Raw genomic sequence first — 224,164 nt, 5'->3', positions numbered from 1 at the left:
GTGCGCCCGCCAGTGGTATACGGGCCCGGGGTGCGGGCCAACTTTCGGCGTATGCTGCAGGCGCTCGCCCGTGGCTTGCCGCTGCCGCTGGGGGGGCTGCACAACAAGCGCAGTCTGGTGGCGCTGGAGAACCTGGCCGATTTTCTCGTCTGCTGCGTGAGCCACCCGTTGGCAGCCAATCAGCGGTTCCTGGTCAGCGATGGCCAGGATCTGTCCGTTACCGAGCTGAGTCGAAAGCTTGCTGCTGCGCTCGACTCGCGCTCCTGGCTGGTGCCGGTACCGCGCACCTGGCTGAGTGCCGCCCTGCATCTGCTGGGGCGCGGGGCTGCGGCACAACGTCTGTGCGGTGAGTTGCGGGTGAATAGCAGCAAGGCGTGCTCCCTGCTGAATTGGCAGGCGCCGCAGGGCGTAGATGACGCATTAGCCGACACCGTGAGGGATTTCGTTCGGGAGTGCAGTCGATGATGCCGTTATGGCTGCTGGGTGTGCTGCTGGTGTCCTGGGTGCTGACCGGAGAGGTGCGTCGTTATGCCCTGGCGCGCAGCCTGCTGGATCTGCCCAATGCGCGCAGCTCGCATGCGGTTCCAACTCCGCGTGGCGGCGGACTGGCCATTGTCCTGGCGTTTCTCGCGGTACTGCCCATATTGGCCGTGGAGGAGGTGCTGCCTTGGCCGGCGATGTGGGCGCTGCTGGGTGGCGGCGCCTGGGTGGCGGCGCTGGGTTTTCTCGACGACCACGGCCATGTCGCGGCGCGCTGGCGTTTGCTCGGGCATTTCATCGCGGCAGCCTGGGTGTTGGCGTGGCTGGGCGGCTTGCCGCCGTTGCGGGTGGCCGATGTGCCGCTGGAGCTGGGCTGGCTGGGTCATGGGCTGGCGCTGGTCGGCCTGGTATGGTTGCTCAATCTCTACAACTTCATGGATGGCATAGACGGTATCGCGGCGGTCGAGGCTATCTGCGTGTGCCTTGGGGGCGCCTTGCTCTATGGACTGCTCGGTCATCAGGCCCTGGCCTGGACGCCATTGGCCCTGGGGCTGGCGGCATTGGGCTTTCTGTACTGGAACTTCCCGCCAGCACGGATCTTCATGGGCGATGCCGGCAGTGGCTTTCTCGGTTTGATACTGGGCGCTCTGGCGGTGCAGGCGGCATGGGTGGCGAGCGAGCTGTTGTGGGCCTGGCTGATCCTGCTCGGCGTGTTCGTGGTGGATGCGACCTGGACTTTGCTGCACCGCCTGCTGAGGCGCGAGCGGGTCTACGAGGCGCACCGCAGCCATGCCTACCAGTTCGCCTCGCGCCGGTTTCAGCGGCATCTGCCGGTGACGCTGGCGGTGGCGCTGCTGAATCTGCTCTGGCTGCTGCCTCTGGCCGCTGGCGTGGCGCTGGGCTATTTGGATGGCGCTGTGGGATTGCTTCTGGCCTATAGTCCCTTGGCGTGGTTGGCATGGCGTTTCGAGGCAGGAGCGGCCGAGTAGCCCTGGCGCCGTTTATCGGGAGCGCATGCGGAGTTTTGGCGTTATTCGAGTTATGCGGGTCGATATAAGGTCGATGGCCCGCCACTGGACGATCAAGAGGAACGGATGACGGATAAGCTGCGCAAGAGGCTGGTCAAGTTGCCACGGCGCTATAAGCGCCTGCTGCAGGTTACGGTGGATATCGGCCTGGTCTGGCTGGCGCTGTGGCTGGCATTCGTGGTGCGCCTGGGTTTCGACAAGCGTATCGAGCCCTGGGGCGACCACCTCTGGCTGTTCGCCGCGGCGCCGTTGATCGCCATTCCCTGTTTTATCCGCCTGGGTATGTACCGCGCGGTGATGCGCTATTTCGGCAATGATGCGCTGCTGGCGATCTTCAAGGCGGTCACGCTCTCCGCCCTGACGCTGGCGCTGGCCGTCTACTGGTATCGCGAGCCGCCAGCGCTGGTGCCTCGTTCGCTGGTGTTCAACTACTGGTGGCTGAGCCTGTTCATGATCGGCGGGTTGCGCTTACTGATGCGTCAGTACTTCATGGGCGACTGGTATGTGGCGGCGCGGCAGATGCCGTTCGTGAATGCCAGTCGTGCGGGGTCTTTGCCCAAGGTGGCGGTCTACGGCGCCGGTGCGGCCGGCAATCAGCTGGTTGCCGCCCTGCGCATGGGGCGCTCCATGCAGCCGGTGGCGTTCGTCGATGACGACGACAATATTGCTACGCGAATCATCGCCGGCCTGCAGGTCTACAAACCCAAACACATCCAGCAGATGATCGAAGAGACCGGGGCGCAGGAAATCCTGCTGGCGGTGCCCTCGCTGTCGCGGGCTCGACGCCGTGAAATCCTCGAGTGCCTGGAGGGCTTTCCGCTGCATGTCCGCACGGTGCCCGGGTTCATGGACCTGGCCAGCGGACGGGTGAAGGTCGACGACTTGCAGGAGGTCGATATCGCCGACTTGCTCGGACGCGATCCGGTGCCGCCGAATCAGGCGTTGCTGGAACACTGCATCCGCGATCAGGTGGTGATGGTGACCGGGGCCGGTGGCTCGATTGGTTCCGAGCTGTGCCGGCAGATCGTCGCCAGCGGCCCCAGGGTGCTGGTGCTGTTCGAGCACTCGGAATACAACCTCTACAGCATTCACACCGAACTGGAACAGCGTATTCAGCGTGAATACCTGTCCCTGCAACTGGTGCCCATTCTGGGCTCGGTGCGCAATCCCGGGCGTTTGCTAGATGTGATGCGAACCTGGCGCGTGGCGACGGTCTACCACGCGGCGGCCTACAAGCATGTGCCGATGGTCGAGCACAACATCGCCGAGGGGGTGCTGAACAATGTGATGGGCTCCCTGTACGCCGCCCAGGCGGCGATTCAGGCCGGTGTCGAGCATTTCGTGCTGATTTCCACGGACAAGGCGGTGCGGCCGACCAACGTGATGGGCAGCAGCAAGCGTCTGGCGGAGATGATCCTGCAGGCGCTCAGCCGCGAATCGGCTCCCGTGCTGTTCGGCGAGGACGGGGTGCACCGGGTCAACAAGACGCGTTTCAACATGGTGCGTTTCGGCAATGTGCTGGGCTCGTCAGGTTCGGTGATCCCGCGCTTCCACGAGCAGATCCGCCGCGGCGGGCCGGTGACCGTGACCCATCCCAACATTACCCGCTACTTCATGACCATCCCGGAGGCGGCTCAGTTGGTGATCCAGGCGGGGGCCATGGGGCAGGGTGGCGATGTGTTCGTGCTGGATATGGGGCAGCCGGTGAAGATTCTCGATCTGGCCGAGAAGATGATTCATCTGAGCGGCCTGAGTGTGCGTTCGGAGCGCAGCCCGCATGGCGATATCGCCATCGAGTTCACCGGCCTACGGCCTGGCGAGAAGCTCTACGAAGAGCTGTTGATCGGCGACAACGTCAGCGAAACCGAGCATCCTATGATCATGCGGGCCAACGAGGAAATGTTGCCGTGGGATGTCTACAAGCGGGTGTTGCAGGAGTTGCTTGGCGCCGTGGAGCGCGATGACTACGACCGCGTGCGACAGTTGCTGCGCGAAACGGTGAGTGGTTACCGGCCCGAGGGGGAGATCGTCGATTGGATTCACCAGCAGCGGCGTTCCGACTCCTGATTTGACAGACGGGTATCAGCGTCTAGTTTTTAGTCCGTGGACTGAGGAAGTCCCATTCAGATGAACTAATGACAAGGACGATAATCATGCTGAAAGCCCGTCTTTCTTCCCTGCTGTTCGCTGTTCTCGCTTCTCTCTCCCTGGCTGCCGTGGCCGCCGAAACGCCGAAATCCGAAAGCGCCAAGCCGGCTGCCGTGCAGGTGGCGCAGGTGGTCGTGGTCAACCTGAACACCGCCGATGCGGATACCCTGCAGCGCGAGCTGGCGGGTATCGGCGAGACCAAGGCCAAGGCGATCGTGGCGTACCGTGAGGAGCACGGTGATTTCGCGTCGGTCGACGAGTTGCTGGAGGTCAAGGGGATTGGCCAGGCGACGCTGGAGAAGAATCGCGACAAGTTGAGTGTGAACTGACGCCTGGCGGCGTTGCCATTTGGGCCGGTCCTTGACCGGCCTTTTTGCTTTTAGGCGGCGTATTCTGTCGGCGCCAGGCGTTGGTTATCGAGTGCTGGTGAGAGTCCGCAGGCAATAAAAAACCCAGCGGCTAGGCTGGGTTTTTGAATTTGGCTCCGCGACCTGGACTCGACGGCGCCAGCCGAACGCGCTTTAGCGCGGCCCCGAAGGGGTGAGCGAAGCGAATAACCTGGGACGCAGTCCCTGGTGAGAGTCCGCCGGAAACGAAAAAGCCCCGGTATGAACCGAGGCTTTAAATTTGGCTCCGCGACCTGGACTCGAACCAGGGACCCAATGATTAACAGTCATTTGCTCTACCGACTGAGCTATCGCGGAACAACGGCGCGTATGTTACTGATTAAAAAAGAGAAGTCAACACTTTGCAGCGACGTCTAGGTGGCCAGGATTCGGGGCGTTCAGCGTTGGTGTCGTGGGAAGGGGCTTTAGTCGCGACAGATCGCGGCTACGACTGCATGGATGCAGGAGGTAGAGCGACGCAGGACGCCAAAGTCGAAAGCCGCTCCTACAGTTGCGTTGTTGTGCGGCGCATAAAAAACGCCGGCTTCGAGCCGGCGTTTTTGTTTATCGCAGAGGCTTACAGCACGGCATGAATCGCGCGCGTGACGCTGTCCAGGTTGCCTTTGTTCAGCGCGGCGACGCAGATGCGGCCGGTGCCGACGGCATAGATGCCGAACTCGTTCTTCAGCCGCTCGACCTGCTCCACGGTGAGGCCGGAGTAGGAGAACATGCCGCGTTGCTCGGCGACGAAGCCGAAGTCGCGCTTGGCGCCCAGGGCGGCCAGTTGCTCGACCATGGCCAGGCGCATGCCGCGGATGCGCTCGCGCATTTCGCCCAGCTCGGCTTCCCACATGGCGCGCAGCTCGGGGCTGTTGAGCACGCTGGCGACCACGGTGGCGCCGTGGGTCGGCGGGTTGGAGTAGTTGGTGCGGATCACGCGCTTGAGCTGCGACAGCACGCGCCCGGCTTCTTCCTGGCTGCTGGTGACGATGGACAGCGCGCCGACGCGCTCGCCGTACAGCGAGAAGGACTTGGAGAAGGAGCTGGAAACGAAGAACTCCATGCCGGATTCGGCGAACAGGCGTACCGCTTCGGCGTCCTGTTCGATGCCGTCGCCAAAGCCCTGGTAGGCGATGTCGAGGAAGGGCACATGCTCGCGCTCGCGCAGCACTTCCAGCACGGCCTTCCAGTCGTCCAGCTGCAGGTCGACGCCGGTCGGGTTGTGGCAGCAGGCGTGCAGCACGACGATGGAGCGTGCCGGCAGGTTGCGCAGGTCTTCGAGCAGGCCGCCGCGGTTGACGCCGTTGCTGAAGGCGTCGTAGTAGCGGTAGTTCTGCACCGGGAAACCGGCGGATTCGAACAGCGCGCGGTGGTTTTCCCAGCTCGGGTCGCTGATGGCCACGACCGAGTCGGGCAGCAGGCGCTTGAGGAAGTCGGCGCCGATCTTCAGCGCGCCGGTGCCGCCGAGGGCCTGGGTGGTGATCACGCGGCCGCCTTCGAGCAGGGCGGAATTGGCGCCGAACAGCAGTTTCTGCACCGCCTGGTCGTAGGCGGCGATGCCTTCGATCGGCAGGTAGCCGCGCGGTGCGTGGGCCTCGATGCGCGCCTTCTCGGCCTCGGCTACGGCGCGAAGCAGCGGAATTCGCCCCTCCTCGTTGTAGTAGACGCCCACGCCGAGGTTGACCTTGGTGGTGCGGGTGTCAGCGTTGAACGCTTCGTTGAGGCCCAGGATGGGATCGCGCGGAGCCATTTCGACGGCGGAGAAGAGACTCATGATGGATGCGGCAGCTCGAAGGTGAGGGTGGGAGGCCAGGCGACCCCGAAAACTCGCGCTAGGGGGTCGCGTAAACGGGGCGCTAGTATAGCGACCCTGAGTCTGGGGGGCGACAGCGCAAACGCCTGAATTATGGGCTTTCGCCAGGTAATTCGAGCGGGTTTGTCCATCGCCCGCAGTTAGCAGCTTTGACGTAGTCTGTCAGGGCGCGTCACAGCCGTTTGTCGAGGTCAGTCATGACGGAATTTCAACTGGTAACCCGTTTCAAGCCGGCCGGCGATCAGCCGGAGGCGATCCGGCAGATGGTCGAAGGCCTGGAGGCGGGCCTGTCGCACCAGACCCTGCTCGGCGTGACCGGTTCGGGCAAGACCTTTTCCATCGCCAACGTGATCGCCCAGGTGCAGCGCCCGACCCTGGTGCTGGCGCCGAACAAGACCCTGGCCGCGCAGCTGTACGGCGAGTTCAAGGCGTTCTTCCCGCACAACGCGGTGGAGTATTTCGTCTCCTACTACGACTACTACCAGCCGGAAGCCTATGTGCCGTCGTCCGACACCTTCATCGAGAAGGATGCCTCGATCAACGACCATATCGAGCAGATGCGCCTGTCGGCGACCAAGGCGCTGATCGAGCGGCCGGACGTGATAGTGGTCTGCACCGTCTCCTCGATCTACGGCCTGGGCAGCCCCGAGGAGTACCTGAAGATGGTGCTGCACCTCGACCGCGGCGACAAAATGGATCAGCGCGACCTGCTGCGCCGCCTGGCCGAGCTGCAGTACACGCGCAACGACCTGGACTTCGCCCGCGCCAGTTTCCGCGTGCGTGGCGACGTGATCGACGTGTTCCCCGCCGAATCCGAGCTGGAGGCGATCCGTGTCGAGCTGTTCGACGACGAGGTGGAAAGCATCAGCGCCTTCGACCCGCTGACCGGCGAGGTGATCAAGAAGCTGCCGCGCTTCACCTTCTACCCCAAGAGCCACTACGTCACCCCGCGCGAGACGCTGCTCGGCGCGGTGGAGAACATCAAGGTCGAGCTCAAGCAGCGCCTCGACTACCTGCGCGGTGCGGGCAAGCTGGTGGAGGCGCAGCGCCTGGAGCAGCGCACCCGCTTCGACCTGGAGATGATCCTCGAGCTGGGCTACTGCAACGGCATCGAGAACTACTCGCGCTACCTCTCCGGGCGCGGTCCCGGCGAGCCGCCGCCGACCCTGTACGACTACCTGCCGGACGAGGCGCTGCTGGTGATCGACGAGTCCCACGTCTCGGTGCCGCAGGTCGGTGCCATGTACAAGGGCGACCGTTCGCGCAAGGAAACCCTGGTGGAGTACGGCTTCCGCCTGCCGTCGGCGCTGGACAACCGGCCGATGCGCTTCGAGGAGTGGGAGGCGGCCAGCCCGCAGACCATCTTCGTCTCGGCCACGCCCGGGCCCTACGAGGCCGAGCATGCCGGGCGCGTGGTCGAGCAGGTGGTGCGCCCCACCGGTCTGGTCGACCCCGAGGTGGAGGTGCGCCCGGCGCGCACCCAGGTCGACGACCTGCTGTCGGAGATCCGCCTGCGCGTGGCGGTCGAGGAGCGGGTGCTGGTCACCACCCTGACCAAGCGCATGGCCGAGGACCTCACCGACTACCTGGGCGATCACGACGTCAAGGTGCGCTACCTGCACTCGGACATCGATACCGTGGAGCGGGTGGAGATCATCCGCGACCTGCGTCTCGGCGCCTTCGATGTGCTGGTCGGCATCAACCTGCTGCGCGAGGGCCTGGACATGCCCGAGGTGGCGCTGGTGGCGATTCTCGATGCGGACAAGGAAGGCTTCCTGCGCAGCGAGCGCTCGCTGATCCAGACCATCGGCCGCGCCGCGCGCAACCTCAACGGCAAGGCGATCCTCTATGCCGATCGCATCACCGGCTCGATGGAGCGTGCCATCGGTGAGACCGAGCGGCGCCGCGACAAGCAGATCGCCTTCAACGCCGCCCATGGCATCGTGCCCAAGGGGGTGAAGAAGGACGTCCAGGACATTCTCGAAGGCGCCACCGTGCCCGGCGCGCGCAGCAACAAGCGCAAGGGCATGGCCAAGGCGGCGGAGGAGAGCGCTCGTTACGAGAGCGAACTGCGTTCGCCGAGCGAGATCGCCAAGCGCATCCGCCAGCTGGAGGAGAAGATGTACCAGCTGGCCCGCGACCTGGAATTCGAGGCCGCGGCGCAGCTGCGCGACGAGATCCACAAGCTGCGCGAGCGTCTATTGCAGGTGTAGCCCGGATGCAATCCGGGGTGGATGTTAAGGCGGGAGATTTCCCCGGATTGCATCCGGGCTACGTGAGCCGTTAGCGCCGGCCGAAGATGATCAGCATCACCCCGCCCAGGGTGATCGCGCAGGCCAGCAGCGCCAGCAGGCTAAGCTGTTCGCCCAGCAGCAGGTAACCCAGCAGCAGCGCCACCACCGGGTTGACGAAGGCGAAGGTGGCCACCAGGCTCGGGCGCACCTCGCGCAGCAGCCAGAAGTAGGCCGGGTACACGCCCAGGCTCACCGGCAGCACCAGGTAGGCCAGCCACAGCCAGGCCTGGCTGGAGGTGGCGGCCAGCTGCAGGTCTTGCCAGTCGCCGTGCCAAAGGCCGAACAGGCCGAGCAGCAGGGCGCCGATCAGCATCTGCAGGCTCAGCCCCAGCCAGCTGGAGCGAAACGCCGGGCGGCCGCGCAGCAGCCACACGCCGCAGGCCCAGAACAGCGTCGCCGCCACCACCAGGGCACCAGCCAGCCATTGTTCGACGCTGGCCGCGCTGCCCAGGGCGTTGTTCATCAGCAGCACGATGCCGCCGCAGGCCAGCGCCAGGCCGGCCAGCACCCAGAGCGGCGGGCGTTCGCCGAGCAGCCATTCCAGCGCCACGCTCCACAGCGGCAGGGTGGTGTAGAGCATCGCCAGCATGCCGGTGGGCAGGTACTGGTTGGCGTAGATCAGCGCGCCCTGGCCGACCGCGATCAGCGACAGGCCGCCGATCAGCACGCCGCCCCAGTCGCTGCGCTGCAGGCGCAGTTGCCCGCTCAGTGCCACCCACAGTAGCGCCAGGCCGCCGGCCAGGGCGAAGCGCAGGCAGCCGATGACGAAGGGCGGCAGCTCGCGCAGGAGGAAATGGTTGGCCAGGTAGGTGGTGCCCCAGCCGATGTAGATGGTGGCGAAGGCACCGATCAGCAGCAGGGCGCGGGAGGTTTTGAGCATGCAATACCGCAACGAAAAAACGCGCCGCAGTGGGCGCGTATGGTCAGTGGGCGGCGCCACCTGTGGCGCCGGCCGGCAGGCGGCGGGTCAGCAGCATGGCGAACATGCTCAGGCCCAGGGCGATGCCGATGAAATGAAAGGCGTCATTGTAGGCCATGATCGCCGCCTGCTGGTGGGCGATTTCGCTGAGCTTGGCCAGCGCCGCCTGCTCGCTGCCGAGCGTCTGGGTCAGCAGTTGCAGGCGTTCGTCCAGCTGCGTATTGGTCGGCACCAGGGCTTCGCGCAGGTAGTCGAAATAGACCTTGGCGCGGGCATCCAGTAGGGTCGCGAGCAGGGCGATGCCGATGGCGCCGCCGAGGTTGCGCAGGATGTTGAACAGGCTCGAGGCCGAGCCGGCGTCCTGTGGCAGCACGTAGGCGGTGGCGATCAGCGACAGGGTCACCATCACCAGCGGCTGGCCGAGCGCGCGGATGAGCTGGATGTGCTGGAACTGTTCGCCGGCGAAGTTCGGCTCGAGCACGCCCGAGGCGAAACTGGCCGCACCGAACAGGGCGAAGCCCAGGGCGCACAGCCATTTCGGCGAGATGAATGTCATCAGCTTGGGCACCAGCGGAATCAGCAGCAGCTGCGGCAGGCCCATCCACATGATCACCTCGCCGATCTGCAGCGCGTTGTAGCCCTGGATCTGCGCCAGGTACAGCGGCAGCACGTAGATCGAACCGTACAGGCCCACGCCCAGGCCGAGGCTGGCGATGCTGGCCAGGGCGAAGTTGCGCTCGCGCAGCACGCCGAGGTTGATCAGCGGGTTGGGTTTCGACAACTGCAGGATGACGAACAGCGCCAGGCTGATCAGGGCGATGCTGCCCAGGCCCTGGATCAGGCTCGACTCCAGCCAGTCCTTGCGGTGGCCTTCCTCGAGAAACACCTGCAGGCAGCCCAGGCCCAGGCCGAGGGTGAGGATCCCGGCGTAGTCGGTGGTGCGCAGCAGCGGCCAGTGCGGCGCCTTCTTCTCCAGGCCGTAGAGCAGCCCGGCGATCATCAGCAGGCCCGGCGGCACGTTGATATAGAAGATGTACTGCCAGCCCCAGTTCTCGGTCAGCCAGCCGCCCAGTGTGGGGCCGATGGACGGGGCGAAGGTGGCGGTGATGGCGAACAGCGCCATGCCCTTGGCGCGGTGGTGCTCCGGCAGCTTGATCAGGGTCAGGGTGAAGGCCAGCGGGATCAGCGCGCCGCCGGTAAAGCCCTGCAGGGCGCGGAAGACGATCATGCTCTCCAGGTTCCAGGCCATCGAGCACAGCAGCGAGGAGGCGAGAAAGCCCAGCGACACCCACAGCGCCAGACGCCGCGCAGAGAGCAGCTGCACCAGCCAGGCGGTCAGCGGAATCATGATGATCTCGGCGACCAGGTAGGAGGTGGAGATCCACGAGCCTTCCTCGAGGGTGGCAGCCAGCGCGCCCTGGATGTCCTTGAGCGAGGCGTTGGTGATCTGGATATCCAGCACCGCCATGAAGGCGCCGAGCATGGCGCTCATCACCGCGATCCAGTCGCGCCGGCTGGGCTCCGCCGTCGGGCGCAACAGGGCATCAGCCGCCATGCTGGGCGTCGTCGCGGATGTCGACAAGCACCTCGACCGACATGCCGGGGCGGATCAGCCCCTGCAGCGGGTGGTCGGCGGCGAAGGTCAGCTTGACCGGGATGCGCTGCACCACCTTGGTGAAGTTGCCGGTGGCATTGTCCGGCGGCAGCAGGCTGAACTGCGCGCCGGAGGCGGCGAACAGGCTGTCGATGCGGCCCTCGATGGGGGTGTCGGGGTAGCTGTCGAACACCAGCTCGGCGCGCTGGCCGGGGCGCATGCGGCCGATCTGGGTTTCCTTGAAGTTGGCCTGCACCCAGATGTCGCGATCCGGCACCAGCGACAGCAGGTAGCTGCCGCTCTGTACCACCTGGCCTTCGCGCGCCGCACGCTGGCCGACGAAGCCGCCGATGGGCGCGTGGATCCGGGTGCGGGCGAGATCCAGCTCGGCCTGCTCCAGGTCGACGCCGGCGGCGAGGATCAGCGCGTCGAGGCGTTTCACCTCGGCCTCCAGCGCCGCGGTCTGCTGGCGCTGCGCCTGCAGGTCGGCAGCGGCCTTGGCCCGCTGCGAGCGCGCCACGCGCTGGTCGGCGGCCAGGGTGGTGACCCGCTCCTCGGAGACGTAGCCGGGCTTGCGCAGGGCCTGGGCACGGCCGAGATCGAGCTGGGCGCGTTCCAGGGTGGCCTGGCTGGCGGCCACTTCAGCCTGGCTGGCGGCGATCAGGCTGCTCTGCTGCGCCAGTTTGCTGCGCGCCTGGTCGAGTTGCGCTTGGTAGTTGGCCAGGGCGGCGCGGGCGCGCTGGCGGGCCAGGCGGAAATCGCTGTCCTCCAGCACTGCCAGCAACGCGCCGGCCTCGACGTGCTGGTTGTCGCGCACCAGCACCCGCTCGATGCGCGCGTTCAGCTGGCTCGATACCCGGGTGATCTCGCCCTGCACGTAGGCATTGTCGGTGCTCTGCAGGTGACGGCCGATCAGCAGCCAGTGGCCGAACAGGGCGGCGGCCAGCAGGCCGAGCAGGGTGGTGAAGAGCAGGAGGCGGCGTTGCAGGGGAGCGGGCATGCGAGGGCTCGGCTTGGGTGAAAAGTGTAAGCAAATTTAACGATGTTCTCTTTTCGCTAGTAGCCGGTAGACTTGGCAAACTTTGTTGCTTTTGGGGAACAATCATGGGGCTGGACGACGCGCTGATCTTCACCCGCGTGGTGGAGTGCCACAGCTTCACCCAGGCGGCCAGCAGCCTGGGCATGCAGAAATCCACGGTGAGCCGGCGCATCGCCCTGCTCGAGGAGCGCCTCGGCGTGCGCCTGCTCAACCGCACCACGCGCAAGCTGCGCCTGACCGAGGTGGGCCAGGCCTACTACGAGCGTTGCCGGCAGATCATGCTCGACTTCGCCGAGGCCGAGCAGGCGGTGATGCAGCTGCAGCGCGAGCCCTCGGGGCTGCTGCGGATCAGCGCGCCGATCGAGTTCGGCCAACTGTTTCTCGGCCGCGTGCTCGGCGAGTTCATGCGCCAGTACCCGCAGATCAGCGCCGAGGTGGAGCTCAGCTCGCGCCTGGTCGATCCGCTGGAGGAGGGCGTGGACATCGCCATCCAGGTCGGCCAGCCGCAGGACTCCACGCTGATCGCGCGCAAGCTGTTCGAGAGCGGCCGGCGCCTGTGCGCCAGCCCGGCCTACCTGGCCGCCCACGGCACGCCGCGCAGCGTCGCCGAGCTGGAGGGCCATCGCGCCATCCTCCTGCAGCACGACGCGCCGCGTTACTGGCCGCTGCTCGGCGAGAGCGTGCCCTGCCAACGGGTGCTGACCTGCAACAACATCACCTTCGCCCGCGAGGCGGCGCTGGCCGGCGCCGGCATCGCCGGCCTGCCGCTGATGATCAGCGACGAGGCCGTGCGCGCCGGTCGCCTGGTCGAGCTGCTGAGCCAGGCGCGCCTGCCGCTGGGCGAGGTCTACGCGGTCTATCCTTCGCGGCGGTTCCAGGCGATGAAGGTCAAGGCCTTCCTCGATTTCCTCATGGCCAGCCTGCCGCTCAGCGGCGGCGGCCTGCTGGAGCCCGGCGCCCCCGGCCTGTTAACATCGCCGGCTTGATTGAACCCACGCTTCGACTGTCCGAGAGCCTTCATGACCACCGTTCGTACCCGTATCGCGCCATCGCCGACCGGCGATCCCCACGTCGGCACCGCCTATATCGCGCTGTTCAACCTGTGCTTCGCCCGTCAGCACGGCGGTCAGTTCATCCTGCGCATCGAGGACACCGACCAGCTGCGCTCGACCCGCGAGTCCGAACAGCAGATCTTCGACGCCCTGCGCTGGCTGGGCATCGAGTGGGACGAGGGCCCGGACGTCGGCGGCCCGCACGGCCCGTACCGGCAGAGCGAGCGCGGCGCGATCTACAAGCAGTATTCGGACGAGTTGGTCGGCAAAGGCCATGCTTTCCCTTGCTTCTGCAGCGCCGAGCGCCTCGACGAGGTGCGCGCGCAGCAGATGGCCAACAAGGAAACCCCGCGTTACGACGGTCACTGCATGCACCTCGATCCGGCCGAGGCGCAGCGCCGCATCGCCGCAGGCGAGTCGCACGTGGTGCGGATGAAGGTGCCGAGCGAAGGCGTCTGCGTGGTGCCGGACATGCTGCGTGGCGACGTCGAGATTCCCTGGGATCGCATGGACATGCAGGTGCTGATGAAGGCCGATGGCCTGCCCACCTACTTCCTGGCCAACGTGGTCGACGACCACCTGATGGGCATCACCCACGTGTTGCGTGGTGAGGAATGGCTGCCGTCGGCGCCCAAGCTGATCAAGCTCTACGAGTACTTCGGTTGGGAACAGCCGGCGCTGTGCTATATGCCGCTGCTCAGAAATCCCGACAAGAGCAAGCTGTCCAAGCGCAAGAACCCCACCAGCATCACCTTCTACGAGCGCATGGGCTATCTGCCGCAGGCCATGCTCAACTACCTGGGGCGCATGGGCTGGTCGATGCCGGACGAGCGCGAGAAGTTCTCCCTGAACGAGATGATCGAGCACTTCGACATCAACCGCGTGTCGCTGGGCGGGCCGATCTTCGACCTGGAAAAACTCTCCTGGCTCAACGGCCAGTGGCTGCGCGAGCTGCCGGTGGAGACCTTCGCCGCCGAAGTGCAGAAGTGGGCGCTCAACCCCGAGTACCTGATGCAGATCGCGCCGCACGTGCAGGGCAGGGTGGAAACCTTCAGCCAGATCGCACCGCTGGCCGGCTTCTTCTTCTCCGGCGGCCTGAACCTGGACGCCAAGTTGTTCGAGCACAAGAAGCTCTCGCCTGACCAGGTGCGCCAGCTGATGCAGCTGATCCTGTGGAAGCTCGAAGCCCTGCGTCAGTGGGAGAAGGAGCGCATCACCGGCTGCATCCAGGCGGTGGTCGAGCACCTGGAGCTGAAGCTGCGCGACGCCATGCCACTGATGTTCGCCGCCATCACCGGCCAGGCCAGCTCGGTGTCGGTGCTCGATGCCATGGAAATCCTCGGTCCGGACCTGACCCGCTTCCGTCTACGCCAGGCGCTGGAGCTGCTTGGCGGTACTTCGAAGAAGGAAGCCAAGGAGTGGGAGAAGCTGCTGGCCAGCATCGCCTGACCAGGGATGTGCCGCGCGCACCGCGGCACTCTCGGTTGTGGCGGTGCGCACGGCGTACCCTACGGGACGTCGCGCGACCCTAAGTAGTTGTTCTAGTGGCAAAAACTTTTGGCCGGCAGGAAAAATGTTGTTGACAGCCAATCGGGGCGCTCTTAACATGCGCCCCGTCCTCGAGATGGGGCTATAGCTCAGCTGGGAGAGCGCTTGCATGGCATGCAAGAGGTCAACGGTTCGATCCCGTTTAGCTCCACCAATCTCGACTCCTTCGGGAGTGCCAGAATCGGTTTAGACCGATTCACGATCAGGGTCTTGCGTCCCCTTCGTCTAGTGGCCTAGGACACCGCCCTTTCACGGCGGTAACAGGGGTTCGAGTCCCCTAGGGGACGCCACTTATTCCAGCCGCAACGCTCAGGCGTTGCAGCCAGACCGCAAGGTTTCGGGGCTATAGCTCAGCTGGGAGAGCGCTTGCATGGCATGCAAGAGGTCAACGGTTCGATCCCGTTTAGCTCCACCAAACACCGACAAGGCCAGCCAGGTGCTGGCCTTGTCGTTCGAAGGTTACGTCCCCTTCGTCTAGTGGCCTAGGACACCGCCCTTTCACGGCGGTAACAGGGGTTCGAGTCCCCTAGGGGACGCCATTTTCCAGTCGCAGCGCGCAAGCGTTGCGAGCCGACCGCAAGGTTTCGGGGCTATAGCTCAGCTGGGAGAGCGCTTGCATGGCATGCAAGAGGTCAACGGTTCGATCCCGTTTAGCTCCACCAATCACACGCAAGGCCAGCCTAGTGCTGGCCTTGTCGTTCGAAGGTTACGTCCCCTTCGTCTAGTGGCCTAGGACACCGCCCTTTCACGGCGGTAACAGGGGTTCGAGTCCCCTAGGGGACGCCATTTTCCAGTCGCAGCGCGCAAGCGTTGCGAGCCGACCGCAAGGTTTCGGGGCTATAGCTCAGCTGGGAGAGCGCTTGCATGGCATGCAAGAGGTCAACGGTTCGATCCCGTTTAGCTCCACCAATCACACGCAAGGCCAGCCTAGTGCTGGCCTTGTCGTTCGAAGGTTCCGTCCCCTTCGTCTAGTGGCCTAGGACACCGCCCTTTCACGGCGGTAACAGGGGTTCGAGTCCCCTAGGGGACGCCATTTTCCTTTCCGCATTTGCGGGTTTCGAGGGTTGCTTCTCCGGAGGCAGCCCTTTTTTGTATTCGCCCTCCCTGGCGGCCGCCCTGCGGGCCGCCACTCCTCTGGGCAGCCCTGCGGGCCGTGCTTGCGGTGCTGGAACTCCCAGGCTTTTCCCGCTCCCGACTGTTTTTCGCGCGTTTTGCCGACCAATGGCATGTCCCCAGGCTTGCGCTTGAATATGATGGTCGTAATATTGTGTCCATCATATCAAGGAGGCCGTCATGAGCGAGCGCAAGAGCAGAGCCCGTGAACGCATTCTCGCCGCCGCCGGGCGCGTGCTGGCCGAGCGCGGCCCGGGCGATCCGGCGGTGGCCGAAGTGATGGCCGCGGCGGGGCTGACGGTGGGTGGTTTCTATGCCCATTTCGCCAGCAAGGAGGCGCTGATGCTGGAGGCTTTCCGTCAGTTGCTCGGGCGGCGCCGGGCGCGTCTCGCCGAGATCGACGCCAGCCTCGGCGGGCGCGAGCGGCGCGTGCTGTTGGCGGCCTTCTACTTGTCGCGCAAGCACCGCGATGCGCAGGACGAGCGTTGCCCCTTGCCCAGTTCGCTGGGCGAGATCGAGCGCTTGCCCGAGGGCTTTCGGCAGGCGCTGGCCGAGCATGTCGAGCTGATGACGGCCTTGATGAGCGAGACGCCGGAGGAGGCCGACGCAGCGTTGGCCGATCTGGCGCTGATGGTTGGCGGTCTGGCCGTGGCGCGGGCATTGGGCCCGGGCGAGTTGTCCGACCGGGTGTTGCGGGCCGCCAAAGCGGCGGTGAACTGAGGAGAAGCCAGATGAAACAGATGACCTGGGTACGTGGCGTCAATGCGACGCTGGGATGGGTGGCTCCGCAATTGCTGGCGAGCCGCCTGCGCGAACGCTTCATGACCCCGCGCAACCTGCCGCCGCGCGACTGGGAGTTGCCGCTGCTGGCCAGCGCCGAGCGCATCACCCTGCGTTTCGGCCTGTCGGCGTTGCGCTGGGGTAGCGGGCCGGCGGTGCTGCTGATGCACGGCTGGGAAGGGCGGCCGACCCAGTTCGCCGTGCTGATCCGCGGTCTGGTCGACGCCGGCTATGCCGTGGTGGCGCTGGATGGCCCGGCCCACGGCCATTCGCCGGGGCAGGAGGCCAACGTGGTGCTGTTCGCCCGCGCGCTGTTGGAGGCGGCCAGCGAACTGCCGCCGCTGCACGCGGTGATCGGTCATTCCATGGGCGGTGCCAGCGCCCTGCTGGCGACGCAGATGGGCCTACGCAGCGCCGCGCTGGTCAGCATCGCCGCGCCGAGCCGGATTCTCACCGTGCTGCGCGGTTTCGCCCGGCACATGGGGCTGCCGGCGGTGGCGCGCTCGCGCTTTATCCGTCTGGTGGAGGAGAAGGCCGGCATGCCGGCGGCGCATCTCGATGTGCAGCGCTATCAACTGGAGCTGCCGGGGCTGATCGTGCATGCCGAGGACGATCCGCTGGTGCCGGTGAGCGAGGCCGAGCTGATCCACCGGGCCTGGTTCGACAGTCAGCTATTGCGCCTGCCGGCGGGTGGTCATCAGCGACTGCTTGGCGATCCGCGGCTGCTGCAGGCGGTGCTCACGCTGCTGAGCGAGGTGCGTCAGGCGCCGTCTAGGGCGCTGGCCTCGTAGCCGACCACGCGGTTGCGCCCGCCGGCCTTGGCCCGGTACAGCGCACGGTCGGCCAGGTCCAGCCAGCGTTCGCCGCAGCCGGCGTCGTCGGGGATGCCGGCGTGCAGACCGATGCTCAGGCTCAGGGCGATGGACTGGTCCTGGTACGGGCAGGGCTGGCGGGCCAGGTCGTCGCGCAGTTGCTCGGCCAGGTCGAGGGCGCCGGCCAGGTCGGTGTTGTCGAGCAGGGCGACGAACTCCTCGCCGCCGAAGCGCGCCAGCAGGTCGCTGTTGCGCAGGCGCTGCTGAATGCGCTGGGCCGCATGGCGCAGGCAGGCGTCGCCGGCGAGGTGGCCATGGCGGTCGTTGACCTGCTTGAAGTGATCCAAGTCGAGCATGAGGATGGCCAGCGGCTGCCGGCTGCGTTCGGCGCGGGCGCAGGCGCGTTCCAGTTCCTCGCTCAGGGTCTGGCGGTTGAACAGCCCGGTCAGGCCGTCGCGGCGATTCAGCTCGGCCAGGCGCAGGTTGGCGTTGGACAGCTGTTGCAGGGTTTCCTGCAGCGCCGCGGTGCGCTCCTGCACGCGCTGCTCCAGGCCGTCGCTGATCTGCGTCTGCAGCTGCAGGCGAGTGGCCTGTTCGTGGCGCAGCTGGCGCTCCTGGGCGATCAGCCGGGCCTGGGCCTGGCGTTCGGCGTTCTGCGCCTGGCGGATGCGCGCGGCCAGAGCCACGGAGAACACCGTCATCTCGATCAGGCCGCCGATCTGCTGGGCGTGCAGGGTCAGCAGCGAGTAGGGCAACAGGCCGGTGCCGGTGAGGATGCTGGCCAGGCTGGCGGCGATCAGCACGCACCAGCCCAGGGCGAACAGGCGGGCGGCGGCGTAGCCGGCGCGCCAGCGCAGCAGGGTGATGACGAAGGCGATCAGGGCGCAGGCCGCCACCAGGGCGAAGCTGCCGATCAGCGCGACCTGGTAGGGGCCGACCAGAGCCAGGCCGATCACCGCCAGGCAGCAGGCCAGCAGCGCGGCGACCACCCAGCGGTACAGCGGCGAGCCGTTGTTCAGCTCGAGCACGCTGTAGGTGAAGAAGATGCCGAACAGGGTGGCCAGCGCCGAGCTGAGCGGGAAGCTCAGCTGGTGCCAGGCCAGGGCCTCGGGCCATAGCCACTGCAGGGCGAAGCCGAGCTGGATGAACTGGTAGAGGCTGAAGCTGGCGACGAACAGGCTGTACCAGAGGTAGCTGCGGTCGCGGGTGATGCAGAAGATCGACAGGTTGTAGATCAGCATCGCCGCCAGGGCGCCGAAGAACAGTCCCTGCAGCAGCAGGCTGCGTTGCTCCAGGTGGTCGAAGGCTTCGCGGGTCATCAGGCTGGCGCTGAGGTTGGCCGAGCCGTCGGTCTGCATGCGCAGCCACAGCCGGCGCGTTTCGCCGGGCGCCAGGTCCAGCGGCAGGGCCAGCTGGCGGTGTTCGATCCAGCGCCAGGCGAAGGGGCGCTGGTCGCCGGCACGGTACACCCGGTCTTCATCCAGGCCGTAGGCGTCCAGTTGGTCCAGCAGCGGGTTGCCCACCAGCAGTATCCAGCCGAGCGAGCGCGCATGCGGGTTGTGCAGATCCAGACGCAGCCAGTAGGCGCTGCCGCCGTAGCCGAAGCTGGCGTCGCGGCGGCCGACCACCTGCCACACCGAGTCGGGCAGGGCGCGCACCTGGGTGAAGTCGGCCAGGCCCTGCGGGTCTTGCCAGACCTGCATGTACGGGCCGGGCAGCACGCGGGCCTGGCCGCTCGGCAGCGGCAGGCTGTCCGCCCAGCCCAGGGCGGGTAGCAGGAGCAGCATCAGCAGGCGCAGGACGGCAGTCAATTGCTCGATTCTCGGGCTCGCGGGCGAGGTTGACGCATTATGGCGTGCTGGCATGACGCTATGAAAGCTCGGCGCTGCAGCGAGCGGGCAGGCGGCGTATCATCCGGGGCTTGGATGGCGTGACGGCGGGTGGCGATGCCGCTGCCCAGCGCGACAGGATTCGGGAGAGCAACGATGAAACTGTGGATGGACGAGATGCCGTGTCTGGCCGCTGCCGGCGGCCCCTGCGGCCCGATCGGCGGCGCGGAGGTACGAGCATGAGCTGGGACCTGCCCACCCCCTTCGTCATCGACCTGCAGGTGGCGGCCGAGGACATCGACGGCCTCGGCCATGCCAACAATGCGGTCTACGTCAGCTGGCTGGAGCGCTGCGCCTGGCGTCATTCGCAGTTTCTTGGCCTGGATCTGGCCGAGTATCGCCGGCTGGATCGCGCCATGGCGGTGCTGCGCCACGAGATCGACTACCTGGCCAGCGCCTACGAAGGCCAGCAGCTGCAGATGGCCACCTGGATCGTCGAGTCCGACCAGCGCCTGAAGATGGATCGGCGTTTCCAGCTGCTGCGCCCCGAGGACGGCGTGACCCTGCTGCGGGCCAAGACCACCTTCGTCTGCATCGAGCTGTCCAGTGGGCGGCCCAAACGCATGCCGGCGGAGTTCGTCGAGGGCTACGGCCAGGCGCTGCTGGAGCGCTATCCGCTGGAGCTGTAGCACCGCGCTAGTTGAGCAGCGGGGCGAGGAACGCCTGGCCCGGCTCGACTATCACGGCGAACTGGCGGGTCTCGCCCGAGCCGAGCAGCACCGACTGCGCCGGCCCCGGCCCGTGTCCGGCGCAGTAGCCGGCCGGGGAAATGGCCACGGCGAGGCTCAGCTCGCCGCTGGGCAGGTCGAGGCTGGTGCGCTCGCCCGGGCCCAGTTTCGCCACCACCTGCCGATTGACGTAGAGCTCCACGTCGCAGGCATTCGGCGCGTTGTTGTCGCGGCTGAAGATCAGCCGCCCCGGGCCGTCTGGCGCCGGGTTCGGCGGTACCACCTGCACGCCCCGCGGCAGGGCGTCGGCAGCCTGGGCGAGGCTGCCGACCAGGCACAAGGCCAGTAGCGAGTGACGCAGCATGCTGGATCTCCTTTGCGTTTCTTGCAGTGTGGACCATCTTGCGCCGCGCGCGCGGCGCCTTAAACTGTGCGCCCGTTTTCTCCGGACACTCCCATGCAAATCGCCCTGGCACCCATGGAGGGGCTGGTCGACGATATCCTGCGCGACGTGCTGACCCGTATCGGCGGCATCGACTGGTGCGTCACCGAGTTCATTCGCGTCAGCGAGCGCCTGCTGCCGGCTGCCACCTACCGCAAGCTCGCCCCCGAGCTGTTCGCCGGCGCCCGCACCCGCGCCGGCACGCCGATGCGCGTGCAGTTTCTCGGTTCCGACCCGCAGTGCCTGGCCGACAACGCGGCCTTCGCCTGTACCCTCGGCGCACCGGTGATCGACCTGAATTTCGGCTGCCCGGCCAAGACGGTGAACAAGTCGCGCGGCGGCGCGGTATTGCTCAAGGAGCCGGAGCTGCTCCACGCCATTGTCCGCGAGGTACGGCGCACGGTGCCGGCGGCCATCCCGGTGACGGCGAAGATGCGCCTGGGCTTCACCGACAAGGAGGGCGCCCTGGACTGCGCGCGCGCCCTGGCCGAGGGCGGCGCCAGCCAGATCGTGGTGCACGCGCGGACCAAGGTCGAAGGCTACAAGCCGCCGGCGCACTGGGAGTGGGTGGCGCGGGTGCAGGAGGCGGTGGCGGTGCCGGTATTCGCCAACGGCGAGGTGTGGACGCTGGACGACTGGCGGCGCTGCCGCGAGATCAGCGGGGTGGACGACATCATGTTGGGGCGCGGGCTGGTGTCGCGCCCCGGCCTGGCCCGGCAGATCGCCGCGGTGAGGGCGGGCGAGCAGCCGCAGGAGATGAGCTGGGACGAGCTGCAGCCGCTGCTGCTGGACTTCTGGCAGCAGGCCCGGCGCAAGCTGGCGCCGCGCTATGCGCCTGGGCGCCTGAAGCAGTGGCTGGCCATGCTCACGCGCAGCTATCCGGAGGCGGTGGCGCTGTTCGCCGAGGTACGCCGCGAGCAGGATTGCGCGCGCATCGATCGGTTGCTCGGCGCGGCGACGGAGCCGGCCTAGGGGCACCGCGCCAGGCTGGCGAGCAGTGCGCGAAGCTCGCTGCGCATGGCGCACCCCAAGAGAGCGGCGTGGCGCCCTCGATCTGTAAACGAATTTTTCAGGCGCTTGAAAATTCTCCGGGCGACCTCAGTTAAGGGCTTGCGGGATGCCGAAGTCGGGTTCCGCACTGTGATCCCTTGCTGAATCATTCAGGAGAATTGTCATGAGCAACGTACTGTCCCTGGCCCCCCTGTTCCGCCAGTCCATCGGTTTCGACCGGTTCAACGATCTGTTCGAGTCCGCCCTGCGCAGCAACGACGGCGGCAGCTCCTATCCGCCCTACAACGTCGAGAAGCATGGCGAGGACCACTACCGTATCGTGGTCGCGGCCGCCGGTTTCCAGGACGAGGATCTCGAGCTGCAGGTCGAGCGCGGCGTATTGACCGTCAGTGGCGGCAAGCGCGAGCGCGGCGCGGAGAACGTCAGTTACCTGTATCAGGGAATCGCCCAGCGCGCGTTCAAGCTGTCCTTCCGCCTGGCCGACCATATCGAGGTCAAGGGCGCCAACCTGGTCAACGGCCTGCTCAACATCGAGCTGGAGCGCATCGTGCCGGAAGAGGCCAAGGCCAAGCGCATCCCCATCGGCAATCAGCGTCCGGCGCTGGTAAGCTGAACCGCGGCCGAGCCCCGCTGAAGAAGGCGCCCACCCGGGCGCCTTCTTCGTTTCTGCGCCATGTCGGTCGCGAGCGCTGCCGGGCTAAGGCTGTCGGGCCGGCCCTCGGCCGAGCAGGGCGCGGAAGGCTTCCTGCGGCAGCGGCTTGCTGAACAGGTAGCCCTGGTACAGGTGGCAACCCTGGCGCTGCAGGAAATCCAGTTGCTCCTGCTGCTCGACACCCTCGGCGATCAGCGCCAGGCCCAGGCTGCGCGCCATGGCGACGATGGCGCGGATGATCTCGGCGTCGTTGGGGTCGTGGGTGGCGTCCCGGACGAACGACTGGTCGATCTTCAGCATGTCCACCGGCAGGCGCTTGAGGTAGGTCAGCGAGCTGTAGCCGGTGCCGAAGTCGTCCATGGCGAAGCTGACGCCGTGCTTCTTCAGGCGCAGCATCTTGCCCACGGTGTCGTCGATGTTCTGGATGACGATGCCTTCGGTGATCTCCAGCTTGAGCATGGCGTTGGGTAGCTGGCTGTCGCGCAGGCAGCCGGCCACGCGCTCGACGAAGTCGTGCTGACGGAACTGCCGCGGGCTGATGTTGACGCACAGGCTGAAGCGCTCGGCATCGATCAGGCCGTCGGCCAGCAGGCGGGCGCAGAGGTGGCAGGCCTCGGCCAGCACCCAGCCGCCGACTTCGAGGATCAGCCCGCTTTCCTCCAACACCTGGATGAACTGCGCCGGCGACTGCGCCCCGAGCTGCGGGTGCTGCCAGCGCAGCAGGGCTTCGGCGCCGACCACCTGGCCGTCGCGGGCATCGACCTGGGGTTGGAAGTGCAGCTCGAACTCGCCGCGAGCCAGGGCCAGGCGCAGATCGTTCTCCAGGCGCAGGCGGGCGCTGGCGGCCTCCTGCATGGTGCTGCGAAACAGCTGGATGGCGTTGCGACCGGAGTCCTTGGCGCGGTACAGGGCGATGTCGGCGCGCTTGAGCAGGTCGGCCGGGGTGTCGCCGTGATCGGGAATCAGGGCGACGCCGATGCTCGGCGTGACCTGCAGCTGGTGGCCGTCCAGCAGCATCGGCTCGGCCAGCAGGCGGCGCAGCTTCTCCGCCACCTGGCGCACCTGGCGGGTGACTTCCGAGCGCTTGCCCTCCAGGCCGGAGAGCAGCACCACGAACTCGTCGCCGCCCAGGCGCGCCACGGTGTCTTCCAGGCGCACGCTGGCTTCCAGGCGCGCGGTGACCAGGCGCAGCACGGCATCGCCGACCGGGTGGCCGAGCGAGTCGTTGATGTGCTTGAAGTGGTCGAGGTCGATGAACAGCAGTGCGCCGCGCAGCTCGTGGCGCTTGAGCAGGGCGATCTGCTGGGTCAGGCGATCCATCAGCAGGGCGCGATTGGGCAGGTTGGTCAGGGCGTCGTGGTAGGCCAGATGCTGCACCTGCGCCTGCGCCAGCTTCAGTTCGCTGATGTCGCGTGCGGTCAGCAGCAGGCAGGCGACGCCGTTGAGCTCAATGGGTTGCACCGAGACCTCGACCAGGCGCACGCCGCCGTCGCGGTGCTGACCGTGCATCTCCATGTGCAGCACCTGGCCATTCTGCGCCAGGTGTTCGAGCATCTGCAGGCGTTCCTCGGGGTAGGCCCAGACGCTCAGCTCGAAGGCGGTGCGGCCGACCACCTCGTCCGGGGTGTAGCCGGTGAGGCGGGTGAAGCCCTCGTTGACCTCGATGTAGCGCGCGGTGTCGCGCTCGGTGATGGTGATGGCGTCCGGGCTGGAGTGGAAGGCCTTGGCGAATTTCTCCTCGGAGGCGCGCAGGCGCTGCTCGCGCAGTACCCGCTCGCTGATGTCGACCAGGGTGCCGACCATGCGCAGCGGCTGGCCGCCCGCGTCGCGGTGCAGTTTGGCGGTGCTTTCCAGGTAGTGCAGCGCGCCGTTGGGGTGGCGCACCCGGTAGGTCACCTGATAATTGGCGCTGCGCCCCTCGCGCAGGGCGACGTAGGCCAGACGCATGGCCTGGCGGTCTTCCAGCGGCACGCAGCGGAAGAACTCGCGAAAGTCGTCGTCGAAGGGGCAGGCGTCGAGGCCGTGCAGGGCGGCGGCGCGGGCGCTGCCGAACAGGCGGTTGCTGGGGATGTGCCAGTCCCAGGTGCCCAGGTCGGCCGACTCCAGCGCCAGCTTGAGGCGCTCCTGGCTTTCCTGCAGGGCCAGCTCCTGGGCGCGCTGGGCGGTGATGTTGCGCACCGTCAGCACCAGACAGCGCTGGCCGTCGAGTTCGATCTCGCCGCCGAACAGCAGGTTGATGCTGGCGCTGCCGTCGCGGCTGAACAGACGCACTTCGAGGTTGTTCAGGCGCCCGGCCTGCAGGGCGTCGAGCATGCGCTGGCGGTCGTCGGGGTCGGCCCAGATGCCCAGCTCCAGCGAGGTGCGGCCGAGCGCCTCGGCGCTGCTCCAGCCGAACTGTTGCTCGAAGCTGGGGTTGACCTCGATAAAGCGGCCAGTCGCCCGATCGGTAATCGCCACGGCGTCGGGGGTGTGCATGAAGGCCTTGGCGAACTTTTCCTCGCTGTTGCGCAGGGCGGTTTCGGCGCGCATGCGTTCGCTGGTGTCGAGGAAGGTGCAGAGCAGCAGGCGTTCGCCCTGCAGCTCGATGTACTGGCTCGACAGCACGCCGTCGAGGATGCGCCCGGCGCGGGTGCGCAGCTGCACTTCCTGGATCAGCGGCTCGCGGCTCAGCGGCGCCTGCCGGCGCAGGTAATCGCGCTGCTCGGCATGCACCCAGAGGTCGAGGTCGAGGGTGCTGCGGCCGAGAATCTCCGCGGCGGGCCAGCCGAAGGCGTGGGTGAAGTGCTGGTTGGTCTCGAGGATCTCGCTGGTGTCGTAGCGCACCAGCAGCATGATGTCCGGGCTGAGGCGGAACAGGCTGGCGAAGCGTTCTTCCGAGGCACGCAGGGCCTCGGCGCGCGCCTGTTGCGAGCTGATGTCGCGGATCACGCCGAACATGCGCCGGCGGCCGTCGGCGTCGCGCGACAGGCTGCCGCTGATCTCCAGCCAGTGCAGGCTGCCGTCCGGCCAGCGGATGCGGTGGCGCAGGGCGCGGCCCTCGTCGTTGCCGGCGAGGATGGCGTGGAATTGCTGCAGCACCGCGCCGCGTTCTTCCTCGGGAATCAGCTCGATGTAGTCGACGCTGCGGGTCAGTGGGCGGGCGGGGTCGAGGCCGAACAGCGCCTGGGCGCCGCGCGACCAGTTGACCCGGCCGCTGTCGATATCCCAGAACCAGGCGCCCAGCTGCGCGCCGTTCAGCGCCGCCAGCAGGCGTGGGGCGTCCTGCCAGGTCTGTTCGAATTCGGCGGGGTCCATCGCCGGGATATGCGGTAGGGGCGGGGTCTGGTCAGTGGATCTGGCCATGGCCGGGCCATCCTCGAGTGGGCGCGATGCGCGTGACGGACGTTCGGGTCATGCGTGTGCCTTTCTTATCGTTATGCCGCCACGTTAGCCGCAGCTTGGCCAGCTATGCAAGGCTGTGGCTGTCGCGCTGGGCGTCGAGCAGGGCCATGAAGGCTTTCGCAGCGTTCGACAGGGTGCGCTCGGTGTGCAGGATGTAGCCGAGCTGGCGCGACAGCTGGATGCCCGGCAGGGCCAGCGGCACCACCTGGTCGTCGAGCATGGTGCGCGGCAACACGCTCCAGGCCAGGCCGATGGAGACCATCATCTTGATGGTCTCCAGGTAGTTGGTGCTCATGGCGATGTTCGGTGTCAGGCCCTGGGCCTCGAACAGGCGCTGCACGATATGGTGGGTGAAGGTGTTGCCGCCGGGGAACACCGCCGGGTGCCGCGCCACGTCGGGCAGGCCGATGGCGGCGCTGCGCGCCAGCGGGTGTTCGGGGGCGGCGACGAAATCCAGCGGATCGTTCCACACTGGCACCGCGCGCACCGGTTCGCGGGTTTCCGGGGCCAGGGTGATCACCGCCAGTTCGGCGCGGCCGTGGAGGATCTCCTCGTAGGCCACTTCGGAGTCGAGGAACTGGATATCCAGCGCCACCTGCGGATGGGCACGGGTGAAGGCGCGCAACAGGGCGGGGAGGCGGTGCAGGCCGATATGGTGGCTGGTGGCCAGGGTCAGGCGGCCGCTGACCTCGCCGGCCAGGTTGGTCAGCGCGCGGCGGGTGTCGTCCAGCACGTTGAGGATCTGGTAGGCGCGCGGCAGCAGGGCGCGTCCTGCCTCGGTCAGGCCGATCTCGCGGCCGAGGCGGTCGAACAGGCGTACGCCAAGCTGTTGCTCGAGGCCGGCAATGCGTTTGCTCACCGCCGGCTGGGTCAGGTGCAGGCGCTCGCCGGCTTCGGAAAAACTGCCGGTTTCGGCGATGGCGAGAAAGGCGTTGAGGTTGGCCAGATCCATAGAAACAGCTCCAAACGGTGGGCCGCGAACGGCAAGCCGAGCCGCTGGGTCTTGGCTGGCGGCCTGTCGCTTGAAGCTTGCGGCTTTTGGGGATTCCTTTGTGGAATCCTTGGGATAAAAAATATGAATTTGAGTTATTCGTCCCGGGATCATAGCATTCTCCCCATAAGCCGCAGGGCCATTTGCCCGGGCATAGAAAGGGCACCTCCAAAAACGTAGGCGAGGCAGTCAGCGCAAGGCGCAACGACCTCCGGGAGTAACAGCCGCAGGCTGGCCCGAAGGGTGAGCGCCAGCGAATCAAACAGGCGAAGAAGCGGAGTTTACGAGGTGTAAATGAGCATTCTGATCGGCCTCGCGCACGAGCCTGTTTTTAACGCGGCGATGACAACGCAGGTAGTTTTTGGAGGTGCCCGCAAGACGCTGATGAGGGATAGCTGATGGCCGGCAAAACGCTCTACGACAAGCTTTGGGAAATGCACGAGGTCAAGCGCCGCGACGACGGCTCTTCCTTGATCTACATCGACCGCCACATTCTCCACGAAGTGACCTCGCCACAGGCCTTCGAGGGTCTGCGCCTGGCCGGGCGCAAGCCGTGGCGCATCGACGCCAACATCGCCACCCCGGACCACAACGTGCCGACCACCCAGGCCGAGCGCCGGGGCGGCCTCGAAGCCATCGCCGACGAAGTCTCGCGTATCCAGGTGCAGACCCTGGACGAGAACTGCGACGACTTCGGCATCCTCGAGTTCAAGATGAACGACGTGCGTCAGGGCATCGTCCACGTGGTCGGCCCGGAGCAGGGCGCCACCTTGCCGGGAATGACCGTGGTCTGCGGCGACTCGCACACCTCCACCCATGGCGCCTTTGGCGCGCTGGCCCACGGCATCGGCACCTCCGAGGTCGAGCACGTGCTCGCCACCCAGTGCCTGGTGGCCAAGAAGATGAAGAACATGCAGGTGCGCGTCGAAGGCAAATTGCCGTTCGGCGTCACCGCCAAGGACATCGTCCTGGCGGTGATCGGCAAGATCGGCACCGCCGGCGGCAACGGTCATGCCCTGGAGTTCGCCGGCAGCGCGATCCGCGACCTGTCCCTGGAAGGGCGCATGACCATCTGCAACATGTCCATCGAAGCCGGTGCCCGCGTCGGCCTGGTGGCGGTGGACGAGAAGACCATCGCCTACGTCGAGGGTCGTCCGTTCGCGCCCAAGGGCGCCGACTGGGACAAGGCCGTGGCGCAGTGGCGAACCCTGGTCTCCGACGATGACGCGGTGTTCGATACCCTGGTCGAGCTGCGCGCGGAAGAGATCAAGCCGCAGGTCTCCTGGGGCACCTCGCCGGAAATGGTCCTGGCCGTCGACCAGAAGGTGCCGGATCCGGCCGTCGAGAGCGACCCGGTGAAGAAGGACTCGATCACCCGCGCCCTGAAATATATGGGCCTGACCGCCAATCAGGCGATCACCGATATCCAGCTCGATCGTGTGTTCATCGGCTCCTGCACCAACTCGCGCATCGAAGACCTGCGTGCTGCCGCCGAGGTGGCCAAGGGCCGCAAGGTCGCCGCCACCGTCAAGCAGGCGCTGGTGGTGCCGGGCTCCGGCCTGGTCAAGGCACAGGCCGAGGCCGAGGGGCTGGACAAGATCTTTATCGAGGCCGGTTTCGAATGGCGCGAGCCGGGCTGCTCCATGTGCCTGGCGATGAATCCGGACAAGCTGGGCAGCGGCGAGCATTGCGCGTCCACCTCCAACCGCAACTTCGAGGGCCGCCAGGGCGCCGGTGGGCGTACCCACCTGGTCAGCCCGGCCATGGCCGCCGCTGCGGCGGTAACCGGCCGCTTTATCGACGTGCGCGAATTGATCCAGGCCTAAGGACTCAGACCATGAAAGCTTTTACCCAACACACCGGCCTGGTCGCTCCTTTGGATCGTGCCAACGTCGATACCGACCAGATCATTCCCAAGCAGTTCTTGAAGTCGATCAAGCGCACCGGCTTCGGCCCCAACCTGTTCGACGAGTGGCGCTACCTGGATGTCGGCCAGCCGAACCAGGACAACTCCAAGCGCCCGATCAACAAGGATTTCGTGCTGAACTTTCCGCGCTACCGGGGCGCCAGCGTGCTGCTGGCCCGCGAGAACTTCGGCTGCGGCTCGAGCCGCGAGCACGCGCCTTGGGCGCTGGAGGAATATGGTTTCCGCGCGATCATTGCGCCGAGCTTCGCCGATATCTTCTTCAACAACAGCTTCAAGAACGGCCTGCTGCCGATCATCCTCAAGGAGGATGAGGTCGATGCGCTGTTCCAGCAGTGCGAAGCCAGCGAGGGCTACCAGCTGACCGTCGACCTGGCGGCGCAGACCGTGACCCGCCCCGATGGCGTGCAGTACGCCTTCGAAGTCGATGCCTTCCGCAAGCACTGCCTGCTCAACGGCCTGGACGACATCGGCCTGACCCTGCAGGATCAGGAGGCGATCAGGGCCTTCGAAGCCAAACACCAGCAGAACAGCCCCTGGCTGTTCGGCGCGATCAAGTAATGCATGAAGGTAGGGTGGATGGCGCTTTATCCATCCACCGTGCTGGGTTTCGGTGGATGAAAACAGCGTCATCCACCCTACGGATAGATTGAGGAATGCAATGAGCAAGCAGATTCTGGTTCTCCCTGGCGACGGTATCGGCCCGGAAATCATGGCCGAAGCGGTCAAGGTGCTGAACCTGGCCAACGACAAGTACGCCCTGGGTTTCGAGCTGAGCTTCGATGATCTGGGCGGCGCCGCCATCGACCGTTACGGCGTACCGCTGGCCGACGAGACCCTGGCCCGCGCTCGCGCCGCCGATGCCGTGCTGTTGGGCGCCGTTGGCGGGCCGAAGTGGGACACCATCGATCCGGCCATCCGTCCGGAGCGCGGCCTGCTGAAGATTCGTTCGCAACTGGGCCTGTTCGGCAACCTGCGTCCGGCCATCCTCTATCCGCAACTGGCCGAGGCTTCCAGCCTTAAGCCTGAGGTTGTGGCAGGGTTGGATATCCTTATCGTGCGTGAGCTGACCGGCGGCATCTACTTCGGCCAGCCGCGCGAGAGCAAGGTGCTGGAAAACGGCGAGCGCATGGCGTACGACACCCTGCCGTACAGCGAGAGCGAGATCCGCCGCATCGCCAAGGTCGGTTTCGACATGGCCATGGTGCGTAACAAGAAGCTGTGCTCGGTGGACAAGGCCAACGTGCTGGCCTCCAGCCAGCTGTGGCGTGCGGTGGTCGAGGAAGTGGCCAAGGACTATCCGGACGTCGAGCTGAGCCACATGTACGTCGACAACGCCGCCATGCAGTTGGTGCGTGCGCCCAAGCAGTTCGACGTGATGGTCACCGACAACATGTTTGGTGACATTTTGTCCGATGAGGCCTCCATGCTCACCGGCTCCATCGGCATGCTGCCGTCGGCATCCCTGGATGCCAACAACAAGGGCATGTACGAGCCGTGCCACGGCTCTGCGCCGGACATCGCCGGCAAGGGCATCGCCAACCCGCTGGCCACCATTCTCTCGGTGTCCATGATGCTGCGTTACAGCTTCGGCCAGGCCGCTGCCGCCGACGCCATCGAGAAAGCCGTGAGCCTGGTGCTGGATCAGGGCCTGCGTACCGGCGACATCTGGTCCGAAGGCAAGACCCGCGTCGGTACCTCGGCAATGGGTGATGCGGTAGTCGAAGCGCTGCGTAGTCTGTAATCTTCCAGTCCCGCCGGGGTGGTTCCGGCGGGCTGCTTATATAGGTGTAGTCGTTATGAAACGTGTAGGTCTGATCGGTTGGCGTGGCATGGTCGGTTCCGTGCTTATGCAGCGCATGCTGGAAGAGCGGGACTTCGACCTGATCGAGCCGGTGTTCTTCACCACCTCCAATGTCGGCGGCCAGGGGCCGGCCATTGGCAAGGACATTGCCCCGCTGAAGGACGCCTACAGCATCGACGACCTGAAAGGCCTGGACGTGATCCTGACCTGCCAGGGCGGCGACTACACCAACGAAGTCTTCCCCAAGCTGCGCGAAGCCGGCTGGCAGGGTTACTGGATCGACGCGGCTTCCAGCCTGCGGATGGACGACAGCGCGGTGATCGTGCTCGATCCGGTCAACCGCAAGGTGATCGACCAGGCGCTGGACGCTGGCAGCAAGAACTATATCGGCGGCAACTGCACCGTCAGCCTGATGCTGATGGCCCTGGGCGGGCTCTATGAGGCCGGCCTGGTCGAGTGGATGAGCGCCATGACCTACCAGGCTGCTTCCGGTGCCGGCGCGCAGAACATGCGCGAGCTGATCAAGCAGATGGGCGCGATCAACGGCGCCGTCGCCGATGAGCTGGCCGATCCGGCCAGCGCCATCCTCGACATCGACCGCAAGGTGGCCGAGGCCATGCGCGGCGAAGCCTTCCCGGTGGACAACTTCGGCGTGCCGCTGGCCGGCAGCCTGATCCCCTACATCGACAAGGAGCTGCCCAACGGTCAGAGCCGCGAAGAGTGGAAGGCCCAGGCCGAGACTAACAAGATCCTCGGCCGCTTCAAGAACCCGATCCCGGTCGACGGCATCTGCGTGCGCATCGGCGCCATGCGCTGCCACAGCCAGGCGCTGACCATCAAGCTGAACAAGGATGTGCCGATGGGCGATATCGAAGGCCTGATCAGCCAGCACAATCCCTGGGTCAAGCTGGTGCCGAACAGCCGCGAAGCCAGCATTCGCGACCTCGGTCCGACTGCGGTCACCGGTACCCTGAGCGTGCCGGTCGGTCGTCTGCGCAAGCTCAACATGGGCTCGCAGTACCTGGGCGCCTTCACTGTCGGCGACCAACTGCTGTGGGGCGCGGCCGAGCCGCTGCGGCGCATGCTGCGCATCCTGCTGGAGCGCTAAAGCCGCGCTGGCTGCAAGCTGCAAGTAACAGCCAGAAAAGCCCCGCTGCCTCGGCAGCGGGGCTTTTTGCTTCTGGCGCATCTTGGGGCACACGTCTGCGCGCCGGCGGATCCGGCCGATTGCCTGGGCGAGAGGGCGCGGTTACAGTGCGGCTCCTCCCCGCGTCGCAGGTCCACCCCATGAGCCAGTCCTTCAATATCGCCCTGGTCGGCGCCACCGGTAGCATCGGCGAGGCGCTGGTCGAACTGCTCGAAGAACGCGATTTTCCGGTCAAGGAACTGCATCTGCTGGCCAGTAGCGAGTCGGCCGGGCAGAGCCTGTCCTTTCGTGGGCGCCAGGTGCGGGTCAGGTCGCTCGATGCCTTCGATTTCGCCCAGGTGCAGCTGGCCTTCTTCGCCGCCGGCGCCGATGTCACGCGGGCCCAGCACGAGCGGGTGCTGGCCGCGGGCTGCTCGCTGATCGACCTGAGCGCCGCCTTGCCGCTGAGTCAGGCGCCTTGCGTGCTACCCGAAGCCGGCCTGGACGGCTTGCCAGCGCGGCATGCCCCCTGGCTGCTCAGTTCGCCGACGCCTTGCGCGGTGGCGACCGCGCTGGTGCTGACGGCGTTGCGCCCGCTGCTGCAGCCGCGCCAGGTGCAGCTGACCGCCATGCTGGCGGCGTCCACCCTCGGTCGCAGCGGAGTGCAGGAGTTGGCGCGGCAGACCGCCGAGTTGCTCAATGGCCGCCCGCTGGAGCCCAAGGGCCTGGACCGGCAGGTCGCGTTCAACCTGCTGGCACAGGTCGGGGCGCTGGACGAGCAGGGCCATGCCGAACTGGAGAATCGCCTGGCGAGCGAGCTGCAGCAGTTGCTCGGCGTGCCGGATCTGCCGGTATCGGCGACCTGCGCCCTGGCGCCGGTATTCTTTGGCGACAGCCTGGCGCTCGGCGTGCAGGTCGATGGCGAGGTGGATGTGGCTGCCGTGTCGCGCTTGCTGGAAGCCGCGCCGGGGATCGAGCTGGTGGAGGCGGGCGACTATCCGACGGCGGTGGGCGATGCGGTTGGCCAGGATCAGGTCTATGTCGGGCGCGTGCGCAGCGGCGTCAGTGATCCGCGCCAACTCAATTTGTGGATTGCGTCTGATAATGTAAGAAAAGGCGCTGCCCTGACTGCTGTGCAAATAGCCGAGTTGTTGATAAAACACTATCTGTAAAAGATACTTACCTAGAAATTTGAAGAATCTTTCTAGCTTGGCAATACTGGCTGAGTTGATTGCTGAATGGGGAGCCGCTCCTTGGGGCGGATGCAGGCAGCAGTTATCAAGACCCTCTCGCATGCCGAGAAAAAAGATAAAACAAGGGATAACGCTATGGTTCGGGTTCGCAAACTAGTGCTGGCAATTGCAGCGGCTTCGGCCCTGTCTTCCGGTATGGCGCATGCGCTGGGGTTGGGTGAAGTTACCCTGCAGTCCTCGCTGAATCAGCCGCTGGTAGCGGAAATCGAATTGCTGGAGGTGCGCGATCTGGCCTCCAACGAGGTGATTCCCAACCTGGCGTCCCCCGAAGAGTTCGTCAAGGCCGGCGTCGATCGCCAATACTTTCTCACCGACCTGAAATTCACCCCGGTACTCAAGCCCAATGGCAAGAGTGTGATTCGCGTCACTTCGAGCAAAGCGGTACGCGAACCTTATCTGAACTTCCTGGTGGAAGTGCTCTGGCCGAATGGTCGGTTGCTGCGCGAATACACCCTGCTGCTCGATCCGCCGCTGTACTCCCCGCAAACCGCGGTGGCCGCCGCGCCGCAACTGCCGATCGCCGCGCCGGCACCAGCGCCGCGTCCCGCCGTTGCGCCGGCGCCCGTCAGTGCCGCGCCGGCACCGGCTCCGCGTCCGGCTGCACCGGCACCGGCCTCGCGGGCCATCTCCGGCAACGAATACAAGACCACCGCCAACGACACCCTGTGGGAAATCGCCCAGCGCGTGGGCGGCGGCTCGGTCAACCAGACCATGCTGGCCATCCAGGATCTCAACCCGGATGCCTTTATCGGCGGCAACATCAACCGCATGAAGAGCGGCCAGGTACTGCGCCTGCCCGATGAGCAGCAGATCCGCAGCCGCAGCAATGCCGAGGCCGTGGCCCAGGTCGCCGAACAGAACGCCGCCTGGCGCGAAGGGCGCGCCGTCGCCTCGCGTCAGCTGGATGCCACCCGCCGCACTACTGCCGGCGCAGCGCCAGCGACCGCACAAAGCGGCGACAGCCTGAAACTGGTGGCGGCCGAGGCCGGCAAGGCCACCAGCGGCAGCGACAGCGGTTCGGTCGACAGCAAGGCGCTGACCGACAAGCTGGCCGTGACCCAGGAGAGCCTCGACTCGACTCGTCGCGAGAACGCCGAACTGCAAAGCCGCGTCGGCGATCTGCAGAGCCAGCTGGACAAGCTGCAGCGTCTGATCGAACTCAAGGACAGCCAGTTGGCCAAGCTGCAGGCCGATATGGCGGCGGGTGCCGCCGCACCGGCAGCGCCGGTCGCAGCGGAGGAGGCGGCCAAGCCGGCTGCCGAACCGGCGCCGCCGACCACGGAGGCGGCGACCACGCCTGTGTCGCCGCCCGAAGGGGCGGCCCCCGACTACAACTACAGCGAGGAGCCGGCTGCGCCTGTCGAAGACAGCGCCGCCGCGGCACCCGAACAGCCGGCCAGTGAGCCGGCTGCTGTCGTTGCACCGGCTGCTCCGGCCAAGGCGGTCGAACCGGCTGAGCCGGCCAAGCCGGAAGCGGCCAAACCTGCCGCTCCTGCACCGACTCCGGCACCGGCCCCGGCCCCGCAAAGCTTTATCGACGACCTGCTGGCCAACCCCATGACCCTGGGCCTGGCTGGTGGTGGCGCATTGCTGCTACTGCTGGTCGGTCTGATGGCGCTATCGCGGCGCAATGCCATGAAGGAAGCCGAGCTGCACGAAGAGCTAGCCGACGAAATGGCACAGGACGGCAGTTTCGCCGTCGACCTCGACATGCCGGAAGACAACTTCGCCGGTCTCGGCGACGAGGCCAAGCCGGCTGCGCCGGCCGCTGCTGGCGAAGAGCGGGTGACCGCGCAAACCGGCGATGCCCTGGGCGAAGCCGATATCTATATCGCCTACGGCCGTTTCAATCAGGCCGCCGAGTTGCTGCAGAACGCCATCAACGACGAGCCGCAGCGCAGCGATCTGCGTCTGAAACTGATGGAAGTCTATGCCGAGCTGGGCGACCGCGAAGGCTTCGCCCGTCAGGACAACGAACTGCGCGAGATCGGCGGCGTCAATGCCGAGGCCGAGCAGCTGAAAGCCAAGTACCCGGCCATAGCCGCCTTCGTCGGCGCCGGCGGCATTGCCGCGGCGAGCGCCGCTGACGACCTGGGCGACTTCAGCCTCGACGACCTGAGCCTGGACGAGCCGAGCAGCGAAGCGCCGGTTGCCGCCGGCGGCGACCTGGACGATGCCTTCGATCTGAGCCTGGACGAACTGGAGGCGGACTTGGATCGCGACATGCAGGCCGCGCAGGGGGACGCTGGCAGTCTGTCGCTGGATGACGACCTGGACTTCGGTCTGGTCGACGAGCCGGCGACGGCAGCGGCCAGTGACGATCTGGATTTCGACCTGGCCCTAGGCGACGACAAGGTCGAGCTGTCGCAGCCTGGCGACGACCTCGGCGAGTTCAGCCTGGATCTGGACGAGTCCGCCCCGGCGACTGCCGACGAGGCCGACGATTTCCTCCTCAGCCTCGACGAAGACAGCGTGCCGGCAGCTGCCGAGCCCGCCGACGAGCTGGCCGAGCTGAGCCTGGATCTGCCGGAAGAAAGCGCCGCCGCCGATCTCGAACTGCCGGCGGATTTCGATCTGTCCCTCGGCGAGGAGCTGCAGGCGCAGCCCGAGGTCGAGGCCGATAGCTTCGCCGCGCAACTGGATGAGGTGACCGCCGAGCTGGATCAGTTGGCCGGTAGCCTGGAGCAGCCGGAAGAGGAGCTGCTGCAGCCGGTCGACAGCCTGGCCGGCGAGCTGGATGGCGACGACGACTTCGATTTCCTCTCCGGCACCGATGAAACCGCGACCAAGCTGGATCTGGCGCGCGCCTATATCGACATGGGCGACACCGAAGGCGCTCGCGACATCCTCGACGAAGTGGTCGCCGAGGGCAGCGAGACCCAGCAACAGGAAGCCCGTGAGATGATTGCCAAGCTGGTTTGATGGATTACATGTCTGACGCAGTACCTGCCGCGGCCGCCGAAATGGCGGCCGCTGGCTTTTCCAGAATCGCCCTAGGTCTCGAGTACAAGGGCACACGCTATCGCGGTTTCCAGCGCCAGAGCGGCAAGGTGGCATCGATCCAGGGCAGCCTGGAGCAGGCGCTGTCCAAGGTTGCCGGCGGCGAACCGGTGAGCATCCTCTGCGCCGGGCGCACCGATGCCTCGGTGCACGCCAGCGGCCAGGTGGTGCATTTCGATACGGCCGTCGAGCGCCCGCTGCACGCCTGGATCATGGGCGCCAACATGAACCTGCCCAAGGACATCAGCGTGACCTGGGCGCAGGTGATGCCGGCGCATTTTCATGCGCGCTTTTCGGCCATGGCGCGGCGCTACCGCTACGTGATCTACAACGACCCGATTCGCCCGGCGCATATGGCCGAGGAAGTCACTTGGAACCATCGGCCGCTGGATGTTCGGCGCATGCAGGAGGCCGCCCGGGTGCTGGTCGGCACTCACGATTTCAGCGCTTTCCGCGCCACCCAGTGTCAGGCCAAGTCGCCGATCAAGACGGTGCATCACCTGCAGGTGATCGAGCACGGCCGCTTCATCGTTCTCGATATCCGCGCCAACGCCTTCCTTCATCACATGGTGCGCAACATCGCCGGCGTGCTGATGGCCATCGGCGCAGGCGAGCGGCCGGTGGAGTGGGCGCGCGAGGTACTGGAACGCGGCGAGCGTCGCACCGGCGGGGTGACCGCGCATCCCTACGGCCTGTATCTGGTGCAGGTGGAGTATCCGGACGAGTTCCAGTTGCCGCAGCGTTACCTCGGCCCGCATTTCCTGTCCGCCCTGGCGGACGTGCGGCAGGTCTAGGCCTTTGCTACCATCCAGCGCTTTGCAGCAGGGGAGTACGCCCGTGTCAGTCGTGCGCAGCAAGATCTGCGGCATCACCCGCATCGAGGACGCCCTGGCGGCGGTGGCGGCAGGGGCCGATGCCATCGGCCTGGTGTTCTATGCGAAAAGCCCGCGGGCGGTCAGCATCGAGCAGGCGGCTGCGATCCTGCAGGCGCTGCCGCCGTTCGTCACCAGCGTCGGTCTGTTCGTCGATATGCCGCGCGCCGAGTTGCAGGCGTTGTTGCAGCGCCTGCCGCTGGATCTGCTGCAGTTTCACGGCGACGAGTCGCCGGCCGACTGCGAGGGACATGGTCGTCCCTACATCAAGGCCCTGCGCGTGCGCCCCGGCGAAGACGTGGCAGCGGCGATGGCGCCCTATGCCGGTGCGCGCGGCATCCTGCTGGACACCTTCGTCGAGGGCGTGCCCGGCGGCACCGGTGCCACCTTCGACTGGTCGCTGATACCGCGCCAGGCCGCCAAGCCGATCATCCTCGCCGGTGGCCTGGAGGCGGGCAACGTCGCGGCGGCGATCCGTCAGGTGCGGCCCTATGCGGTGGATGTCAGCGGCGGTGTCGAGGCGAGTAAAGGCATAAAGGATGCAGGCAAGATTCGCGCGTTCGTGCAGGCAGTGCGCGACGCCGGATGTGACGACGCCTGAGGCGCGGCCGTCCATTAGCCTGTCACGCCGCCAATGGCGGTGGAAACGAATTGCTGGCGGTGGGCGCCCACAGATGAGCCGCCCCACCCGAACCAACGGTTATGGAGAAATGACAGCATGAGCAACTGGTTGGTAGACAAACTCATCCCCTCGATCATGCGTTCCGAGGTGAAAAAGAGCTCGGTGCCCGAGGGGCTGTGGCACAAATGTCCGTCCTGCGAAGCCGTGCTCTATCGTCCCGAGCTGGAAAAGACCCTCGACGTCTGCCCCAAGTGCAACCACCACATGCGCATCGGCGCGCGCGCCCGTCTCGACCTGTTCCTCGATGCCGATGGCCGCGAGGAAATCGGCGCCGAGCTGGAGCCGGTGGACCGCCTGAAGTTCCGCGACAGCAAGAAGTACAAGGATCGCCTGGCCGCCGCGCAGAAGCAGACCGGCGAGAAGGACGCGCTTATCGCCATGCGAGGTACCCTCGAAGGCATGCCGATCGCCGTATGCGCCTTCGAATTTTCCTTCATGGGCGGCTCCATGGGCGCCATCGTCGGCGAGCGTTTCGTCCAGGCTGCCAACGTTGCCCTGGAGCAGCGTTGCCCGCTGGTGTGCTTCTCCGCCTCCGGCGGTGCGCGCATGCAGGAGGCGCTGATCTCGCTGATGCAGATGGCCAAGACCTCGGCCGCCCTGGCGCGTCTGCGCGAAGAGGGCCTGCCGTTCATCTCCGTGCTGACCGACCCGGTCTACGGCGGCGTCTCCGCCAGCCTGGCCATGCTCGGCGACGTGATCGTGGCCGAGCCCAAGGCGCTGATCGGCTTCGCCGGCCCGCGGGTGATCGAGCAGACCGTGCGCGAGAAGCTGCCGGAAGGCTTCCAGCGCAGCGAATTCCTGCTGGAGCACGGCGCCATCGACATGATCATCCCGCGTGCCGAGCTGCGTCCACGTCTGGCGCGGCTGCTCGCGCAGCTGATGAATCGCCCCTCTCCGGTTTCCCTGCCGGCCACTGCATGACCGAGCGTAGCCTGGGCGACTGGCTCGCCTACCTCGAGCAGCTGCATCCCTCGGCCATCGACATGGGCCTGGAGCGCTCGCGCGAGGTGGCGCAGCGCCTCTGCCTGGGCAAGCCGGCGCCGCTGGTGATCACCGTGACCGGCACCAACGGCAAGGGCTCCACCTGCGCCTTCGTCGCCAGCCTGCTGCGTGCGCAGGGGCGCCGGGTCGGCGTCTACAGTTCGCCGCATCTGCTGCGTTACAACGAGCGGGTGGTCATCGATGGTGGCGAGGCCAGCGACGCCGAGCTTTGCCAGGCCTTCGCCGCGGTCGAGGCGGTGCGCGGCGAAACCTCCCTGACCTATTTCGAAATGGGCACCCTGGCGGCCTTCTGGCTGTTCGAGCGCGCGGCGCTGGATGCCGTGGTGCTGGAGGTCGGCCTGGGCGGCCGGCTGGATGCGGTGAATCTGGTGGATGCCGACCTGGCACTGGTCACCAGTATCGGTCTGGATCATGCCGACTGGCTGGGCGACACACGCGAGTCGGTGGCCTACGAGAAGGCTGGCATCCTGCGCGCTGGCAAGCCCGCGTTGTGCGGCGATCTCGACCCGCCGCAGCCGCTGCTCGATCAGGTGGCGCGGCTGGATGCGCCGTTCTTTTTGCGCGGCCGCGATTACGACCTGAGTATCGGTGCGCAGGCCTGGTCCTGGTACGGCCTCGATGCGCGTGGGCAGTTGCTGCGCCTGGAACAGCTGCCGCTGCTCGATCTGCCGATGGAAAATGCCGCCCTGGCGCTGCAGGCCTATGCCTTGCTGGAGCTGCCCTGGGATGCCGCGCAGATCGCCCAGGCGCTGGCGGCGACGCGGGTTACCGGGCGTCTGGACCGGCGCACGCTGGATTGGCGAGGCAAGTCACTCACACTGTTGCTCGATGTTGGGCATAATCCCCATGCCGCCGAATACTTGGCGCAGCGTCTGCAAGCCCGGCCGCCGATTGGGCGCCGTTGGGCGGTGTTCGGTCTGTTGGCCGACAAGGACCTGCCCGGGGTGGTGGCACCGCTGCTCGATCAGGTTGCCGGCTGGGCCGTGGCGCCGCTGGCTACGCCGCGTTCGCGCCCGGCCGCCGAGCTGGCCGCGCAGTTGCAGGCCCGGGGGGCGGCGGTGACGCTGCACGCGGACGTGCGCGCCGCGCTGGAAGCCCAGTGCGAGCAGGCGGCACCCGGCGACGAGATTCTGCTGTTCGGATCGTTTTTCTGCGTGGCCGAGGCCCTGGACTGGCTGGCCCGCCCAGCTTGAAAGGGGAGTAGGGGGATGGCATTGCTGGACAAGGGGCTCAAGCAGCGCATGGTCGGCGCGCTGGTGCTGGTGGCGCTGGCGGTGATTTTCCTGCCGATGCTGCTGTCGCGCGAGGACGAGATGCGTCGGGTGGTGGTGGACGCCCCGGCGATGCCGCAGGCGCCGGTGATGCCGGAAATCGTCGTACAGCCGGCCGAGGTGGTCGAACCCGAAGCCTTGCCGCAGGAGCCGATTCCGCCCGAGGAGGTGCCGCCGCAGCCGCTCGAGACGCCGCCGCAGCCCGAGGTGCAGCCGGCAGTGCCGGCACCCGCGCCGAGCCAGCCCGAAGCGGCCAAGGCCGAGACGCTCGCCAGCGCGCCGGCCAAGCCCGCCAGTCGGCTGGACGCCAACAGCCTGCCGATCAGCTGGTCGGTGCAGCTGGCCAGCCTGTCCAGCCGCAGCGGCGCGGAAAACCTGCAGAAGACTCTGCGCAGCCAGGGCTACAACGCCTATATCCGCACCTTCGACGGCATGAACCGGGTGTTCGTCGGGCCGCTGATCGAGCGCGCCGAAGCCGAGCGTCTGCGCGACCAGCTCAATCGCCAGCACAAGCTCAGCGGTTTCGTCGTGCGTTTCCAGCCCGAGGCGGGTTGAGAACAGGACTTTGCATCGCCCGGTTACCCGATGCGCCGGGCTCTGCTAAAATGCTTCGCCTTTTCCGCTGGTAGGCCGCACCGTGGTATTCACCTGGGTCGATTGGGCGATCATCGCCGTCATCGCCGTCTCGAGTTTGATCAGCCTCAAGCGTGGCTTCGTCAAGGAAGCCCTGTCGCTGCTGACCTGGATCATCGCGGGTATCGTCGCCTGGATGTTCGGCGGCGCGCTGGCCCAGCACCTCGTCGAATTCATCGAAACTCCGTCCGCACGGGTGATCGCCGCCTGTGCCATTCTGTTCGTCGCCACCTTGCTGGTCGGCGCCCTGGTCAATTTCCTCATCGGCGAGCTGATTCGCGTGACCGGCTTGTCCGGCACCGACCGTTTCCTCGGCATGGTGTTCGGCGCCGCCCGCGGCGGTCTGTTGGTGGTGCTGCTGGTCGGGCTGATCAGCCTGGCGCCGGTGGAACAGGACACGTGGTGGCAGCAGTCGCAACTGGTGCCGCATTTTCTGATGGTCGCCGACTGGTCGAAGAACCTCATTCTGGGGTGGTCCGGTCAGTGGTTTTCCGGTGGGATCGGCTCACCCAGCTGATCCGCCATAAAAGAGCGCCTGCCCTGGCCCAAACCGCCGTGGCAGTTGCTGAAGTTAGCCTGAACTATCTAGCAGGGGTCGTGGCACATGTGTGGCATCGTCGGTATCGTCGGCAAGTCGAACGTCAATCAGGCGCTGTATGACGCGCTCACCGTCCTTCAGCATCGCGGCCAGGACGCTGCCGGCATCGTCACCAGCCATGATGGCCGGCTGTTCCTGCGCAAGGACAACGGCCTGGTGCGCGACGTGTTCCAGCAGCGCCACATGCAGCGCCTGGTCGGCCACATGGGCATCGGCCACGTGCGCTACCCCACCGCCGGCAGCTCCAGCTCGGCCGAGGCGCAGCCGTTCTACGTCAACTCGCCCTACGGCATCACCCTGGCGCACAACGGCAACCTGACCAACGTCGAGCAGTTGGCCAAGGAAATCTACGAGTCCGACCTGCGCCACGTGAACACCAACTCCGACTCGGAAGTGCTGCTCAACGTGTTCGCCCACGAGCTGGCCCAGCGCGGCAAGCTGCAGCCGACCGAGGAAGACGTGTTCGCCGCGGTCAGCCACGTGCACGAGCGCTGCCTAGGCGGCTACGCGGTGGTGGCGATGATCACCGGCTACGGCATCGTCGGTTTCCGCGATCCCAACGGCATTCGCCCGATCGTCTTCGGCCAGCGCCACACCGACGAAGGCGTCGAATACATGATCGCCTCCGAGAGCGTGTCGCTGGACGTGCTCGGCTTCACCCTGATCCGCGACCTGGCGCCGGGCGAGGCGGTGTACATCACCGAGGAAGGCAAGCTGTTCACCCGTCAGTGCGCGCAGAACCCGAAATACGCGCCGTGCATCTTCGAACATGTCTACCTGGCGCGCCCGGATTCGATCATGGACGGCATCTCGGTGTACAAGGCGCGCCTGCGCATGGGCGAGAAACTGGCCGACAAGATCCTCCGCGAGCGTCCGCAGCACGACATCGACGTGGTCATCCCGATTCCCGACACCAGCCGCACCGCCGCGCTGGAACTGGCCAACCGCCTGGGCGTGAAGTTCCGCGAAGGCTTCGTCAAGAACCGCTACATCGGCCGTACCTTCATCATGCCCGGCCAGGCGGCGCGCAAGAAATCCGTGCGGCAGAAGCTCAACGCCATCGAACTGGAGTTCCGCGGCAAGAACGTGATGCTGGTGGACGACTCCATCGTCCGCGGCACCACCTGCAAGCAGATCATCCAGATGGCCCGCGAAGCCGGGGCGAAGAACGTCTACTTCTGCTCGGCGGCGCCGGCGGTGCGTTATCCGAACGTATACGGCATCGATATGCCCAGCGCCCACGAGCTGATCGCCCACGGCCGCAGCACCGAGGAAGTCTGCGAGCTGATCGGCGCCGACTGGCTGGTCTACCAGGACCTGCCGGATCTGATCGAGGCGGTCAGCGGCAGCAAGAAGATCAAGATCGACAACTTCGACTGCGCGGTGTTCGACGGCAAGTACGTCACCGGCGATGTCGACGAGGCCTACCTGAACAAGATCGAGCAGGCGCGCAACGACGCCAGCAAGGTCAAATCGCAGGCGGTCAGCGCCATCATCGATCTGTACAACAATTGACCCGGGCGGGCAGGGCCGGTCCCTGTCCGTTTCGTTGGCGCGCAGCGCACCCCGACCCGTAGCCCGGATGCAATCCGGGGGGATATCACAGAGGATTTCCCGGATTGCATCCGGGCTAGATTGCGTGAGGTAGCGATATGACACTGGAATGGGAAGCCGGCAGGCTCGATAGCGATCTCGACGGCGTGGGCTTCGACACCCTGGCGGTGCGCGCCGGCCAGCGCCGCTCGCCCGAGGGCGAGCACGGCGAGGCGCTGTTCCTCACCTCCAGTTACGTGTTCCGCACCGCCGCCGACGCCGCCGCCCGCTTTGGCGGCGAGGTGCCGGGCAACGTCTACTCGCGCTACACCAACCCCACCGTGCGCACCTTCGAGGAGCGCATCGCCGCCCTGGAAGGCGCCGAACAGGCGGTGGCCACCGCCTCGGGCATGTCGGCGATCCTTGCCATCGTCATGAGCCTGTGCAGCGGCGGCGACCATGTGCTGGTCTCGCGCAGCGTGTTCGGCTCCACCATCAGCCTGTTCGAGAAGTACCTCAAGCGCTTCGGTGTCGAGGTGGATTATGTGCCACTGGCCGATCTCGATGCCTGGCAGGCGGCCTTCAAGCCCAATACCAAGCTGCTGTTCGTCGAGTCGCCGTCCAACCCGCTGGCCGAGCTGGTGGATATCGCCGCCCTGGCCGAGATCGCCCATGCCCGCGGCGCGCTGCTGGCGGTGGACAACTGCTTCTGCACCCCGGCGCTGCAGCAGCCGCTGGCGCTGGGCGCCGATATCGTCATGCACTCGGCGACCAAGTACATCGACGGTCAGGGCCGCGGCCTCGGCGGCGTGGTGGCCGGGCGCAGCGAGCAGATGAAGGAAATCGTGGGCTTTCTGCGTACCGCGGGCCCGACCCTGAGTCCGTTCAATGCCTGGCTGTTCCTCAAGGGCCTGGAGACCCTGCGCATCCGCATGCAGGCGCAGAGCCACAGCGCCCTGCAGCTGGCGCAGTGGCTGGAGCAGCAGCCGCAGGTCGAGCGGGTCTACTACGCCGGCTTGCCCAGCCACCCGCAGCACGAGCTGGCGAAGCGGCAGCAGAGCGCCTTCGGTGCGGTGCTCAGTTTCGAGGTGGCGGGCGGTCGCGACGCCGCCTGGAAGGTGATCGACGCCACCCGGGTGATTTCCATCACCACCAACCTGGGCGACACCAAGACCACCATCGCCCACCCGGCGACCACCTCCCATGGTCGCCTGAGCCCGCAGGAGCGGGCCAATGCCGGCATTCGCGACAACCTGATTCGCGTCGCCGTGGGCCTGGAAGACCTGGCTGACCTCAAGGCCGATCTGGCGCGCGGCCTGGCCGCGCTCTGAGCATGCTGGAGTGGGGCAGCGGCGCCGCGCCGAATAACGGCCGGGTCGCGTTGGTCAGCGGTGCGGCCCGCGGCATCGGCCTGGGCATCGCGGCCTGGCTGATCACCGAGGGCTGGCAGGTGGTGCTGGCCGACATTGACCGCGAGCGTGGCTCGAAGGTGGCGCGCGCGCTGGGCGATAACGCCTGGTTCGTCGCCATGGACGTGGCCAAGGAGGATCAGGTCAGCGTCGGCGTCGCCGAGGTGCTCGGCCAGTTCGGCCGCCTCGACGCGCTGGTGTGCAACGCCGGCATTGCCGACCCGCACAACCCGCCGCTGGAGGCGCTTGATCTCAGGCGCTGGAATCGCTTGCTGGCGGTCAACCTGACCGGCGCCATGCTCCTGGCCAAGCATTGCGCGCCCTACCTGCGCAGTCATCGCGGCGCCATCGTCAATATCGCCTCGACCCGCGCCAGCCAGTCCGAGGCCAACTGCGAGGCCTATGCGGCGAGCAAGGGCGGCCTGGTCGCGCTGACTCATGCGCTGGCGGTCAGCCTCGGCCCGGAGGTGCGGGTCAATTGCGTCAGCCCCGGCTGGATCGATGCCCGCGACCCGTCGCAGCAGCGCCTGGAGCCGCTGTCGGTGTTCGATCACGCGCAGCACCCGGTCGGCCGGGTCGGCGGGGTGGAGGATGTCGCCGCGCAGGTCGCCTGGCTGCTGTCCGAAGCCGCCGGTTTCGTCACCGGCCAGGAGTTCGTCATCGACGGCGGCATGAGCCGCAAGATGATCTATCAGGATTGAGCGCCTTAGGGCGGGTGAAACCTGTCTGCGGCGTGGAAGCAGAAACGAAAAAGGCTCCCGAAGGAGCCTTTTTCATGCATGGCCGAATTACATGTTGGGGTAGTTCGGCCCGCCGGTGCCTTCCGGCGCGACCCAGGTGATGTTCTGGGCCGGGTCCTTGATGTCGCAGGTCTTGCAGTGCACGCAGTTCTGCGCGTTGATCTGGAAGCGTTTCTCGCCGTCTTCCTGAGTCACCACCTCGTACACGCCGGCCGGGCAGTAGCGCTGCGCCGGTTCGTCGTACAGCGGCAGGTTCTTCGCCAGCGGGATGCTCGGGTCGGTGAGCTTCAGGTGGCAGGGCTGCTCCTCTTCGTGGTTGGTGTTGGAGAGGAACACCGAGGAGAGCTTGTCGAAGCTCAGTTTGCCATCCGGTTTCGGGTAGGCGATCTTCGCGCATGCGGCGGCCGGCTTCAGGCAGGCGTAGTCCGGCTTGTTATCGTGCAGGGTGAAGGGCGCCTTGCCGCCGAAGATGTTCTGGTCCAGCCAATTGATACCGCCGCCGATGATGGCGCCGTACTTGTGGATGGCCGCGCCGAAGTTGCGGCTGCGGAACAGTTCGTCGTACAGCCAGCTGGCCTTGAAGCCCTCGACGTAGCCGTTCAGCTCGTCGCCGCCTTCGCCGCCGCCGAGCAGGGCCTGGGCCACGGCGTCCGCCGCGAGCATGCCGGACTTCATCGCGGTGTGGCTGCCCTTGATCTTGGCGAAGTTCAGGGTGCCGAGGTCGCAGCCGATCAGCGCGCCGCCGGGGAAGACCATCTTCGGCAGCGAATTCAGGCCGCCCTTGCAGATGGCGCGGGCGCCGTAGGCCACGCGCTTGCCGCCTTCCAGGTACTGGGCGATCACCGGGTGGTGCTTGTAGCGCTGGAACTCGTCGAACGGCGACAGGTGCGGGTTGGCGTAGGACAGATCGATGATCAGGCCGACCACCACCTGGTTGTTCTCTAGGTGATAGAGGAAGGAGCCGCCGGTGTTCTCGGTGCCCATGATGTCCATCGGCCAGCCTGCGGTGTGCACCACCAGGCCCTGCTCGTGCTTGGCCGGGTCGATGTCCCAGATTTCCTTGATGCCGATGCCGTAGTGCTGGGCGTCGGCTTCGCTATCGAGCTTGTACTTGTTGATCAGCTGCTTGCCGATATGGCCACGGCAGCCTTCGGCGAACAGGGTGTACTTGCCGCGCAGTTCCATGCCCGGGGTGTAGTAGCCTTCCTTGGGGTTGCCTTCGCGGTCGACGCCCAGATCGCCGGTGACGATGCCGCGCACCACGCCGTTGTCGTCGATCAGCGCTTCCTGAGCGGCGAAGCCGGGATAGACTTCCACGCCGAGGTTTTCCGCCTGCTGGGCCAGCCAGCGGCACAGATTGCCCAGGGAAATGATGTAGTTGCCTTCGTTGTGCATGGTTTTCGGCACAAAGAAGTCGGGAATTCGGGTAGCCTTGTCGGCGTCGCGCAGCAGGTAGATGTCGTCGCGCTTGACCGGGGTATTGAGCGGGGCGCCCAGTTCCTTCCAGTCGGGGAACAGTTCGTTCAGGGCGCGCGGCTCGAAGACCGCACCGGAGAGGATATGCGCGCCGACTTCGGAGCCTTTCTCGACCACGCAGACGCTGATCTCCTGGCCCGCTTCAGCGGCTTTCTGCTTCAGTCGGCAGGCGGCGGACAGGCCGGACGGGCCGGCGCCGACGATGACGACGTCGAACTCCATAAATTCGCGTTCCACAGGCTATCTCCTACTCAAGGCTCTTCGATGTTTTATGTTGGAGGGCGCGGCTCGGTCCCTAAGCGATGCGGGCGCATTATATCTACACCCTCCCAACGGGCCAATACAAACGTTTGTTTGAATTTTCTGTAGGCCTGTTAGAATCCTACTACATCGCGGATGACCGGCCGGTTCGCTGTATTGACCGAGCCAGGCCGCGGGGTCAAGATACGGGCGGTTTTGCGCTCGCCGTCTGGGCTGAAAGGTCGGTTCCGGCCGATTTTGCATCACCGGCCAGGCTCGCCTTGGCGACATTCTTATTCACCGGAGAGTAACGAGGAATCCATGAAGGTTCTTGTAGCTGTCAAACGAGTGGTTGACTACAACGTCAAGGTTCGCGTCAAGGCGGACAACAGCGGCGTCGACCTCGCCAACGTCAAGATGTCGATGAACCCCTTCTGCGAGATCGCCGTGGAGGAAGCCGTACGTCTGAAGGAGAAGGGCGTGGCGAGCGAGATCGTCGTCGTCTCCATCGGCCCGGCCACCGCTCAGGAGCAGCTGCGTACCGCGCTGGCCCTCGGTGCCGACCGCGCCATCCTGGTCGAGTCCAACGACGAGCTGAACTCCCTGGCCGTGGCCAAGCTGCTCAAGGCAGTGGTCGACAAGGAGCAGCCGCAGCTGGTGATCATGGGCAAGCAGGCCATCGACAGCGACAACAACCAGACCGGCCAGATGCTCGGCGCGCTGACCGGTTTCGGCCAGGGCACCTTCGCCTCCAAGGTCGAGGTGGCTGGCGACAAGGTCAACGTCACCCGTGAAATCGACGGCGGCCTGCAGACCGTCGCGCTGAACCTGCCGGCGATCGTCACCACCGACCTGCGCCTGAACGAGCCGCGCTATGCGTCGCTGCCGAACATCATGAAGGCCAAGAAGAAGCCGCTGGAAACCGTTACCCCGGACGCCCTGGGCGTTTCCACCGCCTCCACCGTCAAGACCCTGAAAGTCGAAGCGCCGGCTGCTCGCAGCGCTGGTATCAAGGTCAAGTCCGTGGCTGAACTGGTCGAGAAACTGAAGAACGAGGCGAAGGTAATCTAAATGACTATCCTGGTTATCGCTGAACACACCAATGCCGCCCTGGCTGCCGCGACCCTGAACACCGTTGCCGCTGCCGCGAAGATCGGTGGCGACATCCACGTACTGGTTGCCGGTAGTGCCTGTGGCGCTGCTGCCGAAGCTGCTGCCAAGATCGCTGGCGTAGCCAAGGTGCTGGTGGCCGACAACGCCGCCTATGCCAACCAGCTGCCGGAAAACGTCGCACCGCTGGTAGCCGAACTGGGCAAGGGCTACAGCCACATCCTGGCTGCCGCCACCAGCAACGGCAAGAACATCCTGCCGCGCGTCGCCGCCGCCCTGGACGTCGACCAGATCTCCGAGATCATCGCCGTCGAGAGCGCCGACACCTTCAAGCGTCCGATCTATGCCGGTAACGCCATCGCCACCGTGCAGTCCTCGGCTGCCATCAAGGTGATCACCGTGCGTAGCACCGGTTTCGACGCCGTCGCTGCCGAAGGCGGCAGTGCTGCCGTTGAGGCCGTTTCCGGTCCGGCCGATGCCGGCAAGTCCGCCTTCGTCGGCGAAGAACTGGCCAAGTCTGATCGTCCGGAGCTGACCGCTGCCAAGATCGTCGTGTCCGGCGGCCGTGGCATGGGCAATGGCGACAACTTCAAGCACCTGTACGCCCTGGCCGACAAGCTGGGCGCCGCCGTCGGTGCCTCGCGCGCCGCAGTCGACGCCGGTTTCGTGCCGAACGACATGCAGGTCGGTCAGACCGGCAAGATCGTCGCGCCGCAGCTGTACATCGCCGTCGGTATCTCCGGCGCGATCCAGCACCTGGCCGGCATGAAGGACTCCAAGGTGATCGTCGCGATCAACAAGGACGAAGAGGCGCCGATCTTCCAGGTGGCCGACTACGGCCTGGTCGCCGACCTGTTCGAAGCCGTACCGGAGCTGGAAAAGCTGGTCTAAGCCGCTTTCTCCGCTGCGAAAAGAACCCGCTCCTTGGAGCGGGTTTTTTATTTGCCTTTCACGCAGCCCGCTTCGTCGAAGCTCACCTGGCGCGTGTTGCCGCTGTTGTCGCGGTAGTGGTAGCGCTGCAGGCCATTCTGCCGGCTGATCTTGTGTGGCTTGCCCAGGCTGCTTTCCACGTCGCTGCGAGTCATGCCGCTGCGAATCTCCTGCTTGACGATCGCGGCCCGCCGCGCGCTGCCGGTAATCCGGTTGCCGCAGCCGTCGTCCTGTTGACCGACCACCACCAGTTCACTGGCCCCCTTTGTTCGCGTGCTGCGTTCGGGTTTGGCCAGTGGTACGGCCTTGCCGCTGCTCGGCGTCTGGTTGCGGGCGTTCTGGGTTCGCTGCTGCTGCTCTGTCGGGCAGCCGTGGCGGGTGAAGGTGATATGGCCGTTGGCGTCTTCACAACGAAACACGGTGGCGGCCAGGCTGGCCTGGGTGGGGTAGAGCAGGGCGGCGCAGAATGCGGCGCGCAGCAGTCCTTGCATGGGGCGTCCTCCTTGACGGGTGCCTGGGTCAGCTTAGCCCGTTGTTCCGAGCGTGCCAGGGTGTCCTGCCGACCGTGGCCGGCGTCGCAGCAACAGGATTTCAGCGCGGATTGAAGTTTGTGATGCAAGCAATTGTTCTTGCCTGGCTTTTCTCGCGTGCAAAGCCGTATTGCGGTGTTATCATTTGCCGCGTCAGCCCCGCCGGGGCTTGTGGAATACCACCATGGACTTACCCAGTAGTTACCAGACCCGATTTGACGATCGCGTAAAACCTGATTGATCCCCTTTGGCGTGCCCGCCAACTGGGGGTGGAGCGCGCTATGACTGAAGTAGAAGCCAAGAAGCCGCAAGAGAGCCTGCAGGATCGCCTGGCCCAGGTGGTCGAACTGCTGCATCGGCACAAGCTGGTGGAAGACCTGACCCATCGTCAGGAAGGCCAGCATCACGACCTGGTCGAGAACCTGGTGCACCGGCAGAACCTCGCCGAGCTGCAGCGCAAGCTCGACGACCTGCACCCCGCGGATATCGCCCACATCCTCGAAGCCCTGCCGCTCGACGACCGTCTGACCGTCTGGCAACTGGTCAAGGCCGAGCGCGACGGCGACATCCTGCTCGAGGTGTCCGACGCGGTGCGCGAGACCCTGATCGCCGACATGGACGATCACGAGATCCTCGCCGCGGCCAAGGACATGGACGCCGACGAACTGGCCGACCTGGCGCCGGAGTTGCCGCGCGACGTAGTCCACGAACTGATGGAGTCGCTCGATGCGCAGCAGCGCGAGCGCGTGCGTTCGGCACTGTCCTACGAGGAGGATCAGGTCGGCGCGCTGATGGACTTCGAAATGGTCACCATCCGCGAAGACGTCAGCCTGGAGGTGGTGCTGCGTTACCTGCGTCGCCTCAAGGAGCTGCCGGGCCACACCGACAAGCTGTTCGTGGTCGACTACGACGGCGTGCTCAAGGGTGTGCTGCCGATCAAGCGCCTGCTGGTCAACGACCCCGACAAGCAGGTCGGCGAGGTGATGGCCGACGACCCGGTGACTTTCCACCCGGACGAGGACGCCTACGACGCCGCTCAGGCCTTCGAGCGCTACGACCTGATTTCCGCCCCGGTGGTGGACAAGAACGGCAAGCTGATCGGTCGTCTGACCATCGACGAGATGGTCGACCTGATCCGTGAGGAGAGCGAAAGCGAAGTGCTCAACATGGCCGGTCTGCGCGAGGAGGAGGACATCTTCGCCTCGGTGTGGAAGTCGGTGCATAACCGCTGGGCCTGGCTGGCGATCAACCTGGTCACCGCCTTTCTCGCCTCGCGGGTGATCGGCCTGTTCGAGGGCTCGATCGAGAAGCTGGTGGCTCTGGCCGCGCTGATGCCCATAGTCGCTGGCATCGGTGGCAACTCCGGCAACCAGACCATCACCATGATCGTCCGCGCCATGGCGCTGGACCAGGTTGGCACCGGCAATACCTCGCGCCTGCTGCGCAAGGAGCTGGGCGTTTCCCTGATCAACGGCCTGCTCTGGGGTGGGGTGATCGGCGTGGTGGCCTATCTGCTCTACGACAGCTGGTCGCTGGGCGTGGTGATGACCGCGGCGATGACCCTCAACCTGCTGCTGGCGGCGCTGATGGGCGTGCTGATTCCCATGACCCTGGCGCGCCTGGGGCGCGACCCGGCCATGGGTGCCAGCGTAATGATCACGGCGATGACCGACAGCGGCGGGTTCTTCATTTTCCTGGGGCTGGCGTCGATCTTCCTCCTGTAGGCCGCTCCATCAGCTGCACCAGCCGCCAGGTATCGAGGAAGGCCGTGACGTGAGTGATGCGGCCGTCCTCGAGCTGCATATGCCAGGCGTAGCTGTTCTCATAGCGGCTGCCATCATGGGCGGTCGCCTGGCCATCCCAGATCGCGACCACATAGGGCCCCTGCGCTACCAGCTGGCGAACCGTGGGGGTAATCGGCGTCGCCAGTTTGGCGGTGATGGGTTTGACCGCCTCTTCGAGAAATGCCTGACGTGTGGGGTAGGTACCTGATACCGGGCTGTTTCCGGCGACTATCCACACGGCGTCTTCGGCGAGCAGGTCGAAGACGCTGCCCTGGCCGTTGCGCCAGTCGTCGAAGGCCTGCTGGATCAGGGCGCGGTTGTCCTGCGTGGCGCCGGCGGCCCAGCTCGGTAGGCTCAGCAGTACGCCGAGCAGCAGGGCGCCGAGGTGTCCTAACGGGTTCATGGATCGATTCTCCTATTGGCGGCTAGCGCCTGCGGCGTGCAGGGCGCAGGCCTCATGCTAGGCGGGGCGAGGCGGGCTGCTAAGTCCGGTTACTCTTTCGATCTTGCCTGTTTCTATTTCGCGGGCCATAGAATGTCGGCCCGCGGAAACAGCCGAGTCCCCAGAGCCATGATCGCGATATCCGACAGGCGCCAACGCATGGTGGAACTGATGCTGCGCCTGGCCCCGGAAGAGGGCTACACCGAGTCGTTACTCGACGGCGTGACCTTCATGCGCGCCAATCGCCCGCTGCCCAGCACGCCGGCGCTGTACGAACCGAGCATCGTCATCGTCATCCAGGGGCGCAAGCGCGGGCTGCACGACGGCAGGTTGTATGTCTACGACGCCCAGCACTACCTGGTGCTGGCGCTGCCTCTGCCGTTTTCCATCGAGACCGAGGCCAGCGCGGCCGAGCCGTTGCTGGGGCTGGCGCTGCGCATCGACCCGTTACTGGTCGCGGAGCTGGCCATCGGCCTGGACGGGGCGTCGCCTCCGGCGCCCGCCACCCTCTGTTCGAGCCCGCTGGATGCCAGGTTGAGCGAGGCGACGTTGCGCCTGCTGGAGGCGTTGGCCGAGCCGGACGAGGCGCGTTTGCTGGGGCCGTCGATTCTGCGCGAGATCGTCTTCCGCGTGTTGCAGGGCGAGCAGGGCGGCGGCCTGCGCGCGACCCTGGCGCAGGGCAGCCATTTCGGCCGTATCGCCAGGGTGCTGCGGCGCATCCACAGCGATTATCCCCAGGCGCTCGACGTCGCGACTCTGGCTGCGATGGCCAATATGAGCGTGCCGGCCTTCCATGTGCACTTCAAGGCCGTGACCAGTCGCTCGCCGTTGCAGTATCTCAAGGCCATCCGCCTGCATCAGGCGCGCCTGTTGATGATTCGCAGCGGCATGAGCGCGGCCGACGCGGCGCAGCGGGTCGGTTACGAAAGTCCTTCGCAGTTCAGTCGCGAGTTCAGGCGCCTGTTCGGGCGTACCCCGGGCGCTGAATGCCGCCATTTCAAGGCGCTGCTGGCGCTGGCGCCCGCCGTCGCTTCCCGGTCGGGCGTGGCCTCCTAGCGGGCCTCGCGCGAGCGCCCTCGTCTTTGGTAGTAGTGGTGGGTCGCCCACTACATAAAATGCCCGCCTAGTCCGTTTGAGGTTTGCCTCAAACGCTTGTTTCAGGCTAAGGTTCGCCAGCTCTGCCCGGGGTCGATCCCGGGCGCTCCTAATCAATAATGAATGCAGCCCGCGAGCTGCTGGCAAAAGGAGCCAAGATGACCCCCAGTGAACTCCTGCTCGAGGGTGTCGAGCTCATGCTGTTCGGCATGGGTTTCGTGTTTGTCTTTCTGGTGCTGCTGGTGCTGGCGATCCGCGTGATGTCGCGCCTGATCGAAGTCTTCGCCCCGCACACGCCTGCCCCCGTCGCCTCTTCCGCAGTACCCAGCGGCAAACCGGCCAGCAAGGAGCCGGATGCCGAATTGCTGGCAGCCATTCAATCCGCCATTCATCAGCACCGCGCCCGCCGCGGTTGATCAGGTTCTAGAGGGAGCACCTGTATGACTGCTGTTAAACAAGCACTCGGGATCACCGATGTGGTGCTGCGCGACGCCCACCAATCCATCCTGGCCACCCGCGTGCGCCTGGAGGACATGCTACCGATCGCGCCCAAGCTCGATCAGGTCGGCTTCTGGTCGGTGGAGTCCTGGGGCGGTGCGACCTTCGACGCCTGTATTCGCTACCTGGGCGAAGATCCCTGGGAGCGCATCCGCGCGCTGAAGCAGGCGATGCCCAATACCCGCCAGCAGATGCTCCTGCGCGGCCAGAACCTGCTGGGCTACCGCCACTACGCCGACGACGTGGTGGAAAAATTCGTCGAACGCGCCGCCGTCAATGGCGTCGACGTGTTCCGTGTGTTCGACGCGATGAACGACCCGCGCAACCTGCAGACCGCCCTGCAGGCGGTCAAGCGCCAGGGCAAGCATGCCCAGGGCACCATCTCCTACACCACCAGCCCGGTGCACACCCTGGACATGTGGGTCGATCTGGCCAAGCAGATCGAGGACATGGGCGCCGACTCCATCGCCATCAAGGACATGGCCGGCATCCTCACGCCCTACACCGCCTTCGAGCTGGTGTCGCGACTCAAGGCCAGCCTGGCCATCCCGATCCATATGCAGTGCCACGCCACCGCGGGACTGTCGTCGGTGGCCATCCTCAAGGCGGTGGAGGCCGGTATCGATAACGTCGACACCGCGATTTCCTCGCTGTCGATGACCTACGGCCATTCGCCGACCGAGTCGGTGGTGGCCATGTTCCGGGGCACCGAGCGCGACACCGGGCTCAACCTGGAGCTGCTGGAGGAAATCGCTGCCTACTTCCGCGAAGTGCGCAAGAAGTACGCGAAGTTCGAGGGCAACCTCAAGGGCGTCGACTCGCGCATCCTGGTCGCCCAGGTGCCGGGCGGCATGCTCACCAACATGGAAAGTCAGCTCAAGGAGCAGGGCGCCCAGGACAAGTTCGACCAGGTGTTGGCCGAGATCCCGCGCGTGCGCGAAGACCTCGGTTTCATCCCACTGGTGACCCCGACCTCGCAGATCGTCGGCACCCAGGCGGTGATCAACGTGCTTACCGGCGAGCGCTACAAGTCCATCACCAAGGAAACCGCCGGCGTGCTCAAGGGCGAGTACGGCGCCGCGCCCGCGCCGTTCAATGCCGAGCTGCAGGCGCGCGTGCTCGATGGCGCCGAGGCGATCACCTGCCGCCCGGCCGACTTGCTGGACGCCGAAATGGACAAGCTGACCGCCGAACTCAAGGGTATCGCCCGGGAGAAGGGCATCAAGCTGGCCGTCGACGAGATCGACGACGTGCTGACCTACGCGCTGTTCCCGCAGATCGGCCTGAAGTTCCTGGAGAACCGCGGCAACCCGGCGGCCTTCGAGCCGGCGCCGACCGGCAAGGAAACCCCTGCCCGCGAGGCCGGCAAGCCCGAGGTCTACACCGTCGAAGTCAATGGTAAGTCGTTCGTCGTGCAGGTGGGCGAGGGCGGCGATATCGAGGGCATCAAGCCGCTCGCTGGCAGTGCCGCGGCTGCACCCGCCGCGCCCGTTGCCGTGGGGGGCGGCGAGCCGCAGGCGGCACCGCTGGCCGGCAATATCTTCAAGGTGCTGGTGCAACCCGGCCAGGCCGTGGAGGAGGGCCAGCTGGTGATCATCCTCGAGGCGATGAAGATGGAAACCGAGATCCGCGCCTTCAAGGCCGGCAGCGTCGGGGCGGTCAACGTCAAGGTCGGCGATGCGGTGGCGGTGGGCGACAGCCTGCTGACCATCGGCTGAGGGGCGCACCATGGAAAAGCTGCTCAAGCTCTGGCAGAGCACCGGCCTGTACCACCTGGAGCCCGGTCAGGCGTTCATGATCGCGGTGTGCATGCTGCTGATCTACCTGGCGATCAAGAAGGGGTTCGAGCCCCTGCTGCTGGTGCCCATCGGTTTCGGCGGCCTGCTGTCGAACATCCCGGTGGCCAACATGGCCGAGGGCGCCGGTTTCCTCCACCTGATCTATGAGGTGGGCCTGCCCACCAGCATCTTCCCGCTGCTGATCTTCCTCGGCGTCGGCGCCATGACCGACTTCGGACCGATGCTGGCCAACCCCAAGACCCTGCTGCTCGGCGCCGCCGCGCAGTTCGGCATCTTCGGCACCCTGCTCGGCGCCCTGGCGATCACCGCCATCGGCATTCCGGGGATGGAGTTCAGCCTCAAGGAGGCGGCATCCATCGCCATCATCGGCGGGGCGGACGGGCCGACCTCGATCTTCGTCACCTCCAAGCTGGCGCCGCACCTGCTCGGCCCCATCGCCGTGGCGGCCTATGCCTACATGGCCCTGGTGCCGCTGCTGCAGCCGCCGATCATGCGCGCGCTGACCACCAAGGAGGAGCGCGCCATCGTCATGCAGCAGCTGCGTCCGGTGGGGCAGACCGAGAAGATCATCTTCCCCATCGTGCTGTGCCTGCTGATCGGCATGCTGCTGCCGGACGCCGCGCCGCTGATCGGCATGTTCGCCCTCGGCAACCTGCTGCGCGAATGTGGCGTGGTCGAGCGCCTGGCCGATACCTCGCGCAACGCGCTGATCAACATCGTCACCATCTTCCTTGGCCTGACCGTGGGCTCCAAGCTGTCGGCCGAGGCCTTTCTGCAACTGAAGACCCTGGGCATCCTGCTGCTGGGCATGGTCGCCTTCTGCGCCGGCACCGCCGCCGGGGTGCTGATGGCCAAGCTGATGAATGTGTTCAGCACCCACAAGGTCAACCCGCTGATCGGCTCGGCCGGCGTCTCGGCGGTGCCTATGGCTGCCAGGGTGTCGAACAAGGTGGGGCTGGAAGCCAATCCGCAGAACTTCCTGCTGATGCACGCCATGGGCCCGAACGTGGCCGGGGTGATCGGCTCGGCAGTGGCGGCGGGGGTGCTGCTCAGCTTCGTCGGCTGAAGAAGGCGCGGAGTTCGCTCCGCGCCTTTAATACCCCCCCACAAAAAAACCGGCTCAAGGCCGGTTTTTTTGTGGGGCTTGCCTCAAGCTTCTTCGGCGGCCATTTCCACGTCGTGGGCGATCAGGGCGACCAGGGCGTTCTGCTGGCGGCGCGACAGCTGACGGAAACGCTGCAGCAGTTCGCGCTCGTGCAGGCTCAGCTCGGGGCTGTCGAGACGCAGGTTGAGCTCGTCGCCCAGGGCGCCTTCCTGCAGCATGCTCTGCTCCAGGCGGGCGATGATTTCCGAGTTCATGCTGCGATGATGGTTGCGTGCTACGTCAGCGATACGCTCACGCATGCCATCGGGCAAGCGAACGACGAATTTGTCAGCCGTGCGGCTGGAATAGGTAGCCTGTTTCATAGGGCGCATACATTAAACCGGTTAGTTCAGGAGAGCGAGACTGGTAGTCAGTTTCAAGATTGTCACCGGTTTGACCATCTTTAGCACTAGCCGTTCAACCAGTATCGCGTTATGCGTCGTTATGACCTAAGGGTCATCTGAACAGTTCCTTGACGCCAATTACGTGTCGGATTTTGAGCCAGGTAAAGGCGATATGCCAGCACCGGCTGTCAGAAATGCGCAGTATTCGGCAGAAGTCGTGCTCGGGCTGTGCTCGGGCATAAAAAATTCAAGCCCTGGTCACTCAATCGTCATCCCCGGTTCACGGCTCTGACACAGCTTGCACCTACCTTGGTCTACACCAGATGGCGGCCAGGCGCTGCCTTCTTATCGTCAATGATAGTAGAGGGCCAGCCCATGAGCGCAGTGATTCGAGTCGATAGCCTGAACAAGACCTTCGGTCAGAAACAGGCGTTGTTCGACCTGGCGCTGTCGGTGCAGCCGGGCGAGATGGTGGCGCTGATCGGCGCCTCCGGCTCGGGCAAGTCGACGTTGCTGCGGCATCTGGCCGGCCTGGCCTGCTGCGACCGCAGCGGCGGTGGCAGCATCGAGGTGCTTGGCCGTCAGGTGCAGGCCGCAGGCCGTCTGAACGGCGAGGTGCGCCGCCTGCGCGCCGATATCGGTTACATCTTCCAGCAGTTCAACCTGGTCGGTCGCCTCAGCGTATTGCAGAACGTGCTGCTCGGCGGCCTGGGGCGCATGCCGCGCTGGCGCGGCAGCCTCAGTCTGTTCAGCGCCGAGGAGAAGCAGCGCGCCATGGATGCCCTTGAGCGCGTCGGGCTGGCCGATCTTGCCGCGCAGCGCGCCTCTACGCTATCAGGCGGCCAGCAGCAGCGGGTGGCCATCGCCCGTGCCCTGTGCCAGCAGGCCGAGGTGATCCTGGCCGACGAGCCGATCGCCTCGCTCGACCCCGAGTCGGCACGCAAGGTGATGGAGATTCTCGCCGACATCAATCGCCGCGACGGCAAGACCGTGGTGGTGACCCTGCATCAGGTCGACTACGCGGTGCGCTATTGCCGGCGTGCGGTGGCGCTGAAAGGCGGGCGCATCCATTTCGACGGCCCCACCGAAAGCTTCAACCCCGATTTTCTCAACGACCTCTACGGCGGCGACCTCGACGTCAGCCTGCTGCTGCCGCAAGGGCAGCGCCCGCGCGCCGTCGAGCGCCCGCTGGTGCTGGCCAAGGCCTGATCTCGCTTCCTTCGTTCGATCCAACAACGCCAACCCGCAACAGGAGTGTGCTCCATGTTCAATCGCATCGGCCAGGTGCTGGCTGCCTCTGCGCTCGTCACCGGTTCCCTGCTGGGCACGGCCCAGGCCGCCGAGCAGCTCAATTTCGGCATCATCTCCACCGAGTCCTCGCAGAACCTCAAGGCCATGTGGGATCCCTTTCTCGCCGACATGAGCAAGCAGACCGGCTTCAAGGTCAACGCCTTCTTCGCCCCGGACTACGCCGGGATCATCCAGGGCATGCGCTTCGACAAGGTCGACGTGGCCTGGTACGGCAACAAGGCGGCGATGGAAGCGGTGGATCGCGCCGGCGGCGAGGTGTTCGCCCAGACCGTCGCGGCCAACGGCGCGCAGGGTTACTACAGCCTGATGGTGGCGCACAAGGACAGCCCGCTCGAGTCGATCGAGGACATGCTGAAGAACGCCGCCAGCCTGACCTTCGCCAACGGCGACCCCAACTCCACCTCCGGCTACCTGGTGCCCGGCTACTACGTGTTCGCCCAGAACAAGGCCGACCCGAGCAAGATCTTCAAGCGCGCGCTCAACGGCAGCCATGAGGTCAACGCGCTGTCGGTGGCCAACAAGCAGGTCGACGTCGGCACCTTCAACAGCGAAGGCATGGAGCGCCTGGAAGTTACCGCGCCGGACAAGGCCGCGCAGCTCAAGGTGATCTGGACCTCGCCGCTGATCCCCTCCGACCCGATGGTCTGGCGCAAGAACCTGGACGACGCAAGCAAGGCCAAGCTGCGCGAGTTCTTCATGACCTACGGCGCCAAGCCGGACGAGAAGAAGGTCCTCGAAGGCCTGCAGTGGGGCCAGTTCAAGGCCTCCGACGACGACCAGCTGTTGCCGATCCGTCAGCTCGAGCTGTTCAAGAAGCGCAGCGAAGTGGCCGCCAACGCCACGCTCAAGGACGCCGACAAGCAGGCGCAGCTCAAGGACATCGACGCCGAGCTGGCCAAGCTCGAGCAGCGCATGGCCGAGCGCGACAAGCAAAACGGCGCCAGCGCCGGTTGAATCCGACAGCCCCTCGGCACCTGCCGAGGGGCTGATCGCAAGTCGTTTTTTCGAGATACCGCCTTCATGACCACTCTGACTACCGCCACACCGCCAGCCGCCGACGCCAAGCGCTCCTGGTTGCAGTTGATCGGCTGGGGCCTGTTCTTCGCCGTGCTGGCCTGGTCCTGGCAGGGCGCCGAGATGAACCCCCTGGCCCTGGTGCGTGACTCGGGCAACATGGCCACCTTCGCCGCCGACTTCTTCCCGCCGGACTTCAGCAACTGGCGGCACTACGTCAAGGAGATGGTCGTCACCGTGCAGATCGCCCTGTGGGGCACGGTGCTGGCCATCGTCTGCGCCATTCCGCTGGGCATTCTCTGCTCCGAAAACATCGTGCCCTGGTGGGTCTACCAGCCGGTGCGGCGGGTGATGGATGCCTGCCGTTCGATCAACGAAATGGTCTTCGCCATGCTCTTCGTCGTCGCGGTCGGGCTCGGCCCCTTCGCCGGCGTGCTGGCGCTGTTCATCAGCACCACCGGGGTGCTGGCCAAGCTGTTCGCCGAGGCGGTCGAAGCCATCGACCCGGGCCCGGTGGAAGGGGTGCGCGCCACCGGCGCCAGTGCCCTGCAGGAGGTGATCTTCGGCGTCATCCCGCAGGTACTGCCGCTGTGGATTTCCTACTCGCTGTACCGCTTCGAGTCCAACGTGCGCTCGGCCACGGTGGTCGGCATGGTCGGCGCCGGCGGCATCGGGGTGATCCTCTGGGAGGCCATTCGCGGCTTCCAGTTCGCCCAGACCTGCGCCCTGCTGATCGTGATCATCCTGGTGGTGAGCGCCATCGACATCCTCTCCCAGCGCCTGCGCAAACTCTTTATCTAAAGGAGATGGGCGCCTGCGAGCGCCTTTTTTAAGACATGCACTTGTCTAGACGAATCGAACCGCTGTACCGCGAGCTGGCCGCCGTGCTGCGCGAGGAGCTGCAGCGCATGAGTCCGGGCGACTACCTGCCGGGTGAGCTGCAACTGGCCGCGCGCTTTGCCGTCAACCGCCACACCCTGCGCCGCGCGGTGGACGAGCTGGTGCTCGAAGGCCGCCTGCTGCGCCGCCAGGGCAAGGGCACCCAGGTGCTGGCCAAACCGCTGATCTACCCGGTGGAGGCGGGCAGTGCCTACAGCCAGTCGCTGTCGGCGCTCGGCCACCGTGTCGAGGCCCGGCTGATCGAGCGTATCCGCCGCCCCGGCTCTGGCGAGGAGTGTCGCCACCTGCAGCTGGCCGACGGCAGCGAACTGCTCGAGCTGGCCACCCTGCGCCTGCTCGACGGCCAGCCGATGAGCCTGATCCGCCACCGTTTCTGCGCCAGCCTGGCGCCACTGTTGGCCGACTACCAGGGCGGTTCGCTGCGCCAGTACCTGGGCCAGCGCGACCTGCCACTGGCGCGCACCTTCAGCCTGATCGGCGCGCGTCTGCCCAGCCGCGAGGAGGCCGCGCACCTGCTGATGCCGCGCCATGTGCCGCTGCTCAGCGTACTCACCCTGTCCCGCGATCCGGCTGGCCGGGCGGTGGAGCTGGCGCAGTCCAGCAGCCGCGCCGACCGCTTCCAGTACCAGGTAGCGACCTGATGGAGACCCGCATGAACGAACATGATTCGAACATCGCCGTACGCCAGCGCTGGATGGGCGTGCTGGCCCGCGCCGGCGACGCCCTCGATGCCCACGAGGCGGCGCTCAAGGACAGCGCCTACCAGCTGATCCGCGCCCCCGAGGTGGGCATGACCCTGGTGCGCGGGCGCATGGGCGGCACCGGCAACGCCTTCAACCTCGGCGAGATGACCGTCACCCGCTGCGTGGTGCGCCTGGCCGACGGCCGCACCGGCTACAGCTACCTGGCCGGCCGCGACAAGCGCCGCGCCGAGCTGGCGGCGCTGGCCGACGCCCACCTGCAGGGCAGCGACCAGGCCCGCTGGCTCAGCGACCTGATCGAACCCCTGGCCCGCCAGCAGCGCGAACAGCGCCTGGCTCGGGCCGCACAGACTGCCACCACCCAGGTGGAGTTTTTCACCCTGGTCAGAGGAGAGGATTGATGAACGCGCCGCACAGCTCGCACTGGCTGCAACCGGCTTTCGACGACCCGGTGCTGGACGCCCAGCTCAGCTTCCGCGCCGCCCTCGGCGCCCTGGCCGAACCGGGTCTGCCGCGCGCCATGGACCGCGCCCACGCCCTGGGCGACCTGGCCCCGGCCACCTATGGCCTGTGCCTGGCCTTTCTCGACAGCGACACGCCGCTGTGGCTGGCGCCGCACTTCGATACGCCGCTGATCCGCGCCAACCTGGCGTTCCACTGTGGCTGCCCGATAGTCGCCGAGCGCGAGGTGGCGCTGTTCGCCCTGCTCGATGAGCGCGAGCTGGGCGACCTGGCGGACTTCGACAACGGCAGCGAGCGCTACCCGGATCAGTCCTGCACCCTGCTGATCCAGCTGGGCGATCTGCACGCCGGCCCGGCCCTGCGCTGGCTCGGCCCCGGCATCAAGGACGTGCGCAGCGTCAGCCTGCCGTTGCCGGCCTCGTTCTGGCAGCAGCGCCAGGCGCGCAGCGCCTTTCCCCGTGGCCTGGACTGCTTCTTCGCCGCAGGCGGCGAGGTGATCGGCCTGCCGCGCAGCACCCGCGTGCTGATCGAAACCGAGGAGGCTGCCTGATGTATGTCGCCGTCAAGGGTGGCGAACGCGCCATCGACAATGCCCATCAACTGCTGGCCAACCGTCGCCGTGGCGATACCGCCGTCGCCGAACTGGGTGTGCAGCAGATCCGCCAGCAACTGCCGCTGGCCGTGGCCCGGGTGATGAGCGAGGGCTCGCTGTACGACGAGGAACTGGCCGCGCTGGCGATCAAGCAGGCGGCCGGCGACCTGATGGAAGCCATCTTCCTCTTGCGCGCCTACCGCACCACGCTGCCGCGTTTCGCTGCCAGCGAACCGCTGGACAGCACGCGGATGCAGCTGGAGCGGCGCATCTCCGCTACCTTCAAGGACCTGCCCGGCGGCCAGTTGCTCGGCCCGACCTTCGACTACACCCACCGCCTGCTGGACTTCGCCCTGCTGGCCGAGGGCGAGTATCCGGCGCCGCAAACCTCGCTCGCCGACGAGCCCAAACCCTGTCCGCGGGTGCTGGATTTTCTCGCAGGCGAAGGCCTGATGGCCCGCGAGACGGATGACGGCGCGCCGGTGCCGGACATCACCCGCGAGCCGCTGGCCTTTCCCGCCAGCCGCGCCGAGCGCCTGCAGGCGCTGGCCCGTGGCGACGAGGGCTTCCTGCTGGCGCTGGGTTATTCCACGCAGCGTGGCTACGGACGCAACCACCCCTTCGCCGGGGAGATCCGCATCGGCGACGTCGAGGTGTGGATGACGCCCGCCGAACTGGGCTTCGCCGTGCCGCTGGGCGACATCGAAATCACCGAGTGCGAGATGGTCAACCAGTTCGTCGGTGAAAGCGCCGAGCAGGCGCAGTTCACCCGCGGCTACGGCCTGGCCTTCGGTTACGCCGAGCGCAAGGCCATGGGCATGGCCCTGGTCGACCGCGCGCTGCGCGCCGGCGAGTACGGCGAAGAGGTACAGGGCCCGGCGCAGGAGGAGGAGTTCGTGCTGATGCACTGCGACAACGTCGAGGCCGCCGGCTTCGTCTCACACCTCAAATTGCCGCACTACGTCGACTTCCAGGCCGAACTGGAACTGATCCGCACGCTGCGCCGCCAGGCGCCGGCAGAGGAGAACCGCTGATGAACCTGTCCAACGCAAGCGGCGCCCGCGAGGCGTCGGCCTACAACTTCGCCTACCTCGACGAGCAGACCAAGCGCATGATCCGCCGCGGTCTGCTCAAGGCGGTGGCGATCCCCGGCTACCAGGTGCCTTTCGGTGGTCGTGAGATGCCGCTGCCCTACGGCTGGGGCACCGGTGGCATGCAGCTGACCGCCGCCATTCTCGGCCGTGACGACGTGCTCAAGGTGATCGACCAGGGCGCTGATGACACCACCAACGCGGTGTCGATCCGCCGCTTCTTTGCCCGCACCGCCGGCGTCGCCACCACCGAGCGTACGGTGGAGGCCAGCGTGATCCAGACCCGCCACCGCATCCCGGAAACGCCGCTGTCGGCCGGGCAGATCATGGTCTACCAGGTGCCGATCCCCGAGCCGCTGCGCTTTATCGAGCCGAGCGAGCAGGAGACGCGGACCATGCATGCGCTGGAGGATTACGGCGTGATGCACGTGAAGCTGTACGAGGACATCGCCACCTTCGGCCATATCGCCACCGCCTACGCCTACCCGGTGACGGTAGACGAGCGCTACGTGATGGACCCGTCGCCGATCCCGAAATTCGACAACCCCAAGCTGGACATGAGCCCGGCGCTGATGCTGTTCGGCGCCGGTCGTGAAAAGCGCCTGTACGCGGTGCCGCCCTTTACCCGTGTGGTCAGCCTGGACTTCGAAGATCACCCCTTCGCCGTACAGCGCTGGGACCAGTGCTGCGCCTTCTGCGGCAGCGGCGAGTCCTTCCTCGACGAGCTGATCGTCGACGACGCCGGCAGCAAGCGCTACGTCTGCTCCGACACCGACTACTGCCGCCAGCGCACCGAGCGCCTCGAGGAGAACCTGCAATGAGCGCCGCCGAACCTCTGCAACCTGCTGTGGCAGCGGCCGAGCCGCTGTTCTCGGCGCGTGACCTGACCCGCCTGTACGGCCCGGACAAGGGCTGCCAGGGGGTGAGCTTCGACCTCTATCCCGGCGAGGTGCTGGGCATCGTCGGCGAGTCCGGCTCGGGCAAGTCCACCTTGCTCAGCTTGCTCTCCGGGCGCTGCCCGCCGGATCGCGGCGCGGTGAGTTATCGCGGCCGCGATGGCCAGTGGCTCGATCTGTACAGCGCCAGCGAGGCGCAGCGGCGCACGCTGCTGCGCACTGAGTGGGGCTTCGTCGAGCAGAACCCGCGTGATGGGCTGCGCATGGCGGTATCGGCCGGCGCCAACATCGGCGAGCGGCTGATGGCCCAGGGCGTGCGCCACTACGGCGAACTGCGCGCTGCCGGGCTCGACTGGCTGAGCCAGGTGGAGATCGACCCGGCGCGTATCGACGACCTGCCGCGCACCTTTTCCGGCGGCATGCAGCAGCGCCTGCAGATCGCCCGCAACCTGGTCTCCGCGCCGCGCCTGGTGTTTATGGACGAACCGACCGGGGGGCTGGATGTGTCGGTGCAGGCGCGCCTGCTCGACCTGTTGCGCGGCCTGGTGCGTGAGCTGGACCTGGCGGTGGTGATCGTCACCCACGACCTGGCGGTGGCAAGGCTGCTGGCCGACCGCCTGATGGTGATGCGCCGCTCGCGTGTGGTGGAGGCGGGGCTGACCGATCAGATTCTCGACGATCCGCAGCATCCCTATTCGCAGCTCTTGGTGTCGTCGGTGTTGCAGCCATAAGCGTACCGCGAGCTGGTGCTGCGTAGGGTGGATGACGCTTTTCTCATCCACCAGCGAGTCGTCATCGGTGGATGGATAAAGCGCCATCCACCCTACAACCGACCACCCGTAGCTCCGAGGAAACCAGGGCTACGACGGTAATAGAGGTAGGTATGAACAACCTGATCGAGGTCAGCGGCCTCAGCAAGACCTTCACCCTGCACCAGCAGAACGGCGTCGTCCTGCAGGTGCTGCGTGACCTGAATTTCGCCGTGCGCGGCGGCGAGTGCCTGGTGCTGCACGGCCAGTCCGGCGCCGGCAAGTCGACCCTGCTGCGCACCCTGTACGGCAACTACCTGGCGGCCGGCGGCAGCATCCGCATCCGTCACCAGGGCGCGCCGGTGGAGCTGGTCGGCGCCGAGCCGCGCCAGGTGCTGGCGGTGCGTCGGCAGAGCCTGGGTTACGTCAGCCAGTTCCTGCGGGTGATTCCGCGCGTGTCGACGCTGGACGTGGTGATGGAGCCGGCGCTGGCCCGTGGCTGGACGCGCAGCGACGCCGAGGCGCGGGCCAAGCCCCTGCTGAGCCGGCTGAATATCCCTGAGGCGCTCTGGCAACTGGCGCCGGGCACCTTTTCCGGCGGCGAGCAGCAGCGCGTCAATATCGCCCGCGGCTTTATGGTCGAGTGGCCGGTGCTGCTGCTCGACGAGCCCACCGCCTCACTGGACGAGGCCAACCGCCAGGTGGTGCTGGAGCTGATTCTCGAGGCCAAGGCGGCCGGCAGCGCGCTGATCGGCATCTTCCACGACCGCATCGCCCGCGAGGCGGTGGCCGACCGTTACCTCGACATGAGCGTCGCGGCGGCGCAACCGGAGTACGTCTATGTCGTCTGAACAGATTCTCAGCAACGCCCGTATCGTCACCGCCGAGCGCGAGTTCCTCGGCACCCTGCTGCTGCGCGACGGGCTGATCGCCGCGGTGGACGAGGGCGCCAGCCGTCTGCCGCAGGCCCAGGACCTGGGCGGCGACTACCTGCTGCCGGGGCTGGTGGAACTGCACACCGACAACCTGGAAAAGCATATGAGCCCCAGGCCGGGAGTCGATTGGCCGTCGGCCTCGGCGGTGCTGACCCACGATGCGCAGATCGTCGCCGCCGGCATCACCACGGTGTTCGATGCGCTTTCCATCGGCGATATCAACCCGCGTGGCCGGCGCATGCAGCAGCTGCCGGCGATGATCGAGGCCATCGCCGCCAGCGAGGCGGCCGGGCAGACCCGCGCCGAGCATCGCCTGCACCTGCGCTGCGAGCTGTGCCACCCCGATGCCCTGAGCCTCTACCGCGACCTGGTGGAGCACCCGCTGGTGGCCTTGGTGTCGGTGATGGACCACTCGCCCGGCCAGCGCCAGTTCGCCAAGGTGGAGAAGTACCGCGAGTACTACATGGGCAAGTACCACCTGAGCCCGGCGGAGATGGAGGAGTTCCTCCAGGAGCAGATCGCCAACTCGCGCCAGTACAGCGACCGCCAGCGCCGCGCCATAGTCGAGGACTGCCACGCCCGCGGCATCTCCGTGGCCAGCCATGACGACGCGACCCTGGCCCACGTGCAGGAGTCGGCCGGTTTCGGCATGGCCATCGCCGAGTTTCCCACCACCCTGGAAGCGGCCAGGGCCAGCCACGAGCTGGGCCTGAAGGTGCTGATGGGCGCGCCGAATCTGGTGCGTGGTGGCTCGCACTCCGGCAATATCGCCGCCGCGGAGCTGGCACGCCACGGCGTGCTGGATATCCTCTCCAGCGACTACTACCCGGCCAGCCTGCTACACGCGGCCTGGCTGCTCGCCGGGCAGGACAACGACTATGATTTGCCGGCGGCCATCGCCACCGTGAGCCGCGCGCCAGCCAGGGCGGCCGGGCTAGATGATCGAGGCGAGATCCGCGTCGGCCTGCGCGCCGACCTGGTGCAGGCCAGGGCGCATGGCCAGCAACCGGTGATCCAGCAGGTGTGGCGCCAAGCACGAAGGGTGTTCTGATGCAGGGCAGGTTGATCTATCTGATGGGGCCTTCGGGCTCGGGCAAGGACAGCCTGTTGCAAGCCGCACGTGCGCCGCTGGAGGCGCACGGCTGCCGTTTCGCCCGGCGGGTGATCACCCGCAGCGCCGAATCGGTCGGCGAGGATGCCCTAGGGGTCAGCCCGGCGGAGTTCGAGCGCCTGCAGGGCGAGGGTGCCTTCGCCCTGAGCTGGCGCGCCAACGGCCTGGCCTACGGCATCCCGCGCGAGATCGATGACTGGCTGAGCGCCGGCCAGGATGTGCTGATCAATGGTTCGCGCGGTCATCTCGCTGCCGCCCGCCAGCGCTATCCGGATCTGCTGGCGATTGTTCTGCAGGTCGACGAAGCGGTGCTGCGCCAGCGCCTGCTGGCTCGCGGCCGGGAAACGCCGGAGCAGATCGAACAGCGCCTGGCGCGCAGTCGCCAGTTGCAGCAGGAGGAGAGGGCAGGCACCGTCATCCTCGACAACTCCGGCCCCCTGCCGCACACCGTCAGCCGTCTGCTGCACCTGCTCGACGAGGCTCGCCGATGCGCCTGACCCTGCTCGGCACGGGAGACGCCCGTCAGGTGCCGGTCTACAACTGCAGCTGCCCGGCCTGCGACGCCGCCCGCGTCTATCCGGCGCGCCGCCGTGGCCCCTGCTGCGCACTGATCGAATGCGGCACGCAGCGCTGGCTGATCGACAGCGGCCTGACCGATCTCACCGAGCGCTTCGCGCCGCATAGCCTCAGCGGCATCCTGCAGACCCATTACCACGCCGACCACGCCCAGGGCCTGCTGCATCTGCGCTGGGGCCAGGGGCTGATCATCCCGGTGCACGGGCCTGGTGATCCCGCGGGCCTGGCCGACCTGTACAAGCACCCCGGCATTCTCGACTTCAGCCAGCCGTTCGCCGCCTTCGAGCGCCGCGCATTGGGTGAGTTACGGGTCACCGCCTTGCCGTTGACGCATTCCAAGCCGACCTTCGGTTACTTGTTCGAAGGGCAAGGGCTCGAAGGGCAGGGCCGGCGCATCGCCTACCTTACCGACACGGTCGGCGTACCCGAGGCCAGCTGCGCCGAGCTGGATCGTGCGCCGCTGGATCTCTTGGTGCTCGATTGCTCCACCGCGCCGCAGCCGCTGGCGCCGCGCAACCACAACGACCTGACCCGCGCCCTGCAAGTGGTCGAGCGCCTGCGCCCGCAGGAGACCGTGCTGACCCATATCGGCCATAGCTTCGACGCCTGGTTGCTGGATCATCCCGACGCGCTGCCGCCCGGGGTGACGCTGGCCAGCGACGGGCGCGTGCTGTGAACAACGCCCGTCGCCTGACGTTGCTGCTGTGCACGGCCGAGACCCTGGGCATGGCCGGCTTCGCCCTGTTCGCCGCGCTGCTGCCGGAGTTCCAGCAGCTGTGGGGGCTCTCCAACACCGAGGCGGGCTGGATCGGCGGCGGCTTCTTCCTCGGCTACATGCTCGCCGTGCCGGTTCTCACCGGCCTGACTGACCGTCACGACGCGCGACTGATCTACCTGGTGGCCATGCTGCTGACGGCGCTGGCCAGTGCCGGTTTCGTCTTCGCCGAAGGCTTCTGGTCGGCCCTGGCCTGGCGGGTGCTGGCCGGTATCGGCCTGGCCGGCACCTATATGCCGGGACTCAAGGCGCTCTCCGAGCGTATCGACGGCGCCGCGCAGTCGCGCGCCATCGCCTTCTACACCGCCAGCTTCGGCCTGGGCACGGCGCTGTCCTTCATTCTCGCCGGCGAGCTGGCCAAACTCGGCGGCTGGCAATTGCCGGCGCTGCTCAGCGGCGCCTGCGCCTTGCTGGCCTGGGCCATGGTGCAGTGGGGGCTGGCGCCCAAACCGGTGGTGGCCCATGAGCCACGTCGGCTGCTGGACCTGGCGCCGCTGAAAAGTCGCGCGGTGCTGGCCTACTGTCTGGCCTATGCGGTGCATAACCTGGAGCTGTTCGCCCTGCGTGCCTGGCTGGTGGCCTTCGTGGTGTTCGCCGGGCACTTGCAGGGCGTCGAGCCCTGGCTGTCCGCCACCTGGGTGGCGATGCTGGCGACCCTGATCGGCATGCCGGCGAGCATCCTCGGTAACGAGCTGGCGCTGCGGGTCGGCCGTGAGCGCTGGCTGATCGCGGTGATGCTGATGTCGGCGCTGCTGGCCGGGCTGATCGGCCTGGGCGCGGCGCTGCCGTTCTGGGCGTTGCTGCTGTTGATCCTGCTCTACGCGGTGACCGTCACCGCCGACTCCGCCTCGCTCACTGCCGGGCTGATCGGCGCCGCGCCGGCCAGCCACCGCGGCGCGGCCATGGCGCTGTATTCCTGCACCGGCTTTACCGGCGCCTTCCTCGGACCGCTGCTGTTCGGCATGTGCCTCGACGCTCTGGGCGACGACCGGTTGCTCGGCTGGTGGGCGGCCTTCGCCCTGATGGGGCTGCTGCTGTTGCTCGGGCCGCTGGCCTTGCGCTGGGCGGGGGCGGCCCCTGGGGATTCCGGGGCAGAGGCGACCTTGGTGCGCACGGCGCAGCCTGGGGGCCAACGGCTGCCTTAGGCCTCGGCTTGCGCTCGCCGGACTGATACAGGGTGCGCACGGCCGGCGGCGGCCCTAATCCAGCGGCAGCTCGGTGGTGCGCTTGACCTCGCTCATGGCGATATGCGAGTGCGCCTCCTGCACGTGCGGGCGCTGCAGCAGGTGGTCGCGCAGAAAGCGTTCGTAGTCGGCGATGTCGCGGGCCACCACCTTGAGCAGGTAGTCCGAGCCGCCGGCCATGGTGTAGCACTCCAGCACCTGCGGGTAGCCCACCACCGCCTGCTCGAACTCCTCCAGATTGCCGCGGCCGTGGGCCGACAGCTTGATGTCGACGAACACCGTCATGCCCAGGCCCAGCTGCTTGGGGTTGAGCAGGGCGACCTTACGTTCGATCAGGCCTTCCTCCTGCATGCGGTGGATGCGCCGCCAGCAGGGCGACTGCGACAGCTCGACCTTCTCCGCCACCTCGGCGGCGGACAGGTCGGCGTCGTGCTGCAGCAGGCGGAGAATCTTGCGGTCGATGGGGCTCAGCTTGTCCTGCATGACTGTTTCCAATTTCTTGTGATTGTTGGAAGGATCATGCGCAGTATCGGCAATTCGGCCCGCAAATAGAAAGAAAAAAGCGGAACTCCTCGGTCATGATCTTTGCCAGTCGTCCCGTACAGCGATCCTGGCGGGGCAGAACAGGGTGGCACCCACCGTTGCCATCCAAGGTCGCCATAAGAATAAAAGGAGCGCCCATGTCACTGGCCGAGATCCGCCTGGATGACAAGTACCGTCTCGCCACCGGTCACCTCTACCTGACCGGCACCCAGGCGCTGACCCGCCTGCCCATGCTGCAGAAGCAGCGTGACGCCGCCCATGGTCTGAACACCGCCTGCTTCATTTCCGGTTACCGCGGCTCGCCGCTGGGCAACCTGGACAAGAGCCTGTGGGACGCCAAGCAGTACCTCAAGGACAACCACATCCACTTCCAGCCCGGGGTCAACGAAGAGTTGGCCGCTACCGCCTGCTGGGGCAGCCAGCAGACCAGCCTGTTCCCCGGCGCGCGCTACGACGGCGTGTTCGCCATGTGGTACGGCAAGGGCCCGGGTGTGGATCGCTGCGGCGACGTGTTCAAGCACGGCAACTCGGCGGGCGTATCGCCCCATGGCGGCGTGCTGCTGCTGGCCGGCGACGACCATGGCTGCAAGTCCTCGAGCATCGCCCACCAGAGCGAGCACGCCTTTATCGCCGCTTCGATTCCGGTGCTGAATCCGGCCAACGTCCAGGAAATCCTCGACTACGGCATCATCGGCTGGGAACTGTCGCGCTACAGCGGCTGCTGGGTGGCGCTGAAAACCATCGCCGAGAACGTCGATTCCTCGGCCGTGGTGGAAGTCGATCCGCTGCGGGTCGAGGTGAAGACTCCCACCGACTTCAAGCTGCCGGAAGACGGCGTGCATATCCGCTGGCCGGACCCGCCCCTGGTCCAGGAAAAGCGCCTCAACACCTACAAGATCTACGCCGCGCGCGCCTTCGCCCTGGCCAACAACCTCAACCAGATCAAGCTGGATTCGCCCAACCCGCGTCTGGGCATCATCACCACCGGCAAGTCCTACCTGGATGTACGTCAGGCGCTCAACGACCTCGGCCTGGACGAGGCGCTCTGCGCCCAGGTCGGCCTGCGCGTGCTCAAGGTCGGCATGAGCTGGCCGCTGGAGCCGGTGTCGGTGCACGAGTTCGCCGAGGGCCTGGACGAGATCCTGGTGGTGGAGGAAAAGCGCAGCATCATCGAAGACCAGCTGACCGGCCAGCTCTACAACTGGCCGGTGGGCAAGCGCCCGCGGGTGGTCGGCGAGTTCGACGAGGACGGCAATTCTCTGCTGCCGAACCTCTCCGAGCTGACCCCGGCGATGATCGCCCGGGTGATAGCCCGGCGCCTGGCGCCGATCTATTCCAGCCCGGTGATCGAGGAGCGTCTGGCCTTCCTCGCCGCCAAGGAGGCGGCGCTGGCCGCGCCCAAGCACCACACCGCGCGCACCCCGCATTTCTGCTCCGGCTGCCCGCACAACAGCTCGACCAAGCTGCCGGAGGGCAGCCGCGCCCTGGGCGGCATCGGCTGCCACTACATGACCCAGTGGATGGACCGCAACACCGACACCTTCACCCAGATGGGCGGCGAGGGCGCTACCTGGATCGGCCAGGCGCCGTTCACCGACACCCCGCACGTGTTCCAGAACCTCGGCGATGGCACCTACTTCCATTCCGGCCAGCTGGCGCTGCGCGCTTCGGTCGCCGCCGGGGTCAATATCACCTACAAGATTCTCTACAACGATGCGGTGGCCATGACCGGCGGCCAGCCCATCGACGGCGAGCTGCGCATCGACCAGCTCAGCCAGCAGGTCTATGCCGAGGGGGTCAAGCGCATCGCCCTGGTCAGCGACGAGCCGGACAAGTACCCGACCCGCGCTACCTTCGCGCCCATCGTCACCTTCCACCATCGCCGCGAGCTGGACGCCGTGCAGCGCGAGCTGCGCGAGTTCAAGGGCGTGTCGGTGATCCTTTACGATCAGACCTGCGCCACCGAGAAGCGCCGCCGGCGCAAGCGCGGCAAGCTGGTGGATCCGCAGAAACGCGCCTTTATCAACCCGGCGGTGTGCGAGGGCTGCGGCGACTGCAGCGTCAAGTCCAACTGCCTGTCGGTGCTGCCGCTGGAGACCGAGCTGGGGCGCAAGCGCGAGATCGACCAGAACGCCTGCAACAAGGACTTCAGCTGCCTGGAAGGCTTCTGCCCGAGCTTCGTCACCGTGCATGGCGGTAGCCTGCGCAAGCCCGAGGCCGTCGGCCTGGGCGCGCTCTTCATCGCCCTGCCGGAGCCGCGCCAGCCTGCGCTGGAGCGGCCATGGAACATCCTCCTGCCCGGCGTCGGCGGCAGCGGCGTGACCACGGTCGGTGCGCTGCTGGGCATGGCCGCGCATCTCGAAGGCAAGGGCTGCACGGTGCTGGATCAGGCCGGCCTGGCGCAGAAGTTCGGCCCGGTGGTCACCCATATCCGCATCGCCGCCAAGCAGGACGATATCTACGCGGTGCGCATCGCCGCCGGCGAGACCGATCTGCTGCTCGGTTGCGACCTGGTGGTGGCGGCCAGCGAGGAAGCCCTGGCCAAGCTCAACGACAAGATCGCCCATGCGCTGGTCAACAGCCACGAGGCGGCCACCGCCGAGTTCACCCGCAACCCCGATGCCCAGGTGCCCGGCGCCGCCATGCGCGAGGCCATCGTCGAGGCGGTCGGCGCGGCCAAGACCCAGTTCGTCGACGCCACCCGCCTGGCTACCCGCCTGCTCGGCGACAGCATCGCCACCAACCTGTTTATGCTCGGCTACGCCTATCAGAAGGGTCTGGTGCCGGTATCGGCCGAAGCCATCAACAAGGCCATCGAACTCAATGGCGTGGCGGTGCAGCTCAATCAGCAGGCCTTCCTCTGGGGCCGTCGCGCCGCCCACGACCTGGCCGCGGTGGAGAAGCTGGCCGCGCCCAAGGTGGTCGAGGCGCCGCGTTGCCAGAGCCTGGAGGAGATCGTCGAGGATCGTGCGCAGCGTCTGAGCGCTTATCAGAATGCCGCCTACGCCGCGCGCTACCGCGAGCTGGTCGAGCGCGTGCGCCAGGCCGACACTGACGCCGAGCAGCGCCTGAGCAAGGCGGTGGCGCGCTACTACTTCAAGCTTTTGGCCTACAAGGACGAGTACGAGGTGGCGCGCCTGTACAGCGACGCCGCCTTCCGCAAGCAGCTCGAGGCCCAGTTCGAGGGCGACTACCAGCTGCAGTTCCACCTGGCGCCGAGCTGGCTGAGCAAGCCCGATCCGGTCACCGGTCAGCCGCGCAAGCGCGCCTTCGGCCCCTGGATGCTCAAGGCCTTCGCCGTGCTGGCGCGCTTCAAGTTCCTGCGCGGCACGCTGCTCGATCCGTTTGGCCACAGTGCCGAGCGCAAACTCGAACGCGAGCTGATCGAGGACTACGAGGCGACCGTCGCCTATCTGCTCGCCGAGCTCGATGCCGGCAACTACCGCACGGCGGTGGCGCTGGCCGAGATTCCCGAGCAGATCCGCGGCTACGGCCACGTCAAGGAAGCGGCGCTGGCCAAGGCGCGCGAGCAGGCCGTGCAGCTCAAGGCGCGCATGGCCGTCAGCGAAATCGCCGCGGTGCAGCTGTTCGAGCCGGCCGCCTGATATTCCCCCGTCACCCCTTGCCACCCCCTCCCGCCTGGGAGCGGGGCGGCCTTTTACAATCCGATACCCGAGGTAACCCGATGTCCGTCTTCACCCACGTCGACTTCGATCAGCACGAACAGGTGGTCTACGGCCACGACAAGGCCAGCGGCCTGAAAGCCATCATCGCCATCCACGACAGCACCCTCGGCCCGGCCCTGGGCGGCTGCCGCATGTGGAACTACGCCTCGGACGAGGAGGCGCTGCGCGACGTGCTGCGCCTGTCGCGCGGCATGACCTACAAGTCGGCCCTGGCGCGCCTGCCGCTGGGTGGCGGCAAGGCGGTGATCATCGGCGATCCGCACAGCGGCAAGAGCGCGGCGCTGTTCCAGGCCATGGGCGATTTCGTCGACAGCCTCGGCGGGCGCTACATCACTGCGGCGGACTCCGGCACCGGCGTGGCCGAGATGCAGATCATGGCCGAACGCACCCGCCACGTGGCCGGCGCCGGCCAGCGCGAAGCCTTCGACGGCGGCAGCCGCGATGGCGATCCGTCGCCGTCCACCGCCTACGGCGTGTTCGTCGGCATCCAGACGGCGGTGGCCCATCGCCTCGGCCGTCAGGACCTTTCCGGCATCCGCGTGGCCATCCAGGGCGTCGGCCAGGTCGGCTTCGGCCTGGCCAAGCTGCTCAAGGACGCCGGCGCCCAGCTGTGGGTGACCGATATCCAGGCCGCCAACGTGCAGCGCGCGGTCGCCCAGCTCGGCGCCACCGCGGTCGGCCAGCACGATATCTACGGCCTCGACGTCGATGTCTTCGCCCCCTGCGCCCTGGGCGCCATCGTCAACCCGCAGACCCTGGAGGCGCTGCGCGCGCCGATCATCGCCGGCGCCGCCAACAACCAGCTGGCCGACGCCAGCCTGGCCGAGACCCTGCGTCGCCGCGAATGCCTGTACGCGCCGGATTACGCGATCAACGCCGGCGGCATCATCGACGTCTGCTACGAGCGCACCGGCGGCAGCGCCGCTCAGCTCAGGGCGCATATCGAAGGCATCGGCCCGACCCTGACGGAGATCTTCCAGCGCGCCGAGCGCGAGGGCGCCACCACCACCGCGATCGCCGACCGCATGGCCCGCGAGCGCCTGCAGGGCGGCCTCTGAGCCGCGCGCACCGAACCCGGGGTGGCTCGACCACCCCAGCCTCCTGACTTTCACAACAACAAGAGGGCAAGTCCCAATGAGTCAAGACAGCATCGCCGCCGGCGCCTTCGCCGGTGCCTCCAGCAGCGCCGGCCGAGGCCTGTGGTCGTCGCGCTGGGTGTTCTTCCTTGCCGCCACCGGCTCGGCCGTGGGCCTGGGCAATATCTGGAAGTTCCCCTATATCACCGGGCAGAACGGCGGCGGCGCCTTCGTCCTGGTCTACCTGGCGTGCATCCTGGCCATCGGCATCCCGCTGCTGATGGCCGAGGTGATGATCGGCCGCCGCGGCCGCGCCAACCCCGAAGGCGCCTTCGCCGCCCTGGCCAAGGAGGCGCGGGCCAGCCGGCACTGGCGCTGGCTGGGTACCCTGGCGGTGCTGACCGGCTTTCTCATTCTCAGCTTCTACACGGTGATCGCCGGCTGGGCCGTGGCCTACACCCCGGCGGCCATGAGCGGCAGCTTCGCCGGGTTGAACGGCGAGAGCAGCGGCGCGCTGTTCGGCGCCATGCTGGCCGACCCCTGGCAGCTGGCCGGCTATGGCACCCTGGTGCTGGCGCTGACCCTCGGCATCGTCGCCTTCGGTGTGCGCGGCGGCCTGGAGCGCTCGCTGCGTTTCCTCATGCCGGGGCTGTTCATCCTGCTGCTGGTGCTGGTGGGCTATGCCGCCACCACCGGGCATTTCATGCAGGCGGTGCATTTTCTCTTCGACGCCGACTTCAGCAAGCTCAGCGCCCAGGGCGTGCTGGTGGCGCTGGGGCATGCCTTCTTCACCCTGAGCCTGGCCAGCGGCGCGATGATGGCCTACGGCTCCTACCTGCCGGCCGGCACCTCGATCGCCAAGACCGCGCTGATGGTGGCCCTGGCCGATACCGGGGTGGCGCTGCTGGCCGGCCTGGCGATCTTCCCGCTGGTGTTCGCCAACGGCCTGGAGCCGGGCGCGGGGCCGGGGCTGATCTTCGTCACCCTGCCGATCGCCTTCGGCCAGATGCCCCTGGGCCAGCTGGTCGGCGGGCTGTTCTTCATCATGCTGGCGATCGCCGCGCTGACCTCGGCAATCTCCCTGAGCGAGCCGACCATCGCCTGGCTGACCGAGAAGTTCGGCATCAGCCGTTTCAGGGCGGTAGCGCTCAGCGGCATCGCCCTGTGGCTGCTGAGCCTGGGCACGGTGCTGTCGTTCAATGCCTGGAGCGAGGTGACCCTGCTGGGCAAGACCTTCTTCGACAGCCTGGATTACCTGACCACCAACCTGCTGATGCCGCTGGGCGGCCTGGCCACCGTGCTGTTCGCCGGCTGGGCGCTGAGCCGCAAGACCGTGCAGGAGGCCATCGGCATCGAGCAGCCCGGGCTGTTCGCGCTGTGGTGGCAGGTGCTGCGGGTGGTCACCCCACTGGGCATCCTGGTGGTGTTCCTGCATAGCCTCGGGTTGTTCTGACAACCGCTGGATGGCAGATGGATAAGGCGTCATCCACCCTAGGTCGGGTAGGGTGGATAACGCGCAGCTTATCCACCAAAGGCCTCAATCCAGCGCCAATGCCAAGCTGACGCCATGGGGCCGGAAGCCCAAGCCCTCATAGAAACGGTGCGCGGCCTCGCGGCTCTGGCTGCTCGACAGCGCCAGCTTGTAGCAGCCCCAGGCGCGGGCGTGCTCCGCTGCGCGCTGCATCAGCGCCTGGCCGATACCCAGGCCGCGCGCCTCGCCGTCGACCACCACGTCTTCGAGGATCGCCGAGCGGGCGAAGTTGTGCGCCAGGTGTTCGATCAGGATCAGGGTGCAGGTGCCGAGCAGTTTGCCGCCGCGTTCGGCCACCAGCACCAGGCGATCCTTCGCCGGCTCGGCGAGGCGCAGGGCGAGCAGGGCGGCGTCGGGCGGCGGTTCGTCTTCGCCCAGTTGCTGCAGCAGGGCGGCCAGCGGCTTGGCGTCGGCGCTGCAGGCGGCGCGGATGACGTAAGCGGCGAAGGGCGAGTCGGGCAGGGTATCGGTGAGGCTCGGCATGGCGTGGCTCCCGGGCGGTGGATCGAAGGAGTATGGCGCGCTGTGCGTGGCGGTGGCATGACAAATCCGTGCGACGCCGCTAAGATGCCGCCCGGCCTTCGCGATCCCTTGCGCACGGCCTTGTCCCCTTAGTTCAACGGATAGAATAAGCCCCTCCTAAGGGCTAGATGCTGGTTCGATTCCAGCAGGGGACGCCACCTTCATCCTCTCCGATCCGCCGCGGTTCTCCGCACTTTCCTCTGATTCAAAACGACCGGCCTCCGCTATCGGACGCGTTTCAGGTGCCTGACATGGCGCTTGTGAATGCCTCGCTTGACCTCCTTTGAAAGCCCGCGGGACCTCTAAACCGCGGCTTCTGTTCCCCTGGTCTCCGTCCCGACTCGCCTTTGAAAGGCCGTGCTAAGACGCACGTCTCTATATCAGCATTTATTCTTATACGCTGTTGCAAATCATTATCATCAAGGTCTAGTATCCGCCCACTTTCATCCGGACTGATGAGGCGCGACATGACCACGGAATTGCCCTACGACTTCATTGCCATAGGCCTGGGGCCTTTCAATCTCGGGCTGGCATGCCTGGCGGAGCCTCTGGGGACCCGCAGCCTGTTTCTCGACCGAAAGGCCGAATTCAGCTGGCACCCCGGCATGCTGCTGGGCGGCGCCACGCTACAGAATCCCTTCCTCGCCGATCTGGTCTCGATGGCCGATCCCACCAGCCGTTTCAGCTACCTCAACTACTGCAAGCAGCAGGGCCGCTTGTACAACTACTACATCCGCGAGAACTGGTACCTGTCGCGCCAGGAGTTCGACCGCTATTGCAAGTGGGCGGCGGCGCAGCTGGACAACCTGCGTTTCCAGCATGAGGTGCAGGAGATCTGGTACGACGCCGCGCTGCCCGGTTATGTCCTGGCAGGGGTGCGTGGCGATACCGGCGAAGGCTTTCAGTACAGCTGCCGCAAGCTGGTGATCGGCATCGGCGGTGTGCCGCACGTTCCCGCCTGCTGCAGCCCGGGCGACGTCCGCCAGGCGCTGCATACCTCGGCTTACCTGGGGAGCAGGCAGGCGCTGCAGCGGTGCCGCAGCATCACCGTGATCGGCAGCGGGCAGAGTGGCGCCGAGGTCTTTCAGGACCTGCTGGAGCAGGCGCCGCGGCATGGCTACCAGCTGAACTGGGTGACCCGTGCGCCGCGCTTCTTCCAGATGGAGAACGCCAAGCTCACCCTCGAGTTGATCACGCCGGACTACGGTCGCTACTTCTACGGCCTTGGCGACGGGGTCAAGCAGCAGATACTCAATGACCAGCGCAGTATCTACAACGGCATCAATCAAGCGCTGATCGAGCGCATCTACCAGACCTTGGACGAGCGGCAGCAGCAGGGCCTTGCCGGTGTCCGGCTGCTGCCCAACCTGGCGCTGCAGCAGTGTCGGCGAGACGCTACCAGCGGGCAGTGGCAACTGGAGTTTCAGCACGCTCAGACGGGCGCGCGTTATGGCCATGCGACCGATGGGCTGGTGTTCGCCACCGGCTATCGCTACCAGCTGCCGAGCTTCATCGAAGGCATTCGCGAGCGGATTCGCTGGGATGCCCAGGGGCGTTACGCCCCCTCGCCGAACTGGGCGGTGGATCATCGGGACCGCGAGATCTTCGTGCAGAACGTCGGCTTGCACAGCCATGGCCTGACCAACCCCGATCTCGGCCTGGCCTGCTGGCGCAACGGGCGCCTGCTCAACCAGCTGACCGGGCGCGATGCCTACCCTTGCGAGGCGCGCACCGCCTACCAGGACTTCCAGCCGCCGGCCGACAGCGGCTTCGTCGCGCTCGGGCAGGGGGGCGTTTCTGCATGAACCTGCGCACCACCATTCTGATCATGTCGGGCTTCGGCGTGATCAGCGATTCGATTCTGATCGCCTTCTACCCGCAGTTCTTCGAAACCCGTTACGGCGTGACCAGCCCGGTGCACGTGGGGGCCTATATCGCCGCCATCTCGATTGCGGTGATGTGCATGCTGCCGGTCTGGGCACGGGTCGCCAGGCGCATCGAGACCATGCACCTGCTGCTCTACACCCAGGGGGCGGCAGCGCTGTTCTGCCTGGCCTCGATCTGGGCGCCGAGCGTCGAGAGCTACTGGGGGCTGAGCCTGATGATGTTCATGACCAAGGCCAGCTACCTGCTGATGTTCCCCTACCTGATGCGCCTGGAGGAGCCGCAGAACCACAGCCTGGTGATCGGCCTGCTGTCGGTGGTCATCCATATCGGCGCGATCTTCGGCGCTGCCGTCGGTGGCATGGCGCTGGAGCATCACGGGCCGAGTTTCTGCATTGCCCTGATGGCCGCCGGGGATCTGGCGCAGATGGCACTGTGTCTCTACCTGATCCGCACGGGACGGGTGGTCAAGGTACTCAGCCGCGAGGAGCAGAGCGGCCAGGCGCCGGTACCGCGGCGCAGCCCGCAGGCGCTGTCGGCGCTGCTCAAGCTGTGCCTGCTGATGTTTCTCTTCGACTTCAGCGCCTACCTGGTGCGGCCGTTCTTCACCCTGTACTGGGAGGCGCGCACGGGGCTGCACGAGCCGCTGCTGACCGGCCTGGTGTTCGCCATCCCCGGCATCGTCGCCTTGCTCGCACTGCTATTCAAGCACCTGGTCGCGCAGCCGCCGCGCTGGGCCGATCACACCCTGTTCAACCTGTTGCTCGGTGCGCTGGGGCTGGCGCTGCAGGCCAGCGACTCGCTGGAGCTGATCATCGTCGGCCGCTGCCTGTATGGCTGGGCGCTGTATCAGGTGATCGTCAAGCTTGAGGTCACCCTGTTCAAGGTCAGTACGCCGGATGCCTATGCCCGCGACTTCGGCGTGACCAACTTCTTCCAGAATCTCGGCGTGCTGCTGTCTTCGTTCGGCGCCGGGTTCCTGGTCAACCTGGTCGGTATTCCGCTGACCTTCGTCATCGCTGCGGCAGGCCTGCTGCTGACGGCGATCATCGACCGCGGCTGGTTCGGCGTCGACCGCCGGCATGCCGCTCCGGGAGAACTCTGCCATGCCAACTGAAGCCATTGCGCTGAGCCGTCCGCGGGCGTTGCTCGATCCGCATTTCACCTTGCGGCCGCTGCGCCTCGACGAGGATGTCGCGGTGATCCACCCCTGGTACCAGATGGATTACGCCCACTACTGGAACATGCAAGACATGACCCTGGAGGCGACCCGCGACTTCTACGCCGACGCCATGGGCAGTGGCCATATGCGTGCCTTTATGGGTTTCTACCGTGGCGCGCCGGCCTTCGTCATGGAGTGCTACGACCCCCGGCACGACCCGCTCGGCAAGCTCTATGCGGTGCAGCCTGGTGATCTCGGCATGCACTTTTTCGTCGGCCCGAGCACCCAGCCGATTCGTCACTTTACCCGTGACGTGCTGCGCGCGGTGATGGCCTTTCTCTTCGACGAACTCGGTGCCCGCCGCGTGGTGGTGGAGCCGGACATTCGCAATCACAAGGTGCATCGCCTCAATCGCCTGGTCGGCTTCGTCGAGCAATGGCCCGTGGAGCTGCCTGCCAAGACTGCACTGCTGGCGTTCTGCACGCCCGCCGATTTTTTCCAATCACTTGAAGGATCAAGCCCGCTATGACTTCTCCTCGTCTGGATCATCCTGTCGCTGCCGTCGCCCACCTCACCCCGGAGCTGTGGCGCAAGGTCAATCGCTTGCTGGTGCGCAAGGCCCTCGCCGAATACGCCCATGAGCAACTGTTCAACCCGAAGTTGTTGGGTGCGTCCGAACGCGAAGGCTGGCAGCGCTACGAATTGGCGGCCGACACCGAGGGCTGCGTGTATCGCTTCGAGGCGCGCAGCATGGCCTTGCGTCATTGGCATATCGAGCCGGCCAGCATCGAACGCCTGCTCGATGGCCAGCCGCAGGCGCTCGATGCGCTGACCTTCGTCATCGACTTCAAGCGCACGCTGGGCATTCCGGCGGACAAGCTGCCGGTGTATCTGGATGAAATCAGCAGCACGCTCTACGGCGCCGCCTTCAAGCATGGCGAACGCGCGCTGAGCAGCGCCGAGCTGGCCGATGCCGACTACCAGACCATCGAGGCGGCGATGATCGAGGGCCACCCAGGCTTCGTCGCCAACAACGGCCGCCTGGGCTTCAACGCTTTCGACTACCACGCCTACGCACCGGAAACCGGCTCGCGCTTCGCTATCATTTGGCTTGCTGTGCACCGCGACAACGCGCACTTCGCCGCCGTACCTGGGCTGGACCACGAGCAACTGCTGCGTGAGGAACTGGGCGAGGCGCAGTTGCAGGCCTACCGCCAGCAATTGCAGGAGCAGGGGCTGAATGCCGATGACTACCTGCTGATGCCGACCCATCCCTGGCAGTGGTTCAGCAAGCTGAGCCTGATGTTCGCCGCCGACATCGCCCAGCGCAAAATCGTGCCGCTGGGGCGCAGCAGCGACGAGTACGTCGCCCAGCAGTCGCTGCGTACCTACTACAACCTGTCGCAGCCGCAACGCTGCTACGTGAAGACCTCGCTGTCGATTCTCAACATGGGCTTCATGCGCGGCCTGTCGCCGTACTACATGGCCGGTACGCCGGCGATCAACGCCTACCTCGACCAGTTGATCGGCAGCGACCCGGTGCTGCGTGAATACGGTTTCAGCATCCTGCGCGAAGTCGCCTCGGTGGGCTATCGCAACCGCTACTACGAGGCGGCCCTGGACACCGACAGCCCGTACAAGAAGATGCTCTCGGCGCTGTGGCGGGAGAGCCCCGGCAGCCGCCTGAACCGCGGTGAGCGGCTGATGACCATGGCCGCGCTGTTGCACGTCGACCCGCAGGGCCAGGCGCTGCTGCCCGAGCTGATCCGCCGCTCCGGGCTGACCCCGCGGGCCTGGATGCGCCGTTACCTGGACGCCTTCCTGCGACCGCTGATGCACTGCTTCTACGCGCACCATCTGGTGTTCATGCCGCACGGCGAGAACCTGATTCTGGTGCTCGACGGCCACGTGCCGGTGCGCGCGATCATGAAGGACATCGCCGAGGAGTCGGCGATTCTCGACAAGGACGCGCAGATGCCGCCGGGGCTGGAGCGTTTGGCCGTGGACGTGCCGGAGGACTACAAGATCCTCGGCATCTTCATCGACGTGTTCGACGGCGTGTTCCGCCATATGAGCCAGATCCTCGAAGAGAACCAGTGCATGAGCGAGGCCGAGTTCTGGCGTGGTGTCGCCGAGTCGGTGATCGACTATCAGCGCGCGCACCCGGAGCTGGCCGAGCGCTTCGCGCGCTACGACTTCTTCGCGCCGAGCTTCCTGCATTCGTGCCTGAACCGCCTGCAGCTGAAGAACAACCTGCAGATGGTCGACCTGGCCAACCCGGCGGGCAGCCTGATCATGGCCGAGCCGCTGGCCAACCCGGTCGCCCCGTTCGCGCCGCGTAGCGAGCGCCAACCGGCGCCACGGCGTAGCGCCGAGCTGCAGCGCTAGCTGCCCGCCCCGTCAGGCGGCGCCTGGCGGGGCATCGACTTCCATGGCCCGGATTGGGTCATAGCCCAGAGCCTGAGGCGTTGCTGCGCCGACGCGGGCGGGATCGGTGCAGGCCGATTTCCGCTGGCCGGTGCCCGTCCGCCTCGCACTCGCTGCAAGGAGCCAAGCATGTACAACCCCAGTCGCACCGCTCAGTTTGCCGCCACGCCCTACGATTTTCGCCCCACCGAGCCGCAGTTGCCGATTCGCAGTTACTGCGACCCGGCGATCTACGAATGCGAGCAGGAGCTGATCTTCCGCCACTGCGCCAACTACATCGGCCACGAGAAGATGGTGCCCGAGCTGGGCGACTGGTACGCGCTGCCGCATGAGGAGCACAGCCGCATCCTGGTGCGCAACGAGCATGGCGTGGAGCTGCTGTCCAACGTCTGCCGTCACCGTCAGGCGCTGATGCTCGGCGATTTCAGCCCGGGCAGCGATGCCAGTGCGGTGCGCCGCGGCAATCTGCGCGCCACCGGCAACCGCATCCTGTGCCCGCTGCACGCCTGGACCTACGACAGCAGCGGGCTGATTGTCGGTGCGCCGAAGTTTGCGCAGAAACCCTGCCGCAATCTGCCGCGTTACCCCCTGCACAACGTCGCCGGCTTTCTCTTCGAGGGACCGCGCGATCCAGTCGCCGACATCGGCGCGCTGTTCCGCCGCCCGGACATGGATTTCTCCGACTACCAGCTCGACCACGTCGAGATGCACCCGTGCAAGTGCAACTGGAAAACCTTCATCGAGATCTACAACGACGACTACCACATCGCCTCCTTCCATCCCGGCCTGCGCCGCTACGTGCGCAGCGAGGGGCTGCAGTGGGACTACGGCGACTGGTACAGCCTGCAGCGCATCAACGTGAACCCCAACCTGGCGCGTGCCGGCACCGATACCTACCGCGCCTGGCATGAAGGCCTGATGGCCGTGCATGGCGATGCCGCGCCGGATTTCGGCGCCATCTGGGCCAGCTACTACCCGACCCACATGATCGAGGTGTTCCCCCACGCCCTGGTGCTTTCCACCGTGTATCCCAAGGGCGTGCACGAGTGCCTCAACGTCGTCGAGTTCTACTACCCGCAGGCGCTGTGCGAGGGCAACCGCGAGCTGGTCGAGGCGCACCGCGCCGCCTACATGGAAACCGCCATTGAGGACGACGAGATCGCTGAGCGAACCGATGCCGGCCGGCGTGCGCTGTACCAGCGCGGCATCGATGACAGCGGCCCGTACCAGATACCGCTGGAGGAGGGCATGCAGCATTTCCACGGCTGGTATCGCCAGGTGATGGGCCAGGCCCTGGCAGCCGAGCGCCGCTGAGGCGCGCGTATCGGCCCGACATGGAGGTTGCCGCGATGAACTGCAGTCTCCTTGCGCTGCGCCAACGCCTTATCCCACTCAACCAAGAAAAAGTGTCTGCCCATGAGCGCGATGTATCACTCACGGCACCCGGCGCACCTGCGCGCCAGCTGCAGCCCCCGCATACTGGCCATGGCCCTGTGTCTGGCGCCACTGGCCTGGCCAGTGGTGGCCTGACTCGTCTGTTCTCGATTCGCGATGGCGATGGCAGCCGCACGCGCACCTTCATTCCGCAGAACAGCCTGTATCTCGCCACCACCTATCGGGTGCTGCAGGTGCAGGGCCTGAAGCTGGGCGGCAGCGTCAATTGGCAGGGCGAGATCGTCCGCGAGCAGGGCACGTCCACCAGCGGCGCGACCATCGTCAGCCGTCAGGGCTCCTACGCCGTGGTCAATGCGCTGGCCCGCTACGACATCGACTCGCACTTCAATGTCTCGCTCAACGTCAACAACCTGTTCGACCGCAAGTACCTGACCGGCCTGTACTGGGCGCAGTCCTACTGCGCGCCGTCGCGCAATGCGACCCTGAGGCTGAGCTGGACGTACTGAGCAAGGCTGTACAGCGCCGCCGGCGCCTGGCCGGCGGCTGCTTCAGTCCACCTTTGCCAGTTCCTCGCGCAGACGGCGCTGGCGTTCCGCCGGCTTGAGCTTCGGGCAGGTGCTGCAGAATTCGCCGTCTTCGCGGCGAAAATGCTGGCAGCAGGCGTTGCGTCCCAGCGCCAGGCACTCGCGGCCGTCGTCCAGGCGAACCTCGAGCAGTGCGCTGCTGCGTGGCATGGCTAGCGCTCGCAGCCAGCAGGCCTCCAGTTCGCGCAACGCCGAGTTGGGCAGGCCCAGCCGGCGCTGCACCAGTAGCAGCGCGGCTCGCGTGCAATCGACGGCGAACAGTCTGGCGAGCTTGGGATGGATGCTGGCGACGCGGTCGAACTCGTCCAGTTGCCGTTCGACGAAATCGCCAATCTGCCCGGCGGCGAGGGCGATCAACTCTTGCTGCTCGCCGCGCTGCGGGCTATGCGACGGCAGGCTGAAGCCACCGACGAAGCCGTCGCAGACCGATTGCCCCAATTGTCCCAGGCAGGGTGCGCGGTGCTGCAGGTGCACGGCCAGCAGGCTGAGGTAGATCGGTTGCCAGATCAGCAGGGTCCAACTGCGGGTGGTCCAGTAGTGGCGGCCGGCGCCGGGGTGGGCGCGTTGCCAGTGCGCGTGCAACGCGGCGATCCGTTGCGGGTTGCCTGGGCTAGCGCACTGCAGCTGATCGGGGCTTGGCGTGCCGATACGGCCGTGTAGGGCAGGGACAGTGGCGCGCAGGGTGGTAAGCAGCGCGGCGAGGTCGCCAGAGGCATCGGACATGAAGGTGAAACCCTGCAGCTTCGCGAATGGTTCGGGGCGGTGGCAGGGAATCTAGCAGGACATTGCTAATGATACAAATTAGCAATTAGGAATATGTTTCATTGGTAAGCAAGAGGCCCACGCTGGGTGGGCCTCTTGCCGTGATACGCGTCGGCGATCAGCCGTCGCTGCGCTCCTGCGCCATGCATGCGGCGGCGGTGAACAGCACGTCGGTGGAGGAGTTCAGCGCGGTTTCCGCCGAGTCCTGGACGATGCCGATGATGAAGCCGATGGCCACCACCTGCATCGCCACCTCGTTGGGGATGCCGAACAGGCTGCAGGCCAGCGGGATCAGCAGCAGCGAGCCGCCGGCCACGCCCGAGGCGCCGCAGGCGCTGATCGAGGCCAGCACGCTGAGCAGCAGGGCGGTCGGCAGGTCGACGGCGATGCCCAGGGTATGCACCGCGGCCATGGTCAGGATGGTGATGGTAATCGCCGCGCCGGCCATGTTGATGGTGGCGCCCAGCGGGATCGACACCGAGTAGGTTTCCTCGTGCAGGCCCAGGCGCTGGCTCAGCTGCAGGTTGACCGGGATGTTGGCCGCCGAGCTGCGGGTGAAGAAGGCGGTCAGGCCGCTCTCGCGCAGGCAGGTGAACACCAGCGGGTAGGGGTTGCGGCGGATCTTCCAGTACACCAGCACCGGGTTGACCAGCAGCGCCACCAGCAGCATGCAGCCGACCAGCACCACCAGCAGGTGCAGGTAGCCGAGCAGGGCATCGAAGCCGGATTCGGCCAGGGTCGCGGCGACCAGGCCGAAGATGCCCAGCGGCGCCAGGCGGATCACCAGCTTGACGATGGCGGTGACGCCATCGGACAGATCGCCCAGCAGCTGCTTGCTGCCGGTGCTGGCATGGCGGAAGGCGAAGCCGAGGCCGATGGCCCAGGCCAGGATGCCGATGAAGTTACCTTTGAGCACCGCATTCACCGGATTGTCGACGATATTCAGCAGCAGGGTCTTGAGCACCTCGCCGATGCCGCCGGGGGGCGTCAGTTCGGCGGCCTGGCTGCTCAGCACCAGCGCCGAGGGGAAGGCGAAGCTGGCCACCACCGCCACCAGCGCGGCGCTGAAGGTGCCGATCAGGTACATCAGCAGGATCGGGCGGATATGGGTCTGCTGGCCGTGCTGGTGGTTGGCGATGGACGACATCACCAGAATGAACACCAGTACCGGCGCCACCGCTTTCAGCGCCGAGACGAATACGTTGCCGACGAAGCCGACGGACAGCGCCGCCTGCGGGGCGATCAGGGCGAGGACGATACCGGCCAGCAGGCCGATGAAAATCTGCATCACCAGGCTGGTGCGGTTGAGCAGCTGCAGGGCAGGGTGAATGGCTTCGGACATCGCGGGAGTCTCTGGTTGCTGGGCCGCGCCACAAGTGGCGCTGGGCCCCGGGCGACAGGGCTTCCGGCCGGGCGCGAGAGGCTCGGCGGAAAAAATAGCGCGCGACTCTAGCACAGTCGCAGCGGGCGTCGACCGCGGCGGGGCGATCAGGGCGACAGGGTGCAAGCCGGTGTCGCATCTCGGCAAGCAGCGAGTGCTTGAAATATCGAACATCCGCTGCGTATTTTGTCCATCTCGCCGTCGGCCGACGGTATTCGAGCACACAAGGACAACCACAGATGAGCACTGCCAGCTGCCCTGCACTGGAAACCCTCCTGCGCGGCATCGACGAAATCGAGTGCGTGACCCCGGACCTCAACGGCGTGCCGCGCGGCAAGGTGATGACCGCCGCCGGCTTCCTCGAAGGGCGGCGGCTGCAACTGGCCCGCGGCGTGCTGCTGCAGTGCATCATGGGCGGCTACCCGCCGGCGCGTTTCTACGGCGGCGACGACGGCGACCTGGCGCTCAACGCCGTGCCGACGCAGATCCACCGCCTGCCCTGGAGCGAGCCGCCGCGCGCGCTGGCCATCTGCGACGCCGACGAACTGGACGGACGCAGCAGTGGCCTGTCCACCCGCGGCCTGCTCAAGCGCGTGCTGGCGCGCTACGCCGAGCATGGCTGGCAGCCGGTGGTGGCCACCGAGCTGGAGTTCTTCGTGTTCGCGGCGAATGCCGATCCGCTGCAGCCGTTCCAGCCGCCGGTCGGTCTGGACGGCCGCCGCGAGGATGGCGGTGCGGCGTTCAGCGTCAGCTCCGGCAACGGCCTGCGCCCCTTCTTCGCCGAGGTCTACCGCTGCATGGCGGCGCTCGGCCTGCCGCGCGACACCTTCATGCACGAGATGGGCGTCAGCCAGTTCGAGATCAACCTGCTGCACGGCGATGCGTTGCAACTGGCCGACCAGACCCTGCTGTTCAAGCACCTGCTCAAGGAGGTCGGGCTCAAGCACGGTCTCAGCGTGGTGTGCATGGCCAAGCCGCTGGCGCATACCCCGGGCAGTTCCATGCATATCCACCAGAGCGTGGTGGAGCGGGGCAGCGGGCGCGATATCTTCAGCGCCGACGACGGCGAGGCGACGGCGGCCTTTTATCACTTCATCGGCGGTCAGCAGGCGGCGCTGGCCGATTTCACCCTGCTGTTCGCCCCCCATGTGAATTCCTACCAGCGCCTGTGCCATCCCTATGCCTCGCCGAACAATGCCTGCTGGTCGGCGGACAACCGCGCCGCCGGCCTGCGCATCCCGGCCAGTGCGCCGGTGGCGCGGCGGGTGGAGAACCGCCTGCCGGGCGCCGATGCCAACCCCTATCTGGCCCTGGCCGCCAGCCTGGCCGCCGGGTTGCACGGTCTGGAGCGCGAGCTGCAGCCGAGCGCGCCGATCCAGGGCGAGTTCGAGGTGCCCGACGAATTGGCGCTACCCTGTACCATGCACGCCGCCATCGAGCGTCTGAAACGCAGCGAGTTGGCGGTCGAACTGTTCGGTGCGGAATTCATCGAAGGTTACATCGCCAGCAAGACCCTGGAGCTGACCAGCTTCTACGATGAAATCACCCCCTGGGAGCGCCGCGTGCTGGCCGCGCAGGCCTGACCGGCCGCCGCTCCCTATGTATTCGCGCAGTACCGCGCGCCCTGCCGGGCGCGCCCCGCACAAGGAGCCGTAGCCGTTCATGCGCCCGATCTGGAAGTCCTTCCGTTCGCTGTACTTCGCCACCTTGCTGATGCTGCTCGGCTCCGGCCTGCTCAGCACCTACCTGGCCCTGCGCCTGGCCGACACGGTGGACGGCCTGTGGGTCGGCGCGCTGATGGCGGCCAACTATTTCGGCCTGGTGCTCGGCGGCAAGCAGGGCCATCGGCTGATCGCCCGGGTCGGGCATATCCGCGCCTACGTCGCCTGCGCCGGGGTGGTCACCGCCGCGGTGCTCGGCCATGGCCTGGTGGAGTGGCTGCCGTTCTGGCTGCTGCTGCGCATGCTGGTGGGCCTGGGCATGATGTGCCAGTACATGGTGATCGAGAGCTGGCTCAACGAGCAGGCCGAGGCCAGCCAGCGCGGCCTGGTGTTCAGCGGCTATATGGCGGCCTGCTATCTGGGGCTGATCCTCGGCCAGCTGGTGCTGGTGGTGCACCCGACCCTGGGCCCGGAACTGCTGATGCTGGTGGCCCTGTGCTTCGCCCTGTGCCTGGTGCCGGTGGCGCTGACCCGGCGCCTGCACCCGGCACCGCTGCACCCGGCGCCGCTGGAGCTGCGCTTCTTCCTCAGCCGGGTGCCGCTGTCGCTGACCACCGTGGCCGTGGCCGGGCTGCTGATCGGGGCCTTCTATGGCCTGGCGCCACTCTATGCCACGCGCATGGGCCTGAGTACCGAGCAGGTCGGCCTGTTCATGGGCAGCTGCATCCTCGCTGGCCTGCTGGTGCAGTGGCCGCTGGGCTGGCTGTCGGACCGACGCGACCGGGTACGGCTGATCCGCGGTTGCGCCGCACTGCTGCTGCTCGCCGCGTTGCCGCTGGCGCTGCTGCAGCAGGTGACGCTGCTGCCGCTGATCGGTATCGGCTTCGTGGTCAGCCTGATGCTGTTCAGTCTTTACCCGCTGGGGGTGGCGCTGGCCAACGACCACGTCGAGCCGGAGCGGCGGGTGTCGCTGACCGCCATGCTGCTGGTGACCTTCGGCGTCGGCGCCTGTATCGGCCCGCTGTTGGCGGGGGTGCTGATGCGCCTCTATGGCGCCCACATGCTCTACGTGTTCGTCTGCTGCTGCACGCTGATCCTGGTCTGGCGCATCCGTCCCGAGGTGGTCACTCACCTGCATCAGGTCGAGGACGCGCCGCTGCATCACCTGGGCAGCCCGGCCAATGTGGCCGGCTCGCCACTGATGGCAGCGCTCGATCCGCGGGTCGACGAGCAGACCGTGCAGGAGCAGATGCAGGACCCTGTCGCGGCGCCAGAGGAGCCGGCGGAGGCGCCACGGGCGACGCCATGAGCCGTCTCAGCGTCGTCATCCCGGCGCTGGACGAGGCCGCGGCGCTGCCGGCGTTGCTCGAGGATCTGCGCACGCTGCGCAGTGCCGGCGCCGAATTGATCCTGGTCGACGGCGGCAGCCGCGACGGCACGCCGCAATTGGCGGCCGCGCGGGTCGACCGCCTGCTGCACAGCCCGCCCGGTCGGGCGCGGCAGATGAACGCCGGCGCGGCGCAGGCCGGCGGCGACTACCTGTGGTTCCTGCATGCCGACACCCGGCTGAGCCCGGCTTGCCTGGCCGCGTTGCAGCAGGCGCTGGTCGATGAGCCGGGCTGGGGGCGTTTCGATCTACGCCTGTCGGGCGCTGGCCCATCGCTATGGTTGATCGGCCAGATGATCAACCTGCGTTCGCGCCTGACCGGCATCGCCAGCGGCGATCAGGGCATCTTCGTGCGCCGCGAGCTGTTCGAGTCGCTCGGCGGCTATGCCGACATCCCGCTGATGGAAGACCTCGAGCTGTGCCGGCGGCTCAGGCGCGTGGCCCGGCCGCGTTGCCTGCGCCCGCCGCTCTCGACGTCGAGCCGGCGTTGGGAGCAACATGGAACCTGGCGCACGGTCTGGTTGATGTGGCGTCTGCGCTTGGCCTACTACCGCGGGGTCAGCCCGGAGCTGCTGGCTGGCCGTTACCGAGGAGGAGCACGACGATGACTACGCTGTCACTCCACCTGCTGGCGCGCGCACCCGTCCCCGGACGGGTGAAGACGCGCCTGATTCCGACATTGGGCGAGGAGGGCGCCAGCCGCCTGCAGCGGGCGCTGCTGGAACAGACCCTGGCCCTGCCGCCGCTGGCCTTCGAGCAGCGTTTCCTGTGGCTGGACGGCGATGCCGACCGGCCCTTGCAGCAGTTGGCCGAGCGCCAGGACTGGGTGCTGGTGGAGCAGCCGGCCGGCGACCTCGGCGAGCGCATGCGGCGTATCGCGGCGCTCGGCCTGGCCGAGCACGACGGCGTGGTGCTGATCGGCAACGATTGTCCGGCGCTCGACGGCGCCTACCTGCAGCAGGCCTGTGCGGCACTGGACGAGCACCGTGCGGTGCTTGGCCCGGCGGAGGACGGCGGCTACGTGCTGCTGGGCCTGCGCAGCCTCGATCACAGCCTGTTCGAGAACATGCCCTGGGGCGGCGATCAGGTGCTGGCGCGCACCCGCGAGTGCCTACAGCGCCTGGCCTGGCCGCATCTGTTGTTGCCGACGCTATGGGACGTGGACCGGCCGCAGGATCTGGCGCGCCTGGCGGAGCTGGATCAGCGCTGGCGCAACCTGGTGCACTGACCTTAGAACAGGCCGTCGCTCTCGCTGCGCCGCGCTTCGCGCTGCAGCTGGTAGACGAAGCGCTCGACCTGGCGTTGCTCCAGACCGCTCATGCGGTAGAAGCGGGTGCCGACGAAGGTCATGTCGATCTTCTCCTCGTACTGCACGTGGCGCAGCTCCACCGCGCAGGTCATGGCGCCGAACGGCAGTTGGGCGGTGAGGCGCTCGTGCACCTGGCCGTTGTGCAATTGCTGGCTGAGGTCGCCGGCAAAGCGCAGCTTGCAGCCGGTGGCGGAGATGTCCAGCAACTGGCCGGGCAGCGGTTCGCGCAGCTTGTCGCCGGCCAGCACCACCTTGATCAGGTCGCTCTGCTTGAGCGGCGCGCGGTAGGCGCTGCGGCGCTGGTGATAGATCACCTCCTGCGGCAGCGGCGCCCAGTAGCAGGGCGCCCCCTCGAACTCACCCAGTTGCACGTCGTGCTCGCAGCTCCAGGCCACGCGCACGCCCTCACGGTAGGCCTCGACGCTGAAGGCTTCGCCCTGCTTGAGGAAGCGTTCGCCATCGTTGGGAATGATTTCATCCAGCGCCACGCGGTTGCGCTCGCGGTCGATTTCCACCAGGTAGCTCTGGAATCGCTGGCTGCGATCCTTGAACTGGATCACCAGCGGGTCGTGGTTCTGTTGCAGTTGGCGCAGGGTGGCAATGATTTCCACGGGTGCCTTGAGCACCTTGGGCGGCTGAGGACCATTTTCCTCGTTGAACGCGCTGGACACAGTTCGGAACTCTCCGAGTCATCGACTACAACGGCACTAGAATACTGGCAGAGTGCCTGCGTGTCCCTGTGCTTTTTCTTGTGGTGGCTCAGGCCTGGCTGAGTGGCCTTTGCTGGGCGATTCTAGCCGCACTGCCACTGCTGTCATAGAGCCCCGGCGTCTCACCGCCGCGGAGGATGCCGAGGATGCTGCCGACCGAGGCCTGGTTGGCGCGGATCAGTCGGCCGTTGCGCAGGTTGGCCTCCTGGCAGCGCTGCAGCAGGGCGGACAGCGCTTCGCTGCGTGCCAGCAACTGTTCGCCCAGCGCGGAGCCTGCCGCCAGTGCGCCGAGGCCGTCGCGGTCGGCGCTCAGGCCGGCGGCCAGGAGCAGGCGACTGCGCTCGCCGCCGTGCTGCTGGAGCAGGGCGAGCAGGGGTTGTTTGTCGCTGAGCAGGCTGTCCAGGCGCGGCAGGTCGCGCTCGGTCAGGGCCTGGAATTCGGCATCGATCAGCTCAAGCAATTGCTCGGCGGTGCCGATATCGGTGGTGAACAGGTCAAGCAGGGCAGTGTCGTGCATGGCGGGCTCTTGGGGGTCGGGCGTCCAACACCCCCAGCGCAGCCCTGGGACTAGCGCTGGGATTCGAAGTTGAGCAGTTTTTCGGCGACGCGCTGACTGTCGACCTGGTAGCTGCCGTCGGCAATCGCCTGTTTCAGCTGGGCCACGCGCTCCTTGTTGACGATCGGCTGGTCGCGCAGCTTCTCGCCGATCTTCTGCAGCTGCTGCGCCTCGCGGCTCAGCTGTACCGGCTCGCCGGTCTTGGCGGTGTTCTGCTCATCGCCGCCGGCGACCGGCGCCTGAGTCGGCGTTGCCGGCTCGTTGCGATTGCCAGCCTGAGTCGCGCCGGTACGCCCCGCGTTGGCGGGCGTATTGGCATTGTTCAGCCGGTTGAAGTCGATGACCATGATGCAGAACCTCGGACGATATGGTGGACGCTTGCCAAGCTTTCGGCCGCTGCCGGTAAAACTTTAGGGCTATTTTCGCTGCGTCGTTAAACAGTGTAGGAAATCGCCTGGCTGTTGCGCTACAAGAAACATGCCTACATGGCCACTTGCACTTGTCCGGGCCCGATCACGCGGGCGCGCACCACCCGTTGCGAACGCAGGTTGCGCACGTTGATCTGCTGGCCGGGAGCGCCGTCGCTGAGCGCTTCGCCGGGCATGCGTACGTTGATCGTGCCGCTGCTGGCGCTGATCACCACCTGGTCGCCGCGACGGATCGCCTCGGCCACCTGCAGGTGGTTCGGCGCCAGGACCTGGTTGCTGCCCAGCTGGCGCGTCAATTTCTTGCCGATCGCCTGGGCCGGATCGGTTAGGTAGCCCTGACGGAGCTGGCCGACGTCGCGCTCGACCATACTCAGGTCGGCGGCGCCGACCACGCTCATGCGTTTGAGCGGGCGGGTCAGCACCGCCACCTGGCGAAACAGGCGCACCTCGGCCGGCACGAACACGGTCCAGGGCGCGCTGCCTTCGCAGCGTACCCGCGTGGTGACGCGTCCAATGGGGTGTGCCGGGCTCTCGAGCTGCGTAGTCAAAGGCTGGTCGCACAGAGGCAGGCGCAGCCGCGGGTCGAGTCGACTGACCTGGATCTCATGGCGGCCCTGGATTTCGCTACGCTGTAAATGGTCGACCACGGCCTGCTCAAGAAAGGCCTCGGTGGCGCCGATAAGCTGGTCGGTACTGGTGAAGGCCGCCGCAGCGCTGCCGCTGTAGCCGATCACTGGCAAAGCGAGTAAAACGGGCAGGGCGCCCAGGCACTTTGCCAGCAGCTGACGGAATGATGACGTTCTTGGCTTCATGACCAATGCAAAGCAAGCCCCGTGCCGCCTGCTAGGCTGCAAGGGGTTGGCGTTACTAGACGAGAAGGAGTCCGGGCATGGCCGGGTTGATGGATTCGGTTAACCAGCGCACCCAACTGGTAGGGCAGAACCGCTTGGAGTTGCTGCTGTTCCGCCTGGAGGGCCCGCAGTTGTATGGCATCAACGTGTTCAAGGTGAAGGAGGTGCTGCAGTGCCCCAACCTCACCATCATGCCCAAGTCCAGCCCGGTGGTGCGCGGGGTGGCCAATATCCGCGGCGGCACCATTCCGATTCTCGACCTGTCCATCGCCACCGGGCGGGCGGCCCTTGAAGACCTCAAGACCAGCTTCGTGATCATCACCGAGTACAACACCAAGGTGCAGGGCTTCCTGGTGCGCTCGGTGGAACGCATCGTCAACATGAACTGGGAGGAGATCCATCCGCCACCCAAGGGCGCCGGGCGCGACCACTACCTGACCGCGGTGACCCGCCTCGACCAGCAGCTGGTGGAGATCATCGACGTGGAGAAGATTCTCGCCGAGGTGGCACCCACCTCCGAGGTGATCTCCGCCGGGGTGATCGACGAGCAGGTGCAGAGCAGTGCGGTAACCAAGCACGTGCTGATCGTCGACGACTCCTCGGTGGCGCGCAAACAGGTGTCGCGCTGCCTGCAGACCGTGGGCGTGGAGGTCACCGCGCTGAACGACGGCCGCGAGGCGCTCAATTACCTCAAGCAGATGGCCGACGAGGGTCAGCGCCCCGACGAGGAGTTGCTGATGCTGATTTCCGACATCGAGATGCCGGAGATGGACGGCTATACCCTGACCACCGAGATTCGCAGCGATCCGCGCATGCAGAAGCTGCATATCCTCCTGCATACTTCGCTGTCCGGGGTATTCAACCAGGCGATGGTGAAGAAGGTCGGCGCGGACGATTTCCTCGCCAAGTTCAAGCCGGACGACCTGGCCTCTAGGGTGGTCGAGCGGATTCGCGTGGCGGATGGGGGCTGAGGGGTGACCTTCGGCGAATGTTATGGTCGGTGAGGCGGCACTAGTGTCTTCAGGTAATTTGGATTTCGAGCAGTTCCGGACTTTCCTGGAAAAGGCCTGCGGTATTCTGCTGGGCAGCAACAAGCAGTACCTGGTCTCCAGCCGTCTGAACAAGCTGATGGAACAGAACGGCATCAAGACCCTGGGCGAGCTGGTGCAGCGCATGCAGAACCAGCCGCGCAGCGGCCTGCGCGAGCAGGTGGTCGATGCCATGACCACCAACGAAACCCTGTGGTTTCGCGACACCTACCCCTTCGAGGTGCTGAAGAATCGGGTGCTGCCGGAGTTGATCAAGGCCTATCCGGCGCAGCGCCTGCGCATCTGGTCGGCGGCCTGTTCGTCTGGGCAGGAGCCCTATTCGCTGTCGATGTCGATCGACGAGTTCGAGCGGACCAATATCGGCCAGCTCAAGGGCGGGGTGCAGATCGTCGCCACTGACCTGTCGCCGTCGATGCTGGCCAACTGCAAGTCCGGCGAGTACGACAGCCTGGCCATGGGCCGCGGCCTGGCCCAGGAGCGCCTGCAGCGTTATTTCGACCCCAAGGGGCCGGGCCGCTGGCAGGTCAAGGCGCCGATCAAGAACCGCGTCGAGTTTCGCCCGCTCAACCTGCTGGACAGCTACGCGGCGCTGGGCAAGTTCGACATCGTGTTCTGCCGCAACGTGCTGATCTACTTCTCCGCCGAGGTGAAGAAAGACATCCTCACGCGCATCCATGCCACGCTCAAGCCGGGTGGCTACCTGTTCCTCGGTGCGTCCGAGGCGCTCAACGGCCTGCCCGAGAAGTACCAGATGGTGCAGTGCAGTCCGGGCATCATCTATAAGGCCAAGTAGCGGCGCGATCACGTCAGGGGAGCAGAGCGGGAGGCCTAGGCCTCCCGTTTGCGTTTCCTGGCCTGGGGATCTCGCCTGCCCGCTGTCCGGACCCCGTTGCGCCGAGGCGGCACCCCGTGGGAGGCGCGTCAGCGGCGACTTCCACTCTCCCGAACCTTCCGTGGCCTCAAGGCAACCCGGTGGGGCTTCCCTGGCCGGCAATCGCATCCGGGCTCCTCGGTTTTCGCGGGCGCCATTCGATCTGTCCATTGGTGATCGAGGCCGCTCCCCGGCATCACCGCCGGGCGGCAAACAGTCGAACGGCCTTTGCCGCTCGCTTGCCTACGGGCGGTAAGGGCTTGCCGCTTTGCCGCTTGCGTCGTCTCGTTATTTGTTTAACTAACTGATTTATAAGTGATTTATTAGTTGGCACAAGCTTTGCTGAATGTCTGGCAGGAAAGACCAGACTGCCCCAGCGGCAAAGGTTGCAGAGCATGAGCATCAATTTCGGCAAGGCCCTCGGTATCCACGAACAGGCACTCGGCTTCCGCGCCCAGCGTGCCGAGGTGTTGGCCAACAACATCGCCAACGCCGATACCCCCAACTACAAGGCGCGCGACCTCGACTTCGCCAGCGTGCTGGCCGCGCAGAGCGCCAAGCAGCAGCGCGGCAACGTTGCCCTGGCGCGCACCGACGGCCGCCATATCGGCGCCGAGGGCATCGCCACCGGCCAGGCCGAGCTGGCCTATCGCACGCCGCTGCATGCCTCGCTGGACCAGAACACCGTCGACCTGCAGATGGAGCAGTCGAACTACGCCGAGAACTCGGTGCATTTTCAGGCCAGCTTCACCTTCCTCAACAGCAAGTTCAAAGGGCTGACCAGCGCCCTGCGCGGCGAATAAGGAGCGCGACCATGTCCCTTGCCAGTGTCTTCAATATCGCCGGAACCGGCATGAGCGCGCAGAGCACGCGCCTCAATACCATCTCCAGCAACATCGCCAACGCCGAAACGGTGTCCTCAAGCATCGACCAGACCTACCGCGCCCGCCATCCGGTGTTCGCCACCGTGTTCCAGCAGGCGCAGGGCGGCGACCGGGGTTCGCTGTTCGCCGAGCAGGACGAGGCCGGCCGTGGCGTGCAGGTGCTCGGCGTGGTCGAGGACCAGAGCAGCCTGATGCCGCGCTACGAGCCGGATCATCCGGCGGCGGACGCCGGCGGCTACGTGTACTACCCCAACGTCAACGTGGTCGAGGAGATGGCCGACATGATTTCCGCCAGTCGCGCCTTCCAGACCAACGTGGAAATGATGAATACCGCCAAACAGATGCTGCAGCGCGTGCTGACCCTGGGTCAGTAAGTCAGCGAAAGGGAGTCAGGCATGAGCACAGTCAGCGGCACCAGTTCGGTACTGGATCAGTACCAGATCAAGCAGGACACCACGCAGAACAAGGAACTCGGCAAGAACGAGTTCCTCAACCTGCTGGTGGCCCAGTTGAACAACCAGAATCCGCTGGAGCCGCAAGGCAACGGCGAGTTCATCGCCCAGCTGGCGCAGTTCAGCCAGGTCGAGGGCATCGAGAAGCTCAATACCAGCATGGAATCGCTGCTCTCCGGTTATCAGTCGTCGCAGGCGCTGCAGGCCTCGTCGCTGGTCGGGCGCAAGGTCATAGTGCCGAGCGAGAAGGCGGTGGTCGATACCAGCGAGAGCTTCAAGGCCAGCACGGTGCTGCCGGTCAGCAGCAGCAACGTCTACGTCAACGTCTACGACAGTGCCGGCTCGGTGGTCACGCGCATCAACCTGGGCGAGCAGGCTGCCGGCAACGTCAGCTTCATCTGGGACGGCAAGGATTCCAGCGGCAAGCTGATGCCGCCCGGCACCTACAAGTTCGAGGCGCAGGCCACCTACGGCGACGAGACCAAGGGCCTGTACACCCTGCTGCCGGCCAACGTCGACAGCGTCACCCTGGGCGGCAGCGAGCTGATGCTCAACCTCGCCGGCCTCGGCAGCGTTCCGATTTCCCAAGTGCAAGTCATCGGCCAATAACTATTGCCGCCGGCAGTTCCGGCAAAGGAGTCCTCCATGTCGTTCAATATTGGTCTCAGCGGCCTGCGCGCCGCGACCAAGGATCTCAACGTCACCGGCAATAACATCGCCAACGCCGGCACCGCCGGCTTCAAGCAGTCGCGCGCCGAATTCGCCGATGTCTATGCCGCCTCGGTGCTGGGGTCCGGCTCCAACCCGCAGGGCAGCGGGGTGCTGCTCGGCGACATCTCGCAGCAGTTCAACCAGGGCAACATCAATTACACGCAGAACGCCCTGGATCTGGCGATCAACGGCAACGGCTTCTTCGTCACCAGCAACAACGGCGAGATCAGCTACACCCGTGCCGGTTACTTCGGCACCGACCGCGACGGTTTCATGGTGAACAACTTCGGCTATCGCCTGCAGGGCTACTCGGTCGATGCCAACGGCAACCTGCAAAACGGTGTGGTCAACGACATTCGTATCCAGACCACCAACCAGGAGCCGCGCGCCACCGCCAACCTGGATCAGACCTTCAACCTCAACTCGAACAATACCGTGCCGACCACCGTGCCGTTCGACCCGACTGATCCGACCAGCTACAACTCGTCCACCTCGACCAACATCTACGATACTCAGGGCAACGCCCACGTCTTCACCCAGTACTTCGTCAAGACCGGGGCCAACAGCTGGACCATGAACGTGCTGATCGATGGGCGCAATCCGGACGATCCGACCCTGACCACGCCGTCCAGCGTCGATCTGCAGTTCACCACCGCCGGCCAGCTCGACGTGGCCGCGCTGATCGCCTCGACGCCGACCGGCTTCACCGTGGCCGCCGACGGCACCATCGACCTGAGCAGTTGGGTGCCGGCTGCGCCGGACAACTCGGTGCCGCCGGTGTGGGGGCCGAACGGGGCGACGGCCAACGCGACGGGGGTCAATATCGATCTGCGCCAGTCGACCCAGTTCGCCAGTTCCTTCGCGGTCAACAGCGTCAGCCAGGATGGCTACACCACCGGCCAGCTGGCCGGCCTGGAAATCGACGACACCGGGGTGATCTTCGCCCGTTACACCAACGGCCAGTCCAAGGTGCAGGGACAGGTGGTGCTGGCCAACTTCGCCAACGTGCAGGGCCTGACGCCGGTGGGCAAGACCGCCTGGGTGCAGTCCTTCGAGTCCGGCGAGCCGGTGGTCGGCACGCCGCGCGCCGGCACCCTGGGCGCGCTGCAGTCCGGCGCCCTGGAGGACTCCAACGTCGAGCTGTCCGATCAGCTGGTCAACCTGATCGTCGCCCAGCGCAACTACCAGGCCAACGCCAAGACCATCGAGACCGAAAGCGCCATCACCCAGACCATCATCAACCTGCGTTGATGAAACCCGCTCCGGCAAAGCGGCAAGCCTGGCTTGCCGCTTTGCCGTTCCGGCGCCGGCAAACTCTCGCCGCCGGCGTTCTCCGGATTGCCGTTCTGTTTTGATAAAGCCTTTTAAATCAGCTGCTTGAGTGATCTTTTCGAATCTGGCACGGCGCTTGCTGAATAGCTTGCAAAGAGCCACGGGCAACAGGCCCTCTCGGAGAATCACCATGGACAAGCTGCTGTACGTCTCCATGACCGGCGCGCACAACAACACCCTGGCGCAGCGCGCGCACGCCAACAACCTGGCCAACGTCTCCACTTCGGGTTTCCGTCGCGACTTCGAGCAGGCGCGCTCCATGCCGCTGTTCGGCGACAGCTACCCGGCGCGCGTCTACGCCATGAGCGAGCGCCCGGCCACCGACTTTCGTCCCGGCTCGCTGCAGGAAACCGGCCGCGACCTGGACGTGGCGGTCGGCGGTAAGGGCTGGATCGCCGTGCAGGCGCCCGACGGCAGCGAGGCCTACGTGCGCACCGCCAGCCTGAACATCGACGCCCTCGGCATGCTGCGCACCGGCAACGGTTTGCCGGTGATCGGCAATGCCGGGCCGATTGCCGTGCCGCCGGAGCAGAAGGTGGAGATCGGCCAGGACGGCACCATCAGCATTCGCGCCCTCGGCGAGGACCCCAATGTGCTGGCCGAGGTCGACCGTATCAAGCTGGTCAACCCCGATCCCAAGTCGCTGGAGAAGGGCAGCGACGGCCTGATCCGGGTCAAGGGCCAGGCCGCGGCGCCGGCCGATGCCCTGGTGCAGGTGACCTCCGGCTTTCTCGAGTCGAGCAACGTCAACGCCGTCGAGGAGATGACCGCGATCCTCTCGCTGTCACGCCAGTTCGAGCTGCAAGTGAAGATGATGCGCACCGCCGAGGACAACGCCTCGTCCATGGCGCGGGTTTTGCAAATTAGCTAATTATCAGCACGCGGCGCCATGAATCTGGCGTCCGAGGAGAGTCGATATGCTTCCGGCACTGTGGGTCAGCAAGACCGGTTTGTCCGCCCAGGACATGAACCTGACCACCATTTCCAACAACCTGGCCAACGTCTCCACCACCGGCTTCAAGCGCGATCGCGCCGAGTTCGAGGACTTGCTGTACCAGATCCGTCGCCAGCCGGGCGGCCAGTCCAGCCAGGACAGCGAACTGCCCTCCGGCCTGCAGCTGGGCACCGGGGTGCGCGTGGTCGGCACGCAGAAGATCTTCACCGCCGGCAGCCTGCAGACCACCGAGCAGCCGCTGGACCTGGCGATCAACGGCCGCGGCTTCTTCCAGGTCCTGCAGCCCGACGGCACCGTCTCCTACACCCGCGACGGCAGCTTCCACCTCGATTCCGACGGCCAGATCGTCACCTCCAGCGGCTTCGCCCTGGAGCCGGCCATCGTCCTGCCGGGCGAGGTGCGCACCTTCACCGTCGGCGAGGACGGCACCGTGTCGGTGACCACCGCCGGCAACGCCCAGCCGCAGATCATCGGCAACATCCAGCTGGCCGACTTCGTCAACCCGGCCGGCCTCGAAGCCATCGGCAACAACCTGTTCCTGGAGACCGGCTCCAGCGGCGCGCCGCAGGTCGGCAACCCGGGCCTCAACGGCCTGGGCACCACCCTGCAGAACACCCTGGAGAACTCCAACGTCAGCGTGGTGGAGGAGCTGGTGAACATGATCACCACCCAGCGCGCCTACGAAATGAACTCCAAGGTGATTTCCACCGCCGATCAGATGCTGTCCTTCGTGACGCAGAACCTCTGATCCTTTCTTGATTTAGTTGTGAACGCCGCGAGGTAGTGGTTATGAACCGGCAAATACTCTGTTTCCCCCTGTTGGCTGGCCTGTTGCTCGGCAGCGGCTGCGTGGCGCCGACAGCCAAGCCGGACGATCCCTATTACGCCCCGGTGTTGCCGCGCACGCCGCTGCCGGCGGCGCAGAACAACGGCTCGATCTACCAGGCCGGCTTCGAGAACGGCCTGTACGACGACCGCAAGGCGTTCCGCGTTGGCGACATCATCACCATCACCCTCAACGAGCGTACCCAGGCCAGCAAGAACGCCAACAGCGACATAGAGAAGGACAGCAGCGCCAACATGAGCATGGGCGCCCTGTTCGGCGGTGGCGTGTCGGCGACCAACCCGCTCACCGGTGGCCGCATGACCCTGGACACCGAGTTCTCCGGTTCGCGTGACGCCAGTGGGGCCAGTCAGGCGGGGCAGAGCAATAGCCTGTCCGGCTCGATCACCGTCACCGTCGCCGAGGTACTGCCCAATGGCATCCTCGCCGTGCGTGGCGAGAAGTGGATGACCCTCAATACCGGCGACGAGCTGGTGCGCATCTCCGGGCTGGTCCGCGCCGACGACATCGCCACCGACAACACCGTGGCTTCGACCCGGGTGGCCGATGCGCGTATCACCTATTCCGGCACCGGCGCCTTCGCCGACGCCAGCCAGCCGGGCTGGTTGAGCCGCTTCTTCCTCAGCCCGATGTGGCCGTTCTGAGCGAGGCTGTATCCATGAAATCCTGGCTGAACCCCCTAGCCGCGAGCTCCGCTCGTCAGGCGTTCAACGTCGCTCCGGCGCGCGAATCGGGCTCGCCGCTGCGCGCTCTGCTTCCCGCGCCCCAGGCGCGGCCGCTGCAGGCTAGTTCCTGCCGCCGGCAATTCGCCGCCGCCCATCGCGGCTATCGCCGCCGCGGCGCCAACGACTGGCTGCTGCTGGCGACCATGCTGGCGTGCCTGCTGCTGAGCCTGCCGACCCAGGCCGAACGGCTCAAGGACCTGGCCTCGATCCAGGGCGTGCGCAGCAACCAGCTGATCGGCTACGGCCTGGTGGTGGGCCTCAACGGCAGCGGCGACCAGACCACCCAGACCCCCTTCACCGTGCAGACCTTCAACAACATGCTGGCGCAGTTCGGCATCAAGGTGCCGCCGGGCGGCAATGTGCAGCTGAAGAACGTCGCCGCGGTGTCGGTGCATGCCGATTTGCCGGCGTTCGCCAAGCCGGGGCAGACCATCGACATCACCATTTCCTCCATCGGCAACGCCAAGAGCCTGCGCGGCGGCAGCCTGCTGATGACCCCGCTCAAGGGCATCGACGGCAACGTCTACGCCATCGCCCAGGGCAACCTGGTGGTCGGCGGCTTCGACGCCGAGGGCGGCGACGGTTCACGGATCACCGTCAACGTGCCTTCGGCCGGGCGCATTCCCGGCGGCGCCACGGTGGAGCGGCCGGTGCCCAGCGGTTTCGATCAGGGCAACAGCCTGACCCTCAATCTCAACCGCCCGGATTTCACCACGGCGAAGAACATCGTCGACCAGATCAACGACCTGCTCGGCCCGGGCGTGGCCCAGGCCATCGACGGCGGCTCGATCCGCGTCAGCGCGCCGCTCGACCCCAACCAGCGCGTCGACTACCTGTCGATCCTGGAGAACCTCGAAGTGCAGGCCGGCCAGGCGGTGGCCAAGGTCATCATCAACTCGCGCACCGGCACCATCGTCATCGGCCAGAACGTGCGCGTGCAGCCGGCGGCGGTGACCCACGGCAGCCTGACCGTGACCATCACCGAGGATCCCATCGTCAGCCAGCCCGAGGCCTTCTCCGGCGGCCAGACCGCCGTGGTGCCGCGTTCGCGGGTGGATGCCGAGCAGGAGGCCAAGCCGATGTTCAAGTTCGGCCCCGGCACCAGCCTCGACGAGATCGTGCGTGCGGTGAACCAGGTGGGCGCGGCGCCCTCCGACCTGATGGCCATCCTCGAGGCGCTCAAGCAAGCCGGCGCTCTCCAGGCCGACCTGATCGTGATCTGAGGACAGCGCCATGGATTCCAGACTTTCTGCAGGCCTGCTTGGCAACGGCAAGAGCCCCATCGACAGCGGCGCCTTCACCGACCTGAACCGCCTCAACCAGTTCAAGGTGGGCGGCGACAGCGAACAGAACATCCGCAAGGTCGCCCAGGAATTCGAGTCGCTGTTCATGAACGAGATGCTCAAGGCCATGCGTTCGGCCGGCGAGGCGTTCGGCGAGGGCAATTTCCTCAACAGCAACGAGAGCAAGACCTACCAGGACATGCACGACCAGCAGCTGTCGGTGACCCTGGCCAAGGAAGGGCGCGGCATCGGCCTGGCCGATGTGCTGGTGCGGCAGATGTCCAAGCTCAAGCAGCCCTCCAGCCGGCCCAATCCCTTCGCCCAGATCGAGCAACCGCTGAGCAAGGCGAGCGCAGCCGAGAGCGAAAAAGTGGCCAGCAGCGAAGGCTTCCGCGACGAGGTGGCGCTGCTCAACCGCCGCCGTCTGGCGGTGCCGGGCAAACTGGCCGATCGCCTGCTGGCCGGTATCGTGCCGTCTGCCGGGGAAGGCGAGGGCAAGGCCCTGGCCGGCGGCGACTGGATTCCCGCACAAAGCTTCGCCGCGCCCAAGGCCGATGGCCTGAGCCTGAACAACAGCGATGCCATCAGCGGCCGGCGCATCGCCCAGCCGCCGCTGGCGCCGGGCAAGGCCGCGTTCGCCTCGCCGCAGGAGTTCGTCGCCACCATGCTGCCAATGGCCGAGGCGGCGGCCGAGAAGATCGGCGTCGACCCGCGCTACCTGGTGGCCCAGGCTGCGCTGGAGACCGGCTGGGGCAAGTCGATCATCCGTACCCGCGACGGCGAGAGCAGCCACAACCTGTTCGGCATCAAGAGCCACAACAGCTGGGACGGCGAGTCGGCGCGGGTGCTGACCACCGAGTACAAGGGCGGCAAGGCGGTCAGGGAAGCGGCCAGCTTCCGCGCCTACGACTCCTACGCGCAGAGCTTCGACGACTACGTCAGCTTCCTGCAGAGCAACGGGCGCTACGAAAAAGCGCTGAGCGCCACCGAGAATCCGGAGCGTTTCGTCAAGGAACTGCAGCAGGCCGGCTACGCCACCGACCCCAACTATGCGCGCAAGATCGCCCAGATCGCCCGCAAGATGCAGACCTACCAGGCCGTGGCAGCTGCCGATAGCGCCACCACAAGGACTTGAGGCTGAACCATGGCTGACCTACTCAGTATTGGCCTGTCCGGGCTTGCCGCCAGCAAGACCCAGCTCAGCGTCACCGGTCATAACATCACCAATATCAATACACCGGGCTATACCCGCCAGGATGCAGTGCAGGCCACGCGCATTCCGCAGTTCAGCGGCGCCGGCTATATCGGCTCGGGTACCAGCCTGGTGGACATCCGCCGCAGCTACAGCGAGTTTCTTACCAGCCAGTTGCGCTCCAGCACGGCGCTGGCCAGCGACGTGGCGGCCTACAAGAGCCAAATCGATCAGCTCGACTCCTTGCTGGCCGGCTCCACCACCGGCATCACCCCCTCGCTGCAATCCTTCTTCGCCGCGTTGCAGACCGCGGCAGAGGATCCGGCCAATATCCCGGCGCGGCAACTGGTGCTGTCCGAGGCCGAGGGCCTCTCGCGGCGCTTCAATACCGTTTACGAACGGCTCAATGAGCAGAACAACTTTCTCAACAAGCAGATGGTGGCGGTCAGCGACCAGGTCAACCGCCTGGCTACCAGCGTCGCCAGCCTGAACAACGCCATCGCCGTCGCGGCGGCCAACGGCCAGCAGCCCAACGACCTGCTCGATGCCCGCGACGAGGCGGTGCGCCAGCTGTCCACCTACGTCGGCGTCACCGTGGTGCCGCAGGACGACAGCAGCTACAACCTGTTTATCGGCAGCGGCCAGCCGCTGGTGGTGGGCGCCACCGCCAGCCGCCTGGAGGTCGGGCCGGGGCAGGGCGATCCCACGCGCTTCGAGGTTCAGTTCGTCAGCGGCAACTCGCGCCAGACCATTACCACCCAGCTCAGCGGCGGCGAGCTGGGCGGCTTGATCCGCTATCGCCAGGAGGTACTGGACTCCACCTTCAACAGTCTCGGCCGTCTGGCCCTGGCCGTCAGCGATCAGGTCAACAGTCAGCTTGGCCAGGGCCTCGACCTCAAGGGGCAGGTGGGGAGTGCGCTGTTCGGCGACTTCAACGATCCGGCGTTGGCGGCACTGCGCGTACGCGTTTTCAGTAGCAACAGCAGCAATGCCCAGCCCTTGCTCAACATAGGCGACACCAGCCTGCTGACCGCCAGCGACTACCGCCTGGAGTTCGACGGCACCAACTACACGGCGCGCCGCCTTAGCGATAACGCGATGATGAGCGTGACCGAGAACCCGCCCGGCACGCTCAGCTTCAGCGACAGCAGTGGTCGCGACCAGGGCTTCACCATCGACGTCGGCACGCCGGCGCCGGCGGCGGGTGACATCTTCCTGCTGCAGCCGACCCGTCGCGGCGCTGGCGACATTGCTGTCGTGCTCGATCAGCCCGACCAGTTGGCCTTTGCCGCGCCGGTGCGGGCCGAGTCCAATCTGCAAAACCGCGGCACCGGCGCCATTAGCCAGCCCGACCTGCAGTCCGTGCTGAATCTGGGCAGCCTAACCGGCGCTCTGCCGGTAACCCTGACCTACGACGAGGCCGCCGGTGATTTCACCGTGCCGGCTGGCGCCACCCTGACCCGTATCAACGCCGATGGTACGCCGGCCGCACCGGCCACCTTTCAGCCCGGGCAGACCAATAGCTACGAACTGCAGCTGGCCGATGGCAGCACCCTGCGCCTGACCCTCAGCGGCCGGCCGCAGCAGGGCGACACCTTCGCCGTTGCCTTCAATGCCAATGGCGTATCCGACAACCGCAACGCGCTGAAACTGGCCGATCTGCAATCGAAGGCGACCATCGGCGTCGACCCCGCCGCGCCAGGAAGTACCGGTGTGAGTTTCGCCGATGGCTACGGCGATCTGGTCGAACGGGTTGGCACCCTGACCGCTCAGGCGCGGCTGGATGGCGAGGCGACCACGGCGATTCTCAAGCAGGCCACCGACAACCGCGATTCGCTGTCGGGGGTCAACCTGGACGAAGAAGCGGCCAACCTGATCAAGTTCGAGCAGTACTACAACGCCTCGGCGCAAATCATTCAAGTTGCCCGCTCTTTGTTCGATACCCTGATCAGTTCATTTAGATAGTCCGTAGGTGCGCACGGCGCACCCTACGAATCCGTCAATGCTCGACGGTCGCATCAAGAGGCTCAAGCATGCGCATCTCTACCATCCAGGCATTCAACAACGGGGTTTCCGGCCTGCAGCGCAACTACGCCAATGCCATCCGTACCCAGGAGCAGATCAGTACCGGCAACCGCATTCTCACCCCGGCGGACGACCCGGTGGCTTCGGTGCGCCTGCTGCAGCTGGAGCAGCAGCAGTCGGTGCTGAGCCAATACCAGTCCAACCTGACGGCGGCGAAGAACAGCCTGACTCAGGAGGAGGTCACTCTCAATTCGGTCAATACCGTGCTGCAGCGCGTGCGCGAGCTGACCGTGCAGGCGGGCAATGGTGGGCTCGATCAGGCCGGGCGACAGGCCATCGCCGCCGAACTGGGCCAGCGCGAAGACGAACTGCTGGCGCTGATGAACACCCGCAATGCCCGTGGCGAGTACCTGTTCGCCGGCTTCCAGGGCAAGACCCAGCCTTATCTGCGCACGGCCGATGGCAGCTATCTGTACCAGGGCGACGATGGCCAGCGGAAACTGCAGATCGCCAGCTCGCTGGAGCTGCCGATCAGCGACAGCGGTCGGGCGATCTTCGACAGCGGCCGCAATGCCGCGCGCCTGAGTATCGGCGGCAATCCGGCGGCGCCGGCCGCGCCCATCGTCAGCGGTGCGCTGGTGGACGACGAAGTGGCGTTTGCCAACTTTCCCGCCGGCGGCATTCGCCTGGACTTCAACGATCCCGCCGATCCGCTGGCCTATACCCTGACCCCGGTGGACGGTAACGGGGTGGATGGCGTGCCGGTCAGCCGACGCCTGGTGGAAGGGCAGGACAGCCTGGTGCAGTACGGCGGCGTGGCCTTCCATGTCAACGGCGTACCGCCTGCCGGTTCAAGCTTCACCGTGCAGCCGCCGGATACCGACCCGGCTACCGCGCCTGCCAACAAGGTTGGCATCCTCAACACCATTGCAACGCTGCGCCAGGCGTTGGAAGACGCGCCCACTACTGCTGAGGGCAATCGCCAGGTACGCGATGCGGTGGCCTTGGGTCTCACCAATCTGGACAACAACATGGTGGCCCTGGACCAGGTGCGCGGGCAGATCGGCGCGCGGCTCAACGTAGTGGAAAGCTCGCTGACCGACAACGAGGACGTCACTTTGGTCAACAAGGCGGTGCAGGCCGAGCTGCGCGAACTGGACTACGCCGAGGCCCTGTCGCGCCTGGCCTTCCAGTCGGTGATCCTCGAGGCAGCGCAGCAGAGCTACGTGAAGATCGCCGGACTCAACCTGTTCAACCAGCTGCGCTGACAGGCTGACGTCTCGCCTCCGGGGCTGGGTGGTAGGAGCGGCTTCAGCCGCGAAGTTCTCAGGACGTAGGGTGGAAAACCGCGAAGCGTTTTCCACCGTCAGCTGTCGCGGAATCGTCGGCGCCATATCACAAGAGCGGTGGACAAGCTGCGCGTTGTCCACCCTACGAAACTGACGGAGTTTTGGGTGCCGGGCGTAGGAGCGGCTTTAGCCGTGAAGCTTTCCCTGGCTCGGGAAAAGCCATTTACCGTCACTCCCGCGAAGGCGGGAGCCCAGTTGCTACACAGGCTCTGGATTATTGCCCTTCGGGTCAGCGCAAGCGACGTTCAGCGATAAAGCTGCTGTCCCGCCTGCTCGGGAATGCTGACTTTTTCAGGGTTTTCCCGGGCCGCTACAGTCGCCAAATCGCCATCCAACCCGACAACCCTTTGGCGAACCCTATGCTTCGATCCGGAAATCACCATAACCAGCTGTTTTAAAAAATAAAAAAAAATCCACAAAAAACTCGAAAAAAGCCTAAAGCCATCACCGATAACGCCGATACAAATCACGAATGCGAAGTAACTGGGTGCCTGAGCAAGGCGACCGCCCAAGCGCTCGCAGCACCCGGCTCATCTGAGTACCAGCCCATTGGAGGCAACACCATGGCCCTTACCGTCAATACCAACATTGCGTCCCTGAACACTCAGCGCAACCTGAACACCTCGTCCAAGGCGCTGGATACTTCCCTGCAGCGCCTGTCCACCGGTTCGCGCATCAACTCCGCCAAGGACGATGCCGCCGGCCTGCAGATCGCCAACCGTCTGACCAGCCAGGTCAATGGCCTGGGTGTTGCGGTACGTAACGCCAACGACGGCATCTCCCTGGCGCAGACCGCCGAAGGTGCCCTGCAGCAGTCGACCAACATCCTCCAGCGTATGCGTGATCTGTCCCTGCAGTCGGCCAACGGTTCCAACAGCGACTCTGAACGCACTGCGCTGAATGACGAAGTAACTCAGTTGAAGAAGGAGCTGGATCGTATCAGCAACACCACCACCTTCGGCGGTCGTCAGTTGCTGGACGGTACCTTTGGTGTGGCCAGTTTCCAGGTAGGGGCTTCCGCTAACGAAATCATTAGCGTTGGCATCGATAAAATGAGTTCTACGTCTTTGGACGGTACCTTCTACGAGGCTGACGGTGGCGGTGCTGTAACAGCGGTTACGGCTGCTGGTGATGTCGATATTGAAATTACGTTGGAAGGTGTAACTGATCCGGTCGAATTGACTGTGACCATGAAGGGCGATGAAACCGCCGAAATGGCTGCCGCGAAGATTGCGGCGGCGATTAACGATGCCAACGTTGGTGTCGGTGCATTTGTTGATGGCGATGAGATTTCGTACGTGGCCAAAGCGACCAAGGATGCTAACGGTGATCCGATCAGCGCTGTTACGTCCATCGCCATTACCGATACCGACACCACTGGTGCAGGTACGGCCGCAGGGGCAGCAGCATTTACCGTTGCTGCTGACGCCGACAGTACCGTTAAAGCAATCGACATCACCACAGCCAAAGGGGCGCAGTCTGCTGTACTGGTGATTGACGATGCCATCAAGTCCATTGATGCCCAGCGTGCCGAACTCGGTGCGGTGCAGAACCGCTTCGAGAACACCATCGCTAACCTGCAGAACATCGGCGAGAACGTCTCTGCCGCCCGCGGTCGTATCCAGGACACCGACTTCGCCGCCGAAACCGCCAACCTGAGCAAGAATCAGGTGCTGCAGCAGGCCGGTACCGCGATCCTGGCCCAGGCCAACCAGCTGCCGCAGGCCGTGCTCAGCCTGCTGCGCTAAGCTGAAAAGCCAGCTAGTTTGAGTTTCGGGGAGTAGTGCCAGGCGCTACTCCCCGTTTTGCCATGTGAGGTGAGCTCATGGATATCGATTCGATCAAAGGGGTTCCGGTGTCCGGCGGTGTTGCACGTGCCCGCGGCGAGGCGCTGCGTCAGCCGCAGATCTCGAGCGACGCGGGCGGGAACCGGCAGTTACCGGTACAGTCGCTGGCCCAGGCGCGTGCGCCTATGGAGGCGGCGGTCTCCAGCATTCAGGAGTTCGCCCAGAGCATTCAGCGCAACCTGAATTTCTCCCTGGACGATTCCACCGGCAGGGTGGTGGTCAAGGTGACCGACAGCGTTTCTGGCGAGGTCATTCGGCAGATTCCTTCGGAAGATGCCTTGCGCCTGGCCGAGAGCCTGGACGAGGTTCGCAGCCTGCTGTTCAAGGCCGAGGCGTAACTGGCCCGGTTCTTGATTGGCATGGGTTATTCGGCGGTAAGCGTCAACAGAGTGACGAGGTGTTCAACATGGTGGGTATAACAGGCGTTGGTTCCGGTATTGATATCGACAGCATCGTCAAGGCGATGGTCAATGCGGAGAAGGCCCCCAAGGAAGCGCAGCTGGCGCGTCTGGAGAAGAGCACCACCACCAAGTTCTCCGCCCTGGGCCAGCTCAAGAGCGCGCTCAGCGAGTTCCAGACGGCGCTCAAGGCCTTGAGCGACTTCTCGTTGTTCGAGAAGCGCACGGCTTCCTCGTCCGACACTAGTGCCTTGACCCTATCCGCCACCAAGAATGCACTGCCAGGAACCTACCAGATAGAGGTGGGGCGCTTGGCTACCGCCAGCAAGGTGGCCAGCGCCACGGTGGGCAGTGGCTTCAGCAGCGGTGCAGGCGAGGAAGTCTTCACAGTCAAGCTTGGTGTCGACGATGCTGGCACCGAGGTCAGAATCGCCGCCGGTTCCGATCTGGCCAGCACCCGTGACCAGCTCAATGCGGCGCTGAAGGACAAGGGCATCAGCGTCAACATCGTCGGTAACCCGGGGACCGGGGAGTCGCGTCTGGTGTACAGCTCCACCAAGACCGGTGCCGGTGAGGATGTGATCGTCACCGGCAGCGGCAGCCTCGCGGCGCTCGACGTGGACGGCACTCAGGCCCTGAACTCGACTGATCCTGCCAGTGCCGGTTACATCACCCAGGCGGCGGATGCGCAGTTCAGCATCGACGGCCTGGCGCTGACCAGTGCGAGCAATAGCGTGACTGGCGCCATACCGGAGGTGACCCTTGAGCTGCTGACCAAGACGGAAGCCAATAAGCCGCTGACGGTCAGCGTCGGCCAGAACTCCACCGGCGTCACCGATGCGGTGAACAAGTTCGTCGAGGCCTACAACAAGCTGATCAAGACCAGTAATCAGCTGACCAGCGTGGTTTCCGTCGGGGACGGCAAGCCGCCTGTGGCCGGCGGTCTGGTCGGTGACGCCACTGTGCGCAACGTGCTGAGCGCCGTGCGCAACCAGCTGGTCAACCCAGTAAATGGTCAAGGTGATCTGCGCGTGCTGGCCGACCTGGGGATAGTCACCGAGAAAGACGGAACCCTCAAAGTCGACGCCGATAAGCTCAAAGTCGCTGTCGAGGGTAACTTCGAGGCGGTGGGCGCCTTTTTTGCTGGCGAAAGCGGCCTGATGCAGCGCCTGGACAAGAGCATCGACGGCTTTATCAAGACCGGCGGCGTGCTCGAGCAGCGCATGAACGGCCTGCAGAGCACCATCAAGGATATCGACAAGCAGAAGGAAAACCTCAATCTGCGCATCGACAAGGTTCAGGCCCGGCTGTATGCGCAGTTCAACGCGATGGATATGTTGGTCGGTCAGCTGAACCAGACCAGTGATCGCCTGACGCAATCGCTGGCAAGCCTGCCCGGTTTCGTGAAAAAGGACAGCTGATAACTCATGAGCAACCCAATCGACACCTACAAAACGGTCAATACCGCGCAGGACGTAAGCCCCTACCGTATCGTTCAGTTATTGCTGCAGGGCGCCCTGGAGCGTCTGTCCCTGGCACGCCATGCCCAGCTTGAGGGCAATCCGGAGGTTCGCGGCCTGGCTGTCGGCAGTACGCTGTCCATCATTGGTGCTTTGCAGGCCGGGCTCGACAAGGACCTGGGCGGTGAAATTGCCGAGAACCTGGACGCCTTGTACGACTATATGACCCGGCGCCTGGCCGGCGTGGCGTTGGACGATACGCCGCGCAGTCTGGACGAGGTGCAGGCCTTGTTGAGCCAGATCAAGGAGGCCTGGGACGCCATCGGCCCCGAGGTTGAGCCCGCATCGGCGAGTTAAATTCGCCTAAAGCTTTACTGGCCAGAGCCGATACCCAAGGTATCAGCCAAACAGCAGAGCGAGAGCGACGATGAATGCAATGGCGGCCCTCCAGCAGTACCAGACCGTCAATACCCAAGCCCAGGCCTTCGAGGCCAGTCCCCATCGCCTGATTCAGATGTTGATGGAGGGTGGTCTGACCCGTATCGCCCAGGCGCGTGGCGCCATGGAGCGCGGTCAGACGGAGCTGAAGGGGGAGTTGATCGGCAAGAGCATCGCCATCGTCGGCGGCCTGCGCGAGGCGCTGGATCATCGCCAGGGTGGCGAGCTGGCGGCGAATCTGGATAGCCTCTACGAATATATGACCGGGCGACTGCTGCAGGCCAATCGCAACAACGAGCCGGCGTTGCTCGAAGAAGTGGCCGCGCTGCTGCGCGAGGTCAAATCCGCTTGGGATGCCATCGCCCAGTAAGGGCGTGGCATCGGAGGAGAAGATTATGAATGCTACTGTCCAGCGTTTGCAGGCGACCGGCACGGCTCTGCGCGACGCCCTGGCCAAGCAGGACTGGGCGGCCATCGGCGAGCTGGACCTGCAATGCCGCATGGCGGTCGATGCGGCCATGGTCGAGAGTCGCGATGAAGAGCAGCTGCGCGGCAGCATGGAGAACCTGCTGGTGCTCTACCGTGAGCTGGTGACCGTTTGTCAGGCCGAGCAGCAGCGCCTGGCTGGCGAACTGGTGCAGCTGAATCAGTCTCGTCAGGGCGCCAAGGTTTACCAGCTTTTCGGTTGATTTAGTCGCAATTTCCCGAGCTTAGCCGTCAGGTTGGGCTCGGTTCCCCTTTCCGCAGTTTCCTGTCAATTCTCCCTTTCCATCGCTTGCCGCTACCCGATTGGACAAACAGCTGCTTAGCTATTGCCTGGTTGAGCAAAAAAGATACGCCATAAAATTGACATCGGCCAGGATATTGACTTTACTGGTGGCCAATTGCCGTGCGCGTCGAGGATCTGGCGTGCAATTTCCTTCACTCCTCGAGTCAGACAAACACAAGATGTGGCGTGAAACCAAAATCCTGTTGATTGACGACAATGCCGCGCGCCGCCATGAGCTGGCGATCATTCTGAATTTCCTCGGGGAAGAATACCTCGCCTGTAGCAGCCAGAACTGGCAGGACGCGGTCGCCGCGCTGAGTTCCAGCCGCGACGTGCTCAGCGTGTTGCTGGGCGAGGTCGAGTCCAAGGGCGGTGCGCTCGAGCTGACCAAGCAGATAGTCGGCTGGGACGAGTTCCTGCCGCTGCTGACGATCGGCGAGACCGCGGCCGGTGACTGGCCGGAGGACCTGCGCCGTCGCGTGCTGGCCAGCCTGGAAACCCCGCTGAGCTACAACAAGCTGCTCGATTCGCTGCACCGCGCCCAGGTCTATCGCGAGATGTACGACCAGGCCCGCGACCGCGGTCGGCAGCGCGAGCCCAACCTGTTCCGCAGCCTGGTCGGCACCAGTCGCGCGATTCAGCAGGTGCGGCAGATGATGCAACAGGTGGCCGACACCGAGGCCAGCGTGCTGATCCTCGGCGAGTCCGGCACCGGCAAGGAGGTGGTGGCGCGTAACCTGCACTATCACTCCAAGCGCCGCGAAGCGCCGTTCGTGCCGGTCAACTGCGGTGCGATTCCCGCCGAGTTGCTGGAGAGCGAGCTGTTCGGTCACGAGAAGGGTGCCTTCACCGGCGCCATCACCAGCCGGGCAGGGCGCTTCGAGCTGGCCAATGGCGGCACCCTGTTCCTCGACGAGATCGGCGACATGCCGCTGCCGATGCAGGTCAAGCTGCTGCGCGTGCTGCAGGAACGCACCTTCGAGCGGGTCGGCAGCAACAAGACGCAGACCGCCGACGTGCGCATCATCGCCGCCACCCACAAGAACCTGGAGAAGATGATCGAGGAGGGCAGCTTCCGCGAGGATCTGTACTACCGCCTCAACGTTTTCCCCATCGAGATGGCGCCGCTGCGCGAGCGTATCGAGGACATCCCGCTGTTGATGAACGAGCTGATCTCGCGCATGGAGCACGAGAAACGTGGCTCCATCCGTTTCAACTCGGCGGCCATCATGTCGCTGTGCCGCCACGACTGGGCGGGCAACGTACGCGAGCTGGCCAACCTGGTCGAGCGCATGGCGATCATGCATCCCTACGGGGTGATCGGCGTCGGCGAGCTGCCGAAGAAGTTCCGCCACGTCGACGACGAGGACGAGCAGCTGGCCGCCAGCCTGCGCGAGGAGTTGGAGGAGCGTGCGGCGATCATGGCCGGTCTGCCGGGCCTGGACACCCCGGCCATGCTGCCGCCCGAGGGCCTGGATCTGAAGGACTACCTGGGCAATCTGGAGCAGGGCCTGATCCAGCAGGCGCTGGATGATGCCGGTGGCGTGGTGGCGCGTGCTGCCGAGCGTCTGCGTATCCGCCGCACCACCCTGGTGGAGAAGATGCGCAAGTACGGCATGAGCCGTCGTGAAGAGGAGGGTCAGGACGAGGATTGACTCGCCACTGATCCGTCCGCCACTGGCGGATACTCGATCAATAAAGCCGGAGCTTTGACGCAACCTCCGGCTTTATTTTTCAAGTGATTGAAAAATAAAGCTAAAAAAGTAGGCACGGGGATTGCTAAACCTCTCTCACCTGACCGTCTTCTGACGGTGCGTTGTGCGAGAGAAGAAGATGAAAGCAAGCGTTCGCCCCTCCGAGCCAGTCGAGTCGAGCCCTTCGGCGCCGCTCGAGCAAGCCAGTCGTGCCGGTCTGGAGCAGGCTTTCGCCCTGTTCAACCAGATGTCCAATCAGCTCAGCGAGTCCTACAGTCTGCTCGAGGCTCGCGTCAGTGAACTGAAGGGGCAGTTGGCGCTGGTCAGCGCCCAGCGCATGCAGGAGCTGGCGGAGAAGGAGCGTCTGGCCCATCGCCTGCAGAGCCTGCTGGACCTGCTGCCAGGCGGCGTCATAGTGATCGACGGCCAGGGTGTGGTGCGCGAGGCCAATCCGGTGGCGCGCGCGTTGCTCGGCCAGCCCCTGGTCGGCATGCTCTGGCGCCAGGTGATCGCGCGCAACTTCGCCCCGCGCGAGGACGACGGCCATGAGATCTCCATGAAGGACGGCCGTCGCCTGTCCATTGCCACCCGCTCGCTGCATGGCGAGCCGGGGCAGCTGGTGCTGCTCACCGACCTGACGGAAACCCGTCGCCTGCAGGATCAGCTGTCGCGCCACGAACGCCTCTCCGCCCTGGGGCGCATGGTCGCTTCCCTGGCCCATCAGATTCGCACGCCGCTGTCCGCCGCTTTGCTCTACGCCAGCCACCTCAACGAGCAGGTGCTGCCGGCCGAGCAGCAGCAGCGCTTCGCCGGGCGTCTCAAGGAGCGCCTGCACGAGCTGGAGAACCAGGTGCGCGACATGCTGATCTTCGCCCGTGGCGAGCTGCCGTTGCCGGATCGCCTCGGCCCGCAGGCGCTGTTCGCCGCCCTGCGTGCCGCCGCCGAACCCCATGTGACCGGCATGACGGTGCGTTGGCAGTGCGACGTTCGCGCCGGCGAGCTGCTGTGCAACCGCGACACTCTGGTCGGCACCCTGCTCAACCTGATCGACAACGCCATCCAGGCGGGCGGGCGCGAGGCGCGGCTGAAGGTCCACCTGTATCGCCGCGACAATCAGCTGCGCCTGTGCATCAGCGACAACGGCCCGGGCATGGATGCCGCCACCCTGGCGCGCCTGGGCGAACCCTTCTTTACCACCAAGACCACCGGCACCGGCCTCGGCCTGGCGGTGGTCAAGGCCGTGGCGCGCGCCCACCAGGGTCAGCTGCTGCTGCAATCGCGGGTCGCTCGCGGCACCTGCGCCATCCTTTCCCTGCCGCTGCTCGATGTGGCGCCCAGAATGAATCAGGAGTGATCCCCATGGCTGCCAAAGTTCTGTTGGTCGAAGACGACCGCGCCCTGCGCGAAGCCCTGGCCGATACCCTGTGTCTCGGGGGGCATGACTACCGCGCGGTGGATTGCGCCGAGGCGGCGCTGGTCGCCCTGGGCGAGGAGCCGTTCGGCCTGGTGGTCAGCGACGTCAATATGCCGGGCATGGACGGTCACCAGTTGCTGGCGCAGATCCGCGGCCGCTACCCGCAGTTGCCGGTGCTGCTGATGACCGCCTTCGGCGCGGTGGAGCGGGCGGTGGATGCGATCCGCCAGGGCGCCGCCGATTACCTGGTCAAGCCGTTCGAGCCGCGTACCCTGCTGGAGCTGGTGGCGCGTCACGCCCTGGGCTGCTTGAGCGCGGGCGACCGCGACGGCCCGGTGGCGCTGGAGCCGGCCAGTCTGCAGCTGCTGGAGCTGGCTGCGCGGGTGGCGCAGAGCGATTCGACGGTGATGATCACCGGCGAGTCCGGCACCGGCAAGGAGGTGCTGGCGCGCTATATCCACCAGCAGTCGCCGCGTGCCGGTGGCCCGTTCATCGCCATCAACTGCGCGGCGATTCCCGACAACATGCTCGAGGCCACGCTCTTTGGTCACGAGAAGGGCGCCTTCACCGGCGCGGTGACGGCGCAGCCGGGCAAGTTCGAGCTGGCCGACGGCGGCACCATCCTGCTCGACGAGATTTCCGAGATGCCCCTGGGCCTGCAGGCCAAGCTGCTGCGCGTGTTGCAGGAACGTGAAGTGGAGCGGGTCGGCGCGCGTAAACCGATCAGCCTGGATATTCGCGTGCTGGCCACCAGCAACCGCGACCTGGCCGGCGAGGTCGCGGCCGGGCGCTTCCGCGAGGACCTCTACTATCGCCTGTCGGTATTCCCCCTGGCCTGGCGACCGCTGCGCGAGCGGCCCGCCGATATCCTGCCGTTGGCCGAGCGATTGCTGGCCAAGCACGTCAAAAAAATGAATCAGTCCCCCGTACGCCTGTCCGAGGCCGCCGCGCAGAGCCTGCTGCATCACCAGTGGCCGGGCAACGTGCGCGAGCTGGACAACGCCATCCAGCGCGCCTTGATCCTCCAGCAGGGCGGCGTGATCCAGCCGCAGGACCTGTGCCTGCATGCGCCCATCGGCCAGGCGGTGCAGGCCCCGGCGCCGCGTCTGGCGGTGGTGCCCAGTGCGCCGGCGGCCTCGCCGCAGGCGGTCGAGGCGCCGGGTGCGGTGGATGCCGGCGCGTTGGGCGAGGACCTGCGCCGCCGCGAGTTCCAGGTGATCATCGATACCCTGCGTGCCGAGCGCGGCCGCCGCAAGGAGGCCGCCGAACGCCTGGGCATCAGCCCGCGCACCCTGCGTTACAAGCTGGCGCAGATGCGCGATGCCGGTATGGACGTCGAGGCTTATCTCTACGCCAGCTAGTTTTGCTGGGCTGAGCGGGGGCAGGAGGTACGGCTGATAGGGTGGCCTGGGTCCCCGCCTTCGCGGGGATGACGGCGATAGAAAACTCGAGGTCATCCCCGCGAAGGCGGGGACCCAGCAGCAGCGTTCAAGTTGTCGAGATTTTTGTGGACGACTATTTTTAACGCCCGTGACTGTTGAAACATGAATTCAAAACAGGCCTCTGAGAAGCCCTTTATTCATTCAGGCATTTTCACAATCTGCAAAGGACTGCAGCATGAAACAGCCAGCCGTTTACATCATGGCCAGCCAGCGTAATGGCACGCTCTATACCGGCGTCACCGCCAATCTGCTTCAGCGAAGCTGGCAGCATCGAGAAGACGTTGTCGAAGGCTTTACCCGCCGCTACGGCGTGAAGATGCTGGTGTGGTACGAGCAGCATGAGAGCATGGGCGGCGCGATAGCCAGGGAGAAGGCGATCAAGAAATGGAATCGAGCCTGGAAGCTGCGTCTAATCGAAGAGCGAAACCCGCCGTGGCGGGATCTTTGGTCGGAGGTTGTTGGTGACTTCTCCATTGCCGCTGGATCCCCGTCTTCGCGGGGATGACGGGTCTGCTTCTTTCGTCTACCCCCTCGTTTCGTTGCTGCCCGAGCCTCTGAGGCTGTAGCAGCCTTTTCTGGCACCCTTGTTGCAAATACCCCTGCAACGCACCGCAAGTGTCAAAAAGCGGGCAGTGGAGGAAGTCATGAGCCAGGGTGTTGAATTCAATCGCTTGATGCTGGAAATGCGCGCCATGCAGTCCGAGGCGATGGCGCGGCAGAAGCCGGCCGTCAGCGAGCCGGTGCAGGGCGCGCCGAGTTTCTCGGAGATGCTCGGCCAGGCGGTGACCAAGGTCAACGAGACCCAGCAGGCCTCCAACAAGCTGGCTACCGCCTTCGAGATGGGGCAGAGCGGGGTGGACCTCACCGACGTGATGATCGCCTCACAGAAGGCCAGCGTGTCCTTCCAGGCCATGACCCAGGTGCGCAACAAGCTGGTCCAGGCTTATCAAGACATCATGCAGATGCCGGTTTGAGGGTTGATTGATGGCTGAAGCAGCAGTAGCAAACTTACCGGCCAAGGCGGACGCGGCGCAGGCCAAGGGCCCGTTGCTGGGTCTGAGCTTCCTAGAAAACCTCGCGGACATGTCGGTGCTGCGCCAGCTCGGCCTGCTGGTCGGCCTGGCTGCCAGCGTGGCCATCGGCTTCGCCGTGGTGCTCTGGTCGCAGCAGCCGGATTACCGTCCGCTCTACGGCAGCCTCAACGGCATGGACGCGACCCAGGTGGTGGAAACCCTCAGCGCCTCGGGCATCGATTACACCGTGGAGCCCACCTCCGGCGCGCTGCTGGTCAAGGCCGACGACCTGGCGCGGGCGCGCATGCGCCTGGCCGCCGCCGGCGTGGCGCCGACCGACAACAGCGTCGGTTTCGAGATTCTCGACCGCGAGCAGGGCCTGGGCACCAGCCAGTTCATGGAAGCCACTCGCTACCGCCGCGGTCTGGAAGGCGAGCTGGCGCGCACGGTCTCCAGCCTCAACAACGTCAAGGCAGCGCGCGTGCACCTGGCCATGCCCAAGGCCTCGGTGTTCGTCCGCGACGAGCGCAAGCCGTCGGCCTCGGTGCTGGTGGAACTGTATCCGGGCCGCGCCCTGGAGCCGAGCCAGGTGATGGCCATCGTCAACCTGGTCGCCACCAGCGTGCCGGAACTGGACAAGGGCCAGGTCACCGTCGTCGACCAGAAGGGCAACCTGCTCTCCGATCAGCAGGAGCTGTCCGAGCTGAGCATGGCCGGCAAGCAGTTCGACTACAGCCGGCGCATGGAAAGCCTGCTGACCCAGCGCGTGCACAACATCCTGCAGCCGGTGCTGGGCACCGGCCGCTACAAGGCCGAGGTGGCCGCCGACGTCGATTTCAGCGCGGTGGAATCCACCTCCGAGATGTTCAACCCGGACCAGCCGGCGCTGCGCAGCGAGCAGCAGGTCAACGAACAGCGCCACAGCAGCCTGCCGCCGCAGGGCGTGCCCGGCGCGCTGTCCAATCAGCCACCCGGTCCGGCCGCGGCTCCCGAGCAGGCGACCGCCGCCGCGGCGCCTGCCGGTCCGGTGGCTGCCGGCCAGCCGCTGGTGGATGCCAACGGCCAGCAGATCATGGACCCGGCCACCGGTCAGCCGATGCTGGCGCCGTACCCGGCGGACAAGCGCGAGCAGTCCACCCGCAACTTCGAACTGGATCGCTCGATCAGCTACACCAAGCAGCAGCAGGGCCGCCTGCGCCGCCTGTCGGTGGCGGTGGTGGTGGACGATCAGGTGCGCGTCGACCCGGCCACCGGCGAAACCAGCCGGGTACCCTGGAGCGCCGACGATCTGGCGCGCTTCACCCGCCTGGTGCAGGACTCGGTGGGCTTCGACGCCAGCCGCGGCGACAGCGTCAGCGTGATCAACACCGCCTTCACCACCTCGCTGGGCGAGGAAATTCCGGACATTCCGTTCTACACCCAGCCCTGGTTCTGGGACATCGTCAAGCAGGTGCTCGGCGTGTTGTTCATCCTGCTCCTGGTGTTCGGGGTGCTGCGTCCGGTGCTCAACAACATCACCGGTGGCGGCAAGGGCAAGGCGCTGGCCGGCGGCGACGTCGAACTGGGCGAGATGGCCGGCCTCGATGGCGAGCTGGCAGACGATCGGGTCAGCCTCGGCGGGCCGCAGAGCATACTGCTGCCCAGTCCCAGCGAGGGGTATGATGCGCAACTGAACGCGATCAAGAGCCTGGTGGCGGAAGACCCTGGCCGCGTCGCCCAGGTCGTGAAAGAGTGGATCAACGCCGATGAGTGACAACCGTACCCCCGCCAAGCTGAGCAAGGTCGACAAGGCCGCCATTCTCCTGCTGTCGCTCGGCGAGACCGACGCCGCCCAGGTGCTGCGGCACCTCGGGCCGAAGGAAGTGCAGCGGGTCGGCGTGGCCATGGCCGGCATGCGCAATATCCATCGCGAGCAGGTCGAGCAGGTGATGGGCGAGTTCGTCGAGATAGTCGGCGACCAGACCAGCCTGGGCGTCGGTGCCGACGGCTACATCCGCAAGATGCTCACCGCGGCCCTCGGCGAGGACAAGGCCGGCAACCTGATCGACCGCATCCTGCTCGGCGGCAGCACCAGCGGCCTGGACAGCCTCAAATGGATGGAACCGCGCGCGGTGGCCGACGTGATCCGCTACGAACACCCGCAGATCCAGGCCATAGTCGTCGCCTACCTCGACCCGGACCAGGCCGGCGAGGTGCTCAGCCACTTCGACCACAAGGTGCGCCTGGACATCATTCTGCGCGTGTCCTCGCTCAATACCGTGCAGCCCTCGGCGCTCAAGGAACTCAACCAGATCCTCGAGAAGCAGTTCTCCGGCAGCGCCAACACCACCCGCGCCACCATGGGCGGGGTCAAGCGCGCGGCGGACATCATGAACTTCCTCGACAGCTCGGTGGAAGGTCAGCTGATGGACTCGATCCGCGAGGTGGACGAAGACCTGTCGACGCAGATCGAGGACCTGATGTTCGTCTTCGACAACCTCGCCGACGTCGACGACCGCGGCATCCAGGCGCTGCTGCGCGAGGTGTCCTCCGAGGTGCTGGTGCTGGCGCTCAAGGGCGCCGACGAGGCGATCAAGGACAAGGTGTTCAAGAACATGTCCAAACGTGCCGCCGAGTTGCTGCGTGACGACCTGGAAGCCAAGGGGCCGGTCCGCGTCAGCGACGTCGAGGCGGCGCAGAAGGAAATTCTCACCATCGCCCGGCGCATGGCCGAGGCCGGCGAGATCGTGCTCGGCGGCAAGGGCGGCGAGGAGATGGTCTAAGTCATGGCGGCGGGCAAGGAGTCGGAAAGCGAGCTGATTCGCGCCAAGGACCTGGGCGCCTTCGACCGCTGGGCGCTGCCCAGCTTCGACGCGCCTGGCGAGGTGCCAGGCGAAGTCGATCCGGCGGTGGACGCGCCGACGGCAGAGGTCGAGGCGCAGGACGTCGGACAGAGCGAGGAGGTGGCGCTAGAGGACGTCAAGCCGCTTACCCTCGACGAGCTCGAGGCCATCCGCCAGGACGCTTACAACGAAGGCTTCGCCACCGGCGAGAAGGACGGCTTCCACGCCGGCCAGCTCAAGGCCAAGCAGGAGGCCGACGCCGCCCTGGCGCTCAAGCTGGGCAGCCTGGAGCAGGTGATGGCGCAGTTGTTCGAGCCCATTGCCGAGCAGGACCAGCAGCTGGAAGTGGCCCTGGTGCGCCTGGTCAGCCATATGGTGCGCGAGGTGATCCAGCGCGAGCTGGCCAGCGACTCCAGCCAGATCCGTCAGGTGCTGCGCGAGGCGCTCAAATTGCTGCCGATGGGCGCCGACAACGTACGCATCCAGGTCAACCCGCAGGATTTCGAGACCATCAAGGCGCTGCGCGAGCGTCACGAGGAAAGCTGGCGCATCCTCGAGGACGACAGCCTGCTGCCCGGCGGTTGCCGCATCGAGTCGGAGCACAGCCAGATCGACGCCAGCGTCGAGACCCGCCTGGCGCAGGCGCTCAAGCAGTTGTTCGAGCAGCAGCGCGCGCAGATCACCCAACCGCCGGAAGCGGATATCAGCCTGGATCTGGATGGCGGCGATGCGCCTTGACCGGGTGAGTTTCGCCAGGCGCCTGGGCGGCTACACCGAAGCCATCCATTTGCCCAGCCAACCCATACTCGAAGGCCGCCTGCTGCGCATGGTCGGCCTGACCCTGGAGGCCGAGGGCCTGCGCGCCGCCATTGGCAGCCGCTGCCTGGTGGTCAACGGCGACAGCTACCACCCGGTGCAGGTCGAGGCCGAAGTGATGGGCTTTTCCGGCAACAAGATCTACCTGATGCCGGTTGGCAGCTTGGCCGGCATCGCCCCCGGCGCGCGGGTGGTGCCGCTGCCCGACGCCGGGCGTCTGCCCATGGGCCGTTCCATGCTCGGCCGAGTGCTCGACGGCGCCGGTCGCGCCCTGGACGGCAAGGGCGGGATGAAGGCCGAGGACTGGGTGCCGCTGGACGGGCCGACCATCAACCCGCTCAAGCGCCATCCGATCAGCGAGCCGCTGGACGTCGGCATCCGCTCGATCAACGGCCTGCTCACCGTCGGCCGTGGCCAGCGCCTGGGCCTATTCGCCGGCACCGGCGTCGGCAAGTCGGTGCTGCTGGGCATGATGACCCGCTTCACCGAGGCGGAGATCATCGTGGTCGGGCTGATCGGCGAGCGCGGTCGCGAGGTCAAGGAGTTCATCGACGAGATCCTCGGCGAGGAGGGCCTCAAGCGCTCGGTGGTGGTCGCCTCGCCGGCCGACGACGCGCCGCTGATGCGCCTGCGCGCGGCCATGTACTGCACGCGCATCGCCGAATACTTCCGCGACAAGGGCAAGAACGTCCTGCTGCTGATGGATTCGCTGACCCGTTTCGCCCAGGCCCAGCGCGAGATCGCCCTGGCCATAGGCGAGCCGCCGGCGACCAAGGGCTACCCGCCGTCGGTGTTCGCCAAGCTGCCCAAGCTGGTGGAGCGTGCCGGCAACGCCGAGGCCGGCGGCGGTTCGATCACCGCCTTCTACACCGTGCTCTCCGAGGGCGACGACCAGCAGGACCCGATCGCCGACGCCGCCCGCGGCGTGCTCGACGGCCATTTGGTGCTGTCGCGACGGCTGGCCGAGGAGGGCCATTACCCGGCCATCGACATCGAAGCCTCGATCAGCCGGGTGATGCCGCAGGTGGTGTCGCCCGAGCATCTCAAGCAGGCGCAGCGCTTCAAGCAGCTGTGGTCGCGCTACCAGCAGAGCCGCGACCTGATCAGCGTCGGCGCCTACGTGCCGGGCGGCGACGCCGACACCGACCTGGCCATCGCCCGCCAGCCGCAGATGGCCCAGTACCTGCGCCAGGGCCTGCACGACAGCGAACCGCTGGAGGGCAGCAGCCGGCAGCTGACGGCCATCTTCAACCCGGCGGCGAACAAGGCCTAAGCCATGGCGGCGAGTCGTGCGGCGCGCCTGGCGCCGGTGGTGGACATGGCCGAGAAGGCCGAGCGCGAGGCGGCGCGCCAGCTCGGCCATTGCCAGGGGCTGGTGAGCCAGGCCGAGGCCAAGCTGGGCGAGCTGGAGCGCTTTCGCGGCGACTACCAGCAGCAGTGGATCAGCGAGGGCAGCAAGGGCGTCTCCGGGCAATGGCTGATGAACTACCAGCGCTTTCTTTCGCAACTGGAAACGGCCATCGGCCAGCAGCACCAGAGCCTCGACTGGCACCGCGCCAACCTGGAGAAGGTGCGCGCCGTCTGGCAGCAGCGCTACGCGCGCCTGGAGGGGCTGCGCAAGCTGGTGCAGCGCTATATCGACGAGGCGCGGCTGGCCGAGGACAAGCGCGAGCAGAAGCTGCTCGACGAGCTGGCGCAGCGCCTGATCGACCGCGGCGAGCCCTGAAGACGGGTTGTCGTGGGGCAGGGCAGGTGCTACACCTTGGGTGCGTATGCCGCCAATCAGGCAAGGTCTCGACAAAGGAGCAGGACATGGCCATCACCTCGCAGCCGTCGGCCGACGGGCAAGAGCTGACCATCGCGATTCGAGGACGTTTCGACTTCGCCTCCCACCAGGAATTTCGCGACGCCTACGAGCGCGTCAACATCACCCCCAGGCGCTACCTGGTCGACCTGCAGGGCACCAGCTACCTGGACAGCTCGGCGCTGGGCATGCTCCTGCTGCTGCGCGATCACGCCGGCGGCGACACGGCGCAGATCCGCCTGCTCAACTGCAGCAGCGATGTGCGCAAGATCCTGGCGATCTCCAACTTCGAGCAGCTGTTCCAGATCAACTGACCATGGCCGAGCGCCTGTCGATCCTGATCGCCGAGGACAACGCGGCCGATCGCATGCTGCTGTCGACCATCGTCAGTCGCCAGGGCCACCGGGTGCTCACCGCCAGCAACGGCCTGGAGGCGGTCGCGCTGTTCGAGCAGGAGCGCCCGCAGCTGGTGCTGATGGATGCGCTGATGCCGGTGATGGACGGTTTCGAGGCGGCGCGGCGGATCAAGCAGCAGGCCGGCGAGGCGCTGGTGCCGATCATCTTCCTCACCTCGCTGACCGAAGGCGAAGCGCTGGTGCGCTGCCTGGAGGCCGGCGGCGACGACTTTCTCGCCAAGCCCTACAACCGGGTGATACTCGCGGCCAAGATCGGCGCCATGGATCGCCTGCGCCGCCTGCAGGACACCGTGCTGCAGCAGCGCGACCTGATCGCCCGGCACAACGAGCACCTGCTGCGCGAGCAGCGGGTGGCCAAGGCGGTGTTCGACAAGGTGGCGCACTCCGGCTGCCTGGATGCGCCGAACATCCGCTACCTGCAGTCGCCCTACGCGCTGTTCAACGGCGACCTGCTGCTGGCGGCCTACAAGCCCTCCGGCGGCATGCACGTGATGCTCGGCGACTTCACCGGCCACGGCCTGCCGGCGGCCATCGGCGCCATGCCGCTGGCCGAGGTGTTCTACGGCATGACCGCCAAGGGCCATGCCCTGGCCGAGATCCTCCGCGAGATCAACGCCAAGCTCAAACGCATCCTGCCGGTGGGCGTGTTCTGCTGCGCCACCCTGCTCAACATCAGCAGCCAGCGCGGCCTGCTCGAGGTGTGGAACGGCGGCCTGCCGGACGGCCATCTGCTGCACGGCGATGGCCGCTCGCGCCAGCCCCTGGTGTCGCGTCATCTGCCGCTGGGCATTCTCGAGCCGGCGGCCTTCAGCGACCGCTGCGAGGTCTATCCGCTGGCCCCGGGCGACCGCATCTTTCTGCTCACCGACGGTGTGCTGGAGGCCTGCGACCAGCAGGGTCAGCTGTTCGGCGAGGCGCGTCTGCTGGCGCTGCTCGACGCCAACCGCCAGCCGCAGGCACTGTTCGAGGAAATCCAGCAGGCGCTGCTGGAATTTCGCGGCGAGGTCCAGGACGACGTCAGCATGCTCCAGGTCGGCCTCGCCGAGGACGCCGCCCGGCCACGCCCGCTGGCCTTCGCCGACAGCGGGCAGAGCAGCCCGCTGGACTGGTCGGCCAGCTTCGAGTTTCGCGCGCAGAGCCTGCGCCACTTCAATCCCTTGCCCTTCCTGCTGCAGCTGCTGCTCGACGTGCAGGCGCTGCGGCCGCGCGGCGGCGAGCTGTACACCGTGCTCGCCGAGCTCTATTCCAACGCCCTGGAACACGGTGTGATGGGCCTGGATTCGGCGCTCAAGCAGGATGCCCGCGGCTTCGCCGAGTACTACCGGCAGCGGCGCCTGCGCCTGGCGGCACTGAGCGACGGCTACGTGCGCTTTCACCTGCAGTTGCTGCCGCAGGCCGGCGGCGGGCGGCTGATCGTGCGGGTCGAGGACAGCGGGCCGGGCTTCGATCCGGCCGCCGTGGCCGCGCTGCAGGACGAGGCCCTGTGCGGGCGCGGTCTGGCGCTGGTGCGCGAGTTGAGCGATGGCTTTGTCTGCAGCGCCGACGGCCAGGGCGTCAGCGTGGAGTTTTGCTGGTCCGCTGGGGCATAATCCCAGCCTTGTTGTTCAGGGAGTGACCCGGTGTCCGATATCCACCTCGACGATGCCGTCCTGGCTGCCCTGCAGGACGTCATGGAAGACGAGTACCCGATTCTGCTCGATACCTTTGTCGCCGACTCCGAGGAGCGCCTGCGCCTGCTGCGCCAGGCCGAGCGCGAGGCCGATGCCCAGGGGCTGCGCCTGGCCGCGCACAGCTTCAAGGGCAGCTGCAGCAACATGGGGGCGGTGCTGCTGGCCGGGCTGTGCAAGCAGCTCGAGGACGCCGGTCGCCGCGAGGCGCTGGAGCTGGCGCCGGCGCTGATCGAGCAGATCGAGCGCGAGTTCGCCATAGTGCGCATCCTGTTCAAGTCCGAGCGCCAGCGTTATCGCGTCTGAGTCGCGCGCGACCGCCCTGCCTCTGCAGATTTTTCCCCGACTTGGCCCAGCCTTTGCTCTGACACCGTCACGACCCATCAGACGGAGAGCGTCCATGTCCGCGATGCCCGATCTACGCCTGCAGGCCACGCCTGAGGTAAAGAGCAAAGCGAAGCCGCCGGCGAAAGCGCCGGAGCCCAGCAAGAACGAGGCCTCCAGCTTCGCCGAGGTGTACGCCAAGGAGCGCCAGGCCAAGCCCGGCGAACGTGCCGGCGGCGCGGCCACGCCTGGCGAGGAGCGCCCGGCCGGCGTCAGCGGCGAGCCGGCGGCCAGCGCCGAGGCTGCCGCCGAGCAGCCGGTCGTTGCCGCGGACGGCAATTCCTTGCCGGCCGAGGGCGAGACGCCCGCGGAACTCGATCCGCTGCTGGCCATGGCCCTGGGTGGGATCCAGGCGCAGGCCGCGCAGGCTGCGCCGACGGGCGAGGCGCTGCCGGCATCCGCCCTGGCGGTTGCCGGCATGGCCGACGCCAACGCCGATGGCGAGGGCGAGGGCGGCGAGCCGGCGCTGGAGACGGAGGCGCTCGATCCGCTGGCCCTGCTGCAGCAGGCGCCGGAGGAGGAGGGCCAGGTCGAGCTGGGCAAGGAGGCGGCGGGCAAGGGCACGCGACTCGCCACCGGCAGCGATTTCGCCGCGGCCATGGCGGCGATGGGCAAGGGCGAGGAGAAGGCCAAGCCCGGCGAGGAGCCGGGGTTGGAGCTGCCGCTGGACGATCTCGCCAAGGATGCCCTGGACAGCCTCAAGGACAGCGTGCAGCCCAACCGCCCGGATCAGTTCGTCAGCAAGCTCAACGCCCTGACCCAGGCGCTCAACCAGCAGGCCGGGGCGGCGCCGCGTCTGCCGCTGGTGCCCGGGCAGCCGGTGGCGATGCAGCAGGGCGGCTGGAGCGAGGCGGTGGTGGATCGGGTCATGTGGCTGTCCAGCCAGAACCTCAAGTCGGCCGAGATCCAGCTCGATCCGGCCGAACTGGGCCGTCTGGAGGTGCGGGTGAACCTGTCCCAGGACCAGGCGCAGGTGACTTTCGCCAGCCCTAACGCCGGGGTGCGCGAAGCCCTGGAAGGGCAGATGCAGCGCCTGCGTGAACTGTTCGCCCAGCAGGGCATGAACCTGGCCGATGCCAACGTCTCCGATCAGTCGCTCAGCCGCGGCTGGCAGGGTCAGGGCGAGGGCGGGCGTGGCGGCGCCAGCGGCGGCGATGGCCGGCTGGCCTCGGACGAGTCGTTGCCGAGCGCTGCGCAGGAGCTGCGCAGCGAGCGTTCGAGCGCAGGCCTGGGCCTGGTGGATTACTACGCCTGAGCCCGGTCGCCGGGCCTGTTTCGCCAGCCTCGCATTCGCCCGGGCGGCCTGCCGGCCTCCCGGGCGAACGCATTTTGGATGACAGCCGGCGCGCACCGCTGTTAAATCCGCAGCCCAGAGTTAGACAAGCGAGCCGCTAGGCTGGCATAACACTTGCTCTCAACCCCCTGAAAGCGGAAAGAACTCCGACAGTGACGGATTATTGGCATGGCTAAGAAAGACACGGCGACCGGCGACGACCAGGGGGCCGGCAAGGGCAAGCTGAAGCTCATCGTATTGATAGTGCTGGCCCTGTTGCTGGCCGTTGGCCTGTCCATCGGTGGCACCTGGTTCGTCCTCAGCAAGGGCGACAAGGCCGCGGATGCCGAACCCGCGGCGGCGTCCGCCAGCGCGGCGCCGGTGCGCCAGGCGGCGCTGTACCAGGAGCTGATGCCGGCCTTCGTGGTCAATTTCAACTACCAGGGACGTACCCGCTACCTGCAGGTCAGCATGGCCCTGATGAGCCGCGACGCCGCCGGCCTGGACAAGCTCAAGGTGCACATGCCGGTGCTGCGCAACCGCCTGGTGATGCTGCTCGCCGGCCAGGATTTCGCCGCCCTGCAGAGCGCACTGGGCAAGGAGATGCTGTTGCAGCAGGCGCTGGCCAGCGTGCAGGAACTGGCCCAGCAGGAAACCGGCGGCACCGTGGTCGAGCAGGTGCTGTTCACCAACTTCGTATTGCAGTAGCCGGGAGCGAACATGGCCGTGCAAGACTTGCTGTCCCAGGACGAGATCGACGCGCTGCTGCATGGCGTCGACGACGGCCTGGTCGATACCGAGGACGCCGCCGAACCGGGCAGCGTCAAGCAATACGACCTGACCAGCCAGGATCGCATCGTCCGCGGGCGCATGCCGACCCTGGAGATGATCAACGAACGCTTCGCCCGCTACACCCGCATCAGCATGTTCAACCTGCTGCGCCGCTCGGCGGACGTGGCGGTCGGTGGCGTGCAGGTGATGAAGTTCGGCGAGTACGTGCATTCGCTTTACGTGCCGACCAGCCTCAACCTGGTGAAGATGAAGCCATTGCGCGGCACCGGCCTGTTCATCCTCGACGCCAAGCTGGTGTTCAAGCTGGTGGACAACTTCTTCGGCGGCGACGGCCGTCACGCCAAGATCGAGGGCCGCGAGTTCACCCCCACCGAGCTGCGTGTGGTGCGCATGGTGCTCGACCAGGCCTTCGTCGACCTGCGCGAGGCCTGGCACGCGGTGATGGACATCAACTTCGAGTACGTCAACTCGGAGGTCAACCCGGCGCTGGCCAATATCGTCAGCCCGAGTGAAGTCATCGTGGTGTCCACCTTCCATATCGAGCTGGACGGCGGCGGCGGCGACCTGCACATCACCATGCCCTATTCGATGATCGAGCCGATCCGCGAGATGCTCGACGCCGGCTTTCAGTCCGACGTCGACGACCAGGACGAGCGCTGGATCAAGGCCCTGCGCGAGGACATCCTCGACGTCAGCGTGCCGCTGGCCGCCACCGTGGCGCGGCGCCAGCTCAAGCTGCGCGACATCCTGCACATGCAGCCGGGCGACGTGATCCCGGTGGAGCTGCCGGACAACGTGATCATGCGCGCCAACGGCGTGCCGACTTTCAAGGTCAAGCTCGGCGCACACAAGGGCAATCTGGCCCTGCAGGTGCTCGAGCCGATCGAACGTCAGCGCTGACGGCGCTGGCAACCCCATTGAGCCAGGCGAGGAAAGACGATGGCAACTGAAGAGAACACCAGCCCCGAGGAGCAGGCGCTGGCCGACGAGTGGGCCGCGGCGCTGGCCGAGGCCGGCGATGCCGGTCAGGACGACATCGACGCCATGCTGGCGGCGCAGGGCGCCGCTCAGCCTGCGGCGCCGCGCGCGCCAATGGAGGAATTCGGCAGCGCGCCGCCCTCCAGCAATCTGCCGGTCGGTCTGGAAGGGCCCAACCTGGACGTGATCCTGGATATTCCGGTGTCGATCTCCATGGAAGTGGGCAATACCGACATCACCATCCGCAACCTGCTGCAGCTCAATCAGGGCTCGGTGATCGAGCTCGACCGCCTGGCCGGCGAGCCGCTCGACGTGCTGGTCAACGGCACCCTGATCGCCCACGGCGAGGTGGTGGTGGTCAACGAGAAGTTCGGCATCCGCCTGACCGACGTGATCAGCCCCAGCGAACGCATCAAGAAGCTGCGCTGACCATGAATCGATTCCTCGTCCTGCCGTTGGCCCTGCCCATGGCTGCCCTGGCCGCCGAGCCCGCCGGCCAGGCGACGACGCCGCTGGCCGGCAGCGATATGGCCGGCCAGCTCGGCCAGTTGCTGCTCGGCCTGCTGCTGGTGATCGGCCTGATCTTCCTGCTCGCCTGGCTGCTGCGCCGGGTGCAGCAACTGGCGCCGCGCGGCGGCCAGGTGATCAAGCTGCTGGCCAGTCAGTCGCTCGGTCCGCGCGACCGCCTGGTGCTGGTGCAGGTGGGCAACGAGCAGATCCTGCTCGGCCTGTCCGCCGGGCGCATCACCCCGTTGCACGTGCTCAAGGAGCCGGTGCACCTGGCCGACGCCGAGCCGGCCACGCCGGAGTTCGCCCAGCGCCTGATGGAGCTGCTGGGCAAGGATCAGAAGGACAAATCCTGATGTTGCGTTTGTTGCTGGTGCTGCTGCTGAGCCTGGGCGCCTCGTTGGCCTACGCCGAAGATCCGCCGCTCGGCAGTTCGCTGATCCAGCAGGGCGGCAACCCGCTGTCGATCCCGGCCATCACCCTGTCCACCGACGCCGAGGGCCAGCAGGAGTATTCGGTCAGCCTGCAGATCCTGCTGATCATGACCGCGCTGAGCTTCATCCCGGCGTTCGTCATGCTGATGACCAGCTTCACCCGCATCATCATCGTGTTCTCCATCCTGCGCCAGGCGCTGGGTCTGCAGCAGACGCCGTCGAACCAGATCCTGGTCGGCCTGGCGCTGTTTCTCACCCTGTTCATCATGGCGCCGGTATTCGACCGGATTAACCGCGACGCGCTGCAGCCCTACCTCAACGAGGAGATCGTCGCCCAGGAGGCGCTGACCCGGGCCGAGGGGCCGATCCGCGACTTCATGCTGGCGCAGACCCGCGAGAGCGACCTGGAGCTGTTCGTGCGCCTGTCCAAGCGCACCGACCTCAATGGCGTCGAGGACGTGCCGCTGACCATCCTGGTGCCGGCCTTCGTCACCTCCGAGCTGAAGACCGCATTCCAGATCGGCTTCATGATCTTCATCCCGTTTTTGATCATCGACATGGTGGTGGCCAGTATCCTCATGGCCATGGGCATGATGATGCTGTCGCCTTTGATCATCTCGCTGCCGTTCAAGATCATGCTGTTCGTCCTGGTCGACGGCTGGGCGCTGATCATGGGCACCCTGGCGGCCAGTTTCGGCACCCTGTAGCGAGGCTCTGATGACTCCCGAGATCGCGGTAGACCTGTTTCGCGAAGCGCTCTGGCTGATCGTGCTGATCGTCGGCCTGGCGGTGGTGCCGAGCCTGGTGGTCGGCCTGATCGTGGCGATGTTCCAGGCCGCCACGCAGATCAACGAACAGACCCTGAGCTTCCTGCCGCGTCTGATCGTGATGCTGCTGACCCTGATCTGGGCCGGGCCCTGGCTGGTACGCCAGCTGATGGAGTACACCCAGACCCTGATTCAGAACATTCCCTACCTGATCGGTTGAGAGCTCATGAGTAAATCTACTGCGCTCGGCATCTCGCGCTTCGGCTGTGCTCACAATGCTCATGTATTCCAATACACTGCGCCTGCTGCGCGCAGGCGAAACGCGACCTGCCTTCGCTCGCGACGTTTTCTGCACGTGCTCTGAGGCGCGAATGCTGGAGCTGAGCAACGAACAGATCGGCGGCTGGGTCGGCCAGTTCCTCCTGCCGCTGTTTCGCATCGCCGCCATGTTCATGGTCATGCCGATCATCGGTACCCAGCTGGTGCCGATGCGCGTGCGCCTGTACCTGGCCCTGGCGGTCAGCGTGCTGCTGGTGCCGACCCTGCCGCCGCTGCCGCAGGTCGATGCGCTGAGCCTGCGCAGCCTGCTGCTGATCGCCGAGCAGGTGCTGATCGGCGCCATGTTCGGCTTCGTCCTGCAGCTGTTCTTCCACCTGTTCGCCGTGGCCGGGCAGATCATCGCCATGCAGATGGGCCTGGGCTTCGCCTCCATGGTCGACCCGACCAACGGCGTCTCGGTGCCGGTGCTCGGCCAGTTCATGCTGATGCTGGTGACCCTGCTGTTTCTGGCGATCAACGGCCACCTGGTGGTGCTGGAGATCCTGGCGGAAAGCTTCGTCACCCTGCCGTCGGGGCAGGGCTTGATGGTCAATCACTACTGGGAGCTGGCCGGCAAGCTCGGCTGGGTGATCGGCGCCGGCCTGCTGCTGACCCTGCCGGTGGTCACCGCGCTGTTGATCATCAACCTGGCCTTCGGCGTGATGACCCGCGCCGCGCCGCAGCTGAACATCTTTTCCATCGGCTTTCCGCTGACCCTGGCCCTGGGCCTGGTGATCTTCTGGGTCGGCCTGTCCGATTTCGGCAGCCTGTTCCAGGCGCTGGCCAGCGAGGCCCTGCAGCAGCTGGGCGAATTCGCCCAGGTGCGTTGAGGAGAGGCCATGGCCGAGAGCGAAAGCGGCGCCGACAAAAGCGAGGAACCCACCAGTAAGCGGCTCGAAGAGTCGCGCAAGAAGGGCCAGATCGCCCGCTCCAAGGAGCTCAACACCCTGGCGGTGACCCTCACCGGCACCGTGGCGCTGATCGTCTTCGGCGCCTACATGGGCAACGTGATGCTCGACCTGATGCGCGGCAACTTCAGCCTGCCGCGCGAGGTGCTGATGAGCGAAGGCAGCATGGCGCAGTACCTGCTGGCCTCCGGCAAGCATGCGCTGCTGGCCTTGCAGCCGTTCTTCATCGCCCTGCTGATCGCCTCGGTGATCGGCCCCATCGCCCTCGGCGGCTGGCTGTTCTCCGCCGAGGCGTTGCAGCCCAAGGCCAGCCGGATGAACCCGCTGGCCGGGCTCAAGCGGATGTTCTCGGTGCAGGCGCTGGTGGAGCTGGTCAAGGCGCTGGCCAAGTTCCTGGTGATCCTGGCGGTGGCGCTGGTGGTGCTGGCGGTGGATCAGGACGACCTGCTGGCCATCGCCAACGAGCCGCTCGAGCCGGCCATCCTGCACAGCCTCAAGGTCGTCGGCTGGAGCGCGCTGTGGCTGTCCTGCGGGCTGATCCTGATCGCCGCGGTGGATGTGCCGTTCCAGCTGTGGAGTCACAAGCAGAAGCTGAAGATGACCAAGCAGGAGGTACGCGACGAGTACAAGGACACCGAGGGCAAGCCCGAGGTTAAGGGGCGCATCCGCCAGCTGCAGCGCGAGATGGCCGAGCGGCGCATGATGCAGGCGGTGCCGCAGGCCGACGTGGTGATCACCAACCCGACCCACTTCGCCGTGGCGCTGAAATACGACCCGGACAAGGGCGGCGCGCCGGTGCTGCTGGCCAAGGGCGGCGACTTCCTGGCGCTGAAGATCCGCGAGATCGCCCAGGAGCACCGGGTCATGCTGCTGGAGTCGCCGGCGCTGGCGCGGGCGGTGTACTACTCCACCGAGCTGGAGCAGGAAATTCCTGCCGGCCTGTACCTGGCGGTGGCTCAGGTGCTGGCCTACGTCTACCAGCTGCGCCAGTACCAGGCCGGCAAGGGCAAGCGCCCGGGGCCGTTGCCCGACCTGCCGATCCCGCCGGACCTGTGCCGCGACGAATAAAGCGGGTGGACCCCTGGTTGGGCTGAGCGCAGCGAAGCCCAACAGAAGCAGAATTGGTGTGCGGGAAGCGTTGGGCTTCGTCGCTGCGCTCCTCAACCCAACCTACGTGCTTGTAGCTTGCCGCTACCTTTCTGGAACGCTTCTTGCCATTACCCCAGCAGGGCGCAGTTTCGCGTCAAAAGATTGAATCGGCTGGGGTAGGGACGTGGCAGTAGATCGCGCACAAATCATTGGAGAGGTACGCAGCAACCTGGCGGGTCTGCGCCACGGCAACCTGGGTATCCCGCTGCTGCTGCTGGTCATGCTCGGCATGGTCATGCTGCCGATCCCGCCCTTTCTGCTCGACGTGCTGTTCACCTTCAGCATCGCCCTGTCCATCGTCGTCTTGCTGGTCAGCATTTACGCCCTGCGACCGCTGGATTTCGCCGTCTTCCCCACCATCCTGCTGGCGGCCACCCTGCTGCGTCTGGCGCTGAACGTCGCCTCGACCCGCGTGGTGCTGCTCAACGGCCACGAGGGCCACGGCGCTGCGGGGCAGGTGATCCAGGCCTTCGGCGAGGTGGTGATCGGCGGCAACTACGTGGTCGGTATTGTGGTGTTCGCCATCCTCATGATCATCAACTTCGTGGTGGTCACCAAGGGCGCCGGGCGCATCTCCGAGGTCAGCGCGCGTTTCACCCTGGACGCCATGCCCGGCAAGCAGATGGCCATCGACGCCGACCTCAACGCCGGCCTGATCGATCAGGCCGAGGCCAAGAAGCGCCGCAGCGAGGTGGCCCAGGAGGCCGATTTCTACGGCTCGATGGACGGTGCCAGCAAGTTCGTCCGCGGCGACGCCATCGCCGGCCTGCTGATTCTGTTCATCAACCTGATCGGCGGTATCGCCATCGGCGTGCTGCAGCACGGCCTGCCGTTCGCCGAGGCGGGCAAGGTCTACACCCTGCTGACCATCGGCGACGGCCTGGTGGCGCAGATTCCCTCCCTGCTGCTGTCCACCGCCGCCGCGGTGATGGTGACCCGGGTGTCCACCTCCGAGGACATGGGCGCCCAGGTCAATCGGCAGATGTTCGCTTCGCCGCGCGCGCTGGCGGTGGCGGCGGCGATCATGATCACCATGGGCCTGGTGCCCGGCATGCCGCATTTCTCCTTTATCAGCCTGGGCCTGGTGGCCGCCGGCGCCGCCTACTGGATCGCCAACAAGCAGCGCAAGACCAAGGAAGAGGAGGTCAGGGAAGTGCAGCGCCAGCAGGAGCTGCTGCCGGCGCAGAAGGCGCAGGAGGTCAAGGAACTGGGCTGGGACGACGTCACTCCGGTGGACATGGTCGGCCTGGAGGTGGGTTACCGGCTGATTCCGCTGGTCGATCGCAACCAGGGGGGGCAGCTGCTGGCGCGGATCAAGGGGGTGCGCAAGAAGCTGTCGCAGGAGATGGGCTTTCTCATGCCCTCGGTGCATATCCGCGACAACCTCGACCTGGCGCCCAACGCCTACCGCTTGACCCTGATGGGCGTCAGCGTGGCCGAGGCCGAGGTCTACCCGGACCGCGAGCTGGCGATCAACCCCGGCCAGGTGTTCGGCCCGCTCAACGGCATCGCCGCCAAGGATCCGGCGTTCGGCCTGGAGGCGGTGTGGATCGACCCCAGCCAGCGCGACCAGGCGCAGTCGCTGGGCTATACCGTGGTCGACGCCAGCACCGTGGTCGCCACCCACCTCAACCAGATCCTGCACAAGCACGCCCACGAGCTGCTGGGACACGAGGAAGTGCAGCAGCTCATGCAGCTGCTGGCCAAGAGCTCGCCGAAGCTGGCCGAGGAACTGGTGCCGGGGCTGGTGTCGCTGTCGACCCTGCTCAAGGTGCTGCAGGCGCTGCTGCAGGAGCAGGTACCAGTGCGCGACATCCGCACCATCGCCGAGGCGATCGCCAACGTCGCGCCGAAGAGTCAAGATCCCGCCGCGATGGTCGCCGCCGTTCGTGTGTCGCTGGCCCGCGCCATCGTGCAAAGCATCGTGGGACTAGAGCCGGAGCTGCCTGTGATCACCCTCGAGCCCAGGTTGGAACAGATATTGCTCAATAGCCTGCAGAAGGCCGGTCAGGGCAGCGAGGATGGCATCCTCCTCGAACCGGGCATGGCCGAGAAGCTGCAGCGTTCCCTGGTGGAAGCGGCGCAGCGCCAGGAAATGCTCGGCAAGCCGGTGATCCTGCTGGTGGCCGGGCCGATTCGGGCGATGTTGTCGCGCTTCGCGCGGTTGGCGGTCTCCAGCATGCACGTGCTGGCCTACCAGGAAATTCCGGACAACAAGCAGGTCACCATAGTCGCCACTGTGGGCCAGAACTGAGGTAAAGGGTCATGCAGGTCAAACGCTTCTTCGCCGCCGATATGCGGGCCGCCATGAAACTGGTGCGAGACGAGCTGGGCGCCGATGCCGCGATCATCGGCAATCGCCGGGTGGCCGGCGGCGTTGAGCTGACCGCCGCGCTGGACTACCAGGTGACGCCGGCGCCGGTACGGCCGAACCCGGCCCTGGAAGCCGAGCTGCGCAAGACCCAGGCGCGCATCGCCAGCGCCCAGGCCGAACTGGCCACCCGTGCCGAGCAGGACGCCGGCAAGGATCGCCAGCTGTTCGCCAACGAGTCGCTGGTGGCGCCGGAATTGCCGGCCACCCCGGTCAAGCCGCAGCGCCCGGCCGAGCCGGCGCCGGCGCAGCCTGCGGTCGATCCGCGCGCGCTGGACGCCATGCGCTTCGAACTGCACGGCCTGCGCGAACTGATCGAAATGCAGCTCGGCTCCATCGCCTGGGGCCAGCTGCAGACCCGCCGCCCGCAACAGGCCAACCTCTGGCGCCGGCTGCAGCGCATGGGCCTGTCCGCCGAGCTGTCGCAGGCGCTGCTGAACAAGGTCGCTGACGTCGCCGAGCCGCGCCAGGCCTGGCGCATGCTGCTGGCCTACCTGGCCCACGCGATCAAGACGCCGAAAATCGAGCCGCTGGAAGAGGGTGGGGTGATCGCCCTGGTCGGCCCCGCCGGCATGGGCAAGACCACCACCCTGGCCAAGCTGGCGGCCCGTTACGTGCTTAAGCACGGCGCGCAGCAGGTCGCCCTGGTCAGCATGGACAGCTATCGCATCGGCGCGCAGGAGCAGCTCAAGACCCTGGGCCGCATCCTCGGCGTGTCGGTGACCCAGGTCGACCCCGGCCAGTCGCTGCTGCAGGCCCTGGCGCCACTGGCGAAGAAACGCGTGGTACTGATCGACACCGCCGGTCTGCCGGGCAACGACCCGGCGCTGCGCCTGCAGCTGGAGAGCCTGGCGGCGCGCGGCCTGCAGGCGAAGAATTACCTGGTCCTGGCGGCCACCAGCCAGAGCCAAGTGCTCAAGGCCGCCTACCATAGTTACAAGCGCTGCGGCCTGGCAGGCTGCATACTGACCAAGCTGGACGAAGCCGCCAGCCTGGGCGAGGCTTTAGGTCTGGCTATAAGCCAGCATCTGCCGGTAGCCTATGTCGCCGACGGCCCGCGGATTCCGGACGATCTGCAGGTGCCGCGCAGCCACCAGCTGGTCAGCCGCGCGGTGGGCCTGCAGGCCGCCGAGGAGCCGAGCGAGGACGCCATGGCGCAGCTGTTCGCCGGGCTCTACCAGAGCCCGGCGCGACGCGCCGGCTGAGGCAGCGAGAAGAGAATGTTGCACCCTCGGGCGACGCCGTCGCCGGAGTGAACGGCCGGATGGCCAAGTCGAAGTTAGACAAGGTGTGTAGAAAACATGGGTATGCATCCCGTACAGGTGATCGCGGTGACCGGCGGCAAGGGTGGCGTCGGCAAGACCAATGTGTCGGTGAATCTGTCCATGGCCCTGGCCGATCTCGGTCGACGGGTGATGCTGATGGACGCCGACCTCGGCCTGGCCAACGTCGACGTTCTGCTGGGGCTGGCGCCCAAGCGCACCCTGGCCGATGTGATCAGCGGCGAGTGCGACCTGCGCGACGTGCTGCTGCAGGGGCCGGGCGGGATCCGCATCGTGCCGGCGGCGTCCGGCACGCAGAGTATGGTCAACCTCTCGCCGATGCAGCACGCCGGGCTGATCCAGGCGTTCAGCGAGATCAGCGAGAATCTCGACGTGCTGGTGATCGACACCGCCGCTGGCATCGGCGATGCGGTGGTCAGCTTCGTCCGCGCCGCCCAGGAGATCCTGGTGGTGGTGTGCGACGAGCCGACCTCGATCACCGATGCCTACGCGCTGATCAAGCTGCTCAACCGCGACCACGGCATCAGCCGCTTCCGCGTGCTGGCCAACATGGCCCACAGCCCGCAGGAAGGGCGCAACCTCTTTGCTAAGCTGACCAAGGTGACCGATCGCTTCCTCGACGTCGCCCTGCAGTACGTCGGCGCCGTGCCCTACGACGAGTGCGTGCGCAAGGCCGTGCAGAAGCAGCGCGCCGTCTACGAAGCCTTCCCACGATCCAAGTGCGCCCTGGCGTTCAAGGCGATAGCCCAGAAGGTCGATACCTGGCCGCTGCCGGCCAACCCCCGCGGCCATCTGGAGTTTTTCGTCGAACGTCTGGTGCAGCAACCGACGGCAGACAGCGCCGTATGACAGCAGCTTCTGGACTTCGTATGTACAACAAGGCGCAGGCGCAGGATTCGCAGCACCAGTTGATCGAGCGCTATGCGCCTCTGGTCAAACGTATCGCCTATCACCTGCTGGCCCGTCTGCCGGCCAGCGTGCAGGTCGACGACCTGATCCAGGCCGGCATGATCGGCCTGCTCGAGGCCTCGCGTAAATACGACTCCAGCAAGGGTGCCAGCTTCGAAACCTTCGCCGGCATCCGCATCCGCGGCTCCATGCTCGACGAAGTGCGCAAGGGCGACTGGGCGCCGCGTTCGGTGCACCGCAACAGCCGCATGGTCAGCGACGCGATCCGCGTCGTGGAAGCGAGAACCGGGCGCGACGCTAAAGATCAGGAGGTTGCGGCCGAACTCCAATTGAGTCTGGAAGATTACTACGGCATCCTTGGCGACACTTTGGGCAGCCGCCTGTTCAGTTTCGACGACCTGTTGCAGGACGGCGAGCACGGCGGGCTGCACGAGGACGCCGGGCACACCCACCTCGAACCTTCGCGGGACCTCGAAGACGAACGCTTCCAGGCGGCATTGGCCGAGGCCATCGCCGGTCTGCCGGAGCGCGAACGTCTGGTGCTGGCGCTGTATTACGATGAAGAACTGAACTTGAAGGAAATCGGCGAAGTGCTGGGGGTCAGCGAGTCGCGCGTCAGCCAGTTGCACAGCCAGTGCGCCGCGCGTCTGCGCGCGCGCTTGGGCGAGTGGCGCGCCAGCTGAGTCGGTTTCACGATTAAAGGACGTCATTGCGTGTGCAATACGTTTGGGACTGTACGGAGGTCGACTTGGACAAGAACATGAAAATCCTCATCGTTGACGATTTCTCGACGATGCGACGGATCATCAAGAACCTCTTGCGTGATTTGGGTTTCACCAACACCGCAGAGGCCGACGATGGCACCTCGGCGCTGCCCATGCTGCAGAGCGGCAGTTTCGACTTCCTGGTGACCGACTGGAACATGCCCGGCATGACCGGCATCGACCTGCTGCGTGCGGTGCGCGCCGACGAGCGCCTCAAGCACCTGCCGGTGCTGATGGTCACCGCCGAGGCCAAGCGCGATCAGATCATCGAAGCGGCCCAGGCCGGCGTGAACGGCTATGTGGTCAAACCCTTCACCGCCCAGGTGCTGAAGGAAAAGATCGAGAAGATCTTCGAGCGGGTCAACGGCTGATGTCGGCCGCGAGGGTGCTATGGAACACGATGACTCCATCTTGGGCGACCTCGAGTCGACCCTGAAAAGCAACGCCCGCGAGTTGGTCGACAGCCTGGAAAAAGGCAACTTCGGCGCCGCGGTACAACTGATCAACGAGCTCAACAAGGTCCGCGACCGCGGCCTGTACCACGAGGTCGGCAAGCTGACCCGCGAGCTGCACAACGCCATCGTCAACTTCCAGCTCGATCCGCGCATGCCGCATGCCCAGGAGCTGTCGCAGATCGCCGATGCCACCGAGCGCCTGAATTACGTGGTCACTATGACCGAGAAGGCGGCCAATCGCACCATGGACCTGGTCGAGCAGAGCGCACCGCTGGTCAACGACCTCAGCGACGAAGCGCAGAGCCTGAGCGCCGAATGGGGCCGCTTCATGCGCCGCGAGATGGGCGCCGAGGGCTTTCGTGAGCTGGCCAAGCGTATCGAGCTGTTCCTCGCCCGCAGCGAGCGCGACAGCAGCAAGCTGTCCGGTCATCTCAACGACATTCTGCTGGCGCAGGACTACCAGGACCTCACCGGGCAGGTGATCAAACGCGTCACCCAGCTGGTCACCGAGGTGGAAAGCAACCTGCTCAAACTGGTGCTGATGGCCAGCCAGGTCGACCGTTTCGCCGGCATTCAGCACGACCATGAGCAGCTGCGCGCCGAACAGGAAAAATTAAAAGAGCCATCTCGGGGTGAAGGTCCGCAGATTCATGCCGATAAGCGTGATGACGTCGCCTCCAGTCAGGACGATGTCGACGACCTGCTGTCCAGTCTAGGATTCTAAGGAGTTCCCCCCTATGAGCTTCGGCGCCGATGAAGAAATCCTCCAGGACTTCCTGGTAGAGGCCGGCGAGATCCTCGAACAGTTGTCCGAACAGTTGGTCGAGCTGGAAAGCCGCCCGGACGACATGAACCTGCTCAACGCCATTTTCCGCGGTTTCCATACCGTCAAGGGCGGGGCGGGATTCCTCCAGCTCAACGAGCTGGTGGAGTGCTGTCATATCGCCGAGAACGTCTTCGACATCCTGCGCAAGGGTGAGCGACGCGTCGACGCCGAGCTGATGGACGTGGTGCTCGAAGCCCTGGATGCGGTCAACGGCATGTTCGGCCAGGTGCGCGAGCGCAGCGAGCCGACCCCGGCGTCGGCCGAGCTGCTGGCGGCGCTGTCGCGGCTGGCCGAGCCGGCTGGTGCCGAGCCCGCCGCCGTGGCGCCGGCTGCCGCGCCGAAGTCCGAAGTCGCCGCCTCCGGCGACATCACTGACAGCGAGTTCGAGCAGCTGCTCGATGCCCTCGGCGAAGCGCCGGCCGGCGACAGCGTGGCGGCCAGCGACGAGATCACCGACGACGAATTCGAATCCCTGCTCGACCAGCTGCACGGCAAGGGCCAGTTCTCCGCGGCGGCCGAGAGCTCCGTCGGCGCGGCCGTGGCGGTCGCCGCCGTCGCGGCGCCGGCCGGCGACGAAATCACCGACGACGAATTCGAGGCGCTGCTCGACCAGTTGCACGGCAAGGGCCAGTTCGCCGGCGCGGCCGAAGCGCCAGCGCCGGCCGCCCCGGTGGCGGCGGCGAGCAGCGACGAGATCACCGACGACGAATTCGAATCCCTGCTCGACCAGTTGCACGGCAAGGGCAAGTTCGTCCCGCCTAGCGAAGCGCCGGCCGCGCCGGTGGCCAAGCCGGCTGCCCCGGTTGCCCCAGCCAAGCCGGCTGCGGCGAAACCGGCGGCCAAGGCCGAAGCGGCCGCACCCCGCCCGCCTGCAGCTCCGGCGCCCGCGGCGGACAAGGCGCCGGCGGCCAGCGAGGCGGAAACCACGGTGCGGGTCGATACCGCGCGCTTGGACGAGATCATGAACATGGTCGGCGAGCTGGTGCTGGTGCGTAACCGCCTGGTGCGCCTGGGCCTCAACAGCGGCGACGAGGCCATGTCCAAGGCGGTGTCCAACCTCGACGTGGTCACCGCCGACCTGCAGACCGCGGTGATGAAGACCCGCATGCAGCCGATCAAGAAGGTCTTCGGTCGCTTCCCGCGCCTGGTACGCGACCTGGCGCGCAACCTGAAGAAGGAAATCAACCTCGAGCTGGTGGGCGAGGAAACCGACCTCGACAAGAACCTGGTCGAGGCCCTGGCCGACCCGCTGGTGCACCTGGTGCGCAACGCCGTCGATCACGGCGTGGAGACCCCGGAAGAACGCGAGAAGGCTGGCAAGCCGCGCGGCGGGCGGGTGGTGCTGTCCGCCGAGCAGGAGGGCGACCACATCCTCTTGTCGATCACCGACGACGGCAAGGGCATGGACGCCGACGTGCTGCGCGCCAAGGCGGTGGAGAAGGGCCTGCTGGACAAGGATGCAGCCGACCGCCTGAACGAGTTCGAGTGCTACAACCTGATCTTCGCCCCGGGTTTCTCGACCAAGACCGAGATTTCCGACGTGTCCGGCCGCGGCGTCGGCATGGACGTGGTCAAGACCAAGATTTCCCAGCTCAACGGCACGGTCAACGTGTTCTCGCAGAAGGGGGCGGGCTCGAAGATCATCATCAAGGTGCCGCTGACCCTGGCGATCATGCCGACCTTGATGGTGATGCTGGAGAACCAGGCCTTCGCCTTCCCGCTGGTCAACGTCAACGAGATTTTCCACCTCGACCTGTCGCGCACCAACGTGGTCGACGGCCAGGAGGTGGTGATCGTCCGCGACAAGGCGCTGCCGCTGTTCTACCTCAAGCGCTGGCTGGTGCCGCAGGCCTTCCACGAGGGCCAGCGCGAGGGCCATGTGGTGATCCTCACCGTGGGCAGCCAGCGCATCGGCTTCGTCGTCGACCAGCTGGTGGGCCAGGAAGAGGTGGTGATCAAGCCGCTGGGCAAGATGCTCCAGGGCACCCCGGGCATGTCCGGCGCCACGATCACCGGCGACGGGCGCATCGCCCTGATTCTCGACGTACCGAGCATGCTCAAGCGCTACGCTCGACGTTTCTGATGGTTGCGGCGTCGGTCGGTCCGGCGCCGTTTAGGAGTGTGTATGGCAGTCAAGGTTTTGGTGGTGGACGACTCCGGCTTCTTCCGCCGGCGCGTTTCGGAAATTCTGTCTGCCGACCCCAATATCCAGGTGGTGGGCACGGCCACCAATGGCCGCGAGGCCATCGACCAGGCGCTGGCCCTCAAGCCCGACGTGATCACCATGGATTACGAGATGCCGATGATGGACGGCATCACCGCGGTGCGGAACATCATGCAGCGCTGTCCGACGCCGGTGCTGATGTTTTCCTCGCTGACCCACGAAGGCGCTCGCGTCACCCTCGACGCCCTGGACGCCGGCGCGGTGGATTTTTTGCCGAAGAATTTCGAGGACATCTCGCGCAACCCGGAGAAGGTCAAGCAGCTGCTGTGCGAGAAGGTGCACAGCATCGCGCGCAGCAACCGCCGTTTTAGTTCGGCCGCGGTCGCTCCGGCGCCGGCTACGGCCAGCCCTGTGCCCGCGCCGGGCAGCCGGCCGGCGGCAACCACGGCCCGCCCGGCCGGCCTGCAACCGCGTCCGGCGAGTCCGTCTGCGGCGCCCGGCGGTGCAGCCGGCGCCAGTTCCGCGGCGCCCAAGCGCAAGGCCTACAAGCTGGTGGCCATCGGTACCTCCACCGGCGGCCCGGTGGCCCTGCAGCGGGTGCTGACCCAGCTGCCGGCCAATTTCCCGGCGCCGCTGGTGCTCGTCCAGCACATGCCGGCAGCCTTCACCAAGGCCTTCGCCGAGCGTCTGGACAAGCTCTGCCGCATCCAGGTCAAGGAGGCCGAGGACGGCGACCTGCTGCGCCCCGGCCTGGCCCTGCTGGCCCCCGGCGGCAAGCAGATGATGGTCGACGCCCGCGGCGCGGTGAAGATCCTGCCCGGCGACGAGCGCCTGAACTACAAGCCCTGCGTCGATATCACCTTCGGCTCGGCGGCCAAGTCCTATGGCGACAAGGTGCTGGCCGTGGTGCTCACCGGCATGGGCGCCGACGGCCGCGAAGGCGCGCGCCTGCTCAAGCAGGGCGGCAGCCAGGTGTGGGCGCAGGACGAGGCCAGCTGCGTGATCTACGGCATGCCCATGGCGGTGGTCAAGGCCAACCTGGCCGACGCGGTCTACGGCCTCGACGAGATCGGCCGGCACCTGACCGAGGCCTGCCTGTAATGAACCCTCACACGGGCGCGTGCGCATGGATGTACTGAGCCTGATCGGCGTCATTCTGGCGTTCGTCGCGATTCTCGGCGGCAACTACCTGGAGGGCGGCCACGCCGGCGCGCTGCTCAACGGCCCGGCGGCGCTGATCGTAATCGGCGGCACCCTCGGCGCGGCCTTCCTGCAGGCGCCGGTCAGCGTGTTCAAGCGCGCCATGGTCATCCAGCGCTGGATCTTCTTCCCGCCGCGCATCGACCTGATCGGCGGCATCAACCGCGTGGTCGGCTGGAGCATGGTGGCGCGCAAGGAAGGCCTGCTCGGTCTCGAGGCGGTGGCCGACGCCGAACCCGACCCTTATGCGCGCAAGGGCCTGCAGCTGCTGGTCGACGGCGCCGAGCCGGAATCCATCCGCAGCATCCTCGAGGTCGATCTGTACACCCAGGAGGCGCGCGATATCCAGGCGGCCAAGGTGTTCGAGAGCATGGGCGGCTACGCGCCGACCATCGGCATCATCGGCGCGGTGATGGGCCTGATCCATGTGATGGGCAACCTGGCCGACCCGAGCATGCTCGGCAGCGGCATCGCCGTGGCCTTCGTCGCCACCATCTACGGCGTCGGCTTCGCCAACCTGCTGCTGCTGCCGGCCGGCAACAAGCTCAAGGCCATCGCCATGCGCCAGTCGCGTTACCGCGAGATGCTGCTGGAGGGCATCCTGTCCATCGCCGAGGGTGAGAACCCGCGGTCCATCGAGCTGAAGCTGCAAGGCTTCATGGACTGATGGAGGGCTGTCATGGCGCGTCGGCGGCAGCATGAAGAACACGAGAATCACGAGCGCTGGCTGGTGTCCTACGCGGACTTCATCACACTGCTGTTCGCCTTCTTCGTGGTGATGTACTCGATCTCCTCGCTCAACGAGGGCAAGTACAAGATTCTCTCCGAGACCCTGACCGGCGTGTTCAACCAGCCGGATCGCTCGATCAAACCGATCCCGGTGGGCGAGGAGCGGCCGCGCACCGGCGAGCCCGAGCGCGCCTCGCTGGACGAGGCCAGCAGCGAGACCCCGGACGACTCCCTGCAGGACATCGCCGCCAGCGTGCGCCAGGCTTTCGGCGAGCTGATCCAGAACGAGCAGCTGACCGTGCGCGGCAACGAGATGTGGATCGAGATCGAGCTGAGTTCCAGCCTGCTGTTCCCCAGCGGCGACGCGCTGCCGAACAACCAGGCGTTCGACATCATCGAGAAGGTCGCCAAGATTCTGGCGCCTTATCAGAATCCGGTGAAGGTGGAAGGTTTCACCGACAACCTGCCGATCCAGACCAGCCAGTTTCCGACCAACTGGGAGCTGTCCTCGGCGCGGGCGGCGAGCATCGTGCGTATGCTGGCCATGGACGGCGTCGATCCGGCGCGGCTGGCGGCGGTCGGCTACGGCGAGTTCCAGCCGGTGGCGGACAACGCCACGGCCGAAGGGCGGGGGCGCAACCGCCGCGTGGTGCTGGTGATTTCGCGCAACCTCGACACCCGGCGCAGCGCCGGCAGCACCGCGGCGCAGCAGTCCGGCGCTGGCACGCAACCTGCACCGGCGCCTGTGTCGGAGGTTCCGCAATCGTGAGCCGTCAAATCCCAGTCGTCTGCTGCGTGCCGGCGACAGCCATTCTCGGCCTGAGTGCTTCACGCCGGGAGGATGAAAGAAGATGAAAGTCTGGGCAGTAGCCAATCAGAAGGGTGGTGTCGGCAAGACCACCACCTCCATCGCCCTGGCCGGCCTGCTGGCCGATGCCGGCAAGCGGGTGGTGGTGGTCGACCTCGACCCGCACGGGTCGATGACCAGTTATTTCGGCCATGATCCCGATGCGCTGGAGCACAGCTGCTTCGACCTGTTCCTGCACCAGGGCGGCGTGCCCCAGGGCCTGCCCAGGCAGCTGCTGCACGGCACCAGCCACGAACGCATCTCCCTGCTGCCGTCGAGCACTGCGCTGGCCACCCTGGAGCGCCAGTCGCCGGGGCAGAGCGGCCTGGGCCTGGTGATCGCCAAGAGCCTGGCGCAGCTGTGGGAGGATTTCGACCACGCCATCATCGACAGCCCGCCGCTGCTCGGCGTGCTGATGGTCAATGCCCTGGCCGCCAGCCAGCAGCTGGTGATCCCGGTGCAGACCGAGTTTCTCGCGGTCAAGGGCCTCGAACGCATGGTCAGCACCCTGGCCATGATCAACCGCTCGCGCAAGCAGGCGCTGCCCTACACCATAGTGCCGACCCTGTTCGACCGCCGTACCCAGGCCTCGATGAGCACCCTGCGGGTGCTGCGCAACAGCTATCCCGAGCACCTCTGGCAGGCCTACATCCCGGTCGATACCCGTCTGCGCGATGCCAGCCGGGCCGGGCGCACGCCCTCGCAGTTCGATGCGGGCAGTCGCGGGGTGATCGCCTATCGGGCATTGCTCAAGCACCTGCTGAGCCATCAACCGGCAGCGCAGGTGGCCTGACATGCCCGTCTGTGTTGAACTGGCGCACTCAAGTCGGGCCGGGCTGCGGCCGATAGGCTGTACAGGTCTCCATCACGGGTTTCAGTCATGAGTCGTACCCTCGCCACCGCCACGCGTTCCCAGCTGGCCCTGCAGTCCTACCTCGACGGTCTGTTGCAGGAGGCTGCGGCCGAGCTGGAGATGTCCGTCAGCCTCGAGGAATTCGAGAGCGCGGTGCTCGAGGAGCAGGTGCGCGATGCGCGCCTGACGGCGCCTGCGCCGGTCGCTCCCGCACCTGTCGTCGCGCCGCGCGCGCCGGTGGCCCTGGTGGTCGCGCCGGAGGTGGAGGTGCAGGCCCCGCCGCTTGCCGCGCCGCTCGAAACGCCGCCGGCACAGCCGGCCGCGCTGCAGCTGGAGGGGCGGCCGAGCTGGGCCGAGGAGCCGTTCGAGTGCCTGCTGTTCGATGTCGCCGGCCTGACCCTGGCCGTGCCGCTGATCTGCCTGGGCTCGATCTATCCGCTGGAGGGCCAGGAGCTGACGCCGCTGTTCGGCCAGCCGGACTGGTTTCTCGGCATCCTGCCGAGCCAGGCGGGCAACCTCAAGGTGCTGGACACCGCACGCTGGGTGATGCCCGATCGCTACCGCGAGGATTTCCGCGAGGGCCTGCAGTACGTGATCTCGGTGCAGGGCTATGAATGGGGGCTGGCGGTGCATCAGGTCAGCCGCTCGATCCGTCTCGACCCGGCCGAGGTCAAGTGGCGCAGCCAGCGCACCCAGCGGCCCTGGCTGGCCGGTACGGTGATCGAGCACATGTGCGCGTTGCTCGACGTGGCGGCACTCGCCGAATTGATCGCCAGCGGCGGCGCCAAGCGCCTCGCCGCCGGCAAGCTGCACTGAGAATTGGCGGGCCCGCGCGTGCGCCGGGCTCTAAAGTTGATGACAAGCGGGTCGACCCGCGCATGCCGCAGCGAGCGGTTTTTGACGAGGCTAGGGACATGAAGAAAAGTTCTGCACAGGGTGCCGAAGATCCGATTCTGCAGTGGGTGACCTTTCGCCTGGACAACGAGACCTATGGCATCAACGTGATGCAGGTGCAGGAAGTGCTGCGCTACACCGAGATCGCCCCGGTGCCGGGGGCGCCGAGCTACGTGCTGGGCATCATCAACCTGCGCGGCAACGTGGTCACCGTGATCGACACCCGCCAGCGCTTCGGCCTGGGCTCGGCGCCGGTCACCGACAACACCCGCATCGTCATCATCGAGGCGGACAAGCAGGTGGTGGGCATCCTGGTCGACAGCGTGGCCGAGGTGGTCTACCTGCGCCAGTCGGAGATCGAGACCGCGCCGAACGTGGGCAACGACGAGTCGGCCAAGTTCATCCAGGGCGTGTGCAACAAGAATGGCGAACTGCTGATCCTGGTCGAGCTGGACAAGATGATGACCGAGGAAGAGTGGTCGGAGCTGGAGAGTATCTAGTGCTCGAAGCCGCCCTGATCGCCCTGGCGCTGCTCTGCGTGGCGCTGGGCATCGTCTGCCATGGCCTGTACCGCAACCAGCAGCGCATGCTGGCGGAGCAGGCCAAGTGCGATGCCGTGCGCGACGCGCGGATCAAGGAGCTGGGCAAGCGCCTGGATGCCTACCTGACCGGCAGCATCCGCATGGGCGAGGAGTTGCACGAGCTGCGCCGGGTGGTGGCGCCGCTGCCGGACAAGCTCAGTCAGATCGAGCAGCGCGACCCCAGCAGCCTGTCCTTCACCCAGGCCGCGCGCCTGGTCGGCATGGGCGCCAGCGTCGAGGATCTGACCCAGTCCTGCGGCCTGAGCCAGGCCGAGGCCGAATTGATCAGCCGCCTGCACCAGTCCAAGGCGCAATAATCGACGCATAGTCGTCGGCGTTCTTAAAAGCTCGTCCGATCTTCGCCAATCAATCCTAGTACGCCCCCTGGCCACGCCTAAGCTGATGCTGTAGGCATCGCCGCGGGGTGTTCGTCATGCATCGCCTGATTCTGCTGTTGGTCGGCTGGCTGCTGTGCCTGCCGCTCGCCGCCCAGGACGCGCCGCTGGAGGTACGCGGCGCGATCACGGTCAACGTGCTGCAGGCCAAGCACCTGTACGACCACGGCGCGCTGTTCATCGACGTGCGTCCGTCGCGCGAATGGGGCTGGGGCCATGTCCACGGTGCCCTGCACATGGACCTAGCCGGACGCTTCGCCGGGCTGCAGCAGAGGCACTGGCCGCGCGAGCTGCCGCTGGTGATCTACTGCGACAGCGAGGTCTGCCCGCAAAGCGCGCAGGCGGTGCAGCAGGCGGTAGCCTGGGGCTTCAGTCGGGTGTTCTATTTCCGCGGCGGCTACTTCGCCTGGCAGCTGTTCGACTTCCCCAGCGGCAAGGGCGCGGCCGGCGAGGCGCTGGCGGTCAGCCTGCCGGTCCCTTGAGCCGCGGCAGCGGCGGGCTGACGTCGCGCTCGGCGTCGGCCGCGAAGCCGGGCGGGGTCTTGCCCTGCAGGTACCAGGCGAAGGCGATGATCTCGGCGATGCAGCGGTACAGCGCCTCGGGGATGGCGTCGCCCAGCTCCAGGCGGGCCAGCAGGCGCACCAGTTCGGCATTCTCGTAGATCGGCACCTCGTATTCGCGGGCGATGGCGAGAATGGCCTCGGCCAGTTCGTCGTCGCCCTTGGCGCTGAGCACGGGGGCGCTGTGCCCGTCGTAGTTGAGGGCGATGGCCTGGCGCGGCTCGGCCTTGCTCTTGCGGCTCATGCGGTTTCGTCCACCCAGCGTTGTTCCAGCGTGGTTTTCGGCCCCTGCGGCGGCAGGCCCTGGCTGCAGGCCAGTTCGCCGACCTCGAGGCCGGCGGCCTGCAGGCGTTCGCGCAGGTTGCCGAGTTCGGCGCCGATCAGGTGGGCGGTATCGGCGCGCTCGGCCCACAGCTGGCTGGACAGGCTGCCGCGCAGCAGTTGGGCGCGCACCTGCAGCGGGCCGAGGTGGTCGAGGTCGAAGGCCAGCTCGACGCGCCAGAGGGTTTCCTTATGCTCCGGCTTGTCCGCCTTGCCGCTGTCCTCGCGCTGCAGCTTGATCTGCAGCGGGATCAGCTCCTGCTGGTGGCGCATGGGCAGCTCTAGCTGCCAGGTGGTCAGCAGGTTGCCGTTGGCATCTACCTGGGTCTGCGCCAGGCTCGACAGCTGGTGGGTCTGCAGGCGCGAGACGGCCGCGGCGGCGAGTTTGAGCAGGGTTTCCAGGTCGGCCTCGCCATCCAGGTTCTGCAGCAGCCGCGACGGCAGGGGAAAGCCGAGGGCCTGTTGGCGCGCAGCGCCGGCGGGGCTGAGACCGCCGAGCATCTGCCGGGCCAGCGCCGGCAGCGCCTGGCCCATGGCGCCCTGCAGGCCGGCGAGGGTGGCGGCGCCGCCGGGCAGTTGTGGCAACAACTGGGCGATCAGGCGCAGCAGGTTGGCTTTCAGGTCCTGGGGCAGGGCGGCAGTCTGGCCCTGCAGCAGTTTGGCTTCCAGCAGCACGCCGCTGCCTTCCAGGGCCTGGGCCAGGCCCTTGGCCGTGCTCAGTTGGGCGCTGTCGGGCAGGGCGCCGAGCAGGCGCTCGATACCGCTGCGCAGCTCGCCGCTCAGTTCGGCCTTGCCGGCCAGGCCCTGCAGCCCCTTGAGCAGGCCCTCCAGCGAGGCCTGGCGATTGTGCTGGGCGGCCAGCTGCTGGCCCAGCACCAGTTGATCGAGGCGGCCGCTGAGCGGCAGGAAATTCAGGCTCTGGCTGCCCTGTACCTGGGCGCTGAGCAGGCTGCCCAGAGGCAGCGCCAGCGGGCTGTCGAGGGCCAGCTGGCGGCCGGCCAGCGGGGTGTTGAGCAGGTTGACCAGCAGCCGGTAGACCGCCTGTGCGCCCTGCGGCGGCAATGGCTCGCGACTGAGTACCTTGCCCTGTACCAGGGTGCCGGGCGGCAGTTGTTGCAGGTCGAGGCTGGTCAGCGGCTTGTCGCCGCCGGCCTGCAGCGCCAGGGCCAGGCGGGTGTCGGACAGCGCGGTGACCAGCAGCGCGCTGCCCTGGGCCAGCGGTCGCGGGCTCTCGGCCTGCAGGGTGGCCTGGCGCCCGCCCGCCAGGGTCAGCTTGAGCAGCAGTTGGAAACTCTGCGCCTGTTCCTTGAGGGCGATCACCTCGGCCTTGGCGCTTTCGCCGGCCGCCAGCAGGCCGTCCAGCGGCTGCAGCAGGCGCACGGCCAGGTCGGCGGCGCTGACGGCGGGGCGCACCGCCGGCGGCGTGGCGGGAAGCGGACGGGGACTGCTGATTTCGCTCATAAGCGCTCGGTAGGCCGAAAGTCTATTAACACCCTGTCGAAAATGCTGACTGCGGGGACAGTGATGCGACATGTATAATGCCGCCCCGTTCCGCACCGCACTTCCGGCTCGCGTCAGTATAGCGGCCGGGGCACCGCCGACTTTAACCCTGCCAGGTAGCGATGACACCTCCCGCCCCCCTTCTCGAAGCCGTGGCGCTCAGCTGTGAGCGGGATTGGCGCATGCTTTTCGAACACCTGCATTTTCATCTGCAGGCCGGCGACATGCTGCAGATCAGCGGCCCCAACGGCAGCGGCAAGACCAGCCTGCTGCGCCTGCTGGCCGGGCTGATGCAGCCCACCGCCGGCAGCATCCGCCTGCAGGGTAGGCCGCTGGCCGAACAGCGCGGCGAACTGGCGCGCAATCTCTTGTGGATCGGCCACGCCGCCGGCATCAAGGGCCTGCTGAGCGCCGAGGAAAACCTGGCCTGGCTCTGCGCGCTGCACACCCCGGTCGGCCGCGAGGCGATCTGGCAGGCGCTGGCCGCCGTCGGCCTGCGCGGCTTCGAGGACGTGCCCAGCCACACCCTGTCCGCCGGTCAGCAGCGCCGCGTCGCCCTGGCGCGCCTGTACCTGACCGATGCGCCGCCGCTGTGGGTGCTCGACGAGCCTTTCACCGCGCTGGACAAGCAAGGGGTGGCGCAGCTGGAGCAGCACCTGGCGGCGCACTGCGAGCGCGGCGGGGTGGTGGTGCTGACCACCCACCACAGCCTGCAGCACAAGCCGGCCACCTACCGCGAACTGGACCTGGGGCAGCACGCCGCATGAGCAACGTCTTCAGCCTGCTGCTCGCCCGTGAAATGCGCCTGCTGGCGCGGCGTCCGGCCGAACTGGCCAATCCGCTGGTGTTCTTCGCCATAGTGGTCGCGCTGTTCCCGCTGGCGGTGGGGCCGGAGACGCAATTGTTGCAAACCCTTTCGCCGGGGCTGGTGTGGGTGGCGGCGCTATTGGCCGTGCTGCTCTCGCTGGACGGGCTTTTCCGCAGCGATTTCGAGGACGGCTCGCTGGAACAGTGGGTCCTTTCGTCGCACCCCCTGCCTCTTCTGGTGTTGGCCAAGGTGCTGGCACACTGGCTGTTCAGCGGTCTGGCGCTGGTGCTGCTGGCGCCCCTGCTGGCGCTGATGCTCGGCCTGCCCGGGCGCTGCCTGCCGGTGCTGCTGCTGTCGCTGCTGCTCGGCACCCCGGTGCTGAGCCTGCTCGGCGCGGTGGGCGCGGCGCTCACCGTCGGTCTCAAGCGTGGCGGCCTGCTGCTGGCGCTGCTGATTCTGCCGCTGTACATCCCGGTGCTGATTCTCGGCAGCGGGGCGCTGCAGGCGGCCCTGCAAGGATTGCCGGCGACCGGCCACCTGTTGTGGCTGGCCAGCCTCACCGCCCTGGCGGTGACCCTGACACCTTTTGCAATTGCCGCCGGCCTGACCATCAGCGTCGGCGAATAATAACGAACCGTGAACCGTGGCCCGCGCTTCCCCGGATTGCATCCGGGCCACGTTTGAGTGATGAGTCGAGCGATGAACTGGACGTGGTTTCACAAGTGGGGTTCGCCCAAGTGGTTCTATGAGATCAGCGGCCGCTGGCTGCCCTGGCTGAGCATCGCCGCCGGGCTGCTGATCGCCGCCGGGCTGGTCTGGGGCCTGGCCTTCGCGCCGCCGGACTACCAGCAGGGCAACAGCTTTCGGATCATCTACATCCACGTGCCGGCGGCCTTCCTCGCCCAGTCGATCTACGTGATGCTGGCGGTCGCCGGCCTGGTCGGCCTGGTGTGGAAGATGAAGCTGGCCGACGTCGCCCTGCAGCAGGCCGCGCCCATCGGCGCCTGGATGACCGCCATCGCCCTGCTCACCGGCGCCATCTGGGGCAAGCCGACCTGGGGCACCTATTGGGTGTGGGACGCGCGCCTGACCTCGATGCTGATCCTGCTGTTCCTCTACTTCGGCGTGATCGCCCTGGGCAACGCCATCAGCAACCGCGACAGCGCGGCCAAGGCCTGCGCCGTGCTGGCCATAGTCGGGGTGGTCAATATCCCGATCATCAAGTACTCGGTGGAGTGGTGGAACTCGCTGCACCAGACCGCCACCTTCAGGATCACCGAGAAGCCGGCCATGCCGGTGGAAATGTGGCTACCGCTGCTGCTCGCCGTGCTCGGCTTCTACTGCTTCTTCGGCGCCGTGCTGCTCTACCGCATGCGCACCGAGGTGCTCAAGCGCGAGGCGCGCAGCAGTTGGGTGAAAGCCGAGGTCGAATCCCTGGTGGAGGGCAAGGCATGAGTTTTTCCTCCTTCGCCGAGTTTCTCGCCATGGGCAGCCATGGCGCCTACGTGTGGAGCGCCTACGGCATCAGCCTGGCGGTGCTGGCGCTGAATGTGGCGTGGCCGATCCTGGCGCGCCGCCGTTACCTGCAAGACGAGGCGCGCCGTTTGCGCCGGGAGAAGTCGAAGTGAATCCGGTCCGCAAGAAACGTCTGTACATCGTTCTGGCCATCCTCTGCGGCGTCAGCATCGCCGTGGCCCTGGCGCTGACCGCGCTGCAGGAGAACATCAACCTGTTTTACACCCCGACCCAGATCGCCGACGGCGAGGCGCCGCTCGATACCCGCATCCGCGCCGGCGGGCTGGTGGAGGAGGGCTCGGTGAAGCGCTCGCCGGACAGCCTGGAGGTGGACTTCGTGGTCACCGACGGCGCCAAGGGCATCACCATCCGCTACCAGGGCATCCTCCCCGACCTGTTCCGCGAGGGCCAGGGCATCGTCGCCCTGGGCAAGGTCAACGAGCAGGGCGTGCTGGTGGCCGACGAGGTGCTGGCCAAGCACGACGAGAACTACATGCCGCCGGAAGTGATGCAGGCGCTGGAAAAGAGCGGCATGAAGCAGCAGCACGACGCCGCCACCGCCGGCAAACAGGCCTACCAGCAGGAGAGTGCGCAATGATTCCCGAGCTCGGCCATCTGGCGATGATCCTGGCGCTGTGCCTGTGCCTGGTGCAGGCCACGCTGCCGCTGATCGGCGCCTGGCGCGGCGACCACCAGTGGATGAGCCTGGCGCAGCCGGCCGCCTGGGGCCAGTTCGCCTTCCTGCTGTTTTCCTTCCTCTGCCTGACCTACGCCTTCATGGTCGACGACTTCTCCGTCGCCTACGTGGCCAACAACTCCAACAGCGCGCTGCCCTGGTACTACAAGTTCAGCGCCGTGTGGGGCGCGCACGAGGGCTCGCTGCTGCTGTGGGCGCTGATCCTGGCCGGCTGGACCTTCGCCGTGGCGATCTTCTCCCGCCACTTGCCGGAAGAGATGCTGGCCCGCGTGCTGGCGGTGATGGGCATGATCAGCATCGGCTTCCTGCTGTTTCTGATCGTCACCTCCAACCCCTTCGAGCGCCTGCTGCCAAATGCGCCGATGGACGGCCGCGACCTCAACCCGCTGCTGCAGGACTTCGGCCTGATCGTCCATCCACCGATGCTGTACATGGGCTACGTCGGCTTCTCGGTGGCCTTCGCCTTCGCCATCGCCGCGCTGCTCGGCGGCAAGCTGGACGCCGCCTGGGCGCGCTGGTCGCGGCCCTGGACCATAGTCGCCTGGGCCTTCCTCGGCATCGGCATCGCCCTGGGCTCCTGGTGGGCCTACTACGAACTGGGCTGGGGCGGCTGGTGGTTCTGGGATCCGGTGGAGAACGCCTCCTTTATGCCCTGGCTGGTCGGGACGGCCTTGATCCATTCGCTGGCGGTGACCGAGAAGCGCGGGGTGTTCAAGAGCTGGACCGTGCTGCTGGCCATCGCCGCCTTCTCCCTCAGCCTGCTCGGTACCTTCCTGGTGCGTTCCGGGGTGCTGACCTCGGTGCATGCCTTCGCCACCGACCCCGAGCGCGGCGTGTTCATCCTCGCCTTCCTGCTGCTGGTGGTGGGCGGCTCGCTGGCGCTGTTCGCCCTGCGCGCGCCGGTGGTGCGCAGCCAGGTCGGCTTCGGCCTGTGGTCGCGCGAGACCCTGCTGCTGGTCAACAACATCGTGCTGGTGGTGGCCGCGGCGATGATCCTGCTCGGCACCCTCTACCCGCTGGTGCTCGACGCCCTGACCGGGGCCAAGCTGTCGGTCGGCCCGCCTTACTTCAACGCGCTGTTCGTGCCGCTGATGGCGCTGTTGATGGCGGTGATCAGCGTCGGCGTGCTGGTGCGCTGGAAGGACACCCCGCTGCACTGGCTCGGGCGCATGCTGGCGCCGGTGCTGGTGGCCAGCGTGGTGCTGGCGCTGGTCGCCACCTTCGTCCACGGCGACTTCCACTGGGCGGTGCTCGCCGTCTGCCTGCTGGCGGCCTGGGTGGTGCTGGCCGGTGCCCGCGACATCCTCGACAAGACCCGCCACAAGGGCCTGCTCAAGGGCCTGCCGAGCCTCGGTCACAGCTACTGGGGCATGCAGATGGCACATTTCGGTTTCGCCCTGTGTGCCCTCGGCGTGGTGCTGACCAGCCTGGGCAGCTACGAGCGCGACCTGCGCATGGCGCCGGGCGATTCGGTGGAACTGGGCGGTTATCGCTTCCAGTTCGACGGTGCGGTGCACCATGAGGGCCCCAACTTCATCTCCGACAAGGGCACGGTGCGCGTGTTCGACGGCGAGCGGCAGATCAAGGTGCTGCACCCGGAGAAGCGTCTGTACACCGTGCAGCAGGCGACCATGACCGAGGCGGGCATCGACGCCGGCTTCACCCGCGACCTCTTCGTCGCCCTCGGCGAGCCGCTCGAGCAGGGCGCCTGGGCGGTGCGCGTGCACATCAAACCCTTCGTCCGCTGGATCTGGCTGGGCGCACTGCTGATGGGCCTCGGCGGTTTCCTTGCCGCCAGCGATTCGCGTTACCGGATCAAGGTGCGCACCCGCGTGCGCGAGGCCCTCGGCATGGCGGAACAGGGGGCGAACGGATGAGTATCTATGTGCGTGTGATTTTTATCGCTTTTGTCGCCGGTATTCTGGGTTCCTTTGCGTATATCTCATGGTTGCAGATGCAGAAGGGAGACATCTCCGAGCTGCCGTCGGCGCTGATCGGCAAGCCCTTCCCGGCCTTCAGCCTGCCGTCGCTGGACGATCCGGCGCGCACCCTGACTCAGGAGGACCTCAAGGGCAAACCGGCGCTGGTCAACGTCTGGGCCACCTGGTGCCCGGCCTGTCGCCACGAGCACCCGGTGCTGAACAAGCTGGCCGAGGCCGGCGTGGTGATCCACGGGGTCAACTACAAGGACGAACGCGCGCCGGCGCAGCAATGGCTGCGCGACCTGCACAACCCCTACCAGCTCAACATCGAGGACGCCAAGGGCAGCCTGGGCCTGGACCTGGGCGTGTACGGCGCGCCGGAAACCTTCTTCGTCGATGCCCAGGGCATCATCCGCCACAAGTTCGTCGGCACCATCGACGAGCGCGTCTGGCGCGAGAAGCTGGCGCCGATCTACCAGCAACTGGTCGACGAGGTGCAGCCATGAAGCGCCTGCTGCTCAGTTGCGGTCTCAGCCTGGGCCTGCTGGCCGGCGCCCAGGCTGCCATCGACACCTTCGAGTTCGCCAGCGAGGCGGAGCGCCAGCGCTACCGCAACCTGATCGAAGAACTGCGCTGCCCCAAGTGCCAGAACCAGAACATCGCCGACTCCGACGCGCCGATCGCCATGGACCTGCGCAGCGAGATCTTCCGCATGCTGGAGGAGGGCAAGAGCAACGAGCAGATCATCGACTTCCTGGTCTCGCGCTACGGCGACTTCGTGCTCTACAACCCGCCCGTCACCGGGCGCACCCTGCTGCTCTGGTACGGCCCGGCCGGCCTGCTGCTGATCGGCTTCGGCGTGCTCGGGACCATCGTCCTGCGCCGCCGCAAGCAGCAGAAGACGCGCCCGGCCGCCGGCCTCTCCGCCGATGAGCAGCAGCGCCTCGCCGCGCTGCTCGAGCAAAACTCTCAGGACAAGAAAGACCAATGATCGATTTCTGGTTGCCCGCCGGGTTGCTGCTGCTGACCGCCCTGGCGTTTCTGCTGATCCCGGTGCTGCGCATTCGCAAGCTGCAGGCCGAGGAAGACCGCACCGCCCTCAACGTCACCCTCTACCAGGAGCGCCTGCAGGAGCTGGAAACCCAGCGCCAGGCCGGCGTGCTCGACGACGCCCAGCTCGAGGCCGGCCGCGCCGAGGCCGCGCGCGAACTGCTGGCCGATACCGAAGGCGTGCAGCGCCGCAGCGGCGTGCTCGGCGGCAAGATCCCACTGCTCGCCGCCATCCTGGTGCCGCTGCTGGGCGTCGGCCTGTACCTGCACTGGGGCGCCCTGGCTCAGGTCGAGCAGACCCGCCAGCTGGCCACGCAGCAGCCGCAGAGCATCGAAGAGATGACCGTGCGCCTGGAACAGTCGCTCAAGGACAACCCGGAGTCTGCCGAGGCCTGGTACTTCCTCGGCCGCACCTATATGGCCCAGGAACGCGCCGGTGATGCGGCCAAGGCCTTCGAGCAGGCGGTGAAGCGGGCCGGCCGTGCGCCGGAGCTGCTCGGCCAGTGGGCGCAGGCGCTGTACTTCGCCGGCGGCAAGCAGTGGAACGACCAGCTGCAGGCGCTGACCGACGAGGCGCTGAAGACCGACCCGCAAGAGGTGACCAGCCTCGGCCTGCTCGGCATCGCCGCCTACGAGAGCCAGCGTTACGCCGATGCGGTGCGCTACTGGGAGCGTCTGGTGGCGGTGCTGCCGGAACAGGACCCGTCGCGCGCGGCAATTGCCGGCGGCATCGAGCGCGCCCGTCAGCAGATTGGCGCAGGCGAGCAGCCGCCGGCCGCCGCCGCGCCGGGCGCCAAGGTGCATGCCCTGGAAGTCAGCGTGGCGCTGTCGCCCGAGGTACAGGCGCAGGTACAGCCGGACGACAGCGTGTTCGTCTTCGCCCGCGCCTTGAGCGGCCCGCCCATGCCGCTGGCGGTCAAGCGCCTGAAGGTTTCCGACCTGCCGGCGCAGGTCAGCCTGTCGGATGTCGATGCGATGATGCCCGAGCTCAAGCTGTCCGGCTTTGCCCAGGTACAGCTGGTGGCGCGGGTATCGCGCGAGGGCAATGCCACCCGTGGCGAGTGGATCGGCCAGCGCGGGCCGGTGTCGAACACCGCTCGCGACACCCAGGCGCTGCTGATCGACAGCCGCGACGGTCAGGCGCAATGAAGCGCCTGGCGCTGCTCGGCGCGCTCAGCCTGAGCCTGGTCGGTTGCGCCGTGCAGCCCAGTGCGCCGGTCGGCTCGCTGCCGCCGGTGCAGCAGCCGTCCCACCCGCGCTACGCGCCGCCGCCGGGCGTGGCCAGCCACTGGAACCCGGCGCTGGGCGTCTACGTGGTCGAGGGCGCGCGCGACCTCTACTACCGCGAGCGCATCTTCTATCGCTGGGCCAGCGGCTGGAGCTGGTCGCCGCAGCCCGGCGGGCCCTGGCGCGCCACCGACAGCAGCGGCATCCCGCCGGGGCTCTACCGGCATTATCAGAGTCGCTGAAGTCTGTCCGCTCGACACACGGCGCCCCAGGGCGCCGTTCTGCGTACTGGGGATCGGCCCGGTCGAGACTGTTCAGGGTTGGCGCCGCGGCGCACTGTCCTTCACCGCCTGACGCCAGCGTTGCGCACTGGCCTTGACCAGCCAGCAGGCGAGGATAAAGGGCATGGTCAGCGCCGGTATTTCGAGAGCGGCGAAACCCGGTTGCAGCAGCAGGGCCAGCAGCAGGCCGCACAGCGGCGCGATGGGGTTGCGCTGCACCTGGGCCAACGCGATGGCGGCGAGGCTGGCGTTGTAGCCGTAGAGTCCGGCCAGGGCGCCGTCGCTGGGCCAGCCCTGCAGCAGGGCGAGGGCGAAGCCGGCGCTCGAGCCCAGCACGGCCCACAGTGCGGCGCGGCGGTCGGCCAGCAGCAGGCCGAGTAGCAGGGCGAGGCCGGCCAGCGGCGCGTCGAGGAAGATGACCTGGCCCAGGCCGCGCAGCACCGCCAGCAGCAGCTCCACGCCGGCCAGCTCGGGCGTGGCGGGCGCCAGCGCTGGCGCTGCCGGCGGCAGGCCCAGCGGGGCGGCCAGGGCCAGCAGCGCCCAGCCCAGCACGACGAACGGGAAGGTGAAAGCCGGCAGCCAGCCATGCTGGCGCATGCGCCGCATCCAGGGGGCCAGCAGCAGGCTGGAGAGCCCGGCGCTGGCGACGATCAGCAGCGGCAGCAGCGGTGTCCAGGCCAGTTTCAGGCTGAGCAGCAGGCCGAGCAGGATGCCGTTGTAGCCGTACAGGCCGATGGCGATGTCCGCCTGCGGGTAGCCGCGGCGCTGCGCCACCAGCATCGAGGCCAGGCCGCCGAGCAGCGCGCCGCCGAGCAGGTCGGGTGCGCCGAGCACAATCGCCAGCAGCACCAGCAGGCCGCAACCGGGGTGCTGCTGCAGGAAGATCTGGGCGAAGCCGCAAAGCAGGGCGCGCAGGCCTTGCAGGGCGTGCTGGGAAGAGAGAGGCGACATGCTGGACTCGAAACAAAAAGAGGCGCCCGATGGGCGCCTGCAAACTGGTTATGCCCGCGCGGGGCTCGGGGAGCGCGTTCTTCCTGGATTCATTCGCGGCTGAAGCCGCTCCCACAAGGCCGCGTGTAGTGCGGATGAAGCCGGGGAAACAGGGGATTTCCCCGGATTTCATCTGGGCTACGGTGCTGTATTGCGTTGAGCGCCGCCGGCTCAGTGCAGGGTTTCGATCCTCAGGCTGTTGGTGCTGCCGGGCTGGCCGAAGGGTTCGCCGGCGGTGATCACCACGGTGTCGCCGCGCTGGGCCATGCCCTGGGCCTGGGCGATCTCCAGTGCGGTGCTGGTGACTTCCTCGACCTTGTGCAGGCGCTCGTTGACCACCGAGTAGATGCCCCAGGCCACGGTCAGGCGGCGTGCGGTGGTCAGGCTCGGGGTCAGGCTGAGGATCGGCGCCTTGGGCCGCTCGCGCGAGGCGCGCAGGCTGGAGCTGCCGGATTCGGTGTAGTTGACCAATGCCGCCACCGGCAGGATCGCGCTGATGCGGCGAATGGCGCAGCTGATGGCGTCGCTGGCGGTGGCCTCGGCCTGCGGGCGGCCGACGTCGAGCTGGCTCTGGTAGTCCGGGCCGTTCTCCACCTGGCGGATGATCTTGCTCATCATCTGCACGGTTTCCAGCGGGTAGTCGCCGGAGGCGGTCTCGGCCGACAGCATCACTGCATCGGCGCCTTCGGCCACGGCGTTGGCCACGTCGGTGACTTCGGCGCGGGTCGGTGCCGGGGAGAAGCGCATGGATTCGAGCATCTGCGTGGCGACGACCACCGGGCGGCCCAGTTGGCGGCAGGTGCGCACGATGTCCTTCTGAATGCGCGGCACGTTCTCGGCCGGCACTTCCACGCCCAGGTCACCGCGCGCCACCATGATGGCGTCGCACAGCTTGGCGATTTCTTCGAGATGCTGCACCGCCGAGGGCTTCTCGATCTTGGCCATGAGGAAGGCCTTGCCCTGGATCAGTTCACGGGCCTCGACTATGTCCTCGGGGCGCTGCACGAACGACAGTGCCACCCAGTCCACGCCCAGCTCCAGGCCGAACGCCAGGTCGCGGCGGTCCTTCTCGGTCAGCGGCGACAGCTGCAGCACGGCCTCGGGCACGTTGACGCCCTTGCGGTCGGACAGCTCGCCACCGGCGATCACCTCGGTGATCACGGCATCGGCCTGCTTGGCGGTCACCTTCAGGCGCAGGCGGCCGTCGTCCAGCAGCAGGCTCATGCCCGGCTGCAGGGCTTCGATGATTTCTGGGTGGGGCAGGTTGACCCGGCTGGCGTCGCCGGGCGTGGCGTCCAGGTCCAGGCGCAGGCTCTGGCCGTTGACCAGTTGCACCTTGCCGTCGGCAAAGCGGCCGACACGCAGCTTCGGCCCCTGCAGGTCCATGAGGATGCCGATGGGCTGGCCCAGCTCGCGCTCCACCTGGCGCACCCACTGGTAGCGCTGGGCGTGATCGGCGTGTTCGCCGTGGCTGAAGTTGAGGCGGAACAGGTTGACCCCGGCTTCCACCAGCTGGCGGATATGCGCGGCGTCGCGGATCGCCGGCCCGAGGGTGGCGAGGATCTTCACTTTCTTGTCGGCGTTCATTGGGCAGGGCTCTCGAGAATCAGAATGGCGCGGAAATCGTTGACGTTGGTACGGGTCGGCCCGGTGACGATCAGCTCGTCGAGGGCGGCGAAGTAGCCATAGCCGTTGTTGTTGTCCAGTTCGTCGCGGGCAGACAGGCCCTTGATGCCGGCGCGGGCATGGCTGTAGGGCGTCATGATCGCGCCGGCGTTGTCTTCGGAGCCGTCGATGCCGTCGGTGTCGCCGGCCAGCGCGTAGACGCCGGGCAGGCCCTTGAGGCTGTCGGTGAGGCTGAGGAGGAATTCGGCGTTGCGCCCGCCGCGGCCGTTGCCGCGTACGGTGACGGTGGTTTCGCCGCCGGAAAGAATCACGCATGGCGGTTTGATCGGCTGGCCGTGCAGCTGCACCTGGCGGGCGATGCCGGCATGCACCTTGGCCACGTCACGCGACTCGCCTTCCAGGTCGCCGAGAATCAACACCGGCAGACCGGCCGCTTCGGCCTTGGCGGCGGCGGCGTCGAGCGATTGCTGTGGGGTGGCGATCAGCTGGAAGTGGCTGCGGGCGAGTACCGGATCGCCCGGCTTGACCGTTTCCGAGCGCGGGTCCTGCAGCCAGGCGCGCACGTTGGCCGGGATGTCGATGGCGTAGCGGGCGAGAATCGCCAGGGCTTCTGCCGAGGTGGTCGGGTCGCCCACTGTGGGGCCGGATGCGATCACCGTGGCCTCGTCGCCGGGCACGTCGGAGATAGCGTAGGTGTAGACGGTAGCCGGCCAGCAGGCCTTGGCCAGACGGCCGCCCTTGATCGCCGAGAGGTGCTTGCGCACGCAGTTCATCTCGCCGATGGTGGCGCCGGATTTGAGCAGCGCCTTGTTGATCGCCTGCTTGTCCTGGAGGCTGATGCCCTCGGCCGGCAGCGCCAGCAGCGAGGAGCCGCCGCCGGAAAGCAGGAAGATTACCCGGTCGTCTTCGCCAAGGTTCGACACCAGCTCCAGCACGCGGCGGGCGACGCGCTCGCCGGCGTCGTCCGGCACCGGGTGGGCGGCTTCCACCACTTCGATCTTCTTGCAGTCGGCGCCGTGCTCGTAGCGGGTCACCACCAGGCCGCTGACCTCGCCTTGCCACTCCTGCTCGATCACCTCGGCCATGGCCGCGGCGGCCTTGCCGGCGCCGATGACGATGACGCGGCCGCTGCGGTCGGCGGGCAAGTGGTCGGCCAGCACCTGGCGCGGATGCGCGGCGGCGATGGCGGTGGCGAACAGGTCGCGCAGCAGGCGTTGCGGGTCGAAGGTCATGGCGGCTTTCTCTTGTTCTGGGGTGACGCTGGATCGATTCCAGTCCGCAGGCGCCGCATGGCAGCGCCTGGGGAGTGGAATCGACCGACCTGGCAATCGGGCCGTGACACCTCCTGCCAGGAAGGTCGAAAGGGTGCCGGGGCTCGCCCGGCCAATCGGTGCGCACGGCGCACCCTACCGTGCGCCGTGTGCGGCGATTTACTCGCCGCGGATATTGAAGTTGGCCATGTGCTCCAGACCCTTGATCAGGGCGGAGTGGTCCCAGCCGCTGCCGCCGAGGGCCGCGCAGGTGCTGAACACCTGCTGGGCGTTGGCGGTGTTGGGCAGGTTCAGGCCCAGCTCGCGGGCGCCGGACAGCGCCAGGTTGAGGTCCTTCTGGTGCAGGCTGATGCGGAAGCCCGGATCGAAGGTGCCCTTGATCATGCGCTCGCCGTGCACTTCGAGGATCTTCGAGCCGGCGAAGCCGCCCATCAGCGCTTCACGCACCTTGGCCGGGTCGGCGCCGTTCTTGGCGGCGAACAGCAGGGCTTCGGCGACTGCCTGGATGTTCAGCGCGACGATGATCTGGTTGGCCACCTTGGCGGTCTGGCCGTCGCCGTTGCCGCCGACGCGGGTGATGTTCTTGCCCATGGCCTGGAACAGCGGCAGGGCGCGTTCGAAGGCGTTCGGGCAGCCACCGACCATGATCGACAGGGTCGCGGCCTTGGCGCCGACTTCGCCGCCGGACACCGGGGCGTCCAGGTAGGCGGCGCCGGTGGCCTTGATCTTCTCGGCGAAGGCCTTGGTGGCGGTGGGGGAGATCGAGCTCATGTCGATCACCACCTTGCCGGCGCCGACGCCCTGGGCGATGCCGTTGTCGCGGAACAGCACGTCTTCGACCTGCGGGGTGTCCGGGACCATGACGATGATGAATTCGGCTTCCTGGGCCACTTCCTTCGGGTTGGCCAGGGCGATGCCGTTGTCGCCCAGCAGGTCGGCCGGCGCCTTGTCGAAGTGCTCGGAGAAGAACAGGGTGTGGCCGGCCTTCTGCAGGTTCTGCGCCATGGGCTTGCCCATGATGCCGGTGCCGATAAATCCGATTTTAGCCATGCGTAGAGTCTCCTCAGATTGCGTTATGCGCTTTCATCCAGCCGAGGCCGGCAGCGGTGGTGGTTGCCGGCTTGTATTCACAGCCGATCCAGCCCTGGTAGCCGATGCGATCCAGGTGCTCGAAGAGGAAGCGGTAGTTGATCTCGCCGGTGCCCGGCTCGTTGCGGCCCGGGTTGTCGGCCAGCTGCACGTGGTTGATGGCGGCCAGGTTGCTCTCAACCGTGCGGGCCAGGTCACCTTCCATGATCTGCATGTGGTAGATGTCGTACTGCAGGTACAGGTTGATGCTGCCGACCTTGTCGCGGATGTCCAGGGCCTGCTTGGTGTTGTTCAGGTAGAAGCCGGGGATGTCGCGGGTGTTGATGGCTTCCATGACCAGGCGGATACCGGCGCCGGCCAGCTTGTCGGCCGCGTAGCGCAGGTTGTCGACGAAGGTCTTTTCCACGGTCGCGCAGTCCAGGCCCTGCGGGCGGATGCCGGCCAGGCAGTTGATCTGCTTGTTGCCCAGCACCTTGGCGTAGGCGATGGCCTGGTCGACGCCGGCGCGGAACTCCTCGACGCGATCCGGGTGGCAGGCGATGCCGCGCTCGCCCTTGCCCCAGTCGCCGGCCGGCAGGTTGAACAGCACCTGCTCGAGCTGGTTGGCGTCCAGGCGGGCCTTGATCTCTTCCACCGGGAAGTCATAGGGGAAGAGGTATTCCACGCCGCTGAAACCGGCTTCGGCGGCGGCGGCGAAACGGTCCAGGAAGTCCACTTCGGTGAACAGCATGGACAGGTTGGCAGCAAAACGGGGCATGGTGTGCTCCTTGTCGTAGCCCGGATGCAATCCGGGGCGGTGTTGCGGTCTTCCCGGATTGCATCCGGGCTACGTCGTGGTGGCCGGGTGCGCGTGGCACACCCGGCGGACGGATCAATCCAGCAGCGAGATGGCGGTCGGCGCGTCGACGCCGCGCTCGGCCAGTTCCTCGAACTCGTTGATGGCGTTGATCTCGGTGCCCATGGAGATGTTGGTGACGCGCTCCAGGATGATCTCCACCACCACCGGCACGCGGTGCTCGGCCATCAGGCGCTTGGCTTCGGCGAAGGCGTTCTGCAGCTCGTTCGGGTCGAACACGCGGATCGCCTTGCAGCCCAGGCCCTCGACCACGGCGACGTGATCGACGCCGTAACCGTTGAGCTCCGGCGCGTTGATGTTCTCGAACGCCAGCTGCACGCAGTAGTCGATGTCGAAGCCGCGCTGCGCCTGACGGATCAGGCCCAGGTAGGAGTTGTTCACCAGCACGTGGATGTACGGCAGGTTGAACTGCGCGCCGACGGCCAGCTCCTCGATCATGAACTGGAAGTCGTAGTCGCCGGACAGCGCCACCACGTTGCGGTTCGGGTCGGCCTTGACCACGCCGAGGGCCGCCGGAATGGTCCAGCCCAGCGGGCCGGCCTGGCCGCAGTTGATCCAGTGGCGCGGCTTGTAGACGTGGAGGAACTGCGCGCCGGCGATCTGCGACAGGCCGATGGTGCTGACGTAGCAGGTGTCCTTGCCGAAGGCTTCGTTCATCTCTTCGTAGACGCGCTGCGGCTTGGCCGGCACGTTGTCGAAGTGGGTCTTGCGCTGCAGGGTGCGCTTGCGCTCGCGGCAGGCTTCGACCCAGGCGCTGCGGTCCTTCAGCTTGCCGGCGGCCTGCCACTCGCGGGCCACTTCGAGGAAGGCGTCCAGCGCGGCGCCGGCGTCGGAGACGATGCCCAGATCCGGGTTGAACACGCGGCCGATCTGGGTCGGTTCGATGTCGACGTGGATGAACTTGCGGCCCTCGGTGTAGACCTCCACCGAACCGGTGTGACGGTTGGCCCAGCGGTTGCCGATGCCGAACACCAGGTCGGAGGCGAGCAGGGTGGCGTTGCCGTAGCGGTGCGAGGTCTGCAGGCCGACCATGCCGACCATCAGCTTATGGTCGTCGGGGATCGCGCCCCAGCCCATCAGGGTCGGCACCACCGGTACGCCGGTCAGCTCGGCGAATTCCACCAGCTTGTCCGCCGCGTCGGCATTGAAGATGCCGCCACCGGCGACCAGCAGCGGGCGCTCGGCTTCGTTGAGCAGGGCGATGGCTTTCTCGGCCTGGATGCGGCTGGTGGTCGGCTTGGCCACCGGCAGCGGCTCGTAGGCGTCGATGTCGAATTCGATCTCGGCCATCTGCACGTCGAACGGCAGGTCGATCAGCACCGGGCCGGGACGGCCGCTGCGCATTTCCTGGAAGGCGCGCTGGAAGGCGCGCGGCACCTGGCCGGGTTCCATCACGGTGGTCGCCCACTTGGTTACCGGGCCGACGATGCTGGTGATGTCGACCGCCTGGAAATCTTCCTTGTGCATGCGCGCACGCGGCGCCTGGCCGGTGATGCACAGAATCGGGATGGAGTCGGCCGACGCCGAGTACAGGCCGGTGACCATGTCGGTGCCGGCCGGGCCGGAGGTGCCGATGCACACGCCGATGTTGCCGGCATTGGTGCGGGTGTAACCCTCGGCCATGTGCGAAGCGCCTTCGACGTGACGGGCCAGGACGTGATCGATGCCACCGAGTTTCTTCAGTGCGGCATACAGGGGGTTGATGGCAGCGCCGGGGACGCCGAACGCGGTATCGACGCCTTCGCGGCGCATCACCAGTACGGCTGCCTCGATTGCTCTCATTCTGGCCATAATCTTGTGCCTCTTTTGTTATCAGATTGTATACAAAACACCTGGCTCGGATTCTATGCAGGCCATGACTTCGCGGTCAACAATTTTTCCGGTGCAGCCTGTCGCCTGGGCCAAATTCTTTTGAAACGCCCGTTTGACGGGGTTGGCAGTGCAGGCGAAGAGGTGTGTCGCGCTAACTGTATACAATAAAAAATAATATTGTATGTAGTGGTTGAATTTTTTGTTTCTGGTGGGATAGTGAGGGCGAGCTTTGGATTGCCTGGGGCCGTCGGCATGCGCAGTGCCGGCCTCGCTCCGGGCGTTTCGTTCCCTTCGTCACTTCAGGAGTCATCCGCATGAGCAACTTGAACCTGCAAACCGCCAACGCCATCGGTAACCGCGCGCTGGCCGTGGGCCGCGAGATAAAGGCGGCGCCGCTGACCGTCGCCGTACTGGATGCCGGCGGGCATCTGATCTGCCTGCAGCGCGAGGACGGCGCCAGCCTGCTGCGCCCGCAGATCGCCATCGGCAAGGCCTGGGGTGCGCTGGCTCTGGGCAAGGGCTCGCGCCTGATCGCCGCCGACGCGCAGCAGCGCCCGGCCTTTATCGGGGCGGTGAACAACCTGGCCCAGGGCAGCCTGGTGCCGGCGCCGGGCGGCGTGCTGATCCGCGACGAGCGCGGCGAAGTGATCGGCGCCGTCGGCATCACCGGCGACACCTCGGATATCGACGAGCAGTGTGCGGTCAGCGCACTGGAGTCGCTGGGGCTGAAGGCGGATGCCGGGGCGTAGGGGGGGCGTGCGCACCGGCTTTAGCGCCGGTGCGCGTTATGCCCGGATTGAGCGGGCTACGACTGTGGGAGGGGCTTTGGCCGCGACTGCGGCTTGGAGGCGTCGCCGCTAAAGCGCCGCCCACTGTTTCCAGGTCGTTGCGTAGGGTGGATGTCGCTTTTTACATCCCCCAGAGCGGTGGATCGGTAAGGCGCGATGCGTCCTGCAGGATGCCGAACATCTCTTTAACTCGGTACGCACGGTGCACCCTGCTGCGGTCAGCCGCTTAGACGCTGCTCACCAGCTCGGAAGCCGTGGACGGCGCCGGAGCCACTTCGCACCCCTTGAGCACCAGGCGGATGATGGTCTGCGCCGCGGCTTCGTAGTCGGCGTCGTCCAGGCTGGCCTTGCCGGTGACGGTGGAGATCTGCCAGTCGAAGTCGGCATAGGTCTGGGTCGCGGCCCAGATGCTGAACAGCAGGTGGTGCGGATCGACCTGCGCCATCAGGCCCTTGTCGACCCAGCGCTGGATGCAGGCGATGTTGTGCTTGGCCTGGGCATTGAGCTGCTCGGTCTGCTCCGGCGACAGGTGCGGCGCGCCGTGCATGATCTCGCTGGCGAATACCTTGGAGGCGTAAGGCAGCTCGCGGGAGATGCGGATCTTCGAGCGGATGTAGGCGGTCAGCACCTCGCTCGGGTGGCCCGCCTGGTTGAACGGCGCGGAGGCGGCCAGCAGCGGTTCGATGATGCTTTCCAACACCTCGCGGTAGAGGTTTTCCTTGGACTTGAAGTAGTAGTAGACGTTGGGCTTGGGCAGGCCTGCCTTGGCCGCAATGTCGCTGGTCTTGGTGGCGGCGAAGCCCTTGTCGGCGAACTCTTCGCTGGCCGCGCGCAGGATCAGCTCTTTGTTTCGTTCGCGAATGCTGGTCATAAGGCCCTGTGATCTGCTCAGCCGCCGGGCGGCGGTCGGGCATGGTAGCACCGGCCTTGCGCGGGGCTCAAGCCAGCGGCCACGGGCCGCACAGCGGCTATCTGACCCATGGGTCAAATTCCTGTATACAAAAAATCGCTTTTCTGTTTCTATCCCTGTCAGCGATATCCATAACAAAAAGTCTCGGCGCGCGACGCTGCAGGAGACCGGCTGTGCATACGACCCAACTCGTCGACCCCTTCGGCCGGCGCATCACCTACCTGCGGCTGTCGGTCACCGACCGCTGCGACTTTCGCTGCACCTACTGCATGAGCGAGGACATGGTCTTCGCCCCGCGCCAGCAGATTCTCAGCCTGGAAGAACTCTACGCCGTGGCCGACGCCTTTATCGGTCTCGGGGTGCGGCGCGTGCGCATCACCGGCGGCGAACCGCTGGTGCGCAAGAACCTGCTGAGCCTGCTGCAGCGCCTGGGCGCGCGCGCGGAGCTGGACGACCTGGCGATCACCACCAACGGCACGCAGCTGGCCGAGCTGGCGCCGCAGCTGCGCGCGGCCGGCGTGCGCCGCCTGAACGTCAGCCTGGATTCGCTCAAGCGCGAGCGTTTCGCCGCCTTCACCCGGCGCGACAAGCTCGACCAGGTGCTGGTCGGCATCGACGTGGCGCGCGCCGCCGGCTTCGAGCGGATCAAGCTCAACAGCGTGGTGCAGCGCGGGCGCAACGACGACGAGGTGCTCGATCTGGTCGAGTTCGCCATCGCCCGCGGCCTGGACATCAGCTTTATCGAGGAAATGCCGCTGGGCAGCGTGGTCAGTCACAGGCGCGAGCAGACCTTCTGCTCCAGCGACGAGGTGCGCGCGCGCATCGAGCAGCGCCATGCGCTGGTGCGCAGCAGCCAGGTCACCGGCGGGCCGTCGCGTTACTGGCAGGTGGTCGGCAGCGAGTCGCGGGTCGGTTTTATCTCCCCGCACAGCCACAACTTCTGCGGCGACTGCAACCGCGTGCGGGTCACCGCCGAGGGCAAGCTGGTGCTCTGCCTCGGCCACGACAACGCGCTGGATCTCAAGCGCCTGCTGCGCGCCCACCCCGGCGACGGCGCGCGCCTGCGCCAGGCGCTGATCGAGGCGCTGCGCCTGAAACCCGAGCGGCACCACTTCGCCAGCGACGAGCAGGTACAGGTGGTGCGCTTTATGAGCATGACCGGCGGCTGAGCCGCCTGACCGGATTCCCAGAACAACAATAAGGAGGCTTGCAATGAAGCCCGTACCACTGTGTCTGCTGTCTGCCGTTCTGCTGACGCCCACTGCCCTGGCGCAAAGCTATGTGGTCGGCGTCGAGGATCTGCCGTTCGCCCCGCACTACAGCCTCGACGCCCAGGGCGACTACCGCGGTTTCGCCCGCGAGGTGCTGGATACCTTCGCCGCCGACAGCGGTATCAGCCTGAGTTACAAGGCGCTGCCGGTGGAGCAGCTGTTGCCGGCGCTGCAGCGCGGCGAGATCGATTTCAAGTACCCGGACAGCCCGCACTGGGCGCAGGCGCAGAAGGCCGGCATGACCCTGCACTACAGCCAGGCGGTGGTCGATTACGTCGACGGCGTGCTGGTGGCGCCGCAGCGGCAAGGCCAGGCGCTGGAGGGCATCGCTCGCCTGGCCATGGTGCAGGGCTGGACGCCGCGCGGTTACGAGCAGCGCATCGACAGCGGACAGATCCGCCTGAGCTACAGCGACGATCTGCGCCAGATGATTCGCCAGGCGCTGAAGCAGGACACCGATGGCGCCTACTTCAACGTGGTGGTGGCGACCCATTACCTCGACAACATCCGCGCCCGCCCCGGCGCCCTGGTGTTCGACCCCAAGCTGCCGCACACCCGCGGCAGCTTCCATCTGTCGAGCGCTCGCCAGCCCGAGCTGATCGCGCGCTTCGACCGTTTTCTCGGCGAGCGCGCGGCGCAGGTCGCGGCGCTGAAGGACAAGCACCGGGTCGAGGCCAATCTGGACAGCGAGTACATCGGCCTGGAGCAGTGGAAGGTGGACTTTCTCGAACGCCAGAAAGCCAAAGCCGGCGCACGGGCGCCGGCTTCGTCCACCCCGTGAGGCTTCAGACGACAGCGCTGGCGCGCTTCACCGCCTGGGCCTGGCCACGCATCAGCCCGTAGTGCAGGGCCGCACCGAGCAGTGCGCCGAAGATCCAGGCGTAGCCGGACAGCTGGCTCAGGCCCGGGGTCCATACCGAGGCGACGGAGAACACCGAGGCCACCGCGAAGGCGATCAGCGCCTTGCGGTTCCAGCCGCCGTCGAAGTAGTAGGCCGAACCGACCTCGGCGCTGAACAGCTGCTGCAGGTCGAGCTTGCCGCGGCGCACCAGGTAGTAGTCGGCGACGATGATGCCGTACAGCGGCGCCAGCACCGCGCCCAGGGTGTCGACGAAGGCGGCGATGCCGACGTTGCTGATGAAGGCCACCCACAGCGCGCCGATGAAGAAGGCGATGGCCGCGGTGATGAAGCCGCCGGTGCGCGCGCTGATATGCGCCGGCGCCAGGTTGGCCAGGTCGTAGGCCGGCGGGATGAAGTTGGCCACCAGGTTGATGCCCACGGTCGCGGCGAAGAAGGTCAGCGCGGCGATGATGGTCAGGCTCAGGTTGTCCACCCGCGCGACGATGTCGGTGGGGTTGGTCAGCGTCTCGCCGAACACCACCACGGTGCCGGCGGTGATCACCAGGGCGATCAGCGAGAAGAACGCCAGGCTCACCGGCAGGCCGAGGAAGTTGCCGACGGTCATCTGCTTTTCGCTTTTGACGAAGCGGGCGAAGTCGCCGTAGTTGATCACCACCGCGGCGAAGTAGGCGACCATGGTGCCGACCACGGCGAAGAAGGCGGCTACCGGGCCGGCAGCATACTCGCCGCTGCCGTCGAAGATGTTGCCCAGCTCGCCGAGCAGGCTGGGGCCGGCCTGGTACCAGATCATCGCCATCAACGCGATCATCACCACGTAGACCAGCGGCCCGGCCCAGTTGAGGAACTTGGTGATCCAGTCGATGCCGCGGATGAACAGCGCCACCTGGAACACGCAGACGATCAGGTAGGACAGCCAGCCGATGGCGGTCATGCCGAGGAAGGTGGCCGGCGCCTCGGGCTGCAGCAGCGAGTTGAGCAGCAGCGCCACCGCGGTGGAGGCGAAGTAGGTCTGCACGCCGTACCAGAAGATCGCGACTATGCCGCGGACCAGGGCCGGGAAGTTGGCGCCGCGCACGCCCATGCTGGCACGGGCGAACACCGGGAAGGGAATGCCGTACTTCACGCTCGGCTTGCCGGTCAGCTGCACCAGGCCCATGACGATGAAACCGGCGAGGACGATGCCGGCCAGCACCGCCCAGCCGTTGAGCCCGTAGGAGATGAACAGGGTGGCGGCCAGGGTGTAGCCGAACAGGCTCTGGATATCGTTGGACCAGACGTTGAAGATCTCGAACCAGCCCCATTTGCGTTTCTCCGGGGCGAGCGGGGCGAGGTCCTCGTTGTGCAGCGAGGTATCGATGTGCTTGATGCGGAATTCTTCGGCGTTGGACATGGACAGCTCCCAGTTTTGTTCTTGCGCCGTGGCGGCGTATGAGGAGATTTGTCTGCAGGTTCCGTTCCGTTTTTGTAGACGCCGTTCGGCCGATCTTGTGTATACAGCCGTTTCGGCAGAATTTCGGTAGGAACCTGATTGCCTTGTACACATAAAACGCGCCGCTGAATATGGCTTTCTGACAAATTGCACACAAAAAAGCTGTTTATTGTGTGCAAAAACTTGACCTGCTGGTCAGTTGTATGCTTGCAAGCCATTGATGGAGAAGCCGGATAGGGCGGCTCGATCCTGCACCGATGCGGTGCTGGGCCTGGTTCGTAAGCGCCCGGTTGGTGCGGGATCGGGTTGGTAAAGGCTGTGCTCCGTGCGCCCCTTGCGCTCGGCGCAAAGAAAAAGGGGGAAGGGCGCAAGGCCCATCCCCCTTTTTACCCGGCCGTCGTCCCTACCCGACGTCGGCCAAGTGCGGTGTGGCAGCGGTCAGAAGTGGTACTTGACCAGTGCCTGCACCGCGGTCTGGTCGAAGCCGTCGGTGGAACCGTCCACCGGCTTCACGCCGTACTTGTTGTGCCACATGTTCACTTCGGTGCCGACGTAGAGCTGGCGCTCCTTGCCGAACAGGGCCTTGCCGGCGTCCCACTTGACCTGGATCGAGGAGCCCACCGAGGTCTGGGTGCCGGCGTCGCTGGACGGCGAGCGCCAGTCGACGAAGCCGTCGACCAAAAAGTCCTGCTGGCCGACGCTGAAGGGGTAGGCGGCGGAGACGGTCAGCTGGGTGGCGTAGCCGTTGCTGTCGCTGTCGGCGAAGAAGGTGTGGTTGTTGATCTTCACCCGGTACAGGTTGGTCTTGAAGAAGGCGAAACCGGGCACGTCCCAGTCCAGGCCGACGCCGTACAGGTAGTTCTCCGGGCCGGGGCCGCCTTCGCCTTTCTCGTAGGTGAAGGCGGCGTAGACGTCCTTGATCGGGCCGGCGGCCAGCTTCTGCCCGGTCAGCCAGCTCAGGCTGACGCGCGGGGAGAACTCCATGTAGTAGAAGGAATCCTTGTCGTGCTGGCGGAAGGTGCCGTTGTCGAAGCTGCCGCGCGACTGCACGTTGTCGGCGCGGATGTAGTCGAGGAAGTAGAACACGTCGCCCCAGGCCCAGCCGCTGGCGTGCTCGAAGGTGAAGGTGGTCTGGGTGCGCTGCTCCTCGCCATTGAAGTTCATGCGCTGGAAATTTTCGCCGTACAGGTAGGACAGGCTGTTGTCCTGCCAGTAGAGCAGGTCGCCGGCGAGCGCCTGCTGGCCGGAGAACAGTCCGGCGGAGAGGGCGAGGCAGTGGGGCAGATGCTTGAGTTTCATGGATTTTCCTTATTGTTGGAGTGCAAGCAGGTAGCTCCCGGCGGCGCGCCGCCGGGAGGGGAAGCGAGGTTGGCGGTCAGCTCGGTCGCGCGTCCGGGGTAAGGTCGCGGCTGAGGGTCTTGAGGCTGCCGTCGTCGACGGCCTCGTCGTCCTGGCGGTTCTGCAGCACGGTGTGCAGGTGCGCCTCGGGGTCGTAGTCGTCTTCCTCGACCTCGTGGGTCTCGTCGGGCAGGAAGATGTTCAGCACGATGGCGCTGAAGGCGCCGATGGTGATCGGCGAGCCGAAGATGTTCTTCAGCACGTCCGGCATGTGCGACAGCACGTCCGGCACGCCGGCCACGCCCAGGCCCAGGCCCAGGGAGATGGCCACGATCAGCACGTTGCGGCGGTGCAGGCCGGCTTCGCTGAGGATCTTGATGCCGGCCACGGCGACGGTGCCGAACATGATCAGGGTGGCGCCACCGAGCACCGGCTTGGGCATCAGCTGCAGCACCGCGCCGACCACCGGGAACAGGCCGAGCAGCACCAGGATGCCGGCGATGTAGAAGCCCACGTGGCGGCTGGCCACGCCGGTGAGCTGGATCACCCCGTTGTTCTGGCTGAAGGTGGTCATCGGCAGGCTGTTGAACATGGCGGCGACCGCCGAGTTGCAGCCGTCGGCCAGCACCCCGGACTTGATCCGGCGCATGTACAGCGGGCCCTTGACCGGCTGCTTGGAGATGATCGAGTTGGCGGTCAGGTCGCCGGCGGTCTCCAGCGGGGTGATCAGGAAGATCACCGCGATCGGCACGAAGGCGATCCAGTCGAAGCCGAAGCCGTACTTGAACGGTTGCGGCACGCTGATCAGCGGCACCTCGGCCATGTTGGCGAAGTCCACCCGGCCGGTGAACCAGGCCACCGCGAAGCCCAGGGCCAGGCCGATGATCACCGCCGACAGGCGCAGCACCTGCGAGGAGGCGCGGTTGAGCAGGACGATGGTACCCAGCACCAGGCCGCCGAGGGCCAGGTGATGCAGGGCGCCGAGGTCCGGCGCGCCGTAGCCGCCGGCCAAGTCGGTCATGCCCACCTTGATCAGCGACAGGCCCATCAGGCAGATGATGGTGCCAGTGACCACCGGGGTGATCACCTTGCGCAGCTTGTTGATGAACTGGCTGAAGGCGATCTCGACGAAGGCGGCGCAGAAGCAGATGCCGAACAGCGTGGCGAGTATCTCCTCCTCGCTGGCGCCGCGGCCCTTGACGATGAAGCCGGCGCTGAGCACCACGCTGAGAAAGCCGAAGCTGGTGCCCTGCAGGCACAGCAGGCCGGAGCCGATCGGGCCGATGCGCTTGGCCTGGACGAAGGTGCCGAGGCCGGAGACGAACAGCGCCATGCTCACCAGGTAGGGCACGTGGGCACCGAGGCCGAGGGCGCTGCCGACGATCAGGGTGGGGGTGATGATGCCGACGAAGCTGGCCAGCACATGCTGCAGCGCCGCGAAGATGGCAGGGGCGAAGGCTGGGGTGTCGTCCAGCTGGTAGATCAGGTCGCTGTTGCCGGAAGGCGCAGCTGGGGCTTGGGTGTTGCGGTCTGTGGTCATGTCATAGCCTGCCAGTTGTTTTTATATGGTCATGGGCTTACACGAGGCTTCACGGCACCTCTGCTCTGCTCGAAGGAAAGCTGTCCAATCGGTCAGAATGTGCCGACTATACAACTTGTGGACATGGTTAAAAACAATTTATTTATGGATTGTGCACAAAAACTGAACCGCCGGTCAGCTTGCGCTGCCGGCGGTTCATGGGCGGGACGAGGCGATTGGCGCCGATGTGTTGGATGCGCCTTGCACCCTGTAGGCGCGAATTTGCTCGCGCATCAAGGCTGGGCGCCCCCTTGGTGGCTGCAGAAGCCGTTCGGGGGATGGCTTGAGCGATCAATCTAAAAAAATGCCGCGCCCAGTCACGGGCGCGGCATGTGTGGCAATCAGTTGGTCTGGGCGCCCTGGGCGATCCAGCTGCCGATCAAATCGCGCTCGTCCTGGGTCATCTGGGTGATGTTGCCCAGCGGCATGATCTGCGTGGCCACTGTCTGCGCATGGATCTTGGCCGCCTGCGCCTTCATCTGCTCGGGGGTGTCGAGCATGAAACCGGCCGGCGCGGTGCTGAACATCGGGCTGCTCGGGGTGGCCGAGTGGCAGACGGTGCAGCGCTCGTGGATCACGCTCTCGACCTTGGCGAAGTCGGCGCTGCCAGTGCTCGCGGTTGCGTCGGCTGCGGCGCTTTCGCTGGCGGCGGGCGCCGCGGGGGCGGCTTCGCTCACTTCCTCGACCTTGGCCAGGGTTTCGCTGGCGGCCTGTTCGACCACGGCCACCGGTGCGGCGGTCGGCGCCTGACGTACCGGGGCGGTGACGTAGGCCAGGCAGATCATGCCCAGCGCCGCGGCCGGCAGGGTCCAGACGTACTTGCTGCTGTCGTGGCGGGTGTTGAAGTAGTGACGCACCAGCACGGCCAGGATCGCGATACCGGCCAGGATCAGCCAGTTGTACTGGCTGCCGTAGGTGCTCGGGAAGTGGTTGCTGATCATGATGAACAGCACCGGCAGGGTGAAGTAGTTGTTGTGGCGCGAGCGCAGCAGGCCCTTGGCCGGCAGGGTCGGATCGGGCGTGGTGTTGTCTTCGATCGCCTTAACCAGCGCGCGCTGGGCCGGCATGATGGTGAAGAACACGTTGCCGACCATGATGGTGCCGATGATGGCGCCGACATGGATGTACGCAGCGCGGCCGCTGAAGATCTGGCTGAAGCCATAGGCGGCGGCGATGATCAGCACGAACAGCACGGCGCCGAGCAGGGCCGGGCGCTTGCCCAGTGGCGAATCACACAGGAAGTGATAGATCACGTAGCCGGCGATCATCGAGCCGAAGCCGATGACGATGCCCATGGCCGGTGCCAGCTCGACGCCCGGCTTGATCAGGTACAGGCTGGGGTTGAGGTAGTACACCACCAGCATCAGGGCGATGCCCGACAGCCAGGTGGCGTAGGCCTCCCATTTGAACCAGTGCAGGTTCTCCGGCATTTTCGGCGGAGCCAGCTTGTACTTTTCCAGGTGGTAGATGCCGCCGCCGTGAATCGCCCAGAGGTCGCCCGACAGGCCCTCGCGGGGATTGCTACGGTTGAGGTTGTTCTCCAACCAGACGAAATAGAAGGATGCGCCGATCCAGGCGATGCCGGTGATCATATGGATCCAGCGGATGCCCAGGTTTAGCCATTCGGTGAAATGTGCTTCCACGATCTGTACCTCTTTCCCGGGGGAGGCACGCCAGCCCCGGGCTTCTCTTATTGGTGGGGGTTGAGGAGAAGGAGCTCGTCCTCATTGAAGAAATGCTCATCGCAGTTGTTGCCGGAACCACTGCGATCAACCACCAGGAAGTCATCCCGCTTTTCGATCGTCAGCACCGGGTGGTGCCAGACGCCGCGATGGTAATTGACGCCCTGCCTGCCATTGCTGAGGAAGGCACGGACGGACCCTGATACAGGTACATCGCCAACTGGCGCGACCACGATCAGAAAGGGGTTGCCGAGCAGCGGAATGAAGGCCTGGCTGCCCAGCGGATGGCGTTCCAGCATGCGGATGGTCAAGGGCATCTGCAGCGCCTCGGCGCTGAAGATGCTGATGATGGCCCGATCCTCCGGCTGCGCGGTCTCCACCGTGGCCAGCTTGTGATAGCGGCGGGTGGAGCCGTTGTTGATCATGAAGAAGTCGCTGCCCTCGGTTTCGATCACGTCACCGAAGGGGGCGAAGGCTTCTTTGCTCAGGGGCTCGATGGTCAGGCTACGCATGGCTGTTCTACTTGTTCTGCTCGGTTGAATGGGACTGCGGCCTTACAGCTGCTGCAGGCGGAACATGGCGATCTTGTTGATCTCGGCCAGGGCGGTGGCGAATTCCTGCTCCGGCGTGTTGTGGATACGCTCTTCGAAGGCGGCCAGGATCTGGTGGCGGTTGCTGCCCTTGACGGCCTTGATGAAGGGGAAGCCGAACTTGGCCTTGTAGGCGTCGTTGAGTTCGGTGAAACGGGCGAACTCCTCGGCGGTGCATTCGTGGATGCCGGCGCCGGACTGTTCGGCGGTGCTGGAGGCGGTCAGCTCGCCGCGCACGGCAGCCTTGCCGGCCAGATCCGGGTGCGCATTGATCAGCGCCAACTGGGCCTCGTGGCTGGCGGACAGGAGGATGTCGGCCATGCGCTGCTGCAGGCCGTCGATCTCGTCGACGCTAGCGTCCAGGCCGAGATCGTAGGCCTTCTCGGCGACCCAGGGCGAGTGCTCGTAGATGTCGGCGAAGGCGGCAACGAACGCCTCGCGGCTCAGCTGGGACGGGGTCAGGGTCTGGAAACGGCTCATTTGCTGCTCTCTTGTTCGGCGGTCGCACGGAAGGGGTGGGTGGCGTGCCAGTGCTTGGCGATGTCGACGCGGCGGGCGCACCAGACCTTGTCGTGGCTCTTCACGTAGTCGAGGAAGCGTGCCAGCGAAGCCAGGCGCGCCGGGCGGCCGAGCAGGCGGCAGTGCATGCCGATCGACAGCATCTTCGGTGCGCCGGCCTCGCCTTCGGCGTAGAGCACGTCGAAGGCATCCTTGAGGTATTCGAAGAAATCGTCGCCCTTGTTGAAGCCCTGCACCTGGGTGAAGCGCATGTCGTTGGTGTCCAGGGTGTAGGGGATCACCAGGTGCGGCTTCTCCGCGGTGCTGGCCGGGTCCCAGTAGGGCAGGTCGTCGTCGTAGGTGTCGGAGTCGTAGAGGAAACCGCCTTCCTCGCGCACGATGCGCCGGGTGTTCGGGCCCAGGCGACCGGTGTACCAGCCCAGCGGGCGCTCGCCGGTCAGCTCGGTGAGGATGCGGATGGCCTCGAGCATATGCTCGCGCTCGGTGGCCTCGTCCATGTTCTGGTAATCGATCCAGCGGTAGCCGTGGCTGCAGATCTCGTGACCGGCGGCGACCATCTGGCGGATCGCCTCGGGGTGACGCTGGGCGGCCATGGCCACGGCGAACACGGTCAGCGGAATGTCGTGTTTCTTGAACAGGTTGAGCAGACGCCACACGCCGGCGCGACTGCCATACTCGTAGAGCGACTCCATGCACAGGTTGCGCTGGCCCTGCAGCGGCTGGGCGGCGACCATCTCGGAGAGAAAGGCCTCGGATTCCTTGTCGCCATGGAGGATGTTGCGCTCGCCACCTTCCTCGTAGTTGAGCACAAAGGACAGGGCGATGCGGGCATCGCCCGGCCAGTGCGGATGCGGAGGGGTGTCGCCGTAGCCGATCAAATCGCGTGGGTAATCAGCGCTCACTGCAGTCTTCCTATCTGGAACGTTGCGGTCACTGCGCGCCTCGGGATCGGAAGGCTGCGCGACCGGGATGGCTAATTGTATACAAAGTTAGTTGCCGTTTGTAAATCGACTTTTCGTCATTTTCTTCCCTGGTCGAGCAAGCAAGAAACTTGCCTGATTGGTCAGCTATGTGCTCCGCTGCTGGCGTGGCTGCTGAGTTGCATGCCGATGGGGCGCGAACGATCCGGTTGTCAGGTCGGGCTTTTTGCTGGATTTATTGTGTACAATTTGTGTGTAAAGTGTTTTATATTCGCTCTGTGTGCTATCCTGCCAGAGCGTCGGAGCACTGCGACGAGCCGATTTCAACAGAGTAGAGGAGGTGTGGTGTCCGTGTAGCCGCAGGCCGCGACGGGCGCCCGAGAGCCATGGGACGTTTGACTACGCATGTACTGGACGCCGCGCACGGTTGTCCGGGGAGTGACATCAAGGTCGAGCTGTACCGCGTCGAAGGCGCGCAGCTGGAGCTGATCAACAGCGTTACCACCAACCACGACGGCCGTTGCGATGCGCCGGTGCTGCAGGGCGAGGACTACCGCACGGGCGTCTACCAGCTGCACTTCCACGCCGGCGACTACTACCGCGCCCGTGGCGTGAAGCTGCCGGATACGGCGTTCCTCGATGTGGTGGTGCTGCGCTTCGGTATCGACGCCGGCCAGGAGCACTACCACGTGCCGCTACTGATTTCCCCCTACAGCTACTCCACCTACCGCGGTAGCTGAGTGACTGGCGGGCCAGCTGCCCGTCAGACGAATGCTTGTCACCCTCAGACTCGTTCGAGTCCTTAGGCCCGCTCACACTGCGGGCTTTTTTTTGCCCGCGTTGCAGGGCTGTGTTGCCGGTCGCTTTGTGGGGCTGGCGGCGCTGGGAGTGTCGTGGGGATCGCCAGGTCACCCGAGCGCCGGGTAACCCAGCATTGCGCTTGTCGCTAGGCTGCCTGGTCGGCCACCAGTGGGGGAGCCGCATCTGGGGTGCGCTGCGCGCACCAGGTTCGACGCCTTCCACGGTACCAAGTGTGGATGCGCTACGCGGGGCGCCCCCAACCGGGCTATCGCTGCCTGTGCCTGGCCCGGATGCAATCCGCGAAAGGCTGGGCGACATGCTTGCGGGGCGCGCCGAGGCTGCGCGTCCCGACGCCAATGGCCAAACGAAAAGCCCCGGCACATGGCCGGGGCTTCGATCAACACCAGGTTTGCCGTCAGAGGAAGGCGAACTTGGCGATAAAGATCACGCACAGCACGTACAGGCTCAGCGAGACCTTGTCGCGCTGGCCGGTCAGCAGCTTCAGCGTGGCGTAGGTGAGGAAGCCCAGGGCGATGCCGTTGGCGATGGAGAAGGTCAGCGGCATCATCACCACGGTGACGATGGCCGGGATGGTGTCGGTGTGGTCCTTCCAGTCGATATGGGCCATGCCGCTCATCATCAGCATCGCCACGTAGATCAGCGCGCCGGCGGTGGCGTAGGCGGGGATCATGCCGGCCAGCGGGGCGAAGAACATCGCCGCGAGGAACAGCACACCCACGGCCACGGCGGTCAAACCGGTGCGGCCGCCGGCGGCCACGCCCGAGGCGCTCTCCACGTAGCTGGTCACCGGCGGGCAGCCGACCACGGCGCCGACCACGCTGGAGGTGGAGTCGGCCTTGAGCGCGCGGGACAGGTTCTGGATCTTGCCATCTTCGTCCACCAGGTTGGCGCGGTGGGCCACGCCCATCAGGGTGCCGGCGGTGTCGAACATGTTCACGAAGAGGAAGGCGAGGATCACGCTGATCATGGCCACGTTGAAGGCCCCGGCGATGTCCATGGCCAGGAAGGTCGGCGCCAGGCTCGGCGGCATCGACACCAGGCCGCCGTACTCCACCAGACCCAGGGCCCAGCCCAGCGCGGTGACGCCGAGCATGCTGAAGAGGATGGCGCCGAACACGTTGCGGTGGCTGAGCACGGCGATCAGCAGAAAGCACACGGCGGCGAGCAGGGCGTTGGGGTTACCGAACGAGCCCATGGTCAGCAGGGTGGCCGGGCTGTCGACGACGATGCCGGCGGTCTTCAGGCCGATCAGGCCGAGGAACAGGCCGACCCCGGCGCCCATGGCAAAGCGCAGGCTCATGGGGATGCTGTTGAGCAGCCACTCGCGGATCTTCGACAGGCTCATGATCATGAACAGCACGCCGGAGATGAACACCGCGCCGAGGGCGATCTGCCAGCTGTAGCCCATCTCGCCGACCACGGTGTAGGTGAAGAAGGCGTTGAGGCCCATGCCTGGTGCCAGGCCCACCGGCCAGTTGGCGTACAGGCCCATGAGGAAGCAGCCCAGCGCCGCGCCGATGCAGGTGGCGACGAAGGCCGCGCCGTGGTCGACGCCGGCACCGGCCATGATGTTTGGGTTGACGAAGATGATGTAGGCCATGGTGACGAAGGTCGTCAGGCCGGCCAGCAACTCGGTTTTGATGGTGGTGCGGTGCTCGGTCAGCTTGAAGAAACGGTCGAGCAGACCGGTTCTTGCCAGTTGAGACGCGTGTTGTTCTTGTTTGACGCTTTCCACAGCGGGTACTCCTCATCTCTCTTGTTGTGTACCGCCCAGAGCCTTGCGCGAGGACAGCGGCTCTCTGAGGCAGGCGGTGCGTTCGCGGTGCTTCCTGGCTAAGTTGTTGACCGAGCGGTCAAGAAGTCACTCAGGCGCGATTATGCTGTTGTATACAAAAAATGCAATTAATGTTTTTAATGTTGCACAAATCGAACCCTGGGCCGATTTTGCCACGAGAACGGGTGTAATTGGCGACAATGGCTGTCGCCGATTTTTAGAAAATTCATTTAAAACAAATAGATAGGATTTTTTGTGACGCCGTGCTCGGCATCGCGATCGAGATCGCCGCACAGGGGACTATGCCTGGTTAGCCGGTAATGGCCTGAGAAATGACGGCTATATAAGGAAAGAATTTGAGCCGGCCCGCCGTTCGTCGCTTGCCCTCGGCTGAGCCCGAAAAGGGGTGGTCATACAACTCTGGTGCATCGATTGGTTGAATTGTGTACAATTGTCCGAATTTTTTTCCGATGATTTTTCTCCCGGTGCTTGTCAGCTACCGGGTAGAACACAGTAGAGTCGCAGTGTCGCCGACTCTCATTGACGCGAGCCAGAATGAACGATCAATTGCAGCCCCTCAAGAAGCAGCCGCGCACCGGCAAAAGCAGCCGCAGCGGGACTCAGGACGATGTCGTATACGCCCATATCTTCGATGCCATTCTCGAACAGCGTCTGGCGCCCGGCACCAAGCTGAGCGAAGAGGCCCTGGGCGAGATCTTCGGCGTCAGCCGTACCATCATTCGTCGCGCGCTGTCGCGCCTGGCCCACGAGGGGGTGGTGCTGCTGCGACCGAACCGCGGTGCGGTGGTCGCCAGCCCCAGCGTCGAAGAAGCGCGGCAGATCTTCTACGCGCGCCGTCTGGTCGAGCGCGCCATCACCGAGCTGGCCGTCGAACACGCCACCGCCGAGCAACTGGCCGAGCTGCGGCAGATGGTCAAGGACGAGCAGGACAGTTTCTCCCGTGGCGATCGCGGCGCCGGCATCCGCCTGTCCGGCGAGTTCCACCTCAAGCTGGCCGAGGCCGCGCGTAACGCGCCGCTGGTGAGCTTCCAACGCAGCCTGGTGTCGCAGACTTCGCTGATCATCGCCCAGTACGAAAGCGGCAGCCGCTCGCATTGTTCCTACGACGAGCACAACCAGCTGATCGACGCCATCGAGGCGCGCGATGCCGAGCGTGCGGTGCACCTGATGATGCACCACATGGACCATATCGACAGCAAGCTCAATCTGGACGAGGAAAGCGCCTCGGATGACCTGCACGCGGTGTTCTCGCACCTGCTGCAGACCAAGAAGAAGTCCGGGCGTAGCGCCGCCAACCGCTGATTGACGGCGCTGTAGAAAAAAGCCCCGATGCTCGCGCCTCGGGGCTTTTTTGTTTCAGCGGGGTAGGGTGCGCTGTGCGCACCACGGCCCCTGGACAATCGCTGGTGCGCGCGACCTGGGGGACCCGCGCCCCCCTACGCTTAGCGCTGGTGCACCGACACGCCGGCGGCGAAGGTTTCCTTCACCGCGCGGTCGTCACCGAGCATGGTCAGGGCGAACAACCGCTCTTCCAGGCTCCTGGCCTGCTGCATGCGGTAGCTCATCAGCGGCGTGGCGTTGTAGTCCAGCACCAGGAAGTCGGCGTCCTTGCCGGGCAGGAAGTTGCCCAGCCGGTCGTCCAGGTACAGCGCATTGGCGCCGCCCAGGGTGGCCAGGTACAGCGACTTGAACGGGTCGAGCTTCTTGCCCTGCAGCTGCATGATCTTGTACGCCTCGTTCAGCGATTGCAGCTGGCTGAAGCTGGTACCGGCGCCGACGTCGGTACCCAGGCCGACGCGCACGCCGTGTGCTTCCAGCTTGTTCAGGTCGAACAGGCCGCTGCCCAGGAACAGGTTGGAGGTCGGGCAGAAGGCCACCGCCGAGCCGGTTTCGGCCAGGCGCTGGCACTCCTCGTCGCACAGGTGCACGCCATGGGCGAACACCGCGCGCGGGCCGATCAGCTTGTGGTGGTCATAGACGTCCAGGTAGCCCTTGCGCTCGGGAAAGAGTTCCTTGACCCATTCGATCTCCTTGCGGTTCTCGGACAGGTGGGTGTGCATGTACAGGTCCGGGTACTCGCCCAGCAACTTGCCGGCCAGTTCCAGTTGCTCCGGCGTACTGGTGGGGGCGAAGCGTGGGGTGACCGCATAGTGCAGGCGGCCCTTGCCGTGCCAGCGCTCGATCAGGGCCTTGCTCTCGGCGTAGCCGGTTTCGGCGGTGTCGGTCAGGTAGTCCGGGGCGTTGCGATCCATCAGCACCTTGCCGGCGATCATGCGCAGGTTGAGCTTGTCGGCCTGCTCGAAGAAGGCGTCCACCGATTGCGGGTGCACGGTGCCGAACACCAGGGCGGTGGTAGTGCCGTTGCGCAGCAGTTCCTTGAGGAAGATCGCCGCCACGTCGCTGGCGTGAGCCTTGTCTTCGAATTGCCGCTCGGTGGGGAAGGTGTAGGTGTTGAGCCAGTCCAGCAACTGCTCGCCGTAGGAGGCGATCATGCCGGTCTGCGGGTAGTGGATATGGGTGTCGATGAAGCCGGGGGTGATCAGCGCGTCGCGGTAGTGCTGGACGTCGACGCCGGCCAGTTTCGGCAGCAGCTCGGCAGCGGCGCCGACCTGGGCGACCTTGCCATTTTCGATCAGCAGGATGCCGTCCTCGAAATACTCATAGGACTGCTCGACGCCGACCACGGCCGGGTCGGCGAGGCTGTGCAAAATGGCGGCGCGGTAGGCTTTGACGTTGGTGGTCATGGGGCTCAAATCTCAGATCAAGGTAGTACGGGTAGGTTGGGCTGAGCTCCGCGAAGCCCAACACGAGGGTGGTGAGCCTGGCGTTGCCGCAAACCGGGCCCGCCGGGTGGAGTGCTGCGCACTCCCTGTTGGGCCGGGCCGCGATCGGCTTCGCAGCGCTCAGCGCCAACCTACGGCTGGGTGCGGCGCGAGGCGGGCAGCAGTTTGGCGACGCTGGACTCACCCTTCTTCACGTCCTGGCCGAAGCTGGCGTTGTAGGTGGCGATCACCTCACCGGCGATGGACACGGCAATTTCTACCGGCAGCTTGCCTTTCACTTCCGGCAGACCCATGGGGCAGCGCATGCGCGCCATCAGGGTTTCTTCGAAGCCGCGTTCGCGCAGGCGATGCTCGAACTTGACGCGCTTGGTCTTCGAGCCGATCAGGCCGTAGTAGGCGAAGTCGCCGCGTTTGAGGATCGCTGCGGTCAGCTCCAGATCGAGCTGGTGATTGTGGGTCATGACGATGTAGTAGCTGCCGGGCGGCATGTTCTCCACCTCGTCGACCACCTCGTCATTGACGATCTTCTCCACGCCGGCGGGGATGTGCTCGGGAAATTCGTTCTCCCGCGAGTCGATCCAGCGCACCTTGCACGGCAGGCTGGCGAGCAGCGGCACCAGCGCGCGGCCGACATGGCCGGCGCCGAACACGGCGATCTGCGCCTGTGGTTGACCCATGGGCTCGAACAGCAGCACGGTGGCGCCGCCGCAGCACTGGCCCAGGCTGGCGCCGAGGGAGAAGCGCTCCAGGCGCGTGTCCTGGCTGCGGCTGGCGAGCATCTCGCGGGCCATTTCCATGGCCTTGTATTCCAGATGACCGCCGCCGATGGTCTCGAAGATGCGCTCGGCGGTGACCACCATCTTCGAGCCGGCATTGCGCGGCGTCGAGCCGCGTTCCTCGATGATGGTCACCAGAACGCAGGCTTCACCTTTTTCCTGCAGCTCGGCGAGGGCGCTGATCCAGCTCATTTGCTCAGCCTCCAGGAAGGCGTGGTCTGTCCCGGGCGCGGCAGGCGCCAGTTACTCGGCGACGGATCGAGAATCGGCTCCGGCGCCGGGCGAGCGGGGCGGTTATTCGGTTCGGTGTGTTTTGTCATTGTTTTACACCTGCTGGGTTGTGCGTCTACGGCCTGGTGGACAACGCTTCGCGGTTGTCCACCCTACGAGCCTCGGCAGCCCGTAGGGTGGATGTCGCTCTTTACATCCACCGGGTCGGTCTTTGGCGTTACGCCGTTTCAACCTCGGCCGCACTCGCAGCCTTGGCCGTGGCCTTCAGCTTGCGCATCTGTTCCACACCCCAGAGCACGCGCTCAGGCGTGGCCGGGGCGTCGATCTGCGGTTGCACCTTGTAGTCGGCCAGGCTGGCCACGGCGTCCTTCAAGGCGCACCAGGCGGCGATGCCGAGCATGAAGGGCGGCTCGCCCACGGCCTTGGAGTGGAACACGGTGTCTTCCGGGTTCTTGCGGTTTTCCACCAGCTTCACGCGCAGGTCGATGGGCATGTCGGCGATGGCCGGGATCTTGTAGCTGGCCGGGCCGTTGGTCATCAGCTTGCCCTTGGCGTTCCACACCAGCTCCTCGGTGGTCAGCCAGCCCATGCCCTGGACGAAGGCGCCTTCGACCTGGCCGATGTCGATGGCCGGGTTCAGCGAGTCGCCGACGTCATGCAGGATGTCACCACGCAGCATGCGGTATTCGCCGGTCAGGGTGTCCACCAGCACTTCCACGCAGGCCACGCCGTAGGCGTAGTAATAGAAGGGGCGGCCGGCCGCCTTGTCGCGGTCGTAATAGATCTTCGGCGTGCGGTAGAAGCCGGTCGACGACAGCGATACCTGACCGAAGTAGGCCTTCTGGATCATCTCCTCGAAGGACAGGAAGTGGTCGCGCACGCGCACCTGGCCGTTGCGGAATTCGACGTCTTCTGGAGTGACCTTGTACTCGCGCACCAGGAAGTCCACCAGGCGCTGCTTGATGGTCTCGGCCGCGTTCTTTGCCGCCATACCGTTGAGGTCGGCGCCGCTGGAGGCTGCGGTCGGCGAGGTGTTGGGCACCTTGTCGGTGTTGGTGGCGGTGATCTGGATGCGCGAGATATCCACCTGGAACACTTCGGCCACCACCTGCGCGACCTTGGTGTTGAGGCCCTGGCCCATCTCGGTGCCGCCGTGGTTCAGGTGGATCGAGCCGTCGGTGTAGATATGGATCAGCGCGCCGGCCTGGTTGAGGAAGGTGGCGGTGAAGCTGATGCCGAATTTCACCGGGGTCATGGCCAGGCCTTTCTTCAATACCGGGCTCTTGGCGTTGAAGGCGCGGATTTCTTCGCGGCGCTTGGCGTACTCGCAGCTTTGCTCCAGCTCGGCGGTCATCTCGTGGATGACGTTGTGCTCGACGGTCTGGTGGTAGTGGGTGATGTTGCGCTCGGTCTTGCCGTAGTAGTTGAGCTTGCGCACTTCCAGCGGGTCCTTGCCCAGGCTGCGGGCCACGGCGTCCATCACTTCCTCGATGGCGACCATGCCCTGCGGGCCGCCGAAACCGCGGTAGGCGGTGTTCGAGGCGGTGTTGGTCTTGCAGCGATGACCGTTGATGGTGGCGTTGCCGAGGAAGTAGGCGTTGTCCGAGTGGAACATGGCGCGGTCGACGATGGAGCCGGACAGGTCCGGCGAGTAGCCGCAGTTGCCGGCCAGGTCCATCTCGATGCCGTGCAGCAGGCCGTCGTCATCGAAGCCGACGTCGTACTCGACATAGAAGGGGTGACGCTTGCCGGTCATGCTCATGTCTTCCATGCGCGGCAGACGCATCTTGGTCGGCCGGCCGGTGAGGTGCGCGATCACCGCGCACAGGCACGCCGGGCCGGCGGCCTGGGTTTCCTTGCCGCCGAAACCACCGCCCATGCGGCGCATGTCGATGACGATCTTGTTCATCGGCACGCCGAGCACTTCGGCGACCAGCTTCTGCACCTCGGTGGGGTTCTGCGTCGAGGTGTAGACCAGCATACCGCCGTCTTCGGTGGGCATGACCGAGGAAATCTGGGTTTCCAGGTAGAAGTGCTCCTGGCCGCCGATATGCAGGGTGCCCTGCAGGCGTCGCGGGGCGCTGGCCAGCTTGCTGGCCGAGTCACCGATGCGGTGGGTGTGGCTGGCGAGCACGAAATGCTTCTTGCGGTAGGCCTCGACGACGTCGAGCACCGGCTCCAGGTCTTCGTATTCGACGATCGCGGCCATGGCCGCCTTGCGCGCGGTTTCCAGGCTGTCGGCGGCTACCGCCAGCACCACCTGGCCAACGTACTCCACCTTGCCGTCGGCCAGCAGCGGGTCGCCGGCGACCACCGGGCCGATATCCAGCTGGCCTGGCACGTCATCCTTGGTGATGGCGATGGCCACGCCCGGAAACTCGTAGCAGGGGCGGGTGTCGATGCGCAGGATGCGCGCATGGGCGCGATCCGACTGGCGCGCATAGACGTGCAGCTGGTTGGGGAATTCCAGGCGGTCGTCGACATAGACCGCCTCGCCGGACACGTGCTTGTCCGCGCTCTCGTGCTTGACGCTCTTGCCGACGCCGCTGGTCATGCCGGCGCGGAACAGGGCGGCCAGCTCTTCCTGGGATTTGTGTTCGATATGACTGGACATCTTCGCCTCCAAAACTTCGCATGCCGCCGGGCGCGCCGGCGGCGTATCAATTCACTGCGCCATCAGGCGTAAGCGGTAACCCGGGTTTCGACCTCGGGTGACTGCTGCTCCAGGAAGAACTTGCGCAGCAGGTTCTGGGCAGTGAGCAGGCGGTATTCCTTGCTGGCGCGGAAATCCGACAGCGGGGTGAAGTCCTCACCCAGCGCGTCGCAGGCGCGTTCGATCACGCCCGGATACCAGGCCGAGCCGACCAGCGCGGCTTCGCAGGCGCTGGCGCGTTTGGGAATGGCGGCCATGCCGCCGAAGGCGATGCGCGCTTCGGTGACCACGCCGTCGACGATAGTCAGGTTGAAGGCGGCGCAGACGGCGGAGATGTCGTCGTCCAGGCGCTTGGACACCTTGTAGGCGCGGAACGCCTGGTTGGCCTGGGCGCGCGGCACGATGATCTTCTCGATGAATTCGGCTTCCTGGCGCGCGGTCACCTTGTAGTCGAGGAAGTAGTCCTGCAGCGGCAGGATGCGCCGGGTGTTGCCCTGGCGCAGGGCGATCTGCGCGCCGAGGGCGATCAGCAGCGGCGGGGCGTCACCGATGGGCGAGGCGTTGCCGATATTGCCGCCCAGGGTGCCCTGGTTGCGAATCTGCAGCGAGGCGAAGCGGTGCAGCAGCTCGCCGAAGTCCGGGTACTCGCGCGACAGCGCGTCGTAGCAGTCGGACAGGGCCGCGGCCGCGCCGATCTCGATGGCGCTGTCGGTCACTTCGATACGCTTCATGTCTTCGATATGGCCGACGTAGATCATCACCGGCAGTTCACGGTGGAACTGGGTGACTTCCAGGGCCAGGTCGGTACCGCCGGCGAGCAGGCGTGCTTCCGGGTTGGCGGCATAGAGGTCGGCCAGATCGGCCACGGTCAGCGGTACCAGGCAGCGCTTGTCGCCACTGTTGAGCTCGGCAGTTTCACGCGGAGCGATGGCCTGGAGCTGGGCCACGGTGTTGCTTTCGAAGGCATCGAACTGATCCGGCTGCTTCTGGCAGCAGGCCTGCTCGGCGGCGTCGATGATCGGGCGGTAGCCGGTGCAGCGGCACAGGTTGCCGGCCAGGGCTTCCAGGGTCTGGCCCTTGTCGTAGCCGGTGGAGTTCTTCTGCAGGGCGAACAGCGACATGATGAAGCCAGGGGTGCAGAAGCCGCACTGCGAGCCGTGGCAGTCGACCATCGCCTGCTGCACGCTGTGCAGCTTGCCCTGGTGCTTGAGGTCTTCGACGGTGATCAGCTGCTTGCCGTGCAGGCTGGAGACGAAGGTCAGGCAGGAGTTGAGGGTGCGGTAGCGTACGCGGTCGCCCTCGAGCTCGCCGACCACCACGGTGCAGGCACCGCAGTCGCCGGAGGCGCAGCCTTCCTTGGTTCCGGTTTTGCCGACGTGCTCACGCAGGTAGTTGAGCACGGTGACGTTGGGGTCCAGGGCATGCTCGGTGCGCAGCTCCCGGTTGAGTAAAAACTGGATCAAGGACGACCTCCAGGCACTTTATTGTTATGACTCGGTTGGCTGGCCAGGTGATGCACGCACTGCAAGGCCCTGGCGCGGGCTGCCATGGGGCCAATCTAGAGTTTTCTGACTTTTGGGTCAACAAATATTTGACCTTGTGGTCAGCCGATTGTCATGCAATTCGGTTATGAGCCGGGCGCGAGTCGAGAGGCCTGTTTTCAGGCTAGCGGCTTTTGTGCCAGCGGTGTGCCTGGATCGCCAGGAGGGGCGCTCCTCGATGTCTGCCAAAGCGCCCGCGTGCGGGGTCAGCGGCGCACGGTCAGCGCCTGGTTGACCTTGAGCCAGCCCTGCACGGCCTCTTCGCCGACTTCGGCGAACACCCGCTGCAGCAGGCGCGCCTGTTCGCGGCGCAGGGCCTGCTCCAGTTTGGCGCCTTCGGCGGTGAAACCGAGCAGGCGCTTGCGCTTGTCGTCCGCCGCGGCCTCGCTGTGCACCAGGTGCATTTCCATCAGCTGGCGCAGCGGCGTGTTCAACGCCTGTTTGCTCACGCCGAGATAGCCGAGCAGTTCCTTCATGCTCAGCCCCGGGTACTTGGCGATAAAGAACAGGATGCGGTGGTGCACCCGCGACAGGCCGCGCTTGGCCAGCATCTCGTCGGGCTTGGCGGTGAAGGCCTGGTAGCCGAAGAAGAAGGCCTCCATGGCGGCCTGTTGGACGGCCGGGTTTTTCATGGCCTGCCATCCGTGGCGGCCACCCTGCGGGCCGTCGCTGGGCGACGTTAAAAATTTCTCGGGGAAATTTTTTAGGTCAGTCATATTGACGTATCTCTGGGTGGCGTCGTAGTTTCGGTCAAGCAGTTTGACTTAAATTTCCAGCCTTTTGCACCCCAGGTAATCCCATGGTCTTCTCCGAACGCATCGCCCGCCTGAAAAGCTCCCTGATTCGTGAAATTCTCGCCGCGGCGCAGCGTCCGGAGGTGATGTCCTTCGCCGGCGGGCTGCCGGCCGAACCCATGCTGCCGAAGGTGGACTGGGCCGAGATGCCGGCGAGCATGGGCCAGTACGGCATGAGCGAGGGCGAGCCGGCCCTGCGCGAGGCCATTGCCGCCGAGGCGCGCGCCCTGGGCGTGCCCTGCGAGGCCAGCCAGGTGCTGATCGTCAGCGGCTCGCAGCAGACCCTGGACCTGGCGTCCAAGCTGTTCATCGATCCGGGCACCGAGGTGCTGCTCGAGGCGCCGACCTACCTGGCCGCACTGCAGGCCTTCCAGCTGTTCGGCGCCGCTTGCATCAGCGTGCCGCAGGAGGCCGATGGTCCCGAGCTGGCGGCGCTGCGCCAGCGTCTGGAAAAGCACAAGCCGGCCTTCGCCTACCTGATTCCGACCTTCCAGAATCCGTCCGGCGCCCGTTACAGCGAAGCCAAGCGCGAAGCGGTGGCGGCGCTGCTCGACGAGTTCGGCGTGACCCTGATCGAGGACGAGCCCTACCGTGAGCTGGTGTTCGATGAAGGCCAGGCCACGCCCATCGTCAGCCGCCTGAAGAAGGCCAGCTGGATCTACACCGGCACCGTATCCAAGACCCTGCTGCCGGGCCTGCGCGTCGGCTACCTGATCGCCACCCCGGATCTGTTCCCGCACCTGCTGCGTTTGAAGCAGTCGGCCGATCTGCACACCAACCGCATCGGCCAGTGGCAGGCGCTGCAGTGGCTGGGCAGCGAGCAGTACCGCGGCCACCTGGCCGAGCTGCGCGATTTCTACCGCATCCGCCGCGACGCCATGCAGACGGCGCTGCTGGAGCACTTCGCCGATCTGGCCGAGTGGGAAATTCCGCAGGGCGGGCTGTTCTTCTGGCTGACCCTGAAGCAGCCGCTGGATACCCGCACATTGCTCGATGCGGCCCTGGCGCAGAACGTCGCCTTTATGCCGGGTGAGCCGTTCTTTATCGATCCGGACGCCAACGCCGGTCATCTGCGACTGAACTTCAGTCATGTGGCGCCGGAGCGCCTGGGCGAAGGCCTGCGCCGGCTCGCTGCAGTTATCCGCGAGGCGCAGGGGGCGTGATTGAGTCCCCCCTGCAGAAGCAGGGCGGTTGGCGGTGATTTGATTGGCGGCGAGCTTGCCGCAAGGATTGATGTAGGGAGGGCAATGCGATGTACAAGGTCTACGGCGATTACCGTTCGGGCAACTGCTACAAGGTCAAGCTGATGCTGCATCTGCTGGGCAAGGAGTACCAGTGGATTCCCGTCAACATCCTCAAGGGCGAGACGCAGAGCGAAGCCTTCCTGGCCAAGAATCCCAATGGCAAGATTCCGGTGCTGGAGCTGGACGACGGCACCTGCCTGTGGGAGTCCAACGCCATTCTCAACTTCCTCGCCGAGGGCAGCGAGTTCCTGCCCAGCGAGCCGCGCCTGCGCACCCAGGTGCTGCAGTGGCAGTTCTTCGAGCAGTACAGCCACGAGCCCTACGTTGCCGTGGCGCGTTTCATCCAGCTCTACCAGGGCATGCCCGAGGAACGCCGCGAGGAGCACGCGCGCTGCCTGAAGCTCGGCTACAAGGCCCTGAAAGTGATGGAGAAGCAGCTCGAACGTACGCCCTATCTGGTCGGTGAGCATTACTCCATTGCCGATATCGCCCTGTATGCCTACACCCATGTGGCAGGCGAAGGCGGCTTCAGCCTCGAAGCCTTCCCGGCCATCCGCGCCTGGCTCGAGCGGGTGGCCAGCCATCCGCGTCATGTGACCATGCTGGGCTGATCAACGCTCGGTGGTAGCCTGCGTCTTCGCGGCGCAGCGCTGTCGCCACAGCAGTGGGCTCATCCCGGTCTCGCGCCGAAAGGTGCGGGTGAAGTGCGACTGGTCGCAGAAGCCATGGGCATGGGCAATCTGCGTCAATGGCTGATCGGTGGCCAGCATCATCGCCCTGGCCGCCTCGATACGCTTGCGCGCCACGTAGGCCAGCGGCGTGATGCCGAAGGTCTGCTTGAACACATGGGAGAAGTGGCTGCTGCTCAGGTTGAGCTGAGCGGCCAGGTGGCAGGTGCGGATCGGTGTATCCAGATGCCGGCTGATGTATTCGTCCAGACGCCGCGTTTGCCAGCGGTTCAGGCCCGCCGCATGGCGCAGGTCGCTCTCGCTGCCGCCGTTCGCCTGTCTTAGCAGTTCCATGGCCTGGTCGAGGTAGACGTAGGCGCGCAGGGTGTCTTGCTGCAGGGCCGCTCCGGCATCGGCCAGCAATTCGGCGATCCTTGCCAGCGTCTGAGCATTGTCCAGCGCCTTTGCCAGACAGGGCGTGATGCCCTGAGTTTCTCCGAGCGAGCCCATATGAAGCCTCCTTGTCTGGTCGCACGCAGAGCATGCGCGGCGGAGCTGTCGGCGCCCAGCTCACAAGGTGGGGACGGGGAGCAACACTAAAGTGGCAGGCCGACCTCGAGGACCCCGCGCTGCACGGCGATGGCCACGGCGTGGGTGCGGTTGTTGGCGCCGAGCTTGTCCATGACCAGGCGCATATGCCCCTTGACCGTATCCTCGGTGATGCGCAGTTGCAGGGCGATATCGCGGTTGGAGTAGCCCAGTGCCGCCGCCTGCAGCACCTCCACCTCGCGCGCGCTGAGGCACTGCTGGCCGATATGCTCGGCCAGTTCGGCGGCGATCTCCGGCGGAATGTGGCGTTTACCCGCGGCCACCTGACGGATGGTCTCGACCAGCTCCTTGCGCAGGCTGCTTTTCAGCAGATAGGCCTGAGCGCCGGCCTGGATGGCGTGCAGGGCGCGCACGTCGCCGCGGTAGGTGGTGAGGATGGCGATGCGCGCATCCGGGCATTCGCTACGGATCGCCTGGATGCTCTCGATGCCGGTCATGCGCGGCATCTGCAGGTCCATCAGGGTGACGTCCGGGCGCAGGCGGCGGAAGCAGTCCAGCGCTTCCTGGCCGTCGCCGGCCTCGCCCACCAGCTCGATATCCGCCTGAGCGGCGAGAACGGCGGCGATGCCCTCGCGCAGCAGCGGGTGGTCATCGGCGACCAGCACGCGGATAGGGGTGGCGATGCTCATGGGTGCGGGCTCCTCGTGAGTCTTTTCCAGGGTAGCCAGCGGCGCGCGCAAGGCTCCTTCTGCCGGTAGGCCAGTACGCCGACCAGTGTCAGCCGGACCTGGCTGCCGCGCCCCTGGGCGCCGTGAATGCTGAGGGTAGCGCCAATCTTCGCGGCGCGCTCGTACATCCCGCGCAGGCCCCAGTGATCGGCGGCCTCGCTGCTGTCCAGGTAATCGGCGCGAATGCCGCAGCCATCGTCGACCACCTGCAGCTCGAACTGGCGCGGGTCATAGTCCAGCTGCAGCTGCACGAGGCTGGCGCGGGCATGGCGAAAGGCGTTGCCGACGGCCTCGCGCGCCAGCAGGTACAGCTCATCGTGAACCACCGGATGCAGGGCAATGGGCGTGCCCTTTATGTCGATCCGATAGGTTACGCCCGGGTGATCGAGCAGATGCTCCAGCTCGCCCAGTGCCTGGGGCAGGTCGACGGGACCTTGAGGCACGCTGCGCAGATCGCGTACCCGCTCGCGACCCTCGTTGATCACCTGGTCGGCGCGATCCAGTGCCTTTTCCAGCAGGCCGCGGCTGGGCTGTCCGACGGGCAGGCTATCGGCCGCGGCCTGCACGTGCAGCATCAACCCCTGCACCCCCTGCAACAGGGTGTCGTGCAGCTCGCGGGCGATGCGCTCGCGCTCCTCGTGACGCTCTTCCAGGCGGGTGCGCAGCCGCTCCGCCGCGCGCCGCATGTTGCTGCGGTAGAGCAGATGCAGGCTGCCGAGCAGGGCGACGCCGAGCGCCAGGAGAAACCACGGCTGGCGGTAGAACAGCGGTGCGATGCTGAAGTCGAGTTCGGCGTCCTGTTCGCTGGCGACCCCGTTCTGGTTGAGGGCGCGTACCCGGAAGCGGTAGTCGCCCGCGGGCAGGCCGGTGTAGGTGACTTCCCGCTGGCGGCCGGCGGATTGCCAGGCGTGATCGAAGCCGTCGAGGCGATAGAGAAAATGCAGGCCCTGCGGCGCCGACAGGCTCGGCGCGCCGTAGCCGATGACCAGACGCCGGCTGTCCGCCGGCAGCTCGGCGGTTGCACCGAGCGGCAGCGCCTCGCCGTCCACCACCAGCGATTCGATGCGCACGCGCGGCGCCGCACTGTTCTGCGGGGCGCGCAGCGGGTTCAGGCCGACCACGCCGTTGCGGGTGACGAACCATAGCCGATTCTCGCCGGCGCGCACTGCGGTGGGCAGGGCCAGTACCTGGTGCGGGTCGTTGGCCAGGCCGCCCTGTGCATCGTAGGTGCGGTAGCGGATCTGATGCGCGGGGTTGGCCAGGGCCAGGGCGATCTCCGCGGCGGGCAGCTGGAAGATGCCGCCCTGGCCCTGCAGCCAGAGATCCTCACCGGCCTCGACCCGCACCGGGACGATGGCGTAGAGGTTGTCGAACAGGCCGTTGTCCGGCAGCGGCAGGCGCTGAAAGCGCTGCCCGTCGAAGCGCGCCAGGCCACGCTGGCCGCCGACCCAGGCATGACCGGGCTGATGGGCCATGGCGGTCACATGGCCGACATCCAGGCCTTCGGCCGCGCCCCAATGGCGTTCGCCGCCGTCGTCGTGGCTGACGATCAGGTTGTCGCGATAACCGAACCAGCGGCCGCCATCGGGCGCCAGGGCGGCGCTGACCGGCATCTGCTGCGCCGGCTTGGCGCTCGGCGGCGGCAGCCCGTGCCAGCGCCCGTCGCGCAGGACGAACAGGCCCTGGCGATTGACCGACAGCCACAGCGCGCCCTGGCGATCCACCAGCATGGCGCGCACCGCGGAGTCCAGGCTGCGTTGCACCGGCAGCTCGGCGACTTTTTGCAGGCTGTCGCCGCTGCTGCGCCAGATGCCCTGTGGGCCGGCCAGCCAGGCTCGGCCCTGGCTGTCGCGGGCGGTGGCGCTGATCGGCGTCTGCAGCGGTAGATGCTGCAGGCCGTCGCGATCCAGGCGCATCACCGGCAGGTTGCTGCTGCCGGCCCAGAGCGCGCCGGTCCGATCCGCCACCAGGGCCAGGTTCTGCGCATTGGCGGGCAAGCCCGCCGGTTGCAGCGGTCGGTCGCGCAGGCGGTCCAGGCCATCGTGCGTGCCTATCCAGAGGCTGCCTTCGCTGTCCTGATGCAGCGGCGCAACGAGGTCGGAGCTGAGCCCGTCGCGAGCAGCGAAGCGTTCGATGGCGGTAAAACCGCCCTCCGCGTAGCGATCCGGCTGCGCCACATGCAGCAGGCCGTTGCCGGCGGTGCTCAGCCACAGCGCGCCACGTTGGTCGAACAGCAGGGCGTTGACCGGCTCACCGACCCCGATGCGACTGGCCTGCCCGGTCGAGGTATCCAGCCGCAGTACCGACTCGCCATCGCGTTCGGCCAACCACAGCGCGCCATCGGGCGCCTGGACGATCTGCCGGGGACGCCTGACTGCGATGCCGCTGTCGCGCAGCGTCCGGGCGCCGGGCTCCAGCGTATAGAGACGTCGCTCGTCGGCCACCCACAGCCGCCCGGAAGTATCGACCAGCAGGGCGTAGGCGTTCGTGCCGACGAAGCCGGCCTGGCTGGAAAGCTGCTGCCAGCTTTGCCCGTCGAAGCGCAGCAGACCGTCGTTGGCCGCAGCCCATAGCTGGCCGTCGGCGGTCTGCGCCAGGGCGTAGACCGTGCCGCGGCCCAGGTCGAAGGCGGCCGCGACCTCGCCTTCGGCGTCGATCAGGCGCACGCCGCCGTTGCGCAGGCCCACCCACAGGCCCTGGTCGCTGGCCAGCAGGCTGGAGACTATGCCCAGTTCCTGCTGATCGGTGGCGCGGTAGCGGGTGAAACTCAGGCCGTCGAAGCGATACAGCGAATCATGGGTGCCGAGCCACAGATAGCCGTCGCGGGTCTGCGCCAGGGCGCCGATCTGGCTGGGGCTGTCGTCGTTGAGCGTCCAGCGCCGATGTTCGAAGCGTTGCTGCAGTTCGCCAGCGTCGGCGCGAACGGCGGTGCAGAGCAGCAGGCACAGCAGGGCCAGTGCCACGAACAGAGGATGAAGCTGCGAGGCGGTCGGCGATTCAGAAGCGTCCCAGCTGGTTTTGAGCCCATTCGATGCAGTAGTCGGCAATGGTTTCCCAACCCGGTTCGGCAATCAGCCAGTGGCTGTAGCCGCTGAAGTGTTTGAAAGTGGTGACCGCCGTCGAGCCCCGGTGGCGTCGATAGGCCGCCGCGACCGCGGCGGGGCGGACGCTACGGTCCGCGCCCGCAGCAATCAGCAACAGCGGCGGGCGGTCGGGATTGCCGAAGTCGATACGGCTACCGATGCCCAGCGCGTTGTCGAAGAATACCCGGCCCGGTGCCGGCACGATATGCCGCGCGTATGCGGCGGCCTGCCGCTCTGGCGTCAGTGTCTGCGCCATAGTGCGGGCGAAATGTTGCGGGCTCATGTGCAGCACGCCGCGCCAGCACGCCTGGCGCGCCAGCCAGGGCCCGCTGCCGCGCAGCCCTTCCAGCCCACCGTGGGCCGGTGGCGCGATGGCGATGCCGGCGCAGCCCAGGCCGCGGTCGAGCAGCAGCTGCACCAGCAGGCCGCCAAGGTCGTGACCGATCAGCAGCGGCGGCTGTGCGAGGTCGCCGATCTGCCCTGCGTAGTGAGCGAGAATGGCGGCGATGCCCAGGCTGGCCGTTGCCCGCGGCGGCTGGCTGCGCTGACCCGCCGGGTCGGCAGCGAGCAGCGGCCAGGCCGGCGCGCTGCAGCTGTAGCCGCAGGCCTCGAAGCGACGGCGAAACCGGCTCCAGATCAGCGGGGTGAGCCAGGTTCCGTGAATGAACAGGGCCTGCCGGCTCATGGCGGCGAGCGTCCTGCCGCCACTGCGCCGTCATCGCGGATCGCTGGCATGCTGCGCTTCCGAAGGCTCCGGCGCCTGTTTGCCCGGCGTCAGGAAGTGGTCGATGCGTATCGCGACCCCGGCGCTCTGGAACTGCCTGGCCGCCGCCTCGATGCGTTGCTCGGCGCGGGTGACCCGGCCGTGGTGGCGCAGGTGTTCGAGCCAGGACTCGTCGAAGAAAAACTCCTGCCAGTGGCGCGGGTTCTCGCTGCTCTGCACCAGGCCCCAGGAGAACGCGCCGTTGCGCCGACGCATGCGCGCCACCTCGCTCATCGCCTGGCGAAAGGCCGTGGCATGTTCCGGGGCGATGTCGTAGTGCAGGGTGACCATCACCGGGCCGCGCTCGAGGTCGGCTTCGTCGGCCAGGATCGGCGCCGGCCAGTGCAGCGACGGGGCCAGATCCTCGGCCTCGGTCACCGGCAGCGGGAAACGCGGCGTGAGCAGCCCACCCAGCGCCAGGCAGCCGGCCGCGGCGACCAGGGCGAGCGGAATCGACGCCTGGCTGGCGACGAAGCCCCACAGCGCGCCACCGGCGGCCATGCTGCCGAAGAACACCAGGATGTAGACCGACAGCGCCCGCGCCCGTACCCAGTCCGGCACCGAAGTCTGCGCCGCGACCTGCAGGCTGGACAGCACGGCGATCCACGCCGCGCCGCTGAGCAGCATCACCGGCAGCAGGGCGGCGAAGTGGCGCAGGCTGGCCAGGGCCAGCAGCACCAGGGCATAGAGCAGGCTGGCCAGCAGCACCAGGCGGTCGCTGCTGATGCGCTCGCGCACGCGCGGCAGCAAGGTGGCGCCGAGCACGGCGCCGACGCCGACGCTGCCGAGCATCAGGCCGAAGTCGCTGGCGCTGCCCTGCAGCTCGCCGCGCACGATCAGCGGCAGCAGCGACATGCCGGCGCTGGCGCCGACGAAGAAGGCCGCGGCGCGTACCAGTACCGCCTGCAGCGGTTTCGAGGCGCGGCTGTAGCGCCAGCCGGCACGCATGGCACCCAGCAGGCGTTCGGCCGGGAAGCTGGCGACCTGGCGCTCGCGCTTCCAGGTCAGCAGCACCGCCATCACCGCGAAGAACGACAGGGCGTTGAGGGCGAAGGTCGCCCAGGGGCCGCTCAAGCTGACCAGCACCCCGGCGATGGCCGGGCCGAGCGCACGGGCGACATTGATGCCGAGGCTGGACAGGGCGATGGCCGAGGGCAGGTCGCGCTTGCTCACCAGTTCCGGCGTGAGCGCCGACCAGGCCGGCATCATCAACGCGGTACCGACGCCCATGGCCAGGGTCATGCCCAGCAGCAGCCAGACCGTGGTCAGGCCGAGCAGGGTAAGCACGGCCAGCAGCGTCGCCACCGCCGCCATCCACAGCTGCACGCCGAGCAGATAGCGGCGCTTGTCGACGATATCGGCCATGGCGCCGGCCGGCAGCGCCAGGAGGAACATCGGCGCCGAGCCGGCGACCTGTACCAGCGCCACGTGCATGGGGTTGGCCGACAGGCTGGTCATCAGCCAGCCGGCACCCACCTCGTGCATCCAGGTACCGATGTTCGAGGCGATGCTGGCCAGCCACAGCCAGCGAAAGGTGCTGTGCTTGAGGGCGCCCCAGGGCGAGGGTTTTTCGCTGGCCATGTCAGAAGGCAAAGCAGGAGCAGCCGAAGGCGCCCCAGAAGCCCTGGTGATCGCTCACCGGCACACTGCTGCGGCGCGCGCGGTCATGCTGGTGCTGATGCACGGCGCAGGCGCCGACGCACTGGTGGATGCTGGCCGACAGCGGCGCCGCGACCGGCTTCCAGTGCCCGGGCACCTTGGCCACCGGCGACCAGTCCGGCAGTACCGGCAGCGTTGGCGGGGCGAGCTTGTCGAACTCGCCGGTGCCATGCACCACCTTGCCGCCGACGATGGTCAGCACCGACTCCAGCCACTTGATCTGCTCTTCCTCGATGCTGAAGAAGTCCGCCGTCAAGGCCACCAGGTCGGCGAGCTGACCGACCTTGATCTGGCCCTTCTTGCCCTGTTCACTGGAGAACCAGGCGCTGCCGTGGGTGAACAGTTGCAGCGCGGTGTCACGCGGCAGCCCCTGCGGGTTGAGCGTGGTGCCGCCGACCGTCTTGCCGCTGACCAGCCAGTACAGCGCCGTCCAGGGGTTGTAGCTGGCCACGCGGGTGGCGTCGGTGCCGCCGCCGACCGGCACGCCTTCGGCCAGCATGCGCTGGATCGGCGGGGTGGCTTCGGCGGCCTTGGCGCCGTAGCGGTCGATGAAGTATTCGCCCTGGAAGGCCATGCGGTGCTGGATGGCGATGCCGCCGCCGAGCGCCCGTACCCGCTCGATGTTGCGCGGGCTGATGGTCTCGGCATGGTCGAACAGCCAGGGCAGGCCGTTGAACGGCATGTCGCGGTCGACCTTCTCGAACACGTCGAGCATGCGCGAGATGGATTCGTCGTAGGTGGCGTGCAGGCGGAACGGCCAGCGCTGCTCGACCAGGTGACGCACCACCGGCTCCAGATCGGCTTCCATGCTCGGCGCCAGGTCCGGACGCGGTTCGACAAAGTCCTCGAAGTCGGCGGCGGAGAACACCAGCATCTCGCCGGCGCCGTTGTGGCGCAGGAAGTCATCGCCCTGGTGCAGCTTGACGCTGCTGGTCCAGTTCTTGAAGTCGGTCAGCTCTTCCTTGGGCTTCTGGGTGAACAGGTTGTAGGCGATGCGCACGGTGAGCTGATCCTTGTCGGCCAGCTCCTGGATCACCTGGTAGTCGTCGGGGTAGTTCTGGTAACCGCCGCCGGCGTCGATGGCGCTGGTCACGCCCAGGCGGTTGAGCTCGCGCATGAACTGGCGGGTGGAGTTGACCTGATACTCCAGCGGCAGCTTCGGCCCCTTGGCCAGGGTGGCGTAGAGGATCAGCGCATTGGGCCGGGCGATCAGCATGCCGGTGGGCTGGCCGCTGGCATCGCGCTGGATCTCGCCGCCGGGCGGGTTCGGCGTGTTCTTGTCGTAGCCCACGGCGCGCAGCGCGGCGCGGTTGAGCAGGGCGCGGTCGTAGAGGTGCAGGACGAACACCGGGGTGTCGGGCGCCGCCTTGTTCAGCTCATCCAGGGTCGGCAGACGTTTCTCGGCGAACTGGAACTCGGTCCAGCCGCCGACCACGCGCACCCACTGCGGCGTCGGCGTGCGGTCGGCCTGCTCCTTGAGCATGCGCAGGGCGTCGGCCAGCGACGGCACGCCTTCCCAGCGCAGCTCCAGGTTGTAGTTGAGGCCGCCGCGGATCAGGTGCAGGTGCGAGTCGTTGAGGCCGGGGATCACCGTGCGTTTCTGCAGGTCGATGACGCGCGTGGCATCGCCGCGCAGGGCCATGGCTTCGGCATCGCTGCCGACGGCGACGAAGCGCCCGTCCTTGATGGCCACGGCGCTGGCCTGGGGTTTTTCGCGGTCGACCGTGTGCAGGCGGCCGTTGTACAGAATGAGGTCGGCACTCATGTTGCCTCCTTGTGAGCTGGCGGATGAGTCGCCGGACAAGGCGGCGAAGGGCAGGGTGGACCACAGCGCCCCGGCGGCGCCGAGCACGCTGCTGGTGGCGAGAAAATGGCGACGTTTCGGGTCGGAGGGATCCTGGCTCATGGTCGATCCTCGTCGGTGCTGGGGCTCAGCCAGGCGGCGAACAGCCGCGTGGCCATGGGCATGAACAGGTACACCACGAGCAGGACGATGCTCAGGGTGATCACGATGTTGCTCGGCAGGTAGCCGCCGAGCCAGGGAGCGAGCTGAAACAGGGGTTGCCAGAGCAGCGGCACCAGCAGGCTCAGCGGCAGGATCACCAGGAAGGTGACGCAGACCTGTTTCCAGCGGGGCGGCGGCGTCTGCGCGCTTTCCGGCATGAACCAGAACTCCTTGCCCTGGGCGATCTCCAGCTGGTCGCCGGCGCGCAGCAGCGGCTCGACCTCGGCGATCAACTGGCGCCTTTGCTCCGAGTCGACCCAGTTCTGCAACTGCTGCAGGCCGGCGAAGCGCAGCACGCAGGTGAATTGCGCCAGGCTGGCCTGACGGCTGCGCACCACGTCCACGCCGAGGTGGCCGGGGCATTGGCTGGCGGTGGCGATGATGCGCCGTAGCCAGGCCTCGTAACGCGGCACATGGTCGGGGCGCACCTGGTGGCGCACCACCAGGGTGACGGTTTCCTGTTGCGTCTCGCTCATGCTGGAGACTCTGCGCGTGGCCTGGGTCTTGCCGAGCCGGTGACGTGCGGCGGGGCGCGTCACCGGCTCGGCCGTCATCGGCTCAGATGGGGGCTGCCACCGGGGCCAGGGTCGGACCGTGCTGCACACGCTCAGGCGCCTTGTGCACCATGGTGTAGGCGTAGTCCACGCCCATGCCGTAGGCACCGGAGTGTTCCTTGACCAGGGCCATGACGGCGTCGTAGGTGTCGCGGTTCTTCCAGTCGCGCTGCCACTCCAGCAGTACCTGCTGCCAGGTCACCGGCACCACGCCGGCCTGGATCATGCGCTGCATGGAGTAGTCGTGGGCGGCCTGCGAGGTGCCACCGGAGGCGTCGGCGACCATGTAGATCTCGTAGCCGGCGTCATGCATGGCGGAGAGGGCGAAGGTGGTGTTGCACACCTCGGTCCACAGGCCGGAAACGATGACCTTGTTGCGGCCGTTCTTCTTCAGCGCGTCGCGAACTTTCTGGTCGTCCCAGGAGTTCATCGAGGTGCGCTCGAGCAGCGGCGCGTCGGGGAACACGGCGAGCAGTTCGGGGTAGGTGTGACCGGAGAAGCTTTCGGTCTCGACCGTGGTGATGATGGTCGGCACGTTGAAGATCTTGGCCGCCTTGGCCAGGCCCACGGTGTTGTTCTTCAGGGTTTGCCGATCGATGCTCTGCACGCCGAAGGCCATTTGCGGCTGCTGGTCGATGAAGATCAGCTGGCTGTTGTGCGGGGTCAGGACTTCGGTTTTTGGATTGCTCATAGCGGTTACCTGTCGGTGAGGCGGTGGACGATGCACGCATCCCGTCGGTCGTTGCCGTCGGGTAGACGAAAGGACTATTGCAGAGCGGTCGCCGCCTGGATTGGATGTAACTGCGGTTCTGGTATCGGGCTGTGGCGCTCAGGCCAGGTGTTCGCGCAACGCCGCGCCGGCCTGCTGCATGGCAGTGCGCACCGCAGGCACCTCGGCGATCACGTTGAGCAGGCCGTAGTCGTGGATCATGCCGTTGTAACGCACGGCGCTGACCGCGACGCCGGCCGCGCCCAGGCGGCGGGCGTAGGCTTCGCCTTCGTCGCGCAGCACGTCCATCTCGGCGCTCTGCACCATGGCCGGTGGCAGGCCTTGCAGCTGCTCCAGGCTGGCGCGCAGCGGCGAGGCGTGGATCTCGTTACGCTGCTTGGGGTCGGTGGTGTAGTTGTCCCAGAACCACTCCATCATCCCGCGGGTGAGGAAATGCCCCTCGGCGAACTGGTTGTAGGAGGCGTTGTTGAAACTGGCGTCGGTCACCGGCCACAGCAGCAGCTGAAAACGCAGCTTCGGCGTACCGGCCTCTTTCGCCTTGATGGCGACCACGGCCGCCATATTGCCGCCGACGCTGTTGCCGGCCACGGCCAGGCGCGAACCGTCGACACCGATCTGGCTGCCATTGGCGGCCACCCATTGGGTCGCAGCAAAGGCCTGGTTGATCGCAGTCGGGTATTTCGCTTCGGGCGAGGGGGTGTAGTCGACGTAGATCGCCGCGGCGCCGGAGTGCACCACCAGGTCGCGGATCAGCCGTGCATGGGTCGGATAGTCGCCCAGCACCCAGCCGCCACCGTGGAAGAACATGAAGCCCGGCAGGTTGCCCTGGCTGCCCGTCGGACGCACCACCACCAGCTTCAGCATCTGGCCGGCGGCCTCGATGCTGTGTTCGCGGGTTTCCACGGCCGATAGATCGACCTCGACCGAGGCTTGCGCGCCTACCAGCACGGCGCGGGCCTCCGCAGGCGATAGCCGTTCCAGGGGCGTGCCACCACCGGCGGCCAGGGCTTCGAGAAAGGATTGGGTGTTGCGTTCGACGCCGGGACTGCCGGCGCCCAGGTTGGGGGAGGGCTGCATGGCGATTGACCTCATGATGGTTGAAGGAGCTGTAGCACTACTGCGTCGGGCATCTTCTGCCCCTGAGGTCGAGCCGGCTTGTACCGGCCTGCCGTTTTGGCATCAGGCTGCTGCCGGGCTGCTAGAGTGAGAGCGGAGTCGCTGGCGTCCGGACGAGGTGGGCATGACAGGGGAAAGTCGCAAGCTGGGTCTGGGGTCGCTGACCGCGCTGGTGGTGGGCTCGATGGTCGGTGGCGGGATCTTCTCGCTGCCGCAGAACATCGCCGCACGGGCCGATGTCGGCGCCGTGCTGATCGGCTGGGGCATCACCGCGGTGGGCATGCTGGCGCTGGCCTTCGTCTTTCAGAACCTGGCCAACCGCAAGCCGCAGCTCGATGGCGGGGTGTACGTCTACGCCAAGGCGGGCCTCGGCGATTACATGGGGTTTTCCTCGGCCTGGGGCTACTGGATCAGCGCCTGGCTGGGCAATGTCGGCTACTTCGTCCTGCTGTTCTCCACCCTGGGTTACTTCTTCCCGGTCTTCGGCCAGGGCAATACGCCGCTGGCCATCGCCTGTTCCTCGGTGCTGCTGTGGTGCGTGCACGCCCTGGTGCTGCGCGGCATCAGGGAAGCGGCGCTGATCAACCTGATCACCACGGTCGCCAAGCTGGTGCCGATCCTGCTGTTCATCGTCATCGTCGGCCTGGCCTTCGACCGCGACATCTTCACCCGTGACATCTGGGGCCGCAGCAATCCGCAGTTCGGCGGCGTGCTGGAGCAGGTGCGCAACATGATGCTGGTCACCGTGTTCGTGTTCATCGGCATCGAAGGGGCGAGCGTGTACTCGTCGCGCGCCGAGCGCCGCCGCGATGTGGGCAAGGCCACGGTGATGGGTTTTCTCGGCGTGCTGGCGCTCTTGATGCTGGTCAACCTGTTGTCGCTGGGGGTGATGAGCCAGCCCGAGCTGGCGGCGCTGCAGAACCCGTCCATGGCCGGAGTGCTGGAACACGTGGTAGGGCGTTGGGGCGCGGTGCTGATCAGCATCGGCCTGGCGGTGTCGCTGTTCGGTGCGCTGCTGTCCTGGGCGCTGCTGTGCGCCGAAATCCTCTTCGTCTCCGCCAAGGACGGCACCATGCCGGCCTTCCTGCGCCGGGAGAACGCCAATCAGGTGCCGGTCAACGCGCTGTGGCTGACCAACGGCATGATCCAGCTGTTTCTGCTGATCACCCTGTTTTCCCAGGGCACCTACCTGTCGCTGATCTACCTGGCCTCGTCGATGATCCTGGTGCCCTACCTGTGGTCGGCGGTCTATGCGCTGCTGCTGGCGCTGCGCGGCGAAACCTACGAAGACCAGGCCGGGCTACGCCGCAAGGACCTGGCGATCGGCCTGCTGGCGGTGGGCTACGCGATCTGGCTGCTGTATGCCGGCGGGGTCAAGTACCTGCTGCTGTCGGCGCTGCTCTATGCGCCGGGGGCGTTGCTGTTTCTCAAGGCCAAGCGCGAGCAGGGGCAGATGCTGTTCACCCGCTTCGAATGGCCGATCTTCGCCGCCGTAGTGCTGACCGCCGCGCTGGCCGGCTACGGCCTGTATGCCGGGCATCTGAGCTTGTAGTGCTGGACAAAGCGGCCAGCGCGCGGATAATCCGCCCCATCGCCCTCTGACTCTGGCCTCGCGACCCCCATGCGCAAAACCCTGCGTACCGCCCTGATCTGGATACTGATGCTGGCCCTGCCGGCACAGGCCATGGCGGCGCTCGGCATGCAGTTGTGCGAGCAGGTGCATCGCAGCGGCGCCCTGCAGATGAGCGGCAGCGAGCATGGCGAGCACCACGAGATGACGGCCGATAGCGCACATGACGCGCATCAGGATGGCGCGCCTGCTGCCAGCAGCGAGGCTCCCGGCGATGGCAGCCTCTGTACCCTGTGCGCCTTCTGCGTCGGCGTCGCCGCGCCCAGCCAGCCGTTTCTGAACGACTCTGCCCTGCAAGCCGTCGAGCCGGCTACAGCCTGGCCCGACCGCCTTATCGTCGGCGTGGCCGACACCCCCGAACGCCCCCCGCGTCTTTCTCTCGCCTGAGCCTCTTAGGTAGCGCCGTCCTGCGGCGCCTGTAGCTCACGCGGCCGCCTGGCCGCCGTACGCGAGAACACATCATGACTTTGCATTCCCTTGCCGGAAGGCTGCTGGGCATCGCCGCCCTGGCGCTGCCCGGCATCCTGATGGCGGCCCAGCCCGACCCGCTGGACGCCAACGCCGCCGTGCCGGCGCAGGATTACCGTTCACCCCTGCAGCACTACCGCGCCCAGGCCGACGAGCCGTTGCAGGACTGGCGCGCGGCCAACGACCTGGTCGGCCGTATCGGCGGCTGGCGCACCTACAGCATGGAGGGCTGGGAGCAGCCGGCCGAGCAGGGTGCCGAGCCCGCCGAGGGAGGTGGCCATGACCACCATTAAACCCGCCGTGCTGCTCTGCGCCGCGCTGCTGTTGGCCGGTTGCGCCGGCTTCAGCCAGGACGGCGGTTTCGACCCAGTGCAGCAAAACGCCGAGCGCCAGCTGGACAAGCGACTGCTGTGGGCGCGGGACGAGGCCGGGCGCGGGCAGATCGAGGCGCGCGTCGCCGAGCTGCTGGCCGAACCCCTGAGCCTGGACGCCGCGGTGCAGCTGGCGCTGCTCAACAATCGCGGCCTGCAGGCGTCCTTCGACGAGCTGGGCATCGGCGAGGCCGAGCGGGTGCAGGCCGGGCGCCTGCCCAATCCCGGCTTCTCCTACGGCCGTCTGGAGAAGGGCAGCGAGGTCGAATACGAGCGCGGCCTGCACCTGAACCTGGCGCGGCTGATCGCCCTGCCGCTGACCTCGCGCCTGGAAGGCCGGCGCTTCGAGCAGCTGCAGCGGCAGACCAGCCTGGCGGTGTTCGAATTGGCCAGCGAGACGCGCAAGGCCTGGTACCAGGCGGTCGCCGCCGAGGAGAGCCTGGTCTACGCGCGGCAGGTGCTGGACGCCGCCGAAGCCGGCGCCGAGCTGGCTCGGCGCCTGGCCGCGGTGGGTAACTTCAGCAAGCTGCAGCAGGCCGAGCAGCAGAACTTCTACGCCGAGGCCGGCATCGGCCTGATCCAGGCCGAACAGGCGCGGGTGCGCAGCCGCGAGCAGCTGACCCGCCTGCTCGGCCTGTGGGGCGAGCAGCTCGACTACCGCCTGCCCGAACGCCTGCCGGCGCTGCCGAACAGCGCCGACCAGCTGCCGGACGTGGAGCGCCTGGCCATGAGCCAGCGCCAGGACATCCAGGCCGTGCGCCTGGATGCCGAGCGCCTGGCGCAGAACCTCGGTCTGACCCGCACCACGCGTTTCATCAACGTGCTGGAACTGGGCGTGGTCAACAACCGTTCCAACGAGGAGCCGACCCAGCGCGGCTACGAGATCAGCGTCGAACTGCCGCTGTTCGACTGGAGCGGTGCCAAGGTGGCGCGGGCCGAGGCGCAATATCGCCAGGCGCTCAACCGCGCCGCCGAGACGGCGATCAACGCCCGCTCGCAGGTGCGCGAGGCCTACCACGCCTACCGCAATGCCTTCGAGCTGGCGCAGCACTACCGCGCCGAGGTGCTGCCGCTGCGCCAGCGCATCGCCGAGGAAAACCTGCTGCGTTACAACGGCATGTTCATCAGCACCTTCGACCTGCTCGCCGATGCGCGCCGCCAGGTGCAGGCGGTGGACGGCTACCTGCAGGCGCAACGCGACTTCTGGCTGGCTCGCGCCGACCTCGACATGGCCCTGTTGGGCGCGCCCAATCCCTCGCTCGGCGCGGCGCCTGCCGCTGCTGCCGAGCCGGCCGCCGCCGGCCACTGAACAAGGAAATTCCCAGATGGTTTCACGACGCGATTTCTTTCTCGGGGCCGGCGCCATCGGCGCTGCGGTGGCCACTTCGGCGGTCAGCCGGGTGGCCATGGCGGCCCTGCCCGAGCCGGTGCTGCAGGCCAGCGCCGACACCCAACCGCCGCTGCAGCCGGGCAGCGGGCGGCCCTACAACCCGGTGGTCACCCTCAACGGCTGGACCCTGCCGTGGCGCATGAACAACGGCGTCAAGGAATTCCACCTGGTCGCCGAGCCGGTGGTACGCGAGCTGGCGCCCGGCTACAAGGCCCACCTGTGGGGCTACAACGGCCAGTCGCCGGGGCCGACCATCGAGGTGGTGGAGGGCGACCGGGTGCGCATCTTCGTCACCAACAAGCTGCCCGAGCACACCAGCATCCACTGGCACGGCCAGCGTCTGCCCAACGGCATGGACGGTGTGGCGGGCCTGACCCAGCCGGCGATCCCGGTGGGCAAGACCTTCGTCTACGAGTTCGTCGCCCGTCGCCCCGGCACCTTCATGTACCACCCGCACGCCGACGAGATGGTGCAGATGGCCATGGGCATGATGGGCTTCTGGGTCACCCACCCCAAGGAGCATCATCCGCTGATCAGCGAGGTGGACCGCGACTACTGCTTCCTGCTCAGCGCCTACGACATCGAGCCGGGTGCCTACACGCCGAAGATCATGCAGATGCTCGATTTCAACCTGTGGACCTTCAACAGCCGCGTGTTCCCCGGCATCGACCCGCTGGTGGCGCGCCAGGGCGAGCGCGTGCGCCTGCGTGTCGGCAACCTGACCATGACCAACCACCCGATCCACCTGCACGGTCACGAGTTCGAGGTCACCGGCACCGACGGCGGGCCGACCCCGGTCGGCTCGCGCTGGCCGGAGGTGACCGCCGACGTGGCGGTGGGGCAGATGCGCCAGCTCGAGTTCATCGCCGACGAGGAGGGCGACTGGGCACTGCACTGCCACAAGAGCCACCACACCATGAACGCCATGGGCCACGACGTGCCGACCCTGGTCGGCGTCGATCACCGCGACATGACCCGCAAGATCGCCAAGCTGGTTCCGGACTACATGGTGATGGGCGAGCGCGGCATGGCCGACATGGCGGAAATGCAGATGCCGCTACCCGACAACACCGTACCAATGATGACCGGCGACGGTCCGTTCGGCTCGGTGGAGATGGGCGGCATGTTCACCATGCTCAAGGTGCGCAAGGAGCAGGCCGCCGGCGACTACCGCGACCCCGGCTGGTTCAGGCATCCGGCCGGAACTGTGGCCCATGAGTGGAAGGGCGTACTGGCCAGCCCGAGCCGCTCGCACGACGGCGGTGGCCAGTCGATGCCGCTCAAGCAGCCGCTCGAGACGCCGGTGGAAGTGCAGGTGCGCAAGCCGGGCGGGCATGCCGGGCATTGACGGGTATCGGGTTGGCATGTGCGGCCCGGCCATAACGCAATTTGAGGAAATGGATCGATGAAATCACTACAGCTACTGGTACTGACCCTGGGCGGATTGCTGGGCAGCCCGGCGGCGCTGGCCCACAGCGAGGCGCACAAGGGCCATCAGGCCGCCGCGACGATCAAGGAGCAGAAACCCTGGGGCATCGCCGGCGATACGGCGCAGGTCGACCGCACCATCGAGATCCGCATGACCGACCACATGCGCTTCACCCCGGACCATCTGCAGGTCAGGCAGGGCGAGACCATCCGTTTCGTCCACCGCAACGACGGGCAGATGCTCCATGAATTCGTCATTGGCACCCGCGCCGAACTGGACGAGCACGCCGCGCTGATGGCCAGGTTTCCTGGCATGCAGCACGACGAGCCCTATATGGCCCATATCGCGCCGGGGCAGAGCGGCGAGATGATCTGGACCTTCAACCGCGCCGGCGAATTCGATTTCGCCTGCCTGATCGCCGGCCACTACCAGGCCGGCATGGTTGGCACCATCCAGGTGCTGGCCGACTGACCCAAGAGAGGAAACACGCATGAAGAAGCAACTGATGATCGCGGCCCTGGCCGCCCTGTTCAGCCTGCCGCTGCAGGCCGCCGACCCCGCGCCGCTGAGCCAGGGCGAGGTGCGCAAGGTGGACGCTGCCACGCAGAAGATCACCCTGCGCCACGGCCCCATCGCCAGCATCGGCATGCCGCCGATGACCATGGTCTTCGAGGTGCAGCCGGCCAGTCTGCTCGAGGGCGTCGAGGCCGGCGACCAGGTGCGCTTCCAGGCGCGCCAGGAGGGCAACCGCTATATCGTCACCGAGTTGCAGGTAGTCGAGTAGGGGTCAGCCCTGTGGCGCCGGCAGAGCCACCGGTTCGGCCTGCGGCATGCCGATATGCTGGCCCTGGGAATAGTCGATGCCCAGGGCCAGCACCTTCTCCTGCACTGCCGCCGAGTGGACGAACTCGGCCACCGTCTGCATCTTCAGGCTACGGGCGAACTGCACGATGCCCTGAGCCACAGCGTAGGCGTTGGGGTCGCTGTCGAGCTGGCGGATCAGGCTGCCGTCGATCTTGATCAGATCGACGTTGAGCCGCAGCAGGTGCTCGAAGTTGGAGTAGCCGCTGCCGAAGTCGTCGATGGCGATGCGACAGCCGAGTGCCTTGACCTCCTCGATGAAGGCGTGCACCTGGCTGTAGTTGTCGATGCCCTCGGACTCCAGGATTTCGAAGATCACCCGCGGGGCGATGCCGCTCTGCTGCAGCTTGAGCTTGATTGCCTGGCTCAGCTGCGGATCGGTCAGGTCTTCATAGGACAGGTTGATGGAAAACTCGTAGGGCAGCTCGCGAAAGCGTTCCAGACATTTTTCCAGCATCACCCAGGTGATCTGCCGATGCAGGCGGATCTTCTTCGCCACACCGAGGAAACGACCGGGGTTGATCACCTGGCCGTCGTCGTCGCGCATGCGCACCAGGCACTCGAACTTGCCGATGCTGCCGCTGTGGTTGTCGCGGATCGGCTGGAAGTAGGGCAGCAGCCGGTCGTCCTGCAGCGCCGCCTTGACCTTGTTGGCCCACAGCAGGTTCTGTTCGTATTCCTCGCGAATCTTCAGCGCCGGATCGTAGAGCAGGTGGTTCTTCTGCTGCAGGCGCGCCAGTTTGAGGGCAATGGCGGCCGAGGCGAGCAGGTTGTCGCGGCCCTGGCGCGCCTCGCCAGCGCTGAGACTGGCGGCGCTGAGGGTGGCGTTGAAACCGATCTCCTGGCCCTGCCAGTCCAGGCGCTGGCGCTGGATAAAGGCGCTCAGCTCGCTCATGCGCGCCTCCAGCTGTTCGCCGCTTTGGCGCGGCAGCAGCACGGCGAACTCGTCGGCGGTCAGGCGGTACAGGCGTGCCTCGCCAGGGGCCAGGCGCAGGTGCTGGTCCAGCTGCGCGCCGAGGTGGCGGAGAATCTGGTCGCCGCAGGCGTGACCGTAGAAGCCGTTGATCTCCTTGAAGGCATCCAGGTTGAGCAGGATCAGGCTCGGCCGCGGCGTGCGCCCGAGGTCGAGCAGCAGACGGGCGCGGTTCGGCAGTTGGGTCAGCGGATCGGTGTAGGAGGCCTCCAACTGGCGCATGGCACTGGCGATCAGGCGCAGCAGCAGTGCGCCGAGCACCAGCAGCACCAGTCCGGTGACGGCGAGGATGCGGTAGTTGCTCTGGCGCATCGGCGCCAGCACCGCGTCGATCTCGTTCTGCGGCACGCCGAGGCCGAACAGCATGTCGGCGCGGGTCATGGCGAACAGCAGGGCATAGCGCTCGCCGTCGATCTGCAACTCGCGGCTGTGCAGCGGCGCACGTTCGCCCGGCGTCGTGACGGGTTCGGTCGCGGCGCGGACCAGCTGTTCGGCGAGGATGGCGTCCATGATGCGCTGTGCGGCCGGGATGTCCTCCTGTTCGTTTAGGCTGCTCAGCTTGCGGTTGTCGCGGTCGAGCAGGAAGGAGAAGGTGTTGGGGGTGAGCTTGATATCGCTGATCAGGCGTACCACGTCCTCGCTGCGCCAGTCGCTGCTGGCCAGGCCGATGATGCGCCCGCGACGGTCGTGCAGCGGCGTGGCCAGGGTGATCACCGCGGCATCCGGCAGCGGTTTGTAGTAGGCGGCGCTCCACAGCAGCGGCTCGGTCAGGGTCTGGCTACGATCCTGCTCGCTGTGCAGCAGGCTGCGATACCAGTCCTGCTGGCGCGGGTCGCCGGTCTGGCGGCTTACCTCGATGCGCCGGTCGGCGCCCCAGTGGGCATAGATTCCGGGGGCTTCGCCCAGGGCCGGAAAACGCCCCGGCTCGAACCACAGGCCGACGCCGAAGGCATCGGGAAAATCGCGCAGCTTCTGCTCCAGTTGCGCCGCCAGTTCGTCGCCCAGCGCGTTGCGCTGCAGCAGCTCGCCGAGGCGGGCGAGCGCTTCGGTGTGCTGCTCCATGCGCCTATGGTGGCCGTTGATGCGTCCCAGGTTGGCGTAGAAACTGTCCTCGATCTGGCCGCGACGCAGTTCGGCCATGGCGCGTTGGGAGAAGTCCAGGTTGAGCGAGGACATCACCCACATCGCCGCGATGAACAGCGCCACGAGCAGCAGAACCAGCAGCATCAGCAGCTGCTTCGAGGACCTCGACGGCATGCCGGGTAGCCGGGGGCGGGTAGCCATCAGCGCTGTTGCTCCAGGGTCCGGCGTACCCGCTGCTGAGCCTGGGCGATCTGCGCATCGTCGAGCTGCGCGCGCAGCTGCTGCAGCCTGGCTGCGGCGCGCGGCTCGCCGTTGTCCCGGGCCAGGCTCAGCCAGACATAGGCGGCCGCGGCATCGGGGGGCACGCCGCGGCCTTCGGCATACAGCTCGCCGAGCTGGTACTGCGCCGCGCCGCTGCCCTGGCGCGCGGCGCGCAGCAGCCAGTCGCGCGCCTTGCCGTTGTCGACGGCGATGCCCTCGCCGTGCAGGTAGAGCAGGCCGAGGGCGAGCTGCGCGTCGCGATGCCCCTGGCGCGCGGCCTGTTCGAAGCGTTGACGGGCCTTGCTCGGGTTCGGCGCGGCGCCCTGGCCGTGCTGGTGCATCCGCGCGCTCTGGTACTGGGCGCGCGCCAGGCCCTGCTCCGCGGCCTGCTCGAACCAGCTCAGGGCGCTGGCCGGGTTCTGCTCGATGCCCTGGCCGCGCAGATACAGCTCGCCGAGCTGGTAGCAGCCGTCGGGCGAACGCTCGGCGGCGCGGCGCGCCCAGTGCAGTGCCTCGGGGTAGTTCCCCAGGCTGCTGGCGATCACCGACAGGTTGTACTGCGCTTTGCCGTCGCCGGCTGCGGCCGGCCCCAGGCAGGCGTCGCGGGCCTGGCTGTAGTTCTTGATGGTGAACAGCAGGTAGCAGTCGTTGGCCTGCTGGCGGTCGATCCCAGGCGATACCGCCGGGGGGGCGACGCGAGGACGCGGTTGGGCGCTATTGACGGCGGGGCGCGGTGTCGCGCCTGGTCGGGCAGGCGGCAGCAGGGCGGCGAACTGTTCGATCTGTTCCTGGCAGGAGTCGCCATAGCTGGCGCGCATCTGTTGCAGCGTGGCCGGGGTCTTGTCGCGTTCGGCGTAGCGACTGGCGACGCGCTGGCAGCGGCGCTGGCGCTCTTCCACCACCTGGCGCAGGTGCTCGGCGCGGCTGGCGTCGCTACCATGCTGGTCCAGGTAATGCGTCAGCGGGGCGATATAGGGCTGGTCGAACAGCTGCGCCAGTTCCCGGTCGTACTGCGCGTTGTTCTGCGAGGCGCCCCAGTTGCCCAGGCTCTGCGCCTGTTGGCTGATCAGCTCGCCGGTCTTGCTCAGCAGCTCGGCCGATCTGGCGAGCAAGCCGTCCTGGGCGGGCTGGCTCGAACAGCCGCTCAACCAGAGTAGGCAGAAAAGACAGGCGATCAGCGTGCGCACGGTTCCCCCCAACTTCACGGCTGCCGAGGTGGCGGGCAGCGTCTGCGTGCCGGCCTGTTCACTCTAGTCGAAAACCGCACAGGGTGATTGTGCGTGCACGCGGGGAGGGCGGAGGGGGCGGGAGTCGGCCGCGGCTGATGGCAGCCGCGGCCGGCGGGGACTCAGTTCAGCGCGTCGGTCAGCGCCTTGGCCGGTACCAGCTTGACCACCTTTTTCGCGGCGATCTCGATGGCCTTGCCGGTCTGCGGGTTGCGGCCGGTGCGTGCCGGGCGCTCGCTGACCTTCAGCTTGCCGACGCCGGGCAGGGTGATCTCGCCGTCGTTTTCCAGCGCGTCGCTGACAATTTCGCCCAGCTGATCGAGCAGGGCGCGTACCGAGGTCTTCGGCAGGTCGATGGCCTCGGCCAGGTCGCCGATCAGTTGGTCTTTGGTGATTGCCATGATGTAACTCCATTTTCGGGTGAGGGTTTCGGCCGCGGTGCCGGGCCTCTCTGGCCCGGGCGCTGTGGCCGAAAGCGGGGGAACGCTAGCACAAAAGCCGGCGCTCGGGCGCGGCGGTGAACTGGCATTAGTCGTCGGCTCCGGGCTGCTGGTTCCAGCGGGCGAGCAAAAAGCGCAGCTGGCCGCGGATGCCCGGCTCGCTGGCGCTGTCAAAGGGCAGGCGAATTTCCAGGCTGCCGTCGGCCTGCAGGGTGCCGCCGAGTGCCTGGTTGGCGGCATGCACGCCCTGGTTCTGCCAGGCGTGGTGCACCTGCCAGTCGCCGCCGGCGGCGCCGGGCGGGGTGATTTCCAGCACCAGGCTGTTGCGGAACAGGTAGCTGCCCTCGTAGTGCTGGTTGACCCAGAGTTTGCGCTCCACCTCGTAGTCCGGCACCCGCACGTTGAACGTCAGGGTGTAGGCCAGGCCCTTGCGCCGCTGGTTGACCCGCGCGCGGTCGGCGAGAAACAGGCTGCCGAGGTACAGCTTGCCGTGCTGCTTCGGCGCCTTGAGCCAGTGCTGGTGCGCCAGGCAGGCCACCGAGTCCTCCTCGGCGGTGCGCCGGCTGAGGTACCACAGCTTGCCGCGCGGCGCGGCGAGCACCTCGAACTGATACAGGGCGTTGACCGTCTGGCCCTGGGCCTCGGCCTTGCGCAGTTCCTTGGGCAGCACGATGGCGTCGACCTCGGCCCAGATGTCCACGCGCACGTCGCCGAACAGGAAACGGCTGAGGTTCTGGTAGGCCTCCTCGCTGTTGACTATGCCGAAGTAGCCGGAATGCGCGCGGTAGGCGAACGCCTTGGCGCAGGGCGCGCCCGGCTTGCCCTGGGCGTCGAGGCCGCACAGGGTGGCGTTGTCGATGCGCACCAGGCCGTCGCTGCCGTGGCCGGCGAAGGTGCGCGACAGGCCCAGGCCGGCCTCGTAGTCCAGGCGGTTGGTGCCGACCATGCAGAAGAAGCGCTTGGACGCAAAGCGCGTCTCGGGCAGCCAGTCGACCCGCTCGGTGGCCTGGTAGGCGGCCTCCAGGCCGAGGAAGCCGGCCAGGCGCTCGCGGTTGAAATTGCTGATGTCGCTCAGGCTCAGCCAGCTCGGCGGATTGATGCCGAGCAGGTCGATGCCGTTGTGCGGGGTGGCGTAGGTGAACACCTTGTCCACCAGCTTCGCCGCGCCCTTGGGGTCGAGCTTGGGGTTCTGCAGCAGGCCACGGCAGACCAGGCCGCCCATGGAGTGGGCGACCAGGTAGCAGCGAAAGTCCGCGGCGGCGATGGCGTTCTTCGGGTTGCCGCAGACCAGCTCGCGCACCTTGAGGATCAGCTCGCCGAGCTTGCCGGCGAACACCTCCAGGCTCGGCGTGCTGCCGATGCCGAGCAGGCGTGAGGCCTCGTCGTAGTAGCGGTAGACGATGATCGAACGGCTGCCCATGCGGTTGTCCGGGTTGGCCGCCCATTCCGGGTCGAGGATGTCGTAGCCGTCCTCGTACACGTCCTGGTAGCCGAACTCCGAGGCCAGGCGGATCACCGGCGACTCGAAGACGAACTTGCGCGGCTGACGCGTCTTCTCCGCCACCGCGCGGTACACGGTGGAGCCGAGGTTGAAACCGCAGAAGGGGTCGGCGCTGGTCTGGTCGATCTCGCCGGGCGTCATGGCGTAGCCGCGCACGTAGATGATCGGGTGGAAGGGGCTGTGCGGGTTGGCCATGGGCGCTCCTGAACGGGTGCGCGCGTGCCTCGGGACTGCTCATCAGGGCCGGACTGCGGGATGCGACGAGTTGCGCGGGGTGCCAGCCAAGGCTAGCCGAAAGCCGCGGCTTGTCGCGGCATTTGGTCGGCCGGGCGGTGCGCCGGTGCGCCTCGTCTAAGCTACTGGTACCTGGCTAGTACCGGAGTGCCATCATGTTGCGCGCCTTCGCCGACCTCGGCTTTCGCTGGAAAATCGCCTTGCCCATCCTGCTGCTGGCCGCCTTGCTGGTCACCATGGGCGTGCTCGGCATGCGCGGTATCGCCCAGGTGGCCGAATCCAGCACCACCCTGACCAACCGCCATCTGCCCGCCATCAGCCTGCTGCTCAACGCCGACCGCGACCTCTATCAGGCCTTCGTCGCCGAGCGCAGCCTGCTGGGCGAAGGCGCCAGCGCGCATGTCGCCGGGCTCAAGGCGGCCCATGCCGAGAACCTGCAGCAGGCCTACGACCGCGTGCACAGGTTCGCCGACATGCAGCCGGGCAGCGAGGCGCTGGCGCTGGTGGCCGAGTTCGACCGTGGTTTCGAGCGCTGGAAGGCCACCTCGCAGCGGGTGCTGGAACTGGCCGCCAGCGATCCGGACGGCGCCAGCCGGCTCAGCTTCGGCGACAGCGAGGCGCAGTTCGAGGCGGCGCGCACCGCCATCGACAAGCTCGGCGAGCTGGAAGATGGCGCCGCCAACGCGGTCGGCACCGCCGCCATCGCCCGCGGCGAGGCACTGGCCTGGCAGCAGGGGCTGATCATCGCCATCGGCCTGGGCGTGTGCCTGGTGCTGGTGCTGGGCTTTCCGCTGCTGGTGACCCGGCCGCTGCACAACCTGCTGTACCGCATCGAGCAGATCGCCGATGGCGACGGCGACCTGCGGGTGCGCCTCGACGTGCTGTCGAAGGACGAGCTGGGCAAGCTCAGCCATGCCTTCAACCGCTTTCTCGACAAGCTGCAGCCGCTGATCAAGGAAGTCGGCCGGGTCACCGGCGAGGTGGCCGACTCGGCGCAGAGCCTGGCCGGCATGGCCGCGGCCAACGATCGGCTGATCAGCAGCGAACATGCCGCGGTGGATCAGGTCAGCACCGCCGCCACCGAGATGAGCGCGGCGGTGCACGAGGTGGCGCGCAACGCGCAGAACGCCGCTGATGCCGCCCGCCATGCCGAGGTGCAGTCGCGCGAGGGCGCCGAGGTGGTCGGCGCCACCATCCATTCGATTCGCCAGCTGGCCCAGGAGGTGGAAAGCGCCTCCGACACCATCCAGACCCTGGAACAGGAAACCGCCAACATTGGCGCGGTGCTGGCGGTGATCAAGGGCATCGCCGAGCAGACCAACCTCCTGGCGCTCAATGCCGCCATCGAGGCGGCGCGGGCTGGCGAGCAGGGTCGTGGCTTCGCCGTGGTCGCCGACGAGGTGCGCGCCCTGGCGGCGCGCACCCAGGAATCGACCAAGGACATCCAGCAGATGATCGAGCGCCTGCAGGTCGGCGTGCAGAACGCGGTCAAGGCCACCCATTCGGGCAGCGCGCGGGCGCGGCAGAGCGTCGAACAGGCCGCCGGGGTCGACCAGGCGCTGAGCGTCACCGGCGATTCGGTGCAACGCATCAACGACATGGCCGCGCAGATCGCCACCGCCTGCGAGGAGCAGAGCAGCGTCACCGAGGAGATCGCGCGCAATATCAGCGATATCCGCGAGCTGTCCAACGAGGCGGCGCAGACCTCGGAGCAGAGCACCCGCGCCAGCCGACACCTGTCCGAGCTGTCCCATGGGCTGGCCCAGCTGGTGGGCCGTTTCCGTGTCTGAATAGGCAACCGACTAATCTAAGTGATTGAAGCGGTTGTAACTTTGCGTTTAGTCGCTACAATGGCGCGGCCCGTCGCCAGGCGGGCAGCGTTATGGTGGCCCTGCCGGTCCCCTCGCATTGATCAGCCGTGAACCCGGTCAGGCCCGGAAGGGAGCAGCCGCAGCGGTGACATCGAGTGCCGGGGTGTGGCTGGTGGGGTCCACCTCCAGTTTCTCCGGCGTCCGCCGGGTCTCCGCAATTCCTCCTCTTTATCAGCATCTGCCAGTGGCGGCGTTTTCCTGCGCGCAAGAAAAAGCCCGCGACGGGCGCGGGCTTTGCGGTCTGCGAGGCTCAGGCCAGGCGATAGCTGAGCACGCTGTCCTGTTCCTTGAGGGTCTTGCGCAGGTCGGCGGGGATATTGCCGGCGCGCACCGCCAGTTCCAGGCGGATTTCCTCCAGGCCCTGGGCGAAGGCGTCGCGGTCTTCGAGCTGGGGTTTGCCGAGCACGCGGCTGTAGACCGTGCTGTCGCTCTCGTCGAGCAGGGCGAGGACGATGCTGCCATCCGGGCGCGGCGGGCTGAAACTGGCGCGCAGCGGGCTGAACAGACGCTCGACGAGTTGCTGGTTGGTGAGTTCCATGACCTTACTCCATCCTGAGGGTGACACTCTGTGACCCGCGGAACCTGGGTAAGTTCAGGCGGTCAGCGACTGTTTGGTGCGCTCGATCACGCGCTGCAGCGATTCACCGCTGTACTGACCGGGGTACAGCCGCTGACTGTACTGGGCGATGCCGGCCTGGTTGACCAGGGTGAAGCTGAAGCTGCCCTTGCGAGTGGCCTGGATGCGGCAGTCGAAGGGCGCGAAGGCGCGGGTTAGGGTGCCAATGGCATCCTGAATCTGATGTTGAGTATTCATTTTTCTGGGTACTTCCTAAAAACAGCTGCGCGTCAGTGCGCGGAATATTGCTCCATGAGGTCGGCCTGCTATGGCCATTGGCATGAACCTGCTCGGAGCTTGATTAGCACGATAAAGTTCCGATGTTACGGTTCTTCAACGGGTCGGTACGTCGGAGGCAGGCAAAGCACTGCGCCAGGTGGCGAGTCGGCCTGATCAGTCAGCAGGTGGGATCGGGGAGGGCGGCAGCAGCGGCGTGCTACGCGTTGAACCGGGAAACCAGCGAGAGGGCGCGAGGCCCGAATGACTTACAGCGTGGTACGAACGCGGCGTATGGTAACGGCTTGGTCAAGAATTAGCCAGCGACATTTTTCCTCCGTGCCGCGCGCCAGAGGGCGGGCGCGGGCGGCGGATGCAATTTGCCGGTCGCTCCGCTAGGATTAGCCCACTTTGCTTTCCTCATACGACGGTTTTCCATGAGTTATCAGGTTCTTGCACGTAAATGGCGTCCGCGCTCGTTCCGCGAAATGGTCGGCCAGACCCATGTGCTCAAGGCCCTGATCAACGCCCTGGACAGCCAGCGCCTGCACCACGCCTACCTGTTCACCGGCACCCGCGGGGTGGGCAAGACCACCATCGCGCGGATCATCGCCAAGTGCCTGAACTGCGAGACCGGCATCAGCTCGACGCCCTGCGGCACCTGCTCGGTGTGCCGGGAGATCGACGAGGGGCGCTTCGTCGACCTGATCGAAGTGGACGCCGCCAGCCGCACCAAGGTCGAGGACACCCGCGAACTGCTCGACAACGTGCAGTATTCGCCGAGCCGCGGGCGCTTCAAGGTCTACCTGATCGACGAAGTGCACATGCTCTCCACCAGCTCGTTCAACGCCCTGTTGAAGACCTTGGAGGAGCCGCCGCCCCACGTCAAATTCCTCCTCGCCACCACCGACCCGCAGAAGCTGCCGGTCACTGTGCTGTCGCGCTGCCTGCAGTTCTCGCTGAAGAACATGCCGCCGGAGCGGGTGGTCGAGCATCTGACTCACGTACTGACTGCCGAGAACGTGCCGTTCGAGGACGACGCGCTGTGGCTGCTCGGCCGCGCCGCCGACGGCTCGATGCGCGACGCCATGAGCCTGACCGACCAGGCCATCGCCTTCGGCGAGGGCAAGGTGCTGGCCGCCGACGTGCGCGCCATGCTCGGTACCCTGGATCACGGCCAGGTCTACGGCGTGCTGCATGCGCTGATCGAGGGCGATGCGCGGGGCGTGATCGAGGCGGTGCGTCACCTGGCCGAACAGGGCCCCGACTGGAACGGCGTGCTGGCCGAGATGCTCAACGTGCTGCACCGCGTGGCCATCGCCCAGGCCCTGCCGGAGGCAGTGGACAATGGCCAGGGCGACCGCGAGCGGGTGTTGCAGCTGGCCCAGGCGCTGCCCGCCGAAGACGTGCAGTTCTATTACCAGATGGGCCTGATCGGCCGTCGCGACCTGCCGCTGGCGCCGGATCCACGCGGCGGCTTCGAGATGGTGCTGTTGCGCATGCTGGCCTTCCGTCCAGCCGATGCCGACGATGCACCGAGGGTGACGCTAAAGCCCTTGGGGATCAGCCAGGCCACTGCTGATTCCCAACCAAGCCCAGTGGCCGGCCCCGCTATGGCGGCGCCGGCTGCCGTCATTGCCGCCGCGCCTGCCGCAGCCGTTGTCAGCGCGCCGGCGCCCATCGCGCCGGCACCGGTGATCGCGGCCCCGCCGGTAGCAGCGCCGCTGCCTGTTGCCGAGCCCGAGCCGATTCAGCCGCCGAGCCCAGCGATCGGCGCCACGCCGCCCGCCGAGCCTGAGCCCGAGCCAGCTGCCGCGGCAAGCGACCTGCCCTGGGAAGCGCCGGCGCTTGCCGCACCGGCCAGCGAACCTATGCCCTCTGCGCCCCTGGTCGAGCCAGTGGCGGCCGTTGCGGCCGCCGAAGCGCTGGTCGAGGCAGCGCCAGCGGCAACTCCGCCTGCCCCGGCCGAGCCACCCGCGGCAGGCGCAGCGGAGGGCGACGAGGACGAGCCGCCGCTCGGCGATTACGACTATGTGGAAATGGACGCCGAGACGCTGGATTACGATTTCGGCCAGGCCGAGGTCGCGGCGCCGGCCGCCGCCGAACCCCTGCCCGCAGCCAAGCCGGCTACCGGCCTGGCCGCCGAGTGGCTGGCGCTGTTCCCGCAGCTCGGCCTGGGCGGCATGACCGGCAGCATCGCCGCCAACTGCACGCTGATCGAGGCCAACGGTGACGATTGGCTGCTGCACCTGGATCCGGCGCACAGCGCGCTGTTCAACCCGACCCAGCAGCGCCGCCTCAATGACGCGCTGAACCAGCAGCAGGGGCGCAGCATCAAATTGCGCATCGAGCTGCGCAAGCCCGAGCAGGAAACCCCGGCGCAGGCCGCCGCGCGTCGCCGCGCCGAGCGTCAGCGCAGCGCCGAGGCGTCGATCCAGGCCGACCCGCTGGTGCAACAGATGATCCAGCAGTTCGCCGCCAAGGTGCGCGACGGCAGCATCGAGCCCATCGACACCCCCAGTTAACCCCCGAACACCGAGGATACCGAGATGATGAAAGGTGGCATGGCCGGCCTGATGAAGCAGGCCCAGCAGATGCAGGAAAAGATGCAGAAGATGCAGGAAGAACTGGCCAACGCCGAAGTCACCGGCCAGTCCGGCGCCGGCCTGGTCAGCGTGGTGATGACCGGTCGCCACGACGTCAAGCGCATCACCCTGGACGACAGCCTGATGCAGGAAGACAAGGAAGTGCTCGAAGACCTGATCGCCGCCGCGGTCAACGACGCGGTGCGCAAGGTCGAGCAGAACAGCCAGGAGAAGATGGCCGGCATGACCGCAGGCATGCAGCTGCCCCCCGGCTTCAAAATGCCTTTCTGAGCATGTGACGCCCAGCCGGCACGCATTACTGCGTTGCGAAAGGCCCCGAGCATCCTCATTTACAGACGTAAACTCCGGTGCTCGGGGCCTTTCGCGCCTTGTACTGCATACCGTCTGATCGCCCCCGTGGCGGCGGTTGGATCAAATGCGCCAAGTGTGTAGCCCGGATGCAATCCGGGAATGCCCAGTGACATCTTTCCCGGATTGCATCCGGGCTACGAACCTGTAGGAACCCCATGAGCTTCAGCCCCCTGATCCGTCAACTGATCGACTCCCTGCGCATCCTCCCCGGGGTGGGACAGAAGACCGCCCAGCGCATGGCCCTGCAGCTGCTCGAACGCGACCGCAGCGGCGGCCTGCGCCTGGCCCAGGCGCTGAATGCGGCGATGGAAGGGGTCGGCCACTGCAAGCGCTGCCGCAGCCTGAGCGAGGACGAGCTGTGCCAGCTGTGCCTCGACGAGCGCCGCGACGACAGCCTGCTGTGCGTGGTGGAAGGGCCGATGGACGTGCATGCGGTGGAGCACACCGGCTATCGCGGCCGCTACTTCGTGCTCAAGGGCCATCTGTCGCCGCTCGACGGTTTGGGCCCGGAGGCCATCGGCATCCCCGAACTGCTCGAGCGCATCGCCGCCGGCAGCTTCAGCGAAGTGATCCTGGCCACCAACCCGACGGTGGAAGGCGAGGCCACGGCCCACTACATCGCCCAGTTGCTGGCCGGCAAGGGGCTGGTCGCCTCGCGCATCGCCCACGGCATGCCGCTGGGCGGCGAGCTGGAACTGGTCGATGGCGGCACCCTGGCTCACGCGCTGGCCGGACGCCGGCCGATCAGCCTCTGATCAGCCGTAGTCTCTGGCGTCTCTCTGCCATGCCCACGATCGCCGCCGCCCTGCGCCTTGTCGCCCTGCTGCTGGTGTTCGGAGCGCCGCTTGCCGCACAGGCCCAATGTCCGAGCGGGCAGGTGCAGGTCTGCCTGGGTGGCTCCTGCCTGTGCGTGCCCGATCCGGTTCGGCTGCATGAGGACGGCCTGAACCTGGCGGCGACACGACTCGAGGCCTGGCTGCTGCAGTCGCGTCAGGCGGCGCTGCGGGCTGGCACCGAGCCGCTACCGCTGATGATCCGCGCGCAGCTCGCACCTTTCTACGACGCCGCGTTGCTGGACGAAGTGCGCTTTCGCGTGGGCATCACCGAGGAGATGGACGCCGCCACCCTCATGCTGCAGAACCCGGACGTGCAGGCCGTGACCCTGGTCGATGTGGTGGTGTTTCGCAGCGACCAGGCCGCCGAGCACGACGTGGCGCTCTGGGCCCATGAGCTGTGGCATGTGCAGCAGTATCGCGACTGGGGCAGCGATGGCTTCGCCCAGCGTTACACCCGCGATTTCCAGTCCGTGGAAGGGCCGGCCTACGAGATGCAGGCGCGGGTCAGGAGGGCCTTGCGCGAGCAGAAATAAAACGCTCGCTTGAAAACCAAGCAAGCGCTAGGTTAGGGTGGCCGAAACAATAACGGGAGAACCCCGCATGGCCGCCCCGCAGTCGTACTTCGATGATTCCCACCAACTGATCCGCGATTCGGTGCGGCGCTTCGTCGAACGCGAGATCCTGCCGCATATCGATGACTGGGAGGAGGCCGAGGAGTTTCCCCGCGAGCTGTATCTCAAGGCCGGCGCGGCGGGCATCCTCGGTATCGGCTACCCGGAGCAGTATGGCGGCAGCCACGAGGGCGATGTATTCGCCAAGGTGGCGGCCAGCGAGGAGCTGATGCGTTGCGGCTCCGGCGGTCTGGTGGCCGGGCTCGGCTCGCTGGATATCGGCCTGCCGCCGGTGCTCAAGTGGGCCAGGCCGGCGTTGCGCGAGCGGGTGGTGCCGCAGGTGCTGGCCGGCGAGAAGATCATGGCGCTGGCGGTGACCGAGCCGTCCGGCGGCTCCGACGTGGCCAACCTCAAGACCCGCGCGGTGCGCGACGGCGATTGCTACCGGGTGAGCGGCAGCAAGACCTTCATCACCAGCGGCGTGCGCGCCGATTACTACACGGTGGCGGTGCGTACCGGCGGCGAGGGCTTCGGCGGCGTCAGTCTGCTGCTGATCGAGCAGGGCACGCCGGGTTTTTCCGTCGGGCGCAAGCTGAAGAAGATGGGCTGGTGGGCCTCGGACACCGCCGAGCTGTTCTTCGACGACTGCCGGGTGCCGGCGGAAAACCTGATCGGCGCGGAGAATGCCGGGTTCGCCTGCATCATGGCCAACTTCCAGAGCGAGCGTCTGAGCCTGGCGATCATGGCCAACATGACCGCGCAGCTGGCGCTGGAGGAATCGCTGCGTTGGGCGCGCGAGCGCCAGGCGTTCGGCAAGCCGCTGGGCAAGTTCCAGGTGCTCAAGCACCGCCTGGCCGAGATGGCCACCCAGCTGGAGGTGTCGCGCGAATTCACCTACCGCCAGGCGGCGCAGATGGCCGCGGGCCGCAGCGTGATCAAGGAAATCTCCATGGCCAAGAACTTCGCCACCGATATCGCCGACCGCCTCACCTACGACGCGGTGCAGATCCTCGGGGGCATGGGCTACATGCGTGAGAGCCTGGTGGAGCGGCTGTACCGCGACAACCGCATTCTCTCCATCGGCGGCGGCACGCGCGAGATCATGAACGAGATCATCGCCAAGCAGATGGGGCTGTAGAACCTGCCGTGGGAGGGGCTTTAGCGGCGATCATCCTTTAAGAAAGGGTGGAAAAGCTCGCCGCTGAAGCGCCTCCCACGGGGCATGGTCCTGCGCGGTTATCAGGACGCCGCCTGGCTCTGCGCCGCCTGGCGCAGGCGGGCGATGTCGCGCTGCGGCGGCGAGCCGAACAGGCGGCTGTATTCGCGGCTGAACTGCGACGGGCTCTCGTAGCCGACGCGGTAGCTGGCCGCCGCCGCCTCCAGGTTGTCGCACAGCATCAGTCGGCGCGCTTCCTGCAGGCGCAGCTGCTTTTGGTACTGCAGCGGGCTGAAGGCGGTGACCGCCTTGAAGCGGTGATGCAGGGTCGATGGGCTGAGGTTGACCTCGCGCGCCAGCTCCTCGATGCGCAGCGGCTGATCGAAGTTCTTGCGCAACCATTCGATGGCGCGCGAGATGCGCTGGCTCTGGCTGTCGGCGATGACCACCTCGTGCAGGCGATGGCCCTGCGGGCTGAGCAGCATGCGGTAGAAGATCTCGCGCAGCGCCAGCGGCGCCAGCATGGCGATGTCGCGCGGGGTTTCCAGCAGGCGCAGCAGGCGGATCACCGCGTCCAGCAGGCGCGGGTCGAGGCGATCGAGAAACAGTGCGCGTTGCGAGGCGGCATCGGGGGGCGCGATAGGCGGCATCTCGGTGAGCAGGCTGCTGATCAGCGCCGGATCGATTTCCAACGCCAGGCTCAGGTAGGGCCGCTGCGGGCTGGCCTCGATCACCCGACCGGTCACCGGCAGCACCACCGAGGCCACCAGGTAGTTCAGCGGATCGTAGACATAGAGCTCGTCTCCCAGACGGATCTCCTTGCTGCCCTGCGCGATGATGCACAGGCAGGGGTCGTACACCGTCTGCATCGGCAGGCTGGGCGTGGTGGCCCGCGCCAGTTTCAGGCCGGGAATGGCGGTGACATGCACCCCGTCTTCGGGCACGAAGCGTTCGACCAGGCGCGCCAGTTCATGGCTGAGTTCGGCCAGCGGGGTCTCGAGCGCGCTGGTGCTGTGCGTGGGTGACTGCATGGCAAATCTCCTGAGGAAGCGTGAAGCCTAGCCAGGTTTTTCAGGCAAGTCATGAGGGGTGGCAGGATTAGGCAAATATTCGCCAGGAATGGGCAAATCGCCGATGAAACAAGGTGTTTCATCCATGGCGTTAACTCCTGTCGATTTATCTTCGGTCAAATTGTCTTGGCAGTTTTAGGCAAGAATTGGCCAGTAATCGACTAACGCTCGCACGCCGGCCGACCTAATCTCTGCAGGCATCGCCGATTGCCCTGCCGTCAGCGCCGACAGAGGCAAGCCACTGCGCCAATTCAGCGGCAGTCGCGCTATCGCCCGCTGATCGGTGATTGGGCCCCATTCGCCACAAGGAGGACAGGCCATGTCCAGCAAATGGCTGCTCGCGCCCCTGACCCTGCTGCTACTCGCCACCGCCTGGCTCGATTCGCGGGCCGGCGACTGCGCGCCGTTCGGCGAGCCCGACGCCGCGCCCCACGTGCTGCAGCGCAACGCCGCGGGCCTGTACTGAATGCATTCCAGGAGGTTGTCATGTGCATCGTTCACCGTATGACCTTGCGCGCCCGCCAGCGCCGTTCGGCGCAACTGGGCCAATGCCTGGCCCGGCTCGATGGCGTCGGCATCGATGGATCGGGCTGCCTGGAGCTGCGGATTTTCCCGCTGGCCGGCGATGCCCTGGGCTGGCAGGTGGAGGGGCGCTGGCGTTCGGTCGCGGCGCGGGACGCCTTTCTCGCCGGCGAAACCTTGCGCGGCGTGCTGGCCGAGGCCATCGGCGCAGACCTGATCGCCAGCCTCGAATGCGCGCTGGAGCCACTGCAACAGGTGGCCTGAGGCGTTGGCCGTGTCCGCGGCGTGTTGGGGCGAGGGCGGCAGAGGCACGGCTTGCCTTTGTGAATTTATAGGCGTAGATTTTCATGAAATTACAAATTGATAATTTCATGAGGCGCCCATGTTCCGCCACGCCAGCCAGCACGTCGACAGCTATTACGCCCACAGTTGCGCCGATCGCCTGAGCGAGCATGCGCCGCTGCAGGGCGAGCAGCGCTGCGAGGTGCTGGTGATCGGCGGCGGTTTCAGCGGCCTGCACACGGCGCTGCGCCTGGCCGAGGCGGGCAAGCGGGTGATCCTGCTGGAGGCCAGCCGGGTGGCCTGGGCTGCGTCCGGGCGTAACGGCGGCCAGGCGATTCTCGGCTGGTCCTGCGATATGCCGCCGCTGGAACGAGCCCTCGGTCTCGAACGCGCCCGCCGGCTGTGGGACGGCATGGCCTGGGCCGCCGGCGAGCTGCGCGAGCTGCCGCAGCGCCACGGCTTCGACTGCGACTACCGCCGCGGCCACCTGTGGACCGCGGTGCTGCCGCGGCGGGTGGCGTTGCTGCACGAATGGCAGGAGGAGGCCGCGCGCAAGTGGGGCCATCGCACGCTGCAGTTCGTCTCCCGCGAGCAGATGCCGGAGTGGGTCGCCAGCGAGCGCTACCAGGCCGGGCTCTTCGATCCCGAGGCCGGCCACCTCAATCCGCTCAAGCTGGCCCTGGGCCTGGCCGAAGCCTTCGTCCGCGCCGGTGGGCGGCTCCATGAGCAGAGCCGCGCGCTGAGCCAGCAGGCGCATGCCGGGGGCTACCTCGTGCGTACCGCGCAGGGCAGTGTGCAGGCCGAGCAACTGGTGCTGGCCTGCAACAGTTATATCGACAGCCTGGAGCCGCGTCTGGCCCGGCGCATCCTGCCGGTGGGCACCTACCAGATCGCCACCGCGCCGCTCGGCGCCGAACGCGCCGCGGCGCTGCTGCCGCGCAACGCCTGCGTCACCGACAACCAGTTCGTGCTCGATTATTTCCGCCGCACTCCCGACCACCGCCTGCTGTTCGGCGGCGGCTGCACCTACCTGGGCGGCCTGCCGCAGGACATGGCGGCGGCCACCCGGCCGTTCCTCGAACGGGTGTTCCCGCAGCTGGCCGGCGTGGCCATCGACTTCGCCTGGGGCGGGCATATCGACGTGACCCGCGCGCGCACCCCGGATATCGGCGGCGAGAACGGCCGCTACTGGCTGCAGGGCTACTCCGGCCACGGCGTGTTGCCGACCCTGGCGGCTGCGCGGGCGGTGAGCGACGCCATCCTCGGCCAGCCCGACGAGCTGGCGCTGTACCAGCAGCTGCGCAATCCGGCGTTTCCTTTCGGCGAGCGCCTGGCCGCGCCGCTGGAGGCCATCGGTAAGGCCTGGTATCGACTGCGTGACTATTTCTGATTACGAGGCGGCGATGGACAAGCACGAAGAAATGGCCGCCCTGGCCATCCTCATCCACGACCTGCGCAAGCACAAGAAGGTCACCCTGAACGAGCTGGCCGAACGTATCGGCCGTTCGGTGGGCTTCCTGTCCCAGGTCGAGCGCGGCCTGTCGCGGCCGACCGTGGCCGACCTGACCGCCATCAGCGAGGCGCTCGACGTGCCCACCACCTATTTCTACAACCTGCCCAGGCCCAAGGCGCTGGACTGGGTGACCCGCCCGGACGAGCGGCGCACCCTGTATTTCGCCGGCGGCATCACCGACATCATGGCCTCGCCGACCCTGCAGGGCGCCTTCACCCTGCTCGAAAGCCTGCTCGAACCCGGCGCCAGCAGCGGCGAGCGGCAGATGAGCGACCGCTCGGAGCAGGGCGGTTACGTACTCGAAGGCCAGCTTACGCTGTGGCTGGGCGAGGACGAAAGCGGCGCCACCCTGCATGCCGGCGACGCCTTCCAGGTGCCGAGCTATGCACGCCTGCGCTACGCCAACCTGGGCGACACCCCGACGCGGGTGCTGTGGATTTACACCTGATTCTGCGACGTGGACACAACAACAATGACTACCGATGCACTGCTCGATGAAGTTCGCCAGTTCCGCCAGGCCCACCCCGAGGTGCGCTTCGTCGACCTGATCTGCCTGGACATCCCCGGGCATTTCTATGGCAAGCGCTACCCCGTGGAAATGCTGGAAAAGGTCGCTGCCGGCAGCGTCCTCAAGCTGCCGCAGAACTGCGTGCTGCTCGGCGCCCAGGGCGGGCTCTACGAGATCGGCGACTACTGCTTCCACGACGGCGACCCGGACGCGCCGCGGCGGCTGATCCCCGGCACGCTCAAGCCGGTGAACTGGGAGCGCCAGCCGCTGGGGCAGATGCTGATCAGCTCCGACGGCACCGAAGCGCCCATCGAGTTCGAGCCGCGCGAGGTGCTGGCGCGGGTGGTGCAGCGTCTGGCCGCACGCGGCATTCGCCCGGTGGTGGCCTTCGAGCTGGAGTTCTACCTGTTCGACAAGGCGCTCAAGGATGGCCTGCCGCAGTTCCCCCACGACGACCTGAGCGGCGATGCCGACGATCAGCCGAACATGCATATCGAGCGGCTGTCGCGTTTCGCCGAAGTGCTCGGCGACATCACCGAGACCGCGCGCCTGCAGGGCATCGACGCCACGGTGATCACCGCCGAGCTGGGCCCGGGGCAGTTCGAGATCAACTTCGGCCACAACGCCGATCCGCTGCAGGCCGCCGACTGGTCGGCGCTGTTCTGCCGGCTGACCCGCGGCGTGGCGCTGAAGTACGGCCATCGCGCCAGTTTCATGGCCAAGCCCTACCTGCAGCATCCGGGTAGCGGCATGCACGTGCACGTCAGTCTGTACGACGAGGCCGGCGACAACCTGCTGGCGCGCGACGCGCAGCGCCCGTTGCGCCATGCCGTGGCCGGCTGCTTGCAGCTGCTGCCGCAGCTGATGCCGATCTACGCGCCGAACCACAACAGCTACCGCCGCTTCGGCGCCATGGTCAATTCGGCCAGCCGCGCCAGCTGGGGCTTCGAGGATCGCGACGCCTGCGTGCGCATCCCCGAGTCGGATGCGCGCAACCTGCGCCTGGAGTTCCGTCTGCCCGGCGCCGATGCCAACCCCTATCTGGTGCTGGCGGCGCTCCTGACCAGCATTGAGCAGGGCCTGGAGGCGCAGGCCGAGCCCATCGCCCCGCTCAACGACGACCGCGCCAGCGGCGTGGACTTTCCCAAGGACATGCTCGAAGCGGTGCGCCGCATGCAGGCCAGCGAGCGGGTCGCCGCCGGCCTCGGCAGCGAGTTCGTCATGGTCTATTGCGAGAACAAACGCCAGGATCACCTGGCCTTTATGCACGACATCAACCCGCGCGAATATCGCTGGTATCTGTAAGGAGGCGCCATGCACAACCCGAAAACCGCCCAGTGGCAGGCCA

General features: G+C 66.5%; 211 protein-coding genes, 10 tRNA genes, 1 other RNA gene and 1 pseudogene (1 of these 223 cut by a window edge). 163 read left to right on the top strand and 60 right to left on the bottom strand.

Features of this window, described 5'->3' with window-relative positions:
* The 4 genes from EA796_RS09945 to EA796_RS09930 form a co-directional block, all read left to right on the top strand.
* Positions 1-465: the 3' portion of an NAD-dependent epimerase/dehydratase family protein gene (locus tag EA796_RS09945; protein WP_122108493.1), read on the top strand. 495 nt of this gene lie to the left of the window's left edge; the window shows 465 of its 960 coding nt (coding positions 496-960); its start codon lies off the left edge, out of view; the stop codon is at positions 463-465.
* Entirely contained in the window at positions 465-1,469 is a 1,005-nt protein-coding gene (locus tag EA796_RS09940) for a glycosyltransferase family 4 protein (protein WP_371921465.1), read from the top strand. The genes EA796_RS09945 and EA796_RS09940 overlap by 1 nt, the downstream gene beginning before the upstream one ends.
* 105 nt (positions 1,470-1,574) lie before the next feature.
* Positions 1,575-3,575 carry a nucleoside-diphosphate sugar epimerase/dehydratase gene (locus EA796_RS09935; protein WP_122108491.1) on the top strand — a complete coding sequence of 667 codons (2,001 nt, stop codon included), beginning with the start codon at positions 1,575-1,577 and terminating at the stop codon, positions 3,573-3,575.
* Positions 3,576-3,661: 86 nt separating this feature from the next.
* A complete protein-coding gene (locus EA796_RS09930) occupies positions 3,662-3,985 on the top strand; it encodes a helix-hairpin-helix domain-containing protein (RefSeq protein ID WP_122108490.1) in 324 nt (107 codons plus the stop codon).
* 299 nt (positions 3,986-4,284) lie between these two features.
* On the opposite strand, the gene EA796_RS09925 is transcribed toward EA796_RS09930, so the two are convergent.
* Positions 4,285-4,360: transfer RNA gene (locus EA796_RS09925), tRNA-Asn, on the bottom strand.
* Between the two features lie 259 nt (positions 4,361-4,619).
* Positions 4,620-5,816, bottom strand: coding sequence for an amino acid aminotransferase (locus EA796_RS09920; RefSeq protein WP_021445112.1), 1,197 nt, complete (start codon positions 5,814-5,816; stop codon positions 4,620-4,622).
* Positions 5,817-6,052: 236 nt separating this feature from the next.
* On the opposite strand from EA796_RS09920, the gene uvrB reads away from it, so the two are divergent.
* On the top strand, positions 6,053-8,068 hold the full coding sequence (gene uvrB, locus EA796_RS09915; RefSeq protein ID WP_122108489.1) for an excinuclease ABC subunit UvrB: 2,016 nt from the start codon (positions 6,053-6,055) through the stop codon (positions 8,066-8,068).
* A 70-nt stretch (positions 8,069-8,138) separates the two neighbouring features.
* On the opposite strand, the gene EA796_RS09910 is transcribed toward uvrB, so the two are convergent.
* Genes EA796_RS09910 through EA796_RS09900 form a run of 3 tightly spaced genes read right to left on the bottom strand, consistent with a single transcriptional unit; the run spans position 8,139 to position 11,662 of the window.
* Positions 8,139-9,029, bottom strand: coding sequence for an EamA family transporter (locus tag EA796_RS09910; RefSeq protein ID WP_122108488.1), 891 nt, complete (start codon positions 9,027-9,029; stop codon positions 8,139-8,141).
* A gap of 43 nt (positions 9,030-9,072) precedes the next feature.
* Complete coding sequence (locus EA796_RS09905; protein WP_178082553.1) at positions 9,073-10,563, bottom strand: MDR family MFS transporter; 1,491 nt, start codon at positions 10,561-10,563, stop codon at positions 9,073-9,075.
* 49 nt (positions 10,564-10,612) lie between these two features.
* Positions 10,613-11,662, bottom strand: a complete 1,050-nt coding sequence (locus tag EA796_RS09900) for an HlyD family secretion protein (protein ID WP_122108486.1) — start codon at positions 11,660-11,662, stop codon at positions 10,613-10,615.
* Positions 11,663-11,766: 104 nt separating this feature from the next.
* Here EA796_RS09900 and EA796_RS09895 point away from each other — a divergent pair, with 104 nt between their 5' ends.
* From EA796_RS09895 to EA796_RS09840, 12 genes are all read left to right on the top strand, one after another.
* Positions 11,767-12,687, top strand: a complete 921-nt coding sequence (locus EA796_RS09895; protein ID WP_122108485.1) for a LysR family transcriptional regulator — start codon at positions 11,767-11,769, stop codon at positions 12,685-12,687.
* A gap of 33 nt (positions 12,688-12,720) precedes the next feature.
* Positions 12,721-14,202: a glutamate--tRNA ligase gene (gltX, locus tag EA796_RS09890; RefSeq protein WP_122108484.1), complete on the top strand. Its 1,482-nt coding sequence runs from the start codon at positions 12,721-12,723 to the stop codon at positions 14,200-14,202.
* Positions 14,203-14,379: 177 nt separating this feature from the next.
* Positions 14,380-14,455, top strand: a tRNA-Ala gene (locus EA796_RS09885).
* A gap of 60 nt (positions 14,456-14,515) precedes the next feature.
* A tRNA-Glu gene (locus EA796_RS09880) sits at positions 14,516-14,591 on the top strand.
* A 49-nt stretch (positions 14,592-14,640) separates the two neighbouring features.
* A tRNA-Ala gene (locus tag EA796_RS09875) sits at positions 14,641-14,716 on the top strand.
* 48 nt (positions 14,717-14,764) lie between these two features.
* Positions 14,765-14,840 (top strand) — tRNA-Glu (locus EA796_RS09870).
* Between the two features lie 47 nt (positions 14,841-14,887).
* Positions 14,888-14,963, top strand: a tRNA-Ala gene (locus tag EA796_RS09865).
* A gap of 48 nt (positions 14,964-15,011) precedes the next feature.
* A tRNA-Glu gene (locus EA796_RS09860) sits at positions 15,012-15,087 on the top strand.
* Positions 15,088-15,134: 47 nt separating this feature from the next.
* A tRNA-Ala gene (locus EA796_RS09855) sits at positions 15,135-15,210 on the top strand.
* Positions 15,211-15,258: 48 nt separating this feature from the next.
* Positions 15,259-15,334: transfer RNA gene (locus EA796_RS09850), tRNA-Glu, on the top strand.
* Between the two features lie 260 nt (positions 15,335-15,594).
* Positions 15,595-16,134, top strand: a complete 540-nt coding sequence (locus EA796_RS09845) for a TetR/AcrR family transcriptional regulator (RefSeq protein ID WP_122108483.1) — start codon at positions 15,595-15,597, stop codon at positions 16,132-16,134.
* Positions 16,135-16,145: 11 nt separating this feature from the next.
* Positions 16,146-16,985 (top strand): S9 family peptidase, encoded by an 840-nt coding sequence (locus EA796_RS09840; RefSeq protein ID WP_122108482.1) that lies wholly within the window; start codon positions 16,146-16,148, stop codon positions 16,983-16,985.
* Here the strand turns inward: EA796_RS09840 and EA796_RS09835 are convergent.
* Positions 16,955-18,871 carry a diguanylate cyclase gene (locus EA796_RS09835; RefSeq protein ID WP_122108481.1) on the bottom strand — a complete coding sequence of 639 codons (1,917 nt, stop codon included), beginning with the start codon at positions 18,869-18,871 and terminating at the stop codon, positions 16,955-16,957. The genes EA796_RS09840 and EA796_RS09835 overlap by 31 nt on opposite strands.
* Positions 18,872-19,074: 203 nt before the next feature.
* Here EA796_RS09835 and EA796_RS09830 point away from each other — a divergent pair, with 203 nt between their 5' ends.
* Positions 19,075-19,524 (top strand): thioesterase family protein, encoded by a 450-nt coding sequence (locus tag EA796_RS09830; protein ID WP_021445404.1) that lies wholly within the window; start codon positions 19,075-19,077, stop codon positions 19,522-19,524.
* A 7-nt stretch (positions 19,525-19,531) separates the two neighbouring features.
* Here the strand turns inward: EA796_RS09830 and EA796_RS09825 are convergent, their stop codons facing one another.
* Complete coding sequence (locus EA796_RS09825) at positions 19,532-19,927, bottom strand: hypothetical protein (protein WP_122108480.1); 396 nt, start codon at positions 19,925-19,927, stop codon at positions 19,532-19,534.
* A gap of 93 nt (positions 19,928-20,020) precedes the next feature.
* Between EA796_RS09825 and EA796_RS09820 the strand changes: the two genes are divergently transcribed.
* Positions 20,021-20,977 carry a tRNA-dihydrouridine synthase gene (locus EA796_RS09820; RefSeq protein WP_122108479.1) on the top strand — a complete coding sequence of 319 codons (957 nt, stop codon included), beginning with the start codon at positions 20,021-20,023 and terminating at the stop codon, positions 20,975-20,977.
* Positions 20,978-21,179: 202 nt separating this feature from the next.
* A complete protein-coding gene (locus tag EA796_RS09815) occupies positions 21,180-21,629 on the top strand; it encodes an Hsp20 family protein (RefSeq protein WP_122108478.1) in 450 nt (149 codons plus the stop codon).
* Positions 21,630-21,713: 84 nt separating this feature from the next.
* Here the strand turns inward: EA796_RS09815 and EA796_RS09810 are convergent, their stop codons facing one another.
* Complete coding sequence (locus tag EA796_RS09810; RefSeq protein WP_031303617.1) at positions 21,714-25,010, bottom strand: bifunctional diguanylate cyclase/phosphodiesterase; 3,297 nt, start codon at positions 25,008-25,010, stop codon at positions 21,714-21,716.
* A gap of 103 nt (positions 25,011-25,113) precedes the next feature.
* A complete protein-coding gene (locus tag EA796_RS09805) occupies positions 25,114-26,001 on the bottom strand; it encodes a LysR family transcriptional regulator (RefSeq protein ID WP_021445399.1) in 888 nt (295 codons plus the stop codon).
* Between the two features lie 437 nt (positions 26,002-26,438).
* Between EA796_RS09805 and leuC the strand changes: the two genes are divergently transcribed.
* From leuC to EA796_RS09730, 15 genes are all read left to right on the top strand, one after another.
* Positions 26,439-27,866, top strand: a complete 1,428-nt coding sequence (gene leuC / locus EA796_RS09800; protein ID WP_122108477.1) for a 3-isopropylmalate dehydratase large subunit — start codon at positions 26,439-26,441, stop codon at positions 27,864-27,866.
* A gap of 11 nt (positions 27,867-27,877) precedes the next feature.
* Positions 27,878-28,525, top strand: a complete 648-nt coding sequence (gene leuD, locus EA796_RS09795) for a 3-isopropylmalate dehydratase small subunit (protein WP_122108476.1) — start codon at positions 27,878-27,880, stop codon at positions 28,523-28,525.
* Between the two features lie 100 nt (positions 28,526-28,625).
* Entirely contained in the window at positions 28,626-29,708 is a 1,083-nt protein-coding gene (leuB, locus tag EA796_RS09790) for a 3-isopropylmalate dehydrogenase (protein WP_122108475.1), read from the top strand.
* Between the two features lie 55 nt (positions 29,709-29,763).
* A complete protein-coding gene (gene asd / locus EA796_RS09785) occupies positions 29,764-30,876 on the top strand; it encodes an aspartate-semialdehyde dehydrogenase (protein ID WP_021445394.1) in 1,113 nt (370 codons plus the stop codon).
* Between the two features lie 179 nt (positions 30,877-31,055).
* Positions 31,056-32,066, top strand: coding sequence for an aspartate-semialdehyde dehydrogenase (locus tag EA796_RS09780; protein WP_122108474.1), 1,011 nt, complete (start codon positions 31,056-31,058; stop codon positions 32,064-32,066).
* Between the two features lie 156 nt (positions 32,067-32,222).
* A complete protein-coding gene (locus EA796_RS09775; protein WP_122108473.1) occupies positions 32,223-35,069 on the top strand; it encodes a FimV/HubP family polar landmark protein in 2,847 nt (948 codons plus the stop codon).
* 8 nt (positions 35,070-35,077) lie between these two features.
* A complete protein-coding gene (gene truA / locus EA796_RS09770; RefSeq protein WP_031303078.1) occupies positions 35,078-35,941 on the top strand; it encodes a tRNA pseudouridine(38-40) synthase TruA in 864 nt (287 codons plus the stop codon).
* Between the two features lie 43 nt (positions 35,942-35,984).
* Positions 35,985-36,620: a phosphoribosylanthranilate isomerase gene (locus EA796_RS09765; protein ID WP_122108472.1), complete on the top strand. Its 636-nt coding sequence runs from the start codon at positions 35,985-35,987 to the stop codon at positions 36,618-36,620.
* 117 nt (positions 36,621-36,737) lie between these two features.
* Positions 36,738-37,622 (top strand): acetyl-CoA carboxylase, carboxyltransferase subunit beta, encoded by an 885-nt coding sequence (gene accD, locus EA796_RS09760; RefSeq protein WP_122108471.1) that lies wholly within the window; start codon positions 36,738-36,740, stop codon positions 37,620-37,622.
* Positions 37,619-38,896 carry a bifunctional tetrahydrofolate synthase/dihydrofolate synthase gene (gene folC / locus EA796_RS09755; RefSeq protein WP_122108470.1) on the top strand — a complete coding sequence of 426 codons (1,278 nt, stop codon included), beginning with the start codon at positions 37,619-37,621 and terminating at the stop codon, positions 38,894-38,896. The genes accD and folC overlap by 4 nt, the downstream gene beginning before the upstream one ends.
* 15 nt (positions 38,897-38,911) lie before the next feature.
* Complete coding sequence (locus EA796_RS09750; RefSeq protein ID WP_122108469.1) at positions 38,912-39,529, top strand: SPOR domain-containing protein; 618 nt, start codon at positions 38,912-38,914, stop codon at positions 39,527-39,529.
* An 82-nt stretch (positions 39,530-39,611) separates the two neighbouring features.
* The gene (locus EA796_RS09745) at positions 39,612-40,124 is read left to right on the top strand and encodes a CvpA family protein (protein WP_021444698.1); all 513 of its coding nucleotides are present in this window, start codon (positions 39,612-39,614) and stop codon (positions 40,122-40,124) included.
* Positions 40,125-40,211: 87 nt separating this feature from the next.
* Positions 40,212-41,720, top strand: coding sequence for an amidophosphoribosyltransferase (purF, locus tag EA796_RS09740; RefSeq protein WP_122108468.1), 1,509 nt, complete (start codon positions 40,212-40,214; stop codon positions 41,718-41,720).
* Positions 41,721-41,857: 137 nt separating this feature from the next.
* Positions 41,858-43,069 carry an O-succinylhomoserine sulfhydrylase gene (locus tag EA796_RS09735; protein WP_122108467.1) on the top strand — a complete coding sequence of 404 codons (1,212 nt, stop codon included), beginning with the start codon at positions 41,858-41,860 and terminating at the stop codon, positions 43,067-43,069.
* A gap of 2 nt (positions 43,070-43,071) precedes the next feature.
* Entirely contained in the window at positions 43,072-43,848 is a 777-nt protein-coding gene (locus EA796_RS09730; RefSeq protein ID WP_122108466.1) for an SDR family oxidoreductase, read from the top strand.
* Positions 43,849-43,935: 87 nt separating this feature from the next.
* Here EA796_RS09730 and EA796_RS09725 read toward each other — a convergent pair whose 3' ends face one another.
* Complete coding sequence (locus EA796_RS09725) at positions 43,936-45,600, bottom strand: electron transfer flavoprotein-ubiquinone oxidoreductase (protein WP_122108465.1); 1,665 nt, start codon at positions 45,598-45,600, stop codon at positions 43,936-43,938.
* A 324-nt stretch (positions 45,601-45,924) separates the two neighbouring features.
* On the opposite strand from EA796_RS09725, the gene EA796_RS09720 reads away from it, so the two are divergent.
* Together EA796_RS09720 and EA796_RS09715 are read left to right on the top strand one after the other, a co-directional pair.
* Positions 45,925-46,674 (top strand): electron transfer flavoprotein subunit beta/FixA family protein, encoded by a 750-nt coding sequence (locus tag EA796_RS09720; protein WP_012018936.1) that lies wholly within the window; start codon positions 45,925-45,927, stop codon positions 46,672-46,674.
* On the top strand, positions 46,675-47,604 hold the full coding sequence (locus EA796_RS09715; RefSeq protein ID WP_021444692.1) for an electron transfer flavoprotein subunit alpha/FixB family protein: 930 nt from the start codon (positions 46,675-46,677) through the stop codon (positions 47,602-47,604).
* Between the two features lie 47 nt (positions 47,605-47,651).
* On the opposite strand, the gene EA796_RS09710 is transcribed toward EA796_RS09715, so the two are convergent.
* Positions 47,652-48,134: a DUF4124 domain-containing protein gene (locus tag EA796_RS09710; RefSeq protein WP_021444691.1), complete on the bottom strand. Its 483-nt coding sequence runs from the start codon at positions 48,132-48,134 to the stop codon at positions 47,652-47,654.
* 320 nt (positions 48,135-48,454) lie between these two features.
* On the opposite strand from EA796_RS09710, the gene mgtE reads away from it, so the two are divergent.
* Entirely contained in the window at positions 48,455-49,897 is a 1,443-nt protein-coding gene (gene mgtE / locus EA796_RS09705) for a magnesium transporter (RefSeq protein WP_122108464.1), read from the top strand.
* Here the strand turns inward: mgtE and EA796_RS09700 are convergent.
* On the bottom strand, positions 49,860-50,360 hold the full coding sequence (locus EA796_RS09700; RefSeq protein WP_122108463.1) for a nuclear transport factor 2 family protein: 501 nt from the start codon (positions 50,358-50,360) through the stop codon (positions 49,860-49,862). The two genes, mgtE and EA796_RS09700, sit on opposite strands and share 38 nt — an antisense overlap.
* A gap of 198 nt (positions 50,361-50,558) precedes the next feature.
* On the opposite strand from EA796_RS09700, the gene EA796_RS09695 reads away from it, so the two are divergent.
* From EA796_RS09695 to EA796_RS09680, 4 genes are all read left to right on the top strand, one after another.
* Positions 50,559-51,455: an AraC family transcriptional regulator gene (locus EA796_RS09695; RefSeq protein WP_122108462.1), complete on the top strand. Its 897-nt coding sequence runs from the start codon at positions 50,559-50,561 to the stop codon at positions 51,453-51,455.
* 197 nt (positions 51,456-51,652) lie between these two features.
* The gene (locus EA796_RS09690) at positions 51,653-51,910 is read left to right on the top strand and encodes an OadG family protein (protein WP_122108461.1); all 258 of its coding nucleotides are present in this window, start codon (positions 51,653-51,655) and stop codon (positions 51,908-51,910) included.
* Between the two features lie 24 nt (positions 51,911-51,934).
* Complete coding sequence (gene oadA / locus EA796_RS09685) at positions 51,935-53,710, top strand: sodium-extruding oxaloacetate decarboxylase subunit alpha (RefSeq protein WP_122108460.1); 1,776 nt, start codon at positions 51,935-51,937, stop codon at positions 53,708-53,710.
* A 10-nt stretch (positions 53,711-53,720) separates the two neighbouring features.
* Complete coding sequence (locus EA796_RS09680) at positions 53,721-54,857, top strand: sodium ion-translocating decarboxylase subunit beta (protein ID WP_021444685.1); 1,137 nt, start codon at positions 53,721-53,723, stop codon at positions 54,855-54,857.
* Positions 54,858-54,940: 83 nt separating this feature from the next.
* Here the strand turns inward: EA796_RS09680 and EA796_RS09675 are convergent, their stop codons facing one another.
* Positions 54,941-55,267 (bottom strand): Arc family DNA-binding protein, encoded by a 327-nt coding sequence (locus EA796_RS09675; protein WP_031303295.1) that lies wholly within the window; start codon positions 55,265-55,267, stop codon positions 54,941-54,943.
* A 387-nt stretch (positions 55,268-55,654) separates the two neighbouring features.
* Between EA796_RS09675 and phnC the strand changes: the two genes are divergently transcribed.
* The 14 genes from phnC to EA796_RS09605 all read left to right on the top strand — a co-directional run bounded on the left by phnC (position 55,655) and on the right by EA796_RS09605 (position 67,537).
* On the top strand, positions 55,655-56,488 hold the full coding sequence (gene phnC, locus EA796_RS09670; RefSeq protein WP_021444683.1) for a phosphonate ABC transporter ATP-binding protein: 834 nt from the start codon (positions 55,655-55,657) through the stop codon (positions 56,486-56,488).
* Positions 56,489-56,542: 54 nt separating this feature from the next.
* Positions 56,543-57,544: a phosphonate ABC transporter substrate-binding protein gene (gene phnD / locus EA796_RS09665; RefSeq protein ID WP_122108459.1), complete on the top strand. Its 1,002-nt coding sequence runs from the start codon at positions 56,543-56,545 to the stop codon at positions 57,542-57,544.
* Between the two features lie 66 nt (positions 57,545-57,610).
* Complete coding sequence (phnE, locus tag EA796_RS09660; RefSeq protein ID WP_021444681.1) at positions 57,611-58,405, top strand: phosphonate ABC transporter, permease protein PhnE; 795 nt, start codon at positions 57,611-57,613, stop codon at positions 58,403-58,405.
* A 35-nt stretch (positions 58,406-58,440) separates the two neighbouring features.
* Positions 58,441-59,145, top strand: coding sequence for a phosphonate metabolism transcriptional regulator PhnF (phnF, locus tag EA796_RS09655; RefSeq protein WP_122108458.1), 705 nt, complete (start codon positions 58,441-58,443; stop codon positions 59,143-59,145).
* Positions 59,146-59,156: 11 nt separating this feature from the next.
* Positions 59,157-59,606, top strand: a complete 450-nt coding sequence (gene phnG, locus EA796_RS09650; RefSeq protein WP_122108457.1) for a phosphonate C-P lyase system protein PhnG — start codon at positions 59,157-59,159, stop codon at positions 59,604-59,606.
* Positions 59,606-60,217 (top strand): phosphonate C-P lyase system protein PhnH, encoded by a 612-nt coding sequence (gene phnH, locus EA796_RS09645; RefSeq protein ID WP_122108456.1) that lies wholly within the window; start codon positions 59,606-59,608, stop codon positions 60,215-60,217. Before phnG ends, phnH begins: the two co-directional genes overlap by 1 nt.
* Positions 60,217-61,293, top strand: coding sequence for a carbon-phosphorus lyase complex subunit PhnI (locus EA796_RS09640; RefSeq protein ID WP_122108455.1), 1,077 nt, complete (start codon positions 60,217-60,219; stop codon positions 61,291-61,293). Before phnH ends, EA796_RS09640 begins: the two co-directional genes overlap by 1 nt.
* A complete protein-coding gene (locus EA796_RS09635; protein ID WP_122108454.1) occupies positions 61,293-62,171 on the top strand; it encodes an alpha-D-ribose 1-methylphosphonate 5-phosphate C-P-lyase PhnJ in 879 nt (292 codons plus the stop codon). Before EA796_RS09640 ends, EA796_RS09635 begins: the two co-directional genes overlap by 1 nt.
* A complete protein-coding gene (phnK, locus tag EA796_RS09630; RefSeq protein WP_021443048.1) occupies positions 62,168-62,977 on the top strand; it encodes a phosphonate C-P lyase system protein PhnK in 810 nt (269 codons plus the stop codon). Before EA796_RS09635 ends, phnK begins: the two co-directional genes overlap by 4 nt.
* A 152-nt stretch (positions 62,978-63,129) precedes the next feature.
* Positions 63,130-63,846, top strand: a complete 717-nt coding sequence (gene phnL, locus EA796_RS09625) for a phosphonate C-P lyase system protein PhnL (protein ID WP_122108453.1) — start codon at positions 63,130-63,132, stop codon at positions 63,844-63,846.
* Complete coding sequence (locus EA796_RS09620) at positions 63,836-64,981, top strand: alpha-D-ribose 1-methylphosphonate 5-triphosphate diphosphatase (protein WP_122108452.1); 1,146 nt, start codon at positions 63,836-63,838, stop codon at positions 64,979-64,981. Before phnL ends, EA796_RS09620 begins: the two co-directional genes overlap by 11 nt.
* Positions 64,981-65,538 (top strand): phosphonate metabolism protein/1,5-bisphosphokinase (PRPP-forming) PhnN, encoded by a 558-nt coding sequence (gene phnN, locus EA796_RS09615; RefSeq protein ID WP_122108451.1) that lies wholly within the window; start codon positions 64,981-64,983, stop codon positions 65,536-65,538. Before EA796_RS09620 ends, phnN begins: the two co-directional genes overlap by 1 nt.
* Positions 65,529-66,293 (top strand): phosphonate metabolism protein PhnP, encoded by a 765-nt coding sequence (phnP, locus tag EA796_RS09610; RefSeq protein ID WP_122108450.1) that lies wholly within the window; start codon positions 65,529-65,531, stop codon positions 66,291-66,293. The genes phnN and phnP overlap by 10 nt, the downstream gene beginning before the upstream one ends.
* Positions 66,290-67,537, top strand: a complete 1,248-nt coding sequence (locus tag EA796_RS09605; protein WP_256679197.1) for a nitrate/nitrite transporter — start codon at positions 66,290-66,292, stop codon at positions 67,535-67,537. Before phnP ends, EA796_RS09605 begins: the two co-directional genes overlap by 4 nt.
* A gap of 54 nt (positions 67,538-67,591) precedes the next feature.
* Here EA796_RS09605 and EA796_RS09600 read toward each other — a convergent pair whose 3' ends face one another.
* Entirely contained in the window at positions 67,592-68,059 is a 468-nt protein-coding gene (locus EA796_RS09600) for an Lrp/AsnC family transcriptional regulator (RefSeq protein WP_003247035.1), read from the bottom strand.
* A 197-nt stretch (positions 68,060-68,256) separates the two neighbouring features.
* On the opposite strand from EA796_RS09600, the gene EA796_RS09595 reads away from it, so the two are divergent.
* From EA796_RS09595 to EA796_RS09585, 3 genes are all read left to right on the top strand, one after another.
* Positions 68,257-71,724, top strand: a complete 3,468-nt coding sequence (locus EA796_RS09595) for an indolepyruvate ferredoxin oxidoreductase family protein (RefSeq protein WP_122108449.1) — start codon at positions 68,257-68,259, stop codon at positions 71,722-71,724.
* An 80-nt stretch (positions 71,725-71,804) separates the two neighbouring features.
* Entirely contained in the window at positions 71,805-72,863 is a 1,059-nt protein-coding gene (locus EA796_RS09590; protein ID WP_122108448.1) for a Glu/Leu/Phe/Val dehydrogenase dimerization domain-containing protein, read from the top strand.
* 76 nt (positions 72,864-72,939) lie between these two features.
* Positions 72,940-74,334 (top strand): sodium-dependent transporter, encoded by a 1,395-nt coding sequence (locus EA796_RS09585; protein ID WP_122108447.1) that lies wholly within the window; start codon positions 72,940-72,942, stop codon positions 74,332-74,334.
* Positions 74,335-74,418: 84 nt separating this feature from the next.
* Here EA796_RS09585 and EA796_RS09580 read toward each other — a convergent pair whose 3' ends face one another.
* Positions 74,419-74,895, bottom strand: a complete 477-nt coding sequence (locus EA796_RS09580) for a GNAT family N-acetyltransferase (RefSeq protein WP_122108446.1) — start codon at positions 74,893-74,895, stop codon at positions 74,419-74,421.
* A gap of 122 nt (positions 74,896-75,017) precedes the next feature.
* Between EA796_RS09580 and EA796_RS09575 the strand changes: the two genes are divergently transcribed.
* The 7 genes from EA796_RS09575 to EA796_RS09545 all read left to right on the top strand — a co-directional run bounded on the left by EA796_RS09575 (position 75,018) and on the right by EA796_RS09545 (position 82,308).
* Positions 75,018-75,092, top strand: a tRNA-Arg gene (locus EA796_RS09575).
* Between the two features lie 309 nt (positions 75,093-75,401).
* Positions 75,402-76,739, top strand: a complete 1,338-nt coding sequence (locus tag EA796_RS09570) for a lysine N(6)-hydroxylase/L-ornithine N(5)-oxygenase family protein (RefSeq protein WP_122108445.1) — start codon at positions 75,402-75,404, stop codon at positions 76,737-76,739.
* Complete coding sequence (locus EA796_RS09565; RefSeq protein ID WP_122108444.1) at positions 76,736-77,935, top strand: MFS transporter; 1,200 nt, start codon at positions 76,736-76,738, stop codon at positions 77,933-77,935. Before EA796_RS09570 ends, EA796_RS09565 begins: the two co-directional genes overlap by 4 nt.
* Positions 77,925-78,509: a GNAT family N-acetyltransferase gene (locus tag EA796_RS09560; RefSeq protein ID WP_256679196.1), complete on the top strand. Its 585-nt coding sequence runs from the start codon at positions 77,925-77,927 to the stop codon at positions 78,507-78,509. Before EA796_RS09565 ends, EA796_RS09560 begins: the two co-directional genes overlap by 11 nt.
* Complete coding sequence (locus EA796_RS09555) at positions 78,506-80,368, top strand: IucA/IucC family siderophore biosynthesis protein (RefSeq protein ID WP_122108442.1); 1,863 nt, start codon at positions 78,506-78,508, stop codon at positions 80,366-80,368. Before EA796_RS09560 ends, EA796_RS09555 begins: the two co-directional genes overlap by 4 nt.
* A 168-nt stretch (positions 80,369-80,536) precedes the next feature.
* On the top strand, positions 80,537-81,721 hold the full coding sequence (locus EA796_RS09550) for an aromatic ring-hydroxylating dioxygenase subunit alpha (RefSeq protein ID WP_021443062.1): 1,185 nt from the start codon (positions 80,537-80,539) through the stop codon (positions 81,719-81,721).
* Positions 81,722-81,900: 179 nt separating this feature from the next.
* Complete coding sequence (locus EA796_RS09545; RefSeq protein ID WP_158603095.1) at positions 81,901-82,308, top strand: TonB-dependent receptor domain-containing protein; 408 nt, start codon at positions 81,901-81,903, stop codon at positions 82,306-82,308.
* A 42-nt stretch (positions 82,309-82,350) separates the two neighbouring features.
* On the opposite strand, the gene EA796_RS09540 is transcribed toward EA796_RS09545, so the two are convergent.
* Together EA796_RS09540 and sstT are read right to left on the bottom strand one after the other, a co-directional pair.
* On the bottom strand, positions 82,351-83,109 hold the full coding sequence (locus tag EA796_RS09540; RefSeq protein ID WP_122108440.1) for a siderophore ferric iron reductase: 759 nt from the start codon (positions 83,107-83,109) through the stop codon (positions 82,351-82,353).
* Positions 83,110-83,266: 157 nt separating this feature from the next.
* On the bottom strand, positions 83,267-84,490 hold the full coding sequence (gene sstT / locus EA796_RS09535; protein WP_122108439.1) for a serine/threonine transporter SstT: 1,224 nt from the start codon (positions 84,488-84,490) through the stop codon (positions 83,267-83,269).
* Positions 84,491-84,870: 380 nt separating this feature from the next.
* Between sstT and EA796_RS09530 the strand changes: the two genes are divergently transcribed.
* The 4 genes from EA796_RS09530 to EA796_RS09515 all read left to right on the top strand — a co-directional run bounded on the left by EA796_RS09530 (position 84,871) and on the right by EA796_RS09515 (position 88,805).
* Positions 84,871-86,112 carry a glutamine synthetase family protein gene (locus EA796_RS09530; RefSeq protein ID WP_178082552.1) on the top strand — a complete coding sequence of 414 codons (1,242 nt, stop codon included), beginning with the start codon at positions 84,871-84,873 and terminating at the stop codon, positions 86,110-86,112.
* A 79-nt stretch (positions 86,113-86,191) separates the two neighbouring features.
* Positions 86,192-87,499 carry an MFS transporter gene (locus EA796_RS09525; protein WP_122108437.1) on the top strand — a complete coding sequence of 436 codons (1,308 nt, stop codon included), beginning with the start codon at positions 86,192-86,194 and terminating at the stop codon, positions 87,497-87,499.
* Positions 87,496-88,185, top strand: a complete 690-nt coding sequence (locus tag EA796_RS09520; RefSeq protein WP_122108436.1) for a TIGR04283 family arsenosugar biosynthesis glycosyltransferase — start codon at positions 87,496-87,498, stop codon at positions 88,183-88,185. Before EA796_RS09525 ends, EA796_RS09520 begins: the two co-directional genes overlap by 4 nt.
* On the top strand, positions 88,182-88,805 hold the full coding sequence (locus tag EA796_RS09515; protein ID WP_122108435.1) for a TIGR04282 family arsenosugar biosynthesis glycosyltransferase: 624 nt from the start codon (positions 88,182-88,184) through the stop codon (positions 88,803-88,805). Before EA796_RS09520 ends, EA796_RS09515 begins: the two co-directional genes overlap by 4 nt.
* A gap of 2 nt (positions 88,806-88,807) precedes the next feature.
* Here EA796_RS09515 and EA796_RS09510 read toward each other — a convergent pair whose 3' ends face one another.
* From EA796_RS09510 to flgA, 4 genes are all read right to left on the bottom strand, one after another.
* The gene (locus EA796_RS09510) at positions 88,808-89,557 is read right to left on the bottom strand and encodes a flagellar brake protein (protein WP_122108434.1); all 750 of its coding nucleotides are present in this window, start codon (positions 89,555-89,557) and stop codon (positions 88,808-88,810) included.
* An 88-nt stretch (positions 89,558-89,645) separates the two neighbouring features.
* Positions 89,646-90,113, bottom strand: a complete 468-nt coding sequence (locus EA796_RS09505) for a flagella synthesis protein FlgN (RefSeq protein ID WP_122108433.1) — start codon at positions 90,111-90,113, stop codon at positions 89,646-89,648.
* Positions 90,114-90,163: 50 nt separating this feature from the next.
* A complete protein-coding gene (gene flgM, locus EA796_RS09500) occupies positions 90,164-90,499 on the bottom strand; it encodes a flagellar biosynthesis anti-sigma factor FlgM (RefSeq protein ID WP_021443983.1) in 336 nt (111 codons plus the stop codon).
* Positions 90,500-90,633: 134 nt separating this feature from the next.
* Complete coding sequence (gene flgA, locus EA796_RS09495; RefSeq protein WP_122108432.1) at positions 90,634-91,392, bottom strand: flagellar basal body P-ring formation chaperone FlgA; 759 nt, start codon at positions 91,390-91,392, stop codon at positions 90,634-90,636.
* A 77-nt stretch (positions 91,393-91,469) separates the two neighbouring features.
* On the opposite strand from flgA, the gene EA796_RS09490 reads away from it, so the two are divergent.
* The 13 genes from EA796_RS09490 to flgL all read left to right on the top strand — a co-directional run bounded on the left by EA796_RS09490 (position 91,470) and on the right by flgL (position 105,022).
* Positions 91,470-92,402: a chemotaxis protein CheV gene (locus tag EA796_RS09490; RefSeq protein WP_122108431.1), complete on the top strand. Its 933-nt coding sequence runs from the start codon at positions 91,470-91,472 to the stop codon at positions 92,400-92,402.
* Positions 92,403-92,445: 43 nt separating this feature from the next.
* On the top strand, positions 92,446-93,273 hold the full coding sequence (cheR, locus tag EA796_RS09485) for a protein-glutamate O-methyltransferase CheR (RefSeq protein ID WP_122108430.1): 828 nt from the start codon (positions 92,446-92,448) through the stop codon (positions 93,271-93,273).
* 473 nt (positions 93,274-93,746) lie between these two features.
* On the top strand, positions 93,747-94,154 hold the full coding sequence (gene flgB / locus EA796_RS09480; protein ID WP_122108429.1) for a flagellar basal body rod protein FlgB: 408 nt from the start codon (positions 93,747-93,749) through the stop codon (positions 94,152-94,154).
* An 11-nt stretch (positions 94,155-94,165) separates the two neighbouring features.
* Positions 94,166-94,609, top strand: coding sequence for a flagellar basal body rod protein FlgC (gene flgC, locus EA796_RS09475; protein WP_021443988.1), 444 nt, complete (start codon positions 94,166-94,168; stop codon positions 94,607-94,609).
* Between the two features lie 21 nt (positions 94,610-94,630).
* Complete coding sequence (gene flgD / locus EA796_RS09470; RefSeq protein ID WP_021443989.1) at positions 94,631-95,296, top strand: flagellar hook assembly protein FlgD; 666 nt, start codon at positions 94,631-94,633, stop codon at positions 95,294-95,296.
* A 36-nt stretch (positions 95,297-95,332) separates the two neighbouring features.
* Entirely contained in the window at positions 95,333-96,649 is a 1,317-nt protein-coding gene (flgE, locus tag EA796_RS09465; RefSeq protein WP_021443990.1) for a flagellar hook protein FlgE, read from the top strand.
* Between the two features lie 211 nt (positions 96,650-96,860).
* Entirely contained in the window at positions 96,861-97,601 is a 741-nt protein-coding gene (locus EA796_RS09460) for a flagellar basal body rod protein FlgF (protein ID WP_021443991.1), read from the top strand.
* A 46-nt stretch (positions 97,602-97,647) separates the two neighbouring features.
* Positions 97,648-98,433: a flagellar basal-body rod protein FlgG gene (gene flgG, locus EA796_RS09455; RefSeq protein WP_021443992.1), complete on the top strand. Its 786-nt coding sequence runs from the start codon at positions 97,648-97,650 to the stop codon at positions 98,431-98,433.
* A gap of 41 nt (positions 98,434-98,474) precedes the next feature.
* Positions 98,475-99,173, top strand: coding sequence for a flagellar basal body L-ring protein FlgH (flgH, locus tag EA796_RS09450; protein WP_021443993.1), 699 nt, complete (start codon positions 98,475-98,477; stop codon positions 99,171-99,173).
* 224 nt (positions 99,174-99,397) lie between these two features.
* Complete coding sequence (locus EA796_RS09445) at positions 99,398-100,477, top strand: flagellar basal body P-ring protein FlgI (protein ID WP_031303109.1); 1,080 nt, start codon at positions 99,398-99,400, stop codon at positions 100,475-100,477.
* A 10-nt stretch (positions 100,478-100,487) separates the two neighbouring features.
* The gene (gene flgJ / locus EA796_RS09440; RefSeq protein ID WP_122108428.1) at positions 100,488-101,672 is read left to right on the top strand and encodes a flagellar assembly peptidoglycan hydrolase FlgJ; all 1,185 of its coding nucleotides are present in this window, start codon (positions 100,488-100,490) and stop codon (positions 101,670-101,672) included.
* Between the two features lie 9 nt (positions 101,673-101,681).
* Positions 101,682-103,694, top strand: coding sequence for a flagellar hook-associated protein FlgK (gene flgK, locus EA796_RS09435; protein WP_122108427.1), 2,013 nt, complete (start codon positions 101,682-101,684; stop codon positions 103,692-103,694).
* A gap of 68 nt (positions 103,695-103,762) precedes the next feature.
* Positions 103,763-105,022: a flagellar hook-associated protein FlgL gene (gene flgL / locus EA796_RS09430; protein WP_122108426.1), complete on the top strand. Its 1,260-nt coding sequence runs from the start codon at positions 103,763-103,765 to the stop codon at positions 105,020-105,022.
* Between the two features lie 326 nt (positions 105,023-105,348).
* Here the strand turns inward: flgL and EA796_RS23070 are convergent, their stop codons facing one another.
* Positions 105,349-105,615, bottom strand: a complete 267-nt coding sequence (locus EA796_RS23070) for a hypothetical protein (protein WP_147459043.1) — start codon at positions 105,613-105,615, stop codon at positions 105,349-105,351.
* Between the two features lie 51 nt (positions 105,616-105,666).
* Here EA796_RS23070 and EA796_RS09425 point away from each other — a divergent pair, with 51 nt between their 5' ends.
* The 43 genes from EA796_RS09425 to EA796_RS09215 all read left to right on the top strand — a co-directional run bounded on the left by EA796_RS09425 (position 105,667) and on the right by EA796_RS09215 (position 145,366).
* On the top strand, positions 105,667-106,851 hold the full coding sequence (locus EA796_RS09425) for a flagellin (RefSeq protein ID WP_122108425.1): 1,185 nt from the start codon (positions 105,667-105,669) through the stop codon (positions 106,849-106,851).
* 77 nt (positions 106,852-106,928) lie between these two features.
* Positions 106,929-107,288, top strand: coding sequence for a flagellar protein FlaG (locus EA796_RS09420; protein ID WP_122108424.1), 360 nt, complete (start codon positions 106,929-106,931; stop codon positions 107,286-107,288).
* A 68-nt stretch (positions 107,289-107,356) separates the two neighbouring features.
* A complete protein-coding gene (fliD, locus tag EA796_RS09415) occupies positions 107,357-108,769 on the top strand; it encodes a flagellar filament capping protein FliD (RefSeq protein ID WP_122108652.1) in 1,413 nt (470 codons plus the stop codon).
* Positions 108,770-108,775: 6 nt separating this feature from the next.
* Positions 108,776-109,165 carry a flagellar export chaperone FliS gene (gene fliS / locus EA796_RS09410; RefSeq protein WP_021444001.1) on the top strand — a complete coding sequence of 130 codons (390 nt, stop codon included), beginning with the start codon at positions 108,776-108,778 and terminating at the stop codon, positions 109,163-109,165.
* A gap of 70 nt (positions 109,166-109,235) precedes the next feature.
* Positions 109,236-109,616: a flagellar export chaperone FliS gene (fliS, locus tag EA796_RS09405; RefSeq protein ID WP_031303112.1), complete on the top strand. Its 381-nt coding sequence runs from the start codon at positions 109,236-109,238 to the stop codon at positions 109,614-109,616.
* Between the two features lie 25 nt (positions 109,617-109,641).
* A complete protein-coding gene (locus EA796_RS09400) occupies positions 109,642-109,935 on the top strand; it encodes a hypothetical protein (RefSeq protein WP_021444003.1) in 294 nt (97 codons plus the stop codon).
* Positions 109,936-110,194: 259 nt separating this feature from the next.
* Positions 110,195-111,670, top strand: coding sequence for a sigma-54 dependent transcriptional regulator (locus EA796_RS09395; protein ID WP_021444004.1), 1,476 nt, complete (start codon positions 110,195-110,197; stop codon positions 111,668-111,670).
* Between the two features lie 178 nt (positions 111,671-111,848).
* Positions 111,849-113,063 (top strand): PAS domain-containing sensor histidine kinase, encoded by a 1,215-nt coding sequence (locus EA796_RS09390; protein WP_122108423.1) that lies wholly within the window; start codon positions 111,849-111,851, stop codon positions 113,061-113,063.
* A gap of 5 nt (positions 113,064-113,068) precedes the next feature.
* Positions 113,069-114,484: a sigma-54-dependent response regulator transcription factor FleR gene (fleR, locus tag EA796_RS09385; protein WP_122108422.1), complete on the top strand. Its 1,416-nt coding sequence runs from the start codon at positions 113,069-113,071 to the stop codon at positions 114,482-114,484.
* A 256-nt stretch (positions 114,485-114,740) separates the two neighbouring features.
* Positions 114,741-115,070, top strand: a complete 330-nt coding sequence (locus EA796_RS09380; RefSeq protein ID WP_122108421.1) for a GIY-YIG nuclease family protein — start codon at positions 114,741-114,743, stop codon at positions 115,068-115,070.
* Between the two features lie 139 nt (positions 115,071-115,209).
* Positions 115,210-115,539, top strand: coding sequence for a flagellar hook-basal body complex protein FliE (gene fliE / locus EA796_RS09375; RefSeq protein ID WP_021445177.1), 330 nt, complete (start codon positions 115,210-115,212; stop codon positions 115,537-115,539).
* Between the two features lie 10 nt (positions 115,540-115,549).
* Positions 115,550-117,331, top strand: coding sequence for a flagellar basal-body MS-ring/collar protein FliF (fliF, locus tag EA796_RS09370; protein WP_122108420.1), 1,782 nt, complete (start codon positions 115,550-115,552; stop codon positions 117,329-117,331).
* Positions 117,324-118,340, top strand: a complete 1,017-nt coding sequence (gene fliG / locus EA796_RS09365; RefSeq protein WP_021444795.1) for a flagellar motor switch protein FliG — start codon at positions 117,324-117,326, stop codon at positions 118,338-118,340. Before fliF ends, fliG begins: the two co-directional genes overlap by 8 nt.
* A gap of 3 nt (positions 118,341-118,343) precedes the next feature.
* Complete coding sequence (gene fliH / locus EA796_RS09360) at positions 118,344-119,138, top strand: flagellar assembly protein FliH (RefSeq protein ID WP_122108419.1); 795 nt, start codon at positions 118,344-118,346, stop codon at positions 119,136-119,138.
* Positions 119,128-120,489, top strand: coding sequence for a flagellar protein export ATPase FliI (gene fliI, locus EA796_RS09355; protein ID WP_122108651.1), 1,362 nt, complete (start codon positions 119,128-119,130; stop codon positions 120,487-120,489). Before fliH ends, fliI begins: the two co-directional genes overlap by 11 nt.
* A gap of 3 nt (positions 120,490-120,492) precedes the next feature.
* Positions 120,493-120,942 carry a flagellar export protein FliJ gene (fliJ, locus tag EA796_RS09350; RefSeq protein WP_122108418.1) on the top strand — a complete coding sequence of 150 codons (450 nt, stop codon included), beginning with the start codon at positions 120,493-120,495 and terminating at the stop codon, positions 120,940-120,942.
* Positions 120,943-121,028: 86 nt separating this feature from the next.
* The gene (locus EA796_RS09345; RefSeq protein ID WP_021444187.1) at positions 121,029-121,334 is read left to right on the top strand and encodes an STAS domain-containing protein; all 306 of its coding nucleotides are present in this window, start codon (positions 121,029-121,031) and stop codon (positions 121,332-121,334) included.
* A gap of 2 nt (positions 121,335-121,336) precedes the next feature.
* Positions 121,337-123,025, top strand: coding sequence for a fused response regulator/phosphatase (locus EA796_RS09340; RefSeq protein WP_021444188.1), 1,689 nt, complete (start codon positions 121,337-121,339; stop codon positions 123,023-123,025).
* A 30-nt stretch (positions 123,026-123,055) separates the two neighbouring features.
* The gene (locus EA796_RS09335) at positions 123,056-123,409 is read left to right on the top strand and encodes an Hpt domain-containing protein (protein ID WP_021444189.1); all 354 of its coding nucleotides are present in this window, start codon (positions 123,056-123,058) and stop codon (positions 123,407-123,409) included.
* Positions 123,410-123,503: 94 nt separating this feature from the next.
* Positions 123,504-124,742, top strand: coding sequence for a flagellar hook-length control protein FliK (locus EA796_RS23565; protein ID WP_122108417.1), 1,239 nt, complete (start codon positions 123,504-123,506; stop codon positions 124,740-124,742).
* A gap of 207 nt (positions 124,743-124,949) precedes the next feature.
* Positions 124,950-125,468, top strand: a complete 519-nt coding sequence (gene fliL, locus EA796_RS09325; protein WP_122108416.1) for a flagellar basal body-associated protein FliL — start codon at positions 124,950-124,952, stop codon at positions 125,466-125,468.
* Positions 125,469-125,480: 12 nt separating this feature from the next.
* Positions 125,481-126,452, top strand: coding sequence for a flagellar motor switch protein FliM (gene fliM, locus EA796_RS09320; protein ID WP_021441777.1), 972 nt, complete (start codon positions 125,481-125,483; stop codon positions 126,450-126,452).
* Between the two features lie 39 nt (positions 126,453-126,491).
* Entirely contained in the window at positions 126,492-126,959 is a 468-nt protein-coding gene (gene fliN / locus EA796_RS09315; RefSeq protein WP_021441778.1) for a flagellar motor switch protein FliN, read from the top strand.
* A 2-nt stretch (positions 126,960-126,961) separates the two neighbouring features.
* Entirely contained in the window at positions 126,962-127,393 is a 432-nt protein-coding gene (gene fliO / locus EA796_RS09310) for a flagellar biosynthetic protein FliO (RefSeq protein WP_021441779.1), read from the top strand.
* Positions 127,393-128,178 (top strand): flagellar type III secretion system pore protein FliP, encoded by a 786-nt coding sequence (gene fliP / locus EA796_RS09305; RefSeq protein ID WP_021441780.1) that lies wholly within the window; start codon positions 127,393-127,395, stop codon positions 128,176-128,178. Before fliO ends, fliP begins: the two co-directional genes overlap by 1 nt.
* A gap of 10 nt (positions 128,179-128,188) precedes the next feature.
* Positions 128,189-128,458, top strand: coding sequence for a flagellar biosynthesis protein FliQ (gene fliQ / locus EA796_RS09300; RefSeq protein WP_021441781.1), 270 nt, complete (start codon positions 128,189-128,191; stop codon positions 128,456-128,458).
* Positions 128,459-128,609: 151 nt separating this feature from the next.
* The gene (gene fliR / locus EA796_RS09295; protein ID WP_122108415.1) at positions 128,610-129,386 is read left to right on the top strand and encodes a flagellar biosynthetic protein FliR; all 777 of its coding nucleotides are present in this window, start codon (positions 128,610-128,612) and stop codon (positions 129,384-129,386) included.
* A gap of 9 nt (positions 129,387-129,395) precedes the next feature.
* Entirely contained in the window at positions 129,396-130,532 is a 1,137-nt protein-coding gene (gene flhB, locus EA796_RS09290; protein ID WP_122108414.1) for a flagellar biosynthesis protein FlhB, read from the top strand.
* A 205-nt stretch (positions 130,533-130,737) separates the two neighbouring features.
* Complete coding sequence (gene flhA / locus EA796_RS09285) at positions 130,738-132,867, top strand: flagellar biosynthesis protein FlhA (RefSeq protein WP_122108413.1); 2,130 nt, start codon at positions 130,738-130,740, stop codon at positions 132,865-132,867.
* An 11-nt stretch (positions 132,868-132,878) separates the two neighbouring features.
* A complete protein-coding gene (flhF, locus tag EA796_RS09280) occupies positions 132,879-134,189 on the top strand; it encodes a flagellar biosynthesis protein FlhF (protein WP_122108412.1) in 1,311 nt (436 codons plus the stop codon).
* Between the two features lie 96 nt (positions 134,190-134,285).
* Complete coding sequence (fleN, locus tag EA796_RS09275; protein ID WP_031302501.1) at positions 134,286-135,116, top strand: flagellar synthesis regulator FleN; 831 nt, start codon at positions 134,286-134,288, stop codon at positions 135,114-135,116.
* A complete protein-coding gene (fliA, locus tag EA796_RS09270; protein ID WP_031302503.1) occupies positions 135,113-135,859 on the top strand; it encodes an RNA polymerase sigma factor FliA in 747 nt (248 codons plus the stop codon). The genes fleN and fliA overlap by 4 nt, the downstream gene beginning before the upstream one ends.
* A 77-nt stretch (positions 135,860-135,936) precedes the next feature.
* Positions 135,937-136,311: a chemotaxis response regulator CheY gene (locus EA796_RS09265; protein WP_169968482.1), complete on the top strand. Its 375-nt coding sequence runs from the start codon at positions 135,937-135,939 to the stop codon at positions 136,309-136,311.
* 19 nt (positions 136,312-136,330) lie between these two features.
* A complete protein-coding gene (locus tag EA796_RS09260; RefSeq protein ID WP_021441788.1) occupies positions 136,331-137,119 on the top strand; it encodes a protein phosphatase CheZ in 789 nt (262 codons plus the stop codon).
* A 13-nt stretch (positions 137,120-137,132) separates the two neighbouring features.
* Positions 137,133-139,304 (top strand): chemotaxis protein CheA, encoded by a 2,172-nt coding sequence (locus tag EA796_RS09255; protein WP_122108411.1) that lies wholly within the window; start codon positions 137,133-137,135, stop codon positions 139,302-139,304.
* A gap of 42 nt (positions 139,305-139,346) precedes the next feature.
* A complete protein-coding gene (locus EA796_RS09250) occupies positions 139,347-140,486 on the top strand; it encodes a chemotaxis response regulator protein-glutamate methylesterase (RefSeq protein WP_122108410.1) in 1,140 nt (379 codons plus the stop codon).
* Between the two features lie 25 nt (positions 140,487-140,511).
* Positions 140,512-141,252, top strand: a complete 741-nt coding sequence (locus tag EA796_RS09245; protein WP_122108409.1) for a flagellar motor protein — start codon at positions 140,512-140,514, stop codon at positions 141,250-141,252.
* 12 nt (positions 141,253-141,264) lie between these two features.
* Positions 141,265-142,083 carry a flagellar motor protein MotD gene (gene motD / locus EA796_RS09240; protein WP_122108408.1) on the top strand — a complete coding sequence of 273 codons (819 nt, stop codon included), beginning with the start codon at positions 141,265-141,267 and terminating at the stop codon, positions 142,081-142,083.
* An 82-nt stretch (positions 142,084-142,165) separates the two neighbouring features.
* Positions 142,166-142,954: a ParA family protein gene (locus tag EA796_RS09235; RefSeq protein WP_021444534.1), complete on the top strand. Its 789-nt coding sequence runs from the start codon at positions 142,166-142,168 to the stop codon at positions 142,952-142,954.
* A gap of 87 nt (positions 142,955-143,041) precedes the next feature.
* On the top strand, positions 143,042-143,830 hold the full coding sequence (locus EA796_RS09230; RefSeq protein ID WP_122108407.1) for a CheW domain-containing protein: 789 nt from the start codon (positions 143,042-143,044) through the stop codon (positions 143,828-143,830).
* 98 nt (positions 143,831-143,928) lie between these two features.
* The gene (locus tag EA796_RS09225; protein ID WP_021445082.1) at positions 143,929-144,408 is read left to right on the top strand and encodes a chemotaxis protein CheW; all 480 of its coding nucleotides are present in this window, start codon (positions 143,929-143,931) and stop codon (positions 144,406-144,408) included.
* Positions 144,408-144,806, top strand: a complete 399-nt coding sequence (locus EA796_RS09220) for a DUF2802 domain-containing protein (protein WP_122108406.1) — start codon at positions 144,408-144,410, stop codon at positions 144,804-144,806. The genes EA796_RS09225 and EA796_RS09220 overlap by 1 nt, the downstream gene beginning before the upstream one ends.
* Before the next feature lie 116 nt (positions 144,807-144,922).
* Positions 144,923-145,366 carry a rhodanese-like domain-containing protein gene (locus EA796_RS09215; protein WP_122108405.1) on the top strand — a complete coding sequence of 148 codons (444 nt, stop codon included), beginning with the start codon at positions 144,923-144,925 and terminating at the stop codon, positions 145,364-145,366.
* Here the strand turns inward: EA796_RS09215 and EA796_RS09210 are convergent.
* Together EA796_RS09210 and EA796_RS09205 are read right to left on the bottom strand one after the other, a co-directional pair.
* The gene (locus EA796_RS09210) at positions 145,347-145,688 is read right to left on the bottom strand and encodes an EscU/YscU/HrcU family type III secretion system export apparatus switch protein (RefSeq protein WP_122108404.1); all 342 of its coding nucleotides are present in this window, start codon (positions 145,686-145,688) and stop codon (positions 145,347-145,349) included. The two genes, EA796_RS09215 and EA796_RS09210, sit on opposite strands and share 20 nt — an antisense overlap.
* Complete coding sequence (locus tag EA796_RS09205) at positions 145,685-147,226, bottom strand: flagellar hook-length control protein FliK (RefSeq protein ID WP_122108403.1); 1,542 nt, start codon at positions 147,224-147,226, stop codon at positions 145,685-145,687. Before EA796_RS09205 ends, EA796_RS09210 begins: the two co-directional genes overlap by 4 nt.
* A gap of 161 nt (positions 147,227-147,387) precedes the next feature.
* On the opposite strand from EA796_RS09205, the gene ccmA reads away from it, so the two are divergent.
* From ccmA to EA796_RS09155, 10 genes are all read left to right on the top strand, one after another.
* Positions 147,388-148,032, top strand: coding sequence for a cytochrome c biogenesis heme-transporting ATPase CcmA (gene ccmA, locus EA796_RS09200; RefSeq protein WP_122108402.1), 645 nt, complete (start codon positions 147,388-147,390; stop codon positions 148,030-148,032).
* A complete protein-coding gene (ccmB, locus tag EA796_RS09195) occupies positions 148,029-148,700 on the top strand; it encodes a heme exporter protein CcmB (protein ID WP_122108401.1) in 672 nt (223 codons plus the stop codon). The genes ccmA and ccmB overlap by 4 nt, the downstream gene beginning before the upstream one ends.
* A gap of 72 nt (positions 148,701-148,772) precedes the next feature.
* Positions 148,773-149,528 (top strand): heme ABC transporter permease, encoded by a 756-nt coding sequence (locus tag EA796_RS09190; protein WP_122108400.1) that lies wholly within the window; start codon positions 148,773-148,775, stop codon positions 149,526-149,528.
* Positions 149,525-149,701, top strand: coding sequence for a heme exporter protein CcmD (ccmD, locus tag EA796_RS09185; RefSeq protein ID WP_021443802.1), 177 nt, complete (start codon positions 149,525-149,527; stop codon positions 149,699-149,701). The genes EA796_RS09190 and ccmD overlap by 4 nt, the downstream gene beginning before the upstream one ends.
* Positions 149,698-150,186: a cytochrome c maturation protein CcmE gene (ccmE, locus tag EA796_RS09180; protein ID WP_021443801.1), complete on the top strand. Its 489-nt coding sequence runs from the start codon at positions 149,698-149,700 to the stop codon at positions 150,184-150,186. The genes ccmD and ccmE overlap by 4 nt, the downstream gene beginning before the upstream one ends.
* Positions 150,183-152,162: a heme lyase CcmF/NrfE family subunit gene (locus EA796_RS09175; protein WP_122108399.1), complete on the top strand. Its 1,980-nt coding sequence runs from the start codon at positions 150,183-150,185 to the stop codon at positions 152,160-152,162. Before ccmE ends, EA796_RS09175 begins: the two co-directional genes overlap by 4 nt.
* A complete protein-coding gene (locus tag EA796_RS09170) occupies positions 152,159-152,713 on the top strand; it encodes a DsbE family thiol:disulfide interchange protein (RefSeq protein ID WP_122108398.1) in 555 nt (184 codons plus the stop codon). Before EA796_RS09175 ends, EA796_RS09170 begins: the two co-directional genes overlap by 4 nt.
* Positions 152,710-153,198: a cytochrome c-type biogenesis protein gene (locus tag EA796_RS09165; protein ID WP_122108397.1), complete on the top strand. Its 489-nt coding sequence runs from the start codon at positions 152,710-152,712 to the stop codon at positions 153,196-153,198. Before EA796_RS09170 ends, EA796_RS09165 begins: the two co-directional genes overlap by 4 nt.
* Entirely contained in the window at positions 153,195-154,406 is a 1,212-nt protein-coding gene (gene ccmI, locus EA796_RS09160) for a c-type cytochrome biogenesis protein CcmI (RefSeq protein WP_122108396.1), read from the top strand. Before EA796_RS09165 ends, ccmI begins: the two co-directional genes overlap by 4 nt.
* The gene (locus EA796_RS09155) at positions 154,403-154,726 is read left to right on the top strand and encodes a hypothetical protein (RefSeq protein ID WP_122108395.1); all 324 of its coding nucleotides are present in this window, start codon (positions 154,403-154,405) and stop codon (positions 154,724-154,726) included. Before ccmI ends, EA796_RS09155 begins: the two co-directional genes overlap by 4 nt.
* Positions 154,727-154,798: 72 nt before the next feature.
* On the opposite strand, the gene EA796_RS09150 is transcribed toward EA796_RS09155, so the two are convergent.
* The 6 genes from EA796_RS09150 to gcl form a co-directional block, all read right to left on the bottom strand.
* Complete coding sequence (locus EA796_RS09150) at positions 154,799-155,716, bottom strand: urea transporter (protein WP_122108394.1); 918 nt, start codon at positions 155,714-155,716, stop codon at positions 154,799-154,801.
* Between the two features lie 210 nt (positions 155,717-155,926).
* Positions 155,927-157,342, bottom strand: a complete 1,416-nt coding sequence (gene pyk, locus EA796_RS09145) for a pyruvate kinase (protein WP_122108393.1) — start codon at positions 157,340-157,342, stop codon at positions 155,927-155,929.
* On the bottom strand, positions 157,339-158,613 hold the full coding sequence (locus EA796_RS09140; protein ID WP_122108392.1) for a glycerate kinase: 1,275 nt from the start codon (positions 158,611-158,613) through the stop codon (positions 157,339-157,341). Before EA796_RS09140 ends, pyk begins: the two co-directional genes overlap by 4 nt.
* Before the next feature lie 198 nt (positions 158,614-158,811).
* A complete protein-coding gene (locus EA796_RS09135; RefSeq protein ID WP_368664882.1) occupies positions 158,812-159,729 on the bottom strand; it encodes a 2-hydroxy-3-oxopropionate reductase in 918 nt (305 codons plus the stop codon).
* The gene (gene hyi, locus EA796_RS09130; protein ID WP_122108391.1) at positions 159,716-160,498 is read right to left on the bottom strand and encodes a hydroxypyruvate isomerase; all 783 of its coding nucleotides are present in this window, start codon (positions 160,496-160,498) and stop codon (positions 159,716-159,718) included. Before hyi ends, EA796_RS09135 begins: the two co-directional genes overlap by 14 nt.
* A gap of 114 nt (positions 160,499-160,612) precedes the next feature.
* A complete protein-coding gene (gene gcl, locus EA796_RS09125) occupies positions 160,613-162,388 on the bottom strand; it encodes a glyoxylate carboligase (protein ID WP_031302778.1) in 1,776 nt (591 codons plus the stop codon).
* Positions 162,389-162,723: 335 nt separating this feature from the next.
* Between gcl and EA796_RS09120 the strand changes: the two genes are divergently transcribed.
* Complete coding sequence (locus EA796_RS09120; RefSeq protein WP_021442614.1) at positions 162,724-163,158, top strand: heme-binding protein; 435 nt, start codon at positions 162,724-162,726, stop codon at positions 163,156-163,158.
* Between the two features lie 265 nt (positions 163,159-163,423).
* Here EA796_RS09120 and EA796_RS09115 read toward each other — a convergent pair whose 3' ends face one another.
* A complete protein-coding gene (locus EA796_RS09115; RefSeq protein WP_122108390.1) occupies positions 163,424-164,068 on the bottom strand; it encodes a TetR/AcrR family transcriptional regulator in 645 nt (214 codons plus the stop codon).
* 212 nt (positions 164,069-164,280) lie between these two features.
* On the opposite strand from EA796_RS09115, the gene moaA reads away from it, so the two are divergent.
* Together moaA and EA796_RS09105 are read left to right on the top strand one after the other, a co-directional pair.
* Positions 164,281-165,276 carry a GTP 3',8-cyclase MoaA gene (gene moaA / locus EA796_RS09110; RefSeq protein WP_122108389.1) on the top strand — a complete coding sequence of 332 codons (996 nt, stop codon included), beginning with the start codon at positions 164,281-164,283 and terminating at the stop codon, positions 165,274-165,276.
* Positions 165,277-165,319: 43 nt separating this feature from the next.
* Entirely contained in the window at positions 165,320-166,159 is an 840-nt protein-coding gene (locus EA796_RS09105) for an ABC transporter substrate-binding protein (protein WP_122108388.1), read from the top strand.
* Positions 166,160-166,163: 4 nt separating this feature from the next.
* Here EA796_RS09105 and EA796_RS09100 read toward each other — a convergent pair whose 3' ends face one another.
* From EA796_RS09100 to puuE, 7 genes are all read right to left on the bottom strand, one after another.
* Positions 166,164-167,630, bottom strand: coding sequence for an NCS1 family nucleobase:cation symporter-1 (locus EA796_RS09100; protein WP_122108387.1), 1,467 nt, complete (start codon positions 167,628-167,630; stop codon positions 166,164-166,166).
* A 477-nt stretch (positions 167,631-168,107) separates the two neighbouring features.
* Entirely contained in the window at positions 168,108-168,968 is an 861-nt protein-coding gene (locus EA796_RS09095; RefSeq protein WP_021443275.1) for an outer membrane protein OmpK, read from the bottom strand.
* Positions 168,969-169,044: 76 nt separating this feature from the next.
* Positions 169,045-170,547 (bottom strand): nucleobase:cation symporter-2 family protein, encoded by a 1,503-nt coding sequence (locus EA796_RS09090; RefSeq protein WP_178082550.1) that lies wholly within the window; start codon positions 170,545-170,547, stop codon positions 169,045-169,047.
* Between the two features lie 380 nt (positions 170,548-170,927).
* Positions 170,928-172,229, bottom strand: a complete 1,302-nt coding sequence (locus EA796_RS09085) for a urate hydroxylase PuuD (protein ID WP_122108385.1) — start codon at positions 172,227-172,229, stop codon at positions 170,928-170,930.
* A 47-nt stretch (positions 172,230-172,276) separates the two neighbouring features.
* Positions 172,277-172,780 carry an ureidoglycolate lyase gene (locus tag EA796_RS09080; RefSeq protein WP_122108384.1) on the bottom strand — a complete coding sequence of 168 codons (504 nt, stop codon included), beginning with the start codon at positions 172,778-172,780 and terminating at the stop codon, positions 172,277-172,279.
* Between the two features lie 42 nt (positions 172,781-172,822).
* Positions 172,823-173,338, bottom strand: coding sequence for a 2-oxo-4-hydroxy-4-carboxy-5-ureidoimidazoline decarboxylase (gene uraD, locus EA796_RS09075; protein WP_122108383.1), 516 nt, complete (start codon positions 173,336-173,338; stop codon positions 172,823-172,825).
* The gene (gene puuE / locus EA796_RS09070; RefSeq protein WP_122108382.1) at positions 173,335-174,279 is read right to left on the bottom strand and encodes an allantoinase PuuE; all 945 of its coding nucleotides are present in this window, start codon (positions 174,277-174,279) and stop codon (positions 173,335-173,337) included. The genes uraD and puuE overlap by 4 nt, the downstream gene beginning before the upstream one ends.
* 404 nt (positions 174,280-174,683) lie before the next feature.
* Between puuE and uraH the strand changes: the two genes are divergently transcribed.
* Complete coding sequence (uraH, locus tag EA796_RS09065) at positions 174,684-175,037, top strand: hydroxyisourate hydrolase (protein ID WP_021443269.1); 354 nt, start codon at positions 174,684-174,686, stop codon at positions 175,035-175,037.
* Between the two features lie 476 nt (positions 175,038-175,513).
* Here the strand turns inward: uraH and EA796_RS09060 are convergent, their stop codons facing one another.
* A complete protein-coding gene (locus tag EA796_RS09060; protein ID WP_021443268.1) occupies positions 175,514-176,854 on the bottom strand; it encodes an NCS2 family permease in 1,341 nt (446 codons plus the stop codon).
* A 594-nt stretch (positions 176,855-177,448) separates the two neighbouring features.
* Between EA796_RS09060 and EA796_RS09055 the strand changes: the two genes are divergently transcribed.
* Positions 177,449-178,216 (top strand): GntR family transcriptional regulator, encoded by a 768-nt coding sequence (locus EA796_RS09055; RefSeq protein WP_021443267.1) that lies wholly within the window; start codon positions 177,449-177,451, stop codon positions 178,214-178,216.
* A 140-nt stretch (positions 178,217-178,356) separates the two neighbouring features.
* Here EA796_RS09055 and guaD read toward each other — a convergent pair whose 3' ends face one another.
* The 5 genes from guaD to EA796_RS09030 form a co-directional block, all read right to left on the bottom strand.
* Entirely contained in the window at positions 178,357-179,658 is a 1,302-nt protein-coding gene (gene guaD, locus EA796_RS09050; RefSeq protein ID WP_122108381.1) for a guanine deaminase, read from the bottom strand.
* A 170-nt stretch (positions 179,659-179,828) separates the two neighbouring features.
* Positions 179,829-180,665 carry a xanthine dehydrogenase accessory protein XdhC gene (gene xdhC, locus EA796_RS09045; RefSeq protein ID WP_122108380.1) on the bottom strand — a complete coding sequence of 279 codons (837 nt, stop codon included), beginning with the start codon at positions 180,663-180,665 and terminating at the stop codon, positions 179,829-179,831.
* A 256-nt stretch (positions 180,666-180,921) separates the two neighbouring features.
* Entirely contained in the window at positions 180,922-183,318 is a 2,397-nt protein-coding gene (gene xdhB / locus EA796_RS09040) for a xanthine dehydrogenase molybdopterin binding subunit (protein WP_122108379.1), read from the bottom strand.
* 62 nt (positions 183,319-183,380) lie between these two features.
* Entirely contained in the window at positions 183,381-184,820 is a 1,440-nt protein-coding gene (gene xdhA, locus EA796_RS09035; RefSeq protein ID WP_122108378.1) for a xanthine dehydrogenase small subunit, read from the bottom strand.
* Between the two features lie 284 nt (positions 184,821-185,104).
* Positions 185,105-185,530, bottom strand: coding sequence for a MarR family winged helix-turn-helix transcriptional regulator (locus EA796_RS09030; RefSeq protein WP_021443262.1), 426 nt, complete (start codon positions 185,528-185,530; stop codon positions 185,105-185,107).
* Between the two features lie 167 nt (positions 185,531-185,697).
* Between EA796_RS09030 and EA796_RS09025 the strand changes: the two genes are divergently transcribed.
* Positions 185,698-186,855, top strand: a complete 1,158-nt coding sequence (locus EA796_RS09025; RefSeq protein ID WP_122108377.1) for a PLP-dependent aminotransferase family protein — start codon at positions 185,698-185,700, stop codon at positions 186,853-186,855.
* Between the two features lie 89 nt (positions 186,856-186,944).
* A complete protein-coding gene (locus EA796_RS09020; RefSeq protein WP_122108376.1) occupies positions 186,945-187,547 on the top strand; it encodes a glutathione S-transferase family protein in 603 nt (200 codons plus the stop codon).
* Here the strand turns inward: EA796_RS09020 and EA796_RS09015 are convergent, their stop codons facing one another.
* The 9 genes from EA796_RS09015 to EA796_RS08975 form a co-directional block, all read right to left on the bottom strand.
* Positions 187,548-188,114: a helix-turn-helix domain-containing protein gene (locus EA796_RS09015; RefSeq protein WP_122108375.1), complete on the bottom strand. Its 567-nt coding sequence runs from the start codon at positions 188,112-188,114 to the stop codon at positions 187,548-187,550.
* Between the two features lie 86 nt (positions 188,115-188,200).
* On the bottom strand, positions 188,201-188,842 hold the full coding sequence (locus tag EA796_RS09010) for a response regulator transcription factor (protein WP_021443258.1): 642 nt from the start codon (positions 188,840-188,842) through the stop codon (positions 188,201-188,203).
* A complete protein-coding gene (locus tag EA796_RS09005) occupies positions 188,839-191,844 on the bottom strand; it encodes a sensor histidine kinase (protein WP_256679195.1) in 3,006 nt (1,001 codons plus the stop codon). Before EA796_RS09005 ends, EA796_RS09010 begins: the two co-directional genes overlap by 4 nt.
* A gap of 34 nt (positions 191,845-191,878) precedes the next feature.
* Entirely contained in the window at positions 191,879-192,649 is a 771-nt protein-coding gene (locus EA796_RS09000) for an alpha/beta fold hydrolase (RefSeq protein WP_122108373.1), read from the bottom strand.
* Positions 192,650-192,679: 30 nt separating this feature from the next.
* Positions 192,680-194,308: an MFS transporter gene (locus tag EA796_RS08995; RefSeq protein WP_122108372.1), complete on the bottom strand. Its 1,629-nt coding sequence runs from the start codon at positions 194,306-194,308 to the stop codon at positions 192,680-192,682.
* Position 194,309: 1 nt separating this feature from the next.
* The gene (locus EA796_RS08990) at positions 194,310-196,151 is read right to left on the bottom strand and encodes an amidohydrolase (RefSeq protein WP_178082551.1); all 1,842 of its coding nucleotides are present in this window, start codon (positions 196,149-196,151) and stop codon (positions 194,310-194,312) included.
* A gap of 137 nt (positions 196,152-196,288) precedes the next feature.
* Complete coding sequence (locus tag EA796_RS08985) at positions 196,289-196,867, bottom strand: antibiotic biosynthesis monooxygenase (RefSeq protein WP_256679194.1); 579 nt, start codon at positions 196,865-196,867, stop codon at positions 196,289-196,291.
* Positions 196,868-196,949: 82 nt separating this feature from the next.
* On the bottom strand, positions 196,950-197,636 hold the full coding sequence (locus EA796_RS08980; protein WP_003243736.1) for a hydrolase: 687 nt from the start codon (positions 197,634-197,636) through the stop codon (positions 196,950-196,952).
* 138 nt (positions 197,637-197,774) lie between these two features.
* Positions 197,775-198,752: an alpha/beta hydrolase gene (locus EA796_RS08975; RefSeq protein WP_122108370.1), complete on the bottom strand. Its 978-nt coding sequence runs from the start codon at positions 198,750-198,752 to the stop codon at positions 197,775-197,777.
* A gap of 163 nt (positions 198,753-198,915) precedes the next feature.
* Between EA796_RS08975 and arcD the strand changes: the two genes are divergently transcribed.
* The 7 genes from arcD (at position 198,916) to EA796_RS08940 (ending at position 204,863) form a co-directional block, all read left to right on the top strand.
* A complete protein-coding gene (arcD, locus tag EA796_RS08970) occupies positions 198,916-200,343 on the top strand; it encodes an arginine-ornithine antiporter (protein WP_122108369.1) in 1,428 nt (475 codons plus the stop codon).
* 69 nt (positions 200,344-200,412) lie between these two features.
* The gene (locus EA796_RS08965; protein ID WP_021446348.1) at positions 200,413-200,808 is read left to right on the top strand and encodes a hypothetical protein; all 396 of its coding nucleotides are present in this window, start codon (positions 200,413-200,415) and stop codon (positions 200,806-200,808) included.
* A gap of 74 nt (positions 200,809-200,882) precedes the next feature.
* Complete coding sequence (locus tag EA796_RS08960) at positions 200,883-201,182, top strand: hypothetical protein (RefSeq protein WP_122108368.1); 300 nt, start codon at positions 200,883-200,885, stop codon at positions 201,180-201,182.
* On the top strand, positions 201,169-202,569 hold the full coding sequence (locus EA796_RS08955) for a TolC family protein (protein ID WP_122108367.1): 1,401 nt from the start codon (positions 201,169-201,171) through the stop codon (positions 202,567-202,569). The genes EA796_RS08960 and EA796_RS08955 overlap by 14 nt, the downstream gene beginning before the upstream one ends.
* A 16-nt stretch (positions 202,570-202,585) precedes the next feature.
* Positions 202,586-203,998: a multicopper oxidase family protein gene (locus EA796_RS08950; protein ID WP_021446351.1), complete on the top strand. Its 1,413-nt coding sequence runs from the start codon at positions 202,586-202,588 to the stop codon at positions 203,996-203,998.
* A 57-nt stretch (positions 203,999-204,055) separates the two neighbouring features.
* A complete protein-coding gene (locus tag EA796_RS08945; protein ID WP_021446352.1) occupies positions 204,056-204,550 on the top strand; it encodes a plastocyanin/azurin family copper-binding protein in 495 nt (164 codons plus the stop codon).
* Between the two features lie 19 nt (positions 204,551-204,569).
* Positions 204,570-204,863 (top strand): copper-binding protein, encoded by a 294-nt coding sequence (locus tag EA796_RS08940; RefSeq protein ID WP_122108366.1) that lies wholly within the window; start codon positions 204,570-204,572, stop codon positions 204,861-204,863.
* A 3-nt stretch (positions 204,864-204,866) separates the two neighbouring features.
* Here EA796_RS08940 and EA796_RS08935 read toward each other — a convergent pair whose 3' ends face one another.
* The 4 genes from EA796_RS08935 to EA796_RS08920 form a co-directional block, all read right to left on the bottom strand.
* On the bottom strand, positions 204,867-207,140 hold the full coding sequence (locus EA796_RS08935) for an EAL domain-containing protein (protein WP_256679193.1): 2,274 nt from the start codon (positions 207,138-207,140) through the stop codon (positions 204,867-204,869).
* A 56-nt stretch (positions 207,141-207,196) separates the two neighbouring features.
* A complete protein-coding gene (locus tag EA796_RS08930; protein ID WP_256679192.1) occupies positions 207,197-208,369 on the bottom strand; it encodes a tetratricopeptide repeat protein in 1,173 nt (390 codons plus the stop codon).
* Between the two features lie 236 nt (positions 208,370-208,605).
* The gene (locus EA796_RS08925) at positions 208,606-208,884 is read right to left on the bottom strand and encodes an HU family DNA-binding protein (protein WP_021443254.1); all 279 of its coding nucleotides are present in this window, start codon (positions 208,882-208,884) and stop codon (positions 208,606-208,608) included.
* 127 nt (positions 208,885-209,011) lie between these two features.
* Entirely contained in the window at positions 209,012-210,619 is a 1,608-nt protein-coding gene (locus EA796_RS08920) for a hypothetical protein (protein ID WP_122108363.1), read from the bottom strand.
* Between the two features lie 194 nt (positions 210,620-210,813).
* Here EA796_RS08920 and EA796_RS23685 point away from each other — a divergent pair.
* The 3 genes and pseudogenes from EA796_RS23685 to ffs form a co-directional block, all read left to right on the top strand.
* Positions 210,814-211,590, top strand: a pseudogene (locus EA796_RS23685) (MCP four helix bundle domain-containing protein); the annotation flags it as partial.
* 78 nt (positions 211,591-211,668) lie between these two features.
* Positions 211,669-212,448, top strand: a complete 780-nt coding sequence (locus EA796_RS23680; protein WP_371921464.1) for a methyl-accepting chemotaxis protein — start codon at positions 211,669-211,671, stop codon at positions 212,446-212,448.
* A gap of 102 nt (positions 212,449-212,550) precedes the next feature.
* Positions 212,551-212,647, top strand: an RNA gene (gene ffs / locus EA796_RS08910) — signal recognition particle sRNA small type.
* Between the two features lie 132 nt (positions 212,648-212,779).
* On the opposite strand, the gene EA796_RS08905 is transcribed toward ffs, so the two are convergent.
* On the bottom strand, positions 212,780-213,067 hold the full coding sequence (locus EA796_RS08905) for a DUF3509 domain-containing protein (RefSeq protein WP_021443251.1): 288 nt from the start codon (positions 213,065-213,067) through the stop codon (positions 212,780-212,782).
* Positions 213,068-213,121: 54 nt separating this feature from the next.
* Entirely contained in the window at positions 213,122-213,343 is a 222-nt protein-coding gene (locus tag EA796_RS08900) for a hypothetical protein (protein ID WP_021443250.1), read from the bottom strand.
* Between the two features lie 455 nt (positions 213,344-213,798).
* On the opposite strand from EA796_RS08900, the gene dnaX reads away from it, so the two are divergent.
* From dnaX to EA796_RS08875, 5 genes are all read left to right on the top strand, one after another.
* Entirely contained in the window at positions 213,799-215,886 is a 2,088-nt protein-coding gene (dnaX, locus tag EA796_RS08895; protein WP_122108361.1) for a DNA polymerase III subunit gamma/tau, read from the top strand.
* 24 nt (positions 215,887-215,910) lie between these two features.
* The gene (locus EA796_RS08890; protein WP_003240957.1) at positions 215,911-216,237 is read left to right on the top strand and encodes a YbaB/EbfC family nucleoid-associated protein; all 327 of its coding nucleotides are present in this window, start codon (positions 215,911-215,913) and stop codon (positions 216,235-216,237) included.
* Between the two features lie 236 nt (positions 216,238-216,473).
* The gene (recR, locus tag EA796_RS08885) at positions 216,474-217,073 is read left to right on the top strand and encodes a recombination mediator RecR (RefSeq protein WP_021442697.1); all 600 of its coding nucleotides are present in this window, start codon (positions 216,474-216,476) and stop codon (positions 217,071-217,073) included.
* A gap of 29 nt (positions 217,074-217,102) precedes the next feature.
* A complete protein-coding gene (locus EA796_RS08880) occupies positions 217,103-217,687 on the top strand; it encodes a DUF4157 domain-containing protein (RefSeq protein WP_122108360.1) in 585 nt (194 codons plus the stop codon).
* A gap of 67 nt (positions 217,688-217,754) precedes the next feature.
* Complete coding sequence (locus EA796_RS08875) at positions 217,755-218,903, top strand: acyl-CoA dehydrogenase family protein (protein WP_122108359.1); 1,149 nt, start codon at positions 217,755-217,757, stop codon at positions 218,901-218,903.
* Between the two features lie 101 nt (positions 218,904-219,004).
* Here the strand turns inward: EA796_RS08875 and EA796_RS08870 are convergent, their stop codons facing one another.
* Entirely contained in the window at positions 219,005-219,952 is a 948-nt protein-coding gene (locus EA796_RS08870; RefSeq protein WP_021442700.1) for an AraC family transcriptional regulator, read from the bottom strand.
* 358 nt (positions 219,953-220,310) lie between these two features.
* Here EA796_RS08870 and EA796_RS23300 point away from each other — a divergent pair, with 358 nt between their 5' ends.
* The 5 genes from EA796_RS23300 to EA796_RS08850 all read left to right on the top strand — a co-directional run bounded on the left by EA796_RS23300 (position 220,311) and on the right by EA796_RS08850 (position 224,121).
* Positions 220,311-220,457, top strand: coding sequence for a hypothetical protein (locus tag EA796_RS23300; RefSeq protein ID WP_178082549.1), 147 nt, complete (start codon positions 220,311-220,313; stop codon positions 220,455-220,457).
* Between the two features lie 20 nt (positions 220,458-220,477).
* Entirely contained in the window at positions 220,478-220,777 is a 300-nt protein-coding gene (locus EA796_RS08865) for an antibiotic biosynthesis monooxygenase (protein ID WP_122108358.1), read from the top strand.
* 118 nt (positions 220,778-220,895) lie between these two features.
* Positions 220,896-222,185: an FAD-binding oxidoreductase gene (locus EA796_RS08860; protein WP_122108357.1), complete on the top strand. Its 1,290-nt coding sequence runs from the start codon at positions 220,896-220,898 to the stop codon at positions 222,183-222,185.
* Between the two features lie 13 nt (positions 222,186-222,198).
* On the top strand, positions 222,199-222,756 hold the full coding sequence (locus EA796_RS08855; protein ID WP_021442704.1) for a helix-turn-helix domain-containing protein: 558 nt from the start codon (positions 222,199-222,201) through the stop codon (positions 222,754-222,756).
* Between the two features lie 24 nt (positions 222,757-222,780).
* Positions 222,781-224,121 carry a glutamine synthetase family protein gene (locus EA796_RS08850; protein ID WP_122108356.1) on the top strand — a complete coding sequence of 447 codons (1,341 nt, stop codon included), beginning with the start codon at positions 222,781-222,783 and terminating at the stop codon, positions 224,119-224,121.
* The last annotated feature ends 43 nt before the right edge of the window (positions 224,122-224,164 follow it).

The organism is Pseudomonas sp. AOB-7 (assembly GCF_003696305.1).
GTDB lineage: Bacteria > Pseudomonadota > Gammaproteobacteria > Pseudomonadales > Pseudomonadaceae > Aquipseudomonas.
This window is presented reverse-complemented; position numbering and strand designations above follow the sequence as displayed.

What these genes read in the sequence shown, in the direction of transcription:
- EA796_RS09010 (WP_021443258.1), bottom strand. Translation starts at nt 188,842, where the DNA reads ATGAGCATCGCCACCCCTATCCGCGTGCTGGTCGCCGATGACCACCCG.
- EA796_RS09260 (WP_021441788.1), top strand. Translation starts at nt 136,331, where the DNA reads ATGGAACACGATGACTCCATCTTGGGCGACCTCGAGTCGACCCTGAAA.
- EA796_RS08975 (WP_122108370.1), bottom strand. Translation starts at nt 198,752, where the DNA reads ATGCAGCCCTCCCCCAACCTGGGCGCCGGCAGTCCCGGCGTCGAACGC.
- EA796_RS08935 (WP_256679193.1), bottom strand. Translation starts at nt 207,140, where the DNA reads ATGCTGCTGGTTCTGCTGCTCGTGGCGCTGTTCATCGCGGCGATGTGG.
- EA796_RS09775 (WP_122108473.1), top strand. Translation starts at nt 32,223, where the DNA reads ATGGTTCGGGTTCGCAAACTAGTGCTGGCAATTGCAGCGGCTTCGGCC.
- EA796_RS08920 (WP_122108363.1), bottom strand. Translation starts at nt 210,619, where the DNA reads ATGGCCAACCCGCACAGCCCCTTCCACCCGATCATCTACGTGCGCGGC.
- flhF (WP_122108412.1), top strand. Translation starts at nt 132,879, where the DNA reads ATGCAGGTCAAACGCTTCTTCGCCGCCGATATGCGGGCCGCCATGAAA.
- EA796_RS09530 (WP_178082552.1), top strand. Translation starts at nt 84,871, where the DNA reads ATGACCGCCGCCGGCTTCCTCGAAGGGCGGCGGCTGCAACTGGCCCGC.
- EA796_RS08985 (WP_256679194.1), bottom strand. Translation starts at nt 196,867, where the DNA reads ATGAGCGAGACGCAACAGGAAACCGTCACCCTGGTGGTGCGCCACCAG.
- uraH (WP_021443269.1), top strand. Translation starts at nt 174,684, where the DNA reads ATGGGACGTTTGACTACGCATGTACTGGACGCCGCGCACGGTTGTCCG.
- phnF (WP_122108458.1), top strand. Translation starts at nt 58,441, where the DNA reads ATGCACTTGTCTAGACGAATCGAACCGCTGTACCGCGAGCTGGCCGCC.
- EA796_RS08880 (WP_122108360.1), top strand. Translation starts at nt 217,103, where the DNA reads ATGCCCACGATCGCCGCCGCCCTGCGCCTTGTCGCCCTGCTGCTGGTG.
- EA796_RS09810 (WP_031303617.1), bottom strand. Translation starts at nt 25,010, where the DNA reads ATGGCCAGATCCACTGACCAGACCCCGCCCCTACCGCATATCCCGGCG.
- EA796_RS09730 (WP_122108466.1), top strand. Translation starts at nt 43,072, where the DNA reads ATGCTGGAGTGGGGCAGCGGCGCCGCGCCGAATAACGGCCGGGTCGCG.
- EA796_RS08860 (WP_122108357.1), top strand. Translation starts at nt 220,896, where the DNA reads ATGTTCCGCCACGCCAGCCAGCACGTCGACAGCTATTACGCCCACAGT.
- fliG (WP_021444795.1), top strand. Translation starts at nt 117,324, where the DNA reads ATGAGTGACAACCGTACCCCCGCCAAGCTGAGCAAGGTCGACAAGGCC.
- recR (WP_021442697.1), top strand. Translation starts at nt 216,474, where the DNA reads ATGAGCTTCAGCCCCCTGATCCGTCAACTGATCGACTCCCTGCGCATC.
- flgL (WP_122108426.1), top strand. Translation starts at nt 103,763, where the DNA reads ATGCGCATCTCTACCATCCAGGCATTCAACAACGGGGTTTCCGGCCTG.
- xdhC (WP_122108380.1), bottom strand. Translation starts at nt 180,665, where the DNA reads ATGAGCTGGATCAGCGCCCTCGCCGAGCTGCAGGAAAAAGGTGAAGCC.
- ccmI (WP_122108396.1), top strand. Translation starts at nt 153,195, where the DNA reads ATGATCGATTTCTGGTTGCCCGCCGGGTTGCTGCTGCTGACCGCCCTG.
- phnG (WP_122108457.1), top strand. Translation starts at nt 59,157, where the DNA reads ATGAACGAACATGATTCGAACATCGCCGTACGCCAGCGCTGGATGGGC.
- fliJ (WP_122108418.1), top strand. Translation starts at nt 120,493, where the DNA reads ATGGCGGCGAGTCGTGCGGCGCGCCTGGCGCCGGTGGTGGACATGGCC.
- EA796_RS09395 (WP_021444004.1), top strand. Translation starts at nt 110,195, where the DNA reads ATGTGGCGTGAAACCAAAATCCTGTTGATTGACGACAATGCCGCGCGC.
- EA796_RS09600 (WP_003247035.1), bottom strand. Translation starts at nt 68,059, where the DNA reads ATGCAGGACAAGCTGAGCCCCATCGACCGCAAGATTCTCCGCCTGCTG.
- EA796_RS09840 (WP_122108482.1), top strand. Translation starts at nt 16,146, where the DNA reads ATGAAACAGATGACCTGGGTACGTGGCGTCAATGCGACGCTGGGATGG.
- ccmD (WP_021443802.1), top strand. Translation starts at nt 149,525, where the DNA reads ATGAGTTTTTCCTCCTTCGCCGAGTTTCTCGCCATGGGCAGCCATGGC.
- fliH (WP_122108419.1), top strand. Translation starts at nt 118,344, where the DNA reads ATGGCGGCGGGCAAGGAGTCGGAAAGCGAGCTGATTCGCGCCAAGGAC.
- flgA (WP_122108432.1), bottom strand. Translation starts at nt 91,392, where the DNA reads ATGAAGCCAAGAACGTCATCATTCCGTCAGCTGCTGGCAAAGTGCCTG.
- fliS (WP_021444001.1), top strand. Translation starts at nt 108,776, where the DNA reads ATGAGCAACCCAATCGACACCTACAAAACGGTCAATACCGCGCAGGAC.
- EA796_RS09340 (WP_021444188.1), top strand. Translation starts at nt 121,337, where the DNA reads ATGGCCGAGCGCCTGTCGATCCTGATCGCCGAGGACAACGCGGCCGAT.
- folC (WP_122108470.1), top strand. Translation starts at nt 37,619, where the DNA reads ATGACCGAGCGTAGCCTGGGCGACTGGCTCGCCTACCTCGAGCAGCTG.
- purF (WP_122108468.1), top strand. Translation starts at nt 40,212, where the DNA reads ATGTGTGGCATCGTCGGTATCGTCGGCAAGTCGAACGTCAATCAGGCG.
- gcl (WP_031302778.1), bottom strand. Translation starts at nt 162,388, where the DNA reads ATGGCCAGAATGAGAGCAATCGAGGCAGCCGTACTGGTGATGCGCCGC.
- leuB (WP_122108475.1), top strand. Translation starts at nt 28,626, where the DNA reads ATGAGCAAGCAGATTCTGGTTCTCCCTGGCGACGGTATCGGCCCGGAA.
- EA796_RS09805 (WP_021445399.1), bottom strand. Translation starts at nt 26,001, where the DNA reads ATGGATCTGGCCAACCTCAACGCCTTTCTCGCCATCGCCGAAACCGGC.
- EA796_RS09380 (WP_122108421.1), top strand. Translation starts at nt 114,741, where the DNA reads ATGAAACAGCCAGCCGTTTACATCATGGCCAGCCAGCGTAATGGCACG.
- EA796_RS09680 (WP_021444685.1), top strand. Translation starts at nt 53,721, where the DNA reads ATGGAAAAGCTGCTCAAGCTCTGGCAGAGCACCGGCCTGTACCACCTG.
- EA796_RS09150 (WP_122108394.1), bottom strand. Translation starts at nt 155,716, where the DNA reads ATGTCGCCTCTCTCTTCCCAGCACGCCCTGCAAGGCCTGCGCGCCCTG.
- asd (WP_021445394.1), top strand. Translation starts at nt 29,764, where the DNA reads ATGAAACGTGTAGGTCTGATCGGTTGGCGTGGCATGGTCGGTTCCGTG.
- EA796_RS09205 (WP_122108403.1), bottom strand. Translation starts at nt 147,226, where the DNA reads ATGAGCGAAATCAGCAGTCCCCGTCCGCTTCCCGCCACGCCGCCGGCG.
- EA796_RS08890 (WP_003240957.1), top strand. Translation starts at nt 215,911, where the DNA reads ATGATGAAAGGTGGCATGGCCGGCCTGATGAAGCAGGCCCAGCAGATG.
- ccmA (WP_122108402.1), top strand. Translation starts at nt 147,388, where the DNA reads ATGACACCTCCCGCCCCCCTTCTCGAAGCCGTGGCGCTCAGCTGTGAG.
- accD (WP_122108471.1), top strand. Translation starts at nt 36,738, where the DNA reads ATGAGCAACTGGTTGGTAGACAAACTCATCCCCTCGATCATGCGTTCC.
- flgG (WP_021443992.1), top strand. Translation starts at nt 97,648, where the DNA reads ATGCTTCCGGCACTGTGGGTCAGCAAGACCGGTTTGTCCGCCCAGGAC.
- EA796_RS08945 (WP_021446352.1), top strand. Translation starts at nt 204,056, where the DNA reads ATGAAATCACTACAGCTACTGGTACTGACCCTGGGCGGATTGCTGGGC.
- EA796_RS09780 (WP_122108474.1), top strand. Translation starts at nt 31,056, where the DNA reads ATGAGCCAGTCCTTCAATATCGCCCTGGTCGGCGCCACCGGTAGCATC.
- fliF (WP_122108420.1), top strand. Translation starts at nt 115,550, where the DNA reads ATGGCTGAAGCAGCAGTAGCAAACTTACCGGCCAAGGCGGACGCGGCG.
- EA796_RS09555 (WP_122108442.1), top strand. Translation starts at nt 78,506, where the DNA reads ATGACTTCTCCTCGTCTGGATCATCCTGTCGCTGCCGTCGCCCACCTC.
- EA796_RS09400 (WP_021444003.1), top strand. Translation starts at nt 109,642, where the DNA reads ATGAATGCTACTGTCCAGCGTTTGCAGGCGACCGGCACGGCTCTGCGC.
- flhB (WP_122108414.1), top strand. Translation starts at nt 129,396, where the DNA reads ATGGCCGAGAGCGAAAGCGGCGCCGACAAAAGCGAGGAACCCACCAGT.
- phnE (WP_021444681.1), top strand. Translation starts at nt 57,611, where the DNA reads ATGACCACTCTGACTACCGCCACACCGCCAGCCGCCGACGCCAAGCGC.
- EA796_RS08940 (WP_122108366.1), top strand. Translation starts at nt 204,570, where the DNA reads ATGAAGAAGCAACTGATGATCGCGGCCCTGGCCGCCCTGTTCAGCCTG.
- phnN (WP_122108451.1), top strand. Translation starts at nt 64,981, where the DNA reads ATGCAGGGCAGGTTGATCTATCTGATGGGGCCTTCGGGCTCGGGCAAG.
- EA796_RS09825 (WP_122108480.1), bottom strand. Translation starts at nt 19,927, where the DNA reads ATGCTGCGTCACTCGCTACTGGCCTTGTGCCTGGTCGGCAGCCTCGCC.
- EA796_RS08905 (WP_021443251.1), bottom strand. Translation starts at nt 213,067, where the DNA reads ATGGAACTCACCAACCAGCAACTCGTCGAGCGTCTGTTCAGCCCGCTG.
- fliE (WP_021445177.1), top strand. Translation starts at nt 115,210, where the DNA reads ATGAGCCAGGGTGTTGAATTCAATCGCTTGATGCTGGAAATGCGCGCC.
- fliO (WP_021441779.1), top strand. Translation starts at nt 126,962, where the DNA reads ATGAATCGATTCCTCGTCCTGCCGTTGGCCCTGCCCATGGCTGCCCTG.
- EA796_RS09190 (WP_122108400.1), top strand. Translation starts at nt 148,773, where the DNA reads ATGAACTGGACGTGGTTTCACAAGTGGGGTTCGCCCAAGTGGTTCTAT.
- fliL (WP_122108416.1), top strand. Translation starts at nt 124,950, where the DNA reads ATGGCTAAGAAAGACACGGCGACCGGCGACGACCAGGGGGCCGGCAAG.
- EA796_RS09140 (WP_122108392.1), bottom strand. Translation starts at nt 158,613, where the DNA reads ATGACCTTCGACCCGCAACGCCTGCTGCGCGACCTGTTCGCCACCGCC.
- EA796_RS09565 (WP_122108444.1), top strand. Translation starts at nt 76,736, where the DNA reads ATGAACCTGCGCACCACCATTCTGATCATGTCGGGCTTCGGCGTGATC.
- fliN (WP_021441778.1), top strand. Translation starts at nt 126,492, where the DNA reads ATGGCAACTGAAGAGAACACCAGCCCCGAGGAGCAGGCGCTGGCCGAC.
- EA796_RS09445 (WP_031303109.1), top strand. Translation starts at nt 99,398, where the DNA reads ATGCTGGCGTGCCTGCTGCTGAGCCTGCCGACCCAGGCCGAACGGCTC.
- dnaX (WP_122108361.1), top strand. Translation starts at nt 213,799, where the DNA reads ATGAGTTATCAGGTTCTTGCACGTAAATGGCGTCCGCGCTCGTTCCGC.
- EA796_RS09420 (WP_122108424.1), top strand. Translation starts at nt 106,929, where the DNA reads ATGGATATCGATTCGATCAAAGGGGTTCCGGTGTCCGGCGGTGTTGCA.
- EA796_RS09170 (WP_122108398.1), top strand. Translation starts at nt 152,159, where the DNA reads ATGAGTATCTATGTGCGTGTGATTTTTATCGCTTTTGTCGCCGGTATT.
- hyi (WP_122108391.1), bottom strand. Translation starts at nt 160,498, where the DNA reads ATGCCCCGTTTTGCTGCCAACCTGTCCATGCTGTTCACCGAAGTGGAC.
- EA796_RS09020 (WP_122108376.1), top strand. Translation starts at nt 186,945, where the DNA reads ATGTACAAGGTCTACGGCGATTACCGTTCGGGCAACTGCTACAAGGTC.
- EA796_RS09920 (WP_021445112.1), bottom strand. Translation starts at nt 5,816, where the DNA reads ATGAGTCTCTTCTCCGCCGTCGAAATGGCTCCGCGCGATCCCATCCTG.
- mgtE (WP_122108464.1), top strand. Translation starts at nt 48,455, where the DNA reads ATGACTGAAGTAGAAGCCAAGAAGCCGCAAGAGAGCCTGCAGGATCGC.
- EA796_RS09265 (WP_169968482.1), top strand. Translation starts at nt 135,937, where the DNA reads ATGAAAATCCTCATCGTTGACGATTTCTCGACGATGCGACGGATCATC.
- EA796_RS09115 (WP_122108390.1), bottom strand. Translation starts at nt 164,068, where the DNA reads ATGACCAGCATTCGCGAACGAAACAAAGAGCTGATCCTGCGCGCGGCC.
- pyk (WP_122108393.1), bottom strand. Translation starts at nt 157,342, where the DNA reads ATGAACGCCGACAAGAAAGTGAAGATCCTCGCCACCCTCGGGCCGGCG.
- fleN (WP_031302501.1), top strand. Translation starts at nt 134,286, where the DNA reads ATGGGTATGCATCCCGTACAGGTGATCGCGGTGACCGGCGGCAAGGGT.
- EA796_RS09910 (WP_122108488.1), bottom strand. Translation starts at nt 9,029, where the DNA reads ATGCTCAAAACCTCCCGCGCCCTGCTGCTGATCGGTGCCTTCGCCACC.
- EA796_RS08900 (WP_021443250.1), bottom strand. Translation starts at nt 213,343, where the DNA reads ATGAATACTCAACATCAGATTCAGGATGCCATTGGCACCCTAACCCGC.
- EA796_RS09940 (WP_371921465.1), top strand. Translation starts at nt 465, where the DNA reads ATGCCGTTATGGCTGCTGGGTGTGCTGCTGGTGTCCTGGGTGCTGACC.
- EA796_RS09570 (WP_122108445.1), top strand. Translation starts at nt 75,402, where the DNA reads ATGACCACGGAATTGCCCTACGACTTCATTGCCATAGGCCTGGGGCCT.
- EA796_RS08995 (WP_122108372.1), bottom strand. Translation starts at nt 194,308, where the DNA reads ATGGCCAGCGAAAAACCCTCGCCCTGGGGCGCCCTCAAGCACAGCACC.
- phnL (WP_122108453.1), top strand. Translation starts at nt 63,130, where the DNA reads ATGAACAACCTGATCGAGGTCAGCGGCCTCAGCAAGACCTTCACCCTG.
- EA796_RS08875 (WP_122108359.1), top strand. Translation starts at nt 217,755, where the DNA reads ATGGCCGCCCCGCAGTCGTACTTCGATGATTCCCACCAACTGATCCGC.
- EA796_RS09815 (WP_122108478.1), top strand. Translation starts at nt 21,180, where the DNA reads ATGAGCAACGTACTGTCCCTGGCCCCCCTGTTCCGCCAGTCCATCGGT.
- flgM (WP_021443983.1), bottom strand. Translation starts at nt 90,499, where the DNA reads ATGGTCATCGACTTCAACCGGCTGAACAATGCCAATACGCCCGCCAAC.
- fliI (WP_122108651.1), top strand. Translation starts at nt 119,128, where the DNA reads ATGCGCCTTGACCGGGTGAGTTTCGCCAGGCGCCTGGGCGGCTACACC.
- phnH (WP_122108456.1), top strand. Translation starts at nt 59,606, where the DNA reads ATGAACGCGCCGCACAGCTCGCACTGGCTGCAACCGGCTTTCGACGAC.
- EA796_RS09595 (WP_122108449.1), top strand. Translation starts at nt 68,257, where the DNA reads ATGTCACTGGCCGAGATCCGCCTGGATGACAAGTACCGTCTCGCCACC.
- EA796_RS09895 (WP_122108485.1), top strand. Translation starts at nt 11,767, where the DNA reads ATGGGGCTGGACGACGCGCTGATCTTCACCCGCGTGGTGGAGTGCCAC.
- EA796_RS09750 (WP_122108469.1), top strand. Translation starts at nt 38,912, where the DNA reads ATGGCATTGCTGGACAAGGGGCTCAAGCAGCGCATGGTCGGCGCGCTG.
- EA796_RS09025 (WP_122108377.1), top strand. Translation starts at nt 185,698, where the DNA reads ATGGTCTTCTCCGAACGCATCGCCCGCCTGAAAAGCTCCCTGATTCGT.
- EA796_RS09155 (WP_122108395.1), top strand. Translation starts at nt 154,403, where the DNA reads ATGAAGCGCCTGGCGCTGCTCGGCGCGCTCAGCCTGAGCCTGGTCGGT.
- sstT (WP_122108439.1), bottom strand. Translation starts at nt 84,490, where the DNA reads ATGTCCGAAGCCATTCACCCTGCCCTGCAGCTGCTCAACCGCACCAGC.
- EA796_RS09390 (WP_122108423.1), top strand. Translation starts at nt 111,849, where the DNA reads ATGAAAGCAAGCGTTCGCCCCTCCGAGCCAGTCGAGTCGAGCCCTTCG.
- EA796_RS09580 (WP_122108446.1), bottom strand. Translation starts at nt 74,895, where the DNA reads ATGCCGAGCCTCACCGATACCCTGCCCGACTCGCCCTTCGCCGCTTAC.
- EA796_RS09245 (WP_122108409.1), top strand. Translation starts at nt 140,512, where the DNA reads ATGGATGTACTGAGCCTGATCGGCGTCATTCTGGCGTTCGTCGCGATT.
- guaD (WP_122108381.1), bottom strand. Translation starts at nt 179,658, where the DNA reads ATGACCACCAACGTCAAAGCCTACCGCGCCGCCATTTTGCACAGCCTC.
- EA796_RS09105 (WP_122108388.1), top strand. Translation starts at nt 165,320, where the DNA reads ATGAAGCCCGTACCACTGTGTCTGCTGTCTGCCGTTCTGCTGACGCCC.
- flgH (WP_021443993.1), top strand. Translation starts at nt 98,475, where the DNA reads ATGAACCGGCAAATACTCTGTTTCCCCCTGTTGGCTGGCCTGTTGCTC.
- EA796_RS09120 (WP_021442614.1), top strand. Translation starts at nt 162,724, where the DNA reads ATGAGCAACTTGAACCTGCAAACCGCCAACGCCATCGGTAACCGCGCG.
- phnK (WP_021443048.1), top strand. Translation starts at nt 62,168, where the DNA reads ATGAGCGCCGCCGAACCTCTGCAACCTGCTGTGGCAGCGGCCGAGCCG.
- EA796_RS09695 (WP_122108462.1), top strand. Translation starts at nt 50,559, where the DNA reads ATGGTGGAACTGATGCTGCGCCTGGCCCCGGAAGAGGGCTACACCGAG.
- EA796_RS09635 (WP_122108454.1), top strand. Translation starts at nt 61,293, where the DNA reads ATGAACCTGTCCAACGCAAGCGGCGCCCGCGAGGCGTCGGCCTACAAC.
- fliD (WP_122108652.1), top strand. Translation starts at nt 107,357, where the DNA reads ATGGTGGGTATAACAGGCGTTGGTTCCGGTATTGATATCGACAGCATC.
- flgB (WP_122108429.1), top strand. Translation starts at nt 93,747, where the DNA reads ATGAGCATCAATTTCGGCAAGGCCCTCGGTATCCACGAACAGGCACTC.
- uraD (WP_122108383.1), bottom strand. Translation starts at nt 173,338, where the DNA reads ATGAGCCGTTTCCAGACCCTGACCCCGTCCCAGCTGAGCCGCGAGGCG.
- EA796_RS09100 (WP_122108387.1), bottom strand. Translation starts at nt 167,630, where the DNA reads ATGTCCAACGCCGAAGAATTCCGCATCAAGCACATCGATACCTCGCTG.
- fliP (WP_021441780.1), top strand. Translation starts at nt 127,393, where the DNA reads ATGTTGCGTTTGTTGCTGGTGCTGCTGCTGAGCCTGGGCGCCTCGTTG.
- EA796_RS09215 (WP_122108405.1), top strand. Translation starts at nt 144,923, where the DNA reads ATGCATCGCCTGATTCTGCTGTTGGTCGGCTGGCTGCTGTGCCTGCCG.
- EA796_RS09640 (WP_122108455.1), top strand. Translation starts at nt 60,217, where the DNA reads ATGTATGTCGCCGTCAAGGGTGGCGAACGCGCCATCGACAATGCCCAT.
- EA796_RS09540 (WP_122108440.1), bottom strand. Translation starts at nt 83,109, where the DNA reads ATGTCCGATGCCTCTGGCGACCTCGCCGCGCTGCTTACCACCCTGCGC.
- fleR (WP_122108422.1), top strand. Translation starts at nt 113,069, where the DNA reads ATGGCTGCCAAAGTTCTGTTGGTCGAAGACGACCGCGCCCTGCGCGAA.
- EA796_RS08980 (WP_003243736.1), bottom strand. Translation starts at nt 197,636, where the DNA reads ATGAGCAATCCAAAAACCGAAGTCCTGACCCCGCACAACAGCCAGCTG.
- EA796_RS09520 (WP_122108436.1), top strand. Translation starts at nt 87,496, where the DNA reads ATGAGCCGTCTCAGCGTCGTCATCCCGGCGCTGGACGAGGCCGCGGCG.
- EA796_RS09590 (WP_122108448.1), top strand. Translation starts at nt 71,805, where the DNA reads ATGTCCGTCTTCACCCACGTCGACTTCGATCAGCACGAACAGGTGGTC.
- phnC (WP_021444683.1), top strand. Translation starts at nt 55,655, where the DNA reads ATGAGCGCAGTGATTCGAGTCGATAGCCTGAACAAGACCTTCGGTCAG.
- EA796_RS09505 (WP_122108433.1), bottom strand. Translation starts at nt 90,113, where the DNA reads ATGCACGACACTGCCCTGCTTGACCTGTTCACCACCGATATCGGCACC.
- EA796_RS23565 (WP_122108417.1), top strand. Translation starts at nt 123,504, where the DNA reads ATGTCCGCGATGCCCGATCTACGCCTGCAGGCCACGCCTGAGGTAAAG.
- flgC (WP_021443988.1), top strand. Translation starts at nt 94,166, where the DNA reads ATGTCCCTTGCCAGTGTCTTCAATATCGCCGGAACCGGCATGAGCGCG.
- ccmB (WP_122108401.1), top strand. Translation starts at nt 148,029, where the DNA reads ATGAGCAACGTCTTCAGCCTGCTGCTCGCCCGTGAAATGCGCCTGCTG.
- EA796_RS09560 (WP_256679196.1), top strand. Translation starts at nt 77,925, where the DNA reads ATGCCAACTGAAGCCATTGCGCTGAGCCGTCCGCGGGCGTTGCTCGAT.
- EA796_RS08865 (WP_122108358.1), top strand. Translation starts at nt 220,478, where the DNA reads ATGTGCATCGTTCACCGTATGACCTTGCGCGCCCGCCAGCGCCGTTCG.
- EA796_RS09835 (WP_122108481.1), bottom strand. Translation starts at nt 18,871, where the DNA reads ATGCCAGCACGCCATAATGCGTCAACCTCGCCCGCGAGCCCGAGAATC.
- EA796_RS08955 (WP_122108367.1), top strand. Translation starts at nt 201,169, where the DNA reads ATGACCACCATTAAACCCGCCGTGCTGCTCTGCGCCGCGCTGCTGTTG.
- EA796_RS09165 (WP_122108397.1), top strand. Translation starts at nt 152,710, where the DNA reads ATGAAGCGCCTGCTGCTCAGTTGCGGTCTCAGCCTGGGCCTGCTGGCC.
- leuD (WP_122108476.1), top strand. Translation starts at nt 27,878, where the DNA reads ATGAAAGCTTTTACCCAACACACCGGCCTGGTCGCTCCTTTGGATCGT.
- EA796_RS09550 (WP_021443062.1), top strand. Translation starts at nt 80,537, where the DNA reads ATGTACAACCCCAGTCGCACCGCTCAGTTTGCCGCCACGCCCTACGAT.
- EA796_RS09490 (WP_122108431.1), top strand. Translation starts at nt 91,470, where the DNA reads ATGGCCGGGTTGATGGATTCGGTTAACCAGCGCACCCAACTGGTAGGG.
- fliQ (WP_021441781.1), top strand. Translation starts at nt 128,189, where the DNA reads ATGACTCCCGAGATCGCGGTAGACCTGTTTCGCGAAGCGCTCTGGCTG.
- EA796_RS09585 (WP_122108447.1), top strand. Translation starts at nt 72,940, where the DNA reads ATGAGTCAAGACAGCATCGCCGCCGGCGCCTTCGCCGGTGCCTCCAGC.
- EA796_RS09175 (WP_122108399.1), top strand. Translation starts at nt 150,183, where the DNA reads ATGATTCCCGAGCTCGGCCATCTGGCGATGATCCTGGCGCTGTGCCTG.
- fliR (WP_122108415.1), top strand. Translation starts at nt 128,610, where the DNA reads ATGCTGGAGCTGAGCAACGAACAGATCGGCGGCTGGGTCGGCCAGTTC.
- EA796_RS09030 (WP_021443262.1), bottom strand. Translation starts at nt 185,530, where the DNA reads ATGAAAAACCCGGCCGTCCAACAGGCCGCCATGGAGGCCTTCTTCTTC.
- EA796_RS09255 (WP_122108411.1), top strand. Translation starts at nt 137,133, where the DNA reads ATGAGCTTCGGCGCCGATGAAGAAATCCTCCAGGACTTCCTGGTAGAG.
- EA796_RS09735 (WP_122108467.1), top strand. Translation starts at nt 41,858, where the DNA reads ATGACACTGGAATGGGAAGCCGGCAGGCTCGATAGCGATCTCGACGGC.
- EA796_RS09690 (WP_122108461.1), top strand. Translation starts at nt 51,653, where the DNA reads ATGACCCCCAGTGAACTCCTGCTCGAGGGTGTCGAGCTCATGCTGTTC.
- EA796_RS09720 (WP_012018936.1), top strand. Translation starts at nt 45,925, where the DNA reads ATGAAGGTTCTTGTAGCTGTCAAACGAGTGGTTGACTACAACGTCAAG.
- EA796_RS09525 (WP_122108437.1), top strand. Translation starts at nt 86,192, where the DNA reads ATGCGCCCGATCTGGAAGTCCTTCCGTTCGCTGTACTTCGCCACCTTG.
- EA796_RS08925 (WP_021443254.1), bottom strand. Translation starts at nt 208,884, where the DNA reads ATGGCAATCACCAAAGACCAACTGATCGGCGACCTGGCCGAGGCCATC.
- EA796_RS09830 (WP_021445404.1), top strand. Translation starts at nt 19,075, where the DNA reads ATGAGCTGGGACCTGCCCACCCCCTTCGTCATCGACCTGCAGGTGGCG.
- EA796_RS09515 (WP_122108435.1), top strand. Translation starts at nt 88,182, where the DNA reads ATGACTACGCTGTCACTCCACCTGCTGGCGCGCGCACCCGTCCCCGGA.
- EA796_RS08850 (WP_122108356.1), top strand. Translation starts at nt 222,781, where the DNA reads ATGACTACCGATGCACTGCTCGATGAAGTTCGCCAGTTCCGCCAGGCC.
- EA796_RS09095 (WP_021443275.1), bottom strand. Translation starts at nt 168,968, where the DNA reads ATGAAACTCAAGCATCTGCCCCACTGCCTCGCCCTCTCCGCCGGACTG.
- EA796_RS09090 (WP_178082550.1), bottom strand. Translation starts at nt 170,547, where the DNA reads ATGACCACAGACCGCAACACCCAAGCCCCAGCTGCGCCTTCCGGCAAC.
- EA796_RS09235 (WP_021444534.1), top strand. Translation starts at nt 142,166, where the DNA reads ATGAAAGTCTGGGCAGTAGCCAATCAGAAGGGTGGTGTCGGCAAGACC.
- EA796_RS09935 (WP_122108491.1), top strand. Translation starts at nt 1,575, where the DNA reads ATGACGGATAAGCTGCGCAAGAGGCTGGTCAAGTTGCCACGGCGCTAT.
- EA796_RS09820 (WP_122108479.1), top strand. Translation starts at nt 20,021, where the DNA reads ATGCAAATCGCCCTGGCACCCATGGAGGGGCTGGTCGACGATATCCTG.
- flgD (WP_021443989.1), top strand. Translation starts at nt 94,631, where the DNA reads ATGAGCACAGTCAGCGGCACCAGTTCGGTACTGGATCAGTACCAGATC.
- EA796_RS09345 (WP_021444187.1), top strand. Translation starts at nt 121,029, where the DNA reads ATGGCCATCACCTCGCAGCCGTCGGCCGACGGGCAAGAGCTGACCATC.
- EA796_RS09250 (WP_122108410.1), top strand. Translation starts at nt 139,347, where the DNA reads ATGGCAGTCAAGGTTTTGGTGGTGGACGACTCCGGCTTCTTCCGCCGG.
- EA796_RS09230 (WP_122108407.1), top strand. Translation starts at nt 143,042, where the DNA reads ATGAGTCGTACCCTCGCCACCGCCACGCGTTCCCAGCTGGCCCTGCAG.
- phnP (WP_122108450.1), top strand. Translation starts at nt 65,529, where the DNA reads ATGCGCCTGACCCTGCTCGGCACGGGAGACGCCCGTCAGGTGCCGGTC.
- fliA (WP_031302503.1), top strand. Translation starts at nt 135,113, where the DNA reads ATGACAGCAGCTTCTGGACTTCGTATGTACAACAAGGCGCAGGCGCAG.
- EA796_RS09015 (WP_122108375.1), bottom strand. Translation starts at nt 188,114, where the DNA reads ATGGGCTCGCTCGGAGAAACTCAGGGCATCACGCCCTGTCTGGCAAAG.
- EA796_RS23300 (WP_178082549.1), top strand. Translation starts at nt 220,311, where the DNA reads ATGTCCAGCAAATGGCTGCTCGCGCCCCTGACCCTGCTGCTACTCGCC.
- EA796_RS09000 (WP_122108373.1), bottom strand. Translation starts at nt 192,649, where the DNA reads ATGAGCCGGCAGGCCCTGTTCATTCACGGAACCTGGCTCACCCCGCTG.
- EA796_RS09700 (WP_122108463.1), bottom strand. Translation starts at nt 50,360, where the DNA reads ATGAACCCGTTAGGACACCTCGGCGCCCTGCTGCTCGGCGTACTGCTG.
- EA796_RS09900 (WP_122108486.1), bottom strand. Translation starts at nt 11,662, where the DNA reads ATGCCCGCTCCCCTGCAACGCCGCCTCCTGCTCTTCACCACCCTGCTC.
- EA796_RS08990 (WP_178082551.1), bottom strand. Translation starts at nt 196,151, where the DNA reads ATGAGTGCCGACCTCATTCTGTACAACGGCCGCCTGCACACGGTCGAC.
- phnD (WP_122108459.1), top strand. Translation starts at nt 56,543, where the DNA reads ATGTTCAATCGCATCGGCCAGGTGCTGGCTGCCTCTGCGCTCGTCACC.
- arcD (WP_122108369.1), top strand. Translation starts at nt 198,916, where the DNA reads ATGACAGGGGAAAGTCGCAAGCTGGGTCTGGGGTCGCTGACCGCGCTG.
- EA796_RS09715 (WP_021444692.1), top strand. Translation starts at nt 46,675, where the DNA reads ATGACTATCCTGGTTATCGCTGAACACACCAATGCCGCCCTGGCTGCC.
- EA796_RS08870 (WP_021442700.1), bottom strand. Translation starts at nt 219,952, where the DNA reads ATGCAGTCACCCACGCACAGCACCAGCGCGCTCGAGACCCCGCTGGCC.
- fliS (WP_031303112.1), top strand. Translation starts at nt 109,236, where the DNA reads ATGAATGCAATGGCGGCCCTCCAGCAGTACCAGACCGTCAATACCCAA.
- EA796_RS09080 (WP_122108384.1), bottom strand. Translation starts at nt 172,780, where the DNA reads ATGCGTAGCCTGACCATCGAGCCCCTGAGCAAAGAAGCCTTCGCCCCC.
- EA796_RS09930 (WP_122108490.1), top strand. Translation starts at nt 3,662, where the DNA reads ATGCTGAAAGCCCGTCTTTCTTCCCTGCTGTTCGCTGTTCTCGCTTCT.
- xdhB (WP_122108379.1), bottom strand. Translation starts at nt 183,318, where the DNA reads ATGTCCAGTCATATCGAACACAAATCCCAGGAAGAGCTGGCCGCCCTG.
- uvrB (WP_122108489.1), top strand. Translation starts at nt 6,053, where the DNA reads ATGACGGAATTTCAACTGGTAACCCGTTTCAAGCCGGCCGGCGATCAG.
- truA (WP_031303078.1), top strand. Translation starts at nt 35,078, where the DNA reads ATGTCTGACGCAGTACCTGCCGCGGCCGCCGAAATGGCGGCCGCTGGC.
- EA796_RS09620 (WP_122108452.1), top strand. Translation starts at nt 63,836, where the DNA reads ATGTCGTCTGAACAGATTCTCAGCAACGCCCGTATCGTCACCGCCGAG.
- EA796_RS09845 (WP_122108483.1), top strand. Translation starts at nt 15,595, where the DNA reads ATGAGCGAGCGCAAGAGCAGAGCCCGTGAACGCATTCTCGCCGCCGCC.
- EA796_RS09425 (WP_122108425.1), top strand. Translation starts at nt 105,667, where the DNA reads ATGGCCCTTACCGTCAATACCAACATTGCGTCCCTGAACACTCAGCGC.
- fliM (WP_021441777.1), top strand. Translation starts at nt 125,481, where the DNA reads ATGGCCGTGCAAGACTTGCTGTCCCAGGACGAGATCGACGCGCTGCTG.
- EA796_RS08855 (WP_021442704.1), top strand. Translation starts at nt 222,199, where the DNA reads ATGGACAAGCACGAAGAAATGGCCGCCCTGGCCATCCTCATCCACGAC.
- oadA (WP_122108460.1), top strand. Translation starts at nt 51,935, where the DNA reads ATGACTGCTGTTAAACAAGCACTCGGGATCACCGATGTGGTGCTGCGC.
- flgJ (WP_122108428.1), top strand. Translation starts at nt 100,488, where the DNA reads ATGGATTCCAGACTTTCTGCAGGCCTGCTTGGCAACGGCAAGAGCCCC.
- EA796_RS09710 (WP_021444691.1), bottom strand. Translation starts at nt 48,134, where the DNA reads ATGCAAGGACTGCTGCGCGCCGCATTCTGCGCCGCCCTGCTCTACCCC.
- EA796_RS09225 (WP_021445082.1), top strand. Translation starts at nt 143,929, where the DNA reads ATGAAGAAAAGTTCTGCACAGGGTGCCGAAGATCCGATTCTGCAGTGG.
- flgE (WP_021443990.1), top strand. Translation starts at nt 95,333, where the DNA reads ATGTCGTTCAATATTGGTCTCAGCGGCCTGCGCGCCGCGACCAAGGAT.
- EA796_RS08950 (WP_021446351.1), top strand. Translation starts at nt 202,586, where the DNA reads ATGGTTTCACGACGCGATTTCTTTCTCGGGGCCGGCGCCATCGGCGCT.
- EA796_RS08960 (WP_122108368.1), top strand. Translation starts at nt 200,883, where the DNA reads ATGACTTTGCATTCCCTTGCCGGAAGGCTGCTGGGCATCGCCGCCCTG.
- EA796_RS09460 (WP_021443991.1), top strand. Translation starts at nt 96,861, where the DNA reads ATGGACAAGCTGCTGTACGTCTCCATGACCGGCGCGCACAACAACACC.
- flgK (WP_122108427.1), top strand. Translation starts at nt 101,682, where the DNA reads ATGGCTGACCTACTCAGTATTGGCCTGTCCGGGCTTGCCGCCAGCAAG.
- leuC (WP_122108477.1), top strand. Translation starts at nt 26,439, where the DNA reads ATGGCCGGCAAAACGCTCTACGACAAGCTTTGGGAAATGCACGAGGTC.
- EA796_RS23680 (WP_371921464.1), top strand. Translation starts at nt 211,669, where the DNA reads ATGGCCGCGGCCAACGATCGGCTGATCAGCAGCGAACATGCCGCGGTG.
- EA796_RS09055 (WP_021443267.1), top strand. Translation starts at nt 177,449, where the DNA reads ATGAACGATCAATTGCAGCCCCTCAAGAAGCAGCCGCGCACCGGCAAA.
- EA796_RS09675 (WP_031303295.1), bottom strand. Translation starts at nt 55,267, where the DNA reads ATGCGCCCTATGAAACAGGCTACCTATTCCAGCCGCACGGCTGACAAA.
- motD (WP_122108408.1), top strand. Translation starts at nt 141,265, where the DNA reads ATGGCGCGTCGGCGGCAGCATGAAGAACACGAGAATCACGAGCGCTGG.
- EA796_RS08965 (WP_021446348.1), top strand. Translation starts at nt 200,413, where the DNA reads ATGCGCAAAACCCTGCGTACCGCCCTGATCTGGATACTGATGCTGGCC.
- gltX (WP_122108484.1), top strand. Translation starts at nt 12,721, where the DNA reads ATGACCACCGTTCGTACCCGTATCGCGCCATCGCCGACCGGCGATCCC.
- EA796_RS09210 (WP_122108404.1), bottom strand. Translation starts at nt 145,688, where the DNA reads ATGAGCCGCAAGAGCAAGGCCGAGCCGCGCCAGGCCATCGCCCTCAAC.